Here is a 225406-nt window from a genome sequence, read left to right on the forward strand (position 1 = left end):
GCCAAGCGCGATGCGAAGCGCGGGCTGGCGTCGCTGTGCATCGGCGGCGGGATGGGTGTCGCGCTCGCGGTCGAACGCGGTTGAGCAGGGTCTGACGATATTGCACGCGTGCGGCGCCGGCCTGCGCCGCACACGCGCGAAGCACAGTTCGCGCGGAACAAGCGACCAACAACAAGCGTGATGTTCCGGTGTGCGTCACGTCCGCCTTGCGGGCGGCAGCGCATCGCAGCGGCGGGGCGGTGGCATGTGCCATGTCGTCGCCCCGCATCATTGATTACTTTTCTTGTCGGTAACTCATAGGATGACTAAGCGAATTGCAGTTGTGACGGGTGGGATGGGCGGTCTTGGCGAAGCGATCAGCATCCGGTTGAACGATGCGGGCTACCAGGTCGTCGTCACGTATTCGCCGAACAATACCGGCGCCGATCGCTGGCTGACCGAGATGCATGCGGCCGGTCGCGAGTTCCACGCGTATCCGGTGGACGTGGCCGACCACGATTCGTGCCAGCAATGCATCGAGAAAATCGTCCGGGACGTCGGCCCGGTCGACATCCTGGTGAACAACGCGGGCATCACGCGCGACATGACGCTGCGCAAGCTCGACAAGGTCAACTGGGATGCGGTGATCCGCACCAACCTCGATTCCGTGTTCAACATGACGAAGCCGGTCTGCGACGGCATGGTCGAGCGCGGCTGGGGGCGCATCGTCAACATTGCGTCGGTCAACGGCTCGAAGGGCTCGGTCGGCCAGACCAACTACGCGGCCGCGAAGGCCGGCATGCACGGTTTCACGAAATCGCTCGCGCTCGAGATCGCGCGCAAGGGCGTGACGGTGAACACGGTGTCGCCGGGCTATCTGGCGACGAAGATGGTGACGGCGATTCCGCAGGACATCCTCGATACGAAGATCCTTCCGCAGATTCCGGCGGGACGGCTCGGTCAGCCCGAGGAAGTCGCGGCGCTGGTCGCGTATCTGTGCTCGGAGGAGGCCGGCTTCGTGACGGGCTCCAACATCGCGATCAACGGCGGCCAGCACATGCACTGACGCGCGGCGGCCCGGGCGGCGCTCGCACGCGCGTCCGGGCCGTGCTCCCGCTGTATCCAGCGCCGGGGCGGCGCGCAGGCGCGCGGTGACGGATCACGGACGCGGGTTCGCCGCGCAGGCGGCGGGCCATGTGCGCACGCGTTCCGGCTGCCGCGTCGCGGCACGCACGCCGCCCCGGCCTCGCATTCCGGAGGAGGCATGGGTGACACCTGGATGGGACTCGCGATCGGCGGCTCGGCACTGGCCATCGCGCTGACGATGGCGATCGCGCTTCACTGGCTCGAGCGGCGCCGCGCGCGGCTGCTGCGAAACTTCGATCATCGCGATTGCTGGCTGGTCGCGTACGGCAAGCGCCTCGCGCGCGGGCCGGTGCGCCGCACGCGCAGCAGCGCGCGATGACGGTGGCGGTGCGGCACCGGCGCGTTCACGCGTCGTGCCGCATCCCGCGCATCCGTGTGTGGAACGCGGGACGCTCGCACTCAATCGCTGCTTTTCTCCGAGCTGCCGCCCGAATCGTTCTTGTGGAAGATCCGCTTCGTCGTGCGCTTGGTGGCATCCCAGCCCTCGCGCGACGCATGCGCGATGCCGTGGCCGACCGTCTTGGCGGCGCTCGCGGTCGCATGGCCGAAGCTACGCGCGGCCTCGCCGGTCTTGTGCGCGGCTTCCTTCGAATCGCGCTTGATGTCCTGCTTCACTTCCGACATGTCCGCGTGCGCGATCGGGCTGATCAGCGCGAGAACGAACGCGGTGCAAATGATCTGACGTGCTTTCACGACCTGGTTTCCTTGGGGCTGGTTCATCGAGGGTCCGCGCGGCCGGCAGGCGGCGGAACGAGCAGGCCGGCCGCCGATGCATCGAGCATCACCGCGGCGCGGCCGCCGAGCAGCACGCGCTCGCCGCAGCGCAGCGTGAAGCCGTACAGCACGGAGTGGTCGTCGCCGCCGATGCGTTCGGCGTCGACGATCAGCGGCAGTTCGAACGTGTCGAGCCGATCGACGAACGCGTCGACGTTGCGCACGCTCGCGAGATAGCCGGCGCGCGGCCGCGCATGCTCCGTCTGCGCCTGTTGCGCACCGAGCAGCGCGCCGTGCACGGCCATCGCCTGCGCCGCGTATTCGATCCCGCAGACCGATGCGAGCCGGCCGCTCGAGCGCAGCGGGTTGTGCGGATCGCGGTGGCTCGTCGCGCTGCAGCGGATGTGTGCGGCATCCCATGCTTCGACTCGATCGAGCACGCACATTGCGCCGCCGTGCGGAATGTGCGCGGCGATCCATGCGCGATCGAGCGTTGCGGTTGTCAGCGCAGGCATCGGCGTCGAGACGGGCGTCGTCATTGCATGTGCTCCGCGGCGCCATCCGGCAGCGCGATATCGACCTGCACGCGCGTATCTTCCAGATAGTCGAGCACGACGCGCGTCGCATGCCGCGCGGCGAGCGCGTCGAGCAGCGGCAGCGCGCGTGCGGCCGGATTGCCGGTGCGCAGCGCGTCGAGTTCGGGGTTCGCGAGCGCCGTCGCCGGCGCGTCGGTGAGCTGCACGTCGATGCGCGCGAGCGTGCGTTCGCTCGCGTCGGGTGCGAGCACGAGCGCGACGCCGAATGCGTCGACGATCGGCCGCACCGCGCGCAGCGGCTCCGGATAGTCGGTGTCGTACGCGATCAGCAGGCTCGGCACGCGATCGACCGCGACCTGGCACAGGCTCTCGAGCAGGCCCGCGGCAAAGCTGCCGTCGTGTGCGCACAACACGTTCGACGTCGCCATCGCGCGGGTCGAGATGCTCCAGTAGCCGGCCGGCGCGTTGTGCACCGAGTTGTGAAAGCGCGTGGGCGACAGGTGGCGATCGTCGCCAGCGAGGGTCTCGCAGATCGCGTGGCAGTTCGGGCCGTCTCCGCCGGACGCGCTGAACACGGTCGCGAGCGTGGCCGCATCGCGCCCGCTCGCGGCTGCCGCTTCGAGGCCGACCGTGAGCGCGACGCGCACGACGGGGCCGGTGCGGCGGCGCTCCGCCGGCGGCAGGCTGGCGGGCGGCGGCAGTACGGTGCGCGCGCTCGCGTAGGCCACGCGGCCCGCGAGCACGTCGGCCGCGTGCGGCCAGTCGTTCAGTCCCGGCCCGACGAGGCCGACGCTTTCGATGAAGGCGGTGAGGGTCATGTCGGCTCCCGGCGGCCCGCATGCTCGGCGCGGCCGAGGATCAGGCTGCAGTTCGTGCCGCCGAAGCCGAACGAATTCGACAGGACCGCCCGCACGCGCGCATCGCGGCTCGCGAGCACGTAGTCGGCGGCCAGCGCCGGGTCGGGTTGCGTCGTGTTGACGCCGGCAGGCACGAACTGCTCGCGCAGCGCGAGCGCGGCGACGACCGCTTCGAGCGCGCCGGCCGCGCCGAGCGTGTGACCGGTTGCGCCCTTCGTCGAGCTGCACGGCGTGCGCGCGAGCAGCGCTCCCACCGCGCGGCTTTCGGCGGCATCGTTGCTGGGCGTCGCGGTGCCGTGCAGGTTCACATAGTCGATGTCGCTTGCATCGAGGCCGGCCGACGCGAGCGCCTGTTCGATCGCGATGCGCGCACCGAGCCCTTCCGGATGCGGCGACGACATGTGATGCGCATCGCTCGATTCGCCGATGCCGAGCAGCAGGATCGCGTCGTCGTCGAGCGCGGCGGTCGCCTCCGGCACGCGTTCGAGCAGCGCGAACGCGGCAGCCTCGCCGATCGAGATGCCGTCGCGCGCGACGTCGAACGGCCGGCACGGCTGGCGCGACAGCAGTTCGAGCGAATTGAAGCCGTACAGTGTCGTCAGGCACAGCGAATCGACGCCGCCGACGACGGCCGCATCGATCAGCCCCGCTTCAATCATCCGGCGCGCGGAGCCGAATACCTTCGCACCGGACGAGCACGCGGACGAGATCGCCATCGCCGGCCCGCGCAGCGCGAAATACGCGCGCACGAACGCGGCCGGCGAATACGGGTTGTGCGTGTGCGCGTAGCGGAACCCGGCGGGCAGTGCGCCGCTCGCCGGATCGCGCTGCTCATACGCGCGTTCGGTCTCGAGGATGCCGGACGTGCTCGTGCCGATGAACACGCCGACGCGCGCGGCGCCATGGCGCGACACGGCCGCCGCGACGCGCGCGTCGAAGCCGTCCTGGACGAGGCCGAGTTGCGCGAGGCGATTGTTGCGGCAGTCGAAGTCGGCGAGATCCGCGCGCACGGGCTGCGCATCGACGCCGTCCACGGCGCCGATCCAGGTGTCGAGATCGGCGCGTTCGAAGTCGCACGGCGTGAGCCCGCCGCGCGCGCGGCGCAGTGCGTCGACGGTCGCGTCGAGGCCGCGGCCGATGCAGCTGGTGGCGGTGAAGTGCGAGAGCAGGAGCGGTTTCACGAGGGTCGTATCCGGTGGCCGGAACGGGCGCCGCAGCGGGGCTGGCGGGCGCGCCGGGCATGGTCAGATTTTATCAAACGGCGGTGCCGGCGTGCCCGGCTGGCCAGGCGGTTCGGGCGGTTCGGGCGCGAGCGCGGCGCGCAGCGTGGTCCAGTGCAGCTGCGCATCGGCGGCCGCGCGCAGCAGTGCCGGCAGCACGTCGAGCACGACCGGTTCGCCGCGCGCGTCGCGCGCCGCGTGGCCGTCGTGCACGAGCAGGATGTCGCGCGGCGCCAGGCCGGTCAGCAGGCGGCGCGTGACGATGCCCGCATCGTGCGCGCGCGTGTCGAAGCCGCGGCGCGTCCAGCTGGCGAGTTGCAGGCCTAGCTCGCACAGCACCGGCTCGAGAAACGGATTGCGCAGGCCGGCCGGCGCGCGGAAGAAGCGCGGGCGCGTGCCGGCGATGTCGGTCAGCGTCTGCTGCGCGGCCGCGATCTCGCGCCGTAGCGCGGCGGGTCCTGACAGCGAGAACGTATGCCGGTGCCGCTGGCTGTGGTTCTCGACCGCGTGGCCGCGCGTGACGATCGCTTCGATCCAGTGCGGATGGCGGCGCGCGAGATCGCCGATGCAGAAGAACGTGGCGCGCGCATCGTAGCGATCGAGCAGGTCGAGCACGCGCGGCGTGACGTCGGGGTCCGGGCCGTCGTCGATCGTCAGCGCGATCCGGCGGCCGGCGCCAGCCGGCAGGCGCGTCCAGTTCGGCCCGAGCAGCGCGCTGCGCGGCCACAGGCCGGCGGCGGTCAGCGCGAGATGCGACGCGACCACGCCGCCGGCGGCCCACGGCCATGCGGCCGGTTGCGCGACGACTGCCGCGAGCGCACCCGCGTGCAGTGCGGCCGTGCCCGCGATCAGCGGCGTCGGTCTCCAGCGGCGTGCATCGCCGGGCTGCCGCGGTGGCACGGACGACGGCGCGTTCATGCGCGGCCTCCTGTCGGATCACGATGAGGGTGGCTTGCCGCCACGGCGCGCGGTGCCAGAATCGCGGCGAACGCGAGCGCGAGCATTGCGCCGGGGCCGACGGTCAGCCCGAAGGTTTCGAGCAGCGGCACCCGCGACAGCGCGAGCAGGCCGAAGCCGGCGACCGTTGCAAGGTTCGCGATCAGCAGCGACACGAGCGTGTACGGCGCGACCGGTTGCGCGTCGTCGCGCTTGCAGAAGAACAGCGCATAGTTCGAGCCGACCGCGACGATCAGCAGCATGCCGACGAGGTGCAGGATCGTCAGTTGCACACCGGCGAGCGCGAAGCCGGCCGTGACCACCAGCACGGCCGCGATCAGCGGCGCGAGCGCGCGCACGACACGGCGCGGTGAGCGCAGCGCGATCAGCAGCAGTGCGGCGATCGCCGCGAAACCCGCGAGCGACAGCCGGATGTCCTCGTGCACGTAGTTCACGTACAGGCGGTCGGCCTCGGCCTTCATGTCGACGAACAGCGCGTCGGGCACGCCGGCGCGCGCGACGGCCGCGCGAATCGGCGCGGCATCCAGCGTCGGCGCAGCCGCGGAAGCGGTGCGTGCGACGGCCGGCGCGCGCAGCGGCAGCATCGCGCTCCAGCGGCCCGCACGCCCGGTCAGCAGCGCGTCGACGGCGAGTGCCATCGACGTGCCGCGCAGGTCCGCACGTGTGAGCAGTGGCGCGTGACGTGCGGCCTCGACATCGGCGATGAACGGTGCGAACAGCTCGGGCCTGACCGAGATCGGCTGGTTCGCGACGGCCGCGCGCATGCGTGCGGCAAGCACATCCGCGTCCGGCAGGCTCGCCTGGCGCGCGCGCTGCGCGGCGTCGCTCGGCAGGTAGCGCGCGGGACTTTCGAAGCCCGCGAGCGCGCCGCGATCGACGAGCGGCTGCAATTGCGCGGCGACCCGTTCCGCGCGTTCGAGCGCGGCCTGCTCGGTCGGCGCGGAAATCACGACGAGGTAGCGCACGTCCGGCGCGCCGACATCGGCGCGCAGGCGTGCGTCGAGCGCCTGCGCGCGGGCGGGCACGGGGCTCAGCGCCGCAAGCTCGCGGCTCCACAGGCCGTCGCGATGCAGCACGAGCGTCGCGCACGCGGCGAGCACGAGCACGGCGAGCGGCCAGCGCAGCCGCGGCGCCGCAGCGGCCGCCCGCGCGAGCACGGCACCGATACGCGACACGTCGCGAATCGCGACGTGCCCGCCGCGCAGGTGCGGCAGCACGAAGCGCGTGACGAGCGCGGCGGCCGTCAGCCCGGCGATCGAATACAGGCCGAGCTGAACCAGCCCCGGAAAGCCGGAGAACAGCATCGACGCGAAGCCGCACACGGACGTCAGCACGCCGAGCCGGATCGTCGGCCAGTATGCGGCGACCCATGCACGTGTCGCGTCGGCGGGCCGCGTGGTGTCGCGCGAACCGGCCTGCGCCGATTGCACGAACAGGTAGATCGAATAGTCGACGGCTTCGCCGATCAGCGTCGTGCCGAAGCCGAGCGTCAGCCCGTGGACCGTGCCGAACGTGACGCTGACCGCCGCGATGCCGGCCGCGATGCCCGTCAGCACCGGCAGCAGCCCCAGCGCGAGCATGCGCGGCGAGCGGTACAGCGTCAGCAGCAGCGCGACGATCAGCACGACGCTCGCGGTCGACAGCCGCTCGACGTCGTGCCGGATCGTGTCGCGCGTGTCGACCGAGAACACGCCGGGGCCGGTCATCGCGAGCGTGTACGCGGCCGGGTTCGGCAGCGCCTGCGTCGCGGCGGAGAACGCGCGGCGCACCGCATCGATCGCACGTGCCTGCGCGTCGGTGTCGGCGCCGGCGGCGGCCGTCTGCACGACGAGCACCGCGCGCGTGCCGTCGCGCGACGCCCATACGCCGTCACGGATGGCGGGCTGCGCGCCGCTGTCGAACTGGTCGACGAGCGCGGTCACTTCGCCGGTCGGGTCGCGCGGCAGCATCGCCTTCGCGACGAGGCCCGCCGACGAGCTCAGCAGGTCGAGGCTGTCGCCGAGCGCCTGGTGCAGGCCGTCCGCGCTGAAGCGTTGCGGCGTGACGGCCGGGCTCAGCAGGTAGCGATGGTCGAACACGAACTGCTGGTCGCGTGCGTCGTTCGCGGCTTCGCCGTTGTTGATCGCCGAGAATTGCCGGTCGGCGCGCAGCGTGCCGGCGACGCGCCGCGACAGCGCGGCGCGCGTGGCCGCATCGCCGCCGTCGATCGCGACGAGGATCAGCCGCGACACGATGCCGTCGCGCAGTTGATCGACGAGCACGCGCTGGCCGGCGCTCGGCGCGCTCGGCAGGAACGCGGACAGATCGGCCGTGAAGTTCGCGCGGGCGATCGCGATCCCGCACGCGACGAGCGCGAGCAGCCACACGAGCACGGCGCGTTGCCGCAATGCGGGCAGGCGGGGCGTGACGGGGGCGGGCGGCCGGGTGCGTTGGTCCATCAGTTCGCCGGAACGGGTTGCAGGCGCATCGTCGAATGGTCGCCGTCGGCTTGCCGGATCGCGACGCTGCGCAACACGTCGCGCGAGCCTTCGAGCGTGATCGTGCTGACGACCTTCAGCATCCGCGAATCGAGCGGCGTGAGCGTCAGCGTCCAGTCGTCGCCGCGACCGGCGAGCGCGACCTTGTAGACCTGCTCGAGCGTGTAGCGGTTGCCGGCGAGCGTCGCGCGGATGCTGTCGATGAACGCGCCGAGCTCGGGATAGCGCGCGAGCGCGAGCGTGTACTTGCGGTTGTTGCGCTCGACCGTGAGCATGTCGCCGTCGACGACGAGATGCTCGGGCTTCGGGCTCAGCGTGTGCTTCTCGAGATGGTCGGGTGCGACGAACACCAGCTCGCCCGACGATTCGAGCGGCTGCGCGGCGATCGACAGCGTCTTCGTCTCGGTGAACGTCGCGCGCCCCGACTTGTGCTGCGCGAGCGTCGACATCAGCCGGTCGAGGGTCCATGCCGAACCGGTGTCGGCCGCGTGCGCGGGCAGGGCGAGCGCGACGGCGGCCGTGACGGCGAACGTGCGCGCGGCGCGGCGCAGCGCGAACGGGGACGGCAGCGGAAACGGCGACAGGAAGCGGCGAACGGCGGTCATGCGTCGGAATCCTTCGTGGCGGACAGGTCGGTGCAGGCGCACGCATCGTCGCGGCGCGCGGCGGCCTCGCCGGTCTGCCAGAAATCGAAATAGTTGAACCAGTTGTACGGGGCCGCGCGGCAATACCGGTCGAGCAGCGCGACGTAACGCGCGAGCGCCGCGTCGACGGCCGCCGCGCGCGTGTCGCGGCGCACGTCGGAGAAATCGGCGAGCGTCTCGAAGTGCACGTCGTAGCGGTTGCCGTCGCGATAGAGGCCCGTCATGAACAGCACCGGGCGCCGCAGCATCGCGGCCATGTACAGCGGCCCGAGCGGGAACGCGGCCGGCGCACCGAGCAGCGGCAGCCGCCGCAGCGATGCGGCCGCGTCGTCGAGCAGCGTGCGGTCGGCGAGCATCCCGACCATGCAGTTCGCATCGAGGCGCTCGCGCACCTTCAGCATCGAGTCGACCTGCCCGAGCGGAATCACTTCCGGCTTCGCGGCCGGATTCACGGCGGCGAGCGTCGCGTTGATCTTGCGCGCGTTCTCTTCGAACATCGTGACGACGACGCGCAGATCCGGACGCGTACGGCCGATCGCGCGCACGACTTCGAAGCTGCCGAGGTGCGCGCCCATCAGGAATGCGCCGCGGCCGCCGGTGAGCGCGTCGTCGACCCGCGTCTCGCCGTGCAGCCGGATGTCGAACAGGTCGAAGCGGCCGTTCATCAGGTAGATGCGGTCGTGGATCGTCGCCGCGAACGTGAACACGTGCCGGTACACGTCGCGCCAGCGCGCGGGACGGCCGAGCGCGCGGCGCAGGTAGTCGCGCGACGCCGCGCACGCGACCGGCGAGAACAGCACGAAGTAGATCGCGATGGCGTGCAGCACGACGCGCGACGGCCGCCGGCCGAAACGCAGCGAGATCCAGGTCATCGCGCGCAGCAACCCCGCGTTGCTGCGTTCCTGGCGCTCGGCCCACGCGGTGCGCTTCATGGCTGCGCGCCGCCCTGCGCGGCCGACGGCGCGGACAGCACGCCGGTCGCGACGTCGCGCGTGCCGGCGCGCAGCGTGAAGCGGATCGCGCCGCTGGCCGCCGCGTCGAACGCGAGGTCGAGCGGTTCGCCGGGCGCGACGGGACTCAGGAACTTGGCGGAAGCCAGCCGCCACGTATCGAGCGGGCGGTTCAGCGATGCGCCGAGCGCGGCGATCGCGTGATCGAGCAGCACGACGCCCGGCACGATCGGATGACCGGGGAAATGGCCGGGCAGCGCCGGGTGATCGGCGGGAATCGTGAACGCGAGCGGCGCGTCCGTCGCGGCGCGCTCGGGAACGTCGGCCCCGGCGCCCCGCGTGTGCCGTGCGACGAGCGCGGCGAGCACGTCGCGCGGCAGCTTGCCCGTTTCGTTGCGCGGCAATGCGTCGACGAACACAAGCGGACGCGGCATGAACGCCGGATCGATCCGTTCGCGCAGCGCGCGCTGCAGGTCGGCCGCGGCGAGCGTCGGCGCGACCACGAGCGCGACGAGGCGCGTGACCGGTTCGCGGGTCGCATCGGCATCGGCCGGCGCGGCTTCGTCCGGCATGAAGAACACGCCGTCGACGACATCGGCAATCGCGTTCAATTGATGATTCAGGTAGGCGAGCGACGTGCGCTTGCCGGCGATGTTGACGAGGTCCGCCTTGCGGCCGTGCAGCAGGAACCGGCCGTCGCCGAGCAGCTCGAGCGCGTCGCCCATCGGCACGGGGGTTTCGACGTGTCCGCCCGACACCCACACGGTCGGGCCGCCGTCGTCGCCTGCGGCGTCGTGGTCCGACGCGTCATGCGCCGCGCGCGCGTCGAGCCGGATGTCCGGGAACAGTTGCCATGCCGCGCCCTGCGACGTGCGGCGCGTCGCGATCTGGCCGGTCTCGGTGCTGCCGTAGATCTCGACGAGCGGCGCTTCGAGCGCGGCCTCGGCTTCGCACGCGAGTTTTTCCGACAGCGGCGCGGTGGCCGACAGCACGAGCGCGGCCGGCGGCAGCGCATGGCCGGCCGACAGCAGCGCGCGCAGGTGGATCGGCGACGTGACGAGTACGCGCGGCTGCGGGATCGCGGCGAGTTCGTCGCGAATGTCGATCGGGTAGAACGGCTGGCGGTTGCTGAATGCGAGGCCGCCGATCAGCGCGAGCAGCACCGTCGACTCGAAGCCGTACATGTGCTGCGCGGGCACGGTGCCGATCAGCGTGGCCGCGCGGCCGTCGAGCAGGCCGAGGCGGTCGGCCGCCGCGCGCACGCAACCGACCAGGAAGCCCCAGGTCTTGCGGTGCGGCACCGGTGCGCCCGTCGAGCCGGACGTGAACACGTACGCCATGATCCGCGACGCGTCGATCTGCGGCACCGCGCACGGCGCGTCGTCGGGGAGGTCGCCGGGGGCGGCGTCCGGATACGCGAAGCGCGGCAGGTCGATCGTGCAGTCCGGCGCGTCGTGCAGGCAGAACGCGTCCGGCGCGAACGACGCGAGCTGGCGCACCATCTCCGGCGTGTGCGTCGACGGCAGCAGGCTGATCCTGCCGGCGACGAGCGCCGCGCACAGGCTGACCGCGAAGCGGTAGCGGTCGCGGCACACGTTGAACACATGGCCGCCGGCGGGCAGCGCGGCGGCCACCCGCGCGACGTCGGCGACGAACGTGCGAACGGTGACGGGCGTGCCGTCGCGCCAGGCGATCGTCTGGTCCGGCGAGGAATGGAATACCAGCGGGTGAGTCGGCATAAATCGGCTGAAGCGGAAGGTAGTCGCCGGCGCGGCCGCGATGCGGCGCCGCGCCGGCCATGAATTCATCGTGACGGCTGCGTCGACGCGCGGTACGCGCGCACCGCGTCGACCATCCGCGGCCACGCGTCGTGCGGCAGCGCGAAGCGCCGGCACGCATGCTCGGCGGCGAACATCACGGCGACGAGCGGCAGCGACAGGTAGTTCGCGAACGTCGACCACACGACGATCGGCGCGGTCGCGAACAGCAGCGTCGACACGGCGGCGATCGCGACGAAGAACAGCGTCCATGCGAGCGTGATGTGCCGCGTGTAGCGCGCGACGGCCGGCGTGACCGTGCCGTGGATCATCGTCGCGAAGCGCGTGCACAGCGGCACCTGGCCGGCCATCAACGTGCGGCCGAACAGCAGCGCCATCGCGAGGTTGAAGCTCGCGTGCTCCAGATACAGGCCCCATTCGAAATGACGCGCGAGCGGGATGCGCGCGGCCCACAGCGCGACGGCGGCCAGCAGCCACACCGGCACGAGCCATGCACGCCGCGGCGAGCGCAGCGCCGCGCCGAGCACCAGCAGCAGCGGCGGCACGAGCGCCATCGCGAGGCCGAAGCCATGCGCGCCGGGCGTCGCGGCCGCGTAATGCGCGCCGATCTGGTACGCCGCCACCGCGGCGACCGCGCCGGCGCCGCGTGCGATGTCGAGCGGCGTGCTCATCGCGGCGCTCCGGGGGCGCGGCGCGCGTGCGGGCGCGCGTGGCCGCCGGCCGCCGCGGCACGGCGGCGGACGGGCGGGCAAACCGGTGCGGGACGAACGGACGGGCGCGGCATGGTTGCTGGAAACATCGTGCGGATCGGGGCCGGACGCATGCGTCGGGCCGTCAAACATCATATGAATGGCGGCCCGGATGCTTGTCCGGGCCGGCTGTCGTGCACGCACATTTTAGGGCCCAGGCGCGGCGGTTCGAGACGGTCGCAGCCGGGTTTTGTAACCGAATGTATGGCAGCGCACTGACGCTTTCGCGGCGGCGATCCATTTCCATCCGAAGTGGCTCAAGCGTCTGCTGCGATCAGGTCCCGAAACCGGCCGTGGCGGGGGCTCTTCAGTCTGTAACCATTCCCGGTATACGCGCCGATACCCATCGTCTAGAATCCGCGTAACTTTTACAAATGATCCCCAATAACGCAGGCGGGGAAGCCGGCAGATGCCGGAGGGACGGAGATTCGCGCGCGCTGGTCGTGCATGACGGTTGCCGTTTCCGGGCGCCTCCCGCTGCCATGGGCCGCCTGCCCGCAAGCATGATGAACGCACTGGAACAAGAGCTCGCCACGCTGATCATCGGCGAACTGAATCTCGAAGACGTCCCGCTCGAAACGGTGACGGCCGGGACCCCGCTGTATGGCGAGGGCTTCGGGCTCGACTCCATCGACATCCTGGAAATCGCGCTGCTGATCTCGAAGAAGTACGGCTTCGAGCTGCGCTCGGACAATCCGGACAACCGGAAGATCTTCGCGACGCTCGGCGCGCTTGCCGCGTACGTCGCCGCGCATCGCACGAAGTGACGGCGGCGCACGGGCGCGGCGCGGCGCGCAGAGGATGACGGCACGCGGCGGCGGTCGCTGGACGAACCGCCGCCGCGTCGATCGAGGGGAAACGCGATGAACGGAGCAATTCGATGCGGGCGCTCGTGACGGGCGGCAGCGGCGCACTGGGGCAGGCCATCTGCACGACGCTCGCGCAGGCCGGCCACGAAGTCTGGGTGCACGCGAACCGGAATCTTGCGCAGGCGGAGGCGGTCGCGCAGCAGATCGTCGCGGCCGGCGGCACCGCGCATGCGATCGCATTCGACGTGACCGACGCGGATGCGACGCTCGCCGCGCTCGCGCCGTTCGTCGACGACGCGCCGGTGCAGATTCTCGTCAACAACGCGGGCATTCACGACGACGCGCCGATGGCCGGCATGTCGCGCCGGCAATGGCACGGCGTGATCGACGTGACGCTGAACGGTTTTTTCAACGTGACGCAGCCGCTCCTGCTGCCGATGATCCGCACGCGGCATGGCCGGATCGTCAACATCGCGTCGGTCGCCGGCGTGACCGGCAATCGCGGACAGGTCAACTACGCGGCCGCGAAGGCGGGGCTGATCGGCGCGACGAAGTCGCTGTCGCTGGAGCTCGCGTCGCGCGGCATTACCGTGAACGCGGTCGCGCCCGGCATCATCGAATCGCCGATGGCCGACCCTGCGTTTCCCGCCGAACGGATCAAGCAGCTCGTGCCGGCGCAACGCGCGGGCCGGCCCGACGAAGTCGCGGCGATGGTCGCATATCTGGTATCCGATGCGGCCGCCTACGTGACGGGACAGGTGCTGTCCGTCAACGGCGGCCTCGCATGACGACGCGCGCGGCCTCGGCTTGACGCGAAGCAACGGCGCGTAACGCGGCGCGTGGCCACGATGCCGCGGGCCCGCGCCGCATAGTGAGGAAATCGAAGTGTCAGTGCATCCAGTCGACGCCGAACGGCGAGCGTGTTCCCTTTCGTCCGCCACGAACGCGGTCGCGCGCGGACACATGGCAGCCGGGCCCGCCGCATCGCGAGCGGACCTCTCGCCCGCAGCGAACGGCGGCAACCGTGCGTTGCGCCTCGTCCAGATCGATCACGCGCGGCTGGCCGCGCTGCTGCACGATGCGCAGCAGCGGGGCGACGCATTCGACCACGTGTTTCCCGGTGCGCTGGGCGCGGTCTGCATCGGCGCGGCCGGGGCGCCGGCCGATGCGATGGCTCGCATGCTCGCCGCCGCCGCGCCCGGCCTGCCGCTCGCGCCGGTGCAGATGGCACTGCTCGATGCCGGCGGCCACGCACGCGCCGGTGCGGTCTGCGAAATCTGGCAGTGCGACGCGCCCGACCTGCGCAGCGCGCGATGCGGCGCGCTGCAGTACCGCTACAGCGAAGCTGCGGGGCTCGTGTTCGGCAGCATCGTCGTGCAGGAAGCGCAGGAGGTGCAGGCAACGGCCGATGCGGATCGCGACGGCGGCACGCCGCTCGAGCGCGCGACACACGATGCGTACCGCGCGTTGTTCGACGTGCTCGATACGCTCGGCATTCCATACCCGCTGCGGGTCTGGAACACCGTGCCGGCCATCAACGCGCAGCAGTTCGGGATCGAGCGCTATCGTCAGTTCAATATCGGCAGGCAGCGTGCGTTCGATGCGTGCCGCCGCGCGCTGACGGGCGGCGTGCCGGCCGCCTGCGCGCTCGGTTCGGTCGTGCCGGTCGCGGGCGACATGCCGCCGGCCGCGCCGCTCGCGATCCATTTCATCGCGAGCCGCACGCCGGCCGATCCGGTCGAGAATCCGCGCCAGGTCAGCGCGTATCACTACCCGGCGGATTACGGCCCGCGTGCGCCGACGTTCGCGCGCGCGGCCGCATGGCCCGGCGACGATGCCGCGCCGCTGCTGTTCGTGTCGGGCACCGCCAGCATCGTCGGGCATCGCACCGTGCATCGCGGCGACGTCGTCGCGCAAACGCGCGAGACGATCGCGAACCTGGCTGCCGTGCTCGAGCAGGCCGCGCGGCAGGGGCACGGCCCGTTCGCGCTCGCCGACCTGAGCTACCGCGTCTACGTGCGCGACGCCGGGGATGCCGCGGCGCTCGCCGCGATCGAGCGCGAACTGCGCGATGCGGCCGGCCCTGGCGTGCGGCCGCTGTTCGTCCACGCGGACGTGTGCCGCGACGATCTGCTGGTCGAGATCGAGGCGAGCGCCGGCCATCCGCTGGAGCACCTGTCGTGAAGCGCGCGGGCCTGTCGCTGCGCGAACCGTCGCCCGCCGTCGACGACGCCTGTCGGCAGTCGCCTGCAGGTCATAAACTTTTGTCAGGATCCTTGTCTTCGCAATCGGTCGTTCCCATGTCCCAGCTGCACGCCTCGTCCACCCACCTCGTACTGATTCCGAGCTATAACCCGGGCGTCAAGGTCGACACGACCGTGCGCAACGCCCGCGCGCAGTGGAATCCGGTGTGGGTCGTCGTCGACGGCAGCACCGACGGCAGCGCGGAGCGGCTGCAGGCGATGGCCGAGCGCGACCCCGGGCTGCGCGTGATCGTGCTGCCGGAGAACCGCGGCAAGGGCGCCGCGGTGCTGGCCGGGCTCGACGCGGCGGCCGCGAGCGGCTTCACGCACGTGCTGACGATGGACTCCGACGGCCAGCATCCGGCCGACCTGATTCCCGAATTCATGGCCGCGTCGCAGGCAGCGCCGGACGCGATGGTGCTGGGCCTGCCGAAGTTCGACGCGAGCGCGCCGCAGCTGCGCGTGCAGGGCCGGCGGCTGTCGAACGGATGGGCCGACCTCGAGACGCTGTGGGCCGGGATCGGCGATTCGCTGTACGGCTTTCGCGTGTACCCGGTCGCGCCGCTTGCCGCGATCATGCATCGCCAGCCGTGGATGCGCGGCTTCGACTTCGATCCGGAAGCCGCCGTGCGGCTGTGCTGGGCCGGAGTGCGGCCGATCCGCATCGAAGCGCCGGTGCGCTACTTCGGCGCGCACGAAGGCGGCGTGTCGCATTTCCACTATGGCCGCGACAACGCGCTGCTCGCGTGGATGCACCTGCGGCTGTTCGCCGGTTTCGTGGTGCGGTTGCCGATGCTGGTCGCGCGGCGGCTCACGTGCCGGTCGCGTTCCGCGTTCAGCCGGACGTCCGGCCGCGGCGATTGATGGCCCGATTGTCATCAATTGTCTGAGCAATCGCGCCATTCGTTTCGCACCGGTCGGTAATCAACCTGTCATTCGATGTAAACATCTGGTAATTTTCTGCCGGATTATGCAAAATCGCCGCTCCCAATTACAACTACCGAGGGATCCGGGATGCATATCAAGAAAGCGGCGGCCGCGTGTGGCATGGTTTTCCTGTTGAGCGCATGCGGTGGCGTGCAGAGTCTCGACGCGAACAGCCTGACGTCGGCGGGGACCAACCTGTTCAAGGCGGCGACGCTGTCGGACAGCGACATCGCGGCATTGTCGAACGACTCGTGCAAGTCGAGCGACGCCGAATCGAAGATCGCCGCGCCGAACAGCGCGTACGCGAAGCGCCTGACGAAGGTGATGAAGGGCTTCGGCGACATGACGCTGAACGGCCAGAAGATCAACTACAAGGTCTACATGACCAAGGACGTCAACGCGTGGGCGATGGGCAACGGCTGCGTGCGCGTGTACAGCGGCCTGATGGACATGATGAACGACGACGAACTCCGCGGCGTGATCGGTCATGAAATGGGCCACGTCGCGCTGGGTCACTCGAAGAAGGCGATGCAGACCGCCTACGCGGTCAGCGCGGCGCGCAGCGCGGCCGGCGCGGCATCGCCGGGCGTCGCGGCCCTGACGAGCTCGCAGCTCGGCGACATCACCGAGAAGTTCATCAACGCGCAGTTCTCGCAGACGCAGGAAAGCGCGGCCGACGACTACTCGTTCGACCTGATGAAGCAGAGGAACATGAACCAGAAGGGCCTCGTCACCGCGTTCCAGAAGCTTGCGCAGCTCGATGGCGGCAAGAGCTCGATGATGAGCTCGCACCCGTCGTCGGCGAGCCGCGCGCAGCACATCCAGGATCGCATCGCGAAGGGCAGCTGATCGCCGCCTGATGCGCCGGCCCCGTCCGGCGCCCGGGATGAACACAACCCCACGCTCTTTCGGGCGTGGGGTTGTGTTTTTCGGGGCCCGGAAAGCGGCCGCGCCGCTTGCTTACGGCACCATCCCCGGCAGCACGTAGGCCTGCACGAGCGTGATCAGGCCGACGATCACCGCGAACAGCAGGCTGTGGCGCACCGTGAAGCGGAACAGCTCCGATTCCTTGCCGACGAGCCCGGTCGCCGCGCATGCCACGGCGATCGACTGCGGCGAGATCATCTTCGCGGTCACGCCGCCCGTCGTGTTCGCGGCGACCGCGAGTGTCTCGGGCACGCCGAGCTGGTGCGCGGTCGCTTGCTGCAGCGAGCAGAACAGCGCGTTCGACGACGTATCCGAGCCGGTCAGGAACACGCCGAGCCAGCCGAGGAACGGCGAGAAGAACGGGAACGCGGCGCCGGTCGCGGCCAGCATCAGCGCGAGCGTCGACGACATCCCCGAGTAGTTCGCGACGAACGCGAACGCGAGCACGAGGCCGATCGACAGGATCGGGCGCGTGAGGTCCTTCAGCGTCTCGCCGAAGGTGACGAGCGCGTCGCGCGGCTTCATCCGCAACAGCACCATCGAGATCAGCGCGGTCACGAGGATCGCGCTGCCCACCGCCGACACGAGGTCGATCTTCAGCACCGCTTCGAGCGCCTTCGGGGTCGCGGCGATCGGCGCGGTCTTCACGACGAGCTGGTCGAGCCCCGCCACGTGGAACTTCAGGACGGTCGACGCGAGCGCGCCGTGCGCGGCGAACAGCGCCTTGAACGGCGCGATGCTCCACACGGTGACGACGGCCGTCAGCATCAGGAACGGCGACCACGCGCGCACGGTCTGCGCGAGCGTGTACGGCGACGCCTGACGGCTCGCGCCCGAACCGGTGTCGCCCGCGCCGAACCCCGCGAGCGCCGCGCCGCCACCGGACGCGACGAGGCCGCCGGCCGTCTGCTTCGCGCTGTTCGGCTGCCAGACCTTCAGGAACGCGGCCAGCGACACGAGGCTGACGAGCGACGACGTGATGTCCGGCAGCTCGGGCCCGATATGGTTCGACGTGAAGTACTGCGTGATCGCGAAGCTGCCGCCGGCGACCAGCGCGGCCGGCCAGGTCTGCCGCACGCCGCGCAGCCCGTCCATCATGAACACGAGCCAGAACGGCACCGCGAGCGACAGCAGCGGCAACTGGCGGCCGGCCATCGCGCCGATGTGGAGCGGGTCGATGCCCGTCACCTGCCCGGCGACGATGATCGGAATGCCCATCGCGCCGAACGCGACCGGCGCGGTGTTTGCAATCAGACACAGTCCGGCCGCGTGCAGCGGCTTGAAGCCGAGGCCGACGAGCAGCGCGGCCGTGATCGCGACGGGCGCGCCGAAGCCGGCGGCGCCTTCGAGGAACGCGCCGAACGAGAAGCCGATCAGCAGCATCTGCAGCCGCTGGTCGTCGGTGATCGACAGCACCGACGCGCGGATGATGTCGAACTGGCCGGTCTTCACGACGATCTTGTACAGGAACACGGCCGCGACGATGATCCACGCGATCGGCCACAGGCCGTACGCGAAGCCGAAGCCGGCCGCCGCGAGCGCCTGCGGCACGGGCATCCCGTACGCGAAGATCGCGACGCCGAGCGACAGCAGCAGCGTGATCGCGGCGGCGACGTGCCCCTTCATCCGCAATGCGGCGAGCGCGACGAAAAAGAAGATGATCGGAATTGCGGCGACGAGCGCCGACAGCCAGAGGCTGCCGAGCGGGGTGTAGATCTGATGCCAAACCTGCATGGTTGTCTCCTCCATGGATTTATCGGGGTACGGGTTTGAAAGCGGATGGTCTATTCGGGCTGGCCGCGCGCGCGCAGCAGGTCGGACAGGCTGCGCGGCGCCGGCTCGAGCGGCGTGCGATGCTGCGTCCAGCCCATCTGCTTCGCCGGCGTCAGCGCGCGCAGCCGCGTCGCGGTCCAGCGGAATGCGCGATACGCGCGCGGATGCGCGAACGCGCCCGACCAGAAGCGCCATACGAGGTCTTCCGCGCGGTTGTAGTTCGCGCCCTGGCCGCGCAGCGGATGCGCGACGGGCTCGTCGGGCTTGCGGTTCGCCTCGGTGCGCAGCCGCACCAGCAGTTGCGGGATCGGAATCCGGACCGGGCACACCTCGCCGCATGCGCCGCACAGCGTCGACGCGGTCGGCAGGTCGGCCGTCGCGTCGAGGCCGAGCAGGTGCGGCGAGATGATCTTGCCGATCGGGCCCGGGTAGGTGGTCCCGTATGCGTGGCCGCCGATGCGCGTATAGACGGGGCAGTGGTTCATGCACGCGCCGCAGCGGATGCATTGCAGCGTCGCGCGCAGCTGTTCGTCCGCGTAGGCCTGCGTGCGGCCGTTGTCGAGCAGCACGAGATGCAGCTCGCGCGGGCCGTCGCGTTCGCCGTCGCGGCGCGGGCCGGAGATCAGGTTGAAGTAGGTCGTGATCGCCTGGCCGGTGGCCGAACGCGTCAGGAGGCTCGATAGCGGCACGATGTGCTCGAGTTTCTCGACGACCTTCTCGATCCCCATGATCGCGACGTGCGTGTCGGGTACGGTGGTCGACAGCCGGCCGTTGCCCTCGTTCTCGACGAGCCACAGCGTGCCCGTGTCGGCCGCCGCGAAGTTCACGCCGGACAGGCCGATGTCGGCTTCCGCGAACGCGCGGCGCAGCGCGCGCCGGCCGGTCTGGATCAGCTCGTCGACGTCCTCCGTGTAGCGCGTGCCCGGGATGTGTTCCTCGAACAGCTCGGCGATGTCGCCGCGCGTCTTGTGGATCGCCGGCATCACGATGTGCGACGGCTTCTCGCCCGCGAGCTGCACGATGAATTCGCCCATGTCGGACTCGATGCAGTCGACGCCGTGATCCGCGAGGTAATGGTTCAGCTCGATTTCCTCGCTCGCCATCGACTTGCCCTTGATCACGCGGCGCGCCTTGTTCGCCTGCGCGATCCCGAGCACGATCGCGTTTGCGCCGGCGGCCGTCTCGGCCCAGTGCACGTGCACGCCGGCCGCGGTGAGCTTCGCCTCCAGCCGTTCGAGCAGCGCGGGCAGTTGCGCGAGCGCGTGCTGCCGCACGGCTTCGCCGAGATCGCGCAGCTGCTGCAGCTCGGAGTCGTCGGGGAACTGGGTCGCGCGCTTGCCCTGCAGGAAGTCCATCGCGCCGCGAAAGCTGCGGCGCAACGCGGGATCGTCGAGCGCGGCGCGCGCGCGGGCCTTGAAGTCGCCGGGGGCGACGAATTGCAGCGGTTGGTCGCTCATCGCGGCAGGTCCTGGCAAGCGGTTGCGGTCGGTTCGGCGGCCGGTTCGGTGACGATCACGACCCAGAGGTTGCGCGGCCCGTGCGCGCCGTATGCGAGGGTCTGCTGGATATCGGAGGTCTTCGACGGGCCCGACACCAGCACGACGTTGGTCGGCATGCCGGCGTGCCATCGCTCCGCGTGCACGGCAGCGTGAAGGTCCGCGTGCAGCGTGTTCGCATGCACGAGCGCGACGTGCAGCGGCGGCACCAGCGACACCGTGCGCGGCGTGCCGGCATCGGGCGCGAGCACGACGGTGCCGGTCGCCGCGATGCCCGAGCGCGCGACGGTGAAGCCCGCGTCGATCGTGTCGAACAGCTCGGCCTTCCAGGCGTCGATCGGCCGGTCGAACGGCACCGCTGCGACCGCATCGGGCAGCGCCTGCGCGAGGGCCGCCGATTCGGGGCGGGCCGGGTCGAGCAGCAGGCGGCGCACGCCGGCATCGGCCAGACGCGCGGCAAGCTGCGCGGGCCATGCGTCGGCGGTGGTGCACCAGACGTCGGCATGAGATGCGGCGAGCGCGGCCTGCATGGTCTGCGCGAGCACGTGGGGATCGGGGGCGAGCGCCGCGCGCCGTGCCGCGTAATGCGTGTCGATGCGCGCATCGAGCGCGGGCGTGGCGCTCACGGCGGCGCCGGGGGCGGCGGCGCGCAGGCGCGCGAGGATGGCGTCGCGCGCGCTCATTGCGCGTCTCCGCGCAGCGACGCGGCACCGGCCGTGCGGCGCCACAGGAAGCTCGCGAGATGCTCGACGGGGAGGGCGGCGCCAGCCTTGTCGGCTGCGTGGCCGATGTTCAGCAGGCAGCCGCAGTCCGCCGACACGAGCCGGTCGCAGCCCGTGGCGCAGGCCGATGCGACCTTGTCGCGCACCATCGCGCCGGAGATGTCGGGATGCTTCAGCGAGAAGGTGCCGCCGAAGCCGCAGCATTCCGATTCGCGTTCATGTTCGATGCGCGTGACGCCCGGCAGCGCGTCGACGAGCGCGACGCCGTGCACGCGCGTGCCCATCTCGCGGCGGGCCGCGCATGACGTGTGCAGCACCACGCGTTCGTCCGGACCCGCGTTGGCGGTGACGGCGTCGAGCCGCACGTCGAGCACATGGACGAGGAATTCGGCGAGTTCGTAGGTGCGCTCCGCGATCGCGCGGGCCTTGGGGCCGTGGACGGGATCGTCGGCGAACAGTGCGGGCCAATGGTGCCGGATCATGCCAGCGCACGAGCCGGACGGCACGACCACGGGCCACGGCTCGGCGAACAGGTCGAGCTGCGCGGCCGCGACGCGGCGCGCCTCGTCGGGATTGCCGCTGCTGTAGGCCGGCTGCCCGCAGCAGCTCTGGCCGCGCGGATAGTGGACGGTCAGGCCTTCGCGTTCCAGCAGGCGGACCGCGTCGAGCCCGGCTTCGGGGACGAACAGGTCGACCAGGCAGGTCGCGAACAGATAGAGGTGCGCGGGGGCGGCGGCGGGGTAGTGCCTTTCGTTCATGTCTCGCTCCAGGGGGGCCGGCCCGGCATGCGAATGCGGGACGACGATTTCGCTGCATAATTCCCGCGACGGCGCCGCAGCTCAAATTGGTTGGGCCAATCGGCGCGACGGGTATTCCGGATGGAGAGACGGCGATGGCGGCGATGACGGCACGGGGCCGGACCGAGGTGGTGATGCGCAAGATCGAGACGGCGCTGCTCGACGGCACGTGGCCGGCCGGCGCGCGGCTGCCGGCCGAGCGCGTGCTCGCGCAGCAGTACGGCGTGGCGCGCAATACGGTGCGCGAGGCGACCCAGCGGCTCGTCGCGCGCGGGCTGTTGCAGAGCCGGCGCGGCGCGGGCGTGTACGTGACGGACCAGTTGCGCGCGGGCATCGCGTCGCCGTGGGGCCAGCTGGTCGCCGACCACCCGGCGCTGCGCGACGACATACTCGAATTCCGCCGCGTGCTCGAAGGCGCGACCGCGTATTTCGCCGCGCTGCGCGCCGACGCGAACGACCGGCGCCGGATCCGCGCGCTGCTGCGCGAGCTCGAAACCGCGCACGCGAACGACGACGCGGCCGTCGAGGCGTCGACCGACGCGAAGCTGCACGAGGCGATCGCGCTCGCGTCGCACAACACGATGTTCCTGCACCTGCACACGAGCGTGATCGGGATGCTGCGTGAGCACATCTCGATCAACGTCGCGGGGATGACGACGCACGACGAGCAGGCATCCGAGTTGCTGCTGCAGCAGCACCGGGTGGTCTGCGACGCGATCTGCGCGCACCGGCCCGAGGAGGCGCGCACCGCGATGCAGACCCATATCGACTACGTGCGCAGCCACTTCGAGCGAAGCGGCGATGCAACATGAGATTGGTTGGACCGCACTCGCCGCAGCGGCGCCCGGCGGCCGGTCGCGAGCGCCGCGCCGCCGTTACGGACGGCCGCTGCGAGCGGCGCCGGCCCGGTGGCGCGACGTGCGCCCGCACGCGATTGACCGGGTCATCGGGCGCCCACTAGAATCGGCCGGAACCGCCCGTCAGCCGCGCGCCGCGGCGATTGCGTGCCTATTGATCCGCCTGTCGAGGAAGCTGCCGTGTTCACGTTTTTGATCCGGCGCGCGTCGGCCGCGCTGTCGTGGCGAGCCGCCTGCCGCCAGGCCCGTGTGCTGGTCGTCTGCGCGCTGCTGCCGCTGGTCTCCGCGTGCGCGACGCATCCGCCCGCCACCACGCTCGATCGTCCCGTCTCGCACGCGTTACCGGCAGGTACCGCGACGCCGCTGCGCGACGCGCTCGCCGCACCTGAAGCCGCGCATCCCGGCCAGTCCGGCTTCCGGCTGCTGTCCGACGGCGCGACCGCGCTGCAGATGCGTATCGCGCTCGCGCGCGCGGCGACGAAGACGCTCGACATGCAGTACTACATTGCGACCGAGGATACGACCGGCAAGCTGCTGCTTGCTGCTGCGCTCTACGCGGCCGATCGCGGCGTGCGCGTGCGGATGCTGGTCGACGACCTGAACTTCGACGATATCGATCGCGTGATGGCCGCGCTGAATACGCACCAGAACATCGAGATCCGCGTGTTCAATCCGTTCGGCGCGTCGCAGTACGGGATGGTCGAGCGCACGGCCGACTTCTTCACGCGCATCGGCAGCTTTACGCGCCGGATGCACAACAAGGCGATGATCGCGGACAACCAGCTCGCGATCGTCGGCGGCCGCAATCTCGGCGACGAATACTTCAGCGCGAGCCCGACGCTGCAGTTCCGCGATCTCGACGTGCTCGCGGCCGGCCCCGTGACGCACGACATCTCGAAGAGCTTCGACGACTACTGGGCGAGCGCGAGCAGCTATCCGCTGCGCGTGCTGAATCATCAGAAGTTCGATCCGAAGGATCTCGACGCGATGCGCGACGAGCTGCGCGACCACTGGCGCAAGAACGCCGATCCGTACAACGCGAAACCGCTGAACGCGACGCCGCTCGCGCGACAGATCGCGCGCGACGAACTCGAACTCGTATGGGCGCCGGCCGAATTCAAGGTCGATGCGCCGGACAAGGTCGCGCGGCCGACCGGCACGTACGTGAGCCCGCCGATGCAGCGCCTCGTGGAGCTGACGCGCGGCGCGCAGCAGGAATTCCTCGCGTTCTCGCCGTACTTCGTGCCGCACGACGCGGGTGTGAAGATCCTCGGCGACACGGTCGCGCGCGGCGTGCACGTCGCGATCGTGACGAATTCGCTCGCGGCGACCGACGCGGTCGCGGTGCAGGCCGGTTACGCGCCGTACCGCGTGCCGTTGCTGCAGCGCGGCGTCGAGCTATACGAATTCAAGGCGCAGCCGGGCCAGCAGCCCGCGCGGCTGTTCGGCTCGCGCTCGCGTGCGAGCCTGCATGCGAAGGCGTACGTGATCGACCGGCACATCCTCGTGATCGGCTCGCTGAACCTCGACCCGCGCTCCGCGCATCTGAACACCGAGCTCGCGCTCGTGATCCACAGCCCGGTGCTCGCGCAGCAGGCCGCGACGATCTTCGCGCGCGTGACGCAGCCTGACGAAAGCTACCGCGTCACGCTCGCGAAGCAGGCGGACGGCGGCTCGCCCGCACTCGAATGGACCGGCGTGGACGGCGGTCAGCCGACCACCTATCACGTCGATCCGCATGCCGGGCTGATGCGCAACGTGATGACCGGCATCTTCATGCTGCTGCCGGTGGACAACCAGTTGTAAGGGCCGGAACGGCTCCGGCCAAACCCGCGATACCGGTGTGCGGGAAAAGGTGATATGGTTGTGCGCGCAACTATATGTGCATCGTGGCGGCACCGGTGGACGGCTCGCGCAATGCGGCCGGACCGGCGCCGAACGACGCGCCGTACGAGCCGCCACGCCGCACGCGCCGCGTGCGCCGCCAGGAGACGAGGGATGATGCGCGCAGCCGCCCGCGCGGTCGCGCACGCCCGCAACCGGAGTGCCCCATGCAACGTGTACCGAACCAGCCGTTCACGCGTCCCGCCCGTTTCTCCGAAGCCGAATGGCAGGCGCGCGTGCAGCTCGCGGCTGCCTACCGGATCTTCGACCATCTCGGCTGGACCGAGCTGATCTACAACCATATCTCGCTGCGCGTTCCCGGCGAGGATGGCCATTTCCTGATCAACCCGTTCGGGCTCCATTACCGCGAGGTCTGCGCGTCGAACCTCGTGAAGATCGACATCGACGGCACCGTGATCGGTCATTCCGACTGGCCGATCAACCCGGCGGGCTTCACGTTCCACAGCGCGATCCATGCGGCGCTGCCGGACGCGCACTGCGTGATGCACGTGCATACGACGCCCGCGATGGCCGTGTGCTGCTCGCGCGACGGGCTGTCGTTCTCGAACTTCTATGCGGCGCAGCTGTACGGGAAGATCGCGTATCACGATTTCGAGGGCATCACCGTGCACCTCGAGGAAGGGCGGCGCATCGTCGAGAGCGCCGGCGGGCGGCCCGTCCTGCTGCTGCGCAACCACGGGCCCGTGACGATCGGCGCGACGCTCGCGCAAACTTTCTCGCTGATGTGGCTGCTCAATCGCGCGTGCGAGGTGCAGGTCGCGACCCGCGCGATCGGCGACGCACTGCCGATCGCGCCGCCGGTGCTCGAGGGCTGCGTGCGCGATTCGCTGAATTTCGATCCGAAGCACGGCGCGGGACAGGACGCGTTCGACGCGTTGCAACGCATCGTCGATCGCATCGACCCCGGCTATCGCGCGTGAGGGGGCAGTGTCGGCGCGATGCCGGACGCGAGCGTCACGGCGAAGCGGAATGTGCCGGACGCCGCCCGCATGCCGTGCGGCACGGGCAAAAAAAACGCGGCCGGGTGGCCGCGTGAATACTCGCAGACTCCTTCGGACGAAGGAAACAAGCAACTGTGAGACGAAGTGTAGCGAAAGGCCGCGCGCGGATTCAGGGCTCCCGCCGCAAAGGTCTCTTCCAGGTTCCGTCAGGCTGGCGCGCGATGCACGGGGTGCCGGATCGGCGGCGATCGACTACCATCATCGAGCGTCCCCGGCCGGGGGGCGTACCACGTACCACGTCGAACAAGGAGGATTCATGCCGAAGCTGCGTTTGCTCCAGGTGGTGTTGCTCGCAGGCGTGCTGGCCGCCGGCAGCGCCGCCGCCGAAACGGTGCGCCTGTCCGCCAACCTGCAACCGTCGAGCGAAGTGCCGCCCACCGCGACCAAGGGCTCCGGCTCCGTCGATGCGACCTACGACACGGCCACGCACATGCTTCAGTGGGCGGTGACTTACGAACACCTCACGGGGCCGGCGACCGCCGCGCACTTCCACGGGCCCGCGCCGGTCGGCCAGAACGCCGGCGTGCAGGTGCCGATCCCGAAGGACGCGCTCGCGAGCCCGATCAAGGGTTCCCGGGAACTCACCGACGCGCAGGTGACCGAGCTGATGGGCGGCAAGTGGTACTTCAACGTGCACACGAAGGACCATCCGTCCGGCGAGATCCGCGGCCAGGTGATGCCGGCGAACTGAGGCGGGCGAACCGGCACCGGCGTTTGATATAGAGGCTCGCGTCGAGCGGCGCGGCGACGATCGCACGTACCATCGTCACACTGCGATGACGGAGTAGGTTCGATGAGTTGGCAAGGCAAGTTCGGGTGCTGGCTGCTGCGCTGGCAGTTTCGTCCCGAGACCACGCGTCCGGTGCTCGATCCCGCCCGCGCGCGGCGCTTCACCGACCTGAGAATGGTCGTGCCGCGTCGCGCACCGTCGGGCTACCGGCTGCGCCAATGCCGTGGTCCCGATGACGCGCCGCTGCGCGGCGAATGGCTCGAACGTACCGACGCGGCCGGCGCTCGCGGGCCCGGCCGCACGCTGCTGTACTTTCACGGCGGCGGCTACTACTTCTGCTCGACGAAAACCCATCGGCCGCTCGTGTTCGGCCTCACGAAGCGCGCGGGCGTGCGCTCGTTCTCGCTCGACTACCGGCTCGCGCCCGAACACCGCTTCCCGGCCGCACTCGACGACGCGCTGGCCGCGTACCGGCAATTGCTCGCGCTCGGCACGCCGCCCGAGTCGATCGTGTTCGGCGGCGATTCGGCGGGCGGCGGCCTCGCGCTCGCGACGCTCGTCGCGCTGCGCGATCGCGGCGAACCGTTGCCGGCCGGCGCGATCCTGTTCTCGCCATGGACCGACCTGGCCGGCACGGGCGGCACGATGCGCAGCAACGACGGCCTCGACCCGATGTTCGCGGCCGCGGCGCTGCCGAAGGCGGCGAAGCTGTATCTGGGAGACGAGTCGGCGACGCATCCGTACGCGTCGCCGCTCTATGCGGATCTCGGCGGGCTGCCGCCGCTCTTTATCCAGGTCGGCAGCACCGAGGTGCTGCTCGACGATTCGCGCCGCGTCGCCGACAAGGCGAAGGCAGCCGGCGTGCCGGTGGAGATCGAGGTGTGGCCCGACATGCCGCACGTGTGGCAGCTGTACACGCCGATGGTGCCGGAGTCGCGCGACGCGCTCGACCGTGCGGCCGCATTCGTGCGCCGCGTCGCGGTCGAGCGGGCGGTTCAGCGCGTGGGCGAGCCGTCGATCGCCTGATACGCGGCCTTCACGGCCACCGAGCCGTACTTGCGCTCGAGCCGGCGCACGGTGAAGTGGCCGTGCGCCATCTGCTGGAAGTGGTCGATGAACAGCGTGTTGACGGTCGCGCCGAGCACCGCGCCGATCGCCGGGATCGACTTCGCGGCCATCTGCTCGGTGACCTGCACCGAGAAGCGTGATGCCACCGTCTGCACGAGCTTGAACACCGCCGCCGAGCTGTGCGCGGCGATCCCTTTCGTCGTGATGTCCGACGACGCCTTCGAAATCGCCTGCGCGAGCGCGCCGCGCAGCACGAAATAGCCGAGATCGGCGTCCTCTTCCCGCTTGTCCGGGTTGCCGCCCATGCCGAGCACGGCCAGGCACTGCAACTGCGTATCCACCGAGCCGAGGTCCTCGCCCTCGCTGCGCGCGATGTCGCACACCGAGCGAAAGATCAGCGTGGTGGTCACCGGCAGCTCGACCGGCAGCGCGAGGAAGCCGAATGCGCCGCCCGCCGCGCCGGTCGTCGCGACCGCGAGCTTGTGCAGCAGGTTGCTCGGCTTGTCGGGCTCGGCATCAGGCGCCTGCGGCTTGCCGAGCGTGCGCAGCGCGATGTTCAGGCACTTGCGCAGCGCGAGCTGCGTCGCGTCGTTGATCTTGCCGGTTGCGAAGTCCGGCAGCCGCGCGATCATCTTCTCGACCGGCGCGCCCAACACGCCCGTCAGCTTCATCGTCAGCGACGGGCTTTCCAGCACCTGTTTCGCGCGCCGCAACGCGTCCTGGTCTTCCGGCGACAGCGTCGCCGCAGGCGTGATTGAAATCGGTTCCATCTTTCTCCCTGGCGGCCACCGGCCCCAAATTCATCGCCAGCCTAGATTACTCCGACATGCTAGAATTTTGAGATTGTTTGACTCGTCAAAAGTTGCATCAACAAAAAATGGCTGTTCATACTGCCGCCCACCATTCGAGCGGGCAAGTCCTGCCGTTCCGCGAATCGCTGCTGGCGATGATCGGGATCTCGTTCGTCACCATGCTCGTCGCGCTCGACCAGACGGTCGTCGGCACCGCGTTGCCGACCATCGTCGCCGAGCTTCGGGGCTTCGACCTGTACGCGTGGGTCGCGACCTCGTACCTGCTCAGTTCCGTGATCACCGTGCCGATCTTCGGCCGCCTCGGCGACTACTACGGCCGCAAGCCGTTCGTGAGCGCGTCGATCGTCGTGTTCACCGGCGCGTCGGTACTGTGCGGGATGGCCAACGACATGCTGTTCCTGGTGCTCGCGCGCGGCCTGCAGGGCATCGGCGGCGGGATGCTGGTCGGCACCGCGTTCGCGTGCATTCCCGACCTGTTCCCGGATTCCGTCGTGCGGCTGCGCTGGCAGGTGCTGATGAGCTCCGCGTTCGGCATCGCGAACGCGGTCGGGCCGTCGCTCGGCGGGATCCTGACCCAGTCGTTCGGCTGGCGCTCGGTGTTCTACGTGAACCTGCCGGTCGGCCTGCTGTCGCTGTTCTTCGTGTGGCGCTACCTGCCGCACCTGCGGCATGTCGAGCACGACCGCAAGATGCGGCTCGACTGGCCTGGCGCGCTGCTGATCGCGCTGTCGCTCGGCGCGCTGCAGCTGTTCGTCGAATGGCTGCCGAAGTACGGCGTCATGAGCTGGGCGTCGCTGCTGCTGGTCGTCGCGGTCGGCGCCGGCTTCGGCTTGTGGCATTGGGAAAAGCGCTGCGCGCAGCCGATTCTGCCGTTCGACATGTTCGGCAACCGCGCGCTGTCGGCGCTGTTCGTCCTCGCGATCCTCGCGGGCTTCTCGATGTTTTCGCTGTTGTTTTACGCGCCCCTGCTGTTCCAGGGCGGTTTCGGGATGTCGCCGAAGGAGGCGGGGCTCGTGATCACGCCGCTCGTCGTGTTCATCACGATCGGCAGCATCATGAACGGCCGCGTCGTCACGCGCATCCGCAATCCGAACGCGATGCTGCACGTCGGTTTCGTGCTGTTCGCGATCGCGTGCGCGGGCATCGTCGTGTCGACGCACACGACGCCGACCTGGGTGCTGATGGCGCTGATGGTCGCGGGCGGCATCGGCCTCGGCTTCGTGCTGCCGAACCTGACCGTGTTCGCGCAGCAGACGGCCGGCCGCGAGCACCTCGGTATCGCGACCGCGCTGCTGCAGTCGCTGCGGATGGTCGGCGGGATGATCGGCACCGCGCTGACGGGCACGCTGGTCAACCAGATGTATTCGAGCGGCGTACGCGATGCATTGGCGGGCGACCACGCGCTGCAGTGGCACGCGCAGCTCGCCGATCCGCAGATCCTGATCGACCGCGCCGCGCAAGGCGGTCTCGTCGCGGAGCTGACCCGCGCCGGGCATAATGGCGCGCTGCTGCTGGAAGCGGCCCGCGAATCGCTGGTCGGCGCGATTCACCTGGGTGTCGCGATGGCGGCCGTCGTCGCCGTGGTGTCGGTATGGCAGTCCCGCCGCGTGCCGCCGATCGCGCTGCGGCACAAGATCGAGCCGCATGTCGCGGCCGATTGAATGATTCACCGATTGAACGAGTAGACATCAGCGCATGGAAGAACAGGACCGCGTCGCGATCTTGCAGCAATTCGGACGCACGTATCGCGCGTTCATGACCGCGTTCGAAACGCACGTCGGGCAGCCGATGCCGCGCTGGCGCATCATGGTTGCGCTGCACACGATGGGCGGGCATTCGTCACAGAAGAAGCTTGTCGAGGTGCTGCGCATCGATCCGGGCGCGCTCACGCGCCAGCTGAAATCGCTCGACGCGCTCGGCTGGATCGAGCGTGCGTCCGACGCCCGTGACAACCGCGTGACCAACGTCACGCTGACCGCCGAAGGCCGCGCCGCGTTCGACGCGTGCCTGCCGCGCCGCAAGGCGTTCCTCGAACAGACGATGGCGCAACTGCCGGACGACGTGCTGACTGCACTGTCGGGCGCGCTGGCGATGCTGGAGTCGCGGATCGCGGATGTCGGCTCGACGCCGGCGCCGCACTGAAGGGCAGGAAGCAGCGCGACGGAGCGCGTCCCGTCGGCCTGTTGCGACCGGCGCGGCGCACGGGTCGCACAAACCCGCCGCCGGCCGGTGCTTCTCACTTCATTTCAACCGGGTTCACAGCTCGATGCGCGTGCCCAGCAGCGTGAGGAACTGCGCGAGCCATGCCGGATGCGCGGGCCATGCGGGCGCGGTGACGAATGGTGCGTCGGTCACGGCGGCATCGACCGGGATCTCAGCATACTCGCCGCCCGCGAGCTTCACTTCGGGCGCGCAGGCCGGGTAGGCCGAGATGCGCTTGCCGCGGATCACGTCGGCGGCCGCGAGCAGCTGCGCCGCATGGCAGATCGCGGCGATCGGCTTGCCGGCTTCGGCGAACGCGCGCACCAGGGCGATCACTTTCGCATCGAGACGCAGGTATTCCGGCGCGCGGCCGCCCGCGATCGCGAGCGCGTCGTAGCCCGACGCATCGACGTCGTCGAACGTCGCGTTCAGCGTGAAGTTGTGGCCGGGTTTTTCGGTGTAGGTCTGGTCGCCCTCGAAATCGTGGATCGCGGTCTTGACCTTGTCGCCCGCGCGCTTGCCCGGACAGACTGCATCGACGTGATGGCCGACAGCCTGTAGCGCCTGGAACGGCACCATCGTTTCGTAGTCTTCGGCGAAATCGCCGGTCAGGAACAGGATCTTCTTCGCGGCCATGGCTTTCTCCATTGAACAGCGTTGAGGGTCCGTTCGCGCCGTATGCGGCAGACGGGCGCTACGGCGGCGAAGCGGCCCCGAGGACGAAAGCGCAGTGTACTCCGGCAGATTGAAGCGCGCGTGACGGGCCGCCCCGCGCGGCGGCGGAGCGGCGCGCGGTGCGTCAGAAGAAGGTTTCGACGACTTCCGTCACGCGGAATTGCGGATCGAGGACGAGCAGCTGGCGCCACTTGTCGAACGTCAGGCACGGGTGCGAGATGTCGAACGCGACCATGTCGCCGACCTTCACGTCCGCGCCCGGCGGGATCTGCAGGTACGCGTGCTGGTCCATCATCCCGGTGACGGCCCAGCCTTCGCTCGCGGCGACGTCGCGCGGCGCGCTGTCGCGACCCGGTCGGAAGTGGCGCGCCGGCTCGGGCAGGCCCGCGTCGAACGCCGCGTCGCGCTTGCCGAGCGCGATGATCGCGCGGTCGGCTTCCGGCACCGACTGCACGTATGCCCACAGCTGCAGTGCAGGCAGCAGCCCTTCGCCCATCCTGCGGGCGATCGGGTTGCGCGCGAACACGTCGGTCTGGGCTTTCTTGTAGATGCCGACGTCGTGCGTCAGGTAGCAGCCCGGGCGCAGCACGACTTCCGCGAAACCGGCGTCGGACGCCTTCGCGAATTCCTCCGCGACCACGTCGTACCACGCCGAGCCGGCGCCCGACAGGATCGCCGGCGTGCGCGCGAAACGGCCGGCTTCCGCCAGCTCGCGCGTGAGCGCGACCGCGTCCCGCAGGAACGTGCGAATCTCGCCTTCCTCCTTCAGCACGCCTTCGTAGAGTTCGATGCCGGCCAGCTTCAGCGTGTCCGGATAGCGCGCGATCGCGTCGAGCACGGCGGTGCGCTGCGCGGCATCGCGCACGCCCGCGCGGCCGCCCGGCACGCCGAGTTCGAGCAGCACGTTCAGCGTCTTCTTCGCATCGCCGAAGAAGCGGCCGAGCTGGTCGACGCTGTCGGCCGAATCGACGAGGCAGAAGAATTCGAACTCGGGATCGGACAGCAGCTGGGCGATGATCGTCATGTTCTGGCGGCCGACCAGCTGGTTCGCGAGCAGCACGCGCCGCACGCCGCCGTGATACGCGGCCTGCGTCTGGTGCGCGGTCGCGAGCGTGATGCCCCATGCGCCGGCGTCGAGCTGGCGGCGAAACAGCTGCGGCGCCATCGTCGTCTTGCCGTGCGGCGCGAACTTCACGCCGTACTGCTGGACGAACGCCTGCATCCAGTTCAGATTGTGTTCGATGCGATCCGCGTACAGCACGGCGGCCGGCAGGCTGACATCTTCCGCGAGCAGGTTCCACTCGAGGCGGCCTGCGTCGTCGAGCGGCACGCTCGCGCTCGGCAGGTTGCCGAGGCCCTTGCCCAACGGATTGATTGTCGGTTCCTGATAGTTTGTAACTTTCATGTCATCCCGCTCCATCATCACTATGCATTGCACTAAAGTTGACATGCAGATGGTACAGAAAGTAGCATCGGCGCGGTGATGTTATTTAGTAACATAAAGCGCCACACCCTTTTCAGCAGATGAATACGCCCGCCGCTCCGTCCGCTACGTTCGCCGCCGAGCAACCGGCTCCGGTTGTTGCCCAGCCGGTCCTCGACATCGTCGCGCGGATCGCCGAATGCGCGCCCGAGCTGCGCGACGCCGAGCGCAAGGTCGCGGCATTCATCCTCGCCGATCTCGCGCGCGCTGCACACGCGAGCATCGGCGCGCTCGCGCGCGACGCGGAGGTCAGCGTCGCGACGGTCACGCGCTTCGCGAAGGCCGTCGGCTGCCGCGACGTGCGCGAACTGAAGGTGCTCGTCGCGCAGGCGGCGGCTGTCGGGCAGCGCTTTCTCGTGCCGTCCGACGAGCATGCCGAGGAGGACGCGAGCCCGGCATCGGTCGTCTACGACGAGATCCGCGTGGCCCTCGCGCACAACCACCAGCTGCTGCGCAACACGTCGTTCGACGCGGCGGCCGACCTGCTCGCCGGCGCGAAGATGATCTACGTGTACGGGCAGGGCGGCGGCTCGACCGCGCTCGCCGATGAACTGCGCTTCCGGCTCGTGCGCTTCGGCCGGCCGGTCGCGAGCTACCAGGACAGCCTGCTGCAGCGGATGGTGTCCGCGACGCTGTCGCGCGACGCCGTGGTCGTCGCGCTGTCGGTGAGCGGGCGCGTGCCCGAACTGATCGAGAGCTGCCGCCTCGCGAAGCGCTACGGCGCGAAGCTGATTGCGATCACCGCGCCGGCTTCGCCGCTCGCGCAGCTCGCCGACCACCTGATCCCGGTCGTCGCGTTCGAAACCGATTTCATTTACAAGCCTTCGACATCGCGCTACGCGATGATGATGGCGATCGACGTGCTCGTCACCGGTGTCGCGTTGCGGCTCGGCGATGCGGGCCGAGAATCGCTGCGTCGCATCAAGCATGCGCTCGATGCGCACCGCGGCGGCGGAGACCGTCAACCGGTAGGAGACTGACCATGCATTCGCATCCCGAAGCCGCCGATACGCTGATCGTCGGCGCGCAGCTGTACGACGGCACCGGCGCGCCGCCCGTCACGCGCGACGTCGCGATCCGCAACGGCGTGATCGCGGCGATCGGCAACCTGTCGAACTGGCTCGCCGAGACCGTCGTCGATGCGAACGGCCGCGCGCTCGCGCCCGGCTTCGTCGACGTGCATACGCACGACGACACGCACGTGATCCGCGCGCCGGAGATGCTGCCGAAGATCTCGCAGGGCGTGACGACGGTGATCGTCGGCAACTGCGGGATCAGCGCGTCGCCGGTGACGCTCGCGGGCGATCCGCCCGATCCGATGAACCTGCTCGGTGATCGCGACGCATTCCGCTACCCGACCTTCGCCGCCTATGTCGCGGCCGTCAACGGCGCGCGTCCGGCCGTGAACGTCGCGGCGCTCGTCGGACACACCGCGCTGCGCAACAATCAGATGGACCGCCTTGACCGCGCGGCGACCGACGGCGAAATCGCCGGGATGCGCACGCAACTCGAGGAGGCGCTCGCGAACGGCGCGCTCGGGCTGTCGTCGGGCCTCGCGTACGGCTCCGCGTTCGCGGCGCCGGCCGAGGAGGTGATGGCGCTCGCCGAGCCGCTCGCGAATGCGGGCGCGCTGTACACGACGCACATGCGCACCGAGTTCGACGCGATCCTCGATGCGATGGACGAGGCCTACCGCGTCGGTCGTCATGCGCAGGTGCCGGTCGTGATCTCGCACCTGAAGTGCGCGGGCCCGTCGAACTGGGGGCGCAGCACCGAGGTGCTCGCGTCGCTCGAAGGCGCGCGCCGCTACCAGCCGGTCGGCTGCGACTGCTATCCGTACAGCCGCAGTTCGTCGACGCTCGACCTGAAGCAGGTGACGGGCGACATCGACATCACGATCACGTGGTCGGAGCCGCATCCGGAAGTCGCCGGCAAGCTGCTGAAGGCGATCGCGGCCGACTGGGGCGTGACCGAGCAGGAGGCCGCGCAGCGGATCCGCCCGGCCGGCGCCGTATATCACAACATGTCCGAGGACGACGTGCGGCGGATCCTGTCGCACCCGGCGACGATGGTCGGCTCGGACGGCCTGCCGAACGATCCGCTGCCGCACCCGCGGCTGTGGGGCGCGTTCCCGCGCGTGCTCGGCCATTACGTGCGCGACACGAACCTGCTGCCGCTCGAGGAGGCGATCCGCAAGATGACGTCGTTGTCCGCGCGCCGTTACGGGATCGCGCGGCGCGGCGAAGTGCACGTCGGCTACCACGCGGATCTCGTGCTGTTCGATCCGGCGCGCGTGATCGATGCCGCGACGTTCGAGAAGCCGCAGCAGCCCGCGCACGGGATCGACGCGGTGTGGGTGAACGGCGTGCTGACCTATGAGAACGGCCAGCCGACCGGCGAGCGCGCCGGCGGTTTCGTCGCGCGCGGCGAGCGCGTGCCGGCGAGTGCCGACGCCGCGTTCTGAACGCGGTCCCGATCCGATTTGCCGCGTGCGCCATGCAGGCGCGCGCATCCGCAACCGTGCGTTGCATGGGACTGGCGCGGGTGCTGATGCACCGATGCCGGTCGACCAACAAGGAGTGAAACGATGAAGCGATATGGTGTGGGCGAAGCGAAGGGTACCGGCGGCCAGGTGATGCCGTTTGCACGCGCGGTCGAGGCCGACGGCTGGCTGTACGTGTCGGGCCAGACGCCGATGGTCAACGGCGAGGTCGTCGAGGGCGGGATCGTCACGCAGTCGAAGCAGACGATCGAGAACGTGATCGCGATCCTGAAGGAAGCCGGCTACGGCCTCGAACACGTCGTGCGCTGCGGCGTGTGGCTCGACGACGCGCGCGATTTCGCGTCGTTCAACAAGGTGTTCGTGTCGTACTTCGGCGAGCATCCGCCGGCACGCGCGTGCGTGCAGTCGAGCATGGTCATCGACTGCAAGGTCGAGGTCGACTGCATCGCTTACAAGGCGCCGGCGAAGTAAGGCGGCAAGGGCAAAAACTGTACGACACAGGGCCGGTGCATTGGTATGCACCGGCTTTTTGCATTTGACGAAGTCGATGCGAAGGCGAGCGCATGGACGGAGGGCGTTCAAATACAACTCGGTTGAAGTCGGTGTGAGCGGCACCGGAACTTTGCATTGTGTGACGAAGTTTTTCTAACGGGTCTCAAAGTGACACACCCGTCTGAGCGGGCTGTGACAGCGAGCCGCGGATGTATGGTGCGATTCGCCTGGTACAACCGCCTTTTCAAACCAGAGGGCAAAGTGTTTTGATGGAAAGCGTGCGTTGGAACGAGATCGAGTTCTTTGTCAGATCAGAGGGACTAACCGATAGGCGCAAAACTCGAGGCGATATGCCGTAATCAAACGGGAGGGTATTGGGTGCTGTCGATTGATTCCAGTGGAATGGTTGTGACTCCGCGCGTAGTGCGGACCAGAAAAATTCAAATCGAGCGCGGTGCGATGAAGAGGGTTAGTGGGATCGTCGTCCATCAAACGGGTGGTTCAACTGCGGCTTCTGCTCTCAACAGTTATCAGAATGCGTCTGCTACTGGCGCGCATTTTCTGATTGAAAAAGATGGAACGATTTATCAGACGGCATCTTTGAAGAAGCAGACTTGGCATGTTGGTCGAATCAAGGCGCGCTGTGTAGCCGAAATGCGTTGCACGCCGGTCGAACTGCAGCAACTTCGCCGTTTTGACCCGCGCGGCGAAAACCAGCGCGAGATGCGTAAGATAGTCCCGGACCGTTACCCTTCCAATACAGACAGCATTGGCGTGGAATTGGTCGGGGAAGCTCTACCGCTCAATGAGCCCAACCCCGATCGACGAATCTACGTCGCTGCGCCCGACGCTCAAAATGACTCGTTACGATGGCTCATCCACGCCCTTTCGGTAACGCTACGTGTTCCGATGACAGAGGTTTTTCGTCACCCGGTAGTATCGCGGAAGAACCGGACGGAGGCGGCGAGGGTGGAATGGTGATTCGGATCGCAATTTTGATGTTGGCGCTCTTGCTCAACCACGGTGCGGTTGCGGGCACGCTGTCCAATAGGGTATCGCCTCGCGGCGCGGTGCCCGCTGTTGTGCCGGAGTCAGTCGAAATCGTCAGAAACGGTGCGTGGTCGGCTGACATCAGCGGGGACGAAACGGCGGAGATGTGTCGTACGTTCGTTCTTCGGCGTGCGGACGTCAGCGCGTTTTTCAAGCATGCGGGCCGCGTAACGGAACGGGCGTACAGCCATGATCTGGACGCCGCGAATTGCTATGCCGAAGGCAAAGCACGTTTCGCGGATGGTGGCGCGGCGAAATGGAGGATAGACCAGGCAAGGCGAGGCTTCATTTCCACGCACGATGGTCGAACAATCTACCTGTATTGTCCGAAGTGCCGGGCCGCCGTGTTCGCGCCGAATTAGAGAGACGCGCCCTTCCGCAAGCAGGCAGGGTTGGCGGACCGCAAGATGCCCCGCCAACACACTCATTTACTGCCGCGCCGTCCGCGCGTTATCCGGCATCGGCTGGTTGTAGTTCGTGCGGAACGGGTTGATGTCAAGCCCGCCGCGGCGCGTATACCGCGCATACACCGCGAGCTTCACCGGTTTGCACGCATGCAGGATGTCGAGGAAGATCCGCTCGACGCACTGCTCGTGAAAGCCCGTGTGATTGCGGAACGAAATGATGTAGCGCAGCAGGCCCGCATGGTCGATCTGCGGCCCGACGTAGTGGATCTGCACGCTGCCCCAGTCGGGCTGGCCGGTGACCGGGCAGTTCGAGCGCAGCAGGTCGGACACGAGCGTTTCCTCGACCGGCGCTTCGTCCTCGGCGGCCGACAGCAGCGACGGATCCGGTTCGTACACGTCGGTATCGAGGTCGAGCCGGTCGAGCGACAGCCCGTCGAGTTCTTCCATCTCGAGCTTGCCGAAATCGTGCGGCGACACGAGCTGCACCGACACGCTCGCGCCGCACGCGGCCGACACGTCGCGCTTCAGCGCGTCCCGCACCGCATCGATCGAGTCGAACTTCGATTGCGCGAACGAGCCGAGGTACAGCTTGAACGACTTCGATTCGACGATGTTCGGCGATTCGGCCGGCACGAAGAACGTCGCGACCGCGAGCTGCGGCTTGCCGCGCGCGTTGAGCCACGACAGCTCGTACGCGTTCCAGATGTCGGTGCCGAAGAACGGCAGCGCCGACGTGATGCCGAGCTGCTCGCGCGCCCCGGCGCGCGGGATCGGGAACAGCAGCGACGCGTCGTACTGCGCGGCGTAGACGGTCGCCTTGCCGAGCGGGGAATGTTCGGGATTCATTGCACGAAGCCTTTACGACAGGAAGAGGCGGTAAGCCGGATTGGCGCTCTCTTCGACATACGGATAGCCGAGCGCCGCGAGGAAGCGTTCGAACTCGGCGCGATCGGCCTGCGGCACCTGCAGCCCGACGAGGATCGAGCTGTAGTCCGCGCCCTGGTTGCGGTAGTGGAACAGGCTGATGTTCCAGTCCGGCGCCATCGACGACAGGAACTTCATCAGCGCGCCCGGCCGTTCCGGGAATTCGAAGCGGAACAGGCGTTCGTCGAGCGCGAGCGGCGAGCGGCCGCCCACCATGTAGCGGATATGTTCCTTCGACAACTCGTCGTGCGTCAGGTCGACGGTCTTGAAGCCGTGCGACTCGAAGTTCGCGGCGATCTCCGCCGACTCGCCGCGCCGCTTGATCTGCACGCCGACGAAGATGTGCGCGGACTGCGCATCGGCGATCCGGTAATTGAACTCGGTCACGTTGCGGTCGCCGACGAGCGAACAGAAGCGTTTGAAGCTGCCGCGCTCCTCCGGGATCGTGACCGCGAACACGGCTTCGCGTGCCTCGCCGACTTCCGCGCGTTCGGCCACGAAGCGCATCCGGTCGAAGTTCATGTTGGCGCCCGACGTGACCGCGACGAGCGTCTGGTTCTCGATGCCTTCGCGTTCCGCATAGCATTTCGCGCCCGCGACCGCGAGCGCGCCGGACGGCTCGAGCACACTGCGCGTATCCTGGAACACGTCCTTGATCGCCGCGCACAGCGCGTCGGTGTCGACCGTCACGACACCGTCGAGGAATTCGCGGCACAGCCGGAAGGTTTCCTCGCCGACGAGCTTCACCGCGGTGCCGTCCGCGAACAGGCCGACCTCGGCCAGCTCGACGCGTTCGCCTTTCTGCAGCGACTGCGCCATCGCGCACGAATCCTCGGCCTGCACGCCGAACACCTTGATCTCGGGCCGCACCGCCTTGACGTAGGCAGCCACGCCGGCCGCGAGCCCGCCGCCGCCGATCGGCACGAAGATCGCGTGAATCGGGCCCTGGTGCTGGCGCAGGATTTCCATCGCGATCGTGCCCTGTCCGGCGATCACGTACGGATCGTCGAACGGGTGGACGAACGTGAGGTCGCGTTCCGCCTGCACCTTCACGGCGTGCGCGTACGCATCGCTGTACGACTCGCCCGCCTGGATCACCTCGACGCTCGGGCCGCCGTGCGCGCGCACCGCGTCGACCTTCACCTGCGGCGTCGTGACGGGCACGACGATCACGGCCTTGACGCCCATCCGGGCCGCCGAGAACGCGACGCCCTGCGCGTGGTTACCCGCCGACGCCGTGATCACGCCGCGCGCGAGCGCGTCGGTGGGAATGTGCGCCATCTTGTTGTACGCGCCGCGCAGCTTGAAGGAGAACACCGGCTGGTTGTCCTCGCGCTTCAGGTAAACGGGGTTGCGCAGCCGGGCCGACAGGTTGCGGGCGGGTTCGAGTTCCGTCTCGAGCGCGACGTCGTAGACGCGCGCGGTGAGGATTTTCTTCAGGTAATCGTGGGATGCCATGGGCGCTCGCGTGCAGTGCGGAAGCAGACGGTAAAGGATCAATGATAGCGCCAAGGGTCCGTCCGCATGCAAGCGGCATGCCGGGCACACGGTCGCGGAACCGCGCCGGCGGGCGTGTTTGCCACGTGAAGCGTCCTTTTTACCGGTTTAACCGCGTGGTTACCGACCGGACGGATGGCGAATGCCGGCGCAAAATCGCGCCGAACCAAGCCTGGTGCGGGTTGCCGCGATAGCCCCACGACCTGTCCGGCGTGCCACGCATGGGTCGATCATGAGTTAGAATTCCGTTTTGAATCAAGGATCGGAAGATGCAGAGGCACCCTCGGATCGCCCCGTTGAAGCCGTCGCCGCGTGCTGCCAGCCCCGCGGCGGAGCGGCATGCGCGCCGCGCGCGATCGTGCTGATGGCCCCGAGTGCCGCCAGGCCCTGCCGGCCAGGAACGGTGAGTCCAGACCCGCTCCGGCCCCATGCGAGATAGTCGCGCGCCTGGCACCAGAACAGATTTCCCCAAGATTGCGCCCACGCGCTTGCCGACGCCCGTGCACGGTGTATCGGCCCTCCGAGTCGTCCGAACATGAACGCACCACAAGTTTTCGATCCGCATGGCGCGGCCGCCGCCGTCGCCGCCGACCCCGCGCCCCGACTGCGCGAGATTCCCTATAACTACACGTCCTTCTCCGACCGCGAGATCGTGATCCGCCTGCTCGGCGCGGAAGCGTGGTCGGTGCTCGACGAGCTGCGCGCGGAACGCCGCACGGGCCGCTCGGCACGGATGCTGTATGAAGTGCTCGGCGACATCTGGGTCGTGCGCCGCAACCCGTACCTGCAGGACGACCTGCTCGACAACCCGAAGCGCCGCGCGCTCCTGATCGAGGCGCTGAACCACCGCCTGACCGAGATCGGCAAGCGCCGCCGTGCCGACCTGACCGCGCACCACGACGACGCGGGCCGGGAACGCGCCGGACGCGTCGAGATGCTCGAGGCCGCCGCGCAGCGCGCGGTCGACGAGTTCGCCGACGAATTCGACAAGATGGCCGACCTGCGCCGCCGCGCGACCAAGGCGCTCGGCCGCTGCACGCAGAAGGACAACATCCGCTTCGACGGGCTGTCGCGCGTGTCGCACGTGACCGACGCGACCGACTGGCGCGTCGAATACCCGTTCGTCGTGCTGACCCCCGATACCGAAGCCGAGATCGCGGCGCTGATCAAGGCGTGCTTCGAGCTCGGCCTGACCGTGATCCCGCGCGGCGGCGGCACCGGCTACACGGGCGGCGCGGTGCCGCTCACGCCGTTCTCCGCGGTGATCAACACCGAGAAGCTCGAACAGCTCGGCGCGGTCGAGCTCACCGAACTGCCGGGCGTCGCGCACAAGGTGCCGACGATCTTCTCCGGCGCGGGCGTCGTCACGCGCCGCGTGACGGAAGCCGCGGAAGCGGCCGGCTACGTGTTCGCGGTCGATCCGACCTCGCTCGACGCATCGTGCATCGGCGGCAACGTCGCGATGAACGCCGGCGGCAAGAAGGCCGTGCTGTGGGGCACCGCGCTCGACAACCTGGCCTGGTGGCGGATGGTCGACCCGGACGGCAACTGGCTCGAAGTCACGCGCCACGAGCACAACCAGGGCAAGATTCACGATATCGCGGTCGCGCGCTTCGAGCTGAAGTGGTTCGACGGCGCGTATGCGCCGGGCGAGAAGCTGCTGAAGACCGAGATGCTCGAGATCGAAGGCCGCCGGTTCCGCAAGGAAGGGCTCGGCAAGGACGTGACCGACAAGTTCCTCGCCGGCCTGCCGGGCGTGCAGAAGGAAGGCTGCGACGGGCTGATCACGTCCGCGCGCTGGGTGCTGCACAAGATGCCCGCGCACACGCGCACCGTCTGTCTCGAATTCTTCGGCCAGGCGCGCGAGGCGATCCCGAGCATCGTCGAGATCAAGGACTACCTGTTCGAGACGTCGAAGCAGGGCGGCGCGATCCTCGCGGGCCTCGAGCACCTCGACGAGCGCTACCTGCGCGCGGTCGGCTATGCGACCAAGAGCAAGCGCAACGCATTCCCCAAGATGGTGCTGATCGGCGACATCGTCGGCGATGACGCCGATGCGGTCGCGCACGCGACGTCCGAAGTGATCCGGATGGCGAACGGCAAGAGCGGCGAAGGCTTCGTCGCGATCAGCGCGGAGGCGCGCAAGCGCTTCTGGCTCGACCGCAGCCGCACGGCCGCGATCGCGAAGCACACCAACGCGTTCAAGATCAACGAGGACGTCGTCATCCCGCTGAACCGGATGGGCGAGTACACCGACGGCATCGAGCGGATCAACATCGAGCTGTCGCTGAAGAACAAGCTGCAGCTGGTCGACGCGCTCGAAGCGTTCTTCCGCGCGGGCAACCTGCCGCTCGGCAAGACCGACGACGCGAACGAGATCCCGAGCGCCGAACTGCTCGAGGATCGTGTCCAGCAGGCGCTCGAACTGCTCAAGCGCGTGCGTGCGCGTTGGGAATTCGTGCGCGACCGGCTCGACCAGCCGCTGCGCGAGGCGCAGCACTACCTCGTGCAGCTCGGCTACGAGGCACTCGCCGAGAAGTTCGCCGATCGCGCGGACGAGCAGCCGGGCGCGACCGTGTTCCACGTCACGCAGGACCGCACGGTCCGCATTTCGTGGAAGCAGGAGATCCGCGCGGAACTGCGCGCGATCTTCAACGGCGGCGCGTTCAAGCAGATCCTCGACGAAGCGCAGGCGATCCACAAGCAGGTGCTGCGCGGCCGCGTGTTCGTCGCGCTGCACATGCACGCGGGTGACGGCAACGTCCACACCAACATCCCGGTCAACTCCGACAACTACGAGATGCTGCAGGACGCGCATGCGGCGGTCGCGCGCATCATGACGCTCGCGCGCTCGCTCGACGGCGTGATCTCCGGCGAACACGGGATCGGCATCACGAAGCTCGAGTTCCTGACCGACGACGAGATCGCCGAATTCCGCGCGTACAAGCAGCGCGTCGACCCGAACGGCCGCTTCAACAAGGGCAAGCTGCTCGACGGCGCCGACCTGCGCAACGCGTACACGCCGAGCTTCGGGCTGATGGGCTACGAGTCGCTGATCATGCAGCAGTCCGACATCGGCGCGATCGCCGATTCGGTGAAGGACTGCCTGCGCTGCGGCAAGTGCAAGCCGGTGTGCGCGACCCACGTGCCGCGCGCGAACCTGCTGTACAGCCCGCGCAACAAGATCCTAGCGACCTCGCTGCTGGTCGAGGCGTTCCTGTACGAGGAACAGACGCGCCGCGGCGTGTCGATCAAGCACTGGGACGAGTTCAATGACGTGGCCGACCACTGCACGGTGTGCCACAAGTGCGCGACGCCGTGCCCGGTGAAGATCGACTTCGGCGACGTCACGATGAACATGCGCAACCTGTTGCGCAAGATGGGCAAGAAGAAGTTCAATGCCGGCAATGCGGCGGGCATGTTCTTCCTGAACGCGACCAATCCGCAGACGATCAACGCCGCGCGCAGCGTGATGATGGGCGTCGGCTACAAGGTGCAGCGCTTCGCGAACGACATGCTGAAGAAGGTCGTGACGAAGCAGACCCAGCACCCGCCGGCGACGGTCGGCAAGCCGCCTGTCGTCGAGCAGGTGATCCACTTCGTCAACAAGAAGATGCCGGGCAACCTGCCGAAGAAGACGGCGCGCGCGCTGCTCGACATCGAGGACAACAAGATCGTGCCGATCATCCGCAACCCGAAGTCGACGACCGTCGATTCGGAAGCGGTGTTCTACTTCCCGGGCTGCGGCTCCGAGCGCCTGTTCTCGCAGGTCGGCCTCGCGACGCAGGCGATGCTGTGGGAAGCCGGCGTGCAGACCGTGCTGCCGCCGGGCTACCTGTGCTGCGGCTATCCGCAGCGCGGCTCGGGCCAGTACGACAAGGCCGAGAAGATCGTCACCGACAACCGGGTGCTGTTCCACCGGGTCGCGAACACGCTGAACTACCTCGACATCAAGACGGTGGTCGTGTCGTGCGGCACCTGCTACGACCAGCTCGCGGGCTACGAATTCGACAAGATCTTCCCGGGCTGCCGGATCATCGACATTCACGAGTTCCTGCTCGAGAAGGGGATGAAGCTCGACGGCGTGACGGGCACGCGCTACATGTATCACGACCCGTGCCACACGCCGATCAAGACGATGGACCCGGTGAAGCTCGTCAACGAGCTGATGGGCGCGGAAAAGGACGGCTACAAGATCGAGAAGAACGAGCGCTGCTGCGGTGAATCGGGCACGCTCGCGGTCACGCGCCCGGACGTGTCCACGCAGGTCCGCTTCCGCAAGGAAGAGGAAATCCGCAAGGGCGCCGCGAAGCTGCGCAGCATCCCGGTCGTGGCCGGCGATGTGCCGGCGCCGACTGCCGCGTCCGCGAACGGCCCGGACGTGAAGATCCTGACGAGCTGTCCGTCGTGCCTGCAGGGCCTGTCGCGCTACAACGAGGACGCGAACCTCGAGGCCGACTACATCGTGGTCGAGATCGCGCGCCAGGTGCTAGGCGAGAACTGGATGGCCGACTATGTCGCGCACGCGAACAATGGCGGGATCGAGCGCGTGCTGGTCTAATGCGGGCATGACGACCGCCCGGCAGGGCTAGGGATGAGAGCGGGCGCCGGCGCATCAGCGCCGGCGCCCGTCCACTTGGGAGCGACGATGGAATGCGTGTTTTGCCGTGAAGACGGCGGCGAGGTGCTCTGGCAGGACGACGCGCTGCGCGTCGTGCTCGCGACGGGCGAGCACGACTACCCGGGCTTCTGCCGGGTGATCTGGGGCACGCACGTGGCCGAGTTCTCCGATCTCGGCGAGCCCGAGCGGGCACACCTGATGCGCGTGGTCTACGCGGTGGAGCGGGCCGTGCGCCGCGTGATGCAGCCGAACAAGGTGAATCTCGCGAGCCTCGGCAACATGGTGCCGCACGTGCACTGGCACGTGATCCCGCGCTTTTCCAACGATGCCCATTTCCCGCAGCCCGTGTGGGCGCCGCGCCAGCGCAGCGTGTCCGAGGCGCTGCTGCGCTCGCGCGCGGCGCAAGCCTCGCTGCTGCACAATGCGGTGCGCGAGGAAATTCAACGCATGACCGATTCGAGGCAGCCATGAGCGGTTTGACTTCCACGACGCCGATTCCGTCCGGTGTCGTCGTGCACGCGGTGTCGCGCGTGCTCGAATTGCAGTACCCGAACGGCGAGAATTACCGGATTCCGTTCGAGCTGATGCGCGTCTATTCGCCGTCTGCCGAGGTGCGCGGCCACGGGCCCGGCCAGGAGACGCTGCAGACGGGCAAGCGCGAGGTGACGATCACCGCGCTCGAGGGCGTGGGCAACTACGCGCTGCAGCCGACGTTTTCCGACGGCCATTCGACCGGCATCTACTCGTGGGATCTGCTGTACGAACTGGCGACGCAGCAGGACGCGCTGTGGCGCGATTATTTCGACAAACTGAAGGCGGCGGGCGTCGAGCGCGACGCGCCGATGCAGGCGGCCTCCGCGCCGCACGGCCACTGCCACTGAAATCGACGGCGCCCGCTCGGCGCCGTCTTGCCATTTACTGAGGATCAACGCGATGAGCAAAACCCACTTCGGCTTCGAAAGCGTCGAGGAAACCGAAAAAGCGAAGAAGGTGGCGGGCGTGTTCCATTCGGTCGCGAGCAACTACGATCTGATGAACGACCTGATGTCGGCCGGCATGCACCGCGCGTGGAAGGCGTTCACGATCGCGCAGGCGAACGTGCGCCCCGGTTTCAAGGTGCTCGACATCGCGGCCGGCACTGGCGACCTGACCAAGGCGTTCGCGAAGGCGGCCGGCCCGACGGGCGAGGTCTGGCACACCGACATCAACGAATCGATGCTGCGCGTCGGTCGCGACCGGCTGCTCGACAAGGGCATCGTGACGCCGTCGCTCCTGTGCGACGCAGAGAAAATTCCCTTTCCGGACAACTACTTCGATGTGGTCACGGTCGCGTTCGGGCTGCGCAACATGACGCACAAGGACGCCGCGCTCGCCGAAATGCGCCGTGTCGCGAAGCCCGGCGGCCGCGTGATGGTGCTGGAATTCTCGAAAGTCTGGGATCCGCTGAAGAAAGCGTACGACCTGTATTCTTTCAAAGTATTACCGTGGCTTGGCGACAAGTTCGCGAAAGATGCTGAAAGTTACCGGTATCTTGCTGAATCTATCCGGATGCACCCCGATCAGGACACGCTGAAGACGATGATGGAACAAGCGGGCCTCGACGCCGTCAAATATTACAATTTGTCAGGTGGCGTGGTAGCTTTACACCTAGGAACCAAGTACTAAGGGGTTCTTTCCCTACATTCGTCTTGCATCTGGAGAAGCTGATGTCCGAATCGCGTTCGTTGTTCAACCGTGGCAAGCCGTCGAAGCCGTGGGCTCGACGGGTCGGCACGTTGCTGATGGTCGGCCTGCTCACGGCCGGCACGTTCGCATCGCTTGACGCCGAAGCCAGGCGCATGGGCGGCGGGCGTAGCATCGGCCGCCAGAGTTCCACCGTCACGCAGCGCCAGGCCACGCCGCCGGCGCAGCAACCGATGCAGCAGGCCGCGCCGGCGCAGGCGCAGCGCGCGAACCCGGCCGCACCGGCCCCGGCCGCGCAGCCGAACCGCTCGCGCTGGCTCGGGCCGATCGCCGGTCTCGCGGCCGGCCTCGGCATCGCGGCGCTGCTGTCGCACTTCGGCCTCGGCGGCGCGTTCGCGAGCATGATGGCGAACGTCATCGTGATCGCGCTGCTGGCGATGGTCGGCATCTGGCTGATCCGCAAGTTCATGAACCGTCGCCGTCCGCAGGAACCGGCGTACTCGGTGGGCGGCTCGGCCTCGTCGTCGGGCGGCTACTCGCAGAGCCCGTCGTTCCAGCAAGGCAGCACCGGCAGCAACTACGCCGGCAGCGGCAGCAGCTACGCGAACGAAGCGCAGGGCGTGTTCGGCGGCGGCGCAGCGGCCGCCGGCGCGGCGGGCGCGATGGCGGCCGCACCGCTGCAGGTGCCGGCCGGCTTCGATACCGAAGCGTTCCTGCGCAGCGCGAAGGTCTACTTCGTGCGCCTGCAGGCCGCATGGGACCAGGGCAACCTGGCCGACATCCGCGAGTTCACGACGCCGGAAATGTTCGCCGAGATCAAGATCGACCTCGATTCGCGCGGCAACGAGGCGAACCAGACCGATGTCGTTCAGCTCGACGCGGAACTGGTCGCGATCGAGGATCGCGGCATCGAGCAGTCGGCGAGCGTGCGCTTCCACGGACTGATCCGCGAATCGGCGAACGCGTCGGCGGCGCCGTTCGACGAGGTGTGGAACCTGTCGAAGTCGGGCAGCCAGGGCTGGCTGCTCGCGGGTATCCAGCAGATCAACACGCACTGAGCGTGACCGGCGGCCGGCTCGCCGGCTGCCCGGGCGACGGCCGCCGCACTGCGACCGCTTGCCGCCCGGGTGTGCGGTTGGCCGCGGTCTGCCGACGATCCGACGTTACAATAGAAACCCGCGTGGGCGCCCGGCCTGCGCGGGTTTTTTCTTTCCCAGCCCGATGACCTTTGCCGCCAAGCCTTTTGCTGCCGCTGTCAATCACCTGCTCGCGCGTGAATCATGGGCGCGCGACCGCCTGATCCCCTACGCGGGCAAGACCGCCCGGCTCGACGTGCCGCCCGTCACGCTCACGCTGCTCGTGCAGCCCGACGGCTACCTGTCCGCGGTGGAAGCGCACGATGCGCAACACGTCGACGTGTCGATCGCGCTCGCGGGCGATACGGTCGCCGCATTCCTGCAGGGCGGCCAGGCGGCGGTGATGAAGCACGTGAAGATCGAGGGTGACGCGGAGTTCGCGACGCAGATCGCGAAGCTGGCCGAGCACCTGCGCTGGGAACCTGAGGAAGATCTCGCGAAGCTGGTCGGCGACGCGGCGGCGTACCGGATCGCGACGGTCGTGCGCGACGCCGGCGCGCGCGCGCGCCGCACCGGCCGAAACGTGCTCGATTCCGTCGCCGAGTACTGGCTCGACGAGAACCCGCAAGTCGTCCGGCGCACCGTGCTCGGCGGCTTCGACGCCGAACTGGCGCGTGCGCGCGATGCGCTCGCGCGGGTCGAAAAACGGGTCGAGCGACTCGAACAAAAAATCGGCGCGCGCACGGGCTCCGGCCCGCGCGGCGCGCACTGAGGGCCGCAGGGCATGCGCATTTTCCGTTTCATCAAGATTGTCTACACCGTCATCCGCTTTGGCCTCGACGAAGTGATGCTGTCCCGGATCGACGACCGGCGCGTGAAGCTGCTGCTGCGGATCACGACGATCGGCCGCCGCTATTCCGATCCGCCCGCCGTACGGCTGCGTCACGCGCTCGAAAGCCTCGGCCCGATCTTCGTGAAGTTCGGCCAGGTGCTGTCGACACGGCGCGACCTGCTGTCGGTCGATTTCGCGAACGAACTCGCGAAGCTGCAGGACCAGGTACCGCCGTTCGATTCGGCGGTCGCGATCGCGATCATCGAGAAGTCGCTCGGCGCGCCGGTCGATGAACTGTTCGACGAATTCGAGCGCGAGCCGATCGCGAGCGCGTCGATCGCGCAGGTGCATTTCGCGAAGCTGAAGCAGGGCCCGCACGCGGGCAAGGCCGTCGCGGTCAAGGTGCTGCGCCCGAACATGCTGCCGGTGATCGATTCCGACCTCGCGCTGATGCGCGACATCGCGACGTGGACGGAACGCATGTGGGCCGACGGCCGGCGCCTGAAGCCGCGCGAAGTCGTCGCCGAATTCGACAAGTACCTGCACGACGAGCTCGACCTGATGCGCGAGGCCGCGAACGGCAGCCAGCTGCGCCGCAACTTCGCGGGCCTCGACCTGCTGCTCGTGCCCGAGATGTTCTGGGATTTCTCGACGTCGCAGGTGCTCGTGATGGAGCGCATGACCGGCGTGCCGATCAGCCAGGTCGAGACGCTGCGCTCGGCCGGCGTCGACATCAAGAAGCTCGCGCGCGAAGGCGTCGAGATCTTCTTCACGCAGGTGTTCCGCGACGGCTTCTTCCATGCGGACATGCACCCGGGCAACATCCAGGTGAGCCTCGACCCGAACACGTTCGGCCGCTACATCGCGCTCGATTTCGGGATCGTCGGCGCGTTGTCGGATTTCGACAAGAACTACCTCGCGCAGAACTTCCTCGCGTTCTTCAAGCGCGACTACCACCGCGTCGCGACGCTGCACCTCGAATCGGGCTGGGTGCCGCCCGAGACGCGCGTCGAGGAGCTCGAAAGCGCGATCCGCGCGGTGTGCGAGCCGTATTTCGACCGCGCGCTGAAGGACATCTCGCTCGGCCAGGTGCTGATGCGCCTGTTCTCGACGTCGCGCCGCTTCAACGTCGAGATCCAGCCGCAACTCGTGCTGCTGCAGAAGACGATGCTGAACGTCGAGGGGCTCGGCCGCTCGCTCGATCCCGAGCTCGACCTGTGGAAGACCGCGAAGCCGTATCTCGAGCGCTGGATGACCGAGCAGATCGGCCTGCGCGGCTGGTACGAGCGCTTCAAGGTCGAGGCGCCGCAGTGGAGCAAGACGCTGCCGCAACTGCCGCGCCTGATCCACCACGCGATGGCGGCGCGCCACGACGCACCGCGCGCGGCGAGCGAGGACCTGATGCGTCAGATCCTCGTCGAGCAGAAACGGACGAACCGGCTGCTGCAGGCGTTGCTGATCTTCGGCCTGGCCGTCGGCGTCGGGGCGCTCGTCGCGCGCGTGCTGCTCGCGCTCGCGTACAGCGCATGACCGAAAGGACTGGAGCGATGTCCGAACCGAAACAACCGTCCGCGCCGAGCGCCGCCGATTTCGCGACGCGCGACCCCCGCAACGCGTCGTTCTGGGACGAGCGTTTCGCGCGTGGCGTGACGCCGTGGGAATTCGGCGGCGTGCCGGACGGGTTTCGCGCGTTTGCGCGGCGGCGCGAGCCGTGCGCGGTGCTGATCCCCGGCTGCGGCAGTGCTCAGGAGGCCGGCTGGCTCGCGCAGGCCGGCTGGCCCGTGCGCGCGATCGATTTCGCCGCGCAGGCGGTGGCGGTCGCGAAGGCGCAGCTTGGCGCGCACGCGGACGTCGTCGAGCAGGCCGATTTTTTCGAGTACCGGCCGCCGTTCGACGTGCAGTGGGTGTACGAGCGCGCGTTTCTGTGCGCGCTGCCGCCGGCCATGCGTGCCGACTATGCGGCGCGGATGGCGGAACTGCTGCCGGCGGACGGATTGCTGGCCGGCTATTTCTTCGTGATGAAGAAACCGAAGGGGCCGCCGTTCGGCATCGAGCGTGCCGAACTTGACGCGCTGCTCGCGCCGCACTTCGAACTGATCGAGGATCTGCCGGTGACCGATTCGCTGGCCGTGTTCGAAGGACACGAGCGCTGGCTCACGTGGCGCCGTCGCTGAAGCCCTCGCATCGCGGCTGTTGCCGGAGCGCGCCGGGGTTTCGGATATAATTCAAGGTTTTGCAAGCCGTTTCCAGTTTCTGCGGGAAAAATATCATGCCGATCTACGCCTATCGATGCGAAGCGTGCGGTTTCGCCAAGGACGTGCTCCAGAAGATGAGCGACGCGCCGCTGTCGCAGTGCCCCGAATGCGGGAAGGATGCGTTTCGCAAGCAGGTCACCGCCGCCGGCTTTCAGTTGAAGGGCTCCGGCTGGTATGTCACCGATTTTCGCGGTGGCTCGGGCGGCACCAGCGCGCCGGCGACGGCGTCCGGCGACACGGGCACGGAAGCACCGGGCGCCGCGGCGCCGGCGGCAGCCGCGCCTGCGGCCGCGAGTTCCGACAGTACGACGACGAGCGCCGCGCCGGCCCCGGCTGCAGCGCCCGCCGCCGGCAGTTGACCGTCGCGGCCCGGCCGGGTCGCGACCAACCCGCGCTTCCGGCGCGGTTCATTGACGGCAGATGATGAAAAAGACGACCCTGAAAACGGTGTTTCTGACCGGCCTGCTGGTTCTCGTCCCGCTCGCGATCACGCTGTGGGTGCTCGGCCTCATCATCGGCACGATGGACCAGACGCTGCTGCTGCTGCCCGAATCGTGGCAGCCGGAGCGGATGCTCGGCTTCCATCTGCCGGGGATCGGCGCGGTGCTGACGCTCGCGTTCATCTTCGTCGTCGGGCTGGCCACGCAGAACTTCATCGGCCAGAAGCTCGTCACGTGGTGGAACGCGGTCGTGCGTCACATCCCGGTCGTCGGGCCGATCTACACGAGCGTCAAGCAGGTGTCGGACACGCTGCTGTCGAGCAGCGGCAACGCGTTCCGCAAGGCGCTGCTGATCGAATACCCGCGTCGCGGCTCGTATACGATTGCGTTTCTGACCGGCACGCCCGGCGGCGACGTGGTCAACCATCTGACGGAAGAGTACGTGAGCGTGTACGTGCCCACGACGCCGAACCCGACGTCGGGCTTCTTCCTGATGCTGCCGAAGAGCGAAGTCATCGAACTCGACATGTCGGTCGATGCCGCGCTCAAGTACATCGTCTCGATGGGCGTCGTGGCGCCTTCGGCGCCGGCTCCGGCGCCCGCCCGCCGTCCCGTCGAGCCGCCGCTGTAAGTAAAGAATCATCGCCCGGGCCGCGCGTTGCGGCACCCGTTGATCAAACCGAACGAAAGCAAACATCATGTCGATGCGTACTGAATACTGCGGTCTCGTGACCGAACACCTGCTGGGCCAAACCGTGTCGCTGTGCGGCTGGGTGCAGCGCCGCCGCGATCACGGCGGTGTGATCTTCATCGACCTGCGCGATCGTGAAGGCCTCGTGCAGGTGGTGTGCGACCCGGATCGCGCCGAGATGTTCGCGACCGCCGAAGGCGTGCGCAACGAGTTCTGCGTGCAGATCAAGGGTCTCGTGCGCAACCGTCCGGAAGGCACGGTCAACGCCGGCCTGAAGAGCGGCAAGATCGAAGTGCTGTGCCACGAGCTGATCGTGCTGAACGCGTCGGTCACGCCGCCGTTCCAGCTCGACGACGACAACCTGTCGGAAACGACGCGCCTCACGCACCGCGTGCTCGACCTGCGCCGTCCGCAGATGCAGCACAACCTGCGCCTGCGCTACCGTGTCGCGATCGAAGCGCGCAAGTACCTCGACGAGCAGGGCTTCATCGACATCGAAACGCCGATGCTGACGAAGAGCACGCCGGAAGGCGCGCGCGACTACCTCGTGCCGTCGCGCGTGAACGCAGGCCAGTTCTTCGCGCTGCCGCAGTCGCCGCAGCTGTTCAAGCAGCTGCTGATGGTCGCGAACTTCGACCGTTACTACCAGATCACCAAGTGCTTCCGCGACGAAGACCTCCGTGCCGACCGTCAGCCGGAATTCACGCAGATCGACTGCGAGACGTCGTTCCTCGGCGAGCAGGAAATCCGCGACCTGTTCGAAGACATGATCCGTCACATCTTCAAGACGACGATCGACGTCGAGCTCGACGCGACATTCCCGGTGATGCCGTACTCGGAAGCAATGGCGCGTTTCGGTTCGGACAAGCCGGACCTGCGCGTGCAGCTCGAATTCACCGAGCTGACCGACGCGATGAAGGACGTCGACTTCAAGGTGTTCAGCACGCCGGCCAACGCGAAGGACGGCCGTGTCGCGGCGCTGCGCGTGCCGAAGGGCGGCGAGCTGTCGCGTGGCGACATCGACGGCTACACCGAATTCGTGCGCATCTACGGCGCGAAGGGCCTCGCATGGATCAAGGTCAACGAGAAGGCGAAGGGTCGCGACGGCCTGCAAAGCCCGATCGTCAAGAACCTGCACGACGCATCGATCGCGGCGATCCTCGAGCGCACCGGCGCTGAAGACGGCGACATCATCTTCTTCGCGGCCGACCGCGCGAAGGTCGTCAACGACAGCCTCGGCGCACTGCGCCTGAAGATCGGCCATTCGGAATTCGGCAAGGCGAACGGCCTCGTCCAGGCCGGCTGGAAGCCGCTGTGGGTCGTCGACTTCCCGATGTTCGAATACGACGACGAAGACGCACGCTACGTCGCGGCACACCATCCGTTCACGAGCCCGAAGGACGAGCACCTCGAGTACCTCGAGACCGACCCGGGCCGTTGCCTCGCGAAGGCGTACGACATGGTGCTGAACGGCTGGGAAATCGGCGGCGGCTCGGTGCGGATCCACCGCGAGGAAGTGCAGAGCAAGGTGTTCCGCGCGCTGAAGATCGGTGCGGAAGAAGCGCAACTGAAGTTCGGCTTCCTGCTCGACGCGCTGCAGTACGGCGCGCCGCCGCACGGCGGTATCGCATTCGGCCTCGACCGCATCGTCACGATGATGGCCGGTGCCGACTCGATCCGCGACGTGATCGCGTTCCCGAAGACGCAGCGTGCGCAGGATCTGCTCACGCAGGCGCCGAGCCCGGTCGACGAGCGTCAGCTGCGCGAGCTGCACATCCGTCTGCGTCAGCCGGAACAGCCGAAGGCGTAACGCTTGTCACAGGTCGTGTGCGCGGCGACGCGCGCACGACGCCCAATGAAAAAGGCGCCGTTGTGCGCCTTTTTCGTTTTTTGCGGTACAGTCGCAGCACTTGCCGCACGTTCGGGCCCAAGCCCGGCGCACGGCCCTGTGCCGCATGAAACAAAGATGACGAAGCCGCCGAAAATCCCCGAATCCGTTCTCGTCGTGATCTACACGCCCGAACTCGACGTGCTGGTGATCAAGCGTGCCGACCAGCCCGATTTCTGGCAATCGGTGACCGGATCGAAGGACGCGCTCGACGAGCCGCTCGCGCTCACGGCCGCGCGCGAGGTCGCCGAGGAAACCGGCATCGCGGTCGGCACGCCCGACGTGCCGGCCACCGCGCTGGTCGACTGGCACCACCGGATCGAATACAGCATCTATCCGCAATACCTGCATCGCTATGCGCCGGGTGTCACGCGCAACGTCGAGCACTGGTTCGGCCTGTGCGTACCGCGCCGCGTCGACGTGACGCTGTCGCCGCGCGAGCATGTCGACCATGCCTGGCTGCCGTACCGCGAAGCGGCCGCGCGCTGCTTCTCGCCGTCGAACGCCGAAGCGATCCTGCAATTGCCCGCGCGCGTGTCGCTCGCGCGGGCACCGCACGGCTCGTCCGCATGAATGCGGAAACCCGCAAGCGCTTCGCGCAATTGCGGCAGATGTTCCTGCAGGAGCGCGGCTCCGCGTCGCGGCTCGCGTTCACGGCCGGCAACACGGTGCGGCTGTGCGAGACGGGCAATGCGTTCTTCCACGCGCTGATCGAGCGGATCGATGCGGCGCGCGAGCAGGTCATGCTCGAAACCTACATCTTCTGCGACGACGCGGCCGGCCGCCCGGTGTCGGATGCGCTGATTCGCGCGGCGCAGCGCGGCGTGCGCGTGCGCGTGATCACCGACGGCATCGGCACCGCGCGCCTGCCGCTGTTCGATGCGTGGGCCGAGGCCGGCGTCGAGCACTGCATCTACAACCGCTTCCTGTTCGGCCGTTTCGGCTTCTCGCGCACGCACCGCAAGCTCGCGGTGATCGATCATGCGGTCGCGTTCTGCGGTGGCATCAATATCGTCGACGACTACACGCAGGGCAGCGCCATGCTGCCGTTCCCGCGCTGGGATTTCGCGATCGAGATGGCCGGGCCGGCGGTGTCGGACGTGCGCGCCGCGTTCGAGCTGCAGTGGCACCGCATCCAGTTCGGCCACAAGCCCTATGCGCAGTACGCGGCCGGCCTGCACGGCGGCGAAGCGTTCCCGGACATGTTCCGGCGCTGGATACGCAGCCACCGGTGGGTCAAGGCCGGTGCGCTGCGCGTCGTGACGGAGCCGAGCGTCGCGTTCGTCGCGCGCGACAACGTCGTGAACCGCCGCGCGATCGAGAAGGCCTATCTCGCCGCGATCGGCCAGGCGCGCCAGCGGATCCTGCTCGCGAATCCGTACTTCATGCCGGGCCGCAAGCTGCGCCGTGCGCTGACGGGCGCTGCACGCCGCGGCGTCGACGTGCGGATCCTGATCGGCCGCAAGGAATTCACGGCGCTCGATACGGCCGTGCCGTTCCTGTATCACGCGCTGCTGCGCGCGGGCGTGCGTGTTGCCGAGTACGACAAGACGATCCTGCACGGCAAGGTGGCCGTGATCGACGACAACTGGGCGACCGTCGGCTCGTCGAACCTGGACGCACTGAGCCTGATGCTGAACAATGAAGCGAACGTCGTGCTGGTGCGCTACGATGCGGTCACGAACGAACTGCGCGACGCGATCGCGGCCGCCTTCTCCGAAGGCCGCGAAATCGATGCCGCCCGGTACGCCGCACGGCCGCGCATCGAGCGTGTGCTGAACTGGCTGGCATACAACACGTACCGCCTCGTGATGAAGGCGTTGACGGTCGGCGGTTACGACTGACCGGACTCAGCATCCGCTTCAAAAATCTGTCCGCACGTTCGTGCGGAAAAGCCGCTCCGGTCCCGCCGGAATCGCGCAAAATAGCGGCTCGGTTAGACACCGGTTTCTAATAATTTCCTTGTTTCGCGAGCGGCCGCACTCAATAATAGTACGGCCGTTCGATTTTATTCGAACCCCCGAACGGTTACAGAAAAAGCTATGCGAAAAGGCGAACAGACGCGTGCCGCGATACTCGAAGCTGCATTGGACCTCGCCAGCCGTGACGGGCTGGAGGGGCTGACGATCGGCCTCCTGGCCGAGCGCATGCAGATGAGCAAGAGCGGTGTGTTCGCGCACTTCGGATCGCGCGAGGATCTGCAGGTCGAGGTCGTCCGCGAGTATCACCATCGTTTCGAAAACGAGGTGTTCTTTCCGAGCCTGCGCGAGCCGCGAGGCTTGCCGCGCCTTCGGGCGATGCTGGCCCGCTGGACGGAGAAGCGCATCCAGGAGGTGACGACCGGATGCATCTACATCAGCGGTGCGGTCGAGTACGACGACCGGCCCGACAGCCCCGTGCGCGAGCAGTTGATCGCGAGCGTGACGGCCTGGCGTGCCGCGATGCTGCGTGCCATTTCGCAGGCGAAGGAAGAAGGCCATCTGCGTGCGGATACCGATCCGGACCTGATGCTCTTCGAACTGTACAGCTTCACGCTCGGCCTGCATCACGACGCACGATTCCTGCATTCGCCGGATGCCGTGCGCCTCACGTGGGCCGCGCTGGAAAAGACGATTGTTTCGTATCAGAGCGAGAGCCGTTAGCGGCGCGTGACCCGCCCGCCAGGAGCTCGAGCCGTTTTGCCCACCTTTGGAGAGAGTCATGGGACAGTACGCCGCGCCGCTGCGCGACATGCAATTCGTGTTGCACGAGCTTCTGAACGTCGAAGCCGAAGTCAAGCAAATGCCCAAGCATGCGGACCTCGACGCCGACACGATCAACCAGGTCCTCGAGGAAGCGGGCAAGTTCTGCTCCGAGGTACTGTTCCCGCTGAACCAGGTCGGCGACCGCGAAGGCTGCACGTATGAAGGCGACGGCGTCGTGAAGACCCCGACCGGCTTCAAGGAGGCGTACCAGCAGTACGTCGAGGCCGGCTGGCCGGCGCTCGGCTGCGATCCGGACTACGGCGGCCAGGGCCTGCCCGCGTTCGTGAACAACGCGCTCTACGAAATGCTGAACTCGGCGAACCAGGCATGGACGATGTATCCGGGCCTGTCGCACGGCGCCTACGAATGCCTGCACGCGCACGGCGCGCCGGAGCTGCAGCAGCAATACCTGCCGAAGCTCGTGTCGGGCGAATGGACGGGCACGATGTGCCTGACCGAGCCGCACTGCGGCACCGACCTCGGCATCCTGCGCACCAAGGCCGAACCGAACGGCGACGGCTCGTACTCGATCAGCGGCACGAAGATCTTCATCTCGAGCGGCGAGCACGACATGTCGAAGAACATCATCCACCTCGTGCTCGCGCGCCTGCCGGACGCGCCGCAAGGCACGAAGGGGATCTCGCTGTTCATCGTGCCGAAGTTCGTTCCGGACGCCGCGGGCGAGCCGGGCGAGCGCAACGGCATCAAGTGCGGCTCGATCGAACACAAGATGGGCATCCACGGCAACTCGACGTGCGTGATGAACCTCGACAACGCGAAGGGCTGGATGGTCGGCGAGCCGAACAAGGGCTTGAACGCGATGTTCGTGATGATGAACGCCGCGCGTCTCGGCGTCGGCATGCAGGGCCTGGGCCTGACGGAAGTCGCGTACCAGAACTCGCTGACGTACGCGAAGGAACGCCTGCAGATGCGCTCGCTGACGGGCCCGAAGGCACCGGACAAGCCGGCCGACCCGATCATCGTGCATCCGGACGTGCGCCGCATGCTGCTCACGCAGAAGGCCTACGCGGAAGGCGCGCGCGCGTTCACGTACTGGTCGGCACTGCAGATCGACAAGGAGCTGTCGCACGGTGACGAAGCGGTGCGCAAGGAAGCGGCCGACCTCGTCGCGCTGCTCACGCCGATCATCAAGGCGTTCCTGACCGACAACGCGTTCGAGTCGACCAACCATGCGATGCAGATCTACGGCGGCCACGGCTTCATCTCCGAGTGGGGCATGGAGCAGTACGTGCGCGACGCGCGGATCAACATGATCTACGAAGGCACGAACTCGATCCAGTCGCTCGACCTGCTGGGCCGCAAGGTGCTCGGCGACATGGGCGCGAAGCTGAAGAAGTTCGGCAAGCTCGTGACCGAATTCGCGGAAGCCGAAGGCGTGAAGCCGGAGATGGCCGAGTTCATCAACCCGCTCGCGGACATCGGCGACAAGGTGCAGAAGCTGACGATGGAAATCGGCATGAAGGCGATGCAGAACCCGGATGAAGTCGGCGCGGCCGCCGTGCCGTACCTGCGCACCGTCGGCCACCTGGTGTTCTCGTACTTCTGGGCGCGCATGGCGCGCCTCGCTCTCGACAAGGAAGCGTCGGGCGATCCGTTCTACAAGTCGAAGCTCGCGACGGCACGCTTCTACTTCGCGCGCCTCCTGCCCGAGACGGCAGCGACGATCCGCGCCGCGCGCGCCGGTTCGAAGACGCTGATGGAAGTCGACGAATCGCTGTTCTGACGCGAGTCCGGGCGGTGCGCGCCACGCGCCGCCCGAACGCAACGGTTCCTGGTACTCACTTCGCCGTGCAGCCCTCCCAACCCGCGCTGCACGACACTATCCGGAGACATCCCGTGAGCAATTTCCTGATTCGCAAGGTCGCCGTGCTGGGCGCCGGCGTGATGGGCGCGCAGATCGCCGCGCACCTCGTCAACGCGCGCGTGCCGGTGCTGCTGTTCGACCTGCCGGCCAAGGAAGGCCCGAAAAACGCGATCGCGCTGAAGGCGATCGAGAACCTGAAGAAGCTGTCGCCCGCGCCGTTCGGCGTGAAGGACGACGCGAAATACCTCGAAGCCGCGAACTACGAGGACGACATCGCGAAGCTCGCCGAGTGCGACGTCGTGATCGAGGCGATCGCCGAGCGGATGGACTGGAAGCACGACCTGTACAAGAAGGTCGCGCCGCACATCGCACCGAATGCGATCTTCGCGACCAACACGTCGGGCCTGTCGATCACGAAGCTGTCCGAAGGTTTCTCGGACGAGTTGAAGTCGCGCTTCTGCGGCGTGCACTTCTTCAACCCGCCGCGCTATATGCACCTCGTCGAACTGATCCCGACCGCGCATACGCGTCCGGAGATCCTCGACCAGCTCGAGACCTTCCTGACGAGCATCGTCGGCAAGGGTGTCGTGCGCGCGAAGGACACGCCGAACTTCATCGCGAACCGCGTCGGCATCTTCTCGATCCTCGCGGTGATCACCGAGGCCGCCAAGTTCGGCCTGCGCTTCGACGAAGTCGACGACCTGACGGGCAGCCGCCTCGGCCGCGCGAAGTCGGCGACGTTCCGCACCGCGGACGTGGTCGGCCTCGACACGATGGCGCACGTGATCAAGACGATGCAGGACAACCTTGCCGACGATCCGTTCTTCCCGGTCTACCAGACGCCTGCCGTGCTCGCCGAACTGGTGAAGCAGGGCGCGCTCGGCCAGAAGACGGGCGGCGGTTTCTACAAGAAGGAAGGCAAGGCGATCAAGGTGCTCGACGCGAAGACGGGCGCCTATGTGGATTCGGGCGCGAAGGCGGACGAAACCGTCGGCCGCATCCTGAAGCGCCCGCCGGCGGAACGCCTGAAGCTGCTGCGCGAGACCGACCATCCGCACGCGCAGTTCCTGTGGTCGATCTTCCGCGACGTGTTCCACTACATCGGTGTGCATCTCGAGTCGATCGCCGACAACGCGCGCGACGTCGACCTCGCGATCCGCTGGGGCTTCGGCTGGAACGAAGGCCCGTTCGAAGGCTGGCAGGCCGCCGGCTGGAAGCAGGTCGCCGAATGGGTGCAGGAAGATATCGCGGCCGGCAAGGCGCTCGCGAACGTGCCGCTGCCGTCGTGGGTGCTCGAAGGCGCGGTCGCCGAGAAGGGCGGCGTGCACACGGCCGAGGGCTCGTGGGCGCCGGCGTCGCAGCGCTTCGTGCCGCGTTCGGACCTCGCCGTCTACGGCAAGCAGGTATTCCGCGCGCCGCTCGTCGGAGAAGCCGGCGCCGATCCGAAGACGTACGGCAAGACGCTGTTCGAAACCGATACGGTGCGTGCATGGGTCGACGACCGTGCGGGTGAAGACGATGTCGTGATCGTGTCGTTCAAGTCGAAGATGAACACGATCGGACCGAGCGTGATCGACGGCCTCGTGCAGGCGATCGAGCTCGCGGAGAAGGACTACAAGGGCGTGGTGATCTGGCAGCCGACGTCGCTGAAGCTCGGCACGCCGGGCGGCCCGTTCTCGGCCGGCGCGAACCTCGAGGAGGCGATGCCCGCGTTCATGATGGGCGGCGCGAAGGGCATCGAGCCGTTCGTGAAGAAGTTCCAGGAAGGCATGCTGCGCGTGAAGTACGCGAACGTGCCGGTGGTGGCGGCCGTGTCGGGCATCGCGCTCGGCGGCGGGTGCGAGCTGATGCTGCACAGCGCGAAGCGCGTCGTGCACGTCGAGAGCTACATCGGTCTCGTCGAAGTGGGCGTCGGCCTCGTGCCGGCGGGCGGCGGCCTGAAGGAAGCGGCGCTGCGCGCCGCGGATGCGGCCACGGCCGCGAACGCGACCACCGACATCCTGAAGTTCGTCACGAAGTCGTTCGAGAACGCGGCGATGGCGAAGGTGTCGTCGTCGGCGCACGATGCGCGCGCGATGGGCTACCTGAAGCCGTCCGACACGATCATCTTCAACGTGTTCGAACTGCTCGACACCGCGAAGAAGGAAGCACGCGCGCTGGCCGCTGTCGGCTACCGCGCACCGCTGCGCGCGAAGGACGTGCCGGTGGCAGGCCGCTCGGCGATCGCGACGATCAAGGCATCGCTCGTCAACATGCGTGACGGCCGTTTCATCAGCGACCACGACTACCTGATCGCGAGCCGCATCGCCGAAGCCGTGTGCGGCGGCGACGTCGAAGCGGGCAGCCTCGTCGACGAGCAGTGGCTGCTCGCGCTCGAGCGCCGCGCGTTCGTCGAGCTGCTCGGCACGCAGAAGACGCAGGAACGGATCATGGGCATGTTGCAGACCGGCAAGCCGGTGCGTAACTGAGCGAGCGGATAAGGCAAGGAGTCTCAAATGAGCAAACAACTGCAAGACGCATACATCGTCGCCGCCAGCCGCACCCCGATCGGCAAGGCCCCGCGCGGTGTCTTCAAGAACACGCGCCCCGACGAGCTGCTGGTTCACGCGATCAAGTCGGCGGTCGCGCAGGTGCCCGGCTTCGACACGAAGCTGATCGAGGACGCGATCATCGGCTGCGCGATTCCGGAAGCCGAGCAGGGGCTGAACGTCGCGAGGATGGGCGCGCTGCTCGCGGGCCTGCCGCAGACGGTCGGCGGCGTGACGGTCAACCGCTTCTGCGCGTCGGGCATCACGGCGCTGGCGATGGCGGCGGACCGCATCCGCGTCGGCGAATCGGACGCGATCTTCGCGGGCGGCTGCGAATCGATGAGCATGGTGCCGATGATGGGCAACAAGCCGTCGATGTCGCCGCACATCTTCGATCGCAGCGAAGACTTCGGCATCGCGTACGGGATGGGCCTGACCGCCGAGCGTGTCGCCGAGCAGTGGAAGGTGAGCCGTGAAGACCAGGACGCGTTCTCGGTCGAATCGCACCGCAAGGCGCTCGCCGCGCAGCAGGCCGGCGAGTTCGGCGACGAAATCGCCGCGTACACGATCACCGAGCGCTTCCCGAACCTCGCGACAGGCGAAGTCGACGTGAAGACGCGCGAGATCGCGCTCGACGAAGGTCCGCGCGCGGATACGACGCTCGAGGGCCTCGCGAAGCTGCGCACGGTGTTCGCGAACAAGGGCTCGGTCACGGCCGGCAACAGCTCGCAGACGTCGGACGGCGCGGGCGCGCTGCTCGTGGTGTCGGAGAAGGTGCTGAAGGAATTCAACCTGACGCCGCTCGCGCGCTTCGTGAGCTTCGCGGTGCGCGGCGTGCCGCCGGAAATCATGGGCATCGGCCCGAAGGAAGCGATTCCGGCCGCGCTGAAGGCCGCCGGCCTGAAGCAGGACGATCTCGACTGGATCGAGCTGAACGAGGCATTCGCCGCGCAGTCGCTGGCGGTGATCCGCGATCTCGGCCTCGACCCGTCGAAGGTCAACCCGATGGGCGGCGCGATCGCGCTCGGCCACCCGCTCGGCGCGACCGGCGCGATCCGCGCGGCGACCGTCGTGCACGGCCTGCGCCGCCGCAACCTGAAGTACGGGATGGTCACGATGTGCGTCGGCACCGGTATGGGTGCGGCGGGCATCATCGAACGTCTGTAAGCGGAGCGGGACAGTAGCGATCACGGTGCGCGAGCCACGAGCTTGCGCACCGTTTTTCATTCCGGAAGAGGAAAGCAAAAGGAGACGGTTGTGGCCGAAATTCAAGTGGAACGCGCCGACGGCGTGATGACGATCACGATCGCGCGCCCGGCGAAGAAGAACGCGCTGACGGCGGCGATGTACCAGACGATGGCCGATGCGCTCGCCGACGCGCAGGAAGACAAGGCGATCCGCGTGATCCTGCTGCGCGGCGGCGACGGCAACTTCACCGCGGGGAACGATCTCGAGGATTTCCTGAAGACGCCGCCGAAGGACGAGAACGCATCGGTATTCCAGTTCCTCGCGCGAATCAGCCAGGCGAGCAAGCCGATCGTCGCCGCGGTGCCGGGCATCGCGGTCGGCGTCGGCGTGACGATGCTGCTGCACTGCGATCTGGTCTACGCAGCCGACACCGCGACGTTCTCGCTGCCGTTCGCGCAGCTCGGGCTGTGCCCGGAAGCCGCATCGAGCGTGCTGCTGCCGCGCCTCACCGGCCATCAGGTTGCCGCGGAGAAGCTGCTGCTCGGCGAAGCGTTCGACGCGCTGGAAGCGCACCGCATCGGCATCGTCAATCGCGTGCTGCCGGCGGCCGAGCTCGACGCATTCGCGGCAAAGCAGGCGGCGAAGCTCGCGGCGCTGCCGGCAGCGTCGCTGCGCGTGACGAAGGCGTTGCTGAAGGAAACGGGCGGGGTGGCGGTTGCCGCGCGGATGAGCGAGGAAGCCGGCCACTTCTCCGCCATGCTGCGCGCGCCGGAAGCGCGCGAGGCGATGACGGCGTTCTTCGAGAAGCGCAAGCCGGATTTCCGTCAGTTCGACTGACGCCGGAAACAAGCGCGTCGCCGTTTCGGATGCGACGCGCGCATCCGTGAGCCGCCGGCCGCGCGGCCTCGGTTCGTTCTTTCCGCCGATCCATCGCTCGACGCATCGGCTCTGACCTGCGTCGCCGCGCGTTAGCGCGGCATTCCGCGTCTTTCCGCGGCCATCCCCGCCCGCGCCATGCCCGCCGGCGCCTGTCATGGCGCGGGCGCGGCGTGCCGCGCCTGCAATCGCGCGAGCCGGGATCCCGACCCGCTCTGCCTGGGGGCGGTTCCCCCTCATTGGGCAAATCTTGTCCGCCATCAAGTTGCACTGCGGCAATTCTCCGTACAGTTCGCGCACAGCTCGCCCGGGCCGGATGCGTCGCGCGACGGCGGCGTGCGGGCCGGCAGTTCTTCTCAACGACAATCAGGCAAACGAACAATGATCGGACGAATCACCGGCGGAGCGCGTGCGGCGCCCGCCATCGCGCTGCTGGCGGGACTCGCCGGATGCAGCGACCTTCACGTGCTCGATCCGAAGGGCGCGGTGGGTGTCGCGGAGAAATCGCTGATCGCGACCGCGACGTGGGCGATGCTGATCGTCGTCGTGCCGGTGATCCTGCTCACGCTGTGGTTCGCGTGGCGCTACCGCGCATCGAACCGCAATGCCGCCTATGCGCCGAACTGGTCGCACTCGACCGCGATCGAGGTCGTGATCTGGACGGTGCCGACGCTGATCATCCTGTTCCTCGGCATCCTCACATGGCGGACGACCCATGAGCTCGATCCGTACAAGCCGCTCGAATCGTCGGTGAAGCCGATCGATGTCGAGGTTGTCGCGCTCGACTGGAAATGGCTGTTCATCTATCCGGAGCTCGGCATCGCGTCGGTCAACCAGCTCGCGATTCCGGTCGGCACGCCGGTGAATTTCCGCATCACGTCGGACTCGGTGATGAACTCGTTCTTCATCCCGCAGCTCGGCAGCCAGGTCTATGCGATGGCCGGCATGCAGACGCGCCTGCACCTGATTGCCGACGACGCGGGCGACTATGCGGGCGTGTCCGCCAACTACAGCGGCCGCGGCTTCTCCGACATGAAATTCCGCACGCTCGCCGAGCCGCGCGAGCAGTTCGACGCGTGGGTGCAGAAGGTGAAGGCGTCGTCCGACCGGCTGGACATGACCGAGTACGGCACGGTTGCGCAGCCGAGCGAGAAGGCGCCCGTGCGCTACTTCTCGTCGGTCGACCCGAAGCTCTTTCACAACATCATCGCGAAGTACAACAACGGCCATGTCCTCGACCCGAAGGACGCCGCCTGCACGACGAAGGGGTAACGCATGTTCGGCAAACTGACACTCTCGGCGATCCCGTTCGATCAGCCCATCATCATGGGAGCGAGTGCCTTCATGGGGCTCGTCGTGCTGGGCATCGTCGCCGCGCTGACGGTCACCGGCAGGTGGACATGGCTGTGGAGCGAATGGCTGACGTCCGTCGATCACAAGAAGATCGGCGTGATGTACCTGGTCGTCGCGGTGCTGATGCTGCTGCGCGGCTTCGCGGACGCCGTGATGATGCGCCTGCAGCTCGCGCTCGCGTACAACGGCCCCGGCTACCTGCCGCCGCATCATTACGACCAGGTCTTTACCGCGCACGGCGTGATCATGATCTTCTTCATGGCGATGGCGCTGCTGGTCGCGTTCTTCAACCTGATCGTGCCGCTGCAGATCGGCGCGCGCGACGTCGCGTTCCCGTTCCTGAACTCGCTCTCGTTCTGGATGACGGCGGTCGCCGCGGTCCTGATGAACGTTTCGCTCGTGATCGGCGAATTCGCGCAGACGGGCTGGCTCGCGTATCCGCCGTTGTCGGAGCTGCGGTTCAGCCCGGGTGTCGGGGTCGACTACTATCTGTGGGCGCTGCAGATTTCGGGCGTCGGTACGCTGATCACGTCGATCAATTTCTTCGTGACGATCGTCAAGATGCGCGCACCGGGCATGACGCTGATGAAGATGCCGGTGTTCACGTGGACCGCGCTGTGCTCGAACGTGCTGATCATGGCGACGTTCCCGATCCTGACGGTCGCGCTCGCGCTGCTCGGCCTCGATCGCTACCTCGACATGCATTTCTTCACGAACGAGGCCGGCGGTAACGCGATGCTGTACCTGAACCTGATCTGGGCGTGGGGGCATCCCGAGGTATACATCCTCGTGCTGCCCGCGTTCGGCATCTATTCGGAAGTGATCGCGACGTTCGCGAAGAAGCCGCTGTTCGGCTACAGGACGATGGTCTATGCGTCGTGCGTGATCATGGTGCTCGCGTTCCTCGTGTGGCTGCATCACTTCTTCACGATGGGCTCCGGCGCGGACGTCAACGCGTTCTTCGGGATCATGACGATGGTCATCGCGATCCCGACCGGCGTGAAGATCTTCAACTGGCTGTTTACGATGTACCGCGGCCGCATCGAGTTCACCGCGCCGGTGCTGTGGACGATCGGCTTCATGATCACGTTCACGCTCGGCGGGATGACCGGCGTGATGATGGCGATCCCGGGCGCGGACTTCGTGCTGCACAACAGCCTGTTCCTGATCGCGCACTTCCATAACGCGATCATCGGCGGCGTCGTGTTCGGCTACTTCGCGGGCGTCCATTACTGGTTCCCGAAGGTGTTCGGCTTCCGGCTCGACGAGAAGTTCGGCAAGCGCGCGTTCTGGTGCTGGTTCCTCGGTTTCTATGCGTCGTTCGTGCCGCTGTACGTGCTCGGCTTCATGGGCATGACGCGCCGCCTGAACCACTACGACAACCCGGCATGGCATCCGTGGCTGGTCGCCGCCGCGGGCGGCGTCGCGCTGATCGCAATCGGCGTGCTGTGCCAGGTCGCGTCGGTATGGGTCGGCTGGCGCAATCGCAATCAGCCGCAGTATCGCGACGCGACGGGCGATCCGTGGAACGGCCGCACGCTCGAGTGGGCGACGTCGTCGCCGCCCGCCGTCTACAACTTCGCGGTGATCCCGAACGTCCATGAGCTCGACGAGCTCGCGTACCGCAAGGCGAAGGGGCTTGGCCTCGGCCTCGGCAAGAACGTCAGGTACCAGGACATCCACATGCCGTCGAACACGAGCGCGGGCTTCTTCGTCGGCATCGGCAGCCTGCTGCTCGGCTTTGCACTGGTCTGGCACATCTGGTGGCTCGCAATCGCCTCGCTCGTCGGCATCGTCGCGACGGTGGTGCTGTACAGCGCACGGGACAACGACGGTTACTACATCCCCGCGGATACCGTCCGCAAGATCGAGGAACAACGCGCGGGCGTGCGGATCGGCACACCGGCGCCGCAAGCCGAACTGGAGACGAACTGATGTCGTATCAATCTGTCGCGGGCGGTGCCCGCCATCCGGCGGCGCACGCTCATCCGCCGTCGCATTCGGTGTTCGGCTTCTGGCTGTACCTGATGACCGACTGCGTGATCTTCGCGTCGCTGTTCGCGACGTTCGCGGTGCTCGGCAACCAGTTCGCGGGCGGTCCGACCGCGAAGGACCTGTTCGACATTCCGGGCGTCGCGCTCGAGACGGCGGCGCTGCTGCTGTCGAGCATCACGTACGGCTTCGCGATGCTCGGTGCACAGCGTCGCCGGCGCGGCACGGTGTTCCTGTGGCTTGCGGTCACGTTCGTGCTCGGCGCCGCGTTTCTCGCGCTGGAGCTGCGCGAGTTCTCGCACCTGATCGCGCAGGGCGCCGGCCCGCAGCGCAGCGCATTCCTGTCGGCGTTCTTCGCGCTGGTCGGCACGCACGGACTGCACGTGGCGGTCGGCCTCTTGTGGATGGTCGTGCTCGTCGTGCAGATCGCGCGCGGTCCCGGCATGACGGAGCGCGACTTCCGGCGCCTCACCTGCCTGAGCCTCTTCTGGCACTTCCTCGACATCGTCTGGATCTGCGTGTTCTCCTTCGTCTATCTCGCGAGCGTGATCTAAATGGCCCATTCGGAACTCATCCATCACGATGAAGCGCACGGCACCGCCGGTGGCTATCTCGTCGGTTTCGTGCTGTCGGTGCTGCTGACAGCCGCTTCGTTCGGCCTCGTGATGGGCGGCGTACTCGCGCCGAAAGCGGCGATCATCACGCTCGCGGTACTCGCATTCGCGCAGATCGTCGTGCATCTCGTCTGCTTCCTGCACATGAACACGTCGTCCAGCCAGCGCTGGAACGTGATGGCGTTCAGCTATACGGTGCTGACCGCGCTGATCCTGATCTTCGGGACGCTGTGGGTGATGCACAACGTCAGCATGAACATGATGTCGCGGTAGCCGGCCCGGGCCGTGGTGCGGCCCGTTCCCTTGCGCCGTGCATGCCGCACGGCTCCTTTCTTTTCCGGCGTGCGGTTCGCGCGCCTTTCTGCATCATGATCGACAACGATTCCCAGACCCCGGTTCGCCCGGGCGAGCCCATCCCGCACCGCAAGATCATCCGCGCGTGGCTCGTGCCGTTCGCCACACGCGAGATCGTGCGCCCGATCCTGCTGCTCGTGCTCGATTATCTGCTGCTGTTCGCGGCGTTCGCCGGCGCACTGCTGATTCCGTCGCTCGTCGGCAAGCTCGTCTGCGGGATGGCTGCGGGGTTCATCACCGGTCGGCTCTTCATCATCGGGCACGACGCTTGCCATCAGAGCCTGACGCCCGATCGCCGGCTGAACCGCTGGTTGGGCCGCATCGCTTTCCTGCCGTCGCTGACGCCATACAGCCTGTGGGAAGTCGGGCACAACGTCGTGCACCACGGCTATACGAACCTGAAGGGCTTCGATTTCGTGTGGGCGCCGCATACGCCGGCGGAGTTCGCCGCGCTGTCGCCGGCGCGCCGCTTGCTGGACCGTGTCTACCGAAGCGGCTGGGCGCCGGGCCTCTACTATTTCGTCGAGATCTGGTGGCTGCGGATGTATTTCCCGACCAAGACCCATATCGGCGCGTCGCGGCCGGTGTTCCGGCGCGACTGCCTGCTGGTGACGGGCTTCGCGTCCGTGTGGATCGCCGCCGTCGTGTGGGTGGCGATCGTGACACGGCAGCCCGTCGCGCTGCTGCTCGCCACCGGCGTGCTCGTGCCATTCCTGTTCTGGTGCTCGATGATCGGGTTCGTCGTGTACGTGCACCACACCGACCCGCGCATTGCGTGGCACGCGAACCGGGCCGAGTGGTCGAATGCCGCGCCGTTCGTGTCGACCACGCTGCATCTGACGTTCCCGTTCGGGATCGGCGGCCTGCTGCACCACATCATGGAGCACACGGCGCATCACGTCGACATGAGCGTGCCGCTGTACCGGCTCAAGCCTGCGCAGGCGAAGCTGGAGGACATGCTGCCCGGGCGGATCGTCGTGCAGCGCTTCAGCTGGCGCTGGTACTTCGACACGGCACGGCGCTGCAAGCTCTATGACACCGACCGCAAGCTGTGGACGGACTACCGCGGCAACCGGACGAGTGATCCGGCATGCGACGCAAGCGCGCCGGCCGCCGCGGTCGAACCGCCGGAGGCGGTTCGCGAACCGGCGGGCACCGCGCCCGCCGCGAGCGCTCACGCGGTGCCGTAATCGACGTGGCCGGTTTCGCGGCAGAAGCTGACCAGCCGCAAACCGGCCGCCTTCGCGATCCCGATCGCGAGCGACGACGGCGCGGAGATCGTCGCGACCATCGGAATGCCGACCCGCGCCGACTTGCGCACGAGCTCGTAGCTCGCGCGGCTCGACAGGAACACGAAGCCGTCGGTCGCGTCGGCGCGCGCCAGCACGAGCGCGCCGATCAGCTTGTCGAGCGCGTTGTGGCGGCCGACATCCTCGAACGCCATCCGGATCGCGCCTGTTGCGTCGCACCACGCGGCCGCATGCAGGCCGCCGGTGAGCCGCGTGAGTGCCTGATGGGCCGGCAGCGCATGCGCCGCGCGCGCGAGCGCATCGGGCGCGAGGCGCGCGAGAAAGCCGGTGTCGGGCACCCGTTCGGGCGCGAGATCGAGCAGGTCGATGCTCTCGATCCCGCATACGCCGCAGCCGGTGCGTCCCGCGAGCGCGCGGCGGCGGTCCTTCAGCGCGGCGAACGCCTGCTGGACGACTTCGAGATGCACCTCCGCGTGCGGCAGCGGCGCGTCGGCGTGCAGGATCACCTCGATGTCCTTGATGTCGCTGCCGCGCTCGACGATCCCCTCCGAGACCGCGAAGCCGACCGCGAACGCCTCGAGGTCGCACGGCGTGCACATCATCACCGCGTGCGAGATGCCGTTGAAGACCAGCGCGACCGGCCATTCCTGGCCGACGTAGTCGTGCGCGGTTTCGACGGCGCCGCCGCGCGTGCGGCGCACGGACAGCTCGATCGCGCCGCGCGGCTCTTCTGTTTCAGTCGGATTCACGAGCACTCCCGTTGATTCGAGGCAGGCGCGGCGACGATCGTGTGCGCCGCTCGCGCGCAGAGGTTCTAAAATACCTCAGGCAGGCCGGCCGCGCCGGCATCCGCCACTCAGGTAACGACCATGGGACTCAGCGACGCTCCGCTGCTATTCAATTTCGAACACGATTCGTCGGAAAACCTGACGTATATTCCGATGATCGTGCGTTTCAATCTCGACCGTTTCGGTCTGCGGATTTCACTGGAGCAGTGGCAACTGCTGCCGCTCGAGGACCGCAAGCTGCTCGCGCGCTTTCCCGCCGACGACGACACCGCGATCGAGCCCAATTTCGATCACGCGCTATTCGAAATGCTGCGCACGCATGCCGACCTCGAACCGTCGTGGTTCCAGCCGGACGAGCAGCCGAGCTGGCGCGCGACCGACACGGTGCCGGACGCGCTCGTGCAGCAGAGCGCGCTGGCCGGGCTGCCGGCACCCGCGCTCGCGCAGTGGCAGCGGCTCGCGCCGTTCCAGCGCTACGTGCTGATGAAGCTGTCGCGCAAGCCGAAGCTCAATCACGACTTCCTGCCCGCGATGCGGGAGTTCGGGCTGACGGCCACGCACTGACGGGCCCCGGGAAGCGCCGCGTGCGGCGGCGCAGCGCGGCGCGTACGGATCAGAGCGGCGGCAGTTGCCGCGGCTTGCGGTCGGCGCCGGTCGCGACGTAGGTGAGCGTCGCTTCGGTGACCTTCACGATTTCGCCCATCAGGCGCATGCGCTGCGCGTACACCTCGACGTCGACCGTCACCGACGTGTTGCCGGTGCGCGTGATGGTGGCGTAGAAGCTCAGCAAGTCGCCGACGAACACCGGCTGCTTGAACACGAACGAATTGACCGCGACCGTCGCGACGCGGCCGTTTGCGCGCTGGCTCGCGGGGATCGAACCGGCGATGTCGACCTGCGACATGATCCAGCCGCCGAACACGTCGCCGTGGACGTTTGCGTCGTGCGGTTGCGGGACGACGCGCAGCGCGGGCTGCTTTTGCGGAAGTTCGAGGGTCGAATCGGTCATGGCGGGGGCTTTCATCCTGTAATAAATGCACCGCCGCGCGCAGGCCGGCCGGCGAGGCCGCCGGCAGCGGCGCGGAGCGGCTTCTGCGACAATACAACGTTCGCAAATTGTACGAGAAAGCGGGCGAGCCGGCCGCCGCAGCAATGCGTCCGGCACTCGCCGCCGATCCTTCCCCCCATGCGCCGATATTCCGCTTCCGGCGAGCCCGCGCCGGCTCCGACCGGGCCCCGCAACGACTGGCAGACCATCCGGTCGCTGCTGCCGTACCTGGCCACCTACAAATGGCGCGTCGCGCTCGCGCTCGGCTGCCTGATCGGCGCGAAGGTTGCGAACCTCGGCGTGCCGGTCGTGATGAAGCGCATCGTCGATCACCTGTCCGCCGTGCAGCAGCTCACCGCGCTCGGCCGCGCGGAGCAGTCGGCCGGCATCGTGCTCGCGGGCGGCGTCGGTTTGCTGGTCATCGCCTATGCGCTCGTGCGGCTGTCGACGTCGCTCTTCACCGAGCTGCGCGAGATCCTGTTCTCGAAAGTCACCGAGAGCGCGGTGCGCCAGCTCGCGCTGCAGGTGTTCCGGCATCTGCACGGGCTGTCGCTGCGCTTCCATCTCGAGCGCCAGACGGGCGGCATGTCGCGCGACATCGAGCGCGGCACGCGCGGCATCCAGCAACTGATTTCCTATTCGCTGTACAGCATCCTGCCGACGCTCGTGGAAGTCGGGCTCGTGCTCGGCTTCTTCGTGGTCAAGTACGAGGCGTACTACGCGTACGTGACGTTCGCGGCGCTGGTCACGTACATCGTGTTCACCGTGAAGGTCACCAACTGGCGCACGCACTTTCGCCGCACGATGAACGAGCTCGATTCGCGCGCGAACTCGCGGGCGATCGATTCGCTGATCAACTACGAGACGGTGAAGTACTTCGGCAACGAGGAGTGGGAGGCGCAGCGCTACGACGAGAACCTGAAGCGCTATCGCAAGGCCGCGATCCGTTCGCAGAACTCGCTGTCGGTGCTGAACTTCGGCCAGCAGGCGATCATCGGCACCGGGCTCGTGTTCATCCTGTGGCGCGCGACGCAGGGCGTGCTGGCCGGCAAGCTGACGCTCGGCGATCTCGTGCTGATCAACACGTTCATGCTGCAGCTGTACATTCCGCTGAATTTTCTCGGCGTCGTGTATCGCGAGCTGAAGCAGAGTCTCACCGACATGGACCGCATGTTCGGGCTGCTGTCGGCCGCGAGGGAAGTCGCGGACGCGCCCGACGCGCGGCCGCTCGCGGTGGCAGGCGCGCAGGTGCGCTTCGAGCACGTGAACTTCTCGTACGAAGCGTCGCGGCAGATCCTGCACGACGTGACGTTTACGATCGACGCGGGCACGACGACCGCGGTGGTCGGTCACAGCGGGTCCGGCAAGTCGACGCTGTCGCGGCTGCTGTTCCGCTTCTACGATCTCGACCGGCAGGCGGGCGGCGCGATCCGGATCGACGGCCAGGACATTCGCGACGTCACGCAGGACTCGCTGCGCGCGTCGATCGGGATCGTGCCGCAGGACACCGTGCTGTTCAACGACTCGATCTACTACAACATCGCGTACGGCCGGCCGACCGCGGGCCGCGACGAAGTGATCGCGGCCGCGCGCGCCGCGCACATCCACGACTTCATCGAGAGCTTGCCGAAGGGGTATGACACGCCGGTCGGCGAGCGCGGGCTGAAGCTGTCGGGCGGCGAGAAGCAGCGCGTCGCGATCGCGCGCACGCTGCTGAAGGATCCGCCGGTGCTGTTGTTCGACGAGGCGACGTCGGCGCTCGATTCGCGCTCGGAGCGCGCGATCCAGCACGAGCTCGACCAGATCGCGCGGCACCGCACGACGCTCGTGATCGCGCACCGGCTGTCGACGGTCGTGCATGCGCAGCAGATTCTCGTGATGGACCACGGGCGGATCGTCGAGCGCGGCACGCACGACGAGCTCGTGCGCGCGGGCGGGCTCTATGCACAGATGTGGGCGCTGCAGCAGCAGCGCGCGGCGGCCGGCGGCGAAGCGGCCGAGGCCGCGTGAGCGTGGATGCCGCGCCGGGTGGCCCGGCGCGGTCAGCCGCGTAACGATCAGGCCGCGGCGGCGCGCAGCCGCGCGTCGAGCTCGCCGAGCTGCGCGGGCGTGCCGACGTTCTCCCAGATACCTTCATACAATTCGCCGCTCGCGCGGCCGGCCTCGATGGTCGCCTTGAAGTAGGGCGACAGCGGCCGGTGCGTGCCGGGCACGATATCGCGGAACATCCGCGTGTCGTACACGCCGATGCTGCCGAACGTGACGCGCGGCGCACCGGCGAGTGCCAGCCGGCCGTCGTCGCGGAGGACGAAATCGCCGTTCGAATGGAACGGCGGGTTCGGCACCATCACGAGATGCATCGCGGGCGCATCCAGCGCGGCCATCTGCTCGGCACGGGCGGCGAGCGTCCGGTAGTCGAATGCGCAGTACACGTCGCCCGCGACCGCCGCGAACACCGTCGGCCGGCCGTCGCGCTCGAGCAGCGGCAGCGCCAGCGCGATCCCGCCGGCGGTTTCCAGCGCTTCGCCTTCGGCCGAATACGCGAGCCGCACGCCCCAGCGCGAGCCGTCGCCGAGCGCCGCCTCGAGCTGGTCGCCGAGCCACGCGTGGTTGATCACGATCGTTTCGATGCCCGCGCGGGCGAGCGCCTCGATCTGCCACACGATCAGCGGCTTGCCGCCGGCTTCGAGCAGCGGCTTCGGGCAGTTGTCGGTCAGCGGGCGCATCCGCTCGCCGCGGCCGGCGGCGAAGATCATCGCCGTGGTCAGGGTAGTGCTCATGTTCGGCTGAAGGTGAGGGCGGTCAGAACGTATAGCCGACGTCGGCCGCGCCCTTGCCCTCGAGCTCATCGAGCAGCTTCGCGAACGGCACGAGCGGGCGGTAGCGCAGCGCGACCTTGCGCGCGTAGGTCAGGAAGCGCGGCAGGTCGTTCAGGTAGTGGGGCTTGCCGTCGCGGTAGTTGATGCGCGCGAACAGGCCGAGAATCTTGATGTGGCGCTGCAGCCCCATCCATTCGAGCTGGCGGTAGAACTCGCCGAAGTCCGGATCGACCGGCAGGCCGGCCTTCTTCGCCTTTTCCCAGTAGTACGCGAAGCAGTCGAGCTCGAACTCCTCGTCCCAGCTGATGAACGCGTCGCGCAGCAGCGACACGACGTCGTACGTCAGCGGCCCGTACACGGCGTCCTGGAAATCGAGTACACCGGGGTTCGGCTCGCAGACCATCAGGTTGCGCGGCATGAAATCGCGCAGCATGAAGCCCTGCGGCTGCGCATGGGCGCTCGCGACCAGCAGCGCGAAGGTGCGGTCGAGGGTGCCGCGCATCGCATCGGTGACGGGCTTGCCGAGGTGCCGGCCGACGAACCATTCGGGCAGCAGTTCCATCTCGCGGCGCAGGAACGCCTCGTCGAACGGCGGCAGCACGTCCGGCTTCGAGCTCAGCTGGAAGCGGATCAGCGCGTCGAGCGCGTCGCGCATCAGCGGGCGCGCGGCGACCGGGGCGGCCGGATCGAGCACCGAGATGTACGACGTGCGGCCGAGGTCGGTCACGAGCATGAAGCCGGTGTCGAAATCGTGGGCCAGCACGTCCGGCACGTGGTCGCCCGCCGCGGCGAGCAGCTGCGCGACCTGGACGAATTCGCGGCACTTCTCGGGCGGCGGCGCGTCGACCGCGACCAGCGAGCCGCCTGGGCTCGTGGCCGACGCGACACGGAAATAGCGGCGGAAACTGGCGTCCGACGACGCGGGCGCGAGGGTCGACAGGTCGAGGGCGAAGCGCTCGGCGAGCGGGCGCAGCCACGCGGTCAGGGCTTCGAGGCGGGCGTCGGGCTGGGATGCGGCGGATGGGGGCGTCATGAAACTCGGCGGAGGGGGGAACGTCTTGCCATATAATACCCCACGACTTTTTTGACGCGCCCCGCGTCAGCTTCCGCCGTGCAGGCCCGCCGCCTGTCGCGCCGTCCGCCCGATCGCCTCCCCGGTTTGCGCTCAGCCGCAGTCGCGGTGCGGCGGCGCGGCCCGCCGCGCGCGAATGTGCCGTGCAGGTGCGGTTGACAAGGGGCGATTCGCCAAACGATAGATGCCGCCCAAACCGCTATTCCCGAATGTCTTCCCCGGTGACGGGGCGCCGCGCAAACGGCGGCTCGCGCTCGCGCTCCTGGCCGTGCCCGGCCTCGTGCCGGCCGTGTCGTACGCGCAGCTGTCGGGCGCGGCCGCGCAGCCGCAGCCGCTCGACTCGCCGTGGGACCTGCGTCTCGCCCCGCAGCTCGAGGATCATCCGCTGAAGGACGGCGCGAAGCCGGCCACCTTCGTGATCGCCGACCACACGAGCGGCACGGCCGACCAGGACCTCGCCGCGAAGGGCTCGGCCGAGCTGCGCCGCGGCGACGCGGTCGTGAAGGCCGACGCGATCCACTACGATCAGGATACCGACATGGCCGACGCGTACGGCCAGGTCAAGGTGGTCAACGGCGGCACGTCGTTCGCGGGCCCCGAGGCGCATCTGAAGGTCGAGGCGAACCAGGGCTTCATGACGGCGCCGAAGTACCACTTCAACGTGACGGGCGGGTCCGGCAGCGCGGAGCGCGTCGACCTGCTCGACAGCGAGCGCTCGGTGTTCGTCAACGGCACCTATACCGCGTGCCAGTGCTCGACGAACCCCGCGTGGTACATCAAGGGCAGCCGCTTCGACTTCGATACGGGTGCCGACGAAGGCACCGCGCGCAACAGCGTGCTGTTCTTCCAGGGCGTGCCGATCTTCGCGAGCCCGTGGATGACGTTCCCGCTGTCGGGCGAGCGGCGCAGCGGCCTGCTGCCGCCAACCTTCTCGATCAACTCGAACAACGGGTTCGAGCTGTCGCTGCCGTACTACTTCAACATCGCGCCGAACCGCGACCTGACGATCACGCCGCGCATCATCTCGCGGCGCGGCGTACAGACCGAAGCGACGTTCCGCTATCTGTCGCCGTCGTATTCAGGCACGTTTACGGCCAATTACCTGCCGGATGACCGGCTCGCGCACCGCGACCGCTACGCGATCTACTGGCAGCACCAGCAGAACTTCGGCGGCGGTTTCGGCGGCTACGTCTATTTCAACAAGGTCTCGGACAACACGTATCCCGAAGACCTTGGGTCGATGAACCAGTTCATCAACGGGACGCAGACGCTGTACCAGCAGGAAGCCGGCCTCACGTACAACAACGGCCCGTGGTCGGTGCTCGCGCGCTACCAGCACTGGCAGACGCTGCCGCCGTCGATCGCGCCGTATAGCCGCGAGCCGCAGTTGAACGTGAAGTACACGAAGTACAACGTCGGCGGCTTCGACTTCGGCGCGGAAGCCGACTATTCGCGGTTCCGCATCACGACCGCCGACGCGACCGAAGGCGACCGGATCGTCTTCAACCCGTACATCGCGTACGGCGTGTACGGCCCCGGCTACTTCGTCGTGCCGAAGGTCCAGTACCACTTCGCGTCGTACGACCTGAACTACCTGTCGTCGAGCACGCCGAACAGCCCGAAGCGCTTCACCGAGTCGATCCCGACCGTGACCTTCGACACGGGCCTGATCTTCGACCGCTCGGTGCGCCTGTTCGGCCAGGACTTCATCCAGACCCTCGAGCCGCGCCTGTACTACGTGTACACGCCGTATCGCGACCAGTCGAACGCGCCGCTGTTCGACACCGCGGAATCGGACTTCGGCCTCGCGGAGATCTACCAGCCGAACACGTTCGTCGGCAACGACCGGATCGCGGACGCGAACCGGATCACGGCCGGCCTGACGTCGCGCTTCATCGATCCGCGCACCGGCGACGAGCGTGCGCGCTTCATGGTCGCGCAGCAGTACTATTTCGCCGATCAGCGCGTGCGGCTGAATTCGGGGCAGTCCGCCGTGCAGGCGCGCCACTCGGACCTGATCGTCGGCGCGGCACTGAAGCTCGGCTCGGGCTTCATGTCGGAGACGGCGTTCCAGTACAACCAGAATAACAACCAGCTCGTGAAGTCGAGCATCGGTTTCGGTTTCAGCCCGGGCGAGCGCCGCGTGATCAACGTCGGCTATCGCTATACGCGTGCGAACACGACGCTCGACAACCAGCCGATCAACCAGTTCCTGGTGTCCGCGCAATGGCCGCTCACGCGCCGCCTGTATGCGATCGGCCGCTTCAACTACGACCTGGCCGCCGACCGGGTCGTCGACGGTCTGCTCGGCTTACAATACGACGCGGATTGCTGGGCGCTCGGGGTCGGTGTCCAGCGCTACGCGAACGGCGTGAATACGTCGGGGCAGCAGAACTCGTCGACGCGCTTCATGATGCAGCTGACGTTGAAGGGGCTGTCGAGCGTCGACAACGGCCTCGTGGCCGCCTTCCGCGCCGGGGTGCCGGGCTACACGGCGCTGCCGTCCGCGCCGCCGCCGATGTCCCGCTTCAGCAACTACGAGTAACGCCGGCTTGTCTGCACCGGTCAGCACGATTTCAATGGAGTTTCAGTGGCAATGAAGAAAACCCTTCGTTTCGCGGCAGTGGTGTCCGGCCTCGCCGCGTCCGCCGCGCTGCTCGCCGCTGCGCCGGCCGCGGCGCAGGCGCTCGGTTCGCAAGGCGCGCAGCTCACCGACGAAGTCGTCGCAGTCGTCAACAACGACGTGATCACGGGCCGCGAACTCGACCAGCGCGTCGGCCTGATCTCGCGCCGGCTGCAGCAGCAGAACGCACCCGTGCCGCCGGCCGACCAGCTGCGCGCGCAGGTGCTGAACCAGATGGTGCTCGAACGCATCCAGGTGCAGAAGGCCAAGGACGACGGGATCCGCGTCGACGACGCGACCGTGCAGTCCACGCTGCAGCGCCTCGCGCAGGCGAACGGGATGACGCTCGATCAGTATCGCGCGCGGATCGTCGCGCAAGGCGTGCCCTGGAGCGTGTTCACGAGCGACGCCCGCACCGAGCTGATGCTGTCGAAGCTGCGCGAGCGCGAGGTCGACGGCAAGATCACCGTGTCGGACGCCGAGGTCGCGAACTACATCGCGAGCCAGCGCGGGCCGAACGCATCGCAGCAGCAGGATCTGCGCTTCCAGCACATCTTCATCAAGGCACCGACCAACGCACCGCAGGCCGACATCGAAGCCGCGCAGAAGAAGGCCGAAGCGCTGCTGCAGCAGGCCACGTCGGGCGCCGATTTCGAGAAGCTCGCGAAGAACAATTCAGAGGCGAACGACGCGAAGAAGGGCGGTGACCTCGGCTTCAAGTCGCCGAGCGCGCTGCCGGCCGACGTCGTCGAAGCCGCGTCGAAGCTCCGCCCCGGCCAGGTCAACCCGACGCTGGTCCGCGTGCCGGACGGCTTCGAGATCGTGCGTCTCGTCGACCGTCGCCAGAGCCAGGGCGCGACCGCCGCGGCACCGAAGATCGTCCAGACGCACGTGCGCCACATCCTGTTGCGCGTCGGCGAAGGCAAGTCGGAAGGGCAGGCGCGCCAACAGCTGCAGGACATCCGCAAGCAGGTCGAGGCCGGTGCCGATTTCGCGAAATTCGCGCGCACCTACTCGCAGGACGGTTCGGCGTCGCAGGGCGGTGATCTGGGCTGGATCAGCCCGGGCGAGACCGTGCCGGAATTCGAGCGCGCGATGAACAACCTGCAGGACGGCCAGATCAGTCAGCCGATTCGTACCGAGTACGGCTACCACCTGATCCAGGTGATGGAGCGCCGCGAGGCGGAAGGCTCGGTGCAGCAGCAGATGGATATCGCGCGCCAGGCGATCGGCCAGCGCAAGGCCGAGCAGGCGTACGCCGACTGGCTGCGCGAACTGCGCGATTCGTCGTACGTGCAGTACAAGATCGGCGGCGTCGGCCCGGCGAACTGAGCGAGCTTCAGATGACGGCATCCGCGCTGCAGATCGCGATCACGACCGGCGAACCCGCGGGTGTCGGCCCGGAGCTGACCGTGCAGGCGTTGCAGGATGCCAAGCGGCGCTGGCCCGGCGCGCATTTCACCGTGCTCGGCGACGCCGCACTGCTCGACGCGCGCGCGGCGGCCGTCGGTGCCGACCGTGCGATGCTCGCCGGCGGCGGGCCGGTGTCGGTCGAGCATCATCCGCTTGCCGTCCCCGTGCAGGCGGGCAAGCTCGACGCGGCCAACGGCCGCTATGTGCTCGGGCTGCTCGATGCCGCGATCGACGGCGCTGTGACGGGCCGGTTCGACGCGATCGTCACCGCACCGTTGCAGAAGAGCACGATCAACGATGCCGGCGTGCCGTTTACCGGCCATACCGAATACCTGGCGGAACGCACGCACACGCCGCGTGTCGTGATGATGCTGGCGGGCACGGGCGAGCGGCCGCTGCGCGTCGCGCTCGCGACCACGCACCTGCCGCTGAAGGACGTGTCGGCCGCGCTGACGATCGACGGGCTCGTCGAGACGCTGGCGATCATCGATCGCGACCTGCGGCGCGACTTCGGTCTGGCCGCGCCGCGCATCCTCGTGACGGGGCTGAACCCGCACGCGGGCGAGAACGGCTATCTCGGGCGCGAGGAGATCGACGTGATCTCGCCGGCGCTCGCGCGCGCGCAAGCGCAGGGCATCGACGCGCGCGGCCCGTATCCGGCCGACACGCTGTTCCAGCCGCGCTATCTCGAGGATGCCGATTGCGTGCTCGCGATGTTCCACGATCAGGGCCTGCCCGTGCTGAAGTATGCGACCTTCGGCGAGGGCATCAACGTCACGCTCGGGCTGCCGATCATCCGCACGTCGGTCGACCATGGCACCGCGCTGGATCTGGCCGGCACCGGCCGAGCGGATCCGGGCAGCATGGTCGCCGCGCTCGACACGGCGGTCACGATGGCGCGCCATCGCCGCGCGTCCTGACGCGCACGGGCTCGAGCCTGACCTCATTCGTCGTATTTTTCGTTTTTCTCAGTCGATGTCGAACAGCAGACAGCACCAAGGCCACTTCGCGCGCAAGCGCTTCGGGCAGAACTTCCTCGTCGATCACGGTGTGATCGACTCGATCGTCGCGACGATCGGTCCCGCGCGCGGCCAGCGGATGGTCGAGATCGGCCCCGGCCTCGGCGCGCTGACCGAGCCGCTGATTGCGCGTCTCGCGACGCCCGAGTCGCCGCTGCATGGGGTCGAACTCGACCGCGACCTGATCGGGCGCCTGCAGCAGCGCTTCGGCGCGCTGCTGGAACTGCACGCGGGCGACGCGCTCGCGTTCGACTTCCGCTCGCTCGCGGCGCCCGGCGACAAGCCGTCGCTGCGGATCGTCGGCAACCTGCCGTACAACATTTCCAGCCCGCTGCTGTTTCACCTGATGACGTTCGCCGACGCGGTCATCGACCAGCATTTCATGCTGCAGAACGAAGTCGTCGAACGGATGGTCGCGGAGCCGGGCACGAAGGCGTTCTCGCGGCTGTCGGTGATGCTGCAGTACCGCTACGTGATGGAGAAGATGCTCGACGTGCCGCCGGAATCGTTCCAGCCGCCGCCGAAGGTCGATTCGGCGATCGTCCGGATGATTCCGTACGAGCCGCACGAACTGCCGGACGTCGATCCCGTGCTGCTCGGCGAAGTCGTCACGGCCGCGTTTTCGCAGCGCCGCAAGATGCTGCGCAATACGCTCGGCGACTACCGCGAGACGATCGATTTCGACGGGCTCGGCTTCGATCTCGCGCGACGCGCGGAGGATGTGAGCGTGGCCGAATATGTCGGCGTCGCGCAGGCGCTGGCGACGGCGCGCAAGGCCGCGGAGTAGCGGGAACTCACCGGCAACGTGCGGCCAACGCGCGGCACGTGCCGGCTCGAGGTTCACGAGGCTGTCCTGACGGACAGCCTTTTTATTTTCCCGGGTCCTCGTCGCCGATACCGGAAGGCGGCCGCGCGGCGTTACGTGCGCCGGCGCGGCGGCGCGTTGACGAGCGCGATCCCGGTCAGCACCAGCGTGGCCGCGGACATGAAACGCCAGCCGACCGATTCGCCGAGCAGCAGCACGCCGAACGCGACGCCGAACAGCGGCGACAGGAACGTGAACACCGACAGCCGCGACGCGCTGTAGCGCGTCAGCAGCCAGAACCACGACAGATAGCTGACGAACGCGACGATCACCGACTGGTACGCGAGGCTCGCGAGCGAGATCGGCGTGACCTGCGCCAACGACATCTGGCCGAGCAGCGCGGCGAGCGCGACCAGCAAGACGGCCGACACCGCGAGCTGGTAGAACAGCGTCTTGCTCGCGCTGGCCCGCGCGAGCGACGTCGAGCGCACGACGACCGTCGTCGCGGCCCACATCGCGCCGCCGAGGATGCCGAGCGCGTCGCCGGCGAGCCCCGCCAGGACCGACGCGCCGGGCGCGCGCGGCTTCAGGAAGCCGTCCGCGAACGCGAGCGCGATTCCGGCGAACGCGAGGCCGACGCCGGCCCACTGGACGCGCTGCAGCCGTTCGCCCGGCGCGAACAGGTGCAGGCCGAGCGCCGTGAAGCACGGTGCCGTGTACAGGAAGATCGCCATGTGCGACGCGCTCGTCAGCGTCAGCCCGAAGAACACGCAGATGAACTCGCCGGCGAACAGCGCACCAGCCGCGATGCCCGCGCCGAGCGTGCCGTCCGCGCGGAACAGCGGCGTGCCGCGCGAGCGGGCCCAGCCCCACAGCAGGAGCGCGGCGATCACCGAGCGCAGCCCGGCCTGGAACATCGGCGGGATCGCCGCGTTCGTGCTCTTGATCGCGACCTGCTGGAAGCCCCAGATCGCGCAGAGCAGCAGCATCACGCCGATGGCGCGCGTGTCGAGCGCGCGGCGCGCGGGCGTGCCGGCGAGCGCGGTCATCGGCGGACCTCGCCGGTGCGGCGGGAAGCGGGCAGGGACATGGGCATGGGCAGCGGCGGACGGACGGCGGGTCCGGCACGCTCGAGTCGGCGGTTTCGCACGGCAGGCAGTTTGGCTGAATGGGGTGGTGGTCGCGTTCCGGCGGCGGGCAACATGCCCGATTTTGGTGCGAGGTGGGGGGATGTTACCCGATCGGCCGGCGCGGCGGGGCGCGTTGCGCGGGTTGGTTTCCACCGGCGCACGGGCGTCGGGCCCATGGCGCAGAGGTTCGGTGCCGGCTGATGGTTGCCGGGGCGCCGGCGGCGGGATTCACCCGACTCCGGTAGAATTTCCGGTTCTGGAAAGTCCCCACAGGAGTACAACCCATGCGTTTGCTGCATACGATGCTGCGAGTCGGCGATCTCGACCGCTCGATCAAGTTCTACACCGAATTGCTCGGCATGAAGCTGCTGCGTCGCGACGATTATCCGGAAGGCAAGTTCACGCTCGCGTTCGTCGGCTATGAAGCGGAAAGCACGGGAACCGTGATCGAGCTGACCCATAACTGGGATACGCCGTCCTACGATCTCGGCAATGGCTTCGGCCACCTGGCGGTGGAAGTCGACGACGCGTACGCGGCCTGCGACAGGATCAAGGCGCAAGGCGGCAAGGTGACCCGCGAAGCGGGCCCGATGAAGCACGGCACGACCGTGATCGCATTCGTCGAGGATCCGGACGGCTACAAGATCGAGTTCATCCAGAAGAAGGCGAGCTGAGCGCGGGATGAGCGGCGCGCGGCGCACGAAGTGTGTCGCGGGCAACGAAAACGGGCGATGCGGAGGGATCCGCATCGCCCGTTTGCATGTCGGTACGACTGATCGCGTTACAGCGACGGCAGCAGCTCGGGCGGATGGTGCTTGAGCGTGTGCCGCGCTTCGCGGAATTCCGGGAAGATCGATTCGACGGTCTGCCAGAACGCCGGGCTATGGTTCATCTCGCGCAGGTGCGACAGCTCGTGCGCGACGACGTAGTCGATGATCGACATCGGGAAGTGGATCAGCCGCCAGTTCAGCCGGATCTTGCCGTCGCTCGAGCAGCTGCCCCAGCGCGTCGCGGCCGACGACAGCGCAACCATCGAATACGTGACGCCGAGCCTTTCCGCGTAGACGACGAGGCGCTCGCCGAAGATCCGCCTGGCTTCGCCCTGCAGCCAGCCCTGCACGCGATCCTTGATCTGCTGCGTGTCGGCCTGCGCGGGCAGCGGCAGCGACAGCCGCAGCGCATCGGCGTCGAATGCGACGGCGCCCGCGCCGAGCGCGATCGTGATCGTCTTGCCGAGATACGGGAGTTGCGCGCCGTCGCGCCAGTCGATCTGAGGCAGCGCGCGCTGCTCGGTGCGGGTCTTCCACTCCGCGAGCTTCGCGAAGATCCAGCGCTGCTTTTCGGCGATCGCCGCTTCGATGTCGGCGAGCGTGACCCAGCGCGGCGCGGTGATCGACAGCCCGCTGCCGTCGATCGTGAAGCCGATCGTGCGGCGCGCGGAGCGCTTCAACCGGTACTCGAGCACGCGGCTGTCGAGTGCGAAGGTGCGGACGCGGGAGCGATCGGGCGCGGGGCCCGGATCGAGCGGGGCCGCGGGCGTTGCGGGAGCAGCCGCCGCTTCGGGCGGCGAGGGCGGTGCGGCGGGCGCCGACGATGCCGCTGCCGGCCCGTCGAAGAGCGGCAGGTCCATCTGTCGATGATCGAGGGCCACGACGGCAGGCCGTGGTCGCGGACGCTTTTTCATCAGTTCGCTTCGTTTCGTCGTACGCAACGGCTGCAATCCGGGTGATTCAGACGCGCGCGGCATCGCGCGTGCCGGCGTTGCCCGGCTGGCGATACGCATCGGGATCGATGCGGCGCATTTCCGCTTCGATCCACGCTTCGACCTGCGAGTTCAATACGTCGGGCGTCTTCCCGTCGACGGGAATCGGCTTGCCGATCGACACGGTGACGACGCCCGGGAATTTCGTGAACGAATTGCGCGGCCACACACGACCTGCATTGTGCGCGATCGGCACGACCGGCGTGCCGGTTTCGATCGCGAAGCGCGCGCCGCCCGTCTTGTACTTGCCCTGCTTGCCGACCGGCGTGCGCGTGCCTTCCGGGAACATGATCATCCACGCGCCCTCCGACAGGCGCTTCTTGCCCTGGCGGATCACCGACACGAATGCATTCTTGCCTTCCTTGCGGTTGATGTTGACCATGTGCAGCAGCCCGAGCGCCCAGCCGAAGAACGGCACGTACAGCAGCTCGCGCTTGAACACGTAGCAGAGCGGCTTCGGCATCAGCGCCGGAAACGCGAGCGTCTCCCACGCGGACTGGTGCTTCGACAGCAGCACGGCCGGGCCGTCGGGCAGGTTTTCCATCCCTTCGATCCGGTAGCGGATGCCGTTCAGCCAGCGCACGACCCACAGCGTCGACTTGCACCAGCCGGCCGCCATCCAGTAGCGCGCGTCGGGACGCATGAACGGGAACGCGATGAAGCACGCGGTGGCGTACGGCACCGTGTACAGGATGAAGTAGATCAGCAGCAGCAGGGAGCGGACGAAGCGCATCGGCGTGGGTCTGACAGTAGGGAGGATGCGCGCGGCGGCCGCATCACTCGTGTTCGTGTGAAAGGAAGTCGAGCGCGAACGCGCGCAGGTCGTCATGGACCTTCGTGCCGTCCGGCAGGTTGCCCGCGGCGAGCGTCTTCTTGCCCTTGCCGGTCAGCACGAGGTGCGGCTGGAAGCCGACCGCGACACCGGCCTGCAGGTCGCGCAGCGAATCGCCGACGGCTGGCGTGTGGGCTGGATCGATCTCGAAGCGCTCGGCGATCATCTGCATCATGCCGGGTTTCGGCTTGCGGCAGTCGCAGTGGTCTTCCGACGTATGCGGGCAGAAGAACACCGCGTCGATGCGTGCGCCGACCGCGGCCGCCGCGCGATGCATCTTCAGGTGCATCGCGTTGAGCGTGGCCATGTCGAACAGCCCGCGACCGATGCCGGACTGGTTGGTCGCGACGACCACGCGATAGCCCGCGTGGTTGAGTCGAGCGATCGCCTCGAGGCTGCCGGGCAGCGCGATCCACTCGTCGGGCGTCTTGATGAACGCGTCCGAATCGACGTTGATCACGCCGTCCCGGTCGAGGACGACGAGCTTGCGGTTGGCGCTGGTCGGCATCGTTCGGCCCTTATGCGGCGAGCTTCGAGATGTCGGCGACGCAGTTCATCTGCTGATGCAGCGCGGACAGCAGCGCGAGACGGTTCGCGCGCAGCGCGGGATCCTCGGCGTTGACCATCACGTCGTTGAAGAACGTGTCGACCGGCGCGCGCAGCGCGGCGAGCGCCGACAGCGCGCCGGTGTACGCACGTGCCTCGAGCTGCGACTGCACGTGCGGCGTCACGGCCGCGAGCTGTTCGTGCAGCGCCTTTTCGGCGGCCTCGACGAGCAGCGTCGGCTGCACCGCGCCGTTCGCGCCGCCTTCTGACTTCTTCAGGATGTTCGAGATCCGCTTGTTCGCGGCCGCGAGCGCTTCGGCTTCCGCGAGGCGCGTGAATTCGCGCACCGCGTCGAGGCGCGCGACGAGATCGTCGACGCGCGTCGGGTTCAGGCTCAGCACCGCGTCGACTTCGCCGGCGGAGTAGCCGCGTTCGCGCAGGAGGCCGCGCAGGCGGTCCGTGAAGAAAGCGAAGATCGCGTCGGTCGATTCGGCGACGCCCGGCACGCTTTCGAAGCGCGCATGGGCCGTGCGCAGCAGCGATACGAGATCGAGCGGCAGCTGTTTCTCGAGCAGCAGGCGCAGCACGCCGAGCGCGTGACGGCGCAGCGCGAACGGATCCTTCTCGCCGGTCGGCGCGAGGCCGATGCCCCAGATGCCGACGATCGTCTCGAGCTTGTCGGCGAGCGCGACGGCGGTGGACACCGGCGTGGTCGGCAGCGCGTCGCCGGAGAAGCGCGGCTGGTAGTGCTCGGCGCAGGCGAGCGCGACGTCGTCGGCTTCGCCGTCGTGGCGCGCGTAGTACGTGCCCATCGTGCCCTGCAGTTCCGGGAACTCGCCGACCATGTCGGTCAGCAGGTCGGCCTTCGCGAGGCGCGCGGCACGCTTCGCGTGCGCGGCGTCGGCGCCGATCGCGGGCGCGATCTCGCCGGCCAGCGCCTCGAGGCGCTCGATGCGCGCGAGCGCCGAACCGAGCTTGTTGTGATAGACGACGTTCGCGAGCAGCGGCACGCGGTCGGCGAGCGGCTTTTTCTTGTCCTGCTCGAAGAAGAACTTCGCGTCGGCGAGGCGCGGGCGCACGACGCGCTCGTTGCCTTCGACGATCTCGCCCGGCGTCTTCGTCTCGATGTTCGACACGATCAGGAAGCGCGAGCGCAGCTTGCCGGCGATGTCGGTCAGCGCGAAGTATTTCTGGTTCGTCTGCATCGTGAGGATCAGGCATTCCTGCGGGACCTGCAGGAATTCGTCCTCGAAGCGGCACGGATAGACGACCGGCCATTCGACCAGCGACGTCACTTCGTCGAGCAGCGATTCGGGCATCACGACCGTGTCGCCGTTCGCGTGTTCGTTCAGCTGCGTGCGGATCGTTTCGCGGCGATCGGCGAAGTGCGCGATCACGCGGCCCTTGTCGCGCAGCGTGTCGGCATACGCGCGCGCATGCTGGATCGCGACGAGGCCGTCGGACAGGAAGCGGTGGCCGAGCGTGGTGTCGCCGGCATCGACGCCGAATGCGGTGACGGGCACGATGCGATCGTCGTGCAGCACCGTCAGGCGGTGCACCGGGCGCACGAACTTGACGTCGGAGCCGTCCGGGCGCTGGTAGGTCATGAACTTCGGGATCGGCAGCTTCGCGAGCGCTTCGTCGAGCGCGGCCTGCAGCCCGTCGGCGAGCGTCGCGCCGGCAGCCGAATAGTTGACGAAGAACGCTTCGGCCTTGCCGTCCTGTGCGCGCTCGAGATCGGCGATCGACAGGTTCGGATGGCCGAGCGCCGCGAGCTTCTTCGCGAGCGGGGCGGTCGGCTTGCCGTCCGCGTCGAGCGCGACCGACACGGGCAGGACCTTTTCGCGAACCTGCCTTTCAGGCGCGACGGCGCGCACGTTCTGCACGACGACCGCGAGGCGGCGCGGCGTGGCGTAGCGTTCGAATACGAGTTCGCCTTCGACGAGGTCGCGGGCCGCGAGGCGTTGCGCGAGACCTTCGGCGAATGCGTCGCCGAGGCGCGCGAGGGCCTTCGGCGGCAGCTCTTCGGTCAGCAGTTCGACGAGCAGGGGGGCGGGATGATTGTGCGTCATGTCTGGAATAAATCTCGTCTCGTCAGTCCTGATCGATCTTGCGTTCGACCTTGAGCGGCGGTGCCCATGCCGGCTGGGCGGCGTCCTGGGCGTCGGTGGTGAGGCCCGGCACGCCCGGCGGGTTGCCGAGCATCGGGAAGCCGAGCTTCTCGCGCGAGTCGTAGTAAGCCTGCGCGACAAGACGCGACAGCGCGCGGATGCGGCCGATGTACGCCGCACGCTCGGTCACCGAGATCGCGCCGCGCGCGTCGAGCAGGTTGAACGTGTGGCCGGCCTTCAGCACGAGTTCGTACGCGGGCAGCGCGAGCTGCGCGTCGATCATCTTCTTCGCTTCCGCTTCGTAGCTGTTGAAGAACGTGAACAGCAGGTCGACGTTCGCGTGCTCGAAGTTGTAGGTCGACTGCTCGACCTCGTTCTGGTGGTAGACGTCGCCGTACGACAGGCGGCGCAGCTCGGGGCCGTTCGGGCCTTGCTCTTCCCATTCCGTCCAGACCAGGTCATACACGTTCTCGACCTTCTGCAGGTACATCGCGAGGCGCTCGAGGCCGTAGGTGATCTCGCCGAGCACGGGCTTGCATTCGAGGCCGCCGACTTCCTGGAAATACGTGAACTGCGTGACTTCCATCCCGTTCAGCCACACTTCCCAGCCGAGGCCCCACGCGCCGAGCGTCGGGTTCTCCCAGTCGTCCTCGACGAAGCGCACGTCGTTCTGTTTCAGGTCGAAGCCGAGCGCTTCCAGCGAGCCGAGGTAGAGGTCGAGGATGTTTTCCGGCGCCGGCTTGAGCACGACCTGGTACTGGTAGTAATGCTGCAGGCGGTTCGGATTCTCGCCGTACCGGCCGTCCTTCGGGCGGCGCGACGGCTGCACGTAGGCGGCGCGCCACGGCTCGGGGCCGACCGCGCGCAGGAACGTGTGGACGTGCGACGTGCCCGCGCCGACTTCCATGTCGATGGGCTGGAGCAGAGCGCAACCCTGCTTGTCCCAGTAGGACTGCAGCGTCAGGATGATTTGCTGAAACGTAAGCATGAAGAGCCTTCGTGGCGCTGGCGCTCCGTTGCGGGCGGCGCTCCGGGCGGGGCCCGGAGGGTCGGCTCGCGCGGCGGCGCGGCTTGTTAGTGTGCTGAAACCCGCAATTTTACCGGATCGGCGACCGGATGCGGCCGGAACGCGGACGAAGGGGCTGTCGGCGGTGTTCCGGGCGAGCCGTCCGCAGCCTGTGCACGGGTTGCCTGTGGGCACGGTGCGCACGTGCATGCGACGTCGCGAAGCGCGTGCCGCGCCGCGTTGCGCGGGCGTTAAGATGCGCGTATTGCGGCGCGCGCGACACCTGCCGCACGACCGATTGCCCACTCCGGACCGCATGGACGATTCGAACGACCTCCTCATTCCATTGATGCCGCCGCTGCTTGCGATGCTCGGGCAGGCCGCCGACGCACACGCGCGCGGCGAGCGCGACGCGCATGCGCTCTGGCTCGCCGCCGCCGGCCATCTGCACGCCGTCGACATGGCCGCGCTTGCGCAGCTCACCGCGGCGCTCGTCGCACGGCAGCGCGCGGCGGAGGCGCTCGCGCTGGCCGAATGCGCGCTGCGCGTGCATCCGGGCGCCGGGGCCCGTTTCAATCATGGCTACGCGCTGCAGATGCTCGGCCGCCACGCGGACGCCGTCGCGCCGTACCGCGCCGCCTATGCGCTCGATCCGGGCTGGCCTTCGCTGCGCAACAACCTGGCGATCGCGCTGCGGCTGTCGGGCGGCGACCGCAACGAGGAAATCGCGCTGCTCGGCGCGGCCGTGGAGGCCGACCCGCACGACGTGCAGGCGTGGATCAACCTGGTCGTCGCGCGGCTCGCGACGCAGGACCTCGACGGCGCGCTCGCGTGTGCGGCGCGGCTCGCGGAGATCGCGCCCGACAATGCGCTCGCGCTGAACAACATCGCGATGGCGATGAAGGAGGCGCAGCGCTGGGACGACGCCGAGCGCTACGCGGCGCGCGCATGCGAACTGGCGCCCGACGACGCGTCGTTCCGTTTCAACCTCGCGATCATCCAGCTCGTGCGCGGCAACTACGCGGCCGGCTGGCGCGGCCACGAGGCGCGCTGGGACGGTGCCGGCGAGTTGCGCGGCCGCCGGCCGCTGCTGCCCGGCCCGCGCTGGCAGGGCGAGCCGCTCGCGGGCAAGACGTTGCTCGTCTGGGGCGAGCAGGGGCTCGGCGACGTGCTGCAGTTCACGCGCTTCGTCGCGCCGCTCGCCGAGCGCGTGCACCGCGAGGGCGGCCGGCTCGCGTGGAATACGTTTCCGCAGGTAGGCACGCTGATGCAGCGCAGCCTCGGCGCACACGCGGACGCGTTCAGCGCGGGCGGCGGCGTCGACGAACTGCCCGCGTTCGACTACGAAGTGCCGCTGATCGGCCTGCCGTTGATGCTCGGGATGGAGACGTCGACGCTCGGCGCGTCGGTGCCGTACCTGCATGCCGACCGCCAAGCGTGCGACGCATGGCGTGCGCGGCTCGCGCGCGATGGCCGGCTGAAGGTCGGGCTCGTGTGGACGGGCAGCGCGGGGCACCAGCGCAATCCGTTCCGGCGCGTCGGGCTCGAGCGCTACACCGAGGCGTTTCGCGGCATCGACGGCGTCGCGTTCTACTCGCTGCAGCCGGGCGCGGACGCGGATGTCGCCGCGGCGCGCGCGGCCGGTTTCGCGATCGAAGACTTCACCGCCGAACTGAAGAGTTTCGACGATACGGCCGCGTTCATCGGCGCGCTGGATCTGGTGATCACGGTGTGCACGTCGGTCGCGCACCTGTCGGGCGCGCTCGGCGCACGCACCTGGGTGCTGCTCGACGTGAATCCGCACTGGCCGTGGCTGCTCGAACGCACCGATAGCCCGTGGTATCCGACCGCCACGCTGTACCGGCAGCCGACGTTCGGCGCATGGGCGCCGGTGATGAACGCGCTCGGGCGGGATCTGCGCGGCCTGGCCGCGGACGCGAAGCGGTCGGCCTGAGCGGCGGGCCGGCGCGACGTTGCTTCATGCACGCCGGCTTGCTGGCGTGTCGTGCGGACGATGCATCAGGCTGGGATCGGCAGCCGCCGCGCCGCGCGCGACGGCGGCCCGATGCGTCAAGCGTTCCGGTCGTCGCCGGCCTTCGCGCCGTTGCGGCGGCGCAGTCCCGGCCCGAACGTGAAGCCGAACGCGAGCAGCACCAGCGACACCGCGAGCACGATGTTGTTGCCGCTCGTCACGTACGGCGTGAAGCCGCTCGTGCCTTCGATCCGCACGTCGAGCGAGCCGATCGTGAACGGCTTCAGCTGGCCGAGCACGCGGCCGTGCGCGTCGATCGCGGCCGTCATCCCGGTGTTGGTCGAGCGCAGCATCGGCCGGCCCGTTTCGAGCGCACGCATCCGCGCGATCTGCAGGTGCTGGTCGAGCGCGATCGTGTCGCCGAACCACGCGAGGTTCGTCACGTTGACGAGCACGCCGGGCGGCTGCGGGTTGTCGCGGATCGTCGCGGCGATTTCCTCGCCGAACAAGTCCTCGTAGCAGATGTCGGCCATCACCGGCTGGTTGTGCACGAGGAACGGCTTCTGCACCGGCGCGCCGCGCGCGAAGTCGCCGAGCGGCATCTTCATCAGGTCGACGAACCACCGGAAGCCCCACGGGATGAATTCGCCGAAGGGCACGAGATGGTGCTTGTCGTAGTGATAGATGTCGCGCGAATGCGGTGTCACGCCGTACAGGCTGTTCGTGTAGTCGACGTAATGGCCGTCCGGCGTCACCGATGCGCCGACCGCGCCGAACAGCACGGCCGAGCCCGTCGTGTCGCTGAACTTGCGGATCGCGACGGCGAACGGTTCGGGCAGCTCCTGGATCATCACCGCGATCGCGGTCTCCGGCGTGACGATCAGGTCGGCCGGCTTCTCGACGATCATCTGCGTGTACATCTTGATCGCCGCGTCGATGCCTTCCTGCTCGAACTTGATGTCCTGCTTCACGTTGCCCTGCAGCAGCCGTACCGTGAGCGGCGCGTTCGCGGGCACGGTCCACGTGGCCTGCGACAGCCCGATGCCGGCCGCGACGAGCGCGACGGCGATGCCGGCCGGCGCGGCCATGGACAGGCTCGGCACGCGCGCATTGCCGGCGGCACCGCGCTCGTCCGCGGCCGACCGGCGCGCGGCAACGAGGGCCTGCACGACCAGCGCGGCGAACAGCGCGAGCACCCAGGCGATCCCGTACACGCCGACGACCGGCGCGAAGCCCGCGAACGGGCCGTCGACCTGCGGATAGCCGCTCGCGAGCCACGGAAAGCCGGTGAACACGGTGCCGCGCAGCCATTCGCCGAGCGCCCATGCGCTCGCGAACGCGAACGCGCCGTGCCAGGTCGGCGAGAACGGCCGCGGATCGGGTGTGCGGCGATGCCGCGCATGGCCCGCGCAGAACGACCAGAGCCCCGCCGAGAACGCCGGGTACAGCGACAGGTACAGCGAGAACAGCACCAGCGCGCCGCCCGCGAGCGGCGCGGCCATCTCGCCGTATACGTGCATGCTGATGTAGAGCCACCAGATGCCGCTGATGAAGTTGCCGAAGCCGAACGCGCCGCCGGTGAGCGCGGCGCCGCGCCAGCTCGACGTGCGCGTCAGCTGCGCGAAAAACCAGACGAATACGACGAGCTGCAGCCAGCCGCCGTGCGGGGTCGGTGCGAAACTGAGCGTATTGGCCGCGCCGGCGAGCAGGGCGGCCGGATAGTGCCAGCGCGGCAGCGTGCGGCCGGGCGCCGGCGCGAGAAGACCGCCAGCCGGGCGGGACGGGATCGGATCGTCCATGTGAAGCGAAAGAGGGCGAGCGGTTGAAGGAGACGCGGCCGGCGCGAGACGGTCAGTCCTCGTGCGAGGTTTCGGCGCGGCGGCTCGCGAGCGGATTGCGGCGCACCAGCAGCACGTGGACCTGGCGGGCATCGCCGCGCTGGATCTCGAACACGAGGTTGCCGAGTTGCAGTTTCTCGCCGCGGTGCGGCACGCGGCCGAAATGATGGGTGATCAGCCCGCCGATCGTGTCGACCTCGTCGTCGGGGAAGTCGGTGCCGAACGCGTCGTTGAATTGTTCGATCTCGGTGAGCGCGCGCACGCGGAAGCGGCCGTCCGGCCCCGAGATGATGTTGCCGGCTTCCTCGTCGAAGTCGTATTCGTCCTCGATGTCGCCGACGATCTGTTCGAGCACGTCCTCGATCGTGATCAGGCCCGCGACGCCGCCGTATTCGTCGACGACGATCGCGAGGTGGTTGCGGTTCACGCGGAAGTCGTGCAGCAGCACGTTCAGGCGCTTCGATTCGGGAATGAACACGGCGGGGCGCAGCATTCCGCGCACGTCGAATTCCTCTTCGGCATAGAAGCGCAGCAGGTCTTTCGCGAGCAGCACGCCGATCACGTTGTCGCGGTTCTCCTCGTACACGGGGTAGCGCGAGTGCGCCTTCTCGAGGACGAACGGGATGAAGTCTTCAGGCTTGTCGGCGATGTTGATCGCGTCCATCTGCGCGCGCGGCACCATGATGTCGCGCGCGCACAGGTCGGACACCTGGAACACGCCTTCGATCATCGACAGCGAGTCGGCGTCGATCAGGTTGCGTTCGTGGGCGTCCTGGAGGATTTCCAGCAGCTCGGTCCGGGATTCCGGCTCGGGCGAAATGAAGTCGGTCAGGCGCTCGAGGAGCGAGCGCTTTTCTTGCGGTTTGTCGGTGAGCTTACGACTGGGATACGAATCGTTCATGGTGGTGCGCCCGGGTCATGCCGGGGCGCGCGGTCACGGAGTAGGCAAGGATACACCAAGGGCATGGCGCGGCCGTGTCACACCGGCCATCCGGCCGGGGGCGGGCGGCGCACGCAAGCCCCGCTGGGGAACGGCCGCGCCGGGCGCGACGCCGTCCTTCGTATCCATCCTATCTCAGAAAGGGGCGGCGGGGCAGCGGCGGCAAAAAAGCGGGGGAGCGGGAGGCGACCGGCCGGTTGGTCGGCGTCAGCGGCATTTCGTCGCGCGCAGGGCAGGCCGGGCGCGCGCTCAGACCCTCAGAAGCGCATGCCGGCGGAGCAGCCGCCGGCGGCCGCGCCGTTGGTCGCGGCGCCGCCGCAGCCGAACATGCCGCAACCGGACAGCGCCACGCTCGCGGCAACGAGCAGCGCGGCCAGCATGGCGCGCGATCTGCGTGACGGGTTCATGGGCGCGGATTCTCCTTCGAATGCACGGGTGCGGCGGTCGGTGGGGTGCAAGCCGGCCGGTCGGGCATCACCGGCATCGCGCGAGCAGCCCTTCCAGCGCGCGATCGGGGATGCCGCTCGCGCGCAGCGCGTCCACGGTGCGGCTCACGTAGTCGAGCGTCGTGCCATAGCGGCCGGCCGCGCAGCTGAACACTTCCTTGACGACGGGGTCGGTCAGCTTGCCGGTGTAGGTGGGCACGTCGCGGCGCATCACGAATGCCAGCGCGTTCACGCGTTCACCGGTCTCGAGCGAGCACGGCAGCCACGCGGGCCGGTACGAGCCCATCGGCATCTCGCGTTTCCACAGCGTCTCGAGGTGCGGCTGTGCGGTCGGGCCCGCGAGCCGGAAGGCGATGCCCGAGCACGAGCCGCCGCGATCGAGCGCGAGCACGAGGCCCGGACGTTCGGGTGTGCCGCGGTTCACGCGCGACCACAGGTAGAGCCCGCGATGGTAGCCGTGCACCTTGCCGCGCACGGCGGCGACGGTCGGCAGCCCGGGGTTCCAGATCAGCGAGCCATAGCCGAACAGCCAGAGATCCTGCCGGCCGTCCCAGTCGCGCATCGTGTGCGCGAGCGACGCCGCGAGCTCGTCTTCCGTCAGCAGCCGTCCCTCGCCGATCGACGGCGGGTAGGCGGGCGGCAGCATCGCGGCGTGGTGCATGGTGCGGACGGCGCTTACCGGTACGGGTTCGGGAAGCCCAGCTTCGCGAGGATGTCGACTTCGAGCGCTTCCATTTCGGCGGCGTCCTCGTCGCTCGTCTCGTGATCGTAGCCCTGCGCGTGCAGCGCGCCGTGCACCAGCAGGTGCGCGTAGTGGGCCGCGAGCGGCTTGCCCTGTTCGTGCGCCTCCTTCTCGACGACCGGACAGCACAGCACGAGGTCGCCGATCACGGTGCCGTCGGGCGCCGGGTCGTACGCGAAGGTCAGCACGTTGGTCGGGTAGTCCTTGTGGCGGTAGCCGGCGTTCAGCGTGCGGCCTTCTTCCTCGCCGACGAAGCGCACGGTGAGCTGGGCGCTCGCGAACAGCGCCGGCTCGATCCATTCGGCGATCAGCTTGCGCTTGGGGAGCGCCTTGCGGATGTCGCCGGTGATTTCGTCGCCGTACTGCACGGACAGGTCGAGCTCCAGCTCGCGCAGCTCGTCCGCCATTTCCGCGATTTCCTCGTCGCGCGGCGCGGGTTCGGCACCCACGTGCAGCGTCACGCTGTCGTAGTGCTCGGGCTGCAGCGCGAGCTTCGCGCGCATCGCCGGATCGTTGTGCTGCGCGACGATCGCGACGGCTGCCTCGCCCGAGCTGCCCGACAGGTCGAACATCAGGCTGCGGCCGTCCGGGAAGTCGATGCGAAGCCCTTGCGCGTTGACGGTCCGGGCCTTGCCCTTCGCATCGAACAGCGAAAGGCGGGGGAAATCGGACGCGGCGGACTGGTCGCGGCCGGACTTGCGAGAACGGGAAGATTTCATGACGGGTGCGGCGATTGGAATCGCGTTGAGGATACACCAAACGGCCGATCGCTCCCGAATTCGAACCGGCCGCGCGCGGGCGAAAAAAAGCCCGGCGCGCCGTCGGGCGGGCCAGGCCGTCGGCCGGTGCGGCGCGCGGGCGCCGCCGGCTCGTTACGCGTCCTTGTGCTGCGCGTGGAAGTCGTCGTACGCCTCGACGATGCGCGCGACGAGCGGATGCCGCACGACGTCCGCGCTCGTGAAGCGCGTGAGCGCGATGCCGCGCACGCCGCCGAGCACCTGCTGCGCCTCGACGAGGCCGCTCTTGTGCCCGCGCGGCAGGTCGACCTGGCTCGTGTCGCCGGTGACGACGGCCTTCGAGCCGAAGCCGATCCGCGTGAGGAACATCTTCATCTGCTCGGGCGTCGTGTTCTGCGCCTCGTCGAGGATGATGAACGCGTGGTTCAGCGTGCGGCCGCGCATGTACGCGAGCGGCGCGATCTCGATCATCTGGCGCTCGAACATCTTCGCGGTCTTGTCGAAGCCGAGCAGGTCGTACAGCGCGTCGTACAGCGGCCGCAGGTAGGGGTCGACCTTCTGCGCGAGATCGCCCGGCAGGAAGCCGAGCCGCTCGCCGGCCTCGACGGCCGGGCGCGTCAGCACGATCCGCTTGACCTGGTCGCGCTCGAGCGCGTCGACCGCGCACGCGACCGCGAGGTAGGTCTTGCCGGTGCCGGCCGGCCCGATGCCGAACGTCACGTCGTGCTGCAGGATCTGCTTCAGGTATTCGCGCTGCGCGGGCGTGCGGCCGCGCAGGTCGGCGCGCCGCGTATAGAGCTTCGGCGCGGGCTCTTCGTCCGGCAGTTCCGCGTCGAGCTGCACGACGGGCTCGTCGAACGGGTGGTCGGGGTCGCCGCGAAAGCGCACGTCGAGCGTGTCCTGGCGGCCGTTGCCCGAGGTGTGGCGCACTTCGACCAGCGCGAGCTGGATATCGTCGACCGATAGCGGATCGCGTGCGCGGTTGTAGAAGTTCTCGAGCGCCGCGAGCGCGAGCTTCGCGCCGCGCCCGCGGATCGTGATCCGGTGGCCGCGCCGCGCGAGCGTGACGTCGAGCGCCTGTTCGATCTGCCGCAGGTTCTCGTCGAGCGGGCCGCAGAGGTTGGCGAGGCGCGCGTTGTCGTCGCGCGGCGCGGTGAATTCCAGTGCTTGGACGGTCTTCAAAGTAGCGTCGGGCTCCTGTTGAGCGTCAGTCGGTCAGTGGGTGGCCGCGCTCGCGTCGTCGCTCACGAGCAGGAGCTCGCCGCGCAGCGAGTGCGGGTACGCATGGTTGATCTTCACGTCGATCATCTGGCCGATCAGGCGCGGGTGCGACGCGAGCGGCGCCGGGAAATTCACCACACGGTTGTTCTCGGTGCGGCCCGCGAGCTCGTTCGGGTCCTTGCGCGACGGGCCCTCGACGAGGATCCGCTCGACCTTCCCGACCATCGACTGGCTGATGCGCGCGACGTTCTCCTCGATCGTCGCCTGCAGATGTTGCAGGCGTTTGAGCTTGACCTCGCGCGGCGTGTCGTCGTGCAGGTTCGCGGCCGGCGTGCCGGGGCGCGGGCTGTAGATGAACGAGAAGCTGGTGTCGTAGCTCATCTCGTGCACGAGCGCCATCATCTTGTCGAAATCGTCCTCGGTCTCGCCGGGGAAGCCGACGATCATGTCGGTCGACAGCGACAGGTCCGGGCGGATCGCGCGCAGCTTGCGGATCACCGACTTGTATTCCAGCACCGTGTAGCCGCGCTTCATCGCCATCAGGATGCGGTCGGAGCCATGCTGCACCGGCAGGTGCAGGTGGCTCACGAGCTTCGGCACCTTCGCATAGGTGTCGATCAGGCGCTGCGTGAATTCCTTCGGGTGCGACGTCGTGTAGCGGATCCGCTCGATGCCGGGGATGTCGGCGACGTATTCGATCAGCGTCGCGAAATCGGCGATGTCGGTCGACCCGGCCGTCAGCGCGCCGCGGTACGCGTTCACGTTCTGGCCGAGCAGCGTGACTTCGCGCACGCCCTGGTCGGCGAGGCCGGCCACTTCGGTCAGCACGTCGTCGAGCGGGCGCGATACTTCATCGCCGCGCGTGTACGGCACGACGCAGTAGCTGCAGTACTTCGAGCAGCCTTCCATGATCGACACGAACGCACTCGGCCCCTCGACGCGCGCGGGCGGCAGGTGGTCGAACTTCTCGATCTCGGGGAACGTGATGTCGACCTGCGCGCGGCCGCTCTCGCGGCGCGCGTCGATCATCTGCGGCAGGCGGTGCAAGGTTTGCGGGCCGAACACGAGGTCGACGTACGGGGCGCGCGACACGATCGACGCGCCTTCCTGGCTGGCGACGCAGCCGCCGACGCCGATCAGGAGGCCCGGCTTCGCTTCCTTCAGCTCGCGTACGCGGCCGAGATCGGAGAACACCTTTTCCTGCGCCTTCTCACGCACCGAGCACGTGTTGAACAGGATGATGTCCGCGTCTTCCGGGGTATCGGTCTTTTCGAGGCCTTCGGCCGCATTGAGCACGTCGACCATCTTGTCCGAGTCGTACTCGTTCATCTGGCAGCCGAAGGTCTTTACGTAAACTTTCTTGGTCATGGGGATTCGCCGTTCGCAGTGGTTGACCTGGGGGCGTCGTCAAGGGTGAATCGGGACGGCTGCTGCCGATGCAGCGGCTCGTGCCGGTGCCGCGTGGCGGACCGGGGCGCGCAGCGCGCGCCGGGCGAGCCTGTCGTAACGCGTGAACGCGTAAAAGGCCGTCGGGAAAGCCTTCCATTATAGCTTTACACGCCGTCCCGGGCGGCTGGCGGGTTGCAGCCGCGCGACGCCCTTCGTTGCGCTCCGACCCCGATATGGCGCCGCGGCAACCGTCAGCGGCACGCGTTCAGCAGGTCGTCGAACGCCGCTTCCTCGCGCGCGAAGCGTTCGGCGCGGAAGTCGAGCAGCACGCGCACGCGCGGCGCCATGTAGCGCCCGACGTCATGGCGACAGGAAAAGGTTCGCGAGAAACGCATTCCTCCGCGATGCTGATAACGGTGTGAAGATAACTTCGTTTGCCGGGTCGGGGCCGGGTGATAGCGTCTCGATACGCGCCGTTGATGGCGCAACCCGATTCCGGCTTACCCCATTCGCAGGGCCGCGCGGCGGCCCGGAGGCCATGCTATGTCTTCACCCCTGGCGCTGGTGCGCGACGTGTCGTCCTTCGAGTCCGGCAATGCCGCCGACGCGCGGACGGCCGCGTCGCTCGACGTCCTCGAGCAGGTCGTCGGCGTGAATCTCGCGCGCTTGCGCGCCGAGCGGCAGTTGTCGCTCGATGCGCTCGCGCGGCTGTCCGGCGTGTCGCGGGCGATGCTCGCGCAGATCGAATCCGCGCGCAGCGTGCCGTCGATCAAGGTGCTCTGCAAGATCGCCGCGGCGCTGAAGGTATCGGTCGCCGCATTCCTGCGCCGCCACGCGGTGAACGGCTTCGAGCACCTGGCGGCCGAGCGTGCGGCGCGCGTCGTCAGCTCGAACGGCCGTTTCTCGGCGCGCGCGCTGTATCCGGAAGGCGAGCCGGCCGCGGCCGAGTTCCACGAGCTGCGGATCGCGCCGCTGCACACGGAAGCCGGCGCGCGCCGCGCGCCCGGCACGACGGTCAACCTGGTCGTCAGCGAGGGCACGCTCGAAGTCGGCGTGCACGATCGCCGCCAGTTGCTCGCGACCGGCGACGCGATCGTGTTCGACGCCGATCAGCCGTACAGCCTGCGCAATCCCGGCGACAGCGAGGCACGCGCGTTCCGTGTGACGGTGAGCCCCGAGGTGCCGCCACGCTGGCTCGTGCCCGACGCCGCGCACGCGGCGGGCTGAGTGCGCGGGTCGCCGCGCCGGCGCCGGTTCCACCGGGGACGGGCGGGCAGGCCCGACGTCGGCCGTTCGGACGATGCCGTTAGACGGAGTCGTCAGTAAGGTTTTAGGTGTGGTTCGCTGCGCGGTGCGCGCAGCTGATGTATGCTTGGCCCGCCGGTCCGGGACAGATCCCGGCCGGTAATCAGTGCGTCTTCAGGGCGGGGCGAAATTCCCCACCGGCGGTAGGCTGGCGAAAGCCGGCGAGCCCGCGAGCGCCCGCGCAGCCGCGCGGGGTCAGCAGATCTGGTCGAATGCCAGAGCCGACGGTCATAGTCCGGATGAGAGAAGATGTGCAGATAGTCATGTCCGTCAGGGCCGCTTCGTCATGCGTGCGAAGCGGGTTGTCGTTCTGTCTGTTTGCAATGCCCTGAAACGTTTTTCGCCCAAATCATCATTGCGAGGAGCGTTTCACATGTCCTTCATGTCCGTTTCGTCGGCACCCGCCGACGCCTTTGCCGATCTCCCGTTGCTGGATTCCGAACCGGTGCCGCCGCGCATCGCCGCCGCGCTCGACGCATTGCGCGCGGGCCGCGCGGTCGTGTTGCAGGACGATCACGACCGTGAGAACGAGGCCGACCTGATCGTCGCCGCCGAGCGCATCACGCCCGAGACGATGGCGCTCCTGATCCGCGAGTGCAGCGGCATCGTGTGCCTGTGCCTGACCGACGACAAGGTCCGCGCGCTTGAGCTGCCGCCGATGGTGCAGACCAACGAGAGCCGCAACGGCACCGCGTTCACCGTGTCGATCGAGGCGCGCGAAGGCGTGCATACCGGCGTGTCCGCGGCCGATCGCGTGACGACGATCCGCGCGGCGATCGCCGACGATGCGAAGCCGTACGACATCGTGCGCCCCGGCCACGTGTTTCCGTTGCGTGCGCAACCGGGCGGCGTGCGGGCGCGTCGCGGTCACACCGAAGGGACGGTCGACCTGTCGATCCTCGCGGGCCTGAAGCCGGCGGGCGTGCTGTGCGAGCTGATGAATCCGGACGGCACGATGACGCGCGGCGACGACGTCGAGCGTTTCGCGCAGCAGCACGGGTTGCCGATGCTGACGATCGCGGAACTCGTCGAATTCCGCGAGGCGCTGGCGGCCGCGCGCGAGCGCTGCTGCGAACCGGCCTGACGGCCGGCGTAGCGGGCGCGCCGCCGCGCCCGCGGCACGGCGTGCGCATCGCGCCGCACGCCGGTGATGTCGATCCGGCGCGTGCGTCCGTCAGGACTGCACGTCGCCGAATTCGCCGCGCAGGCCGGCCGCGACGAGCGCCGGCAGTTCATCCATCTTCCGCATGATCCGCGTGATGCCCATCGCGCGCAGCGCGTCCGCGTAGTTGTCGGGGATGTGGCTCGCGCCGACGAACGCGATCGTCTTCATGCCCGCCGCGCGCGCGGCGTTCAGGCCCGATACGCTGTCCTCGACGACGATGCAGCGCGCCGGCGCGACGCCGAGCGTGTGCGCCGCATGCAGGTACACGTCGGGGTAGGGCTTCGGCCGCGCGACCTGCTCGGAGCTGAACACGCGATCGCCGAAGATTTCGGTGAGCGACGCGCGTTTCAGCGAGCTGCGCACGCGCACGAGCCGGCTGTTCGAGACCACCGCGGCCGGCAGGCCGACCTTCAGCAGCGCGTCGCGCACGCCGGTGATCGGCGCGAGCGATTGCGCGAGACCGGTTTCGATGTTGTGCTCGATGGTCTCGATGAAGTTGTCGGGCATCCGGATGCCGAAATGCGCCTCGAGCCCCGCGAGAAAGCGCGACGTCTGCTGGCCGAAGGCGGTCTTCGCGGCGTCTTCGAAATCGAGGTGCGGGAAGGTGGCGGACAGCGTTTCGAACAGCACGCGGTCGGCAATGACTTCGCTGTCGACGAGTACGCCGTCGCAGTCGCAGATAAGGTGATCGAGCATGGTGGTGAAGAAGCGGGGTGTCGGCGACGCCGATCATCCCGCCATGATACGTGCTTTCGCGGCTGCGCCGCGCGACGTTTCGGCGAGCCCGCTTGCGCGGCCGGCCCGGTCCGGCGGATCGGATCCGGCCTGGTATCGCGGCATGGCGGCGACGCACCGCACGCGTCACACCTCGACCACGCGCCCCGTCTGCCACGACGTCATCGCGGCCTCCGCCAGCTCGAGCGCGGCGAGCCCGTCGTCGATCGTCGTCCTGACCGGCGTGCCGTCGCGCAGCGCATCGACGAAGTGCGCGATCTCGGCCGCGTACGCGTGCCGGTAGCGCTCGAGGAAGAACGGCTCGGGCACGTCCGTGGCGATGCCGTTCGCCGACCATGCGGTCACTTCGGTCGGCCGCACGTTGCCGGCCTGCAGCATCCCGTTGCTGCCGAGCAGCTCGAAGCGCTGGTCGTAGCCGTACGCCGCGCGGCGCGACGTGTTGATCTGGCACAGCAGGCCGCGCCGCGTGCGGATCGTCACGGCGGTCGAATCGATGTCGCCGGCATCGCGCACGGCCGGGTCGGTCAGGCAACTGCCGGTCGCGTGCAGCGTCTGCGCTTCGTCGCCGAGGATCCAGCGGAATACGTCGAAGTCGTGGATCAGCATGTCCTTGAAGATGCCGCCCGAGCTGCGAATGTAGTCGACGGGCGGTGCGCCGGGGTCGCGGCTCGTGACGACCAGCATTTCCGGGGCGCCGATCTCGCCGCGCTCGACGCGCGCCTTCAGCGCGGCGAAGGTCGGATCGAAACGGCGCTGGAAGCCGATCATGCAGGTGACGCCGCGACGGCGCACGACCTCCGCGCATTCGCGCGAGCGCGCGACGGTCAGGTCGACCGGCTTCTCGCAGAACACGGCCTTGCCCGCATTCGCCGCGGCGACGATCAGGTCTGCGTGCGTATCGGTGCTCGATGCGATCGCGACGGCCTGCACGGATGCGTCGCCGAGCACACGTTCGATGTCGACGACCTGCGCGCCGTGCGCGTGCGCGAGCGCGTCGGCCGACGGCGCATGGCGGTCGACCACGTACTTGAGTTTCGCACCGGGGTGGCGCGCCAGATTCGCGGCGTGGATCTTCCCGATTCTTCCCGCACCGAACAATGCAAATTCGATCATGGTGTTCTCCTGTTGACTCCGTTGTGTGTCGACGGCGCGCGGCACGCATCGGCCGCACGCCGGGTCGTCCGTCAAAACGAATGGTTGATGCCGATGTTCACGCCGGTCTGCGAACGGCCCGGCAGCGGATTCGCGAGGTTGTCGTTGTCCGTGCCGGGATGGTTGTTCGCGACCGAGAAATTCGAGCCGCTCGCGTTGCGCACGTTCGCAACGGTCGCGTACAGCAACGTGCGCTTCGACAGGCTGTACGCGCCGCCGAGTGCGAACATCGACGCGTTGCCGGACGGGTCGTGCGTCGCGTCGCCCGCGCCTGATCCGACGTGCACGTAGTACGCGGCGCCGCCGAGCGACAGCGCGGGCGTCACGCGATACTGCGCGCCGACCCAGTAGTGGTCGGCATTGCGCGCGAGGCCGGCGGGCGTGTCGGGCGCATTCAGGTGCGTGTACGCGGCCTGCAACGTCAGCGCACGCCAATAGAGGTTCGCGCCGGCGAAGACCTCGCGCGAGCTCGTGAACACGTTGCTCATCCGGCCGTTCGCGTCGCGCAGTTCGTCGTACATCGCACGCAGCATCACGAAGTCGTTGCGGTACGTGAGCTGGATCCCGTCGCTGCGGCCGTATTCGTTCGCCGCGCCGAGATTGAAGCCGCCGGCCTGGTTGCCGAGCGCGTACTGCGCGTGCACGCTGAAGCCGTTCCATGATGGCGACCGGTATTCGATGTTGTTGCTGGTGATCGGCACGTTGCGGCTGCGCACCAGCGCGGTCGCGGAATAGGCCTGTTGCAACAGCGGATCCATGTCCCACTGGTCGTTCGCGATGAACAGGTTGCGGCCGAACGACAGCGTGCCGAGCCGGTCGTGGCGCACGCCGACGAGCGCCTTGCGGCTGAACAGGCGGTTGTTGCCGTCGCCCGCGCTGCCCGACATCAGGTTGATGCCCGATTCGAGGTTGAAGATCACGCGATAGCCGCCGCCGATGTCTTCCTGGCCGAGCAGCCCGAACCGGCTTGCGCCCCAGTCGCTGCTTTGCGCGCGCAGCCGCGACGCGGTGGTGCCGTTGCCGGTCTGCACCTGGCTCACGTAGTCGAGGCCCGCGTCGGCGACGCCGTACAGCGTGACCGACGTCTGTGCGAAAGCAGCTGAATAACAGAGGATTCCTGAGCAGCCGAGCGCGGTCAATGCGATTCGTTTCATATCGTCTCCATACCTGTCGTCGTTTTGTTGTGGATTGTCTGCTTGTTGCCCGCGCGGCGGTTGCCGCGGCGGCGTGCGCCGCCGCGACGCTCAGCGAGCCGCGAGTTCGCCGCGGAGATAATCGATGCTGGCGCGCAGCCGGTCTTCGATGTCGTCCGCTTCCGCGATCTCGCTCGCAAACGGCTCGAATGAGAATGCCCCTTGATAGCCGCGCGCGAGCAGCTCGCGCAGCTGCCGGACGTTGCCGAGCCGGTCGGCGCCGCCGACCAGCACACGATGGCCGTCGCGCATCCGGTCGACCGGCAGGTCGCTTTCCTCGACGCCCGAGATGTGCACGAGGCCCGTCAGGTTCGGGAAGAAGATGTCCTCGCCCGACAGGTGGTGGTGGAACGTGTCGTGCACGAGCCGGAAAACCTGCTCGCCGGACGCGGCGTAGATGCCCTTAACCGCGTCCGACTTGCGGCGCAGCGCGCATTCCTCGAAGCCGAGCGGCTCGATGAAGCCAAGGAGGCCGCGTGCGTCGAGGATCGGCTTGAGCGCCTTGAGCGCCTTCACGAGATCGGCGTGGCGCGCGTCGGCGTCGCGCGTGTCGCCGCGGCTGTTGGTCGGGCACAGCACCAATGCGCGCGCACCGCATTGCGCGGCGTAGTCGGCGAGCGCGGTCGCTTCGTCCGCGCGCTCGGCATTCCATTGCTCGAAGCGCTGCAGCGCGTTGATCGTCAGGATCGTCACGCCGCCGGCTTCGGCCGTCGCGCGCACGGCCGAAGCCGGCGTGCCGTCGGTGATCTCGACGCCGTCGAGATCGTTACGGATCTCGATCGTGTCGACGCCGAGCCGCCGGCACAGCGCGACATAGCGGTCGAGCGGCAGGCGCGGCGCGCTCATCCGGTTCAGCGAAAAGTGGAATGCTTGTTGCGTCATCGTTCTGTCCTCGGGTGTCGAGTGGGGCGGGGCGAATCGGGTGAAGCTGCGCGCGTGCGTGGCGGCCGGCGCATCCGCCGGTTCCGCGGCGAGCGCGCGCCACGTGTCGCGCAGCCACTGCGCGCACGCGACGTTGTTGTCGAAGATCGAATAGCGGGCGCCGCCGCCGTAGTCCGGAAACGGGATGAACTCGCAGCTGATCTGCTCGAGCCGTGTCGGCCGCGCCTGAACCTGCCACTGCAGCAGGTGCCGCAGTGCCGTTTTCCACGTGTCGAGCGGCGCCGCGCGCCATTCGCCGTGATACGCGCCCGGTGCCGGTTCGACGAACGGGTACTGGATTCCGCGGCCGGGCCGGCCGTCCGCGCGGCGCATCCAGCGGTTCGCCGGATTGTTCGGGATCACGCTGCGCGCATGCGCGTGCCGGACCCACCCGCGTGCGATCCAGTCGGCGTAGACGGCAGACGGCGAGGCCGGGTCGAGCAGGTGCCGCACGCTGTCGACCGGCCCGCGCAGGCCCGACGCATCGAGTTCGGCGCGATTGCCGATCTTGAACAGCAGGTGCGAATGGTCGAGCGTGATCCGGAACGGCACGCCGGCCTGCTCGACACATTGCGCGACGCGCGCGATCCGCAGGAAATCCTCGCTCCACATGTCGACGTGCACTTCCAGGCTCGGCAGGCAGCCGACCGGCTCGCCGCGTTCGTAGGCGCGCAGGTAGAAGTCGGCGACTTCGCCGTCCGACAGCGGATGGCCGTCCGCGTGGTGCGCGACCAGCTGGCAGTTGAGCACCGTGCTGCCGAACCGCGCGCCAGCGTCGACGATCTCGGCGACGTGCGCCTCGTCGCGGCCGGCGCACCAGATGCCGCCGATCACGCGAATCGGCAGTGCATGGCGGTCGACGAGCGCGAAATACGGCGACAGGTCCTCGCCGCGCACCGGGTTCTTTTCGACGTAGTCGAACACGCCGGCGCCGGCGATCATCCGGAACCGCTCGGCGGGCGTGGGCAGCGGCAGGCCGTCGTGTTCGAGCACGCCGTCGAGGTTCACGCCGATGAGGATCGCTTCAGCCATCGTCTCCATCCGTTCTGGTTCTGGATGGCTGCCAAATGTACGGACGTGCCGAGCGGGCTGCATGACAAACGTTGACGAAAAATCGCCAATGCGGCGGTCGATTTTTCCGTGACGCGCCTCCGCGCGATGCGCGGCGGGCGTCAGGCCGGCAGGTATGCGCTGGTGCGCACGTTGGCCGAGCAGAACACGCGGAATTCGACCGGATCGCCCGGCGGCGGCTGTTCGACGATGCCGCACGCGTGCAGCACATGCTGCAACGCGGAAATCGCCTGGCCGTCCGGATCCTGGTCGATCGCGATGTCCATCGAACCGGCCTCGATGTAGGTGCGGTGCAGGTCGATCATCTCGTGCCCGATCCAGACGACGCGCCCGGCCGCGCCCGCCTTGCGCAGCGCGGCCTCGATGCCGGCCGAGCCCGCGCCGCTGTTGTAGATCCCGACGATGTCGTCGTGCGCGTGCAGTGCGTTCGTCACCGCGCGATAGCAGCGGTCGTCCTGGTCGAGCGTTTCGATCGGCGCGTCGTCGCAGCCGAGGTCGGGAAATGCTTCGCGCAGCTGGTCGACGCAGCCGGCCATCCGGTCGGCGTGCGCGCGGTAGCCCATGCGTCCGCCCAGCAACAGCACGCGGCCGGGGCGCGCCGCGAGGCGGCCGATGTAGTAGCCGGCCGTGCGCCCGGCGCGGTAGTTGTCGATGCCCGCGTAGTGCACGCGGTCGATGCCGCCGATGTCGGTGACCATCGTGACGACGGTTTCGCCGCGCGCGATCGCGCCGGCCAGCGCGTCGCGCACGCGTGGCGTGTCGCGCGCGGTGACGATCAGCGCCGCGCGCCGGTAGGCCGGCCGCTCGATCAGCGCGGCCGCGCGTTCGTCGTCCGCGGCGGGCAGGATGGTCCGGTGCACGACCACGCGCCGGTCGAGCATCTGCAGCGAGCGCTGCACCGCCTGCTGCAGCCGCCGGAAGAACGGCGCGTCGGTGTCGGGCAGCAGCACGTCGACGTGAAGCAGCCCGTGCCGCGTGTCGGGCAACTGGCGCGGCACGCCGAGCTGGCGCGCGGCCGCGACCACGCGCTCGCGCGCCTGTGCGGACACGCTGCCGCGCTCGTTCAGCACGCGGTCGACGGTGGTCGTGCTGACCCCGGCGAGCGCCGCGATCTCGTCGAAGCGCGCGGTGCGCTTGCGCCAGCGCGGACCGGTGGGGTCGGCCATGGTCGTCTCCGTGTTTATCCGTCGTCGCCAGCGGGGTGTGGCGCTGACCGGAAAGCTAAAGCGATGGCGAAATTTCGTCAACGTTTCGATTGAGCGGGCCACGGCCGTCGCCTAATTTTGAACGCATGCGAAGCGCTTGCCGCGCTTCCCGCAAACGAAGAACCAGGAGACACGAGTGGCCCATACGGACGACCAGGCGCACGACCGCACCGCGGCGGCGCGCCGTCAGGAATACCGAATGATCGGCGGCGCCGGCGAGCGTGCGCAGGCCGCGGGGCTCGTCAACGCCGAGTGGTACCGGTGCCCGGTGCCGCGGCCGCTGATGAAGCAGCTGATGCAGCGCGGCGACGCGCGCGCGATCCGCGACACGCTGATCTGGTACGCGGCGATCGTCGCGAGCGGCGCGCTCGCGTGGCTAGCCTGGCGTGCGCATTCCGCGTGGGCGATTCCCGCGTTCTTCGTGTACGGCACGCTCTACTGCAGCCCGGCCGACTCGCGCTGGCACGAGTGCGGGCACGGCACCGCGTTCCGCACGCGCTGGATGAACGACGTGCTGTACCAGGTCGCGTCGTTCCAGGTGTTCCGCCGCGCGACGGTATGGCGCTGGAGCCACGCGCGCCATCACACCGATACGCTGGTCGTCGGGCGCGATCCGGAAATCGCCGCGCCGAAGCCGACCGACTGGCTCGGGCTCGCGCTGAACGTGGTCGCGCTCAGGCATGTGGCGGGCGAGCTGCGCAAGATGATCGTGCTGGCATCCGCCGGCCGGCTCGACGACGAGGAACGCACCTACGTGCCCGAATCGGAGTGGCCGAAGGTCGTGCGCGAGGCGCGCATTCATCTGAGCGTTTATGCCCTCGTGATCGGCGCGTCGCTGGTCTGGCACACGATCCTGCCGCTGCTGTACATCGGGCTGCCGAGCCTCTACGGCGCGTGGCTGTACCTGTACTTCGGCCTCACGCAGCACGCGGGCATGCCCGAGAACGTGCTCGATCACCGGCGCAACTGCCGCACCGTGAGGATGAATCCGGTGTTCCGCTTCCTGTACTGGAACATGAACTACCACGTCGAACACCACATGTTCCCGATGGTGCCGTTCCACGCGCTGCCGAAGCTGCATGAAGCCGTGAAGGCCGACATGCCGCCGCCGTACCGCAGCACGCTGGCCGCGTATGCGGAGATCGTGCCGGCGCTCGTCCGGCAGACGCGCGACCCGTCCCATTACGTCGTGCGGCCGGTGCCCGACGCGGCGCGCGCCTGATCCGCATCGAACATTCCAACCCAGGAGACACGCATCATGACGCAATGGATCGACACCTGCGCCCTCGACGACATCGACGACGAGGACGTCGCCCGCTTCGACCACGACGGCCGCACGTACGCGATCTACCGGATCGACGGGAACGTGTATGCGAGCGATGGGCTGTGCACGCACGAGCACGTGCATCTCGCTGACGGGCTCGTGATCGATCACGTGATCGAATGCCCGAAGCACAACGGACGCTTCGACGTGCGCGACGGCCGGGCGCTGTCGGCGCCCGCCTGCGAGAGGCTGCGCACCTACCGCGCGAAGGTCGAGGACGGCCGCATCCTGATCGAGGTGTGACGCGATGGCGAACGACCGGGTGATGGCGATCGTCGGCGCGGGCCATGCGGGCGGCCGTGCGGCGCAGGTGCTGCGCGAGGGCGGCTGGCGCGGGCGCATCGTGCTGATCGGCGCGGAGGCGCACCTGCCGTACGAGCGGCCGCCGCTGTCGAAGGGCGTGCTGACCGGATCGCGCAGCGCCGCGCAATGCGGGCTGCGCGATCCGGATGCGTGGCGCGCGGACGATATCGAGCCGATCGTCGCGACGGTCGAGCGGATCGATCCGGTGGTGCGCGAAGTGCATGTGTCGGGCGGCCGCGGATTCGCTTACGACGCGCTGCTGCTCGCGACCGGCGGCCGCGCGCGCCGCCTCGCGATTCCGGGTGCGGAACTCGACGGCGTATTCGCGTTGCGCACGCTCGACGACGCGGCGGCGCTCGGCATGCGGCTCGTGCCCGATGCGCGGGTCGTGCTGATCGGCGGCGGCTTCATCGGTCTCGAGGTCGCGGCGTCGGCGCGGCTGCGCGGCTGTCGCGTGACCGTGCTCGATGCGGCACCGCGCCTGCTCGGACGCGCGGTGCCGGAGCCGATCGCGGCACGCGTGCATGCGCTGCATGTGCAGCGGGGCGTCGCGATCGGCCTGAACCGCCGGCCCGTCGCGATCGAGCGCACGCCGGACGGTGCGCTGGCCGTCGTGCTCGACGACGGCGACACGCTGATCGCCGATACGGTGGTCACCGGCATCGGGATCGAACCGGCCGACGAACTGGCGCGCGACGCGGGCCTCGTCGTCGAGCGCGGGATCGTCGTGAACGCGCGGCTCGAGACGTCGGCGTGCGGCATCTATGCGGCCGGCGATGTCGCGGTGTTTCCGAGCGGGGTGTCGGGGCGGCTCGTGCGTCAGGAAACGTGGCACGGTGCCGAAACGCAGGCGCGCGTCGCCGCACGCAACATGCTCGGCGCCGACGAACCGTATCGCGAGATGCCGTGGTTCTGGTCCGATCAATACGACGCGCAGCTGCAGGTGGCCGGCGAACCGGCACTTGGCGAGCGGACGGTCGCGCGCGTGCTCGGCGACGACGCGGAAATCCATTTCCACTTCGATGCGGGCGAACGGCTCGTCGCGGCGAGCGGCTTCGGACGTGCGTCGGGATTCGTGAAGGAGATGCGCGTCGCGCGTCTGCTGGTCGAGCGCGGGATCGACGTGACGCCGGCTGCGGTCGCGGATGCGGGCGTGAAGCTGAAGTCGCTGATGTCGGCCGCGGGCGATTGCTAGCGGCGGTGTGCGGCGGTGTGCGGCGGCGCGGCGGCAGCCGTGCGAGGCAGGACGAAGCAGGGGGAAGGAGGAGAGCAGAAGCGCGCGGCAGCCGCTGCCGCGCGCTCGAGTTCGCGTTCGGGTGGAACCGCGATCAGGCCATCGCGTGCAGGCGCAGATACAGGCCGGCCGCCGCGGCGCCGCCGAGCAGCGGGCCGATCACCGGCACCCACGCATAGCGCCAGTCGCTGTCGCGCTTGCCGGGGATCGGCAGCAGCGCATGCATCAGGCGCGGCGACAGGTCGCGCGCCGGGCTCATTGCATAGCCGGTCGGGCCGCCGAGCGAGATGCCGATGCCGAGCACGAGCAGGCCGACGGGCAGCGCGTCGAGCGCGCCGAGGCCGATCTGCGGCGATGCGAGGTACAGCACGCCGAGGATCAGCACGAACGTGCAGATCGCTTCGGTCAGCACGTTGTGCGTGGTGCTGCGGATCGCGGGTGCCGTGCAGAACACCGCGAGCTTCAGGTCAGCGTCGACTTCCTTCGCGAAGTGCTGGCGATACGCGAGCCACACGAGCAAGGCGCCTGCCATCCCGCCGAGCATCTGCGCGAGGATGTAGCCGCCGACCTTCGACCACGCGAACTTGCCCGCGAGCGCGAGGCTGATCGTGACGATCGGGTTCAGGTGCGCGCCGCTGAACGACGCGGTCACGTAGACGGCGACGAACACCGCCATCGCCCAGCCCATCACGATCACGATCAGGTCCGCGCCCTTGCCCTTGGTCTTCGCAAGCAGCACGTTGGCGACCGCGCCGTTGCCGAGCAGCACGAGGATCGCCGTGCCGATGAATTCCGCAATATAAGGTGACATGTTGTCTCTCGTAGATGACGGCGGACTCGCGCGTCGCGCGGTCCGCCGGTATTGTTGTATTTCGTTCGGATTTCTTGTGGTTGCTGCTGCGGTGGTTACTGCGCGTCGTCGGCCCACGCCTTGGCGGCGCGCACCGCGCGCTGCCAGCCGGCCATGCAGCGCTCGACCTGCTCCTTCGGCATCGACGGCGAGAAGCGGCGATCGAGCTGCCACTGGCTGCGCACTTCGTCGAGGTTCTTCCAGTAGCCGATCGCGAGGCCCGCGAGGTACGCCGCGCCGAGCGCGGTCGTCTCGGTGATCTGCGGACGCACCGCGTCGACGCCGAGCAGGTCGGCCTGGAACTGCATCAGCAGGTCGTTCGCGCTCGCGCCGCCGTCGACGCGCAGCTCGCCGATGCTGATGCCCGAATCGGCTTCCATCGCGGCCAGCACGTCGAGCGACTGGTAGGCGATCGCGTCGAGCGCCGCGCGCGCGAGGTGCGCGGACGTCGTGCCGCGCGTGACGCCGAACACCGAACCGCGTGCCCGTGCGTTCCAGTGCGGCGCGCCGAGGCCCGCGAACGCCGGCACGAGATAGACGCCATCGGTGTGCGGCACGCTCGCGGCGAGCGCCTCGATCTCGGCGGCCGTCTTGATGATGCCGAGGCCGTCGCGCAGCCACTGCACGACCGCGCCCGCGATGAAGATGCTGCCTTCGAGCGCGTACTGCACGTCGTCGCCGATCTGCCACGCGATCGTCGTGACGAGGTTGTTCTTCGACTCGATCGGCTTGTCGCCGGTGTTCATCATCAGGAAGCAGCCGGTGCCGTAGGTGTTCTTCACCATGCCCGACGTCGTGCACATCTGGCCGAACAGCGCCGCGTGCTGGTCGCCGGCGATGCCCGCGAGCGGGATCTTCGACGCGAACACCGTGGTTTTCGTATGGCCGTAGATTTCCGACGACGCCTTCACTTCCGGCAGCATGCTGCGCGGGATGTCGAGCAGTTCGAGCAGCTCGCTGTCCCACTCGCGCGTATGGATGTTGAACAGCATCGTGCGCGATGCGTTCGTCACGTCGGTCACGTGCAGCTCGTGCTTCGTGAAGTTCCACACGAGCCAGCTGTCGACGGTGCCGAACGCGAGCTTGCCCTGGCGCGCCTTGTCGCGCGCGCCCGGCACGTTGTCGAGGATCCAGCGGATCTTGGTCGCGGAGAAGTACGAGTCGATCGGCAGGCCGGTCTTCGCGCGCACCTTCGCCTCGAGGCCCTGCTTCTTCAGCGAATCGCAGAAGTCGGCGGTGCGGCGGTCCTGCCACACGATCGCGTTGTAGACGGGCTGGCCCGTCTCGCGATCCCAGACGATCGTCGTCTCGCGCTGGTTGGTGATGCCGATCGCGGCGATCGACGTGCCGTTCAGGCCGGTGCGCGTGACCGCTTCGGCGGCGACGCCCGCTTGCGTCGACCAGATTTCCTGCGGGTCGTGCTCGACCCAGCCGGGTTGCGGGTAGATCTGTTCGAATTCCTTCTGGGCGATCGATACGATGTTGCCCTGGCGATCGAACAGCATTGCGCGGGAGCTCGTCGTGCCCTGGTCAAGCGCGAGGATGTACTGATCCTGCATGTCTCTCATCTCCATCCGTGGATTGGCGTAGTTGTGATGCGCGCCGCATGTTACGCGGCGCGTCGGTGAATCAACGTCGGTCAGACAACTTCAACTGCAAACGGATCACGCATGCGGCGCATGCGCGGCGGCGAACCACGCATCGACCGCGGCCGTCACCGCGTCGAGCGTGCCGGGCGCGACGTGCAGGCCGAGCTTCGAGCGGCGCCACAGCACGTCCTGCGCGCAGGTCGCCCATTCGACGCCGCGCAGGTAGCGCAGTTCGGCGTCGTGGATGCCCGGTGCGATCTCGGTGCCGAGCTCGGCGAGCGACGTCGCGCCGTCGACCACGCGCTCCGCACGCGTGCCGTACGCACGCGCATAGCGGCGCGCGAGCGCGGCGGGCAGCCACGGATGGCGTTTCGCGAACGCGTCGGCGAACACGTCGAACTTCGCGTTCGCGATGTCGCCGCCCGGCAGCGGCGCGCCGGCCGTCCAGGTCTTCGCGTCGCGGCCGAGCGCACCGCACAGCAGGTCGGCTGCTTCTTCCGCGAGCTTGCGGAACGTCGTGATCTTGCCGCCGAACACCGACAGCAGCGGTGCGCCGGCACCGTCGTCCATCTCGAGGCGGTAGTCGCGCGTGACGGCCGATGCGTTCGCCGCGTTTTCGTCCTCGAGTAGCGGGCGCACGCCCGAATAGGTCCAGTGCACGTCGGCCGGCGAGATCTTGCGCTTGAAGTAGCGGTTGATCGAGTCGCACAGATACTGCGTCTCGTCGCGATCGATCGCGACCTTCGCGGGATCGTTCGTGTATTCGACGTCGGTCGTGCCGATCAGCGTGAAGTCGTGCTCGTACGGAATCGCGAAGATGATCCGCTTGTCCGGGTTCTGGAAGATGTACGCATGGTCGTGATCGAACAGGCGTCGCGTGATGATGTGACTGCCCTTCACGAGCCGCACGCTGTGCTGCGCGCCGCGACCGAGCGCGCCGTGCAGCACTTCGCCGACCCACGGGCCGGCCGCGTTCGCGACCGCGCGCGCATGCACGACGCGGATCGAGCCGTCCGCGTGCTGCAGCCGCGCTTCCCATTCGTCGCCGTGGCGCTCGGCGGACACGAGCTTGGTGCGGGTGAGGATCTCGGCGCCGCGCTCCTTCGCATCGAGCGCGTTCAGCACGACGAGGCGCGCGTCGTCGACCCAGCCGTCCGAATACACGAAGCCGCGCTTGATCGAGTCGATCAGCGGCGCGCCGGCCGCATGGCGGCGCATGTCGATGCCGCGCGAGCCGGGCAGCAGTTCGCGCTTCGCGAGGTGATCGTAGAGGAACAGGCCGATGCGGATCAGCCAGGCCGGCCGCAGGTTCGGCATGTGCGGCATCACGAAGCGCAGCGGCCACATGATGTGCGGTGCCGCGCGCAGCAGCGTCTCACGCTCCTGCAGCGCTTTGCGGACGAGTCCGAATTCGTTGTACTCGAGGTAGCGCAGGCCGCCGTGAATCAGCTTCGTGCTGGACGACGACGTGTGCGACGCGAGGTCGTCCTGCTCGCAGAGCAGCACCGACAGGCCGCGGCCGGCCGCATCGCGCGCGATACCCGCGCCGTTGATGCCGCCGCCGACGACGAGCAGATCGTAGCGATTCGGTTGGGTCACCCTGCTGTCCTTATCGTCTGATGGAAATGGACGAACATGAAATGTTCGAATTCGAAATTTAACGAACGAAATCGAAAAAGTAAAGTTCGAAAAAGCGGGCCGGTAGCGCGTGACGCGATCCCGGACGATACTGGCGGAATCGACCGTTTCGCGAGGTGAATCATGCGTATTGGGATGTGGGCCGGCGCGTGCGCCGTCGTGCTGGCAGGGTGCGGTGCCGGCACGCCGCCGCTTGCCGGCAACTGGCGGGCGCCGTCGTTCGTCGACCTGCAGACGTCGTGCGGCGGCACCGCGCGCGACTGGGGCGCGGACGCGCAGCCGGTCTATTCGACGCTGTACGACGCGCATGTGGCGAAACGGTATCGCGGGCTGACGCAGGCGAACTATTGCGCGTTCGTAAACGAACTTTCGGCGCACTATGCGGCACCCGACGCGGCGGGGCGCGCCGGATGGGTCGCATATTTCAACGGCGCACGCGCGCAGGCCGTCAGCTGGCGGGCCGCGGTCGATCCGACGCTGCGCGGCGGCTGACGCCGGAACGCCGCGGGAGGCGGGAAAGCGGGAAAAGCGGCGCGGCCGGAAATCCGGCCGGCACGCTCAGGTCAGGAACAGCGGTGCTTCAGGAATAGCGGCATTTGATGGATCGCAGCGCGGCGTCGCCGGTTTCGGTCACGCAGTATTTGCGTCCCGATCCCAGCCCTTCCAGCCGCACGAGCTGCTGTTCGAGCAGCGCGTCGAGTTCATCGCGATCCATGTCGCCGTGATCGGGGGCATCCTTCACAAGCAGTAGCGTGGCGAATTCATGCGGACTCAGCATCGTTCTCTCCATGGCAATCGGTTTGCCCGCGCCGCCGGCGCAAACGCCGGTGCGCGATACCCCGCAGGGTATGGCTTGGGGGGAAAGCTGTATTCGCCGGCCTTGGAATTCGCACACGCCTTGGCACGGGCGGATCGTGCGAACGGGCCGGGGAACTCGAGTCTAGTCGAGCGCGCGGGCAACGACAAATCGTGCCCCGTTAATTTTCAATTTGACAGGCCTGCGTGCCGCAAGCGGTTCACCCGGCGCGCCAACTTCTTGATTTCACTTGAAGTTTCAGGTGCGGTGCAGCATCGCAAGCGTCATTCCGCGACGTACACCTGGGTGCCCGCGTTCGCCACCGCGTCGGCCATCTCCGGCGGCAGCGGCTTGTCGGTGAAGAGTGCATGGACCTGGCTCAGGTGACCCTGGCGCACCAGCGCCGGGCGGCCGACCTTCGAATGATCGGCGACGAGGTAGACCGTGCGCGCATGCTGCATGATCGCCTCGGCCACGCGCACCTCGCGCGTGTCGAAGTCGCGCAGCGTGCCGTCGGCCTCGATCGCCGACGTGCCGATGATCGCGTAGTCGACCTTGAACTGGCGGATGAAGTCGATCGCGAGTTCGCCGACGATGCCCTTGTCCCACGGTCGCACGATGCCGCCCGTGATCAGCACCTCGCAGTCGGGGTAGCCGCTCATCATCGACGCGACGTTCAGGTTGTTCGTGATCACATGCAGCCCGTGATGGCGGTTCAGTGCGCGCGCCACTTCCTCGGTCGTGGTGCCGAGGTTGATGAACAGCGATGCCTGGTCGGGAATGTGCGACGCGGCGAGCGCCGCGATGCGCCGCTTCTCGTCGTGGAACATCCGCTGGCGCGCGGTGTACGACACGTTCTCCGAACTGGTCGGCAGGCTCGCGCCGCCGTGGTAGCGGCGCAGCAGGTTCAGGTCGGCGAGCCAGTTCACGTCGCGGCGGATCGTCTGCGGCGTGACCGCGAAGTGCGCGGCGAGATCGTCGACGGTCACGAAGCCGTCGCGCTGCACCCATTCGAGCAGTTCCTGCTGGCGCGCGTTGAGGGTCAGGCGGGGATCTCGGGTCATGGCTCGGCGGTCAGGTCGTGAGGCGGAGCGGGTATTGTAAGGGCGGGAAGGGCGTTCGACCGGCCTCCGGCGTATCACTGTCCCGGAATTCATGCGGCAAGCACATGGATTCATGTGACAAATGAATTTGTGCGATCGCGCGGATCGCGCTGCAATGGCGGACTGTCCGCGCACGCCGGTCGTGCGTCCGGCGCGTTCATTCAGCTTTCGACGAGGTGGAACCGATGACTGGCTTCAACTGGCACAACCCGTATCCGACGATCCGCATTCCGGTATTCGCGCGCAACGTCGTGTCGACGTCGCATCCGCTCGCCGCGCAGGCCGGGCTGCGGATGCTGTGGAAGGGCGGCAATGCCGTCGACGCGGCGCTGGCCGCCGCGGCCGCGATCACGGTGGTCGAGCCCGTGTCGTGCGGGCTCGGCGGCGATGCGTTCGCGCTCGTGTGGGACGGCGGGCGGCTGTCCGGGTTGAATGCGTCGGGTGTCGCACCGGCCGCGTGGAACCCTGACTATTTCCGCAAGCGCCACGGCGAGGATGCGCACGGCATCGCGAACAAGCCGACGCGCGGCTGGGACACCGTCACGGTGCCGGGTGTGATCGCGGGCTGGGAAGCGCTGCATGCGAAGTTCGGGTCGCTGCCGTTCGCGGACCTGCTCGAGCCGGCGATCGAGATCGCCGAGCGCGGCTATTCGGTGTCGCCGATCGTCGCGCACAAGTGGGCGGCCGCGGTGCCCGAGCTGCAGGGTCTGACGGGCTTCGCCGACACGTTCATGCCGCGCGGGCGCGCGCCGCGCGTCGGCGAACGCATGTGCCTGCCGGGCCACGCGCGGACGCTGCGCACGCTCGCGAAGGACGGCCCGCGTGCGTTCTACGAGGGTGCGCTCGCCGCGCGGATCGCGGCGTTCGCGCGCGAAGGCGGCGGCGCGCTGACCGAAGCCGACCTGCGCGCGTACCGGCCGGAATGGGTCGAGCCGATCGGCAAGCGCTTCGGCCGCCACACGATTCACGAGATCCCGCCGAACGGGCAGGGCATCGCCGCGCTGATCGCGCTCGGGATCGCCGAGCATGCGGGCCTGACCGAATGGCCGGTCGATTCGGTCGACTCGCAGCACCTGCAGATCGAGGCGATGAAGCTCGCGTTCGCGGACGTCTATCGCTACGTCGCCGATCCGCGCGCGATGGACGTGACGCCCGCGCAGATGCTCGACGACGCATATCTCGCGGAACGCGCGAAGCTGATCGATCGCACGCGCGCGACGCACTTCGCTGCCGGACGGCCGCATTCGGGCGGCACGATCTATCTGTCGGCGGCGGACGAGCGCGGGATGATGGTGAGCTTCATTCAGTCGAACTACATGGGCTTCGGATCGGGGCTCGTCGTGCCCGGTACGGGCATCGCATTGCAGAACCGCGGGCACGGCTTCTCGATGGACCCGGCGTCGCCGAACGTCGTCGCGGGCGGCAAGCGGCCGTTCCATACGATCATCCCCGCGTTCGTCACCGAGGAAGTCGAGGGTCGCACCGAGGCCGTGATGAGCTTCGGCGTGATGGGTGGCGACATGCAGCCGCAGGGCCACCTGCAGACCGTCGTGCGCATGCTCGGTTACGGGCAGCAGCCGCAGGCCGCGTGCGACGCGCCCCGCTGGAAGGTCAATCGCGACTTCACGCTCGACGTCGAGTCGACGATGACGCGCGAGACGGTCGATGGGCTCGCCGCGCGCGGCCATACGATCAAGTCGATCGACGATCCCTACATGGATTTCGGCTCGGGGCAGTTCGTGTGGCGCCTCGATCGCGACGATCCCGAGCGCGGCTACGTGGCCGCGAGCGACAGCCGTCGCGACGGTCTGGCGGCCGGTTTCTGACGGAACGCTTCCAGTCTTGCGCTCGACAGGCGGCCGAACGGTCGCCCGTTTCGTTTGAGGCGGCGCATACCATCGAACGCGCGCAACCGGTTCGAACAACTCATCTAACGAACCGCAACATGCGCAATGGAACTGCGACGGTCAGGCACGGTCAGTGCTTGAAGCACGAACATAAAAGTCCGGCTAAGATGCCAGCATGGTTCGGCCGGATCAATCCACTAATAAATTCAAGCAAGAAGTCGCCTGCGGGCGCGCCGGGCCCGTGCCGAACGCATCGGCCGGACGGCCGCGCGACGACTGGGAGCGCACCACCATGCCTACTGAAACGACGCATGTCATGCCGTGGCGTATCGAGGACATCGACCTGAACCGGATCGATCGTCAACGCGCCGCCGCGAACGAGGATCTGCTGCTGTTGCTATGCGCGTCGTCGTTCATCGAAAGCGGCTCGGATCTCTACACGAGCAACCTGAGCGAGTTCTTCAACGACGATCCGGAAGTCTCCGCGTGGCTCAACAATGCATGGGAGCACGAGGAACTGCAGCACGGGCGCGCGCTGAAGGCGTACATCGCGCATGTGTGGCCCGAGTTCGACTGGGACACCGCGTTCGCGAATTTCTTCGCCGAGTATTCCAAGACCTGCTCGGTCGATGCGTTCGAGAAGACCCGCGCGCTCGAGATGGTCGCACGCTGCGTTGTCGAGACGGGCACGGCCACGCTGTATCGCGCGATCAACGAATGCTCGGACGAGCCGGTGCTGAAGGAAATCACCGACAACATCCGCTCGGACGAAGTGCGTCACTACAAGCACTTCTTCAAGTTCTTCAAGAAGTACAACAAGCTGGAAGGCAACGGCCGGCTCGCGGTGCTCGGCGCGCTGATGCGCCGCGTGATGGAAATCAAGAACGAGGATTCCGAGATCGCGCTGCGCCACGTGTTCGCGATTCGCTATCCTGATCGTATCGGCGACAGTCAATACAACCGCGAGCGTGTCGCGCGCATCAGCTCGCTCGTCCGGCGCAACCTGTCGGCCGACATGTGCGTGAAGATGCTGCTCAAGCCGCTCGACCTGCCCGCGAAGATCCAGCCGAGCGTCCACTATCCGCTGACGAAGATCACGCGGCACGTGTTCATGCGCTGACCGTTACCGCGCGGCCCTGGCGCGCTATGCTGCACCATATCGTCTGCTTTTCACCGGGCCCGCCATCATGACCGATTCCCATCGCCACGCGCTCGAACAATGGACGTTCGACGCGTGGCCGCCGGCCGTCGTTTCACTGTTCGACGGCAACGCGCTCGAACGCCATGCCGACTTCGCCGCATCGCTGATCGTGGCGACCGACGACGGCCAGTTGCGCACGACGCTGCTCAGCGTCGGCGAGATCCATGCGCGCGACGCGCACACGCTGCTGCTCGCGCTATGGCCGCAATCGCGCGCGGCGCGCGCGCTGGCGCAACGGCGCGCGGCCGCGTTGACGCTCGTCGCGGACGGCGCATTCTTTCAGGCACAACTGAGGATCGAGCCGCTCGAAGGGGATGTCGGCGGGCTGGCCGGGTTCGCTGCGACGATCGCGCACGGCGATGCGCAGCGGGTCGGCTATGCGCGTCTCGCGACAGGTATCACGTTCGCGCTGGAAGGGGAGGCGCGCGCCGAGGTGCTCGCGCGCTGGCAGCGCCAGGTCGAGCACCTGCGGCGCGCGGCCGCGCGGCTTCAGTGACCGCGTTGGCCGCTGCGCGACGAACGGTTGCGGTTCGCGTGCGCGGCATTGCCGTTCGCGGGACGCGCGCCGTTGCCGCCTGACGGGCGACCGCCGCCGCTGGCGTTGCCGGTCGCGCCGCCAGCCGTGCGCGGCTTGGCCGCCTTCGCGGCCTTCGGCTGCGCATTGCCGTCGCGCTTCGCGGCCGGCTGGCCGGAGCCGCCTGCACGCGGCTGGCGATTGCCGCCGCCACCGCCACCACCGCCGCCGCCACCATTGCCGCCGCGCGGCTGCTGCCCGCGGCGTTGCTGGATCGGCTCCGGCTTCGCGTTCGGATCGGGTTCGAAGCCCGCGATCACTTCCTGCGGAATCTCGCGCTTGATCAGCCGCTCGATGTCGCGCAGCAGCTGCTTTTCGTCGACGCACACGAGCGACACGGCTTCGCCGGTCGCGCCCGCGCGGCCCGTGCGGCCGATCCGGTGCACGTAGTCTTCCGGCACGTTCGGCAGGTCGAAGTTGACGACGTGTGGCAACTGGTCGATGTCGATCCCGCGTGCGGCGATGTCGGTCGCGACCAGCACCTGCAGCGTGCTGTTCTTGAATTCCGCGAGCGCGCGCGTGCGGGCCGACTGGCTCTTGTTGCCGTGGATCGCCATCGCGCTGATGCCGTCCTTCGTCAGCTGCTCGGCGAGCCGGTTCGCGCCGTGCTTGGTGCGCGTGAACACGAGCACCTGGAACCAGTTGTGTTCGCGGATCAGGTGCGTGAGCAGCTCGCGCTTGCGATCGCGGTCGACCGGGTGGATCTTTTGCGCGACGCTTTCGGCGGTGGTGTTGCGGCGCGCGACTTCGATCAGCGCCGGCGAATCGAGCAGGCTGTCGGCGAGCGACTTGATCTCGTCGGAGAAGGTGGCCGAGAACAGCAGGTTCTGGCGCTGCGGCGGCAGCTTCGCAAGCACGCGCTTGATGTCGTGGATGAAGCCCATGTCGAGCATCCGGTCGGCTTCGTCGAGCACGAGGATGTCGAGATCCGACAGGTCGATCGTCTTCTGCTGCATGTGGTCGAGCAGACGCCCCGGCGTCGCGACGACGATGTCGACGCCGCGCTTGAGTGCATCGATCTGCGGATTGATGCTGACGCCGCCGAACATCACGGTCGAGCGCAGCTTCAGGTACTTGCTGTACGCGCGCACGCTTTCCTCGACCTGGGCGGCGAGTTCGCGCGTCGGCGTCAGGATCAGCGCGCGCACCGCGCGCTTCGCGCCGCGATGCTCGGCGTAGAAGGTGTGCAGGCGCTGCAGGATCGGCAGCGTGAAGCCGGCGGTCTTGCCGGTGCCGGTCTGTGCGCCGGCGAGCAGGTCGCCGCCGCCGAGGACGGCCGGGATTGCCTGTTGCTGAATGGGCGTCGGCGACGTGTAGCCGAGCTCGTTGACCGCCTTGACGAGCGGTTCGGCCAGGCCGAGAGATTCGAAAGACATAGATACCACTCTTGAGTTTTATGATCGGCGACGCCTCGCGCGGCCCGCGCGGGGAACGGCGTCGCAAAAAGCAAAAGGGGCGCGGAACGCAGGTCGCTCACCTGTTGCGGCGAGATCGGCGTACCGTTGTTGCCCCACGACATCCGGATATACGTGACGACTGCCGCGACTTCCTGGTTCGACAGCGACTGCGCGAACGGCGGCATCCCGTACGGACGCGGATTCTTGAACGTGCTCGGCGGATAGCCGCCATTCAGCACCATGCGGATCGGGTTGACTGCCGATTCCATCACGATCGAATGGTTGCCCGCGAGCGGCGGATACGCCGGCGGCTTGCCCGAGCCGGTTTCGGCGTGGCAGGTTGCGCAGTTGTCCGCGTAGATCTTCTTGCCCTGGTCGAACAGCGTGTTGCCGAACTGCTTCGACGGCTCGTACTGCATGTTCTTCGGCGCTTCAGCCTTCTGCGGAATCGACTTCAGGTACGTCGACATGGCGCGCGTATCTTCGTCGCTCATGTACTGCAGGCTGTTGTGCACGACGTCGGCCATCGGGCCGAACACCGCGCCCTTGTTCGACACGCCGGCCTGCAGCAGATTCGACAGCTCCTGCACGTGCCAGTCGCCGAGGCCGAGCTCCTTGTCGTTCGTCAGCGACGGCGCATACCAGTTCTGCAGCGGGATCAGGCCGCCCGCGAAGGCTGCCGAGCTCACCGGGCCGCCCATCATGTTGATCGACGTGTGGCACATCGAGCAGTGGCCGAGGCCCTCGACGAGGTACGCGCCGCGGTTCCATTCGACCGACTTGGTCGGATCCGGCTTGTACTCGCCTTCCTTGAAGAACAGCGTGCGCCAGCCGATCAGCAGGTTGCGGTTGTTGAACGGGAACTTCAGTTCGTGCGGACGGCTCGGCACCGAGACCGGCGGGACCGAACGCAGGTACGCGTAGATCGCGTCCGAGTCGGCGCGCGTGACCTTCGTGTAGCTCGCGAACGGGAAGCCCGGGTAGAGCAGGCTGCCGTCCTTCGAACGGCCGGTGTGCATCGCGCGGTAGAAGTCGTCCGACGTCCACTTGCCGATGCCGTCCTTGTCGTCCGGCGTGATGTTCGGCGTGTACATCGTGCCGAACGGCGTCGCCATCGGCAGGCCGCCCGCGAACGACTTGCCGCCGCGCACGGTGTGGCACGCGATACAGTCGCCGACGCGCGCGAGGTACTCGCCCTTCTTGATCAGCGCGGCCTGGTCGGCCGGCGTGGCCGCGACGGCGGCAGCGCCGTGCAGCGTATCGTTGCCCGGCCACAGGACCGGCACGAGGGCGGCAGCCGCGACGATCGCGACAGCCGAGAGTGCAAACAGGGACTTGCGTTTCATTGTGTCTGTCTCCCTTGCCTTATTGCGGTTCGCTGCCGCAGGCGAGCGGAGTCTTCATCGAACGCGCCGGGGCCGGCACGGGGTTGGCGGGCGCCGGTTGCGCGGCGAGCCATGCGGTCACGGCCGTCACGTCTTCGTCCGACAGCTTCGACGCGATGTCGTGCATGCAATCCGGTGCCTTCGCATGGCGGTTGCCCGAGCGCCATGCGCCGAGCTGCGCGCTCAGGTAATCGGCGTGCAGGCCGACGAGACCCGGGATCGCCGGCTGCATGCCGGTCAGCCCTGCGCCGTGGCAGGCCACGCAGGCCGGCAGCTTGCGCGACGGATCGCCTTGCGTGACGAGCTGCTTGCCGCGCGCGAGCGTGGCAGCCGGCAGCGTCGGCTTGGCCGGCGTCGGGTACGGCGGACGCTCGGCCGAGAAGTGCTCGGCGATCTCTTTCAGGTAATCGTCGTTCAGGTACGTCAGCAGATAGTTCATCGGCGGGTACTTGCGCCGGCCGTCACGGAAGTTGACGAGCTGGTTGTACAGGTACTCGGCCGGCTTGCCGGCAAGCCGCGGGAAATAGTCGTTGTCCGTGCCCTGGCCGTGAACGCCGTGACATGCGGTACAGCCGCGCACGCGCTCGGCCATCGTATCGGGTGCCTTGAGCGGCGCCTGCTGGGCGTGCGCTTGCTCCGTGGGCTTGGTCTGCGCTTGAGCAGCGCTCGTAAGGCCCGCGCCGCCGATCAAGAGAACGGCGAGCAGCGGACGGAAGAGGCGTCTTGAAGACACACGAGACTCCATGATTATTCGTCGGGGACCTTGTCCGGGCTACGATCGGCTCGGCGCATGGACGGCAGGACAGCCGGGCTGCTGCGACGCGGCATTCTATCATCGATGGGTAATGACGGCTATTTGGCAAAAGGACAGCGGTTCCTGTCTGTTTGCGACTTGCGACAATTTGACGCGCATTGCGCCGCCGCAATATGAACCGGCGTGCGTTTTCACCATCGAAGACCGTACACTCGCGGGTTGCGCGGCGCCGCCTCCGCCGCAGATCCAGTCATTTCTCCCGTTTCCGGATTCATCGATGACGTTCCATACCGTGCCGTTGCCGTCTTCCCGCTGTCGTTCCACTTGCCGCCGCACCGCCGGCCGGCCGTTCCCGGGAGGGCGCGCGCGATGAGGATCGACAGCTTGTGGATCGGGCAGGTCGCGCTGGCGGCATTGATGGACGCGACGTTCGCGATGGCGGTCGGCTCGGCGCTGCTCAAGGCGTGGCTCGGCAAGGATGGCGCACGGCCGGTCGTCGCACCGTCGCATCCCGCCTGGCTGCGCGCGCAACATTCACTGGTCGCGGCGGCGCTGGCGCTCGTGCTCGCCGATCTCGGCTGGCTGGTGTACGAAGCCGCGTCGATGAGCGGCGCGGGGCTCGGCGGCGCGTTCGCCGCGATTCCCGTCATGCTCACGCAGACGCACGCGGGCTTCGCGTGGAGCGTCGCGTTCGCCGGCGCCGTGGTGCTTGCGATCGTCGCGCTGGCGAAGCCGGACGGCCCGCTCGCGCACGCGGTGCTGTGGCTCGCGGTGATCGTGGTCGCGGCCGGCAAGGCGTCGCTCGGTCATGCGGCCGACACGGGCGCGCTGTCCGCGGCGGTCGGCGTGCAGACGCTGCACCTGCTCGCCACCGCGGTGTGGGGCGGCCTCGTGCTCGCGGGCGGGCTCGCGGTGCTGCCGGTGCTCGGCGCGTCGGTCGCGCGCGGCGCGCTGATCCGGATCGGCCAGCACCTGTCGCGTACGTCGGTGATCGCGGTCGTCTTCGTGCTCGGCACGGGCGTGCTCAATGCGCTGCGCGGGCTCGGCGGCTCGCTCGCGCCGCTCGACGGCAGCACGTGGGGGCGCGTGCTGCTGCTCAAGCTGCTGCTGGTCGCGCTCGCGCTCGTGCTCGGCGGGCTGAACCGCTTCTCGGCGCTGCCGCGCCTGCGCCGTACCGCGTCGACCGAGGACGCGCACACGTTCCGCAACATCCTGCATCTCGAGGCGCTGACGATGATCGGCGTGTTCGTCGCGGCCGCCGTGCTGTCGTCCTGCGTGCCGGGGTTCGCGGCGCTCGGCTGACGGCGGGGCCGGCGCGGCGCGGTGCGGGGCAGGGCGCCCGCGCGCCGCGTATTGCGGATGCAAGAACGGCCGCCTGTCGGGCGGCCGTCTCGAAGACGATGCGCGGCATGCACGTCATCTCAGCACTGCATCACCACTCGGCGACGCTGCCGTCCGCGTGACGCCACACCGGGTTGCGCCAGCGGTGGCCCGTCTTCGCCATCTCGCGCACCTTCTCCTCATTGACGTCGATGCCGAGCCCCGGGCCCTGCGGGATCGCCACGAAGCCGTCCTCGTAGCGAAACACCTCGGGGTTGCGCAGGTAGTCGAGCAGGTCGTTGCCCTGGTTGTAGTGGATGCCGAGGCTCTGTTCCTGGATGAACGCGTTGTAGCTGACCGCATCGAGCTGCAGGCACGCGGCCAGCGCGATCGGGCCGAGCGGGCAATGCAGCGCGAGCGCGACGTCGTAGCTTTCCGCGAGCGTCGCGATCTTGCGGCATTCGGTGATGCCGCCCGCGTGCGACGCATCGGGCTGGATGATGTCGACGTAGCCGCCCGCGAGAATGTGCTTGAAGTCCCAGCGCGAGTAGAGCCGCTCGCCGAGCGCGATCGGCGTGTTGGTCTGGTTGACGATGTCGCGCAGCGCCTCGGCGTTCTCCGACAGCACCGGCTCCTCGATGAACATCAGCTTGTACGGATCGAGCTCCTTCGCGAGCACCTTCGCCATCGGCTTGTGCACGCGGCCGTGGAAGTCGACGCCGATCCCGACGTGCGGGCCGACCGCGTCGCGCACCGCCGCGACGTTCGCGATCACCTGCTCGACCTTGTCGTAGGTGTCGACGATCTGCAGCTCCTCGGAGCCGTTCATCTTCACGGCCTTGAAGCCGCGCTCGACCACCGCGCGCGCGTTGTTCGCGACGTCGCTCGGCCGGTCGCCGCCGATCCACGAATACACCTTGATGCGGTCGCGCACCTGGCCGCCGAGCAGCGCATGCACGGGCACGCCGTGATGCTTGCCCTTGATGTCCCACAACGCCTGGTCGACGCCCGCGATCGCGCTCATCATGATCGGGCCGCCGCGGTAGAAGCCGGCGCGGTACATCACCTGCCAGTGATCCTCGATCAGCAGCGGATCCTTGCCGACCAGATAGTCGGCGAGTTCGTGCACGGCGGCCTCGACCGTGTGCGCGCGACCCTCGACGACCGGTTCGCCCCAGCCGACGATCCCTTCGTCGGTTTCGATCTTGAGGAACAGCCAGCGCGGCGGGACGACGAAGGTTTCGAGGCGGGTGATTTTCATGTGGGGAGTCTCCAGGGTCGACCGGCGCGGACGTGCGGATGCCGCGCCGATCCAGTGCATGACGGTTATCCTAGCGTAGCCTGCCAAAAAATAGTATTAATAGCACTATTGCGCAGATAGTGGGCAGCCGCGGCGAGCCCGCCCAACGGAGAACGATCATTCAACGCGACCTGCATGGACAGACGGCCTTCCGGCTCGCGACGGCGATCCTGCGCGGCGACTATCCACCGGAATCACTGCTGCCGAGGGAACCCGACCTGATGGAGATGTACGGCGTGAGCCGCACGGTGATGCGCGAGGCGCTGCGCACGCTGACGTCGAAGGGGCTGGTCGAATCGCGGCCGAAGGTCGGCACGCGCGTGCGGCCGCGCCGCGCGTGGAACCTGCTCGACGCCGACTTGCTCGACTGGTATGCACGCGTCGCGCCGCCGCTCGCGTTCGCGCTGAAGCTGCAGGAGATGCGCGAGATGATCGAGCCGCACGCGGCGGCGCTGGCTGCGCGCGCACATACGCCCGAAGCGTTCGACGCAATCGACGGCGCGGCGCGCGCGATGGCCGCCGCGCGCAACGTCGACGAATGGGTACGCGCGGACCTGCGCTTTCACCTGAGCGTGCTGGAGGCCGGCGGCAACGAGCTGCTGGTGCCGCTCGGCGCGCTGATCGATCGCACGCTCGAGGCGCAACTGCACCTGAATGCGCGCCGGGCGGAAGTCTACAACGCGTCGCTCGCCGAACACGTGGCCGTCAGCGACGCGATCCGCGTGCGCGACGAGGACGGCGCGCGCCGCGCGATGGCGTCGCTGCTCGCGGTGACGCGCGCGCGGATCGAGATGTCGTGACGGGGAGGGTGGGCCGTCAGGGGTTCGCGCAGCCGCCCGGCTTCAGGACGCGCTGCGTCGACGCCGGATATTTCGCGAGCAGGCTCGCCGGCCGGCGCGGACGCACCACCAGTGTTCGCCGCCGCAGTTCGGGCAACGGCCCTTCAGCACGTCGTCGGCGCAGTTCGCGCAGAAAGGCTCGCCGCCGCCCCCGTACACTCGAATGTACAAATGCGCGCATCCGCCGAATCGGGCGGCAAGTCCTTGTCGCAGCATTCGCAGCCGGGGCGCAGTTCGAGCATGGCGGTTTTCCTCGTGATCGGAGCGAGTCGGGACGGGCGCCGCCGCACATTGCGCGCGACGCGGGTGCGCGCTACTGTACCTGCTTGAGTCGGCCCGGCCAACGGTGTCCCGCCGGGGCACCGTCGACGCGCACGGGCCGCCCCGGGAGACGACCATGCTCTATCGCGGAAGCTGTCACTGCGGCGACGTGAAGTTCGAGGCGGAAGGCGACCTGCAGGGCGTGATGGCCTGCAACTGCTCGATCTGCCGGCGCAAGGGCGCGCTGATGTGGTTCGTGCCGCGCGACCACATGACGCTTCTCACGCCCGACGACAATCTCGCCACCTACATGTTCAACAAGCACGTGATCCGGCATCGCTTCTGCAAGCGCTGCGGGATTCACACGTTCGGCGAGGGCACCCATCCGAACGGCACCGAGATGGCCGCAATCAACGTGCGATGCCTCGAGGATGTCGATTTCGACGCGCTGCCCGTCACGCACTACGACGGCCGCTCGCACTGAGCGGCGCGTCGTCGCGCAAGCGCACGGGCCGCCCTCAGGACGGCTCGGCCGGCGCGGCCTGCGGCGCCGGCGTTTCGGCCTGCGGCGCGGGACCCGCGGTGCGCGTGCCGGCCTCGGCCGGGCGCTCGATCAGCGGCGCGAGCGCCGGCGCCATCGACTTCAGCAACTGCACGGCCATCGCGCTCGTGAAGTCGTAGCGCGCCGCGTACGGTTCGTGCGCGGTCGCCGTCAGCACGCCGAAGAAACGATCGCCGAGCACGAACACGAACGTGCCGCTGCGATTGACCTTGCGCGACTCGATCAGCCGCGCGCCGCGCGCGTAGACATTGAAGCGCTGGTCGCCTGTCCCGGTCTTGCCGTATACCTGGAGCGTCTTGCCGTCGGGCAGCGTGAAGCCGCCCGCCAGGCGCCGCCCGGTGCCGTTCAGCACGACGTCGCGCAGCAGCGTGTGTGCCACGTTGACGATCTCCGGCGACAGCAGCGGCTGCGGCTGCGCGGTCGCGCGCACGAAGCGCGTTTCGTACGGCGTGCCCTTCGCGAAGTCGAGCCGCGTGATCGTCTCGGTCGGCGCCTTCTGGCCGCCGGTCGCGATCAGGCCGATCAGTTTCGCGAGCGCGTCGGGCTGGTCGCCCGATGCGCCGATCGCGGCCGCATACGACGGCGTGACTTCCTCGAACGGGTAGCCGAGCGCGCGCCACGCCTTCGTGATTTCCGCGTATGCGCGCAGCTCGACCATGCGGCGGATGCGCCGGTCCTGGGTGCCGTGGTAGCGCGTCTTGTACAGCCACGAGTACGTGTAGAAGCGCGCGTCCCGGCTGTCGCGCCGGACGTCGGCGAGCGACGCGCTCGGGTGTGCGCGCAGGTAGTTGAGCGTCCACAGCGCGAGCGGGTGGACGCTCGCGATATAGCCGCGATCGTTGAGGTTGAACCGGTCGATCGCGTACTTCGCGTAGAGCGCGGCGAGATCGTCGTCCGACAGCGTCGCGGCCGGCGTGCCCTTCAGTTGCGCGCGCATCTGCGCTTCGAACCACGCGAGCGATTCGTTCGGCGCGACACTGCGCAGCACCGTCGCGATCTTCGGCGGCGACTTGCGCACGTCCTGCAGCATCAGCGCGAGCGCGTCGTCGGGCGCCTTGCCCGCATAGCGCGTGTAGTAGCGCTTCAGGTAGACCTGGCTTTCGCCGTCGACGAACTGCTCGAGGTAATGCTTGCGCTGCGCCGGATCGCCGAGCCACGACGACGACGGTCCGGCCGCCTTCAGCATCTCGTAGTGGACGATGTCGCGCATCAGCCGCACGAACACCAGGTTGACCGAATGCTCGAACGCCGTGTGCAGCGTCAGGATGCGGCCGTTGTCCGACTTCTCGAAGTTCGAGAACACCTGCGCGCCGCCGCCCGTGTAGAACACGTCGGGGCTCGCCGAGTACTTGCGTTCGACCGACGCGTCGAGCATCGCCTGCAGCGAGCGGTCGCGCGTGTGCGACAGGTAGTCGAGCGCCCAGTGCGACAGCCCGTCGATCGGGTCGGGCTTCACCTGCGCGAGTTGTGCGTTCGACAAGTTGCCGTAGCGCGCATGCAGCTCGGAGACGATCTGGAGGTAGGTGATCAGCGTGCGCAGCTTCGCGGTCGAGCCGAGGTTGATGCGGCCGCCGCGGTTTACGTCGAACGGCTGGTTCACGCTGTCGGTCTGCACGCGCAGCATGTTCGCACCGTTGCGATGCTCATACAGCGTGAAGCTGTACGTGAGGTGCGACGGGTCGTCCTTCGGCGCGAGCATCTCGAATCCGTACAGGCCGGCGGCCTGTGCGCCGTCGCGGGTCGACGCCGTCGCGAGCCGTTCGGCGACCGCCTGCTGCACACCGTTGTCGAGCGTACTGGTGGCTTCCAGGTCGAGCTGGTCGAGCTGGTACACGTCGCTGATCCCGAGTGCCGACAGCAGCGACGCGCGCGCGGACGACACAGCCTTGCGCGACACGAACGACTGCACGTGCGCGGCGGTCGGCGGCGCGCTGCGCTCGATCTGCGCGGCGAGCGCCGCATCGCGCAGCGCGGGCGAGATCACGCCGCCGTTCGACAGGAGCCGCAGGTAGCTGTCGGTCAGTTTCTGCAGCGCCGGATAGCCGCGATTCAGGAAGTACGACGGCGCGCGCTGCGCGATGATCAGCGACAGCACCTCGCGGAACGTCTTGCCCTGTTCGTCGACGTTGTCGCCGGTCGTCGGCGCGGACAGGATGCGATTCACGTCGTTGAAGTCGCGGCCGTACCACGCGGCGAGACCGTCGCCGATGCCGGTGATTTCACCGACATGCGGCCGCGCGGCGAGCGGCACCGAGTTCAGGTAGCGCACGACGATCGAGCGGCGCGCGAGCATCGTCTGCGGGCCGTTCATGTACGCGAGGATCGACGCGGATGCGATCTGCCGCAACTTCTCCGGCGGCGTCGCGGTGCGGCCGTCGGGCGAATGGCGGAACTTCTCGATCTGCGTCGCTAGCGTGCTGCCGCCCGGGCGTGCCTGGTGGCGGTTGACGACGTGCAGCGCCTGGTCGGCGAGCGCGCGGCCGAAGCGCCCCCAGTCGATCGCCGGGTTGCGGTTCGGCTGGTTCGCGTCGAGCAGGTAGCGATCCTCGATGAACAGCAGCGAATCGGCGACCACGCGCGGCACGGTGTCGAAGTCGGCGTACACGCGCTGCGGGAACACGGTCGCGAACAGCGGCGAGCCGGTCGAGTCGAACAGCATCAGCCCGGCCTGGTCTTTCTCTTCGTAAGGCAGGAACAGGCCGCGATCGGCGAGCGACAGCATCCGTTCCGAATCGCGCGCCTGCTTGCCGACGACGAAGCCGCGCGCGAGCAGACGCTGCTGGAACGCGGGAATCATCGAGTAGCCGAGGCGCTGGTCGTACGGCCCGTTGGCGGGAAAGCGAATGTGATCGCTTGCGCCCGCCTCGATGGTGTAGCCGACGTCGCGGGTGAGCTCGGACAGATAGTGCGCCTGCAGGCGCGACGTTGCGATCTCGGTCATCACGAGTCGCGCCATGATCGCGATTGCGATCACCAGCGCGGCCAGCAAGGACCACTTGATCCACGTCCAGACCGATGCACTACCGGTCACGCGCGGCAGGATACGATTCAGCGGCCGATTCATGGCGGCGTCTCCCTGAAGGCGCGGGCTCCGGCCGCACCTCTCATTAAGGATTAGTGTAGTCCTCCGCAGCGGGCTGCCAAGGGCGTTCACTACCGAGATGCGCCGACGCAACGCACGTGCCCGCGATGCGCGATCACTGGCGTTGCGTTCGGGACGCAAGCGCCGCCGTGACGCATCGTTTGCGCGTTTTGCGCGCATGCGTCCGCGTGCCCGGCAGCGCCGGCGGGTCGGCCCCGGCGAGCGGCCAGGCCGTCGATGCACCGGCCTTGTGCGTTGTGATATCGTGGCAAATCGGGTCTGATCCCGTTCGGGAAATAATGGCTGGCGCATGACCGCGCTACAAGTCTGGGCAATAGCCGGCTGCACTGGTTGCAGGCACGATCACCGGATGTGCGGCGCATGTTCGCTTTCGTAGGGGGTTCCATGTCGATCCATCCCGTCGCGCTCGTCTGCACGGCGATCCTCGGTTTGCTGCTGTTCGGGCTCGGTCTCGTCGTTTCAGTAACGCGCTTCCGGCACACCACCGGTTCCGGGTGTGTGTCCGATCCGGCCAACGGGTTGCACAAGATCGTGCGCGCGCACGGCAACACGGCCGAATACACGCCGTTTCTCGCGGTGCTGTTTCTCTATTTCGGCGCACACGATCCGTCGCGCGCGATCGTATCGTTGATCGTCGCGGCAACCGCATGCCGCTGTCTGCTCGTGATCGGATTGCTCGCGTGGCCGACGATGGCCAGGCCGAATCCCGTGCGTTTCATCGGCGCGCTCGGCACGTATCTGTGCGGCGCCGCGCTATGCGTCGCGCTGTTCGTCTGAGCGGACGTCGCGAATGCCGCGGTGACCGACGCGCATTCGACGATTCGCCGCGGCGCCGGTGATATCCTCGCGAAACGCCCGCGACCGACGGGCGGATACCGACTGCCCGCAAGCGGCCCGACGCCGTGCCGCGCGGCGTTTCCGAGGGAGAGCCGAACCATGAGCCGCAAATTCATTCTGAAGGGCGACACGACCGACCATGGCGGCGTCGTGCTCGACGGGATCGCCAATTCGTCGTTCGACGGCCGCGAGCTCGCCTATCTCGGCGCGCCGGTGTTCTGCGCCGCGTGCAAGACCCAGGGCGTGATCGTGTCCGACGGCGGCGAGCGGACGATGACCGTGATGGGCAAGGTCGTCGCGCTCGAACACGACCGGTGCCAGTGCCTGTGCACGCCGCAGCCGAAGCTGATCCCGTCGCAGGGCACGGGCACCATCTCGGGCTGAAGCCCGTCGTCAGACGCTGCCTTCAGTCTCGATCACGAGGATGCGCGCTTCACCGAGCGGGTGCGCGACGTGTTCGGTGCCGATCGTCGCGTGGAATACGTCTCCCGTTTCGAGCACCGTCGCGTGCTCGATGCCCGCTTCGCGGTAGCGCATCTCGACACGGCCGTCGAGCACCGCGAATACTTCCTCGCCGTCGTTCACGTGCCACCGGTACGGCTGATCGGTCCAGTGCAGGCGGACCGTGATGCCGTTCAGGTTCGCGATGTCCAGCGCGCCCCACGGGCGCTGCGCGGTGAATGCGGGGCTGCGGATGATGTTCATCGTCAGGTTCGTGAGTGCGAATACCGTGGAAGGCGGGCGTGCGGCGTGGTCGTGTTCCATGCGTGCGTGCCCGCCGGTTTCCGTGCGCCGGACTCAGCGCGACATCGCGCGCAAGGCCGCGTCGATCGTCTGCCTGCGCTTTTCGAGCCCTGCCGCCGAGCGCTCGGTCACGCGCTTCAGCACCGACGCCGGCGCGGTATCCGGCGAACCCGCTTCGAACGGCGGTGCCGGTGCGTATTCGAGCTGCAGCTGAATCGACTGCGCCTCTTCGTCGCCGACAAGTTCGGCGGCGATCGTCAATGCGAAGTCGATGCCGGCCGTCACGCCGCCGCCGGTGATCAGGTTGCCGTCGCGCACCACGCGCTCACGCACCGGCACCGCACCGAGCGGTTCGAGCAGCGAATGAAACGCCCAGTGCGTCGTCGCGCGGCGTCCGCGCAGCAGGCCGGCCACGCCGAGCAGCAGCGCGCCGGTGCAAACCGACGTCACGTAGCGCGCGGCGGCCGCGCGCCGCTGCACGAACGCGATCGTGTCGCCATCGAGCAGCAGGTCGTTGATGCCGATCCCGCCCGGCACGCAGATCACGTCGAGCGGCGGGCAGTCGTCGAACGTGCAGGTCGGCGCGAGCACGAGGCCGCTGCTCGATACGACGGCGTCGCGCGATTTCCAGACCAGATGGACAGCCGCGTCGGGCAGCGACGCGAGCACGTCGTGCGGGCCGGTGAGATCGAGCTGCTGGACGCCCGGAAACACGAGAAGGCCGATATGCAGGGTCATGCGAACACTCCGAAGGGAAGGGGATGCGCCGCGGCCGGCGCACGATGGACAGATCGATTCTAGGCGCGTAGTGTTTGGCGAAATTGCCAGATCACCCACGTTTTCAGCCAATCGCCATGCCTGCCGTTCCGCGCTCGATCCTGGTCCTCGCGTTCCCCCGTGCGCAGTTGCTCGACGTGACCGGGCCGCTGCAAGTGTTCGCATCCGTCAACGAGCTCGCGCAGGAGCGCGGCCAGCCCGCACCGTACGCGCCGCGCGTCGTCGCCGCCGAGGCCGGGCCGATCGAGACGTCGTCCGGCCTCGTCGTGATGGCCGATTCGCTGCGCCCGGCCGGGCGGCCCGATACGGTGATCGTGGCCGGCGGCAAGGGCGTGCATGCCGCGTCGCAGGATGCGCGGACGGTGCGCTGGGTCCGGCAGCAGGCGCAGCGCGCGCGACGTGTCGCGTCGGTCTGCACCGGCGCGTTCCTGCTTGCCGAGGCCGGCTTGCTCGACGGGCGGCGCGCGGTCACGCACTGGGCGCGCTGCGACGAATTCGCGGCGCGCTACCCGAACGTGCGCGTCGAGCCCGATCCGATCTTCATCCGCGAAGGCGCGCTGTGGACGTCGGCCGGCGTGACGGCCGGCATCGATCTCGCGCTCGCGCTCGTCGAGGAGGATCTCGGGCGGGCGGTCGCGCTCGACGCCGCGCGCGAGCTTGTCGTGTTCCTGAAGCGGCCGGGCGGGCAGGCGCAGTTCAGCGCGATGCTGTCGATGCAGCGCACCGACGATCGCTTCGGCGAACTGCATGCATGGATCGCCGAGCACCTGACGGCCGACCTGTCGGTGCCTGCGCTCGCCGAGCGCGTCAGCATGAGCGAGCGCAGCTTCGTGCGCCACTACCGCGCGGGCACCGGCCGCACGCCCGCACGCGCGGTCGAACAGATTCGCGTCGAGGCCGCGCAGCGCTTGCTCGGCGAAACCGCGTGGCCGGTCAAGCGGATCGCCACGCGGTGCGGTTTCGGTTCGGAAGAGACGCTGCGGCGCAGTTTCGTGCGCGTGCTCGGCGTGTCGCCGCAGGGTTATCGCGAGCGGTTCGTGCGGTAACGCGCCGGTGCGCGGTGAGCGAGCCGCGCGTGGCAACCGGGGACGGTGCCGCCGTCGTCCGGAACTGCACGAATCCTGATCACTTTCCAGTCCGAAGCGCCGCAACTATTCAGAAGTGGAGAACAATGGGCGGGGGCTTGTGCCGCGCGCGTTGCGCGCTCTATTCTGTTCCGTTGGCGATTCGAAGGGGGCGCAGCATGGACCGCATCCAGGCAATGGAAGTTTTCACCCGCGTGGTCGACGCGAACAGCTTTACGCGCGCGGCCGACACGCTCGCGATGCCGCGCGCATCGGTGACGACCATCATCCAGAATCTCGAGGCGCTGCTCGGCGTGCGCCTGATGCACCGGACGACGCGCCGGCTGTCGCTGACGCCGGAGGGCGCCGCGTACTACGAACATTGCATGAAGATCATCTCGGAGATCGCGGAAGCCGACGCGAGTTTCCAGACCGGCAACCGCAAGCCGAGCGGCGTGCTGCGCGTCCACATGCCGAGTTCGCTCGGGCGGCGTGTCGTGCTGCCGGCGCTGTCGATCTTCCGGCAGCGCTATCCGGACATCACGCTCGACCTCGGCCTGTCGGACCGTTACGTGGATCCGGTCGAGGAGGGCATCGACTGCATGATCCGGGTCGGGCCGCTCGAGGACTCGTCGATGGTCGCGCGGCGGATCGGGATGCTCAAGCGCGTGACCTGCGCGTCGCCCGACTATCTGGCGCGTCACGGCGAGCCGCAGGAGATCGCCGGCCTGGCCGACCATCATGCGGTGAATTTCCGTGCGAGCCACGGCGCGCGGGCGATTCCGTGGGTGTTCATGATCGAGGGCAAGCCGGTCGAGGTGCGAATGAACGGCAGTGTCACCGTCAACGATTCGGATGCGTACGTGACGTGTGGGCTCGAAGGGTTCGGAATGATCCAGCCGACGTTGTTCATGGTGCTGCCGAACCTGCGCGACGGCTCGCTCGTCGAGGTGCTGCCCGACTGCAATCCGAAGCCCAAGCCGATCTCGATCGTGTATCCGCACAATCGGCATCTGTCGCAGAAGGTGCGCGTGTTCGCGGACTGGATCGCGGAGCTGTTCGAGTCGACGCCGGCGCTGGAGGGCGGGGAGAACTGGCGCGGGAAGGTGCGTGCGGAGGCGCCCGACGCGCAGCGTGGGGCAGTGGTGGCGTAGCAGCGGAGCGCGCGTGGCCTGAAGGACGCGCGACACCGCGTGCGCCGGATGAAGCAATGAAAAAAGCCGCTGATCCTTGCGGAACAGCGGCTTTTCGCATTTGGTGGCGAATCAGGGACTCGAACCCCGGACCTGCGGATTATGATTCCGTCGCTCTAACCGACTGAGCTAATTCGCCGAAGACTTGAATTATGCTGATATGCCCCCGGACTGTCAACACCTTTTTTCGTCTTCCCTGAAAAAAGTTGCCGGCCCGGGTTGCGGGCGGGTTCCCGCCCGCGTCCGACCTCAATCCTGCGCGTAGATGTTCGAGTCCTTCGTCTCCTTGACGAACAGCAGCCCGATCACGAACGTCGCCAGCGCGATCACGATCGGATACCACAGCCCCGAGTAGATGTTGCCCTTCGCCGCGACGATCGCGAACGCGGTCGCCGGCAGGAAGCCGCCGAACCAGCCGTTGCCGATGTGATAGGGCAGCGACATCGACGTGTAGCGGATCCGCGTCGGGAACATCTCGACCAGCATCGCGGCGATCGGGCCGTAGACCATCGTCACGTAGATCACGAGGATCGTCAGGATCACGATCGTCATCGGCCAGTTGAGTTGCGCCGGGTCGGCCTTCGCCGGGTAGCCGGCCGCCTTCAGCGTCGACGCGAGCGTCTTGTCGAACGCCGCGCCCTGCGCCTTCGCATCGGCCGCCTTGCCGTCATAGGCCGGGATCACCGTGTCGCCCACCTTGATCTCGGCGGTCGCGCCTGCCGGCGCCGCGACGTTCTCGTAGTTCAGACCGGCCTTCGCAAGCGCGCTCTTCGCGATGTCGCACGAGTTCGTGAACTTCGACGTGCCCACCGGGTTGAACTGGAACGAGCAACCGGCCGGGTCGGCGACGACCGTGATCGGCGCCTTCTGCGTCGCGATCTCGAGCTGCGGGTTCGCGTAGTGCGTGAGCGCCTTGAACAGCGGGAAGTAGGTGAGCGCCGCGATCAGGCAGCCGGCGAGAATGATCGGCTTGCGGCCGATCTTGTCCGACAGCGAGCCGAAGAACAGGAAGAACGGCGTGCCGATCAGGAGGGCGATCGCGATCAGGATGTTCGCGCTGGCACCGTCGACCTTCAGCGTCTGCGTGAGGAAGAACAGCGCGTAGAACTGGCCCGTGTACCATACGACGGCCTGGCCGGCGGTCAGGCCGACGAGCGCGAGGATTACGATCTTCAGGTTCTTCCACTGGCCGAACGCTTCGGTCAGCGGCGCCTTCGACGTCTTGCCTTCCGCCTTGATGCGCAGGAACACCGGCGATTCGTTCAGCTGCATCCGGATCCACACCGACACCGCGAGCAGCAGGATCGACGCGACGAACGGCACGCGCCAGCCCCAGCTGCCGAACGCTTCCTCGCCGATGAAGGTGCGCACGCCGAGGATCACGAGCAGCGACAGGAACAGGCCGAGGGTCGCGGTCGTCTGGATCCACGCGGTGTAGAAGCCGCGACGGTTCGCCGGCGCATGCTCGGCAACGTAGGTCGCCGCGCCGCCATACTCGCCGCCGAGCGCGAGGCCCTGCAGCAGCCGCATCGCGATGAAGATCACGGGCGCCGCGATGCCGATCGACGCGTAACCGGGCAGGAAGCCGACCACGAAGGTCGAGATGCCCATGATCACGATCGTCACGAGGAACGTGTGCTTGCGGCCGACGAGGTCGCCGAGCCGGCCGAACACGATCGCGCCGAACGGCCGCACGGCGAAGCCGGCCGCGAAGCCGAGCAGCGTGAAGATGAATGCGGCGGTCGGATTGACTCCGGAGAAGAAGCTCTTGCTGATGTAGGCCGCGAGTGACCCGGCCAGGTAAAAGTCGTACCACTCGAACACGGTGCCTAGCGACGACGCGAAGATCACCTTCTTCTCTTCGCCCGTCATCGGCGCGTGCGAAATTTGCCCGCCTAACGTTGCCATGAATCGTCTCCAAGTCCCTTGATATAAATGTGCGGCCGCCTTGGGAGGGCGGGCCTGTCGACGATTATTGGCAGGGAAACTTACGGCGCACTGACTCGCGCGGACAAAACGACTGCGCGTTAACCCGCGCCGAATCGGTCGTTTCGCGCGCCGATCGTGTCGCAAACGGCCGGTAAAGCGCCGGTTTCGACGCGATCGCGGCCTGCTGTGCAGGATCGGCGCCGGCGCGTGTCAGGATTGATCCGGGGCGGTTTCCGACAGCGGCAGGCTGATGCGCACGAGCGTGCCGGCGAGGCGCGGCGCCTGCTGATAGACATGATCGTCGAGCGTCAGCGTGCCGCCGTGCTGCGCGGCAATTTCGCGCACGATCGCGAGCCCGAGGCCGCTGCCGTCGCCTTCGCGGCCGAGGATCCGGTAGAAGCGCTCGACCACGCGGTCGCGTTCGGCGGCCGGGATGCCGGGCCCGGTGTCCTCGACTTCGAGATGCACGCGCCGCGCCGCACGCTCGGCCCGCACGCGCACGGTGATGCGGCCGCCTTCGGGCGTGTAGCGGATCGCGTTGTCGACCAGGTTGCCGAGCATCTCGCGCAGCATCACGGGATTGCCGTCGACGTCGAGCGGCGCGTCGTCCTCCGGGCCTTCGTAGCCGAGGTCCATTCGCTTCGCGAGCGCGGCCTGCACCCAGTCGCGCACCGTGCGGCGCGCCAGTGCGGCAATCTCGACCGGCTCGAACGTCAGCCCGCTCGCGCGGTTCTCGGCGCGTGCGAGCGCGAGCAGTTGCGTGACGAGCCGCGCGGCCTGCTCGGAGCTCGTCGCGATCTGCTCGAGCGAACGCTGCACGTCGGGCGGCACGGGGTGACGCAACGCGAACTCGGCCTGCGTGCGCAGCCCCGCGAGCGGCGTCTTCATCTGGTGCGCGGCGTCGGCGATGAAGCGCTTCTGCAGCGCCATGTTCTGTTCGAGGCGCGCGAGCAGGTCGTTGAACGACGTGACGAGCGGCTCGATCTCGGGCGGTGCGCGCTGCGCCTCGACGGGCGACAGGTCGTCGGGCCGCCGCGCGCGGATGTGCGCCTGCAGCGCGTTGAGCGGCGCGAGCCCGCGCGAAAGCCCGAACCACACGAGCAGGATCGCGAGCGGCAGGATCACGAACTGCGGCAGGATCACGCCCTTGATGATGTCGTTCGCGAGCGCGTTGCGCTTGTCGAGCGTCTCGCCGACCTGCACGAGCACGGGCTGCGTGCCGCTCGACTCCGGCAGCGCGACGGTTGTATACGCGACGCGCACGTCGTTGCCGCGCAGCAGGTCGTCGCGGAACACGACGACGCCCGGCGGCGGGCGGTCCTCGTCGCGCGGCAGCGGCATGTCGGCCTCGCCCGCGACCAGCTCGCCGCGGGTGCCGAGCACCTGGAAGTAAACACTGTCGATGTTGTCCGCGCGCAGGAAGTCGCGCGTCTGCTGCGGCAGCGTCAGCTCGGCGACGCCGTTGACCGGATGGATCTGCCGCGCGAGCACGTACGCATTCGTCTCGAGCGCGCGGTCGAACGGGCCGTTCGCGATCGTCTTCGCGACGAGATAGGTGACGGCGATGCTCATCGGCCACAGCAGCAGGAGCGGCGCGAGCATCCAGTCGAGGATTTCGCCGAACAGCGAGCGCGGGCGCGCGGCCTCGGGCGTGTCGGTTTCGTCGGGCGGCGCGAACGGGTTCTCGTAGCGCGCGTCGCGCGCGGCGTCGGCGGCGGACGGTTGCTCGCCGGTCGGATGGCGGGGATGGGCCGGCGTGGCCATCGCGGCGACGGCCGGTTTCAGCGCAGCGGCGTGCCGGCCGCCGCGGGCTGGGGCGCGGCGGAGTCGGCCGGCGCCGCGGGCGCGACTTTCTCGAGGCAGTAGCCGAGGCCGCGCACGGTGGAAATCCGCACGCCGCTCGGCTCGATCTTCTTGCGCAGCCGGTGCACGTACACTTCGATCGCGTTGTTGCTGACTTCCTCGCCCCATTCGCACAGATGGTCGACGAGCTGCTCCTTCGACACGAGCCGGCCGATGCGCTGCAGCAGCACTTCGAGCAGCCCGAGCTCGCGCGCGGACAGATCGAGCACGCGCTCGTTCGCATACGCGATGCGGCCGACCTGGTCGAACGCGAGCGAGCCGTGGCGCACGACGGTCGGGCCGCCGCCCGCGCCGCGCCGGGTCAGCGCGCGCACGCGCGCCTCGAGCTCGTTGAGCGCGAACGGCTTGGCCATGTAGTCGTCCGCGCCGAGGTCGAGCCCCTTCACGCGCTCGTCGACGCTGTCGGCGGCGGTCAGGATCAGCACGGGGAGGTTGGAATTGCGCGCGCGCAGGCGCTTCAGCACGTCGAGCCCGGACATCTTGGGCAGCCCGAGATCGAGGATCAGCAGGTCGAAGGTCTGCATCGACAGCGCGGTATCGGCCTCGACGCCGCTCTTCACGTGGTCGACCGCATAGCCCGATTGGCGGAGTGACCGGGTGAGGCCGTCCGCGAGTATGCTGTCGTCTTCGGCGATGAGAATTCGCATGTTGCTGACCGGTGGCCGGCGGGGCGTTCACGCCGGCGCGGCTGTCTCCGAAGTTATCCGTGTACAACGCAGCCTGCATTGCGGGCTTGCATAAAACACTGTTTTTTTATACAGTGTCTGCATTCGTGGGCGGCGCTTGAAAGCGGGCACGCCTCTGACAGACGCTGCTCATCATAGCAAAGGACGATTCATGGAAGATAGCAAGAAGGGCTCCGGGATGACCGCCGAGAAGAGCAAGGCGCTGGCGGCCGCACTCGCGCAGATCGAGAAGCAGTTCGGCAAAGGGTCGATCATGCGGATGGGCGACGGCGAAGCGGCCGAGGACATCCAGGTCGTCTCCACGGGCTCGCTGGGTCTCGATATCGCGCTCGGCGTCGGCGGCCTGCCGCGTGGCCGGGTGGTCGAGATCTACGGTCCGGAATCGTCGGGTAAAACCACGCTCACACTGCAGGTCATCGCCGAACTGCAGAAGCTGGGCGGCACGGCAGCCTTCATCGACGCCGAGCACGCGCTCGACGTTCAATATGCAGCGAAGCTCGGCGTGAACGTGCCGGAGCTGCTGATCTCGCAGCCGGACACTGGCGAGCAGGCACTCGAAATCACCGACGCGCTGGTGCGCTCGGGCTCGATCGACATGATCGTCATCGACTCCGTCGCGGCGCTGGTGCCGAAGGCCGAAATCGAAGGCGAGATGGGCGATTCGCTGCCGGGCCTGCAGGCTCGCCTGATGTCGCAGGCGCTGCGCAAGCTGACGGGCACGATCAAGCGCACGAACTGCCTCGTGATCTTCATCAACCAGATCCGGATGAAGATCGGCGTGATGTTCGGCAACCCGGAAACCACGACGGGCGGCAACGCGCTCAAGTTCTACTCGTCGGTGCGTCTGGATATCCGCCGGATCGGCTCGATCAAGAAGAACGACGAGGTGATCGGCAACGAAACCCGCGTGAAGGTCGTCAAGAACAAGGTGTCGCCGCCGTTCCGCGAAGCGATCTTCGACATCCTGTACGGCGAAGGCATTTCGCGTCAGGGCGAGATCATCGATCTCGGCGTGCAGGCGAAGATCGTCGACAAGGCGGGTGCCTGGTACAGCTACAACGGCGAGAAGATCGGTCAGGGCAAGGACAACGCGCGTGAATTCCTGCGCGAGAATCCGGAAATCGCGCGCGAGATCGAGAACCGCATTCGCGAATCGCTCGGCGTTGCCGCCATGCCGGATGGCGCCGGCCACGACGAAGCCGAGGCGATGGACGAAGAAGAGTGATGGTCGGGCGCCGAGGTCAGGCTGGCGGGCCGGAAGAGAGCGACGCGCCCGAAGCGGCGGGTCGCTCCGGCCGGCGGGCAGCACCCTCAGGCGCCAGCCGGCGGCCCGCAGGCAGCGATGCCGCGAGCCGCACCGCGACGAGGGCATCTGACGATGCCCTCGTTTCGTTTGAGATCACCGCACCGGACGATCCGTTCGACGACGACGAATCGTTCGATGCCCATGACCGGTCGCGCCGTCGCGTGTCCGGTGTCGGCTTCCCGGGCGAGCGTGCAGCCGATGCGGCGTCGGTCAAGGAAGATGTGTATACGCGCAGCAGCCAGCATCCGCGTCGCACGCGCCGTGCGTCCGGCGGTTCAGGCAGCGCTGCTGCCGGCGACGAATCCGGCGCCACCGAGCGCAAGTCGTCGAAACCGCCGCGTTCGCTGAAGGGCCGCGCACTCGGCTATCTGTCACGGCGCGAATACAGCCGTGCCGAACTCGCGCGCAAGCTCGCACCGTACGTCGGCGAGGACGAATCGATCGAGCCGGTGCTCGATGCGCTGGAACAGGAAGGCTGGCTGTCCGACGCACGCTTTGCCGAGAGCCTCGTGCATCGCCGCGCATCGCGCGTCGGCGTCGCGCGCATCGTCAGCGAACTGAAGCGCCATGCGGTCGGCGACAGTCTCGTCGAGGAGGTGAATGCGCAATTGCGCGAGACCGAGTGGACGCGCGCGCAGGCCGTCTGGCGCAAGAAATTCGGTGCACTGCCGCAAACGCCCGCCGAGCGTGCGAAGCAGGCGCGCTTCCTTGCCGCGCGCGGCTTCTCGAGTGCAACCATCGTGAAGTTGCTGAAGGTCGGCGACGATTTCCCGATCGACGATTGAGCGGTTCGGTCGCGCGCGCTGCGCGCGATCTTGCTGCAATGCAACCGTTTCCGGACAGGCGGGAATACCCGCCGTCGCGGCCGGATGCCTCAAATACCCGATATGCTAAAATCCACGGGTTTTCCTCTTCGGCCTCAACCTCCAGCATGCCGCTATCCGAGCCCGTGCCCCGTCAGTTGCGACATCGACGCGCAATCCGAGCGGAAGCCTACGAGCGCGACGACGGCTTGTGGGACATCGAAGCCTGCCTGACCGACCACAAGCCGCGCGATGTCGCGCTTGCGTCGGGCATCCGGCCCCAGGGCCTGCCGATCCACGAACTCTGGCTGCGCGTGACTATCGATCGTGACCTCAATGTCGTCGACGCCGAAGCGTCCTCGGAATGGGTTCCCTATCCCGGTCACTGTCAATCCGCTCCTCCCGCCTATCGGGCCCTCATCGGGCTCAATCTCTTCCGCAATTTCCGCCGCAACGCGAACCGGCTGCTCGCCGGCGTCGCAGGCTGTTCCCATCTCACCGAACTGTGCGCCGTGCTGCCGACGGCAGCGATCCAGGCGTTCGCCGGTGACGTGTGGAACGTGCGCGAGGAGGGCGGCGAAGGGCCGGACCATGGCGGCGAGCACGTCGAGCCGCCTTTCCAGCTCGGCCGCTGCCGCGCATTGCGGTTCGACGGCGAGGTCGTGCGGCAGTACTACCCGCGCTGGTATGGCGCGAGTCGGCCGGACGTGCCCGGCGAGGGCAGCACGAAGGAATGAACGGAAATCATTCGAAGAAGCGTCTTAAGCGACATTTCATCCAACTCTCAGACTGAAGGGAATCACGCATGAAGATTCACGAGTACCAGGGTAAGGAAATCCTGCGGAAATTCGGCGTCGCGGTACCGCGCGGCAAGCCGGCGTTCTCGGTTGACGAGGCCGTCAAGGTGGCAGAAGAGCTCGGCGGCCCGGTTTGGGTCGTGAAGGCTCAGATTCACGCAGGTGGCCGCGGCAAGGGCGGCGGCGTGAAGGTGGCGAAGTCGATCGAGCAGGTTCGCGAATACGCGAACCAGATCCTCGGCATGCAGCTCGTCACGCACCAGACCGGTCCGGAAGGCCAGAAGGTCAACCGCCTGATGATCGAAGAAGGCGCCGATATCAAGCAGGAACTGTATGTCAGCCTCGTCGTCGATCGCATCTCGCAGAAGATCGTGCTGATGGGTTCGAGCGAAGGCGGCATGGACATCGAAGAAGTCGCCGAAAAGCACCCGGAACTGATCCACAAGGTCATCGTCGAGCCGTCGACGGGCCTGCTCGACGCGCAGGCAGACGACCTCGCCGCGAAGATCGGCGTGCCGGCTGCTTCGATTCCGCAAGCACGCGCGATCCTGCAAGGCCTGTACAAGGCGTTCTGGGAAACCGACGCATCGCTGGCTGAAATCAACCCGCTGAACGTTTCCGGCGACGGCAAGGTCATCGCACTCGACGCGAAGTTCAACTTCGACTCGAACGCGCTGTTCCGCCACCCGGAAATCGTCGCGTACCGCGATCTGGACGAAGAAGATCCGGCTGAAATCGAAGCGTCGAAGTTCGACCTCGCGTACATCTCGCTCGACGGCAACATCGGCTGTCTCGTGAACGGCGCAGGCCTGGCAATGGCGACGATGGACACGATCAAGCTGTTCGGCGGCGAGCCGGCGAACTTCCTGGACGTCGGCGGTGGCGCGACCACCGAGAAGGTCACGGAAGCGTTCAAGCTGATGCTGAAGAACCCGGATCTGAAGGCGATCCTCGTGAACATCTTCGGCGGCATCATGCGCTGCGACGTGATCGCGGAAGGCGTGATCGCCGGTTCGAAGGCCGTGAACCTGAACGTGCCGCTCGTCGTGCGCATGAAGGGCACGAACGAGGACCTCGGCAAGAAGATGCTGGCCGATTCGGGCCTGCCGATCATCTCGGCGGACAGCATGGAAGAAGCTGCGCAGAAGGTCGTCGCGGCTGCCGCAGGCAAGTAAGCGCGCGCTAATGAACACGCATGGCGGCGCGGTTCATACGCGACGCCAATCGAACAGAGGTCAAAATACATGTCGATTCTGATCAACAAGGACACGAAGGTCATCACGCAGGGCATTACCGGCAAAACCGGTCAGTTCCATACGCGCGCCTGCCGTGAGTACGCAAACGGCCGCGAAGCATTCGTCGCGGGCGTGAACCCGAAGAAGGCCGGCGAAGATTTCGAAGGCATTCCGATCTACGCAAGCGTCAAGGAAGCGAAGGAAGAAACCGGCGCGACCGTGTCGGTCATCTACGTTCCGCCGGCAGGCGCGGCGGCTGCGATCTGGGAAGCGGTCGAAGCCGATCTGGATCTCGCGATCTGTATCACGGAAGGCATCCCCGTGCGCGACATGATCGAAGTGAAGGACCGCATGCGCCGCGAAGGCCGCAAGACGCTGCTGCTCGGGCCGAACTGCCCGGGCACGATCACGCCGGACGAGCTGAAGATCGGCATCATGCCGGGTCACATCCATCGCAAGGGCCGCATCGGCGTCGTGTCGCGTTCGGGCACGCTGACGTATGAAGCCGTGGCGCAGTTGACGGCACTCGGCCTCGGCCAGTCGTCGGCAGTCGGTATCGGCGGCGACCCGATCAACGGCCTGAAGCACATCGACGTGATGAAGATGTTCAACGACGATCCGGATACGGATGCGGTCGTGATGATCGGCGAAATCGGCGGTCCGGACGAAGCCAATGCAGCCGAGTGGATCAAGGACAACATGAAGAAGCCGGTGGTCGGCTTCATCGCTGGCGTCACGGCGCCCCCGGGCAAGCGCATGGGCCACGCCGGCGCGCTGATCTCGGGCGGTGCGGATACGGCCGAAGCGAAGCTGGAAATCATGGAAGCGTGTGGCATCACCGTCACGCGCAACCCGTCGGAAATGGGCCGTCTGCTGAAGAAGGCGCTGTAATTTTCGCGTGGTTCGTCCTGCAAAAAACGCCGGCTCTGCCGGCGTTTTTTGTTATGCTCGCGCAATGAATTTGTAAGCACCGGGCATGCGCGATGCATGTGCCGGCGATGAACCGGGTCGCCTGTCGGACAGTCGTTGCCCCGCACCTCCATATCCACTCATGCTTGAATTCCTGACGTCGCTGCACTGGGGCGCCGTGTTCCAGATCGTCATCATCGACATCCTGCTCGGCGGCGACAACGCGGTCGTGATCGCGCTCGCGTGCCGCAACCTGCCGGCCAACCAGCGGCTGCGCGGCGTCGTGTGGGGCACGGCCGGCGCGATCCTGCTGCGCGTCGCGCTGATCGCGTTCGCGGTCGTGCTGCTCGACGTGCCGTTCCTGAAGTTCGGCGGCGGCCTGCTGCTGCTGTGGATCGGCATCAAGCTGATGGCGCCGGACGCCGATGCGCACGATAACGTGAAGCCGGCCGACCGGCTGTGGGACGCGGTGAAGACGATCGTGATCGCCGACGCCGTGATGAGCCTCGACAACGTGATCGCGATCGCCGGCGCGGCCGAGCAGGCCGATCCGTCGCACCGGCTGGCGCTGGTGATCTTCGGGCTGGTCGTCAGCGTGCCGATCATCGTGTGGGGCAGCACGCTGGTGCTGAAGCTGCTCGACCGGTTCCCGATCGTCGTCGCGCTCGGCGCCGGGCTGCTGGGCTGGATCGCCGGCGGGCTGATGGTGCACGACCCGGTCGGCGACCGCTGGCCGGTGCTCGATACGTCGGCCGCGATCTACGGCGCGAGCATTGCCGGTGCGGTGTTCGTCGTCGCCGCCGGTTACGCGCTGCGCCGCCGCCGCGGCGTCCCGCACGCGCATTGACGTTGGCCGTCCGGCCGACTGCCGGGACCGCGGCCCGCTGGCTACGATCGAAACGCCTGCCTGATTCGGCAGGCGTTTTTCGTTTCCGGAGCCCGTCATGTTCGAAGCCTTTTCCGTTTCCCTGTTCCGTCGCCTCGCCGCCGATCTGCGGCGCGCGCGCCGGCCGGTGCCGCGCTGGCGGCCGGCCGGCTTCACGCTGATCGAGCTGATGATCGTGCTCGCGATCGTCGGCGTGATCGCGGCCTATGCGATTCCCGCGTACCAGGATTACCTCGCGCGCTCGCGCGTCGGCGAGGGGCTCGCGCTCGCGTCGTCCGCGCGGCTCGCGGTTGCCGACAACGCCGCGAGCGGCGCGAGCCTCGACGGCGGCTACAGCCCGCCGGCCGCCACCCGCAACGTCGAATCCGTCGTCATCGACGGCGACACGGGCCAGATCACGGTGGCGTTCAGCGCCCGCGTCGCCGCAGCCGGTACGAACACGCTCGTTCTGGTGCCGTCCGCGCCGGACAACGCGGACACGCCGACCGCACGCGTGCCGCTGAAACAGGGCGCGATGCAGGCCGGTGCGATCACATGGGAGTGCTTTGCCGCCGGCAAGGCAGCGTCGTCGCTCCCGGCGCCGGGCGCGGGTCCGCTGCCGGCGGAGGCTGCGACGTTGCCCGCGAAATATGCGCCGGCGGAATGCCGCGCGTAGTGTCGGGGGCAGGCCGGCGAGCGCGGGGCCGCGTGTGCGGCACGGCGCCCGCCGTGCCGGCCGGTCCCGCCGGTCCCGCCGGTCCCGCCGCATCGGGTGACGGTGCGACGGGACCGCACAGAGCGGGGAAAGTTTTGTATAGTGCGCCGGTTGCTGACATCCGGTTCGCTCATGCCTTCTACTTTTTCCCGTTCGTTGCCGCTCGTTGCGCTGGCTGTCGCCCTGATCGTGCCGTACTCGATCACGAATCACACGTATCCGATCCCGACCTTCTATTCCGAGTTCGCCGCGCTGGTGCTGTATCTGCTGGTGGGGCTCTCCGTCGTCCTGCTCGCCCGCACGGGCCGCCCGGCCGAGCCGTTCGCCGCGCCGGCCGCGTTCGTCGCGCCGCTCGGGTTCGCGGCGGTGCTGATCGCGCAGGTCGCGCTGATGCCGCTGAAGGTGCCGTCGATGAACTGGCTGGCGGTCGGCTATCTGGCCGCCGCGCTGGTCGCGATGCAGGCCGGCTACACGCTCGCGCGCGAGGGGCTCGCCGAAGCCGCCACGCAAATGATGGCCGGCGCGTTGATCCTTGGCGGCTTGCTCGCGGTCGCGAGCCAGATCGTGCAGTTGTTCCATTTCGAATCCGCGGTGTCGCCGTTCGTCGTGATGTACAACATCGCGGTCGATCGCCGTCCGTACGGCAACATGGCGCAGGCGAACCACCTGGCGACCTACATCGCGTTCGCGCTCGCGGGCGCGCTGTATCTGGCGCAGACGCGCCGGCTCGCGGCATGGGCGTGGCTTGTGTTGTCGATCGTGCTGTCCGTCGGGCTCGCGCTGACGGTGTCGCGCGGCCCGTGGCTGCAGGTCGCGGTGCTGGTCGTCGCGGGCTTCTGGATGGCATGGCTCGAGTCGCGTCGCGCGCCGGGCAACCGCCGCGCATGGCTGATGCCGGTCGCGCTCGCGGTGGCCTTCGTCGCGGTGAACGTCGCGGTGCGCTGGGCCAACGTGCACTTCCATCTGGGGCTCGCCGAGTCGGCGGCCGACCGGATGCGCGACGCGGGGCAGATCGCGCCGCGCCTCGCGCTGTGGAAGTACGGGCTCGCGATGTTCCGCGAGCATCCGTTGCTCGGCGTCGGCTGGGGCGAATTCCCGTCGCACCAGTTCGCGCTCGTGCGCATGCTCGGCGGTGTCGAGATCGCGAACAACTCGCACGACATCTTCATCGACCTGCTCGCGAAGTCCGGCCTCGTCGGCCTCGGCGTGCTCGTCATTGCGCTCGTGACGTGGTTCGTGCGCGCGGTGCGCGCGCCGCAGTCGAGCACGCGTGTGTTCGGCCTCGCGCTGATCGGCATCCTGCTGATGCATGCGCTCGTCGAATATCCGCAGCAGTACATGTTCTTCCTGCTGCCGGCGATGTTCGTGATCGGCCTGCTCGACGTGAAGCCGCTGCGCATCCTGCCGGGCCGCGCGGCATTCGGGCTGTTCGCGGTGCTGTCGGTCGGCGGTGTGCTGGCGGCGGTGCCCGTGCTGCGCGACTACCAGCGCGCGGAAGTGCTGTATTACGGCAGCGATCCGGCCGCGCAGTACCGCGCTGCGCCGTCGCTGCTGTTCGGCGCGTGGGGCGATTACGGGGCGGCGACGCTGCTGACGATCTCGCCGGACAACCTGCCGCTCAAGCTCGTCGCCCACGAGCGCGCGATCGCGCTGCTGCCCGGCGAGACGGTGCTGCGCCGCTATGCGGCGCTGCAGGCGCTGGCCGGCCGCGAAGCCGACGCACTCGATACGGTCGCGCGCCTGCATGTGTTTGCAAAGGAGTTGAAGGACTGGCCGCAGCAATTGGCGTCGCTGTACAAGCTGTGCGACCAACAGCCGGCGCTGAAGGCGTTCAAGGCTGCGGTCGTCGCGAAGTACGGGGAGGTCCCGGCCGACGCGGCCGACGACGAATCGGACGACGATTCGGAGTGACGCCGCACGGCGCCGGGCGGGGAATCCCGGCGCTGGCCGGATTGCGGTGAGGCAGGGGAGCGATGGCGGGCCGGGACGGTGCGGCGATTGCTTCCCGCGGGGAATGGATGCCTGCCGAATCCGCCGCGATTCGCGTCAACCATTGTCAAATCGCCGCCACGCGCGAGGTGGCGCGTGCACAATGCGCGAACAGTACTGAAGAACGATATTCGACCATGGCCCTTCGCTCGACCATCCTGATCCTGCCTGCCATCGCCGTGCTGTTGTCCGGCTGCGCGATGCTGTCGTCGTCGCAGGAAAGCAAGCTGACCTGCCACATTCCGCGTGCCGTCTATCCGGATAGCGCGAAGCCGCTCACACGTCCCGTCACCGTGCTCGTGCGCGCGTTGATGACGACCTCGGGCGAAGCGCAGAACGTCACCGTGACGACGAGCAGCCGCAACGCGGCGGCCGACCGCGCGGCCGTCGATGCGATGACGCATGCGACTTGCGCGCAGACCGGCGCGACCGCGAATCCGTTCCTGCTCACGCAGCCATTCGTGTTCGAGCCGCGACGCGCAGAATGACGGGCGGCCGGCGCGGCCGGTCATGCCGTGTCGCGCCCGCCACTTGCCGTCGTCTCCTCTCCGGCGCCGCCGTGCCGCTACGGCGTGCGGCCGAGGTTCAGTGCCGCGGCATCAGGTTCGCGCCGTGGCACGCCGGCTCGGCCGCCTTGCGCAGCCCGAGCATCGTGAACCCGTTGCGCTCCTGGCGGATCAGCGCGTAGCGCCGCGCCGCCGTGTTGCCATCCTTGCCGGTCAGATCCAGTTCGACCTGGAAGCGGTCCCTGCTGTCCGAGCAGCCGCGTACCGGACCGTACGCGAACCCAGTGTCGGGCGCCTTGCTTTCCGCATTGAATGCCTGCCGGGCTTTCAGCGCTGCGGCAGCGGCCGCCGGTTCGCTCCATTCGCGCGCGAGCGCGTCGTCCACCTTCAACCATTCGTCGACGAAATCGCGACCGTTGGCTGCCACCGGCTGCACGCGTTGCACGGTGTCGCCGTCGACGCGATAGCGGAAGATGCCCGGCCGCGTCATCACGTCGCTGTCGAGCGAGCCGACCGTCGTGCGCAGCTCGAAACCGTCGGCGCGCACCTTGAAGCGGATCGCATCGTCGTCGATCACGTAGCCGTGCTCCGTGTGGAACAGTGTGCGTTGCGCGGCCGTGCCATTTGCCGGTGCGACCACGTCGGCACCGAACCGGCTCCAGCGCGACGAGCACCACGGCGTGCCGTGGACAACCGCGACCTGGCCGCCGGGCAACGCGCCGAACCAGAAGCCGCCGCCGTAGGCGCCGCCGATGTCCTTGTAGTCGTCGGCCTGCCAGCGCAGCACGCGCCGCCAGCCGCCGGTTTCCCATGCATAGGCCGTGAGCAGGTTGTCGTCGCCGCACGCGATGTCGAAGCCGGCGCGCACGAAGAGCAGCGGGCGGGACGTGCCGTCGCGCGCGACGTCGACGTCCGGGTTGCGGCCGAACGCCGATTCGCCGGATTTCGGCTGGGCAGGTTGAGCAGGCACGCCGAGCGTTGCGGCAAGTATGCGTTTCAGCGCAGCCGGTTCGACGTGTTCGTCGCTGCATGCGAGCCGTGCGTCGATCGCCCCGACGAGCGCCTGCCTGTATGCGCGAAGCGCGTCGCGCAAAGGCGGGGACACATCGACAGTGCCGCCGCCATCGCCTTGCGGGTTGCGGACTTGCTGTACGCGGTGTTGCGCGTCGAGCGCCGCGCGCGCGGCGGAGTCGGCTGCCGGGCAGGGGCTGGCGGCGAAGCTCGTGGCCGGCAGCGTGAACAGTGCGCACAGCATCGGCGCACCGTACTTCAGCGTCTTCTTCATCGATGACTTGTTCTTCTGATTTTCTATGGTTCGAAACGGGGAATCGTTACGGCCGACGATTCCCCCGAACTGCCCCGGGACAGGCGTGCTTCAGTCGGCAGTGTCCTCCGCCTTCCAGTCCCCCGACTTCCCGCCGCGCTTCTCGCGCACGCTTACGTCGGTGATCACCATCCCGCGGTCGACCGCCTTGCACATGTCGTACACGGTCAGCAGCCCGACCTGCACCGCCGTCAGCGCTTCCATCTCGACGCCGGTCCGCCCGAACGTCTCGACCTGCGCGACGCAGTGCACGCCCGGCAGTGCGTCGTCGAGTTCGAAGTCGACGGCCACGCGCGTCAGCGCGAGCGGGTGACACAGCGGAATCAGGTCGGCCGTGCGCTTAGCCCCTTGAATCGCGGCAATACGCGCGACACCGAGCACGTCGCCTTTCTTCGCCTTGCCGTCGCGGATCAGCGCGAACGTTGCCGGCAGCATCCGGATCGTGCCGCGCGCGATCGCGATGCGTTGCGTTTCCTGCTTGCCGCCGACGTCGACCATGTGCGCGTGGCCGGCGGCGTCGAAATGGGTAAGTCCTGACATGTCATGCTCCAGTGGAACGGAGGGCGCGCGCGAGCACGTTCCTCGATCCTGCTTCACGATCGGCCGGGGCGTTGAATCCGGTCTTCGCTTCCCGATCCGATGCAACGTTTCAACGGGCGCCTATCATAGCAGTGGCATCCGCGACGCCAAGGGCGCAGGAGGCGCATCCGTCGCACGGGACAGTCGCGATCGCACCGGTACAATGACCCGAATATTCAGACCAAACGCCGCGATCCGCGCCGCGTGCGCGGGACGGCGTCGCTTTCAGCTTGCCATGCGTGTCAAACAGTTGCTTGCGGTGTTGTTGTCGGTGGCGCTCGTGGTGCCGCCGAGCGGCCATGCGCAGCGCGCGTCCGCGCTGCCGCTCGAGCCGGCGGCCGGCGCCTCGCCGTCGATTTCCACGGTGCCGTCCGGCATCGCGACCGGCGTATTCGGCACCTACGGTGGCGCGGAAAGCCGGTTCTCCGGCACCGATGGCGCGTCCGCACCCGTCGCGAACTTGCGCGCGCCGCTGCGTGCGCTGGAACTGCCCGACCTCGGCGACGGCTCCGGCGGTTCGCTGACGCCGCGGGCCGAGCGCCGTCTCGGCGAGCGCGTGATGCGCGAGGTGCGGCGCGACCCGGACTATCTGGACGACTGGCTCGTGCGCGACTACCTGAACGCGATGGCGGCACGGCTCGCTGCCGCGGCCGCCGCGCGCTACATCGGCGGCTACATGCCGGACTTCGACCTGTTCCCCGTGCGCGACCCGCAGATCAACGCATTTTCGATGCCGGGCGGCTTCATCGGGATCAACAGCGGGCTGGTCGTCACGACGCAGACGGAATCCGAACTTGCATCGGTGGTCGGTCACGAGATGGGCCACGTGCTGCAGCGGCACATCGCGCGAATGATCGGCGCGAACGAAAAGACCGGCTACACGGCGCTCGCGACGATGCTGCTCGGCGTGCTGGCCGGTGTGCTCGCGCGCAGCGGCGATCTCGGCAGCGCGATCGCGATGGGCGGGCAGGCGTACGCGGTCGACAACCAGCTGCGGTTCTCGCGGTCGGCCGAGCGCGAGGCCGATCGCGTCGGATTCCAGCTGCTCGCGGGCGCCGGCTACGACCCGTACGGGATGCCGGGCTTTTTCGAACGACTCGAGCGCGCGTCGATGGGCGACGCGGGCGTGCCGGCCTATGCGCGCACGCACCCGCTGACGGGTGAGCGGATCGCCGACATGGAGGATCGCGCGCGCCGCGCGCCGTACCGGCAGCCGCGCCAGTCGGCCGAATACGGCTTCGTGCGTGCACGGCTGCGCATTCTGCAGAACCGCGCGCCGAACGACATCGCGGCCGAGGCGCGCCGGATGCAGCTCGAGATCGACGATCGCACCGCGCCCAACGTCGCGGCGAACGAGTACGGGATCGCGCTCGCGAACACGCTGCTTGGTCAGTACGACGCGGCCGACAGGGCGCTCGCGTCGGCGCATGCCGCGTTCGACGCGAGCGAGCGGCACGCGGACGATCCGGCGGCGAGTTCGCCGAGCCTCGACGTGCTCGCCGCGGACATCGCCCGCCGCGCGGGTCGGACCGACGACGCGGTGCGGCTCGCGGCGCTCGCGCAGCGGCGCTGGCCGGCGTCGCACGCGGCGATCGTCGCGCACCTGCAGGCGCTGATCGCCGCGCGCCGCTTCACCGAGGCGCAGGCGCTTGCGCGCACGCAGGCGCAAGCGGATCCCGAGCAGCCGGACTGGTGGGACTATCTCGCGAAGGCGAGCGACGGCAAGGGCGACGTACTCGCGCGGCGCCGTGCGCTCGCGGAGAAGCTGGCGCTCGACGGCGCGTGGCCGTCGGCGATTCGCCAGCTGAAGGAGGCGCGCGACGCGAAGGACGTGTCGTTCTACGATCAGTCGATCATCGGCGCGCGGCTGCTGGAATTCGAGGCGCGCTACAAGGAAGAGCGCGAGGACGAGAAGAACGGCCGCGGATGATCGCCGTCAGCCGGGCAGGGCCGTGGTTGCGCGTCAGCCTTCGGCGCTGCCGGTACCATCATCCGACGCGTCCGATGGTCTGCGCGCCCGTTGCGCGGGGCTCGCGATGAAGCCGAACGTCGCCGGCACGTCGGCACAGGCGAGCGTGCCGAGCGGCAGCGTGCACCCGTCGCGCCAGCGCAGCACGGGCGGCGTCGCGTCGAAGTCCGCGTGATCGGCGAACAGGCCGAGGTCGTGGTCGTGCAGCGCCGCGATACGCGGCGGCGTGCCGGCCGCGCGAAACAGCACGCCGCCCGCATCGTCGAGCCACGCGGCGTCCGGCTCGAATGGTGCACCGGTCTGGTCGGCCAGCGTGAGCTGCCCGTCGCGTTCGGCCAGGCGCACGACCCACGGCGTATAGGCGAGCTCGACGTACACGCGCTGCGGCCCGTTCTGGAAGAACCACTGGCCGTGCGCGTCGCATTCGTAGTTGCGGCCGATGAACGCGTTCAGCGCCGCATGCCGGACCGGCGAGCCGAGCTCGCCGGCGGCCTGCGCGGCGTCGTCGCGCAGCCGCCACTCGCCGCGCCGGTCGAGCAGCAGCCAGCCGGTGCAGTGCGGCACGTTCGGCCACTTGGCGAGGGCCTGCCGGACGATGTCATCCATGGTCGACGAATTTCGAGCAATAGCCGAACACCCGCGCCGACAGCCAGTCGAGGCGCCCGGGGAACGGCCCGGTCATGAATCCCGCATGGCCGCCGGCTTCGGGCTGGTCGAGCTCGACGGCCGGCGACACGTCGGCGGCGCTCGGCAGCGCGGACTCGGGCAGGAACGGATCGTTGCGGGCGTTGAGGATCAGTGTGGGCACGTCGATCGCGGGCAGCAGCGGGCGCGTCGTGGCCTGCGTCCAGTAGTCGTCGGCGTCCGCGAAGCCGTGCAGCGGTGCGGTCACGACCTCGTCGAAATCGCGCATCGTCACGGCCTGCAGCATCGCGTCGCGGTCGAACAGCCCCGGATACTGGTCGAGCTTCGCGAGCGCCTTGCGCTTCAGCGTCTTCAGGAAGCTGCGCGTATAGACCATCGCGAAGCCCTGCGACAGCGCGCGGCCGCCCGCATGCACGTCGATCGGCGTCGAGATCGCGGCGGCGGCGTGCACGATCGATGTGTCGCTGCGGTGCTCGCCGAGCCAGCGCAGCAGCACGTTGCCGCCGAGCGACACGCCGGCCGCGACGACCGGCCCGCGATGCTGCGCGGCGAGCCGGCGCAGGATCCAGTCGACCTCGGCGCTGTCGGCGAGATGGTAGAAGCGCGGCTGCCGGTTGAGCTCGCCGCTGCAGCTGCGAAAGTGCGGGACGACCGCGTGCCAGCCCTTCGCGCGCGCGGTGGCCATCATCGCCAGCGCGTAGTGCGAGCCGGAACTGCCTTCGAGGCCGTGGAACAGCACGAACAGCGGCGCATCGGGCGGCGGCGCGGCACTGTCGAGATGCGCGACCCAGTCGAGATCGATGAAGTCGTGGTCGGGGGTTTCCCATCGCTCCCGTCGGTACGCGACCGCCGGACGCCGTGCGAACAGCGCGGGCACGATGGTTTGGGCATGGCTGTTCGGCAGCCAGCGCGGTGCGCGATAGCGCAGTGAATCGTCGTCGGGGGCCGGGGCCCCGGTCAGCGGCGAGGTGGGCGGAGAAGCCGTACTCATGATCGCCCCGCTAATGCGTTGCTTCGTTCTTCGTCAGTGCAGCGGACCCTGCCCGTGACGGATCTTCGCGGCGAATTGTCCGGCCGCTTGTTCAGGAATCAGGCTCGCGTGAATATGCGCGATGCGCCACTCGCCGCGTTCGTGAATCATTACGTACGTCGCGAAAACCATGTCCGGCTCGGCCGTCAGGTCGGCCTGCTGATGCGCTTCGGCGATCGTGTAGACGACGGTGCCGAGACTGTCGTATACGCGGATGTCGAGCGGTTCGATCGTCACGGGACGCGTCGCGAGCCGGTTGGCCAGCCCGCTGCGGATCTGGTCGAGGCCGTGCAGATGCTCGCCGTCGGCCCAGACGCAGCTGGCGAAGTCCTCGTCGATCCACAAACCCAGCAGCGCGTCGAGATTGGCATCGGCGACGGCCTGATAGTAGGCGTTCAGCGTATCGGCAGCGGCTTCGAAAAGGCGGGCAAAACGTGGCATCGGGGTTATCTCTCGCGCGCGTCGCGCGCCGTATTCAGCACGGCGGCCCGGGTGGAGCCGCCGTACACCGGTGAATCGGATTGCCCGGCGCGTCGTGCGACGCTGCCGGTCAGGGTCAGCGCTGCCCGACGAGCATGCCGCGCAAATCGCCGAATACCTGCTCGGGACCGAGTTCGCGCAGGCAGTTCAGATGGCCGAGCGGGCACTCGCGTTCGAAGCAGGGACTGCATTCGAGATGCAACCATTGTACCTTCGCCAGCTCCGACAGCGGAGGGGTGTGGCGCGGATCGGTCGATCCGTACAGGGCGACGAGCGGCCGGCGCAGCGCGGCGGCGACGTGCATCAGCCCCGAATCGTTGGTCACGACCGCATTCGCGCGCGCGATCAGCGCGCACGCCTCGGACAGCGACGTCTGCCCGCACAGGTTGCGCACGTTCGGCGCGTGGTCGGCGATCGCCTGCGCGGCGGCAGCGTCCTTCTGCGAGCCGAGCGCGACGATCTGCGTGTACGGGAACGACTGGTGAACGATCGTCGCGAGCGTCGCGAAATGCTCGGGCGGCCAGCGCTTGGCCGGGCCGTATTCCGCGCCGGGGCAGAACACGACGAGCGGCTTGCGCGTGTCGAGATTGAAACGTGCGGACACGCGCGCCGTCTCGTTCAGGTCGGCGTCGAGGCGCGGCGCGGGCAGCGTCTTCATCGACTCGGGCAGCTTCGCGCCCGGCGCATACGCGAGCGCCGCGTAGTGGGTCGTCATCGGCGGACGCTCGGCCGACTTGTCGGGGTTCGCGTGCCGCACGTTCAGCAGGCCGTAGCGGTGCTCGCCCGTGTAACCGATCCGCAGCGGGATGTTCGCGAGCCACGGGATCACCGCGGACTTCAGCGAATTCGGCAGCACGTACGCCGCGTCGTAGCCGACGTCGCGCAGGTCGCTCGCGAGTTGCCAGCGGCGCAGCAGCTGCAGCTTGCCGTGCGCGAGGTCGGTCGCGTAGACATCGTGGATCTCGGGCATCCGCTCGAGCACGGGCGCGACCCAGGTGGGTGCGACGGCATCGATCGCGATGCGGGGATGGAGCTTCTTCAGCAGCGCAAAAAGCGGCTGCGCCATCAATGCGTCACCGATCCAGTTCGGTGCGATAACCAGCGCTCGACGCATCAGGTCGACTTCCGATGTCGTAATGAAGCACGGCGCGCATGCACCGCGTTCGGGTTGTCAGAACAGGAAAAGGGCGGCGCGCCGGGCCTCCGGCTGCACCGCCTCGCGAGCGGCGGGCCCGCGGGCCCGGCCGGCCGGGGGCTCAATGGCCCTTGACCACCTCGCCGTCGCGCAGCTTGTAGCGCGTGCCGCAGTACGGGCAGCGCGCCTCGCCGTGCGAGACGTCGATGAAGACGCGCGGGTGCGCGCTCCAGCGCGCCATAGCCGGGTTCGGGCAGTAGGCGGGGAGATCCTTGGCCGTCAGCTCGACCAGCGGCATTTCCTTGATTTCACTCATGAGACTTTCTCTTATCACTCTTTTGTGGGGCGGTCGGTGGCGCAGCGCACTCAGACCTTCGTCAGCCAGTGCGCGTACTTCGCGTTCTTGCCCGACACGATATCGAAAAATGCCGACTGGAGCTTTTCCGTGACCGGGCCGCGCGCGCCGCTGCCGATCGTGCGGTTGTCGAGTTCGCGGATCGGCGTGACTTCGGCGGCCGTGCCCGTGAAGAACGCTTCGTCGGCCGTGTAGACCTCGTCGCGCGTGATGCGCTTCTCGATCACCTCGATGCCGGCGTCCTTCGCCAGCGTGATGATCGTGTCGCGCGTGATGCCGTCGAGGCACGACGACAGGTCGGGCGTGTACAGCTTGCCGTTGTTCACCAGGAAGAAGTTCTCGCCGGAGCCTTCCGACACGTAGCCGTCGACGTCGAGCAGCAGCGCTTCGTCGTAGCCGTCGGCGGTCGCTTCCTGGTTCGCGAGGATCGAGTTCACGTACCAGCCCGATGCCTTCGCTCGCACCATCGACACGTTCACGTGGTGGCGCGTGAACGACGACGTCTTCACGCGGATGCCCTTCGCGAGGCCGTCCTCGCCGAGGTACGCGCCCCACGGCCATGCGGCGATCGCGACGTGGATCGTGTTGCCCTTCGCCGACACGCCGAGCTTTTCCGAGCCGACCCAGATGATCGGGCGCAGGTAGCACGACTCGAGCTTGTTCTCGCGCACGACTTCGAGCTGCGCGGCTTCGAGCGTTTCCCGGTCGAACGGCACGTCCATCTGGAAGATCTTCGCCGAATTCAGCAGACGTTTGGTGTGCTCGCGCAGGCGGAAAATCGCGGTGCTGCCGTCGGCCGTCTTGTACGCGCGCACGCCCTCGAAGACGCCCATGCCGTAGTGCAGCGTATGGGTCAGGACGTGGATCTTGGCGTCGCGCCAGTCGATCAGCTTGCCGTCCATCCAGATCTTGCCGTCGCGGTCGGCCATTGACATAGGATTCTCCTGGGAAGCAGTGGTACAGCGGGTTGTGTGCGGCGTTGAACCGGAAAGACGGTTATTTTAGCGTCATTTGGTGCCGGTCCGGTCGGTCGGCGCAGGGCCGGGGCTATAATCGTCCGGCACCGATTCCAATAACGACGGGCCGTGCCGGCGGGAGACGCCGGAGCCCGGACGAACCGCCCGCCGCGGCCCGCTTTCCCATGCTCGCTCGATTGTCCGCCACCGACCGCTTCGCGCTGATCCAGGGCGCGCGCGACTATTCCCCGACACTGATGGCGATCCTGTCCTGGGGGCTCGTCACCGGCATCGCGATGAGCAAGTCGGTGATGACGCTCGGGCAGGCGAGCGCGATGTCGATCTTCGTCTACGCGGGCTCGTCGCAGCTCGCGGTGCTGCCGCTCCTCGTCGCGAAGCTGCCGATCTGGACGATCCTGCTCACGGCCGCGATGGTCAACCTGCGCTTCGTGATCTTCAGCGCCGGGCTTGCTCCCCATTTTTCCTACCTGCCGCTGTGGCGACGCCTCGCGATCGGCTATTTCAATGGCGACGTGATCTACCTGCTGTTCCAGAAACAGGGCTTCGCGTACGGCCACGTGCCGGGCAAGGAGGCGTACTTCTGGGGGATGGCGCTCGCGAGCTGGGCGTCGTGGCAGGTGTCGTCGCTCGCCGGCATCCTGCTCGCGAGTTTCTTTCCCGCGAGCTGGGGGCTGGAGCTGGCCGGCACGCTCGCGCTGATCCCGATCATGGTGTCGGCGGTCGCGAACCGCTCGACGCTCGCGGCCGTCGCGGTCGCGGGCATCGTGTCGCTGGTCGCGTTCGACCTGCCGTACCGGCTTGCGCTGCCGATCGCGGTGCTGGCCGCGCTCGCGGCCGGCAGCATGGCCGATTTCTTCGTCGAACGCGCCGACTGGCGCCGCATCCGCACCGAAACCGTGCACGAAAAGGAAATCGAATGAGCGCGACGGAAATCTGGATCGTGATCGTCGGGATGACGATCGTCACGGCCGTCACACGCGCGCTGTTCCTGCTCGGCGGCGAGCGCACCGTGCTGCCCGAGCGCGCGCAGCGCGCGCTGCGCTACGCACCGGCCGCCGCGCTCGTCGCGGTCGTGCTGCCCGACGTGCTCGAGACGCCGGCCGGGCTGTCGTTCGCGCTGTCCAACCATCCGTTCTACGCGGCGCTCGCCGGCCTCGGCTGGTTCTTGTGGCGGCGCAGCATGCTCGGTACGATCATCGTCGGGATGCTCGTCTTTACCCTGCTGCGCGTGATCTTCTGACGAATCGCCGTGCCGGCCGGCCGGGCGCCGGCCGATTTCGCGCACGCATTGTTGCATTGCGGCAATGTGTCGACGGCCGCGGGCGATCCCAAATAGGCGGAATTCGCCGCAGCACGGGTCAGTCTGCCGGATGGATCGGCTAGAATGCCCGTTCGAGATTTTTTACCCGTGCGCGTCATGCGAACCGCCAGCCACGGCCGCATCCGGCGCCCTTTCGCGGCAGCCCGCGCACGTCCAGCGTGAACCCCCTTTCCCCATCCACTACTTCAATCTGTTCAACATGAGCCAAGTCAAGCGTCTTACCGACCTGATCGCCGCCGGCCAGCTCGCCGGCAAGCGGGTGTTCATCCGCGCCGACCTGAACGTCCCGCAGGACGATCACGGCAACATCACCGAAGACACGCGCGTGCGCGCGTCCGTGCCGGCCATCCAGGCCGCGCTCGACGCCGGCGCGGCCGTGATGGTCACGTCGCACCTCGGCCGTCCGACCGAAGGCGAATTCAAGCCGGAAGACTCGCTCGCGCCGGTCGCGAAGCGCCTCGCCGAACTGCTCGGCCGCGACGTGCCGCTCGTCTCGAACTGGGTCGAGAACGGCGTGAACGTCGCGCCGGGCCAGGTCGTGCTGCTCGAGAACTGCCGCGTGAACAAGGGTGAGAAGAAGAATTCGGACGAGCTCGCGCAGAAGATGGCGAAGCTCTGCGACGTGTACGTGAACGACGCGTTCGGCACCGCGCACCGCGCGGAAGCGACCACCCACGGGATCGCGAAGTACGCGCCGGTCGCGTGCGCGGGCCCGCTGCTGGCCGCCGAACTCGACGCGCTCGGCAAGGCGCTCGGCAACCCGGCGCGTCCGCTCGTCGCGATCGTCGCCGGTTCGAAGGTGTCGACCAAGCTGACCATCCTGAAGTCGCTGGCCGGCAAGGTCGACCAGCTGATCGTCGGCGGCGGCATCGCGAACACGTTCATGCTCGCGGCCGGCCTGTCGATCGGCAAGTCGCTCGCGGAAGCCGACCTCGTCGACGAGGCGAAGGCGATCATCGACGAAGCGCGCGAGCGCGGCGCATCGGTGCCGATCCCGACCGACGTCGTCACCGCGAAGGAATTCTCGCCGACGGCCGCGGCCACGGTGAAGCAGGTCGCCGACATCGAAGCGGACGACATGATCCTCGACATCGGCCCGGATACGGCCCGCGCGCTCGCCAGCCAGCTCGAGAAGGCCGGCACGATCGTGTGGAACGGCCCGGTCGGCGTGTTCGAGTTCGACCAGTTCGGCAACGGCACCAAGACGCTCGCGGAAGCGATCGCCAAATCGTCCGCGTTCTCGATCGCGGGCGGCGGCGACACGCTCGCGGCCATCGCGAAGTACGGCATCCATGACCAGGTCAGCTACATCTCGACGGGCGGCGGCGCCTTCCTCGAGTTCCTCGAGGGGAAGAAGCTGCCGGCGGTGGAAGTGCTGGAAACGCGGGCGGCCTGAGCGTGGCGGCGCGCGCAGGGGTGACGAGGGCCGCGCGCTCCGCGAAGGCGGAGCAGCCGGCCGGCGCGGGCAAGAGCAAACGCGCGCCCGCGCGGGCGAACTCGACCCCGCGCGCACCGGCGGCCGCCGGCGACGCGGCCGTGCAACACCACGAGATTCAGAACAAAGCGATGCCGGGCGCAAGCACCGGCACGCCCACCGGAACGGCAGCCGCTGGGCCCGCCGATTCCGGCTCTCGCAGCGTTTCACCCAGCGCATCCACCTTGATCCAGATGAGGAGTTTCATGCAGCGCGCCACCAAGATAGTCGCCACGATCGGCCCGGCTTCCAGTTCGCCGGAGATTCTGCTGCAGATGATGCAGGCGGGCCTCGACGTCGTGCGGCTCAATTTTTCGCACGGTACGGCCGACGATCACCGCCAGCGCGCCGAGATGGTGCGCGAGGCCGCCCGCAGGGTCGGCCGCGAGATCGCGATCATGGCCGACCTCCAGGGCCCGAAGATCCGCGTCGGCAAGTTCGAGAACGGCAAGACGACGCTCGTGCCGGGCCAGGCCTTCATCCTCGACGCGGGCTGCGAGCTCGGCAACGACGAGCGGGTCGGCCTCGACTACAAGGAACTGCCGCGCGACCTGAAGCCGGGCGACCTGCTGCTGCTGAACGACGGCCTGATCGTGCTGACCGTCGAGCGCGTGCTCGGCGACGAGATCCACACGATCGTCAAGGTGGGCGGGGAGCTGTCGAACAACAAGGGGATCAACCGCCAGGGCGGCGGCCTGTCGGCGCCCGCACTGACCGCGAAGGACATGGAGGACATCCGCACGGCGATGTCGCTTGGCGCGGATCTCGTCGCGGTGTCGTTCCCGAAGAACGCGACCGACATGGAAATGGCGCGCCAGCTCGCGAACATCGCGGGCGCGCCGTACGGCATCAAGCCGAAGATGATCGCGAAGATCGAGCGCGCGGAGGCGATTCCGGCGCTGCAGAGCATCCTCGACGCGTCCGACGGCATCATGGTCGCGCGCGGCGACCTGGCGGTGGAAGTCGGCAACGCGGCCGTGCCGGCGCTGCAGAAGCGCATGATCCGAATGGCGCGCGAGTCGAACAAGCTCGTGATCACCGCGACGCAGATGATGGAATCGATGATCCACGCGCCCGTGCCGACCCGCGCGGAAGTGTCGGACGTCGCGAACGCGGTGCTCGACGGCACCGACGCGGTGATGCTGTCGGCCGAGACGGCCGCCGGCAAGTACCCGGTCGTCACGATCGAGACGATGGCGGCCGTGTGCGTCGAGGCGGAAAAGTCCGAGCACGTCGAGCTGGACAAGGATTTCCTCGATCGCACGTTCACGCGGATCGACCAGTCGATCGCGATGGGCGCGCTGTTCACCGCCTATCACCTGGGTGCGAAGGCGATCGTCGCGCTGACCGAATCGGGCGCGACCGCGCTGTGGATGTCGCGTCACTACACGCACGTGCCGATCTTTGCGCTGACGCCGCGCGTCGGCAGCGAGCGCACGATGGCGCTGTACCGCAACGTGACGCCGCTGCACGTCGAATTCAACAGCGACCGCGACGCCGCGCTGCAGGCCGCGCTCGAGATGGTCGTCAAGCAGGGCTACGTGCAGCACGGCGACATGGTCGTGCTGACCGTCGGCGAGCCGATGGGGCAGGCGGGTGGCACCAACACGCTGAAGATCGTGCGGGTCGGCGAGCATTACTGATCGGGCACCGTTTTTGACGAAAGCCGCGCGGGGTCCGAAGCCCCGCGCGGCTTTTTTTCTGTTTTTTGCCCGCATTGTGCCGTGCGAAGGTAACAAAATGCGAGTAGGCGCCACCGGGCGGTCGGAATCGGAGGCGCTTCGCGATAAAATGCGGCTATTCGACGCTCAGCCGCGCCGTGCCGCCCCGGTTCAGCCGGGCACGAGCGCCGCGCCGGCGTCAGGGCGCACCGGTTTTCATTCCAAGGAGTTCCACAATGCCTCTCGTATCAATGCGTCAATTGCTGGACCACGCGGCAGAGCACGGTTACGGCCTGCCGGCCTTCAACGTGAACAACCTGGAGCAGGTCCAGGCGATCATGGCGGCAGCGGACCAGGTCGGCGCGCCCGTGATCATGCAGGCATCGGCCGGCGCGCGTAAGTACGCGGGCGAGCCGTTCCTGCGCCACCTGATCGAAGCGGCGGTCGAGTCGTATCCGCACATCCCGGTCGTGATGCACCAGGACCACGGCCAGTCGCCGGCGGTCTGCATGGGCGCGATCCGCAGCGGCTTCACCAGCGTGATGATGGACGGTTCGCTCGAAGCCGACGGCAAGACGGTCGCCTCGTACGAATACAACGTCGACGTGTCGCGCAAGGTCGTCGAGATGGCGCACTCGATCGGCGTGACGGTCGAAGCCGAACTCGGCGTGCTGGGCTCGCTCGAGACGATGAAGGGCGACAAGGAAGACGGCCACGGCGCGGAAGGCACGATGACCCGCGAGCAGCTGCTGACCGATCCGGAGCAGGCCGCCGACTTCGTGAAGCTCACGCAGTGTGACGCGCTCGCGATCGCGATCGGCACGTCGCACGGCGCGTACAAGTTCTCGAAGAAGCCGACGGGCGACATCCTGTCGATCCAGCGCATCAAGGAAATCCACGCACGCATCCCGAACACGCACCTGGTGATGCACGGTTCGTCGTCGGTGCCGCAGGAACTGCTGGCCGAGATCCGCGAATTCGGCGGCGACATGAAGGAAACCTACGGCGTGCCGGTCGAGGAAATCCAGGAAGGCATCAAGCACGGCGTGCGCAAGATCAACATCGACACCGACCTGCGTCTCGCGATCACCGGCGCGATCCGCCGCTACCTGTTCGAGAACCCGGGCAAGTTCGATCCGCGCGACTACCTCAAGCCCGCGCGCGAAGCGGCGAAGCAGGTGTGCGTCGACCGCTACCTCGCGTTCGGCTGCGAAGGCCAGGCCGCGAAGATCAAGCCGGTGTCGCTCGACAAGATCGCCGAACAGTACAAGTCCGGCGCGCTCGCGCAGGTCGTGCGGTAAGACTGTAGTACGATTGCCCCGCCCGGTGCTTCCGCCGGGCCGGGGCTGACTGCCTTGGGGGCCCGATCCGATCCGGCCCCGGCAGTCGTTCCGTCCGGCCGAACGAGGGCCGGCCGGCAACCGACGGGCGCGATCGCCCGCCGGTTGCCGACGCATTGCAAGACCGCCGTTCCCGCCTGCCGCGGGGAACGGCGTTTCCCTTTTTGTTTGGCTCCTTATCTGCGAAAAGACGATGTCTACCCTTTACGAATCCACGCTCCGCTCGCTGCCGCTCCTCGGTCGCGGCAAGGTCCGCGACAACTACGCGGTCGGCAACGACAAGCTCCTGATCGTCACGACCGATCGCCTGTCGGCATTCGACGTGATCATGGGCGAGCCGATTCCGAACAAGGGCCGCGTGCTGAACCAGATGGCGAACTTCTGGTTCGACAAGCTCGCGCACATCGTGCCGAACCACCTGACGGGCGACGCGCCGGAAGCGGTCGTCGCGGCCGACGAGGTCGAGCAGGTCAAGGGCCGCGCCGCGGTCGTCAAGCGCCTCGAGCCGATCATGATCGAGGCGGTCGTGCGCGGCTACCTGGCCGGCAGCGGCTGGAAGGAATACCAGGCATCGGGCGCCGTGTGCGGCGTGCAGCTGCCGGAAGGCCTGCAGAACGCGCAGAAGCTGCCCGAGCCGATCTTCACGCCGGCCGCGAAGGCCGAGCTCGGCGAGCACGACGAGAACATCACGTTCGAGGAAACCGAGCGCCGCATCGGCACCGAGCTGGCCGCGACGATCCGCGACATCTCGATCAAGCTCTACAAGGAAGCGGCCGACTACGCGGCGACGCGCGGCATCATCATCGCCGACACGAAGTTCGAATTCGGCCTCGACAACCACGGCAAGCTGTACCTGATGGACGAAGTGCTGACGGCCGATTCGTCGCGCTTCTGGCCGGCCGACCAGTACCAGGTCGGCACCAACCCGCCGTCGTTCGACAAGCAGTTCGTGCGCGACTGGCTCGAGGCGCAGCCGTGGGGCAAGACCGCGCCGGCACCGGCGCTGCCGGCCGACGTCGTCGAGAAGACGGCCGCGAAGTACCAGGAAGCGCTCGAGCGCATCACCGGCCAGCCGCTCGCCTGACGGAAGGAACGCACGAAATGAGTGAAGTCCAGACTGCCCACACGCACAGCGCGCCGCTCGTCGGCGTGCTGATGGGTTCGAGTTCCGACTGGGACGTGATGAAGAACGCGGTCGCGATCCTGCAGGAATTCGGCGTGCCGTACGAAGCGAAGGTCGTGTCCGCGCACCGGATGCCCGACGAGATGTTCGACTATGCGGAGAAGGCGCGCGAGCGCGGGCTGCGCGCGATCATCGCAGGCGCCGGCGGTGCCGCGCACCTGCCCGGCATGCTGGCCGCGAAGACCACGGTGCCGGTGCTCGGCGTGCCGGTCGCGAGCAAGTACCTGAAGGGCGTCGATTCGCTGCACTCGATCGTGCAGATGCCGAAGGGCGTGCCGGTCGCGACGTTCGCGATCGGCGAGGCCGGCGCGGCGAACGCCGCGCTGTTCGCGGTGTCGATCCTGTCCGGCACGTCGATCGATTACGCGAACCGGCTCGCCGCGTTCCGCGTGCGCCAGAACGAAGCCGCGCACGCGATGGTGCTGCCGCCGCTCGCATGACGGCACACCGGCGGCCGCACTGTCATTTCAGCGGCCGCCTGACCTTCCCCACTGCGGCGGGCAGCGCCCGCCGCGACCGACCACTGACATGACCGCAACTCCTGATTCCGTTTCCCCGATCCTGCCCGGCGCGTGGCTGGGCATGGTCGGCGGTGGCCAGCTCGGCCGCATGTTCTGCTTTGCCGCCCAGTCGATGGGCTATCGCGTCGCCGTGCTCGATCCCGATCCGACGAGCCCCGCCGGCGCGGTTGCCGACCGTCACCTGCGCGCGGCCTACGACGACGAAGCCGCGCTCGCCGAACTGGCCGAACTGTGCGATGCCGTGTCGACGGAATTCGAGAACGTGCCGGCCGCAAGCCTCGATTTCCTCGCGCGCACGACGTTCGTCGCGCCGGCCGGCCGCTGCGTCGCGGTCGCGCAGGACCGGATCGCGGAGAAGCGGTTCATCGAGGCGTCCGGCGTGCCGGTCGCGCCGCACGTCGTGATCGAATCGGCGGCGGCACTCGCCGCGCTCGACGATGCCGCGCTCGACGCGGTGCTGCCGGGCATCCTGAAGACGGCGCGCCTCGGCTACGACGGCAAGGGCCAGGTGCGCGTGAATACCGCACGGGAAGCGCGCGACGCGCATGCGTCGCTCGGCGGCGTGCCGTGCGTGCTCGAGAAGCGCCTGCCGCTGAAATACGAAGTGTCCGCGCTGATCGCGCGCGGCGCGGACGGCCGCTCGGCCGCGTTCCCGCTCGCGCAGAACGTGCATCACAACGGCATCCTCGCGCTGACCGTCGTGCCGGCGCCGGCCGCCGATGCCGCGCGTGTCGAAGAGGCGCAGCAGGCGGCCGTCCGGATCGCCGATACGCTCGGCTACGTCGGCGTGCTGTGCGTCGAATTCTTCGTGCTGGAAGACGGCTCGTTCGTCGCGAACGAAATGGCGCCGCGCCCGCACAACTCCGGCCACTACACGGTCGATGCGTGCGCAACGAGCCAGTTCGAGCAGCAGGTGCGCGCGATGACGCGCATGCCGCTCGGCAACCCGCGCCAGCACTCGCCGGCCGCGATGCTGAACATCCTCGGCGACGTGTGGTTCCCGAATGGCGCGGCCGATGCCGTCACGCCGCCGTGGGACACGGTCGCCGCGATGCCGGCCGCGCACCTGCACCTGTACGGCAAGGAAGAAGCGCGCGTCGGCCGCAAGATGGGCCACGTGAACTTCACGGCCGAGACGCGCGACGACGCCGTCGCCGCTGCCACCGCGTGTGCGCAGCTGCTGCGCGTGCCGCTCGACTGAGGCACCCGCCGATGGCCATCGATCTCCCGAACGCCGTGACACCCGCGCAGATCGACGCGGCTGCCGCGCTGCTCGACGCGGGGCAACTCGTCGCATTCCCGACCGAAACCGTGTACGGGCTCGGCGGCGACGCGGCGAATCCGGAGGCCGTCGCACGCATCTATGCGGCGAAAGGGCGCCCGGCGAACCATCCGGTGATCGTGCATCTGCCGCCCGGCGGCGATCCGGGCTATTGGGCCGACGATCTGCCGGCCGATGCGCAGGCGCTGATCGATGCGTTCTGGCCGGGTCCGCTGACGCTGATCCTGAAGCGCCATGCGCGCATTCCGGATGCCGTGAGCGGCGGCCAGGATTCGGTCGGCCTGCGCTGTCCGTCGCATCCGGTCGCGCAGGCGCTGCTGGCCGCGTTCAGCGCGCGGCGCGGCGGCCACGGCGGCGTGGCTGCACCGTCCGCGAACCGCTTCGGTCATGTGAGCCCGACCACCGCCCAGCACGTGCGCGACGAATTCGGCGATACCGTCCACGTGCTCGACGGCGGTCCGTCCGAAGTCGGCATCGAATCGACGATCCTCGACCTGTCGCGCGGCTTCCCTGCGCTGCTGCGCCCGGGCCATGTGACGCCGCAGCAGATCGCCGACGTGCTCGGCCGTGCGCCGCGCCTGCCCGACGGCAGCGACGCGACCGCGCCGCGGGCGTCCGGCACGCTGAAGGCGCATTACGCACCGAGCACGCCGCTCGCGCTGCTGCCGTTCGAAGCGCTCGAGCCGCTGCTCGCGGCCGCGCAGACCGACGGCGAACGCGTCGCGCTCGTCGCACGCGCGTCGCGCGCGGGACACTGGGCGCAGGCCGACGGCGTGCATTTCGTCGCGGCGCCGGAAGATCCGCAGGCGTATGCGCGCGATTTGTACGGCATGCTGCGCGCGCTCGACCGTGCGCAGGTCGCACGCATCCTCGTCGAGAAGTTGCCCGAGACCGTCGAGTGGATCGCGGTCAACGATCGTCTCGGTCGTGCGGCCGCGGCGTTCGAGGCGCGCGACTGATGCAGCGTTAAGCATCGTCCGGAACGAAAAAACGCCCGACCGGCGAACCGGTCGGGCGTTTTCGTTTGTGCGCGTGCCCGGCGGCTTACTTGCCGACGCCCGACGCCGCGATCTTCGACTGGGCGAACTGGGCGAACAGCGCGTGCAGGTGCGTGGTCGGGTGGACCGTGTCGGCGAACATGTAGGTCTGGTCCGCGTTCGCGGTCGTGTAGGTCTGCGGCGAGCAGAACAGCGACTGGCCGAAGGCGCTCGGGTTCGCGACGCCGTACTGGGTGGCGGCCGCGATCATCGCCTTCAGGTTGCACGCGGTATCGGTGTTCGACACCGAGAAGCCGTTGGCCTGGTAGTTCGCGAGGATGCCGTCCTGCCACGTGAACGTATCGAGCAGCACGTATTTGGTCGTGTCGACCTTGAGCGCTGCCAGCGTGGCGGCGAACGTGCCGTTGAACAGCATCGACAGTTGCGTGAGCGTCGTCTGCGTGCCGCCTTGCAGCGCGAGCGGCGTACCGCCGATATCCGGCACGTTCGACACGAACACGTGCGTCGCGCCGGCCGCGATGATCTGCTGCACCAGGCCGGCGAGCTGCTGCGCGGCCGCGCCGATGTTCTGCTGCAATTGCACCGGCGTGATGGCGCCTGCCTGCAGGGCCGCGACCTGATAGAAGATGTCGTTCGCGCCGCCGTTGAGCAGCACGATCTGGCCGGCGTTGAAGCTGCCGTGCTGTGTCAGGTACTGCTTGACCTGGTCGGCGATCGGCGTCGTGGTTGCCTGCGCGTAGTCGGGATTCGGCACGCTCGGCGCCGCGTGGCCGATGCCCGGCTGCAGCGTCACGCGCGAGCCGCCCTGTGCGTAGCCGAGGCCACCCGTCGCCTGCAGCGGAATGCCGAAGCCGCCCTGGTTCGCGGGCTGCAGCGTGTCGCCATAGTACTGCGCGACGTCCTGCGTCCACACCTGGCCGGGGTTGGTCGTGAAGCGGCCGCCGCCGAAGCCGAGCTTGATCTGCGAGTAGGTACCGACGTCCGACAGGCTGTCGCCGAACGACACGATCTGCATCTTCACGCCCGACGGCGGCGTGCTCGACGCGCTGTTGTTGTTGTCGTCGCCGCCACCGCACGCGGCGAGCAGGGCGAGCGCGGCGCCCGCGATTGCGACCTGCGCGGTGCGCAGCAGGCGTTGACGGTTGCGCGACGGGGTGGATTGTCGTGGCTGCATCGATGGATCTCCTCGTAGATATGGCCCGATGTATTGTGCATCTATCACGTGCCCGCTCAGGTTCGGGTTGCGCGACGGCCGTTGGCTGAAATGGCTTATTGGTCGCGCACGGCCGCAAGCGGCGTGGTGCGCGGATCGTGGTTTGCGGCCTCGGCGATCTGCGCATGATAAGCGCTCGCCCATTCGGGCGGGCCGAAAATCGCGCGCAGCTTGTTGCGCCATCCGTGGACGCGCAACGCGTCGGCCGCCATCGACACCCACTCGTGAAACGTCGCGACGAGCGGGTTGTTCGAGCCCAGCGGCTCGACGATTCCGTATTGCGGCGGATCGTCGGGCGCCTCGTCGACGTAGCTGCCGAACAGGCGGTCCCAGATCACGAGCACACCTGCGTAATTGCGGTCGATGTAGCGCGGGTTGCGTGCATGGTGCGCGCGATGGATCGACGGCGTGTTGAGCACGTATTCGAGCCAGCCGAGCGTGCCGATCGCCTGCGTGTGCACGAAGAACTGGAACGCGAGGTTGATCAGCACGACGCCGACGATCTGCTGCGGCGGAAAGCCGAGGAACGCGAGTGGCAGCCAGAACGCCCACATGCCCGCGACGGGATACATCAGGCTCTGCCGGAACGCGGTCGAGAAATTCATCCGCTCCGACGAGTGGTGCACGACGTGCGCGGCCCACAGCCAGCGCACGCGATGGCTCGCGCGATGGAACACGTAGTAGAGGAAATCCTGGCCGACGAACAGCACGGCGAACGACAGCCAGCCGTCGTGCCACGTGAACAGCCGGAATTGTGCGTAGCAGTACGCATAAACGGGGATCACGAACAGCCACGCGAGCTTGTCGGCGCCCTGGTGCATCAGCGCGAGCGCCGCATTGCACAGCGTGTCGCGCCACGCATAGACATGCTCGTGCGCACGTGTGCGGGCGAGGTGCCAGGCTTCCCACGCGATGCAGAGCAGGAAGACGGGCGCCAGCGCGAGCAGAAGCAATTCGACGTCGAATCGCATGGACGTGTCTCCTCCTTTCCCCTGCAAGCCGTGAGGCCGGGCGTATGGCCCGTTTTAGATATCGATCAGGCCAACAGCCTACGCAATCGCCACGCGCTAGGCGAGGGGGCAGCGTAGAGGGTTCCCTCTGAGGACAGGGTTTCTACGGAAGTCATGCGGAACGGGGGCGCGCGGTGAGGCCCCGTTTCATGGGTACAGCTGGCGGGCGGTGCGCGTCGCATCGGCGGCCGAGGTCGTTTCAAACCGCGCGGGGCGAAATCCCGGGGGCGGGGCGCCCCGACAGGTGGTGCCGCTCCGCGATCGACGGGAGCCGACAGCGGGGCGTGGGTGCGGTGCGTGCGCCGTCAGTGCGCGCCCGCGTAGATCCATTCGAGCAGCGTGTCGTGCGCGGCGCGCGCGCCTTCCGCGTGATCGTCGTTGATGAAACTGACGACGATGTAGCTCTGGCCGTCGGCGCCCGCGACGTAGCCCGCGATCGCGCGCACGTCGCGCAGCGTGCCGGTCTTGATGTGCGCGTTGCCGAGCACGCCGGCGTTGGTCAGGCGGTTCTTCATCGTGCCGTCGATGCCGGCGATCGGCAGCGAATCGATGAACGCCTGCGCGACGGGGCTCGCGTTCGCGGCCTGCAGCAGTGCGGCGAGCGACTGCGCGCTCACGTGCTCGTCGCGCGACAGGCCCGAGCCGTTTTCGAGCTCGAGGTCGGGCATCGCGATTCCGCTCTTCTGCAGGAACGCGTGAACCGCGCGGCTCGACTGCTCGGGTGTCGCGGGCGGCTTGCCGGCGACCGCGCCGATCGTCAGGAACAGGTTGCGCGCCATCACGTTGTTGCTGAACTTGTTGATGTCGTAGACGATGCTGCCGAGCACGGGGCTGTGATGGACCGCGAGCGGCCGCGCGGTGATCGGCACCTTGCCTTCGCTGACCGGTCCCGTGATCGTGCCGCCGTCCTGCTGCCACAGCGCGAGGAAGCCGCGCGCGAAGAACGTCGTGTGATCGAGGATCGCGAGGTTCGTGGTGTACGCGCCGCAGCGCAGCGGATAGTCGCCGGCGAACGACGCGGTCATGATTCCGCCGCCGCCGGCCGACAGCGTCGGACGCGCGGCCGCGGCCGCCGCGCCGCACGACCCGGTGCCTTCGTACAACTGGTTGTCGATCGACAGGTTCGCGAGCGGCGGCAGCACGTCGACGGCCACCTTGCCGTCGTCGCCCGGCGTCACCGTGAACGACACGGCCTTGAACGCGTACAGCAGCGGATCGGGGCCGACGTTGTACGGCGCGCTCACGTCGTCGTCGAACGACGGCAGGTCGCGCGTCGACGCGGCGAAATAGCTCTTGTCGAGCACGAGGCCGCCAGCCACGCGCTTGATGCCCGCCTTGCGGATCTTGTCGACGAGGTCGATCAGTTCCTCCGGTACGAGCTTCGGATCGCCGGTGCCCTTGATGTACAGGTTGCCCTGCAGCGTGCCGTCCGGATCGACCGGGCCGTCCGCATACGCGGTGGTGCGCCAGCGGAAGTCGGGGCCGAGGATCGACAGGCCCGAGAAGGTCGTGACGAGCTTCATCGTCGATGCCGGCAGCATTGGCCGGCTCGCGTTCCATGCGATCAGCGGCTCGGGATCGCCGACGCGCTCGACGACGACGCTCATCGCCGATGCCGGCACCTTCGCGCGCTGCAGCGCGACCAGCACGGACGCCGGCAGGCCGGCCGCGCGCGCGGCCGGCGACACCACGGCGGTCTTGCGGGCTTCCTTGTGGGACTTCTTGCGGGCCTGTGCGGACGGTGCGAACGCAAGGGCCGTGCAGGTGGCGACGACGGCGGCCGCACGCAGGAAGGGGCGGGCGCGGGGGGCGAACCGGGCGGAAAGATCGGAAATCGGCATGGGCGAATACGGGAAAAGCACGGGGCTCGGGCAGGGCGCGCGGAGCGCCGGAGCGCACATTGTAGAGACAAGTGCGGATACGTCCCCTGCAATCCGCCTTTCTGTTGCATTGCAGGGGGCGCACGCAATTCGCGGCGCTACAATGGTCGCCATGTCTTACTCGCCCCATGGGTTCCAGCTCCGATGCGGATTCTGCTTGTTGAAGACGATCGAATGATTGCCGAGGGCGTACGCAAGGCGTTGCGTGCCGACGGCTTCGCGGTCGACTGGGTGCAGGACGGCGACGCCGCGCTCACGGCGCTCGGCAGCGAGACGTACGACCTGCTGCTGCTCGACCTCGGCCTGCCGAAGCGTGACGGCATCGACGTGTTGCGCACGCTGCGCGCGCGCGGGCTGTCGCTGCCGGTGCTGATCGTCACCGCGCGCGACGCCGTCGCCGATCGCGTGAAGGGGCTCGACGCGGGCGCCGACGACTACCTCGTCAAGCCGTTCGACCTCGACGAACTGGGCGCGCGGATGCGCGCGCTGATCCGCCGCCAGGCGGGGCGCAGCGAATCGTTGATCCGCCACGGCGCGCTGACGCTCGATCCCGCGTCACACCAGGTGACGCTCGACGGCGCGCCCATCGCACTGTCCGCGCGCGAGTTCGCGTTGCTCGAGGCGCTGCTCGCGCGGCCCGGCGCGGTGCTGTCGAAGAGCCAGCTCGAGGAGAAGATGTACGGCTGGGGCGAGGAGATCGGCAGCAACACGGTCGAGGTCTACATCCACGCGCTGCGCAAGAAGCTCGGTTCGGACCTGATCCGCAACGTGCGCGGGCTCGGCTACATGGTCGTCAAGGAAAGCTGACGCGTGAGGTCGATTCGTCATCAATTGCTGATCTGGCTCCTCGCGATCGTCGTCGCGGGCGTGGGCATCGCGGGCTGGCTGATCTACCGGCAGGCACTCGCCGAAGCGAACGAGCTGTTCGACTACCAGCTGCAGGAAATCGCCGCGGCGCTGCCGTCCGAGCCGTTCTCGCAGGTGTTCGGTTCGCGTACCAACGGCGACGAAGGCATCGTGATCCAGATCTGGAACCGCAACGGCGTGCTGATGTACTTCTCGCATCCGCGCGCGCCGATCGCGCCGCGCGCGGAACTCGGCTTCTCGACCGAGCGCACCGATCGCGGCGAATGGCGCGTGTACGGCGCGATCGTCGGCGACAACGTCGTGCAGCTCGCGCAGCCGCTGTCGGTGCGCAACCGGCTCGCGGCGAACGTCGCGCTGCGCACGCTGTGGCCGCTGATCGTGCTGCTGCCGTTCCTCGGCGCGGCGGTCTGGATGATCGTCGGGCAAGGGCTCGCGCCGCTTGGGCGCCTCACGCGCGCGGTCGAGGCGCGCCGGCCGGAAGCGCTCGATCCGCTGCCCGATTCGCGCCTGCCGCTCGAGGTGCAGCCGCTCGTGCGCGCGCTGAACGGGCTGCTCGCACGGCTGTCGGCGGCGCTCGACACGCAGAAGGCGTTCGTCGCCGATGCCGCGCACGAGCTGCGCACGCCGCTCGCGGCCGTGCAGATCCAGGCGCAGCTCGTCGCGCGCGCGAAGGACGACGCGGCGCGCCGCGAGGCGGTCGCCGATCTGCAGGACGGCGTCACGCGCGCGACGCGCCTCGCCGAGCAGCTGCTCGCGCTCGCGCGCGCCGAACCGGACGGCGCGACGATGCGCGAGCCGGTCGACCTGCAGGCGCTGCTCGTCGAATGCGTGGCCGCGCATGCGCCGCTCGCGCAACGGCACAGCATCGATCTCGGCTTCGAGGAGACCCGCGCGGCGACCGTCGTCGCGGACGTCGGCGCGCTGCGCGTGATGTTCGGCAACCTGCTCGACAACGCGGTGAAGTACACGCCGGACGGCGGCCGCATCGACGTGGCGCTGACGCGCGACGCGGCCGGCCGCGCGTGCGTGCAGATCGGCGACAGCGGGCCCGGCATCCCGGCCGACGAGCGCGAGCGCGTGTTCGACCGCTTCTACCGCGACAGCTCCGCGCGGGCGCGCGCCGACGTGTCGGGCAGCGGGCTCGGGCTCGCGATCGTCAAGCGCGTGGCGGCGCAGCAGGGCGCGACGGTGACGCTCGGCGACGCGGCCGCGGGCGGCCTGCTCGTGACCGTCGTGTTCCGCAACGCCGAGATGCCGGCGCAGGTGCCGCAGGCGTCCGAATCCGTATGACGAACCGGCGCCGCGCGGGCGCCGGCGCTGACCTAAGCCCCGCTTGAGGTCGATTAAGCCTCCTTTAAGTCAGGGTCGTTACGCTGCGTCCTAACAACGAGGAGGTCCTACGATGAATACCCGATTCCTTGCGCGCGGCGCCGTCGCGGTCGCCGTGGCGGCCGCCCTGTCCGCCGGCTACGTCGCGGGCACCCGCCGCGCCGATCCGCAGATCATCACGCCCGCGCAGGCCGCCGCCCTGATGCCGGCCGAGGCCGCGGCGAAGACCGGCATTCCCGATTTCTCCGGGCTGGTCGAAACCTACGGCCCGGCGGTCGTGAACATCAGCGCGAAGCACGTCGTGAAGCAGGTGTCGCGACGGGTGCAGCAGCCGCAGCTGCCGATGGATCCGAGCGACCCGTTCTACCAGTTCTTCAAGCACTTCTACGGCCAGGTGCCGGGCATGGGCGGCGATGCCCAGCCGGACGACCAGCCGAGCGCGAGCCTCGGTTCGGGATTCATCGTCAGCGCCGACGGATACATCCTCACCAATGCGCACGTGATCGACGGCGCGAACGTCGTCACGGTCAAGCTGACCGACAAGCGCGAGTACAAGGCGAAGGTTGTCGGCGCCGACAAGCAGTCCGACGTCGCGGTGCTGAAGATCGACGCGAGCGGCCTGCCGACCGTGAAGATCGGCGACCCGGGGCAGAGCAAGGTCGGCCAGTGGGTCGTCGCGATCGGTTCGCCGTACGGCTTCGACAACACGGTCACGTCCGGCATCATCAGCGCGAAATCGCGTGCGCTGCCCGACGAGAACTACACGCCGTTCATCCAGACCGACGTGCCGGTGAACCCCGGCAACTCGGGCGGCCCGCTGTTCAACCTGCAGGGCGAGGTCATCGGTATCAACTCGATGATCTACTCGCAGACGGGCGGCTTCCAGGGCCTGTCGTTCGCGATTCCGATCAACGAGGCGATCAAGGTCAAGGACGAGCTCGTGAAGACGGGCCACGTGAGCCGCGGCCGCCTCGGCGTCGCCGTGCAGGGGCTGAACCAGACGCTCGCGAGCTCGTTCGGGTTGCAGAAGCCGGACGGCGCGCTCGTCAGTTCGGTCGACCCGAACGGCCCGGCTGCGAAGGCCGGCCTGCAGCCGGGCGACGTGATCCTCGCGGTCAACGGCTCGCCGGTGGCCGACTCCACGTCGCTGCCCGCGCAGATCGCGAACCTGAAGCCGGGCTCGAAGGCCGACCTGCAGGTGTGGCGCGACAAGTCGAAGAAGTCGATCAGCGTGACGCTCGGCGCGATGACCGACGCGAAGCTGGCATCGAACGACGGCGGCCCCGTCGAGCAAGGGCGCCTCGGCGTCGCGGTGCGACCGCTCTCGCCGCAGGAGCGCAGCGCCGCCAACCTGTCGCACGGGCTGATCGTGCAGCAGGCCGGCGGTCCGGCAGCCAGCGCGGGCATCCAGCCCGGCGACGTGATTCTCGCGGTCAACGGCCGTCCGGTCACGAGCCCCGAGCAATTGCGCGACGCGGTCAAGGGAGCGGGCAACAGTCTTGCTCTCCTGATCCAGCGCGACAATGCACAGATCTTCGTGCCGGTCGACCTGAGCTGACCGGCGGCCGTTGCGGGCCGGCCTGGCCGGCCCTGGCGGGCGCCGCCGGCGGTCGACCCCGTGGGTGCAGTGTTCCGACCCGAAAGGAGAGAGCCATGCAATATCTACGCAACGTGTCCCGATTTGCCGTCGCCGCGGCGCTGGCCGCCGGCTTCGCGGCCGCGCCCGGCGCGTACGCGCAATCGGACGGCTTGCCCGCGGCGAGCCAGCAGGGCGATGTCAGCTACGTGTCGGGCGGCATCGGCAAGGATCAATCGACGGCATTCGAGCAAAACGAGGCGGCATGGCCGCTGGCGCTGCGCTTCACCGGCAAGGGCGGCGAATACCTGGCCGACGTCCATGTGCGGATCGTCGACGGCAAGGGCGCCGAGCTGCTGACGACGGACGCACGCGGGCCGTACATGCTCGTGAAGCTGCCGCCGGGGCGCTACACCGTCCATGCGTCATACCAGGGCAGCGACGAATCGCGCACGGTCACGGTCGGTGCGAAGGGCGGCGCGAAGGCCGCGTTCCAGTGGAGTGCGCAGTAGCGCGTCGCGCGGGCCTTCCGGGGCGCGCAATCGGACCCAGTTTCGCCCATAATGAGAGCCACGGCATCCTTGCCGTGGCTTTTTCGTTTCCTGCGCCCGGCTTGCCCGCCGGAGCCCGCCCGGAGGAGAAACGATGTCCGACGCCGCCGACCCTCGCCTCGAAATCGTGCCGAACCGTCATCGCGTGCGCGTGATCCATCGCGGCATCACGTACGCCGATTCGCACGGCGCACTGACCGTGCGCGAAACGGGCCTGCCGGATATCCATTACCTGCCGCGCGGCGACGTGAACATGCACAGGCTCGTGAAGTCGAGCGTCACGACGGTCTGTCCGCTGAGGGGCCAGGCCGTGTATTTCGACCTGCAGACCGAAGACGGCGTGATCGAGAACGCCGCATGGAGTTACGAGGAACCGGGGGCGACCGCGTCCGCGCTTGCGCACTACGTCGCCTTCGATGTCGCACGGGTCGACAGTCTCGTCGAGACGTCCTGATGCGGCGCGTGTTCATCGGGGAGGCATCATGGAATTGACCGACACGTTACGCGTACCGCTCGCGCCGGCGGTCGTGCGGGAGTCGCTCGAGGATCTCGCGTTGCTGCGGGCGAGCTTCGACCATTGCGAATCGTTCGTGAAGCTCGCGCACGGCGAGTTCGCGCTGACCATCACGGTTCCGCTCGGCCCGCTGCGCGCGCGCTACGACGTGCGTGCGCATTCGGCGAGCGAACAGGGCGACGCGCAAGGGCATCCGCGCCGCGTGCTCAACTTCAAGGCGCGAGCCGACGGCCTCGGCGCGCTGCGTGGGCAGGTCGAGCTCGTGCTGCGGCCGGACGATGACGACGCGGCCGCGACGTGCATCGAATACGTGGTGTGGACGATGGCGAGCGGGCCGCTCGCCGAGCTGCCGGCGCGGCAGATCGAGAATGCGCTGCACGAGTGGACCGACGATTTCTTCCGCGAATTCTGCGCGGTCGTGCAGGCGAAGCACGGTCTCGTGCCGAACCGCGCGCGCTCGAGCCCGCAGCGTCGCCAGCATGTGTTCCTGCGGCCCGCGGCGCTGATGGCCGCGGCGAAGCGTCCACCGCCGCCGCACCTCGGCGGCGCGCTGGGCGGCCGCGCCGCGAGCGCCGTGCATCATCGCGAATCCGGTCCGCTGCCCGTCTGGGTGTGGGCGGCGATCGTCGTGTTCGTCGCGCTGCTGCTGTATGCGGCGCGCTGGATCAACGGCGCCTGAGCGGCCGGGTGCGCCGCCGCGTTGCCGGGCCGATCGCCGGCGGTGCGGCGGCCGCTAACGCCGCGCGTCGGACCCGGCGCCGCGAAATTCCTTCCGATAGGCCGACGGCGACGTGCCGAGCGCGCCCGCGAAATGCTGGCGCAGCGACACGCTCGAGCCGTAGCCGGCTGCCTGCGCGATCGCGTCGATTGATTGTCCGGTGGTTTCCAGCAGATGCTGCGCGCGCGCGAGCCGCTCGGCCTGCAGCCACGCGGTGACCGTCGTGCCCGTCGCCTGACGGAAGTGGCGCGTGAACGTGCGCCGGCTCATCAGCACGCGTTCGGCGAGCGAATCCACACTGTGCGCGACGTCGAGATGCGCGCGCACCCAGTCGAGCAGGCCCGCGAGCCGCGCGTCACGCGGATGCGCGGCGACCGGCTGGGGCACGTATTGCGCCTGGCCGCCCTGGCGGTGCGGCGGGATCACGAGACGGCGCGCGATCCGGTTCGCGGCGTCCGCGCCGAAGCGCCGCCGCACGACGTGCAGGCAGCAGTCGAGCCCCGCGGCCGTGCCGGCCGATGTCATCAGGTTACCGTCGTCGACGTACAGCACGTCGGGGTCGAGCTTCACGCGCGGGAAGCGCTGCGCGAAGTCGTCGGCCCACGCCCAGTGCGTCGTGGCCGGGCGCCCGTCGAGCAGCCCCGCCGCGGCGAGCACGTATGCGCCCAGGCACAGGCCGACCACCTGCGCGCCGCGCGCGGCGGCCGCGCGCACCGCGTCGACCAGCACGTCGGGCGGTGCTTCGTCGGGATCGCGCCATGCCGGCACGATGACGATGTCCGCGTCGTCGAGCGCATCGAGCCCGTACGGCGCGGTGATCGTGAAGCCGCCCGTCGTCGACAGCGTGCCGCGCTCGGCCGAGCACACGCGGAACTCGAACGCGGGCATCGCGGCCGCATCGCGTTCCTTGCCGAACACGACGGACGGCACCGACAGGTGGAACGGGCTGATGCCGTCATACGCGATCACGGCGACGACGGTCGGGGCGGAGGCAACGGACGACGCGGCGGCGCGCATGACGGGCTCCGGAGTGGCGATGGCCCGATTCTATCGAAGAATGGCTATCGGGCCACTGTCCGCCTGCGCGATGCGATCCGACAATGCATTGCATCGCGCTGCTGGCCGCCCCGTTCCGGAGCGGGGCGGCGCCGCCGAACCCGGAGCCTGCCATGTCGAATGTCGTATCGCCTTCCGCTTCCCGCCGTGCCCTCATCGTGATCGATGTCCAGAACGAATACGTGACGGGCAACCTGCCGATCGAATATCCGCCCGTCGACGCCTCGCTGGCGAACATCGGCCGCGCGATCGACGCCGCGCACGCGGCCGGCGTGCCCGTGATCATCGTCCAGCACGTCGCGCCGGCGGGTGCGACGATCTTCGCGCCGGGCACGGACGGCGTCGCGCTGCATCCGGTCGTCGCCGAGCGGTCGCACGCGCACCTGATCGTGAAGGCGCAGGCCAGTGCGTTCGCCGGCACCGATCTCGCCGCGTGGCTCGACGCGCATGGCGTCGACACGCTCGCGGTCGCCGGCTACATGACGCACAACTGCAATGCGTCGACGGTCTATCACGCGGCGCACGCGGGGCTCGCCGTCGAATACCTGGCGGACGCGACCGGCGCGTTGCCGTACGAGAACGAAGCGGGCGCGGCGAGTGCCGAGGAGATTCACCGCGCGTACACGGTGGTGTTCCAGTCGAACTTTGCGGCCGTGATGTCGACCGATGCGTGGATCGCGGGACTCGGCGGCGCGGCGATGCCGACGCGCGATTCGATCGCCGCGTCGAACCGGCGGGCCCGCGCGCAACGCGCGAAGGCGGCCTGAACGAAGCAGGGAGAGCAGGGAGGCGATCGGTCGGCGCGGCGCTGCCGCCCGTGCGCGGCCGGCGCGACCGGCCGGTCGCGATGACACGGCGCACGGCGCGCCGTCGGCGGGGCGCCCGTCAGTCGCCCGTTTTCAGCATCGCCGGGCTGTAGCGCATCATGTCGAAGCAGCCGTCGACGAGCTGTTCCGCATGCTGCTCGGCGTCGATCTCGTCGGGCAGCATCAGCATGTCGCGCACGAAACCGCTGACGAGCGTGTGCAGCATCAGCGTCGCGCGCCACGTGTCGAGCCGCTCGGGCAGCAGCTTGAGCCGCACGGCGCCCGCGAGATCGGCATCGATCGCGTGCAGCGCCTCGCTCATCCCCGCGCGGTTGCGCTGCAGCAGCGGCTCCATGTCCGCGACGTACTCGCACTTCATGAACAGGATGCTGAACACGCGCCGCAACTGAGCGTCGCGCTGCACGCCGAGCAGGCACCAGATCAGGATCTTGCGGATCTTCTCCAGCGGATTGCCGCCGGGCGCGTCGAGCGGCATCCGCTTGAGCTCGTCGATCGGCAGGAACACGCGGTCGAACATCGCGTCGAACAGCTCGCTCTTGTTCGCGAAATGCCAGTAGATCGCGCCGCGCGTCACGCCGGCGTGCTGGGCGATGTCCGCGAGCGACGTGTGCGACACGCCCTTCTCGAAGAACACGTGTTCGGCGGCGTCGAGAATGCGATTGCGCGTCTCGAGCGCCTCCTCCTTGGTGCGTCTGACCATGTGCAGGCCTGAATGGATCGATCGTAGGTGAATATAGGGTCTGTAACCCTCGTCGCCGCCACGCGGAGCCGCTATGCTTGCGATTGGTAATAATTCGTAAGACTTGGCGGTCGGTGACGGGCAAGCAGGCTTTTTACATACATTCGTGAATGTATATACAATACCACCCTACGATCGAATGACCAAAGTGGCAATCAGTTAATATCCCACTCTGCTGATTCCCGCCAAAGTACCAGTCCGCAGTGCGCGGCATCTCGTCGGCATGGAGGTCTCGTGCCGACTTGCTGTATCCAGTAGTCCAGTAATTCAGGTGTTCGATCGGTGCCGCGAGGCGCATCCGTGTGACGCTCCGCTCGGGCGCCGCACTCATTCCATTGGTTATACACAGAGGTCGCTCCATGCGCGTCGAACGGGTTCCATACCGCTTACTCACTGTCGCGACGGCCGCCGTTTTCCTGGCCGCGTGCGGGAAAAAAGAATCGGCACCGCCGCCGCAAACGCCGGAAGTCGGCGTCGTCACCGTCCAGCCGCAATCCGTTTCGGTCTTCACCGAACTGCCGGGCCGCACCAGCGCGTTCCTCGTCGCGCAGGTCCGCGCACGGGTCGACGGCATCGTGTTGCGCCGTGAATTCACCGAAGGCAGCGACGTCAAGGCCGGCCAGCGCCTCTACAAGATCGACCCGGCACCGTACCTCGCCGCCCTGAACAGCGCGAAGGCGACGCTCGCGAAGGCGCAGGCGAATCTCGTCACGCAGAACGCCCTGGTCGCACGCTACAAGGTGCTGGTGGCCGCGAACGCGGTCAGCAAGCAGGACTACGACAACGCGGTGGCCACGCAAGGGCAGGCCGCGGCGGACGTCGCGGCCGGCAAGGCGGCGGTCGATACCGCGCAGATCAACCTCGGCTATACGGACGTCGTGTCGCCGATCAGCGGTCGCGTCGGCATTTCGCAGGTGACGCCGGGCGCCTATGTGCAGGCGAGCCAGGCGACGCTGATGTCGACCGTGCAGCAGCTCGATCCGGTGTACGTCGACCTGACGCAGTCGAGCCTCGACGGGCTGAAGCTGCGCCAGGACGTGCAGAGCGGCCGCCTGAAGACGAGCGGCCCGGGCGCCGCGAAGGTGTCGCTGATCCTGGAAGACGGCAAGACGTACTCGGATGCCGGCAAGCTGCAGTTCTCGGACGTGACGGTAGACCAGACCACCGGCTCGGTGACGATCCGCGCGGTGTTCCCGAACCCGGGCCGCGTGCTGCTGCCGGGCATGTTCGTGCGGGCCCGGATCGAGGAAGGCGTGAACGAGAACGCGTTCCTGGTACCACAGATCGGCGTCACGCATGACCAGAAGGGCCAGGCGATCGCGATGGTCGTGAACGCGGGCAACAAGGTCGAGCCGCGTCCGCTGAAGACGACCGGCATGCAAGGTCAGAACTGGATCGTCGAAGGCGGTCTGCAGGCGGGCGACCGCGTGATCGTGCAGGGCGTCGACAAGGTGCGTCCGGGCGCGACCGTGAAGTCGGTCGCGGCGCAGCTGTCGGCCGCCGATGCCGCCTCGGGTGCAGCCGCATCCGCCGCGCCGGCCGCCGCCGGTTCGGGCGCAGCCGCCTCGGGTGCCGCCGCATCGGGTGCAGCGCCGGCGAGCGCCGCCGCTGCGTCGAGCGCGCAATAACAGGGAGCCTGTTTCATGGCAAAGTTTTTTATCGATCGCCCGATCTTCGCGTGGGTGATCGCCATCATCCTGATGCTGGCCGGGGTTGCGGCGATCTTCACGCTGCCGATCTCGCAGTATCCGACGATCGCGCCGCCATCGATCCAGATCACCGCGAACTACCCGGGCGCTTCCGCGAAGACGGTGGAAGACACGGTGACGCAGGTGATCGAGCAGCAGATGAGCGGCCTCGACAACTTCCTGTACATGTCGTCGACGAGCGATGACTCGGGTAACGCGACGATCACGCTGACCTTCGCGCCGGGCACCAACGCCGACATCGCGCAGGTCCAGGTGCAGAACAAGCTGTCGCTCGCGACGCCGGTTCTGCCGCAGGTCGTGCAGCAGCTCGGCCTGTCGGTGACGAAGTCGAGCAGCAGCTTCCTGCTGGTGCTCGCCTTCAACTCCGAAGACGGCAGCATGAACAAGTACGACCTCGCGAACTTCGTGGCGTCGCACGTGAAGGATCCGATCAGCCGGTTGAATGGCGTCGGTACCGTCACGCTGTTCGGCTCGCAGTACGCGATGCGGATCTGGCTCGACCCGACCCGCCTGACGAACTACGGCCTCACGCCGGTCGACGTGACGAGCGCGATCTCCGCGCAGAACGTGCAGATCGCGGGCGGCCAGATCGGCGGCACGCCGGCCAAGCCGGGCACCGTGCTGCAGGCGACGATCACCGAATCGACGCTGCTGCAGACGCCCGAGCAGTTCGGCAACATCCTGCTGAAGGTCAACCAGGACGGCTCGCAGGTTCGCCTGAAGGACGTCGCGCAGATCGGCCTCGGCGGCGAAAACTACAACTTCGACACGAAGTACAACGGTCAGCCGACCGCGGCACTCGGTATCCAGCTCGCGACCAACGCGAACGCGCTCGCGACCGCGAAGGCCGTGCGCGCGAAGATCGACGAACTGGCGCCGTTCTTCCCGCATGGCCTCGTCGTGAAGTATCCGTACGACACGACGCCGTTCGTGAAGCTGTCGATCGAGGAAGTGGTCAAGACGCTGCTCGAAGGTATCGTGCTCGTGTTCCTCGTGATGTACCTGTTCCTGCAGAACCTGCGGGCGACGATCATCCCGACGATCGCAGTGCCGGTCGTGCTGCTCGGCACGTTCGCGGTCATGTCGCTGGTGGGCTTCTCGATCAACACGCTGTCGATGTTCGGCCTCGTGCTCGCGATCGGCCTGCTGGTGGACGATGCGATCGTGGTGGTGGAGAACGTCGAGCGGGTGATGGCCGAGGAGGGCCTGTCGCCGAAGGAGGCCACCCGCAAGGCAATGGGCCAGATTACCGGCGCGTTGGTCGGTATCGCGCTCGTGCTATCGGCCGTGTTCGTGCCGGTGGCGTTCTCCGGCGGGTCGGTTGGTGCGATCTATCGCCAGTTCTCGCTGACGATCGTGACGGCAATGATTCTGTCGGTGCTGGTCGCGTTGATTCTGACCCCCGCACTGTGCGCGACGATCCTCAAGCCGATCCCGCAAGGGCATCACGAAGAGAAGAAGGGCTTCTTCGGCTGGTTCAACCGCACGTTCAACAACAGCCGCGACAAGTACCACGTCGGCGTGCACCACGTGATCAAGCGCTCGGGCCGCTGGCTCATCATCTATCTGGTCGTGATCGTCGCGGTCGGGCTGCTGTTCGTGCGCCTGCCGAAGTCGTTCCTGCCCGATGAAGACCAGGGCCTGATGTTCGTGATCGTGCAGACGCCTTCGGGTTCGACGCAGGAAACGACCGCGAAGACGCTCGCGAACATTTCCGACTACCTGCTGAAGGACGAGAAGGAAATCGTCGAATCGGCGTTCACGGTCAACGGCTTCAGCTTCGCCGGCCGCGGCCAGAACTCGGGTCTCGTGTTCGTGCGCCTGAAGGATTACTCGCAGCGTCAGCATGCGAACCAGAAGGTACAGGCGCTGATCGGCCGGATGTTCGGGCGCTACGCGGGCTACAAGGACGCGATCGTGATCCCGTTCAACCCGCCGTCGATTCCTGAACTCGGTACGGCCGCCGGCTTCGACTTCGAGCTGACGGACAACGCCGGTCTCGGTCACGACGCGCTGATGGCCGCACGTAACCAGCTGCTCGGGATGGCCTCGAAGGATCCGACGCTGCAGGGCGTGCGACCGAACGGCCTCAACGACACGCCGCAGTACAAGGTCGATATCGACCGCGAGAAGGCGAACGCGCTCGGCGTGACGGCGGACGCGATCGACCAGACGTTCTCGATCGCATGGGCGTCGAAGTACGTGAACAACTTCCTCGACACCGACGGCCGGATCAAGAAGGTCTACGTGCAGTCCGATGCGCCGTTCCGGATGACGCCGGAAGACATGAACATCTGGTACGTGCGCAACGGGTCGGGCGGGATGGTGCCGTTCAGCGCGTTCGCGACCGGTCACTGGACGTACGGTTCGCCGAAGCTCGAGCGTTACAACGGCGTGTCGGCGATGGAAATCCAGGGTCAGGCCGCACCGGGCAAGTCGACCGGTCAGGCGATGACCGCGATGGAAGGGCTCGCGAAGAAGCTGCCGGTCGGTATCGGCTATTCGTGGACCGGCCTGTCGTTCCAGGAAATCCAGTCGGGTTCGCAGGCGCCGATCCTGTACGCGATCTCGATCCTCGTCGTGTTCCTGTGTCTCGCGGCGCTGTATGAAAGCTGGTCGATCCCGTTCTCGGTGATCATGGTGGTGCCGCTCGGCGTGATCGGCGCACTGCTCGCGGCGACGATGCGCGGGCTGGAGAACGACGTGTACTTCCAGGTCGGCCTGTTGACCACCGTGGGCTTGTCCGCGAAGAACGCGATTCTGATCGTCGAGTTCGCCCGCGAGTTGCAGGTGACCGAGAAGATGGGGCCGATCGAGGCCGCGCTGGAAGCGGCGCGTCAACGGCTGCGTCCGATCCTGATGACGTCGCTCGCGTTCATTCTCGGCGTGATGCCGCTCGCGATCAGCAACGGTGCGGGTTCCGCGAGCCAGCACGCAATCGGTACGGGCGTGATCGGCGGGATGCTCACGGCGACGTTCCTCGCGATCTTCCTGATCCCGATGTTCTTCGTGAAGATCCGCGCGATCTTCAGCGGCGAGAAGGAAGATGCCGACGAGGCGCTGCGCCTGGCTCAGGAGCACGCACGCCACGAAGAGAAGCCGGGCAACGGCGACGAAGGCAACAAGGGACAGTGATGATGCAAAAACACGCTTTGACTGCAATCGCGGTCGCGCTCCTTGCCACGGGCTGCACGATGGCGCCGCATTACACGCGGCCCGACGCGCCCGTCGCGCAAGCGTATCCGGCCGGCGGCGTCTATGCGACGCAGCCGGGCGCTGCCGGCGCGCGCAGCGCGAACGGCCAGGCGGCGACTGCCATCGGCTGGCGCGAATTCTTCGTCGATCCGCGTCTGCAGCGGCTGATCGAGATCGCGCTGAAGAACAACCGCGACCTGCGCGTGTCGGTGCTGAACATCGAGGCGGCGCGCGCGCAGTACCAGATCACGCGCGCGGGCCTGTTCCCGACGCTCGACGGCACGGGCACGGGCAACATCCAGCGCGTGCCGCGGGGCCTGTCGACGACCGGTGCGCCGTATATCTCGCGCGCTTACAACGTCGGGCTGTCGGCGTCGTGGGAGCTCGACCTGTTCGGTCGCGTGCAGAGCCTGAAGGACCAGGCGCTCGCGCAGTACCTGTCGACGTCGTACGCGCGGCAAGCGGCGGAAATCTCGCTGGTGTCGCAGGTGGCTGACCAGTACCTGACGCTGTTGTCGACCGACGACCTGCTGCAGGTCACGGAAAACACGCTGAAGAGCGCGCAGGCATCGTACGACCTGACGAAGCTGCAGTTCGACAACGGCACGGGCTCCGAGCTCGAGCTGCGCCAGGCGCAGACGGTCGTCGAGACGGCGCTCGCGAACCAGCAGGCGCAGGCGCGTGCGCGTGCGCAGGCACTGAACGCGCTGGTGCTGCTGATCGGCGAGCCGCTGCCGGACGATCTGCCGGCGGGCATGCCGCTCGACGCGCAGAACCTGCTGACGGATGTGCCGGCCGGTCTGCCGTCCGACCTGCTGACGCGTCGTCCGGACGTGATGCAGGCCGAGCAGACGCTCTTGGCCGCGAACGCCAACATCGGCGCGGCCCGCGCGGCGTTCTTCCCGCGCATCTCGCTGACGGGCGCGTTCGGTACCGGCAGCCCGACGCTCGGCGGCCTGTTCAAGGCCGGCACGGCGGCGTGGTCGTTCGCGCCGCAGATCACGATGCCGATCTTCGAAGGCGGGCAGAACATCGCGAACCTGAACCTCGCCAACGTGCAGAAGCGCATCGAGATCGCCAACTACGAGAAGGCGATCCAGTCGGCGTTCCGCGAAGTGTCGGACGGGCTGGCCGCACGCGGCACGTACGACCAGCAGATCGCCGCGCTCGAGCGCAACGAGCACGCGCAGCAGCGCCGCTTCGATCTGTCGGACCTGCGCTACAAGAACGGGGTCGACAGCTACCTGTCGGTGCTGACCGCGCAAACCGACCTGTACTCCGCACAGCAGTCGCTGATCAGTGCGCGCCTGGCACGCTGGACGAACCTCGTCACGCTGTACCGCGCACTGGGCGGCGGCTGGATCCAGCGCGCGGGCGAGACGCCGCGCGCGCCGGACGAGACGGTCGACTACGACAAGGCGGCCGCACCGGCGCCTGCGTCGGCAGCGGCGACGAGCGGGTAAGCACGACGGCGGGCAGGGGCGGGGAATCGCTCCGGTTCGCTGAAGTCGCGGTCCCCGGGATGCGACAACGCCACGGACGAAACTCCGTGGCGTTTCTTTTTGTGCGGACGGTTTGCGGCGACTGGGGAGCGTCATCGCCGGGTCGCCGGCATCACCGCCGCCGTCGTCCGACCGCTCGCCCCCAAGCAAAACGCCACGGCAAGCCGTGGCGTTTTTCCTCGTCCGTATCGCGCCGTGTTCCGGCGCGTCCGGGTCGGATCGATCAGTGATGCACGTCGGCCGGGCGTCCGTCGAAGTCGTGTCCTGCGCGGCGGATGTCGCAACGCGCGTCCTTCTCGCCCTTCACACCGTTGAACACGATGTTCAGGAGCACGGCGGTGGCCGACGCGAGCAGGATCCCGCTGTGCAGGATCGGTGCGAGCGCGGGCGGCAGCTTCGAGAAGAAGTGCGGCGACACGACCGGCACGAGGCCCATGCCGACGCTCACGGCGACGATGAACAGGTTGTGCGAGTTGTTCACGAAGTCGACCTTCGACAGCACCTTGATGCCGTTCGCGGCCACCATCCCGAACATCACGATACCCGCGCCGCCGAGCACGAACGGCGGCACCGACGCGACGACCTGCGCCATCTTCGGGAACAGGCCGAGCAGCACCAGGATCACGCCGCCCGTCGCGCAGACGAACCGGCTCTTCACGCCCGTCACGCCGATCAGGCCGACGTTCTGCGAGAACGACGTATGCGGGAACGAGTTGAAGATGCCGCCGATCAGCGTGCCGAGGCCGTCGACGCGCAGGCCGCGCACGAGGCGCTCCTGGTTGACCGGGCGATCGACCATGTCGCCGACCGCGAGGAACATGCCGGTCGATTCGATGAACGTGACGAACATCACCGTGACCATCGTCGCGATCGACAGCGGGTCGAAGTGCGGCAGGCCGAAGTGGAACGGCATCACGAAGCCGACCCACGGTGCGTGTGCGACGCCGTCGGTATTCACGCGGCCGATCGCGAACGCGATCACGAAGCCGGCGACGATGCCGAGCAGCACCGAGATGTTCGCGAGGAAGCCGCGGCCGTACTTGTTGATCAGCAGGATCAGCGTGAGCACGAGCAGCGACAGGCCGAGGTAGACCGGGCTACCGTATTCGGGGTTGCCGACGCCGCCGGCTGCCCAGTTGATCCCGACTTCCATCAGCGACAGCCCGATCACCGCGATCACGGTGCCGACCACGACCGGCGGGAAGAACCGCAACAGCTTGCCGATCGTCGGCGCGAGCACGATGCCGATGATGCCGGCCGCGATGGTCGAGCCGAAGATGTCGAGAATGCCGAGGCCAGGGTTGGTGCCGATCGCGATCATCGGGCCGACTGCGGCGAACGTGCAGCCCATGATGACGGGCAGGCGGATCCCGAAGATCCACAGGCCGAGCGTCTGGATCAGCGTGGCGATGCCGCACGAAAACAGGTCGGCGCTGATCAGGAACGCGATCTGGTCTTTCGGCAGCTTCAGCGCGCCGCCGACGATAAGCGGCACGGCGACGGCGCCGGCGTACATGACGAGGACGTGCTGCAGACCAAGCGTTACAAGCTTGCCGGTCGGCAGCACCTCATCGCACGGATGGACCGTGTTCGATTGCATCTGTCTCACTCCATGATCTTGTTTTCGGGGTGGTACGAAGTTATGCGGAATGCAACATCGCAACAAGAGCGCTGGGTTCTATTCCGTTCTTTGCTGGTTCGATATGCCATGTCGGCATGAGACAGGGTGTCGATCATCGGGAAACTGCCGCTGGAGTGAGGTTCCCCGGTTTTATAGCCCTCCAAAATAGCGCGGGCCCCCGTGTCAAATATCGGTCGCTTTATGGTGTGTATCGCGATCGCGGCATAGTGGCAAAAACGACCGGCGAAAAATCGCGCCGGGTTAACCCGCGAGCGGCCGTTTTGGCGGACAAGGTGCAGCCCGGCGAAACCGGTCGTGCACGGCCCTGTTTTCGCGTCGCCGCGCGGCCAAAAAGCGCCGCGCAAGTCGGGGCGCATGTCGCGATCCCGCTATCATCGATATCCGTTCACTCGAATACGCCATCCCGCCATGCGCCTGCTCGGAATCGACCTCGGTACCGGCTCCGTCAAACTCGTCACGCTCGATGCCGATGGCGTCGAGCGCGCGGTTGCGAGCGAACCCTATGCGTTGTCGTCGCCGCACCCCGGCTGGGCCGAAATCGCGCCCGACGTGTGGTGGCAGGCGCTCGTGCGCGCCGCTGCACGGCTGCCCGCCGGCGAGCGCGAGCAGGTCGCCGCGATCGGCTTCTCCGGCCAGATGCATGGCGTCGTGCTGATCGACGCGGCCGGGCAGCCGGTGCGGCCCGCGCTGTTGTGGCCCGATACGCGCGCGGTGCGCGAAGCGCACGCGGCGGATTGGCCCGACGCGCCGAATCCCGTCGCACCCGGGATGGCTGGCCCGTTGTTGCGCTGGCTGGCAGCACACGAACCGCACGCGCTGCAGGCCGCTTGCCGTGCCGTGCAGCCGAAGGACTGGCTGCGCATCGCGCTAGGCGGCGAGGTCGCGGCCGATCCGAGCGACGCGTGCGCGACCGCGCTCGCGACGCCGGACGGCGCATGGGATACGGCGCTGATCGACTCGCTGGGCCTGCCGGCCGACCGGTTCGCACCGGTGCGGGCGTCGGGCGCGCGCTGCGGCGTGATCGATGCGAAGGCCGCGGCGGCACTCGGGCTCCCGGCCGGCGTGCCGCTGGCGACGGGGGCGGCCGATACCGCGTGCGCGGCGCTCGGCAGCGGGCTGGTCGCGGCCGGCGACGCGTTGCTGACCACCGGCAGCGGCGGCCAGATCGTCGTGCTCGCGGATGCGTTGCCGCCCGCCCGGCGCGGGTTGCATCGCTATCGCACGGCGGCCGGCGGCGGCTATTACACGATGGCCGCGATGCAGAACGTCGGGCTCGCGCTCGAAGCCGTGCGCGGCTGGCTCGGCTATCCGGGCTGGCCCGACGCGTACGACGACGCGTTCGCGCAGCCGGCGTCGGAGCGGCTCTGTTTCCTGCCGTACCTGACGGGCGAGCGGTCGCCGTGGATGAATCCCGATGCGCGCGGCGGCTGGCTCGGTCTCGGGCTCGGCGACTCGCGCGGCGCGATGATGCGCGCCGCATTCGAAGGCGTCGCGTTCGCATTGCGCGCGGGGCTCGATGCGATTCGCGATGCGAACCGGGCCGATCCGGTGACGACGCTGCGCCTCGCCGGCGGCGGCTCGGTCGATCCGCGCTGGCGCCAGTTGCTCGCGGATGCGCTCGGTGCGTCGCTCGACGCGGTCGATTGCCCGAACGCCGCGACGCGCGGCGCCGCGCTGCTCGCGGGCGTCGCGATCGGGCACTGGCGCGACGACGCGCTGCGCACGCTGGCGCCGGCTGCGTCGCCGGTCGCCGCGCCGCGCGACGATCGCGCGCTGGCCGCACGCCACGCGCGTTTCATCGATCTGTATGCGCGAACGGATGCGTGGTTCACGCGCGGCGTTTAGACTCGGACGCTTGTCGTTTTGCGCCAGCGATGACGCGTCGTGGCAAGCCGCCGGCTGTTTCGCACGCGCGACGGGCGGCAGGATCGGCGATCATGGCGAGCACGATGCGGTTACGCCGCGCCGCATGCGACGCCGCACGGTGCGTGCGTGTCGACCGGTGGCACGGCAAACGCGGCAACTGACGACCTGGTCACGCGCGCTGCCGCTCGAGACGCTCGACGACGGCGTCGACCCGATGAAGAAGGGCGAATCGATTCGCCCGATCGTGCTGTATTGAACGGAAGGGAACCCCATGCTCGAACTCGTTTCTTCGCATGCTTGCCACGGTGGCGAGCAACGCTTCTATCGCCACGATTCGACGGCGATCGGCCTGCCGATGAAGTTCTCGGTGTACCTGCCGCCGCAGGCGGCGCACGGCCGCGTGCCGGCGCTGTTCTATCTCGCGGGGCTCACGTGCACCGAGGAGACGTTCGCGATCAAGGGCGGCGCGCAGCAGTACGCGGCGCAGCACGGCCTCGCGCTCGTGATGCCCGATACGAGCCCGCGCGGCGCGGGCGTGCCGGGCGAGGCCGATGCATGGGATTTCGGCGTCGGTGCGGGTTTCTATGTCGACGCGACGCAAGCGCCGTGGTCGACGCATTACCGGATGGAGTCGTACGTGACGGGCGAACTGCGCGAACTCGTCGCGGCTGAACTGCCGATCGACGGTGCGCGGCTCGGGATCTTCGGCCACTCGATGGGCGGGCACGGTGCGCTGACGCTCGCGCTGCGGCATCCCGGCCTGTATCGGTCGGTGTCGGCATTCGCGCCGATCGCCGCACCGACGCGCTGCCCGTGGGGCGAGAAGGCGTTCTCGGGGTACCTGGGTGCCGACCGCGACGCGTGGAAGCAGCACGACGCGAGCGAGCTTGTCGCCCGCGCGGATGCGCCGAAATTCCCGGACGGTATCCTCGTCGACCAGGGCCTCGCCGACCAGTTTCTCGCGAACCAGCTGAACCCCGACGTATTCGAAGCCGCGTGCGCGAAGGCCGGCCAGCCGCTGACGCTGCGCCGGCATGAAGGCTACGATCACGGCTACTACTTCATCTCGACGTTCATTGCCGATCATGTCGCGCATCATGCGCGGGTGCTGGCGCGGTGAAAGGGGCGCGACACGCGTAACCCGCAGCACGCGCTGCTCGTCGCGCGCGAATGCAAAAACGCCGGCGGCCTTTCGGGCAGGCCGGCGTTTTCATTTTCACCGCTCGACGATCAGTGGCGTCGCAACAAGCTCGCCCCATACACAATCGCGGAGAGCGCGGTGATCCAGAAGCTCGTCGGCCAGTCGGTGTGATACGCGAGCGCGATCCCGACCCACGCCTCGAACAGCGCGAACAACGCGGCGAGCAGCACGCCGGTCGACAGCCGCGTCGACACGTTCTGCGCGGCCGCGGCCGGCCCGACCAGCAGCGTGAATACGAGCAGCACGCCGACGATCTGCGTCGCCGCGGCCACCGCCAGCGCGCACACCGCGAGGAACAGCATCGACACCGTGCGCAGCGACACGCCCTTGGCTTCGGCCAGTTCGGGCTGCAGCGACGCGAACAGCAGCGGCCGCGCGATCAGCGCGAGTGCGACGAGGCTCACCGCGCCGATGCCGGCCAGCACCGCGAGCGTGTCGTGGCTGACCGCGAGCACGTTGCCGAACAGCAGCGCGGTGACCTGCGTCGCGAACGACGTGTAGAAATGCAGGAACAGCAGGCCGAAGCCGAGCGCGCCCGACAGGATCACGCCGATCGCGACGTCGCGGCCCGCGAGCCGTTCGCCGAGCGCGCCCATTCCGATCCCGGCCGCGAGCGTGAAGCCGACCATCCCCCAGATCGGCGAGATGCCGAGCAGCACCGCGCCGGTCGCGCCCGTGAAGCCGACGTGCGACAGCGCATGGCCGGCGAAGGTTTGTCCGCGCAGCACCAGGAAGTAGCCGACGATGCCCGCGAGCACCGCGACGATCCCCGACGCGGCGAACGCGTTGATCATGAAGTCGTATTCAAACATCGTGCGAATGCCCGGGATGAGCGTGTCCGTGGTGGTGATGGCCGTGATCGTGGCCGCCGCTGCCGCCATGCGAGTGGCCGTCGTCGTCCTCGTGTTCGTGATCGTGCTTTTCGATTTCGACGTCACCCGACATCACGAAGATCTTGCCGTTCACGCGCATCACGTCGATCGGCGAGCCGTAGAGCCGCGACAGCACCGGTTTCGTGATCACCTCGTCGACGGTGCCGAGCGCCGCGACGCCGTTGCCGAGATACAGCACGCGGTCGAGCGCGTTCAGCAGCGGATTCAGTTCGTGCGCGGAAAACAGCACGGTGATGCCGAGCTCGCGCTGCACATTGCGCACGAGTTCGACGACGCCGCGCTGGTGGTTCGGGTCGAGGCTGATCAGCGGCTCGTCGAGCAGCAGCAGCTTCGGGCTGCCGAGCAGACACTGCGCGAGCAGCAGGCGCTGCCGCTCGCCGCCCGACAGTTCCGACAGCGGCCGGCGCGCGAGCGTCGGGCCGCCGACGAGATCGAGCACGCGGTCGACGTCGCGCCGCGTCGCGGCGTTCGTGTGCGGCAGCCCCCAGCGATGGCCGTCGGCGGCCATCGCGACGAAGTCGTAGCCGCGCATCCGGCGATTCGCGAGGCCGCTGCGGATCTGCGGCATGTAGCCGATCGACGCGTTGCCGCGCGCGACCGGCACGCCGCCGACCGACAGCGTGCCGCCCGTGACGGGCACGAGGCCGAGGACAGCGCGCATCAGCGTCGTCTTGCCCGCGCCGTTCGGCCCGAGCACGCCGACGAATTCGCCGGGTTCGATCGAGAAGCTCACGTCGCGCAGGATCGTGCGTCCGCCCAGTTCGAGCGTGACGCGATCGAGTGCGAGTGCGTGGGGAGTGGCGGTCATGTCGTTGCGTGGGTCATTTCTTGCTGGCGGAAAGCGCGGCCGCGAGCGCATCGAGCTGGCCGGCCATCCATTGCTGGAACGTCTTGCCGGCCGGCTGCGTCTCGGTGACGCTGACGCTCGGCACGCCGCCGTCGCGCGCGACCTTCAGCAGGCGCTTGGTCATCGGCGCTTCGGCCTGGCTGTTGTAGATCAGCACGCGCACCTGCTTCTTGCGCAGGTCGTTCTCGAACGCGGCGACGTCCTGCGCACTGGCTTCGGTGTCGTTCATCGTCGCGAGCTGGAAGCGCTGGTTGCGCATGTCGAGGCCGATCGCGTCCGACATGTAGCCGAACACAGGCTCGGTGGCCGTCACCGGCACGCCCTTGTACTGCGCGCGCAGCGCGGCGACCTTGTCGTCGATCGGCTTCAGCGACGCGACGAACTTCTGCAGGTTCGCGTCGTAGTCGGCCTTGTTCGCCGGATCGGCACGGCCGAGCTCGGCCGCGAGCGCACGCGCGGCGGCCGGCATGGTCGCCGGGTCGTACCACAGGTGCGGGTTGTCGCCGGCCTTCTTGCCGACGAGATCCGCGACGACGATCGTCGCGCGCTTCGCCTGCTTGGACGCACCGAGCAGCTTGCTCATCCACGGATCGTAGTTGGCGCCGTTGTAGATCACGACCTGCGCGTGCTGGAGCGCGCGCGCGGTCTTCGGGCTCGCTTCGAACAGGTGCGGATCCTGGTCCGGATTGCTGAGAATACTCGTCACTGCGACATGGCTGCCGCCGATTTGCGACGCGACGTCGCCGTAGAAATTCTCGGCGGCCACGACGTTGACGGTCGCGACCTGCGCGAACGCGGACACCGAGAGCGACAGGGTGGCAACGGCAGTGGCGAGCCAGCGGGCAGGCGGCAGGGCGCGCAGCGGCGCGCGCTTCAGGGCAATGGACATGAAACTCCTCTTGGAAGGGGCGGCGCGTGCGCCGCGCGTGTGCGGTGTCAGCGTTGCGCGGGCTTGCCCTTGCAGTGCCCGCACAGGCCGTTCAGCTCGACGACCTGGTGGTGGACTTCGAACCCGTGTGCAGGCTCGCTCGCGGACAACTGTTTCGCGAGGTCGCTGCCCGGAATCTCGACGGTCTCGCCGCACGAATCGCAGATGAGGAACTGGCCTTCGTGCGGCACGCCGATCTCGCAGCACGCGAAGAATGCGTTCTTCGATTCGATCCGGTGGATGAAGCCGTGCTCGACGAGGAAATCGAGCGCGCGATAGACGGTCGTGGGCGGCACGCGGCCGCGCTGCGGCTCGAGCTCGGCGAGCAGGTCGTACGCGCCGATCGGGCGCTGCGCGGCCAGCACGCGTTCGTAGACCTGACGGCGCAGCGGCGTCCACGCGAGCCCGTGCTCGGCGGCGAATGCGTCGGCCCGGGACAGCCGGGCGTCGATGGGCGATGAGGTGGCCATGGCGTGAAGCAGGCAATGAAACGAAGTATGGCGATGATATAACGTATCTCCATGCCGTGCAGCCCGAATTCCTGCCCATGCACGCGCTCCGTCCCCTTCATCGCCGTTTCAGCCGCGCCGCACCCAGCGCGCCGCGCCTTGCGGGGCGCGGGTCGCCGACCGGCGCTTGGCGCGGCCGTGCCGCAGCGCATCATCGAAAGCCGCCGTGTCGCCTTGACAGCATGAATCGCGTATCCGATCATTCGACCAACGACAGAGCAATTGATCGGCTAGCGAGCGTTCGCTCACCTCGCGGCCGTCGTGCAGCAGAACGAACCGGAGACAACCCGTGAGACTGGAAGACAAGGTCGCGATCCTGACGGGCGCGGCAAGCGGCATCGGCGAAGCGGTCGCGCAACGCTATCTGGACGAGGGCGCGCGCTGCGTGCTGGTCGACCTGAAGCCGGCAAGCGGTTCGCTCGCACGACTGATCGAGGCGCATCCTGGCCGTGCGGTGGCCGTCACTGCGGACGTCACGCGCCGTGATGACATCGCGCGCATCGTCGCAACCGCCGTCGAGCGCTTCGGCGGCATCGACATCCTGTTCAACAACGCGGCGCTGTTCGACATGCGCCCGATCCTCGACGAATCCTGGGACGTGTTCGACCGGCTGTTCGCGGTGAACGTGAAGGGGCTGTTCTTCCTGCTGCAGGCGGTCGCGCGGCGGATGGTCGAGCAGGGCCGCGGCGGCAAGATCGTCAACATGTCGTCGCAGGCCGGGCGTCGCGGCGAGGCACTCGTTTCGCACTACTGCGCGACCAAGGCCGCGGTGATCAGCTACACGCAGTCGGCCGCGCTCGCGCTCGCGCCGCACCGGATCAACGTGAACGGGATCGCGCCGGGCGTGGTCGACACGCCGATGTGGGAGCAGGTCGATGCGCTGTTCGCGCGCTACGAGAACCGGCCGCTCGGGGAGAAGAAGCGGCTTGTCGGTGAAGCCGTGCCGCTCGGCCGGATGGGCGTGCCGGGCGACCTGACGGGCGCCGCGCTGTTCCTCGCGTCGGCCGACGCCGACTACATCACCGCCCAGACGCTGAACGTCGACGGCGGCAACTGGATGAGCTGATGGCGCCGCTCGCACGCGCAACCAGCCGACCGGCCCGCGACGCAGCGGCCGCCGTCGAACGAGGGCCCGCCTGATGGCCGAGATCGTCGTCGCCGGCGAACTGCTGGCCGAATTCGTTGCCGCCGAGCGCGGCCAGGGTTTCGACACGCCAGGCTTGTTCGCGGGCCCGTTCCCGAGCGGCGCGCCGGCGATCTTCGCCGACCAGGCCGCGCGGCTCGGTGCGCGGGTCGCCTACGCGGGCTGCGTCGGCCGCGATGCGTTCGGCGACGCGATCGTCGCGCGGCTCGAGCGCGACGGCGTCGACGTCGCACGCATCCGCCGCGTCGCACGTCCGACCGGCACCGCGTTCGTTGCCTATCGCGACGACGGCTCGCGCAGCTTCGTGTTCAGCCTGTCCACCAGCGCGGCCGCGTGCGTGGACGCATCCGACGTCGACACCGCGATGTTCGACGGCTGTCGCTACTTCCACGTGATGGGCTCGTCGCTGACGAGCGAATCGGCGATCGCGGCGGTGCAGCGCGGCGTGATCGAAGCGGCGCGCGTTGGCGCGAAGGTGTCGTTCGACCCGAACGTGCGCCCTGAAATGCTGAGCTTTCGTCCGATGCGTGCGGCACTCGACGAGATGCTCGCCGCGTGCCACCTGTTCCTGCCGAGCGAAGCCGACCTGCCGTTCTTCTGCGGGCCGCAGCCGGCCGAGCGCGCGATCGCGGGCCTGCTCGCGACGCATCCGCTGCTCGAGCGCGTGGTGCTCAAGCGCGGCGCGGCCGGCAGCGTCGCGTTCGATCGCGCGAGCCGCGTCGACGCGCCGGCTTATCCCGTCGACGAACGCGATCCGACCGGCGCCGGCGACTGCTTCGGCGGCACGCTGGTCGCGAGCCTCGTCGCCGGCATGCCGATCGACGTCGCGCTGGGCCGCGCGAACGCGGCCGGCGCGATCGCGGTCACGCGGCGCGGCCCGATGGAGGGCAACAGCAGCGCGGCCGAGATCGACCGTTTCCTGACCGAGCGAGGTGTCGCATGTCCGGCCTGAGCCCCGTCGGCGAGCGCTCGCGCAGCGCGCACGCCGACGCCGTGCTGCGGATGATCTTCGACGCGAACCGCGCGGATGCGCAGCGCGGCATCTATTCGATCTGCAGCGCGCACCGGCTCGTGCTGGAGGCCGCATGCGAGACCGCGCGCGCGGACGGCTCGCCGCTCCTGATCGAGGCGACCTGCAACCAGGTGAACCATCTCGGCGGCTACACGGGCATGACGCCGGCCGATTTCCGGCGCGATGTCGATGCGATCGCGCAGCGCTGCGGGCTCGCGCCGTCGGCGCTCGTGCTCGGCGGCGACCATCTGGGCCCGAACCCGTGGCGGCACCGCCGCGCGGCCGACGCGATGCGCGAGGCGGCCGCGATGGTCGCCGCGTATGTCGAAGCCGGCTTCGAGAAGATCCACCTCGATGCGAGCATGGCGTGCGCGGACGATCCTGCGCGGCTCGACGACCGGACGATCGCCGTCCGCGCGGCCGCGCTGTGCCGCGCGGCCGAAGACGCGGCGGCGCGCGCCGGCGTCGCGCCCGTCTACGTGATCGGCACCGAAGTGCCGACGCCGGGCGGCGAAGTGGCGGGCGACACGGGCGGTGATGCGATCGCGCGGATCGCGGTCACGCGCAGCGACAGCATCGCGGCGACGCTCGACGCGCACCGCAGCGCATTCGCGGCGGCCGGGCTCGACGACGCATGGACGCGTGTCGTCGCGATCGTCGCGCAGCCGGGCGTCGATTTCGACGATCGCCACGTGCTCGACTACGACAGTGCGAAGGCCGCGTCGCTTGGCGCGAGCATCCTGCGCACGCCGCGCCTCGTGTTCGAAGCGCATTCGACCGACTACCAGACCGAAGGCGCGCTCGCCGCGCTCGTGCGCGACCACTTCGCGGTGCTGAAGGTCGGCCCCGCGCTGACCTTCGCGTTGCGCGAGGCGCTGTTCGCGCTTACCTTCATCGAGGATGCGCTGATCGACGACGGCGCGCAGCGCTCGCGGTTGCGCGACGTGGTCGACGCCGCGATGCGCGCACAGCCCGAGCACTGGGCACCGTACTACCGCGGCGACGAGACCGAGCAGCGGCTCGCGCGCCAGTTCAGCTACAGCGACCGGATCCGCTACTACTGGCTGCAGCCGGCGGTCGCGGCGGCGGTCGAGCAGCTGTTCGACAATCTCGCGCGGCAGCCGGTGCCTGAAACGCTCGTTGCGCAGTGGTTGCCGGACGTGTACGCGGCGTGCCGCGCGGGCGGCCTCGCGAAGGAACCGCGCGCGTGGGTGCGCCACCGGATACGCGACGTGATCGCGCACTATGCGCGCGCGTGCGGCATGCAGCGGCCGGCGTGACGGGCCGCGAAGGAAACGCAGCAACACGACACACGCAATACGCAACACCGACGACAGGTCGAACAATCACAGGAGACATGCCATGCAACGAAAGATGCTCGATGCCGCCGCGCGCGGCTTCGCCGGAGCCGCGCTCGCGACGGCCGCGTGCGCGGCGTCCGCCGGCACGCTGACGATCGCGACGCTGAACAACCCGGACATGATCGAGTTGAAGAAGCTGTCGCCCGCGTTCGAGAAGGCGAACCCGGACATCAAGCTGAACTGGGTGATCCTCGAGGAGAACGTGCTGCGCCAGCGCGCGACCACCGACATCACGACCGGCAGCGGCCAGTTCGACGTGATGGCGATCGGCACCTACGAGACGCCGCAGTGGGGCAAGCGCGGCTGGCTCGCGCCGATGACGGGGCTGCCCGCCGACTACGACCTGAACGACATCGTGAAGACGGCGCGCGACAGCCTGTCGTACAACGGCCAGCTGTATGCGCTGCCATTCTACGTCGAGAGTTCGATGACGTTCTACCGCAAGGACCTGTTCGCGGCGAAGGGGCTCAAGATGCCCGACCAGCCGACCTACGACCAGATCGCCGAGTTCGCGGACAAGCTCACCGACAAGGCGAAGGGCACCTACGGGATCTGCCTGCGCGGCAAGGCCGGGTGGGGCGAGAACATGGCGTACGTGTCGACGGTCGTGAACACGTTCGGCGGCCGCTGGTTCGACGAGAACTGGAACGCGCAGCTGACGTCGCCGGAATGGAAGAAGGCGATCGGCTTCTACGTGAACCTGCTGAAGAAAGACGGCCCGCCGGGAGCGAGCTCCAACGGCTTCAACGAGAACCTGACCCTGACCGCCTCGGGCAAGTGCGCGATGTGGATCGACGCGACGGTCGCGGCCGGGATGCTCTATAACAAACAGCAGTCGCAGGTCGCCGACAGGATCGGTTTCGCGGCCGCGCCGGTCGCCGCCACGCCGAAGGGCTCGCACTGGCTGTGGGCATGGGCGCTGGCCGTGCCGAAGACGTCGAAGCAGCAGGACGCCGCGCGCAAGTTCATCGCGTGGGCGACGTCGAAGCAGTACATCGAGATGGTCGGCAAGGACGAAGGCTGGGCGTCGGTGCCGCCGGGCACGCGCGCGTCGACCTACCAGCGCCCCGAGTACAAGGCCGCCGCGCCGTTCTCGGACTTCGTGCTGAAGGCGATCGAGACCGCCGACCCGAACGATCCGTCGCTGAAGAAGGTGCCGTACACGGGCGTGCAGTACGTCGGGATTCCTGAATTCCAGTCGTTCGGCACGGTCGTCGGCCAGGCGATCGCGGGTGCGGTGGCCGGCCAGATGACGGTCGACCAGGCGCTGGCCGCCGGGCAGGCCGCCGCCGACCGCGCGGTCCGGCAGGCCGGCTACAGGAAGTGACGCGGCCCGCACCGTGCGCGCCACAGCGCACGGTGCACGCCGCCGAAGCAGAAACGCGGGCCGGTCGTTCGCGCCCGCGCCTCAACCGGAGGGACTCCGATCATGCGTCATTTACGTCTTCCCCTGAGCCACGCGCCGTCGGTCGGCGACGCGTCGTCGCCGCCGGGCGCGCCGCGCCGTGCGCGCGGCGGCGCCAGCTGGCTCGTGTCGCCGTCCGTCGCGGTGCTGCTGCTGTGGATGTCGATTCCGCTCGCGATGACGATCTGGTATTCGTTCTCGCGCTACAACCTGCTGAACCCGGACGTGAAGGGCTTCGCGGGCCTCGACAACTACCGCTTCCTCGCGACCGATCCGTCGTTCCTGCCCGCGATCTGGCACACGCTCGTGCTGATCGGCGCGGTGCTTGCGATCACCGTGGTCGGCGGCGTGCTGATGGCCGTGCTGTTCGACCGCAAGTTCTACGGGCAGGGCGTGGCGCGCCTGCTCGTGATCGCGCCGTTCTTCGTGATGCCGACGGTCGCCGCGCTGATCTGGAAGAACATGATCCTGCATCCGGTGTACGGGCTCGTCGCGAACGCGATGCGCGCGCTCGGGATGACGCCGATCGACTGGTTCGCCGATTACCCGCTCACCGCCGTGATCATCATCGTCGCGTGGCAGTGGCTGCCGTTCGCGTTCCTGATCCTGTTCACCGCGATCCAGTCGCTCGACCAGGAGCAGAAGGAAGCCGCGCGCATCGACGGCGCGGGCCCGATCGCGATGTTCCTCTACATCACGCTGCCGCACCTGAAGCGCGCGATCGCCGTGGTCGTGATGATGGAGACGATCTTCCTGCTGTCGATCTTCGCGGAGATCTACACGACGACGGGCGGCGGCCCGGGCAATGCGACGACCAACCTGTCGTACCTGATCTACGCGCTCGGCCTGCAGCAGTTCGACGTCGGCCTCGCATCCGCGGGCGGGATCATCGCCGTCGTGGTCGCGAACGTCGTGTCGTTCTTCCTGGTGCGGATGCTCGCGCGCAACCTGAAGGGGGAGTACGAAAAATGAGCGACCTGACTTTCGAAGGCCGGCGCGCGCCGGCCCCGCTCGACCTCGTGCGGCGCGCGCTGCCCGGCGCGCTCGCGTGGCTGCTCGCGCTGCTGCTGTTCTTCCCGATCTTCTGGATGGCGATCACCGCGTTCAAGACCGAGCAGCAGGCGTACGCGTCGACGCTGTTCTTCATGCCGACGCTCGACAGCTTCCGCGAGGTGTTCGCGCGCAGCAACTACTTCTCGTTCGCGTGGAACTCGGTGCTGATCTCGGCGGGCGTCACGGTGATCTCGCTGCTGCTCGCGGTGCCGGCCGCCTACGCGATGGCGTTCTTCCCGAACCACCGCACGCAGAAGGTGCTGCTGTGGATGCTGTCGACCAAGATGATGCCGTCGGTCGGCGTGCTCGTGCCGATCTACCTGCTGTGGAAGAACGCGGGGCTGCTCGATACCGTGTCGGGTCTCGTGATCGTGTACACGCTGATCAACCTGCCGATCGCGGTGTGGATGACCTTCACGTACTTCAACGAGATCCCGAAGGACATCCTCGAGGCAGGGCGCATCGACGGCGCGTCGACGTGGCAGGAGATCGTCTACCTGCTGATGCCGATGGCGCTGCCGGGGCTCGCGTCCACCGCGCTCCTGCTCGTGATCCTGTCGTGGAACGAGGCGTTCTGGAGCATCAACCTGTCGAGCTCGAACGCCGCGCCGCTGACCGTGTTCATCGCGTCGTACTCGAGCCCCGAGGGGCTGTTCTGGGCGAAGCTTTCCGCAGCTTCCCTGCTCGCGGTCGCGCCGATCCTGGTCGTCGGCTGGCTGTCGCAGAAGCAGCTCGTGCGCGGGCTCACGTTCGGGGCGGTCAAATGAGCGCGGCCGGCGAAGGTGCGGCCGGCGAAGGTGCGACCGGCGAAGGCGCGGCCGGCGAAGGTGCGATCGGCCACGGCATGAACGTGCTGATCTGCGATTGCGACGGCGTGCTGATCGACAGCGAGGCCGTCGCCGCCGACGTGATCGTGCGCGAACTCGACGCGCGCTGGCCGGGCGTCGATGCGCGGCCGGCGGTGATGCCGCTGCTCGGACTGCGCATCGAGCGCGTGCTGGCCGGCGCGGGCGAGGCCGTCGGCCGCACGCTGACGGCCGACGACGTCGACGCGATCCGCCGCGCGGTCGAGGCGGCGGCCGTCAATGCGCCGATGGTCGACGGGATCGATACGGCACTCGCGGCGCTCGCGCTGACGACCGCATGCGCGAGCAACAGCTACCGCACGTACGTCGAGGCGGCGCTCGCGCGCACCGGCCTCGCGCGCTTCTTCGGCGACCGGTTGTTCTGCGCGGATTCAGTCGCGCGGCCGAAGCCGGCGCCCGACGTGTATCTCGCGGCCGCGCGCGCGCTCGGCGTGGTGCCCGCGCAATGCCTCGTCGTCGAGGACAGCGCGACCGGCATCACCGCGGCCGCCGCGGCAGGCATGACCGTGCTCGGCTTCGTCGGCGGCGGGCATGCGTCGGCCGCGCAGATCGACGCGCTGCGCGGGATCGGCGCGCGTCACGTATTCGACGACATGCACGAGCTGCCCGGCTACGTCGCGCGCTGGCAGGCGACCGGCGCCGTGCTGCCGAGCTAGCAACCACGAACGATTGCGCGCCGCGTCGAACGCGGCGCATCACGAACGAACGGAGACAGACCATGGCAAGCGTGCTCCTGCGCAACATCGCGAAGCGCTACGACGACACCGAAGTGCTTCGCAACGTGAACCTCGACATCGCCGACGGCGAATTCGTCGTGTTCGTCGGGCCGAGCGGCTGCGGCAAATCCACGCTGATGCGGATGATCGCCGGGCTCGAGGACATCTCGAGCGGCGACCTGCTGATCGACGGCGCGAAGGTCAACGACGTGCCGAGCGCGAAGCGCGGCATCGCGATGGTGTTCCAGTCGTATGCGCTGTATCCGCACATGACGCTGTACGACAACATGGCGTTCGGCCTGAAGCTCGCCGGCGCGAAGAAGCCGGAGATCGACCAGGCGGTGAAGCAGGCCGCGAAGATCCTGCACATCGATCATCTGCTCGACCGCAAGCCGAAGCAACTGTCGGGCGGCCAGCGGCAGCGCGTCGCGATCGGCCGCGCGATCACGCGCAAGCCGAAGGTGTTCCTGTTCGACGAGCCGTTGTCGAACCTCGATGCCGCGCTGCGCGTGAAGATGCGCCTGGAATTCGCGCGGCTGCACGACGAGCTGAAGACGACGATGATCTATGTGACGCACGACCAGGTCGAGGCGATGACGCTCGCCGACAAGATCGTCGTGCTGTCGGGCGGCGCGGTGCAGCAGGTCGGCACGCCGAACGCGCTGTACCACGCGCCGGCCAACCAGTTCGTCGCGGGTTTCATCGGCTCGCCGAAGATGAACTTCCTGAAGGGCACGGTCGAGTCGGTCGACGCGACCGGCGTGCTGGTGCGCTTCGACAGCGGCGAGACGCAGCGCGTCGCGGTCGAGGCGGCGGCGCTGCAGCGCGGCGCGGCCGTCACGGTCGGCGTGCGGCCCGAGCATCTGCTGGTGGGGCAGGCGGCGACCGGCGTCGCGGCACGGACGATGGCCGTCGAATCGCTCGGCGATGCCGCGTATCTGTATGCGGAGTCGGCCGTCGCGCCGGACGGGCTGATCGCGCGGATTCCGCCGCTCGACACGTACCGCACCGGCGAGGCGCTGCACGTGCACGCGCAGGCCGAGCACTGCCACCTGTTCGACGAGCAGGGTCAGGCGTTCCGGCGGCTGAGCGCGCACGCGAAGGCGGCGTGATGCACGGGCGCACGGCGCGCGCTGGTCGCGCGTGCCGTGCGCCGCAGGGGGTGGACGACAGGCGCGCCCGTTCAGCGGCGTCAGGCCGCCTTCGCCTCGAGCGCCGCGCGCGCACAGGTCTCGTCGGTGACGAGCCCCGACAGCCAGCCGCCGCGCAGCGCGGCGATCACCGCGTCGCGCTTCTTCGGGCCGCCCGCGAACGCGATCGTCGGACGCTTCGGTGGCGTGTGTAGCGCGACGCTCGTCACGCGCGCGCTCGTCGACACGTCGACCAGCCTGCCCTGTGCATCGATCGGCACGCCGAGCAGTTCGGCCACCGCGCCGAGCGCGGTCATTTCGTCGCGTTCCTGTTCGGTGATGAAGCCGTCCTCGTAGAGCGGGCAATGCGGGCCGATGTTGCCGATCCCGACGAACGCGACGTCGGCCTGCGCCGACAGCGCATCGACGATCCGGTACAGCCGGTGATTGCACCACTGCGCGCGCTCGGCGTCGCTGTCGGCGAACAGCGGCGCGGGCAGCAGGAAGTGCTTGCCGCCGGTCTTCTCGGAGATGTACTGCGCGACGTCGTAGCGGTTCGACGAGCCGTCGGCCGCGATCGCGCCGACCATCGACACGAGCCGGTGCTGCGGCCGCTCGATCTGCGCGATCTGCGCGACCGCGGCCTTCAGCGTCCGGCCGCTGCTGACGGCGATCACCATCGGCCGCGTTTCGTTCAGGTAGCGCTCCATCACCTGCGCGCCGGCGACCGCGAGCTTGCGGTCGATCGCTTCGGGGGCATCGGCATCGACGGGCACGACTTCGCACATCGCGAGCCCGTAGCGTTTCGACAGTTGCGCGCCGAGGTCGAGACAGTCGGCGAGCTGGTGATCGACGCGCACGCGGATCAGGTTCTTCTCGACCGCGAACGCGACGAGGCGCTGCGCGACCGGGCGCGACACCTGCAGCTTCTCGGCGATCTCGTTCTGCGTGTCGCCCGCGACGTAGTAGAGCCACGCGGCACGCGTGGCGAGATCGAGTTTTTCTGAGGACTTGGACACGATAGCGGTTCGGTTTGGATCTGGGGGCCGCCCCGCGGGCCGTCCGTCGGGCGGCGCAACGGCATCCACTGTAACGCATGCCGGGCGCGGCCGACGGCCACGGCGCGTCGCCGCGGCGGCGCTTACGCGAGCCGCGCGCGCGACGGTTCGTAAAGCGGGCGCACGTGGCGATACAGCGCGCGGAATGCGTCGAGGCGTTCGCGCAGCTGCGCATGACGGGCGGTGTCGGGCGCATATTCGGCGCGCACCGGGGGCTTGGTCAGCACGACATGCGGATCGCCGCCGACCGCGAGCCAGCCCAGCCGCGCCGCGCCGAGCGCCGCACCCGTTTCGCCGCCGCCGTGCTGGCGCGTGCGCACGTTCAGCGCGTCGGCGATCAGCTGCGCCCAGAACGCGCTGCGCGCGCCGCCGCCGATCAGCGACAGCCGGTCGGTTTCGACGCCGGCCGTGTGCAGCGCATCGAGGCCGTCCGCGAGGCCGAGCGTCACGCCTTCCAGCACCGCGTAGCCGAGATGCGCGCGTTCGGTCGCGTGCGTCATCCCGAAGAACACGCCCTGCGCATACGGATCGTTGTGCGGCGTGCGTTCGCCGGACAGGTAGGGCAGGAACAGCGGCGCGGTCGCGAGCGCGTCCGCGTCGAGCGCCTCGATTTCGGCGAGCAGCGCCGGCTCGTCGGTGCCCGTCAGCTTGCAGACCCAGCGCAGGCAGCTCGCGGCCGACAGCACGACGCTCATCAGTTGCCAACGATCGGGGATCGCATGACAGAACGCATGCACGGCGGATGCGGGATTCGGCATGAAGCGGTCGCCGACCACGCTCAGCACGCCCGACGTGCCGAGCGACACGAAGCCATCGCCCGCATGGATCGCGCCGATGCCGAGCGCGCTCGTCGCGTTGTCGCCGCCGCCGCCCGCCACCACGACGGCCTCCGACAGCCCGAGTTCGCGCGCGACGTCCGCGCGCAGCGTGCCGGACGGCGCGTTGCCTTCGACGATGCGCGGCATCTGGTCGCGCGTCATGTCGCACGCGGCGAGCAGCGCGTCGGACCAGTCGCGGCGCGCGACGTCGAGCCACAGCGTGCCGGCCGCGTCGGACGGATCGGACACCTTCGCACCGGTGAGCCGGAAGCGCAGGTAGTCCTTCGGCATCAGCACGCACGCGGTCGCGGCGAACACGTCGGGTTCGTGCTTCGCGACCCACAGCAGTTTCGGCGCGGTGAAGCCGGGCATCGCGAGATTGCCGGCCAGCGCGTGCAGATCGGGCGCGCGTTCGGTGAGCAGCGCGCATTCGTCGGCGCTGCGCATGTCGTTCCACAGGATCGCGGGGCGCAGCACGCGATCGTCGCGGCCGAGCAGCACCGCGCCGTGCATCTGTCCGGACAGGCCGATCCCGCGCACCTGCGCGAAGGCATGCGGATGCCGCGCGCGCAGCGCCGCGAGTGCGGCGAGCGTGCCTTGCCACCAGTCGTCCGGATGCTGTTCCGCCCAGCGCGGGTGCGGCCGCGACACGCTGAACGGCGTGCCCGCGGTGCCGACCACGGTGCCGTCCGGGGCCAGCAGCAGCACCTTCACTTCCGAGGTGCCGAGGTCGATGCCGAGATACATGAGCGATCCGTTCCGTCAGTGAGGAGCCGCTACTTTAGCCGTCCGCGTGCACGCATGCCAACGCAGGTTCGCCCGGATGCGCGGCCGCTTTGCCCGGCCCGGGGCCGCGCATCAGCGCTGCGCGAGCCATGCGTCGACGCGCGCGAGCCCGGCGCGCAGCGCTTCGAACAGCGCCGCGTTGCCGGCGAGCGAGCCCCACAGCGCGCGGCTCGCGCACAACGCGACGACCGGGTCGTCGGCTTCGACGATCGCTCGCGCGGCGCCGTCGTCCATCACGCCGTCCTGGTACGCATACGGCAGCAAGCCGCGCGCCCAGCGTTCGAGAAAACGCAGGAACAGCGCCGGCAGCACGGCGGTAGCGACTGGTGCCGCGCCGCGCGCGAACGATTCGGCGAGCGTCGGCGCGATGAAGCCGGGAATCTTCGAGAAGCCGTCGGCCGCGACGCGCTGGTTCGTGTCGAGCACGTACGGATTGCCGAAACGTTCGAGCACGACGTCGCGGTAGCGTTCGAGGTCGAGCGGGCTCGGGCTGAGACACGGGATCACGTCCTGCGTCACGTAGTCGTGCGCGAAGCGGCGGATCGCCGCGTCGTGCATGCCTTCGTGGATGTACGTGTGGCCCGCGAGCGTTCCGGCCCACGCGATGCAGCTGTGCGTCGCGTTGAGGATGCGGATCTTCGCTTCCTCGTACGGATGCACGTCGTCGACCAGTTCCGCGCCGGCCAGCTCCCAGCGCGGCCGGCCCGCCGCGAAGCGGTCCTCGATCACCCACTGGATGAACGATTCGCCCATCACCGGACACGCGTCGTCGACGCCGGTGGCCGCGCGCACGCGTTCGCGCACGTTGGCGGTCGGGCGCGGCGTGATGCGGTCGACCATCGCGCTCGGCGTCGCGACGTTCGCATCGAACCAGGCGAGCAGGCCGGCCTCGCCGCGCCGTTCGAGGAATTCGCGCATGCCCGCGCGAAAGCGCGCGCCGTTGTTGCGCAGGTTGTCGCAGCTCTGCAGCGTGAGCGGGCCCGCGCTGCGTATCACACGCTCGGCGAGCAGCGCCGCGAGCGCGCCGTACAGCGTCGTGCGCGCGCCCTGCAGGTCGGCCGCGAGATCGGGGTTCGCGAGGTCGAGCCGGTCGTGTTCGTCGAGGTAGTAGCCGCCTTCGGTGACGGTGAACGACACGATCCGGCACGCCGGATCGGCGCCGGCATCGATCAGCGCGGCGAGATCGATCGACCACGGCAGCACGCGCGAGATCGCGCGGATCGTTTCGTAGGCGCGCTCGCCTTGCGGCGTGACGGTTTCGAGCGTGTAGGCGCCGTGCTGGGCGGCGAGCGCGTCCATCGTCGCGCGCATGTCGTCGCGGATGTTGCCGACGGTCAGCGACCAGCGTTCGTCGGCCGGTACGGCCGCGTTCGCGCGATGCAGATACCACGCCTGGTGCGCGCGGTGGAACGAGCCTGCGCCGATGTGCAGCAGCACGGGCGCATGGGCGGGGGACGATTCGCTCATCCGGTGTCTCCTGTTCGTGCCAGTCTTTCCTGTCGAATACGATCATTTGCTCTTTACGTGAGCGAATGATCGTATTTGGGCGCGCGAAAGTCAAGGCGGGAACATGGCGTTTCGATGGTGCGCCGCGGCGGCGCGCGCGTCGCTTGCACCGCTTGTCGACGGCGGGGACGGGCGTCAGCGCCCGTCGCGCGTCAATGCGACGAGTTCGTCGAGCAGCTTGCCGGCCGGCCCCGGCAGGATGCCGTGGCGGCGGCGGAACGCGGTGAGCGTGCGTATCGCGACGACCTCGCGCACCGGCAGCGTATCGATCGTGCCGGCGCGCTGTTCGGCGCCGTACATCGGCTCGGCCATCCAGCTCAGGAACCCCGCGTGCGCGACGAGGCTCTTCAGCGTCGTGACCGAGCGCGTCTCGACCGCGATGTCGGGCAACGCGAGCCCGTGCACGTCGAAGGTCGCGCGCATGTGGTCGAACGGCGCGGTGCCGCGCGGCGGAATCGCCCAGCGCGCGTGCAGCGTGTCGGCGAGCGTCGGCGGGCGGCCGAGCGCGCGCAGCGGATGGTGCGGTGCCGCAACGATATGGCTGCGATCTTCCCAGCGGCACTCCGGAATCGCGACGATCTCGTCGGTGTCGGGCCCGTGCGCGGACAGCGCGAGATCGATCTCGTGCTTGTGGAGCCCTTCCGCGAGCCGGTCCCACACGCCTTCGAGAATCTCGACGCGCAGGTTCGGCCAGCGGTCGAGCACGCGGCCGACCGCGACCGGCAGCACGAGGCTCGCGATGCTGCCCACCGCGCCGACCTTGATCGTGCCCTTCGCGAAGCCACGCATCGCGTCGAGCTCCTCGCGCGCGTGCTGGGCCTCGTGCTGCAGCAGCGTCGCGTGCGGCAGCAGCGCCTCGCCGAACGCGGTCAGCTGCACGCCTTTCGAATGGCGCTCGAACAGCGGCGCGCCGATCTGGTCCTCGAGCCGCTTCAGGATCCGGCTCAGCGCCGGCTGGGTCACGTGCAGCGCGTCGGCCGCGCGGCCGAGGCTGCCGCACGCGACGATGGTCGTGAACGCACGCAATTGTCGGAGATCGAAAGTCATGCCGAACCGTAATGGCTTTTCGCAGAAAATACAGTATCCGCGAATGACTCGCGCTTCGATACTGTGGAAATCGCCAAGCCACCGAGGAGACGCCCGAGCATGTCCGGCAACCCGTCCCAATCCGCCGCCCCGATCACCGTCCGCGACGCCGTCATCGACCTGTTTCGCCAGTTCGGCATCGATCGCGTGTTCGGCAATCCCGGCTCGACCGAGCTGCCGATGTTCCGCGATTTCCCCGCCGATTTCCGCTACGTGCTCGGCCTGCAGGAGGCCGTCGTGGTCGGGATGGCGGACGGTCATGCGCAGGCCACCGGCAATGCGGCGGTCGTCAATCTGCATTCGGCGGCCGGCGTCGGCAACGCGATGGGTAACCTGTTCACCGCGTTCAGGAACCGTACGCCGCTGATCGTCACCGCCGGCCAGCAGGCGCGCGCGATCCTGCCGTTCGATCCGTTCCTCGGCGCGACGCAGGCCGCCGAACTGCCGAAGCCGTACGTGAAATGGAGCATCGAGCCCGCGCGTGCGCAGGACGTGCCGGCCGCGATCGCGCGTGCGTACCGGATCGCGATGCAGGAGCCGCGCGGCCCCGTGTTCGTATCGATCCCGGTTGACGACTGGGACCAGCCGGCCGAGTTGCTGCCGCGCCGCGACGTGAGCAGCGTCGTGCGGCCCGACCCCGATGCGCTCGCACGGCTCGGCGACGCGCTCGATGCCGCGCGGCGTCCCGCGCTGGTGGTCGGCGCGGCCGTCGATCGGGCCGGTGCGTGGGACGACGTCGTGCGGCTCGCCGAGCGGCACCGGGCCAGCGTGTACGTCGCGCCGATGTCGGGGCGCTGCAGCTTTCCCGAGGACCATCCGCTGTTCGCCGGCTTCCTGCCCGCGATTCGCGAGAAGATCGTCGCGCGGCTCGACGGGCACGATCTCGTGTTCGCGTTCGGCGCGCCCGCGTTCACCTATCACATCGAGGGCTTCGGCCCGCACGTGCCGCCGGGCGCCACGCTCGTGCAGCTCGTCGACGATCCCGGCATCGCCGCGTGGACGCCGTCGGGCGACGCGGTCGTCGGCAACCTGCGGCTCGCGGCGCGCGACCTGCTGGCCCGGCCGGCGCCGGCCGGGCGGCCGATGCCCGCGCCGCGGCCGGCGCGTGCGCGCGCCGACGCGCCGGCCGCCGGCGAGCGGATGTCGGTGGCATTCGCGTTGCAGACGCTCGCCGACGTGCGCGACGCGCACGACATCGTCGTCGAGGAAGCGCCGAGCGCGCGGCCGGTGATGCAGGCGCACCTGCCGTTCACGCGAAGCGGCACGTTCTACACGATGGACAGCGGCGGGCTCGGCTACGGGATGCCGGCCGCGGTCGGCGTCGCGCTCGCGCAGCCGGGGCGGCGCGTGATCGGGCTGATCGGCGACGGGTCGAGCCTCTATTCGATCCAGGCAGTGTGGAGCGCCGCGCAGCTGAGGCTGCCGATCACGTTCGTGATCCTGAACAATCGCCGCTACGCGGCACTGCAGGAATTCGCGCCGGTGTTCGGCTTCGGCCCCGACGATCCGGTGCAGGGCACCGATCTGCCCGATCTGGATTTCGTCGCGCTCGCGCAAGGGATGGGGTGTCGCGGCATCCGCGTCGCCGATGCCGCGCACCTGCACGACACGCTGACGGATGCGCTGCGGGCCGATACGCCCGTCGTCGTCGACGTCGAGGTTGCCTGACGCGCGTGGCGCGTCGTTCCGGAGAATCCATGCAAACCCTATCGATGTTGATCGGCGGCGAACGCCGCCATTCGTCCAGCGGCGCGACCTTCGTGCGCCGCAACCCGCTCGACGGCGAAGTCGCGTCGGCCGCGCCCGCGTGCACGGTCGACGATGCCCGCGCGGCGGCCGACGCGGCCGCCCGTGCGTTTCCCGAATGGGCCGCGCTCGGCCCCGGTGCGCGCCGCGCGCTGCTGCTGAAGGCCGCTGCCGCGCTCGAAGCGAAGCACGAGCAGTTCGTCGCCGCGATGGCGGCCGAAACGGGCGCGTCGGCGCTGTGGGCCGGCTTCAACGTACACCTCGCCGCGAGCGGGCTCGTCGAGGCCGCGTCGCTGACCACGCAGATCGGCGGCGAGCTGATCCCGTCCGATGTGCCCGGTTCGCTCGCGATGGGCGTGCGGCAGCCCGCGGGCGTCGTACTCGGCATCGCGCCGTGGAACGCGCCGGTGATCCTCGCGACGCGCGCGCTCGCGCTGCCGCTCGCCTGCGGCAACACGGTCGTGCTGAAGGGCTCCGAACTGTGCCCGGTCACGCACGGGCTGATCGTCGAGGCGCTGCAGGAGGCCGGGCTGCCGCCGGGCGTCGTGAACTTCGTGACGAACGCGCCCGAGGATGCGGGCGCCGTCGTCGACGCCCTGATCGCCCATCCGGCCGTGCGTCGCGTGAATTTCACCGGATCGACGCGCGTCGGGCGGATCGTCGCCGAAGCGTGCGCGCGCCATCTGAAACCGTCGGTGCTCGAACTCGGCGGCAAGGCGCCGTTCGTCGTGCTCGACGATGCGGATCTCGACGCGGCGGTCGCGGCGGCCGCATTCGGCGCGTTCGCGAATTCCGGACAGATCTGCATGTCGACCGAGCGGATCGTCGTCGACGCATCGATCGCCGACGCGTTCGTCGCGAAGCTCGCCGCCAAGGCTGCGTCGCTGCCGCTCGGCGATCCGCGTCGCGGGCCCGTCGTGCTCGGCTCGTTGATCGACATGAACGCGGTCGAGCGGTGCAACGCGCTGATCGACGATGCGCTCGCGCACGGCGCGACGCTGCGCTGCGGCGGCAAGTCGGACAGCACGCTGTTCCCGGCAACGCTGCTGGATCACGTGACGCCCGCGATGCGGATTTACGCGGAGGAATCGTTCGGGCCGGTGAAGGGCATCGTGCGGGTCGACGGCGAGGCGGCCGCGATCCGCTGCGCGAACGACAATGCGTTCGGGCTGGCGTCGGCCGTGTTCAGCCGCGATGTCGCGCGCGCGATGCGCGTCGCGGCGCGCATCGAATCGGGCATCTGCCACGTGAACGGGCCGACCGTGCACGACGAGGCGCAGATGCCGTTCGGCGGCGTGAAGGACAGCGGTTTCGGCCATTTCGGCGGCAAGGCCGGCATCGCCGCGTTCACGGACCTGCGCTGGATCACCGTGCAGACGGCGTCGCGCCACTATCCGTTCTGAGAGGCTGCCGACGATGAAGATTGCGATTCTCGGTGCCGGCGCGATGGGCTCGTTGTTCGGCGGGCTGCTGGCCGAGCACGGCGAGGCCGTCACGCTGATCGACGTGAACGACGCGCATCTCGATGCGATCCGCCGCGACGGGCTGCGTATCGACGACGATCGCGGCGAACGCCGCATCCGTGCGTTGCAGGCCGTGCGGCCGGAAGCGGCGAATGCGGCGGCAAGCGCATCGCCCGACACACCATTCGACCTGCTGATCGTTTTCACGAAATCGTTGCACACGCGTGCGGCGCTCGAAGGCGTACGCGCATTGCTGACGCCGCGTACATACGTGCTGACGCTGCAGAACGGCCTCGGCAACGTCGAGACGCTGAACGCGATCGTGCCGCTCGAGCGCATTCTGGTCGGCGTCACCACGTGGCCGGCCGACTTCGCCGGGGCGGGGCGCGTGCGCTCGCACGGTGCGGGTACGATCCGCATGAGGACGGCCGACGGCGCGGCGCGCCCGTTCGCGGCGGCCGTGGCCGACGCGCTGTCGCGTGCCGGGCTCGCGTGTTCGCTCGATGCGGACGTGTGGGCCGCGATCTGGGAAAAGGTTGCGTTCAACGCGGCGCTCAACACGCTGTGCGCGGCGACCGGCTGCACGGTCGACCAGCTCGGTCGCGAACCGGACGGCCCGCGGCTCGCGCTCGCGATCGCGGCGGAGACGGCCGCCGTCGCGCGTGCGAAAGGCATCGCCGTGGACGGCGAACGCATCGCACGCAACGTCGAGCATGCGATCCACGCGCATCGCGGCCATCGGCCGTCGATGCTGCAGGACGTGCTCGCGGGCCGCCGTACCGAGATCGACGCGATCAACGGACAGGTCGTGGAGGCCGCGCGCGAGACGGGCGTCGCGGTGCCGCATTCCGACACGCTGCTTGCGCTCGTCCGGCTGATCGACGCACGGATGAACTGAGCATCAGGCCGGCGGCCGGCTTGTGCCGCACAACGATCCGGGCGCGCCGCATGCAGGCGATGCCGGCGGATCGACACGGGTTGGACAAGATGCCGGAGCCGGCGCCGATGCATGGACGTCGACCGACCGGGCAGCACGAGATCCGGGCACGCGCCAGCGCGCCAGCCCGGGCAACTGGAGACGCCATGAAAGTCAGCAAATGCCGTTGTCTTGCCGCGCGCCGTTCGCGCACGTTGCCGCCGATGCGTGGCACCCGGGAGGTCGCATGAGCACGCGCGACGGACTGCAGCCGCCGCCGGTCGACATCGGCGCGACGCTCGACGATGGCCCGTTCACGTCGATGCAGCGTTGCGTGGTGCTGCTCGCCGCGCTCGCGATCGTGCTCGACGGCTTCGACGGCCAGTTGATCGGCTTCGCGATTCCGGTGCTGATCCGCGAATGGGGGATCACGCGCGGCGCGTTCGCGCCGGCGGTAGCCGCCGGGCTGATCGGGATGGGTATCGGCAGCGCGTGCGCGGGGCTCGTCGCGGATCGTTTCGGGCGCCGCCAGGCCGTGATCGGCAGCGTGTTCCTGTTTGGCGTCGCGACCTGCGCGATCGGCTTCGCGCCGGATGTCGCGGCGATCGCGATGCTGCGTTTCTGCGCGGGGCTCGGGATCGGCGGCGCGCTGCCGACGGCCACGACGATGACGGCCGAATACACGCCCGCGCGGCGCCGCACGATGATGGTGACGGCGACGATCGTCTGCGTGCCGCTCGGCGGCATGCTGGCCGGGTTGTTCGCGCACGAGGTGCTGCCGCGCTACGGCTGGCGCGGGCTGTTCTTCGCGGGCGGCGCGCTGCCGCTCGTGCTCGGCTTCGTGCTGGTGCGCGCGCTGCCCGAATCGCCGCGCTACCTGGCGCGTCGCCCCGCGCGCTGGCCGGAACTCGGCGCGCTGCTCGCGCGCATGCAGCGGCCCGTCGCACCCGGCACCGCGTTCACCGATCTGCGCGATGCACGCGCGCCAGGCGCACGAGGCGGGTTCGGTGCGCTGTTCGCCGGCGGGCAAGCGCGCGACACGATCGCGTTGTGGTGCGCGTTCTTCATGTGCCTGCTCGCGGTGTATGCGGCATTCAGCTGGCTGCCGACGATGCTGGCCGCGAGCGGGCTGAGCGTGTCGGTCGCGGGCTCGGGACTCACCGCATACAACCTCGGCGGCGTGATCGGCGCGCTGTTGTGTGCATGGGCGATCGCGCATGCTGGTTCGCGCTGGCCGCTCGCGCTGTGCAGCATCGGCGGCGCCGTGAGCGCGGTGTGGCTGATGGGCGTGGATGCGGGACGCCACACGGGCTGGCTGATCGTCGGGCTCGGCCTGCACGGGCTGTTCGTCAACGCGGTGCAGTCGACGATGTATGCGCTCTGCGCGTACATCTACCCGACGGCGGTGCGGGCGACCGGCACCGCGAGCGCGCTCGCGTTCGGCCGGCTCGGCGCGATCCTGAGCGCGTTCGCGGGCGCGCTCGTGATCACCACGGGCGGTGCGACCGCGTACCTGACGATGCTGGCCGCCGCGATGGGCGTGGTGTGCATCGCGCTGCTCGCGATGCGGCGGCACATTCCGCGGCTGGCGCACGAACGTGCGTCGCCGCGCGAAGGGGACGAACTGGCCCGCACGTCGTCATGATGCGCGGGCGCACGGCGTGCGTTACAGCGTGGTGCGCACGTGCCATAGCTCGGGGAACAGCACGACGTCGAGCATCTTGCGAAGATACGGTGCGCCGCTCGTGCCGCCGGTGCCCTGCTTGAAGCCGATGATGCGCTCGACGGTCGTTACGTGACGGAAACGCCACTGGCGGAACGCATCCTCGAGATCGACGAGTTCCTCGGCCATTTCGTACAGCTCCCAGTGCTGCTGCGGGTGACGATAGACCTCGAGCCACGCGGCCTCGACGGTTTCGTCGTGACGCATCGGCTGCGTCCAGTCGCGCTCGAGCCGCTCGGGCGCGATCGGGAAGCCGCGCCGTGCGAGCAGGCGCACGACCTCGTCGTAGAACGACGGCGCCTCGAGCGTCGCGCGCACCTGTTCGAGGATGTCGGGCCGGTGCGCATGCGGCTGCAGCATCTGCACGTTCTTGTTGCCGAGCAGGAATTCGAGCTGCCGGTACTGATACGACTGGAAGCCCGACGACTGACCGAGATACGGCCGCATCGCCGAATACTCGGACGGCGTCATCGTCGACAGCACGTTCCACGCCTGCACGAGCTGCTCGAGGATCCGCGACACGCGCGCGAGCATCTTGAACGCGGGCGGCAGCGCGTCGCCGCGCACCGCGTCGAGCGCGCCGCGCAGCTCGAACAGCGCGAGCTTCATCCACAGCTCGCTCGTCTGATGCTGGATGATGAACAGCATCTCGTTGTGATCGGGCGACAGCGGATGCTGCGCGTCGAGGATCGAATTCAGCGACAGGTAGTCGCCGTAGCTCATCGACTTCGAGAAATCGAGTTGCGCGTCGTGCCAGCCGGCTTGCGCCGTGGCATCGCCCGGCACGTGCGGGGCTTCATGAGCGGGGTGGGCCGCGCGTGCGCCCGAGAACGGGCAGCCCGCCGGCGCTTCGTCGCCGGGTGGCTGCATATGACCAGAATTCACGACTCTCTCCAGATTTGAATGACGGGGGCGCGGCGCGCGGCCTGCGCGCGCCGGGCGACGCCGATCAGGTCACCGCGCCGCGCTCGGCGAACTCGGGTGCCTTCCACGCGTCGGTGGCGAGAATGTCGCGCAGCGTCTCGACGGCATCCCACACGTCGACGAAGCGCGTATAGAGCGGCGTGAAGCCGAAGCGCAGCACGTGCGGCTCGCGGTAGTCGCCGATCACGCCGCGCGCGATCAGCGCCTGCATCACCTCGTAGCCGTGCGGATGCTCGAAGCTCGCCTGCGAGCCGCGCTGGTGATGCGCGCGCGGCGTGACGAGCTTCAGCGACAGGCCCGCGCAGCGCGCTTCGACGAGCGCGATGAACGCGTCGGTGAGCGCGAGCGACTTGCGGCGGATCGCGTGCATGTCGGTCTGCAGGAACACGTCGAGCCCGCATTCGACCATCGACATCGACACGATCGGCTGCGTGCCGCACAGGAAGCGCGCGATGCCCGGATCGGGCGCGAAGGCCGGCTGCATCGCGAACGGTGCGCGGTGGCCCCACCAGCCCGACAGCGGCTGCGAGAAATGCGCGTGATGGCGGTGCGGCACCCACACGAACGCCGGCGAACCGGGGCCGCCGTTCAGGTACTTGTACGTGCAGCCGACCGCGCCGTCCGCATGCGCGCCGTTCAGATCGACCGGCACAGCGCCGGCCGAGTGCGCGAGATCCCACAGCATCAGCGCGCCCGCGTCGTGCACCAGCTGCGTGACGGCCGGCATGTCGTGCATGTAGCCGGTGCGGTAGTTCACGTGCGTGATCATCGCGATGGCCGTATCCGCGCCGAGCGCGTCGGGCAGGTCCGCCGGATCGTCGATCAGGCGCAGCTCATAGTCGCCGCCGAGCTGTTCGATCAGCCCTTGCGCGATGTACAGGTCGGTCGGGAAGTTCGAGCGCTCCGACACGATCACGCGGCGCTCCGGCGCGCGCTCGGCCTGGTGGCGCAGCATCGCCGACAGCAGCTTGAACAGGTTGATCGAGATGGTGTCGGTCACGACGGTCTCGCCGGGCGCGCCGCCGATCAGCGTCGCGAGCTTGTCGCCGAGGCGGCGCGGCAGCGCGAACCAGCCGGCGGTGTTCCAGCTGCGGATCAGGCCTTCGCCCCATTCGGCGCCGATCACTTCTTGCGCGCGGGCGGCCGATGCGCGCGGCTGCGCGCCGAGCGAGTTGCCGTCGAGATAGATCACGCCGTCGGGCAGCGCGAACTGGTTGCGCAGCGCGGCGAGCGGGTCGTCACGGTCGAGGGCGAGCGCGTCTTCACGGGTCTTGATCATGATGTCGGGTCAGTGGTTCGGTTAATCAGGCGGATCGGCCGGGCAGCGCGCGCAGCACCGCGCGCACGGGGCTCGCGTCGAGCGTCGCGAACTTCAGCGGCAGCGCGATCAGTTCGTAGTCGCCGGGCGGCACGTCGTCGAGCACGATCCCTTCGAGGATCGCCATCCGGTGCGCGCGCACGCGGTGATGCGCGTCCATGGTCTTCGATTCCTGCGGGTCGAGCGACGGCGTGTCGATGCCGATCAGCTTGACGCCGCGCGCGGCGAGCAGGTCGACGGTCTCGGGCGCGACCGCGCAGAAGCCGTTGTCCCATTGCTCGACGCTGGCGCGCGCATAGGTGCGCAGCAGCACGCGCGGCGGCACGCGGTCGAGCGCGGCCTCGAGGTCGGCCGGTCGCACGACCGGCGACGCGCCGATGCAATGGATCACGCGGCACGGGCCGAGATAGGTATCGAGCGGCACCGCGCCGATCGGCGCGCCGTCGGCGTCGTAGTGGAGCGGCGCATCGCAGTGCGCGCCCGTGTGTGGCGACAGCGTCAGGCGCGCGATGTTGACCGGCGAGCCGGCCTCCATCCGCCATACGCGTTCGACGGAAACCGGCGTGTCGCCCGGCCACACGGGGGTGGCGGGGCTGACGGGCGGCGAGATGTCCCAGAGTGTGTCCATGGCATGACGAAGCGGTGAATCGATGCTTCGAATGATAGGTGGACGCTCGCAGAAAGTGCTTGCGAAATAAACATGGACAAACCGCCCGATTGGCAGATAATTCGAATCGGATGGAAAACGGGGACCAGAAATGCACGCGATCACGCTCGATGCCACCGACTGCCGGATTCTGGCGGTACTGCAGGAGGAGGGCAGAATCAGCAATCTCGACCTGGCGGAACGGATCTCGCTTTCGCCATCCGCCTGTTTGCGCCGGATGCGCCTGCTCGAGGAGCAGGGCGTGATCGAGCACTATCGCGCGTGCCTGAGCCGCGAGAAGCTCGGTTTCGAACTCGAGGCGTTCGTGCAGGTGTCGATGCGCAATGAAGAGAATCAATGGCACGAGCGCTTCGCGGAAGCGCTGCGCGAATGGCCCGAGGTGGTCGGCGCGTTCGTCGTGACGGGCGAGAGCCACTATCTGCTGCGCGTGCTCGCGCACAACCTCAAGCACTATTCGGATTTCGTGCTGAATCGGCTCTACAAGGCGCCGGGCGTGATGGACATCCGGTCGAACATCGTGCTTCAGACGCTGAAGGACGAAGCGGGCGCGCCGGTCGGGCTGGCGCGCATGGGGGCGATCAAAGCGGTGTGAGGCCGTGGAAGCCGCCGCCGTGGAACACGAGCGGCGGTGCGGCATCCGATACGGCACGCACGCCGCAGCGTTCCACTTCGCCGACGAAGATCACATGATCGCCTTCGTCGTAGCGGCTGCGGTTGTGGCATTCGAACCACGCGAGCGCGCCGTCGAGCACCGGCATCCCCGAGTTGCCGGCCGCGTGCGCGATCCCTTCGAAGCGGTCGCCCTTGTAGGTCGAGAAGCGCTTGCACAGGTCGAGTTGCGACGCCGCGAGCACGTTCACCACGTAATGGCTGTTGCTGCGGAATACCGGCGTCGACGCCGATTTGTGCGCGAGACTCCACAGCACGAGCGGCGGATCGAGCGACACCGAGTTGAACGAGCTCGCGGTGATGCCGATCAGCTGCCCGGACGGCGCACGCGTCGTGATGACGGTGACGCCGGTCGCGAACTGGCCGAGCGCCTGGCGAAAGGCGGCCGAATCGAAATCGGGTGGAGTGGCATGCTTCATCGGGCGGCCATCCGGATCGAAACGGACAGGCGCGGCGCGCGGCGGGTGCGGGGGGCGCGGCGGACGAAAGGCGGCAAGGCCAGGGCGGTCGGTCGGGAAGTGGTGCGCATGGCGCGATTTTAGCGGAATCGTGACCGCCGGGCCCGTGCGGACGGTGGATTGCGGGGCCAGCGCGAGGTAACGAACATTGTCGCGCGGCGCTGCAATCGTGCCCGCAGCGGCGTTTCCGTCGTGTTTTGTTACGCCCTTGCGGCGGCCCGCCCATCGGGTACGCCGTCAGCCACATCATGAATCATGCGCGAGCGCCGCGGCAGTCGCCGCGTTGCGCTACCGCGCCGCCGCCAGCCCGAGCGACAGCGCGCCCGTCAGGATCAGGCTCGACGCCCACACCGCATCGAGGTTGAACCAGCTCCGCGCGACGAACTTCAGCCCGAGATAGCGGTACACCAGCCATGCGAGCACGCCGCCCGCGCCGATCATCGCGGCCGCGTGCACGGCCGCGACGACGAGCGCCATCCCGAGATGCGCATCGACGAGCGTGGCCGCCGCGCGATGGCCGGCGTCGGTGTCGAGCCCGCAAAGCCCCAGATAGATCGGCACCAGCATCAGCCCCGCGCCATGCGCGAGCGCGACCGCGAACGACCACAGCCCGAGCCGCGCGGGCGGAATCCGCGCGAGCGCGCGCGGGTGGCGCCGCCGGATCAGCAGCGCCGCGCCGAAGCCGATCACGAGCGCGCTCGCGCCGATCCGGATCGCCGACTGCCACGCGAGCAGCGCGGCGAGCAGCCCGAATGGCAGCATCACCATGAATACCGCAAGCGCATGGCCGAGCGCGAGATAGCCAAGCGCCGCGACGAGCGCGCCGCCGCGGCGCGTCATCAGCGCGTTCGACACCGCGAGCGGCCAGCCCATCGCCGGGTTGAGCCCGTGATAGACGCCGCTCGCGAGCACGGCCGCCCACAGCGCGAGCGGCGCGGAGAGGCCGGTGCTCAACGCTTGACCGACGGATAGCAGAACGAGTCGGTCGAGCAGTCGCCGCCTTCGAGCCGGATCTGGTGCGCGCGATAGCCGTCGGGGAAGTCGACCCAGTAGTCGTCGGCGAGCGTCAGCCCGCCGTCCGGCCCCGCATGCGCGAGCACCTGCGCGGCCGGCACGCCGTCCGGATAGAACTGGTCGTCCCACGTCGAGTACAGCGAGTTGGTCCAGTACACGCGCCGGCCGTCGCGGCTGATCTCGACCATCTGCGGGCCACCGGCGAACGCGCGGCCGTTTGTGTGCGGCGCGCGGCGCACGATCCCGCCGATGCGTACCGACCCCGCGAGCACCGGGTGATGCGGATCCGACACGTCGTACTGGCGCATCTCGCCGGTCCCCCAGCACGACACGTACAGGAAGCGGTCGTCGAGCGACAGGTCGATGTCGGTCACGAGCGGCGGCACCGCGCCGAATCCCTTGAGCAGCGGCGGGAGTTCGTCGGCGGCGGCCGGTTCGGGCGGAATCGTCGCGGTCTTCTTCACATGGAACTGGCCGTCCTCGCGCCACCAGGTCCAGATCGACCCTTCGAGATTGGTCGTGTCGACCACGACGCCGACGAACCCGTATTCGCGCACCGGATCGTGCGCGGGCCGCACCTCGAGCGCCATCTGGTGGTGCGCGCCGAGATCGATCGTCTGCACGTTGCGCCGCGCGCGCAGGTCCCAGAAATGCAGCCGGTGGCCGTACCGGTTCGCGAGCAGGTCTTCCGGCACGATGCCGTTCTCGAATTGCGGCGGCAGCGCCCATTCGCTCGACACCATGTAGTCGCGCGGCAGGTTCCACCAGAAGTCGTAATGCTTGTCCTGCGGGCCGCGATCGATTTCCCAGCGGCCGAGCACGTCGAAGGTCTCGCAGTCCATGATGAAGATGCCGGGCGCGCCGTCGGTGCCGTCCTTGCCCGCGCCGCCAAGCGTGCTCACGTAGATGCCCTCGGGGCCGCAGTGGACCGTATGCGGCCGCGAATAGCCGGTCTTCGCGAACACCTCGTCGGGCTCGATGATCTTGTGGATGCGCGCCTGCGTCGGGTGCGGCTTCGTGTCGATCACGTAGATCCGCGACGAGCGCAGGCCCGGGATGATCAGGAAGCGGCGCTCGAGGAACGCGTGACCGGTCAGCGGCGACAGCGACGACGAGCACGCATTCCAGCCGAAGTGGTGAAACTCGTCGCCGTTGTTCGGCATCGTCACGGTGTGCACGATCTTGCCGTAGGTCGCCGAGCCGGGTTTCACGTCGATCACGGCGAGCGCGTCGGGTCTGGAAAAATCGGGGCTCAGCAACAACGTATAGGCAAATTCTTCCGCCGGCGCCTGTATCGCGAGTTCCGGCGAAGCGTGAAATGTCGGGTCAGGCCGCATGCTCATCGTAGTGCCTCTCTCGGTGGTATCGGATCACGGGCGCACGGCCGTTCAGTGCGGACGTGCGGGTCGAACCGGTTGCGTGACGCGAATGCGCCGGCGGCCGCACGCATGTGCAGGGCGTGCGGTGCGGTGCATCAGATCGAAAAAGCGGAGAAACGCGGTGCACCGGGGCGCGGCGCAGCGGGCGCACGGCGACGTGAGGGTGCGGCGAAAGCGACGGCGCGCGCGGCACCGGCGATCGGGCCCGCCATGCGGACGATTTCTGCTGAGGCGTGCATATCGATGTTCCGGCAGATGATGTTGGCATCAGGGCGGGCATGCATCGGACGCTGCGTGCAGCCGGACGGTGTGCCGTCGCGGCGAAGCGTGCCTAAGTGTAGTCGAGAAACGTGCGGCCGGTGGTGCGCGGCGTGCGTGCGGTCCTGCCGGATTCGCGCGCGAGTGAGATACTTGGACGCTGCCGCTTCGCGCCGGGCAACCGGGCAGCGGCGATACGGACCGGCGGCGCCGGCGCGCGCCCGCGTGCCGGCCGCCGTCATCAACGAGGTAATGAATTCATGGTGAACGAGATGCTTGAAACCGCGACTGTGGGCGGCGGGTGCTTCTGGTGCACGGAAGCCGTGTTTCTCGACGTCGACGGCGTGACGGCCGTCCAGTCGGGCTATGCAGGCGGCCATACGCGCAATCCCGGCTATCGCGACGTCTGCGACGGCGACACCGGTCACGCGGAGGTCGTCAACGTGACGTTCGATCCGGCGCGCATCGGTTATCGCGAGATCCTGGAGATCTTCTTCGCGACGCACGATCCGACCCAGCTGAACCGGCAGGGCAACGACGTCGGCACGCAATACCGTTCGGTCGTGTTCACGCATTCGGACGCGCAGCGCGACGTCGCGCTCGACGTGATCCGCGAACTGGAGCGCGAGCAGGTGTTCGGGCAGCCGATCGTCACGCAGGTCGTGCCGCTCGACGACAACTACTGGCCGGCCGAGGACTATCACCAGAACTATTACGCGCGCAATCCGGGGCAGGGCTACTGCTCGGTCGTGATCGGGCCGAAGCTCGCGAAATTCCGCCAGAAGTTCTCGCACCGGCTGAAGTCGCTGCGCGGCGCGTAATCGGCGCATCCGTCCGCAAGCGGCGCGGGCACCCGCGCCGCGCCCCCTACGCCCCCTACGCCGCCTCGCTGCGCCAGTGCGCGCACGCGGCGGCGATCTCGCGCGCGAGCGCGAGGCACGACAGCGGCGCGGAGCCTTCCGCCTTGTTGTTGATCGTGATGATCACCGGCTGTCCGGCCAGCGCGTAGCGCGCGGCCAGCTCGGCGAGCGCCGAGCGCGTGGCCGGATCCTCGTCGACGAGCTTGTCGAACGGCTCGTACTTTGCTTTTGCCTGTTCGTACTTGAACCCGCCGTGCAGGCTCCAGCGCACGATCAGCGGGCCCGGCGCATCGCCGTCGAGCAGCGCGAGCGCGGCCGCCTGGCGCAGCGGGTCGGGCATCCGTGCATGCAGGCCGACGCAGTAGCGCACGCCGAGCGCCGCGAGCGCGCGGATGAAGCGCGGCGTGAGCAGGCTCGCGTCGCGGATCTCGATCGCGTAGCGCGTGCCGTCGGCGTCGAGCGGCAACGGCGGCAGTGCCGCGAAGAACGCCGACAGCCGGTCGATCAGCGCGGCCGGTTCGGCGAGCAGTTGATCGGGCATCGGGGAAAACTGGAACACCAGCACACCGGCCTTCCTGCCGAGCCCTTCGAGGCACGGCTGCACGAATTCCCGGGTGGCGAGCGGCGCGTCGAGGAAAGTCGGGTTCGGGCCCGACGGCTCGCCGCGCCGGCCGCGCACGACCGCGTCGGTGACGGACGCCGGTGCCTTCACGACGAAGCGGAAGTCGTCCGGTACCTGTTGCGCGTAGCGCAGGTAGTCGGCCACCGACAGCGGCCCGTAGAACGACCGGTCGAGGCTCACGCTCTTCAGCAGCGGATGCGCGCCGTACGCCTCGAGCCCTTCGCGCGACAGTTTCGTCTGCGCGAAGTCGCCGTCGTAGACGATGCCGTCCCAGCCGGGGAAATACCACGACGACGTGCCGAGCCGCACATTCGGCGGCAGCGCGGCCGCCGCGTCGGCGACTTCCGCGGAAACCGGTGCGGGCGGCACGCCGCGCCGGCGCCGGCCTTTCTTCGGCGGCGCGGCCGGCGGGGACGGCTCGTCCCACAGCAGGCCGGAGGCGGGGGGCGGTTCCGGTTCCTGATCGGCGGAAGGGCGGGGTGATGCACGGCCTGCGCGCGCGGGCGACTTTGCAGGTTGCGCGGCGACGCGCTCGTCCGGCGTCACGCGGTCGCCGGCGCCGGCAGGGTGGTCGTCTTCCGCGGGCGCAGCCGCGCGCGCGTCGTCGGGCGTCGTGCCGAACAGGTCGAACTGCCCGTCGGCGTGCGACTCGTCCGGTTCGTCGCGCTGCTGTCGTTGCGGCGGCGTGTTGCGCCGCGTCCTGCCGTCACCCATGCCTGCCCAGCGTGAAGTGCCGCCTAGCGCGGCAGCGGGTTTTCGTACATGTAGCGCCGCGACCACGGCAGCGTTTTCGCGCTGCGTCCGGCCTTGCGGCACACGATCTGGAAGATCGACACGTCGTCGTGCTCGAACGCATACGCGCAACCGGCGAGGTACACGCGCCAGATGCGGAATTTTTCGTCGTCGACGAGCGCGCGCGCCTGTTCCGCCTTCGCCTCGAAGTTCTCGGTCCAGATCTCGAGCGTGCGCGCATAGTGCCGCCGCAGGCTTTCGACGTCAATCGCCTCGAGCCCGCCGCGCTGCGCCGCTTCGAGCGCGAGGCTGATGTGCGGCAGCTCGCCGTCCGGGAACACGTAGCGGTCGATGAATTCGCCGCCGCCGAGCGCCGTTTCGCCGCTTTCCGCGTCGGTCGACGTAATCCCGTGGTTCATCGCGATGCCGTCGTCGGTCAGCAGGTCGTGCACGCGCGAGAAATAGAGCGGCAGGTTCTTGCGTCCGACGTGCTCGAACATCCCGACGCTCGTGATGCGGTCGAACTGCCCGTCGATCTCGCGGTAGTCCTGCAGGCGGATCTCGATCTTGTCCTCGAGCCCGGCGGCCTTCACGCGCGCGGTCGCGAGATCGAACTGGTTCTGCGACAGCGTCACGCCCAGGCACGTCGCGCCGAACTTCTGCGCGGCGCGCAGCACGAGCGCGCCCCAGCCGCAGCCGATGTCGAGCAGGCGCTGGCCGGGCTCGAGCTGGATCTTGGTCAGGATGTGGTCGATTTTCTTGATCTGCGCGGTCGCGAGATCCTCGTCGCCGTTCTCGAAGTATGCGCACGAGTACACCATGTTCTCGTCGAGCCACAGCTGGTAGAACGCGTTCGAGACGTCGTAGTGATACTGGATCGCCTTCCTGTCGGTGCTCTTCGTGTGATTGAAGTAGCGCCTCACGCGCGCGAGCTTGCTCGCGCTGGTGACCGTGCTGCGCGCGAGCGAATAGCTGATGTTGATGATGTCCGACAGCCGGCCTTCGATGTCGATCTTGCCCTTCACGTACGCCTCGCCGAGATTGTCGAGGCTCGGTTCGAGCAGGAGCGGCAACGCCGACGCGCTGTTGACCTTCAGCGTGACCTGCGGTGCACTGAAGGTGCCGAAATCGAGTTGATCGCCGTTCCACAGCACGAGGCGCGCCGGTATGTTCGCCTTCGCTCGTACATCGTCCGCCCACTGTGCCAGCTTCTTTTCCCAGAACATTTGGAATCTCCGTTTGTTCGTTGAATCGAATACAGCCAAGTATCTTGACCGGCGCCCGCCTCTCGCGAGGCGGGCGCCCGGATGCAACACGAGACACGACCGGCGAGCGCCGGCACCGCGGCCGCGGTTCGGCTTACGGCGACAGGCGCGAGATCGTCCAGCCAGACACCGCCGCGGCGTCGCGCGTATAGAGCAGGCGGTCGTGCAGCCGCGACGGGCGGCCCTGCCAGAACTCGATCGCGTCGGGCACGACGCGATAGCCGCCCCAGTGCGGCGGCCGTGGCGGGTTCTCGCCGTAGCGTTCGGCGACTTCCTTCTCGCGCGCTTCGAGTGTCGCGCGGCTGTCGATCACGGCGCTCTGATCGGACGCCCACGCACCGATGCGCGAGCCGAGCGGGCGCGACGCGAAATAGCGGTCGCTTTCGTCGGCGCTGGTTTTCTCGATCCGGCCTTCGATGCGCACCTGGCGCTCGAGCTCGATCCAGTAGAACAGCAGCGCCGCGTGCGGATGGGCGGCGAGATCGCGGCCCTTGCGGCTTTCGTAATTGGTAAAGAAGACGAACCCGCGTTCGTCGACGCCCTTGATGAGCACAATTCGGGCCGACGGCCGACCGTTGTCGCCGACGGTGGCGAGCGTCATCGTATTGGGCTCGGGGAGCTTGGCGGCGAGCGCCTCCTTGAACCAGCGATCGAACTGGGCGAAGGGGTCGGGGGCGGCATCGGCTTCGTCGAGCGAAGCACGCGAATAGTTGATGCGGAGATCGGCGAGAGTCGTCATGTTATGCAAACGCTTCAATCTGGGGCCAGTATAGCGAACGCGCGAGAATCGTGCGTGCACAGTGGCGCGTGTCGACGGGGAGTTCAGGCAAAATAGAGGGCTGCTCGACTTACGTTTTCCTTGCTGCCATGTCCGCTGCCGACACTGCCCCGCCCAGTTCCTCTGATCTTACCCCGACCCCGACAATCCAGCTTGACGTGGATCGCGAACGCCGCTTCGGCGGCATCGCGCGGCTGTACGGAGCCCCTGGGCTCGCCGCGTTCGAGGGTGCGCACGTTGCCGTGATCGGCATCGGCGGCGTCGGATCGTGGACGGCCGAGGCGCTCGCGCGCAGCGCGATCGGCACGCTGACGCTGATCGATCTCGACAACGTCGCCGAAAGCAATACGAACCGGCAGATCCACGCGCTCGACGGCAATTACGGCAAGCCGAAGGTCGACGCGATGGCCGAGCGGATCGCGCTGATCGATCCCGCGTGCCGCGTGAACCGGATCGAGGATTTCGCGGAACCCGACAACTTCGACGCGCTGCTCGGCGGCGGCTTCGACTACGTGATCGACGCGATCGACAGCGTGCGCACGAAGGTCGCGCTGATCGCCTGGTGCATCGCGAAAGGGCAGCCGCTCGTCACGGTCGGCGGCGCGGGCGGGCAGCTCGACCCGACGCGCATCCGCATCGACGATCTCGCGCTGACGATCCAGGATCCGCTGTTGTCGAAAGTGCGCGCGCAGCTGCGCAAGCAGCACGGCTTTCCGCGCGGGCCGAAGGCGCGCTTCAAGGTCAGCGCCGTGTATTCGGACGAGCCGCTGATCTATCCGGAAGCGGCCGCTTGCGACATCGAGGACGGTGCCGAACCGTCCGCCGCCGCGCATGTCGCGGGGCTCAACTGCGCGGGGTTCGGTTCGAGCGTGTGCGTGACCGCGAGCTTCGGTTTCGCGGCCGCCGCGCATGCGCTGCGGGCGATCGCCGCGCGGGCGGCGGGCTGATCGGGGAGCCGATCGACACGCAGGGGAATGTTGCGGCGCGGCAGGCCCGCCGCGCGCCGCGCGTGACAAGGCGATTCGGCCGGGCCATCGCGGCCCGGCCGGTCGCTCGTCAGTTGAGCGCCATGCTCAGCTTGCGCCGCCATGCGGCGACGAGTTCGGGGCGATCGCCCGCCAGCTCGAACACCGAGATCATCGTGCGGCGGCCGAGGTCGTCGCCATACGCGCGGTCGCGCAACACGATTTCCAGCAACTGCTCGAGCGCTCCTTCGTACGCGCGTCGTGCGATCAGGCTCTGTGCGAGGTCGAAGCGTGCTTCGAGATCGGCGGGGTTCGCTTCGATGCGTGCTTCGAGCGCATCGGTCGGCGGCAGGTCGGCCGTCGCGTCGAGCGCATCGAAACGGGTCTTGATGGCCTGGTAGCGCGGATCGGCAGCCTGCACGGTCTGCGGCGACAGGCGCTCGGCCTCGGCGCGCGCGGCGTCCACCTCGTTGTTCGCGAGCAGCAGTTCGATCAGGTCGAGCCGCGCGTCGTCGAAACCGGGGGTCAGCGCGAGCGCCGCCTCGAGGTGGGTAATCGCATCGTCGTAGCGCGACTCGGCGATCGCGTATTGCGCGGCGCGGCGTTCGGCTTCGTCGGGCGCCGGCAGCAGCCGGTCGAGGAACGCGCGCAACTGGCCCTCCGGCAGCACGCCGATGAACTGGTCGACCGGGCGCCCGTCGGCGAACGCGATCACATGCGGGATGCTGCGTGTCTGGAAGTGCGCGGCGAGCTCCTGGTTCTCGTCGACGTTCACCTTCACGAGTTTCCAGCGGCCTTCGTAATCGGCTTCGAGCTTTTCGAGCAGCGGACCGAGCGTCTTGCAGGGGCCGCACCACGGCGCCCAGAAGTCGACCAGCACGGGCGTGTCCAGCGACGCCTCGATGACGTCTTTCTCGAAAGTGGCAAGCGTGGTGTCCATGTCGTTCTCTTCCGTTCGAATGTCGTCAGGATGGGGGCGGCGCGCCCGTTTTTCAACGCGGCTTCGATTCGGGCAGCGGAATCCACTCGGTTTCGCCGGGCACCTTGCCCATTTCCTGGTTCGTCCACGCCTGTTTCGCGCGCTCGATCGCGTCGCGGCTACTGGCGACGAAGTTCCATTCGATGAAGCGTTCGCCGTCGATCTTGTCGCCGCCCAACAGCATCGCGCGCGCGCCGTTGCCGCTCGCGAGCGTGACGGTGGCGCCGGGCGCGAGCACGGCCATCTGCTCGGCCGGCACCGGCGTGCCGTCGATCGAGAGGTCGCCGCCGACCACGTAGATCGCGCGCTCCTCGTGCGACGCGTCGAGTTCGAGGCTGCCGCCGGCCGCGAATTCCGCGGCGACATACAGCGTGCGCGAGAACGTCGTGACGGGCGAGCGCAGGCCGAACGCATCGCCGGCGATCACCGTCAGCGACACGCCGTCCTCGTTGCGCTTCGGCAGCGTGTCGGCCGCATGGTGTTCGAACGACGGCTCGGTGGTTTCGTGGGCGACGGGCAGCGCGACCCAGGTCTGGATCCCGTGCACGGTATGGCCGCGCTCGCGCTGCGCGTCGGGCGTGCGCTCCGAGTGCACGATGCCGCGGCCGGCCGTCATCCAGTTCACGTCGCCCGGCACGATTTCCTGCAGCGAGCCGAGGCTGTCGCGGTGCAGGATCGCGCCGTCGAACAAATAGGTGACGGTGGCCAGCCCGATGTGCGGATGCGGGCGCACGTCGAGCCCGGTGCCGGCCGGCAGCGTCGCGGGGCCCATGTGATCGAAGAAGATGAACGGGCCGACAAGGCGCGCGGCGAGCGCGGGCAGCGTGCGGCGCACCTGCAGGTTGCCGATGTCGCGGATGTGCGGCTTCAGCAGGGCTTTGATCGGAGCGGTCATGGCGGGCCTCGCGGGCAACAGCTGGAATGCCGGTCATTGTACTGGCGGCACGGCGGCGACGCGCGCAACGCGGGGCGCAAGCACCCGACGGCGGTGCCGGCGCAAGCGGGCACGCGCGATGCGGCTCCCGCTGCCGTTTCGTTGCCGCATGTTGCAGATTCCATGCGCGCCGCGCGGGTATCGGGCCGCACGGCGAAATTCGGTAGACTGGCCGGCTGCGGAAACCATCCGACAATTGAGGAGACGCCGATGATGGCCCCGAAGGACTTGCTGCTCGCGCTGGTCGTGATCCTGGCGTGGGGCGTGAACTTCGTCGTGATCAAGGTCGGCCTGCATGGCATGCCGCCGATGCTGCTCGGTGCGCTGCGCTTCACGCTCGCGGCGGTGCCCGCGGTGTTCTTCGTGCGCCGGCCGCAGATTCCGTGGCGCATGCTGATCCTGTACGGCGCGACGATCCAGCTCGGCCAGTTCGTGTTCCTGTTCACCGGCATGTACGTGGGCATGCCGGCCGGCCTCGCGTCGCTCGTGCTGCAGTCGCAGGCATTCTTCACGCTGGTGTTCGCGATGCTGTTCCTCGGCGAGCGGCTGCGCGTGCAGAACCTGGTCGGGCTCGCGATCGCCGCGGCCGGGCTCGCCCTGATCGCGGCGCAGGGCGGCCGCGCGATGACGTTCGCGGGCTTCCTGCTGACCATCTGCTCGGCCGCGATGTGGGCGTTCGGCAACATCGTCACGAAGAAGGTGGGCAAGGCGAACCTGGTGTCGCTCGTCGTGTGGGCGAGCCTCGTGCCGCCCGTGCCGTTCTTCCTGCTGTCGCTGTGGTTCGAGGGGCCGCAGCGGATCGAGGCCGCGTTGCTCGGGCTGAACGGC

The 225406-nt window shown here is 68.4% G+C and carries 203 protein-coding genes, 1 tRNA gene, 4 pseudogenes and 1 riboswitch (1 of these 209 cut by a window edge); of the genes and pseudogenes, 113 read left to right on the plus strand and 95 right to left on the minus strand.

Going from position 1 to position 225406, the window contains the following annotated elements:
• The first annotated feature begins 301 nt into the window (after positions 1-301).
• Together phbB and DIE06_RS06335 are read left to right on the plus strand one after the other, a co-directional pair.
• Positions 302-1045, plus strand: coding sequence for an acetoacetyl-CoA reductase (gene phbB / locus DIE06_RS06330; protein ID WP_124612566.1), 744 nt, complete (start codon positions 302-304; stop codon positions 1043-1045).
• Between the two features lie 198 nt (positions 1046-1243).
• The gene (locus DIE06_RS06335; protein WP_124660661.1) at positions 1244-1444 is read left to right on the plus strand and encodes a hypothetical protein; all 201 of its coding nucleotides are present in this window, start codon (positions 1244-1246) and stop codon (positions 1442-1444) included.
• Between the two features lie 80 nt (positions 1445-1524).
• On the opposite strand, the gene DIE06_RS06340 is transcribed toward DIE06_RS06335, so the two are convergent.
• The 10 genes from DIE06_RS06340 to DIE06_RS06385 all read right to left on the minus strand — a co-directional run bounded on the left by DIE06_RS06340 (position 1525) and on the right by DIE06_RS06385 (position 11929).
• Complete coding sequence (locus DIE06_RS06340) at positions 1525-1845, minus strand: hypothetical protein (protein ID WP_124660662.1); 321 nt, start codon at positions 1843-1845, stop codon at positions 1525-1527.
• Positions 1842-2378 carry a hotdog family protein gene (locus DIE06_RS06345; protein ID WP_124660663.1) on the minus strand — a complete coding sequence of 179 codons (537 nt, stop codon included), beginning with the start codon at positions 2376-2378 and terminating at the stop codon, positions 1842-1844. The genes DIE06_RS06340 and DIE06_RS06345 overlap by 4 nt, the downstream gene beginning before the upstream one ends.
• Positions 2375-3193 (minus strand): beta-ketoacyl synthase chain length factor, encoded by an 819-nt coding sequence (locus DIE06_RS06350; RefSeq protein ID WP_124660664.1) that lies wholly within the window; start codon positions 3191-3193, stop codon positions 2375-2377. The genes DIE06_RS06345 and DIE06_RS06350 overlap by 4 nt, the downstream gene beginning before the upstream one ends.
• Complete coding sequence (locus DIE06_RS06355; RefSeq protein ID WP_124660665.1) at positions 3190-4413, minus strand: beta-ketoacyl-[acyl-carrier-protein] synthase family protein; 1224 nt, start codon at positions 4411-4413, stop codon at positions 3190-3192. Before DIE06_RS06355 ends, DIE06_RS06350 begins: the two co-directional genes overlap by 4 nt.
• A gap of 63 nt (positions 4414-4476) precedes the next feature.
• Positions 4477-5370, minus strand: coding sequence for a polysaccharide deacetylase family protein (locus DIE06_RS06360; RefSeq protein ID WP_124660666.1), 894 nt, complete (start codon positions 5368-5370; stop codon positions 4477-4479).
• Positions 5367-7847 carry an MMPL family transporter gene (locus DIE06_RS06365; RefSeq protein WP_124660667.1) on the minus strand — a complete coding sequence of 827 codons (2481 nt, stop codon included), beginning with the start codon at positions 7845-7847 and terminating at the stop codon, positions 5367-5369. The genes DIE06_RS06360 and DIE06_RS06365 overlap by 4 nt, the downstream gene beginning before the upstream one ends.
• Positions 7847-8491: an outer membrane lipoprotein carrier protein LolA gene (locus tag DIE06_RS06370; protein WP_124660668.1), complete on the minus strand. Its 645-nt coding sequence runs from the start codon at positions 8489-8491 to the stop codon at positions 7847-7849. Before DIE06_RS06370 ends, DIE06_RS06365 begins: the two co-directional genes overlap by 1 nt.
• On the minus strand, positions 8488-9462 hold the full coding sequence (locus DIE06_RS06375; RefSeq protein WP_124660669.1) for an acyl-CoA synthetase: 975 nt from the start codon (positions 9460-9462) through the stop codon (positions 8488-8490). Before DIE06_RS06375 ends, DIE06_RS06370 begins: the two co-directional genes overlap by 4 nt.
• The gene (locus DIE06_RS06380; RefSeq protein ID WP_124660670.1) at positions 9459-11219 is read right to left on the minus strand and encodes an AMP-binding protein; all 1761 of its coding nucleotides are present in this window, start codon (positions 11217-11219) and stop codon (positions 9459-9461) included. The genes DIE06_RS06375 and DIE06_RS06380 overlap by 4 nt, the downstream gene beginning before the upstream one ends.
• Positions 11220-11284: 65 nt before the next feature.
• Positions 11285-11929, minus strand: coding sequence for a hypothetical protein (locus DIE06_RS06385; protein ID WP_124660671.1), 645 nt, complete (start codon positions 11927-11929; stop codon positions 11285-11287).
• 560 nt (positions 11930-12489) lie between these two features.
• Here DIE06_RS06385 and DIE06_RS06390 point away from each other — a divergent pair.
• From DIE06_RS06390 to DIE06_RS06410, 5 genes are all read left to right on the plus strand, one after another.
• A complete protein-coding gene (locus DIE06_RS06390) occupies positions 12490-12774 on the plus strand; it encodes a phosphopantetheine-binding protein (RefSeq protein WP_124660672.1) in 285 nt (94 codons plus the stop codon).
• A gap of 113 nt (positions 12775-12887) precedes the next feature.
• Entirely contained in the window at positions 12888-13604 is a 717-nt protein-coding gene (gene fabG, locus DIE06_RS06395) for a 3-oxoacyl-ACP reductase FabG (RefSeq protein WP_124660673.1), read from the plus strand.
• Between the two features lie 97 nt (positions 13605-13701).
• Positions 13702-15000, plus strand: a complete 1299-nt coding sequence (locus DIE06_RS06400; RefSeq protein WP_124660674.1) for an endoribonuclease L-PSP — start codon at positions 13702-13704, stop codon at positions 14998-15000.
• Positions 15001-15116: 116 nt separating this feature from the next.
• A complete protein-coding gene (locus DIE06_RS06405; protein WP_124660675.1) occupies positions 15117-15923 on the plus strand; it encodes a glycosyltransferase family 2 protein in 807 nt (268 codons plus the stop codon).
• Between the two features lie 150 nt (positions 15924-16073).
• Positions 16074-16835 (plus strand): M48 family metalloprotease, encoded by a 762-nt coding sequence (locus tag DIE06_RS06410; RefSeq protein WP_124660676.1) that lies wholly within the window; start codon positions 16074-16076, stop codon positions 16833-16835.
• Positions 16836-16946: 111 nt separating this feature from the next.
• Here the strand turns inward: DIE06_RS06410 and DIE06_RS06415 are convergent, their stop codons facing one another.
• From DIE06_RS06415 to DIE06_RS06430, 4 genes are read right to left on the minus strand one after another with little or no spacing between them, the layout of a single operon-like run.
• Positions 16947-18647 carry a lactate permease LctP family transporter gene (locus DIE06_RS06415; RefSeq protein WP_124660677.1) on the minus strand — a complete coding sequence of 567 codons (1701 nt, stop codon included), beginning with the start codon at positions 18645-18647 and terminating at the stop codon, positions 16947-16949.
• 50 nt (positions 18648-18697) lie between these two features.
• The gene (locus DIE06_RS06420) at positions 18698-20143 is read right to left on the minus strand and encodes a LutB/LldF family L-lactate oxidation iron-sulfur protein (RefSeq protein ID WP_124660678.1); all 1446 of its coding nucleotides are present in this window, start codon (positions 20141-20143) and stop codon (positions 18698-18700) included.
• Entirely contained in the window at positions 20140-20865 is a 726-nt protein-coding gene (locus DIE06_RS06425) for an LUD domain-containing protein (protein ID WP_124660679.1), read from the minus strand. Before DIE06_RS06425 ends, DIE06_RS06420 begins: the two co-directional genes overlap by 4 nt.
• Positions 20862-21662 carry a (Fe-S)-binding protein gene (locus DIE06_RS06430; RefSeq protein ID WP_124660680.1) on the minus strand — a complete coding sequence of 267 codons (801 nt, stop codon included), beginning with the start codon at positions 21660-21662 and terminating at the stop codon, positions 20862-20864. Before DIE06_RS06430 ends, DIE06_RS06425 begins: the two co-directional genes overlap by 4 nt.
• Positions 21663-21796: 134 nt before the next feature.
• On the opposite strand from DIE06_RS06430, the gene DIE06_RS06435 reads away from it, so the two are divergent.
• From DIE06_RS06435 to DIE06_RS06455, 5 genes are all read left to right on the plus strand, one after another.
• Positions 21797-22513: a FadR/GntR family transcriptional regulator gene (locus DIE06_RS06435; protein ID WP_124660681.1), complete on the plus strand. Its 717-nt coding sequence runs from the start codon at positions 21797-21799 to the stop codon at positions 22511-22513.
• Positions 22514-22738: 225 nt separating this feature from the next.
• A complete protein-coding gene (locus DIE06_RS06440; protein ID WP_124660682.1) occupies positions 22739-24364 on the plus strand; it encodes a phospholipase D family protein in 1626 nt (541 codons plus the stop codon).
• Between the two features lie 245 nt (positions 24365-24609).
• Positions 24610-25383: a class II aldolase/adducin family protein gene (locus DIE06_RS06445; RefSeq protein WP_124660683.1), complete on the plus strand. Its 774-nt coding sequence runs from the start codon at positions 24610-24612 to the stop codon at positions 25381-25383.
• Positions 25384-25720: 337 nt separating this feature from the next.
• Positions 25721-26155, plus strand: a complete 435-nt coding sequence (locus DIE06_RS06450) for a CHRD domain-containing protein (RefSeq protein ID WP_124660684.1) — start codon at positions 25721-25723, stop codon at positions 26153-26155.
• A 102-nt stretch (positions 26156-26257) separates the two neighbouring features.
• The gene (locus DIE06_RS06455; protein ID WP_124660685.1) at positions 26258-27220 is read left to right on the plus strand and encodes an alpha/beta hydrolase; all 963 of its coding nucleotides are present in this window, start codon (positions 26258-26260) and stop codon (positions 27218-27220) included.
• On the opposite strand, the gene DIE06_RS06460 is transcribed toward DIE06_RS06455, so the two are convergent.
• A complete protein-coding gene (locus tag DIE06_RS06460) occupies positions 27190-28032 on the minus strand; it encodes an EcsC family protein (protein WP_124660686.1) in 843 nt (280 codons plus the stop codon). The two genes, DIE06_RS06455 and DIE06_RS06460, sit on opposite strands and share 31 nt — an antisense overlap.
• Before the next feature lie 107 nt (positions 28033-28139).
• Here DIE06_RS06460 and DIE06_RS06465 point away from each other — a divergent pair, with 107 nt between their 5' ends.
• On the plus strand, positions 28140-29735 hold the full coding sequence (locus DIE06_RS06465; RefSeq protein ID WP_124660687.1) for an MDR family MFS transporter: 1596 nt from the start codon (positions 28140-28142) through the stop codon (positions 29733-29735).
• A gap of 34 nt (positions 29736-29769) precedes the next feature.
• A complete protein-coding gene (locus DIE06_RS06470; protein WP_124660688.1) occupies positions 29770-30216 on the plus strand; it encodes a MarR family winged helix-turn-helix transcriptional regulator in 447 nt (148 codons plus the stop codon).
• A 114-nt stretch (positions 30217-30330) separates the two neighbouring features.
• Here the strand turns inward: DIE06_RS06470 and DIE06_RS06475 are convergent, their stop codons facing one another.
• Complete coding sequence (locus DIE06_RS06475) at positions 30331-30912, minus strand: DJ-1/PfpI family protein (RefSeq protein WP_124660689.1); 582 nt, start codon at positions 30910-30912, stop codon at positions 30331-30333.
• A gap of 163 nt (positions 30913-31075) precedes the next feature.
• Positions 31076-32356 carry an amino acid deaminase gene (locus tag DIE06_RS06480; RefSeq protein ID WP_124660690.1) on the minus strand — a complete coding sequence of 427 codons (1281 nt, stop codon included), beginning with the start codon at positions 32354-32356 and terminating at the stop codon, positions 31076-31078.
• A gap of 119 nt (positions 32357-32475) precedes the next feature.
• On the opposite strand from DIE06_RS06480, the gene DIE06_RS06485 reads away from it, so the two are divergent.
• The 5 genes from DIE06_RS06485 (at position 32476) to DIE06_RS06505 (ending at position 36841) form a co-directional block, all read left to right on the plus strand.
• The gene (locus tag DIE06_RS06485; protein ID WP_124660691.1) at positions 32476-33414 is read left to right on the plus strand and encodes a MurR/RpiR family transcriptional regulator; all 939 of its coding nucleotides are present in this window, start codon (positions 32476-32478) and stop codon (positions 33412-33414) included.
• Between the two features lie 2 nt (positions 33415-33416).
• The gene (locus tag DIE06_RS06490; RefSeq protein WP_124660692.1) at positions 33417-34898 is read left to right on the plus strand and encodes an amidohydrolase family protein; all 1482 of its coding nucleotides are present in this window, start codon (positions 33417-33419) and stop codon (positions 34896-34898) included.
• A gap of 123 nt (positions 34899-35021) precedes the next feature.
• The gene (locus DIE06_RS06495; RefSeq protein WP_006751946.1) at positions 35022-35408 is read left to right on the plus strand and encodes a RidA family protein; all 387 of its coding nucleotides are present in this window, start codon (positions 35022-35024) and stop codon (positions 35406-35408) included.
• Between the two features lie 399 nt (positions 35409-35807).
• A complete protein-coding gene (locus tag DIE06_RS06500) occupies positions 35808-36410 on the plus strand; it encodes a peptidoglycan recognition family protein (protein WP_260433545.1) in 603 nt (200 codons plus the stop codon).
• Positions 36404-36841 (plus strand): hypothetical protein, encoded by a 438-nt coding sequence (locus DIE06_RS06505; protein ID WP_124660693.1) that lies wholly within the window; start codon positions 36404-36406, stop codon positions 36839-36841. The genes DIE06_RS06500 and DIE06_RS06505 overlap by 7 nt, the downstream gene beginning before the upstream one ends.
• Before the next feature lie 66 nt (positions 36842-36907).
• Here DIE06_RS06505 and queF read toward each other — a convergent pair whose 3' ends face one another.
• Together queF and ilvA are read right to left on the minus strand one after the other, a co-directional pair.
• Positions 36908-37732, minus strand: a complete 825-nt coding sequence (queF, locus tag DIE06_RS06510; protein WP_124660694.1) for an NADPH-dependent 7-cyano-7-deazaguanine reductase QueF — start codon at positions 37730-37732, stop codon at positions 36908-36910.
• Positions 37733-37744: 12 nt separating this feature from the next.
• Complete coding sequence (ilvA, locus tag DIE06_RS06515) at positions 37745-39268, minus strand: threonine ammonia-lyase, biosynthetic (RefSeq protein ID WP_124660695.1); 1524 nt, start codon at positions 39266-39268, stop codon at positions 37745-37747.
• A 574-nt stretch (positions 39269-39842) separates the two neighbouring features.
• On the opposite strand from ilvA, the gene DIE06_RS06525 reads away from it, so the two are divergent.
• The 23 genes from DIE06_RS06525 to DIE06_RS06635 all read left to right on the plus strand — a co-directional run bounded on the left by DIE06_RS06525 (position 39843) and on the right by DIE06_RS06635 (position 67457).
• Positions 39843-43868 (plus strand): DUF3683 domain-containing protein, encoded by a 4026-nt coding sequence (locus DIE06_RS06525; protein WP_124660696.1) that lies wholly within the window; start codon positions 39843-39845, stop codon positions 43866-43868.
• An 87-nt stretch (positions 43869-43955) separates the two neighbouring features.
• Positions 43956-44399 (plus strand): HIT family protein, encoded by a 444-nt coding sequence (locus DIE06_RS06530; RefSeq protein WP_124660697.1) that lies wholly within the window; start codon positions 43956-43958, stop codon positions 44397-44399.
• A complete protein-coding gene (locus tag DIE06_RS06535) occupies positions 44396-44809 on the plus strand; it encodes a gamma-butyrobetaine hydroxylase-like domain-containing protein (protein ID WP_124660698.1) in 414 nt (137 codons plus the stop codon). The genes DIE06_RS06530 and DIE06_RS06535 overlap by 4 nt, the downstream gene beginning before the upstream one ends.
• A gap of 52 nt (positions 44810-44861) precedes the next feature.
• Entirely contained in the window at positions 44862-45593 is a 732-nt protein-coding gene (gene ubiE / locus DIE06_RS06540) for a bifunctional demethylmenaquinone methyltransferase/2-methoxy-6-polyprenyl-1,4-benzoquinol methylase UbiE (protein WP_044846838.1), read from the plus strand.
• A gap of 41 nt (positions 45594-45634) precedes the next feature.
• Positions 45635-46669 (plus strand): Tim44 domain-containing protein, encoded by a 1035-nt coding sequence (locus DIE06_RS06545; protein WP_124660699.1) that lies wholly within the window; start codon positions 45635-45637, stop codon positions 46667-46669.
• A gap of 163 nt (positions 46670-46832) precedes the next feature.
• Entirely contained in the window at positions 46833-47459 is a 627-nt protein-coding gene (locus DIE06_RS06550; RefSeq protein ID WP_124660700.1) for an SCP2 domain-containing protein, read from the plus strand.
• A 12-nt stretch (positions 47460-47471) separates the two neighbouring features.
• Complete coding sequence (gene ubiB, locus DIE06_RS06555; RefSeq protein WP_124660701.1) at positions 47472-49049, plus strand: ubiquinone biosynthesis regulatory protein kinase UbiB; 1578 nt, start codon at positions 47472-47474, stop codon at positions 49047-49049.
• A gap of 17 nt (positions 49050-49066) precedes the next feature.
• Positions 49067-49693, plus strand: coding sequence for an SAM-dependent methyltransferase (locus DIE06_RS06560; protein ID WP_124660702.1), 627 nt, complete (start codon positions 49067-49069; stop codon positions 49691-49693).
• A 95-nt stretch (positions 49694-49788) separates the two neighbouring features.
• Positions 49789-50133 (plus strand): FmdB family zinc ribbon protein, encoded by a 345-nt coding sequence (locus DIE06_RS06565; RefSeq protein ID WP_124660703.1) that lies wholly within the window; start codon positions 49789-49791, stop codon positions 50131-50133.
• A gap of 61 nt (positions 50134-50194) precedes the next feature.
• Complete coding sequence (locus DIE06_RS06570; RefSeq protein ID WP_006477842.1) at positions 50195-50845, plus strand: DUF502 domain-containing protein; 651 nt, start codon at positions 50195-50197, stop codon at positions 50843-50845.
• Between the two features lie 67 nt (positions 50846-50912).
• Positions 50913-52715, plus strand: a complete 1803-nt coding sequence (aspS, locus tag DIE06_RS06575; RefSeq protein WP_124660704.1) for an aspartate--tRNA ligase — start codon at positions 50913-50915, stop codon at positions 52713-52715.
• A gap of 156 nt (positions 52716-52871) precedes the next feature.
• Positions 52872-53366, plus strand: coding sequence for a dihydroneopterin triphosphate diphosphatase (gene nudB, locus DIE06_RS06580; RefSeq protein ID WP_124660705.1), 495 nt, complete (start codon positions 52872-52874; stop codon positions 53364-53366).
• Positions 53363-54637 (plus strand): cardiolipin synthase ClsB, encoded by a 1275-nt coding sequence (gene clsB / locus DIE06_RS06585; RefSeq protein ID WP_124660706.1) that lies wholly within the window; start codon positions 53363-53365, stop codon positions 54635-54637. The genes nudB and clsB overlap by 4 nt, the downstream gene beginning before the upstream one ends.
• Before the next feature lie 198 nt (positions 54638-54835).
• A complete protein-coding gene (locus tag DIE06_RS06590) occupies positions 54836-55435 on the plus strand; it encodes a TetR/AcrR family transcriptional regulator (RefSeq protein WP_006751498.1) in 600 nt (199 codons plus the stop codon).
• A 58-nt stretch (positions 55436-55493) separates the two neighbouring features.
• Complete coding sequence (locus DIE06_RS06595; protein WP_124660707.1) at positions 55494-57281, plus strand: acyl-CoA dehydrogenase C-terminal domain-containing protein; 1788 nt, start codon at positions 55494-55496, stop codon at positions 57279-57281.
• Positions 57282-57394: 113 nt separating this feature from the next.
• On the plus strand, positions 57395-59830 hold the full coding sequence (locus DIE06_RS06600; RefSeq protein WP_124660708.1) for a 3-hydroxyacyl-CoA dehydrogenase/enoyl-CoA hydratase family protein: 2436 nt from the start codon (positions 57395-57397) through the stop codon (positions 59828-59830).
• 27 nt (positions 59831-59857) lie between these two features.
• Positions 59858-61057, plus strand: coding sequence for an acetyl-CoA C-acyltransferase (locus DIE06_RS06605; RefSeq protein ID WP_124660709.1), 1200 nt, complete (start codon positions 59858-59860; stop codon positions 61055-61057).
• 90 nt (positions 61058-61147) lie between these two features.
• A complete protein-coding gene (locus DIE06_RS06610; protein ID WP_124660710.1) occupies positions 61148-61915 on the plus strand; it encodes an enoyl-CoA hydratase in 768 nt (255 codons plus the stop codon).
• A 420-nt stretch (positions 61916-62335) separates the two neighbouring features.
• The gene (gene cyoA, locus DIE06_RS06615) at positions 62336-63226 is read left to right on the plus strand and encodes a ubiquinol oxidase subunit II (protein ID WP_124660711.1); all 891 of its coding nucleotides are present in this window, start codon (positions 62336-62338) and stop codon (positions 63224-63226) included.
• A gap of 3 nt (positions 63227-63229) precedes the next feature.
• Positions 63230-65242, plus strand: coding sequence for a cytochrome o ubiquinol oxidase subunit I (cyoB, locus tag DIE06_RS06620; RefSeq protein ID WP_124660712.1), 2013 nt, complete (start codon positions 63230-63232; stop codon positions 65240-65242).
• Positions 65242-65853 (plus strand): cytochrome o ubiquinol oxidase subunit III, encoded by a 612-nt coding sequence (gene cyoC / locus DIE06_RS06625; protein WP_124498978.1) that lies wholly within the window; start codon positions 65242-65244, stop codon positions 65851-65853. Before cyoB ends, cyoC begins: the two co-directional genes overlap by 1 nt.
• A complete protein-coding gene (gene cyoD / locus DIE06_RS06630) occupies positions 65854-66186 on the plus strand; it encodes a cytochrome o ubiquinol oxidase subunit IV (RefSeq protein ID WP_124612616.1) in 333 nt (110 codons plus the stop codon). It abuts the gene before it with no gap.
• A gap of 95 nt (positions 66187-66281) precedes the next feature.
• Positions 66282-67457, plus strand: a complete 1176-nt coding sequence (locus DIE06_RS06635; RefSeq protein ID WP_124660713.1) for a fatty acid desaturase — start codon at positions 66282-66284, stop codon at positions 67455-67457.
• On the opposite strand, the gene fdhD is transcribed toward DIE06_RS06635, so the two are convergent.
• Entirely contained in the window at positions 67442-68272 is an 831-nt protein-coding gene (gene fdhD / locus DIE06_RS06640) for a formate dehydrogenase accessory sulfurtransferase FdhD (RefSeq protein WP_124660714.1), read from the minus strand. The genes DIE06_RS06635 and fdhD overlap by 16 nt on opposite strands.
• Positions 68273-68386: 114 nt before the next feature.
• On the opposite strand from fdhD, the gene DIE06_RS06645 reads away from it, so the two are divergent.
• Positions 68387-68869, plus strand: coding sequence for a nitrate reductase associated protein (locus tag DIE06_RS06645; protein ID WP_124612619.1), 483 nt, complete (start codon positions 68387-68389; stop codon positions 68867-68869).
• A gap of 49 nt (positions 68870-68918) precedes the next feature.
• On the opposite strand, the gene DIE06_RS06650 is transcribed toward DIE06_RS06645, so the two are convergent.
• Positions 68919-69314: an acyl-CoA thioesterase gene (locus DIE06_RS06650; protein ID WP_124612620.1), complete on the minus strand. Its 396-nt coding sequence runs from the start codon at positions 69312-69314 to the stop codon at positions 68919-68921.
• A gap of 177 nt (positions 69315-69491) precedes the next feature.
• On the opposite strand from DIE06_RS06650, the gene DIE06_RS06660 reads away from it, so the two are divergent.
• Positions 69492-71363 (plus strand): ABC transporter ATP-binding protein/permease, encoded by a 1872-nt coding sequence (locus tag DIE06_RS06660; protein ID WP_124660716.1) that lies wholly within the window; start codon positions 69492-69494, stop codon positions 71361-71363.
• A 47-nt stretch (positions 71364-71410) separates the two neighbouring features.
• On the opposite strand, the gene murU is transcribed toward DIE06_RS06660, so the two are convergent.
• Both murU and DIE06_RS06670 read right to left on the minus strand, forming a co-directional pair.
• Positions 71411-72133: an N-acetylmuramate alpha-1-phosphate uridylyltransferase MurU gene (gene murU / locus DIE06_RS06665; RefSeq protein ID WP_124660717.1), complete on the minus strand. Its 723-nt coding sequence runs from the start codon at positions 72131-72133 to the stop codon at positions 71411-71413.
• 22 nt (positions 72134-72155) lie between these two features.
• Positions 72156-73205, minus strand: a complete 1050-nt coding sequence (locus DIE06_RS06670) for an aminoglycoside phosphotransferase family protein (RefSeq protein WP_124660718.1) — start codon at positions 73203-73205, stop codon at positions 72156-72158.
• Between the two features lie 223 nt (positions 73206-73428).
• Here DIE06_RS06670 and DIE06_RS06675 point away from each other — a divergent pair, with 223 nt between their 5' ends.
• From DIE06_RS06675 to rsmA, 4 genes are read left to right on the plus strand one after another with little or no spacing between them, the layout of a single operon-like run.
• Entirely contained in the window at positions 73429-75789 is a 2361-nt protein-coding gene (locus tag DIE06_RS06675; RefSeq protein WP_124660719.1) for an LPS-assembly protein LptD, read from the plus strand.
• A 51-nt stretch (positions 75790-75840) separates the two neighbouring features.
• On the plus strand, positions 75841-77199 hold the full coding sequence (locus DIE06_RS06680) for a peptidylprolyl isomerase (protein WP_124660720.1): 1359 nt from the start codon (positions 75841-75843) through the stop codon (positions 77197-77199).
• An 11-nt stretch (positions 77200-77210) separates the two neighbouring features.
• Positions 77211-78200: a 4-hydroxythreonine-4-phosphate dehydrogenase PdxA gene (pdxA, locus tag DIE06_RS06685; protein ID WP_124660721.1), complete on the plus strand. Its 990-nt coding sequence runs from the start codon at positions 77211-77213 to the stop codon at positions 78198-78200.
• A 55-nt stretch (positions 78201-78255) separates the two neighbouring features.
• The gene (gene rsmA / locus DIE06_RS06690) at positions 78256-79086 is read left to right on the plus strand and encodes a 16S rRNA (adenine(1518)-N(6)/adenine(1519)-N(6))-dimethyltransferase RsmA (RefSeq protein ID WP_124660722.1); all 831 of its coding nucleotides are present in this window, start codon (positions 78256-78258) and stop codon (positions 79084-79086) included.
• Between the two features lie 131 nt (positions 79087-79217).
• On the opposite strand, the gene DIE06_RS06695 is transcribed toward rsmA, so the two are convergent.
• The gene (locus tag DIE06_RS06695) at positions 79218-80153 is read right to left on the minus strand and encodes a DMT family transporter (RefSeq protein WP_124660723.1); all 936 of its coding nucleotides are present in this window, start codon (positions 80151-80153) and stop codon (positions 79218-79220) included.
• A gap of 365 nt (positions 80154-80518) precedes the next feature.
• Between DIE06_RS06695 and gloA the strand changes: the two genes are divergently transcribed.
• Entirely contained in the window at positions 80519-80908 is a 390-nt protein-coding gene (gloA, locus tag DIE06_RS06700) for a lactoylglutathione lyase (protein ID WP_124660724.1), read from the plus strand.
• Positions 80909-81015: 107 nt separating this feature from the next.
• Here the strand turns inward: gloA and DIE06_RS06705 are convergent, their stop codons facing one another.
• The 5 genes from DIE06_RS06705 to glyQ are packed head-to-tail and all read right to left on the minus strand — an operon-like array spanning position 81016 to position 86473.
• Positions 81016-81918 (minus strand): M48 family metallopeptidase, encoded by a 903-nt coding sequence (locus DIE06_RS06705; protein WP_124660725.1) that lies wholly within the window; start codon positions 81916-81918, stop codon positions 81016-81018.
• A gap of 46 nt (positions 81919-81964) precedes the next feature.
• Positions 81965-82729, minus strand: a complete 765-nt coding sequence (locus tag DIE06_RS06710) for a 1-acyl-sn-glycerol-3-phosphate acyltransferase (protein ID WP_124660726.1) — start codon at positions 82727-82729, stop codon at positions 81965-81967.
• A gap of 43 nt (positions 82730-82772) precedes the next feature.
• Positions 82773-83336: a D-glycero-beta-D-manno-heptose 1,7-bisphosphate 7-phosphatase gene (gene gmhB / locus DIE06_RS06715; protein ID WP_124660727.1), complete on the minus strand. Its 564-nt coding sequence runs from the start codon at positions 83334-83336 to the stop codon at positions 82773-82775.
• A 10-nt stretch (positions 83337-83346) separates the two neighbouring features.
• Positions 83347-85446: a glycine--tRNA ligase subunit beta gene (glyS, locus tag DIE06_RS06720; protein WP_124660728.1), complete on the minus strand. Its 2100-nt coding sequence runs from the start codon at positions 85444-85446 to the stop codon at positions 83347-83349.
• Positions 85447-85468: 22 nt separating this feature from the next.
• Positions 85469-86473, minus strand: a complete 1005-nt coding sequence (gene glyQ, locus DIE06_RS06725; protein ID WP_006477868.1) for a glycine--tRNA ligase subunit alpha — start codon at positions 86471-86473, stop codon at positions 85469-85471.
• A gap of 334 nt (positions 86474-86807) precedes the next feature.
• On the opposite strand from glyQ, the gene DIE06_RS06735 reads away from it, so the two are divergent.
• Positions 86808-88445 (plus strand): tetratricopeptide repeat protein, encoded by a 1638-nt coding sequence (locus tag DIE06_RS06735; RefSeq protein WP_124660730.1) that lies wholly within the window; start codon positions 86808-86810, stop codon positions 88443-88445.
• 116 nt (positions 88446-88561) lie between these two features.
• On the opposite strand, the gene lnt is transcribed toward DIE06_RS06735, so the two are convergent.
• The 8 genes and pseudogenes from lnt to DIE06_RS06770 all read right to left on the minus strand — a co-directional run.
• Positions 88562-90262 (minus strand): apolipoprotein N-acyltransferase, encoded by a 1701-nt coding sequence (lnt, locus tag DIE06_RS06740; RefSeq protein ID WP_124660731.1) that lies wholly within the window; start codon positions 90260-90262, stop codon positions 88562-88564.
• Positions 90263-90314: 52 nt separating this feature from the next.
• On the minus strand, positions 90315-91202 hold the full coding sequence (locus tag DIE06_RS06745) for an HlyC/CorC family transporter (protein ID WP_124660732.1): 888 nt from the start codon (positions 91200-91202) through the stop codon (positions 90315-90317).
• Between the two features lie 296 nt (positions 91203-91498).
• A complete protein-coding gene (locus DIE06_RS38180; protein WP_185733360.1) occupies positions 91499-91648 on the minus strand; it encodes a hypothetical protein in 150 nt (49 codons plus the stop codon).
• Positions 91649-91715: 67 nt separating this feature from the next.
• On the minus strand, positions 91716-92348 hold the full coding sequence (locus DIE06_RS06750; protein ID WP_124660733.1) for a gamma-glutamylcyclotransferase: 633 nt from the start codon (positions 92346-92348) through the stop codon (positions 91716-91718).
• A gap of 14 nt (positions 92349-92362) precedes the next feature.
• Positions 92363-93148 (minus strand): rRNA maturation RNase YbeY, encoded by a 786-nt coding sequence (gene ybeY / locus DIE06_RS06755; RefSeq protein ID WP_124660734.1) that lies wholly within the window; start codon positions 93146-93148, stop codon positions 92363-92365.
• Between the two features lie 153 nt (positions 93149-93301).
• Complete coding sequence (locus tag DIE06_RS06760) at positions 93302-94348, minus strand: PhoH family protein (protein WP_124612639.1); 1047 nt, start codon at positions 94346-94348, stop codon at positions 93302-93304.
• Between the two features lie 33 nt (positions 94349-94381).
• On the minus strand, positions 94382-95755 hold the full coding sequence (miaB, locus tag DIE06_RS06765) for a tRNA (N6-isopentenyl adenosine(37)-C2)-methylthiotransferase MiaB (RefSeq protein WP_124660735.1): 1374 nt from the start codon (positions 95753-95755) through the stop codon (positions 94382-94384).
• A 272-nt stretch (positions 95756-96027) separates the two neighbouring features.
• Positions 96028-96129: pseudogene (locus DIE06_RS06770) on the minus strand (LysR family transcriptional regulator); the annotation flags it as partial.
• Between the two features lie 190 nt (positions 96130-96319).
• Here DIE06_RS06770 and DIE06_RS06775 point away from each other — a divergent pair.
• Together DIE06_RS06775 and ribB are read left to right on the plus strand one after the other, a co-directional pair.
• Entirely contained in the window at positions 96320-97003 is a 684-nt protein-coding gene (locus DIE06_RS06775; RefSeq protein ID WP_124660736.1) for a helix-turn-helix domain-containing protein, read from the plus strand.
• Positions 97004-97187: 184 nt separating this feature from the next.
• A riboswitch (FMN riboswitch) is annotated at positions 97188-97336 on the plus strand.
• 118 nt (positions 97337-97454) lie between these two features.
• Complete coding sequence (gene ribB, locus DIE06_RS06780; protein WP_124660737.1) at positions 97455-98165, plus strand: 3,4-dihydroxy-2-butanone-4-phosphate synthase; 711 nt, start codon at positions 97455-97457, stop codon at positions 98163-98165.
• 90 nt (positions 98166-98255) lie between these two features.
• On the opposite strand, the gene DIE06_RS06785 is transcribed toward ribB, so the two are convergent.
• The 6 genes and pseudogenes from DIE06_RS06785 to DIE06_RS06810 form a co-directional block, all read right to left on the minus strand.
• Complete coding sequence (locus DIE06_RS06785; RefSeq protein ID WP_124660738.1) at positions 98256-98942, minus strand: HAD family phosphatase; 687 nt, start codon at positions 98940-98942, stop codon at positions 98256-98258.
• Positions 98943-99107: 165 nt separating this feature from the next.
• Positions 99108-100094, minus strand: coding sequence for an inositol 2-dehydrogenase (iolG, locus tag DIE06_RS06790; RefSeq protein ID WP_124660739.1), 987 nt, complete (start codon positions 100092-100094; stop codon positions 99108-99110).
• 71 nt (positions 100095-100165) lie between these two features.
• Complete coding sequence (locus DIE06_RS06795) at positions 100166-101287, minus strand: porin (protein WP_124660740.1); 1122 nt, start codon at positions 101285-101287, stop codon at positions 100166-100168.
• Between the two features lie 90 nt (positions 101288-101377).
• A complete protein-coding gene (locus tag DIE06_RS06800; RefSeq protein WP_124660857.1) occupies positions 101378-102208 on the minus strand; it encodes a TIM barrel protein in 831 nt (276 codons plus the stop codon).
• A gap of 84 nt (positions 102209-102292) precedes the next feature.
• Positions 102293-103279 (minus strand): annotated as a pseudogene (locus tag DIE06_RS06805) (xylose isomerase); the annotation flags it as partial.
• Positions 103280-103419: 140 nt separating this feature from the next.
• The gene (locus DIE06_RS06810; RefSeq protein WP_124660741.1) at positions 103420-104484 is read right to left on the minus strand and encodes a LacI family DNA-binding transcriptional regulator; all 1065 of its coding nucleotides are present in this window, start codon (positions 104482-104484) and stop codon (positions 103420-103422) included.
• 175 nt (positions 104485-104659) lie between these two features.
• Between DIE06_RS06810 and DIE06_RS06815 the strand changes: the two genes are divergently transcribed.
• From DIE06_RS06815 to DIE06_RS06825, 3 genes are read left to right on the plus strand one after another with little or no spacing between them, the layout of a single operon-like run.
• Entirely contained in the window at positions 104660-105745 is a 1086-nt protein-coding gene (locus DIE06_RS06815; RefSeq protein WP_124660742.1) for a fatty acid desaturase family protein, read from the plus strand.
• 36 nt (positions 105746-105781) lie between these two features.
• Positions 105782-106090 (plus strand): non-heme iron oxygenase ferredoxin subunit, encoded by a 309-nt coding sequence (locus DIE06_RS06820; protein WP_124660743.1) that lies wholly within the window; start codon positions 105782-105784, stop codon positions 106088-106090.
• A gap of 4 nt (positions 106091-106094) precedes the next feature.
• Positions 106095-107345: an NAD(P)/FAD-dependent oxidoreductase gene (locus DIE06_RS06825; RefSeq protein WP_124660744.1), complete on the plus strand. Its 1251-nt coding sequence runs from the start codon at positions 106095-106097 to the stop codon at positions 107343-107345.
• Positions 107346-107478: 133 nt separating this feature from the next.
• Here DIE06_RS06825 and DIE06_RS06830 read toward each other — a convergent pair whose 3' ends face one another.
• The 3 genes from DIE06_RS06830 to glpD all read right to left on the minus strand — a co-directional run bounded on the left by DIE06_RS06830 (position 107479) and on the right by glpD (position 111422).
• Positions 107479-108195, minus strand: coding sequence for an MIP/aquaporin family protein (locus DIE06_RS06830; protein WP_124660745.1), 717 nt, complete (start codon positions 108193-108195; stop codon positions 107479-107481).
• A gap of 95 nt (positions 108196-108290) precedes the next feature.
• A complete protein-coding gene (gene glpK / locus DIE06_RS06835; protein ID WP_124612653.1) occupies positions 108291-109793 on the minus strand; it encodes a glycerol kinase GlpK in 1503 nt (500 codons plus the stop codon).
• A gap of 105 nt (positions 109794-109898) precedes the next feature.
• Complete coding sequence (glpD, locus tag DIE06_RS06840; protein ID WP_124660746.1) at positions 109899-111422, minus strand: glycerol-3-phosphate dehydrogenase; 1524 nt, start codon at positions 111420-111422, stop codon at positions 109899-109901.
• Between the two features lie 162 nt (positions 111423-111584).
• Here glpD and DIE06_RS06845 point away from each other — a divergent pair, with 162 nt between their 5' ends.
• Positions 111585-111953, plus strand: coding sequence for a hypothetical protein (locus DIE06_RS06845; protein ID WP_185733361.1), 369 nt, complete (start codon positions 111585-111587; stop codon positions 111951-111953).
• A gap of 88 nt (positions 111954-112041) precedes the next feature.
• On the opposite strand, the gene DIE06_RS06850 is transcribed toward DIE06_RS06845, so the two are convergent.
• The gene (locus tag DIE06_RS06850) at positions 112042-112239 is read right to left on the minus strand and encodes a hypothetical protein (RefSeq protein WP_044846784.1); all 198 of its coding nucleotides are present in this window, start codon (positions 112237-112239) and stop codon (positions 112042-112044) included.
• Positions 112240-112541: 302 nt separating this feature from the next.
• Positions 112542-113321, minus strand: a complete 780-nt coding sequence (locus tag DIE06_RS06860; RefSeq protein ID WP_044846783.1) for a DeoR/GlpR family DNA-binding transcription regulator — start codon at positions 113319-113321, stop codon at positions 112542-112544.
• A 224-nt stretch (positions 113322-113545) separates the two neighbouring features.
• Here DIE06_RS06860 and DIE06_RS06865 point away from each other — a divergent pair, with 224 nt between their 5' ends.
• The 3 genes from DIE06_RS06865 (at position 113546) to DIE06_RS06875 (ending at position 116904) form a co-directional block, all read left to right on the plus strand.
• Entirely contained in the window at positions 113546-115186 is a 1641-nt protein-coding gene (locus DIE06_RS06865; RefSeq protein WP_124660748.1) for a gamma-glutamyltransferase family protein, read from the plus strand.
• A 313-nt stretch (positions 115187-115499) separates the two neighbouring features.
• A complete protein-coding gene (locus DIE06_RS06870; RefSeq protein WP_124660749.1) occupies positions 115500-116327 on the plus strand; it encodes a ferritin-like domain-containing protein in 828 nt (275 codons plus the stop codon).
• Positions 116328-116394: 67 nt separating this feature from the next.
• Positions 116395-116904 (plus strand): hypothetical protein, encoded by a 510-nt coding sequence (locus tag DIE06_RS06875; protein ID WP_124660750.1) that lies wholly within the window; start codon positions 116395-116397, stop codon positions 116902-116904.
• Here DIE06_RS06875 and DIE06_RS06880 read toward each other — a convergent pair.
• From DIE06_RS06880 to DIE06_RS06890, 3 genes and pseudogenes are all read right to left on the minus strand, one after another.
• Positions 116898-118358: a DEAD/DEAH box helicase gene (locus DIE06_RS06880; protein ID WP_124660751.1), complete on the minus strand. Its 1461-nt coding sequence runs from the start codon at positions 118356-118358 to the stop codon at positions 116898-116900. The genes DIE06_RS06875 and DIE06_RS06880 overlap by 7 nt on opposite strands.
• Before the next feature lie 74 nt (positions 118359-118432).
• Positions 118433-119725 (minus strand): annotated as a pseudogene (locus DIE06_RS06885) (c-type cytochrome); the annotation flags it as partial.
• 19 nt (positions 119726-119744) lie between these two features.
• Positions 119745-120509 carry a c-type cytochrome gene (locus DIE06_RS06890; protein WP_034176448.1) on the minus strand — a complete coding sequence of 255 codons (765 nt, stop codon included), beginning with the start codon at positions 120507-120509 and terminating at the stop codon, positions 119745-119747.
• A 378-nt stretch (positions 120510-120887) separates the two neighbouring features.
• On the opposite strand from DIE06_RS06890, the gene DIE06_RS06895 reads away from it, so the two are divergent.
• Positions 120888-121820: a CopD family protein gene (locus DIE06_RS06895; protein WP_124660752.1), complete on the plus strand. Its 933-nt coding sequence runs from the start codon at positions 120888-120890 to the stop codon at positions 121818-121820.
• Between the two features lie 130 nt (positions 121821-121950).
• On the opposite strand, the gene dgoD is transcribed toward DIE06_RS06895, so the two are convergent.
• Positions 121951-123099, minus strand: a complete 1149-nt coding sequence (dgoD, locus tag DIE06_RS06900) for a galactonate dehydratase (RefSeq protein ID WP_124660753.1) — start codon at positions 123097-123099, stop codon at positions 121951-121953.
• A 155-nt stretch (positions 123100-123254) separates the two neighbouring features.
• On the opposite strand from dgoD, the gene DIE06_RS06905 reads away from it, so the two are divergent.
• The gene (locus tag DIE06_RS06905) at positions 123255-123938 is read left to right on the plus strand and encodes a FadR/GntR family transcriptional regulator (protein WP_124660859.1); all 684 of its coding nucleotides are present in this window, start codon (positions 123255-123257) and stop codon (positions 123936-123938) included.
• 16 nt (positions 123939-123954) lie between these two features.
• Here the strand turns inward: DIE06_RS06905 and DIE06_RS06910 are convergent.
• Positions 123955-124219, minus strand: a pseudogene (locus DIE06_RS06910) (DUF1272 domain-containing protein).
• 155 nt (positions 124220-124374) lie between these two features.
• On the opposite strand from DIE06_RS06910, the gene DIE06_RS06915 reads away from it, so the two are divergent.
• The gene (locus DIE06_RS06915) at positions 124375-124722 is read left to right on the plus strand and encodes a GFA family protein (protein ID WP_124660754.1); all 348 of its coding nucleotides are present in this window, start codon (positions 124375-124377) and stop codon (positions 124720-124722) included.
• 34 nt (positions 124723-124756) lie between these two features.
• Here the strand turns inward: DIE06_RS06915 and DIE06_RS06920 are convergent, their stop codons facing one another.
• The gene (locus DIE06_RS06920; RefSeq protein WP_124660755.1) at positions 124757-127864 is read right to left on the minus strand and encodes a transglycosylase domain-containing protein; all 3108 of its coding nucleotides are present in this window, start codon (positions 127862-127864) and stop codon (positions 124757-124759) included.
• Positions 127865-128287: 423 nt separating this feature from the next.
• On the opposite strand from DIE06_RS06920, the gene DIE06_RS06925 reads away from it, so the two are divergent.
• A complete protein-coding gene (locus DIE06_RS06925) occupies positions 128288-128680 on the plus strand; it encodes an MAPEG family protein (protein WP_124660756.1) in 393 nt (130 codons plus the stop codon).
• Between the two features lie 159 nt (positions 128681-128839).
• The gene (locus tag DIE06_RS06930; RefSeq protein WP_124660757.1) at positions 128840-129124 is read left to right on the plus strand and encodes a PAAR domain-containing protein; all 285 of its coding nucleotides are present in this window, start codon (positions 128840-128842) and stop codon (positions 129122-129124) included.
• Between the two features lie 9 nt (positions 129125-129133).
• On the opposite strand, the gene DIE06_RS06935 is transcribed toward DIE06_RS06930, so the two are convergent.
• Together DIE06_RS06935 and DIE06_RS06940 are read right to left on the minus strand one after the other, a co-directional pair.
• On the minus strand, positions 129134-129445 hold the full coding sequence (locus DIE06_RS06935) for a cupin domain-containing protein (RefSeq protein WP_124660860.1): 312 nt from the start codon (positions 129443-129445) through the stop codon (positions 129134-129136).
• 93 nt (positions 129446-129538) lie between these two features.
• Positions 129539-130222, minus strand: coding sequence for a DJ-1/PfpI family protein (locus DIE06_RS06940; RefSeq protein ID WP_124660758.1), 684 nt, complete (start codon positions 130220-130222; stop codon positions 129539-129541).
• A 116-nt stretch (positions 130223-130338) separates the two neighbouring features.
• Between DIE06_RS06940 and DIE06_RS06945 the strand changes: the two genes are divergently transcribed.
• Together DIE06_RS06945 and DIE06_RS06950 are read left to right on the plus strand one after the other, a co-directional pair.
• Complete coding sequence (locus DIE06_RS06945; RefSeq protein ID WP_124660759.1) at positions 130339-131307, plus strand: GlxA family transcriptional regulator; 969 nt, start codon at positions 130339-130341, stop codon at positions 131305-131307.
• A gap of 197 nt (positions 131308-131504) precedes the next feature.
• Positions 131505-132479, plus strand: coding sequence for a LysR family transcriptional regulator (locus DIE06_RS06950; RefSeq protein WP_124660760.1), 975 nt, complete (start codon positions 131505-131507; stop codon positions 132477-132479).
• Between the two features lie 101 nt (positions 132480-132580).
• On the opposite strand, the gene DIE06_RS06955 is transcribed toward DIE06_RS06950, so the two are convergent.
• The 4 genes from DIE06_RS06955 to DIE06_RS06970 form a co-directional block, all read right to left on the minus strand.
• Positions 132581-132657: transfer RNA gene (locus DIE06_RS06955), tRNA-Met, on the minus strand.
• A gap of 110 nt (positions 132658-132767) precedes the next feature.
• Positions 132768-134426, minus strand: a complete 1659-nt coding sequence (locus DIE06_RS06960) for an MFS transporter (protein ID WP_124660761.1) — start codon at positions 134424-134426, stop codon at positions 132768-132770.
• Positions 134427-134657: 231 nt separating this feature from the next.
• Complete coding sequence (locus DIE06_RS06965) at positions 134658-136211, minus strand: sensor histidine kinase (protein WP_124660762.1); 1554 nt, start codon at positions 136209-136211, stop codon at positions 134658-134660.
• A 17-nt stretch (positions 136212-136228) separates the two neighbouring features.
• A complete protein-coding gene (locus DIE06_RS06970) occupies positions 136229-136957 on the minus strand; it encodes a response regulator transcription factor (RefSeq protein ID WP_124660763.1) in 729 nt (242 codons plus the stop codon).
• A gap of 190 nt (positions 136958-137147) precedes the next feature.
• Between DIE06_RS06970 and recA the strand changes: the two genes are divergently transcribed.
• The 9 genes from recA to DIE06_RS07015 all read left to right on the plus strand — a co-directional run bounded on the left by recA (position 137148) and on the right by DIE06_RS07015 (position 146103).
• On the plus strand, positions 137148-138221 hold the full coding sequence (gene recA, locus DIE06_RS06975; protein ID WP_059523447.1) for a recombinase RecA: 1074 nt from the start codon (positions 137148-137150) through the stop codon (positions 138219-138221).
• On the plus strand, positions 138221-139087 hold the full coding sequence (recX, locus tag DIE06_RS06980) for a recombination regulator RecX (protein ID WP_124660764.1): 867 nt from the start codon (positions 138221-138223) through the stop codon (positions 139085-139087). The genes recA and recX overlap by 1 nt, the downstream gene beginning before the upstream one ends.
• 146 nt (positions 139088-139233) lie before the next feature.
• Positions 139234-139842 carry a DUF2889 domain-containing protein gene (locus DIE06_RS06985; RefSeq protein ID WP_124660765.1) on the plus strand — a complete coding sequence of 203 codons (609 nt, stop codon included), beginning with the start codon at positions 139234-139236 and terminating at the stop codon, positions 139840-139842.
• A 68-nt stretch (positions 139843-139910) separates the two neighbouring features.
• Positions 139911-141077 carry an ADP-forming succinate--CoA ligase subunit beta gene (gene sucC / locus DIE06_RS06990; protein ID WP_006755512.1) on the plus strand — a complete coding sequence of 389 codons (1167 nt, stop codon included), beginning with the start codon at positions 139911-139913 and terminating at the stop codon, positions 141075-141077.
• 69 nt (positions 141078-141146) lie between these two features.
• On the plus strand, positions 141147-142028 hold the full coding sequence (gene sucD, locus DIE06_RS06995; RefSeq protein WP_072442724.1) for a succinate--CoA ligase subunit alpha: 882 nt from the start codon (positions 141147-141149) through the stop codon (positions 142026-142028).
• Positions 142029-142188: 160 nt separating this feature from the next.
• Entirely contained in the window at positions 142189-142893 is a 705-nt protein-coding gene (locus DIE06_RS07000) for a TerC family protein (protein ID WP_124660766.1), read from the plus strand.
• A gap of 97 nt (positions 142894-142990) precedes the next feature.
• The gene (locus DIE06_RS07005) at positions 142991-143587 is read left to right on the plus strand and encodes a pilin (RefSeq protein ID WP_124660767.1); all 597 of its coding nucleotides are present in this window, start codon (positions 142991-142993) and stop codon (positions 143585-143587) included.
• Between the two features lie 171 nt (positions 143588-143758).
• Complete coding sequence (locus tag DIE06_RS07010; RefSeq protein ID WP_124660768.1) at positions 143759-145537, plus strand: Wzy polymerase domain-containing protein; 1779 nt, start codon at positions 143759-143761, stop codon at positions 145535-145537.
• 215 nt (positions 145538-145752) lie between these two features.
• A complete protein-coding gene (locus tag DIE06_RS07015) occupies positions 145753-146103 on the plus strand; it encodes a TonB family protein (RefSeq protein WP_124660769.1) in 351 nt (116 codons plus the stop codon).
• A 97-nt stretch (positions 146104-146200) separates the two neighbouring features.
• Here the strand turns inward: DIE06_RS07015 and DIE06_RS07020 are convergent, their stop codons facing one another.
• Both DIE06_RS07020 and moaC read right to left on the minus strand, forming a co-directional pair.
• Positions 146201-147406: a hypothetical protein gene (locus DIE06_RS07020; protein ID WP_124660770.1), complete on the minus strand. Its 1206-nt coding sequence runs from the start codon at positions 147404-147406 to the stop codon at positions 146201-146203.
• A 90-nt stretch (positions 147407-147496) separates the two neighbouring features.
• Positions 147497-147985: a cyclic pyranopterin monophosphate synthase MoaC gene (gene moaC / locus DIE06_RS07025; protein WP_124660771.1), complete on the minus strand. Its 489-nt coding sequence runs from the start codon at positions 147983-147985 to the stop codon at positions 147497-147499.
• A gap of 274 nt (positions 147986-148259) precedes the next feature.
• Here moaC and DIE06_RS07035 point away from each other — a divergent pair, with 274 nt between their 5' ends.
• Positions 148260-149954: a M48 family metalloprotease gene (locus tag DIE06_RS07035; protein ID WP_124660773.1), complete on the plus strand. Its 1695-nt coding sequence runs from the start codon at positions 148260-148262 to the stop codon at positions 149952-149954.
• 33 nt (positions 149955-149987) lie between these two features.
• Here the strand turns inward: DIE06_RS07035 and DIE06_RS07040 are convergent, their stop codons facing one another.
• The 6 genes from DIE06_RS07040 to DIE06_RS07065 all read right to left on the minus strand — a co-directional run bounded on the left by DIE06_RS07040 (position 149988) and on the right by DIE06_RS07065 (position 154573).
• Entirely contained in the window at positions 149988-150599 is a 612-nt protein-coding gene (locus tag DIE06_RS07040; protein WP_124660774.1) for a DUF2946 family protein, read from the minus strand.
• Positions 150592-151629, minus strand: a complete 1038-nt coding sequence (locus DIE06_RS07045) for a hydrolase (RefSeq protein ID WP_124660775.1) — start codon at positions 151627-151629, stop codon at positions 150592-150594. Before DIE06_RS07045 ends, DIE06_RS07040 begins: the two co-directional genes overlap by 8 nt.
• A gap of 33 nt (positions 151630-151662) precedes the next feature.
• Entirely contained in the window at positions 151663-152109 is a 447-nt protein-coding gene (locus DIE06_RS07050; RefSeq protein ID WP_014896161.1) for a nuclear transport factor 2 family protein, read from the minus strand.
• A gap of 115 nt (positions 152110-152224) precedes the next feature.
• The gene (waaF, locus tag DIE06_RS07055) at positions 152225-153262 is read right to left on the minus strand and encodes a lipopolysaccharide heptosyltransferase II (RefSeq protein WP_121859459.1); all 1038 of its coding nucleotides are present in this window, start codon (positions 153260-153262) and stop codon (positions 152225-152227) included.
• A gap of 142 nt (positions 153263-153404) precedes the next feature.
• A complete protein-coding gene (locus tag DIE06_RS07060) occupies positions 153405-153599 on the minus strand; it encodes a zinc-finger domain-containing protein (RefSeq protein ID WP_006749970.1) in 195 nt (64 codons plus the stop codon).
• 50 nt (positions 153600-153649) lie between these two features.
• Entirely contained in the window at positions 153650-154573 is a 924-nt protein-coding gene (locus DIE06_RS07065) for a branched-chain amino acid transaminase (RefSeq protein ID WP_059447778.1), read from the minus strand.
• 206 nt (positions 154574-154779) lie between these two features.
• On the opposite strand from DIE06_RS07065, the gene DIE06_RS07070 reads away from it, so the two are divergent.
• The 3 genes from DIE06_RS07070 to DIE06_RS07080 all read left to right on the plus strand — a co-directional run bounded on the left by DIE06_RS07070 (position 154780) and on the right by DIE06_RS07080 (position 157332).
• A complete protein-coding gene (locus DIE06_RS07070; protein WP_124499731.1) occupies positions 154780-155535 on the plus strand; it encodes an AzlC family ABC transporter permease in 756 nt (251 codons plus the stop codon).
• Positions 155532-155855: an AzlD domain-containing protein gene (locus DIE06_RS07075; protein WP_124660776.1), complete on the plus strand. Its 324-nt coding sequence runs from the start codon at positions 155532-155534 to the stop codon at positions 155853-155855. The genes DIE06_RS07070 and DIE06_RS07075 overlap by 4 nt, the downstream gene beginning before the upstream one ends.
• Positions 155856-156135: 280 nt before the next feature.
• Positions 156136-157332 carry a phosphoglycerate kinase gene (locus DIE06_RS07080; RefSeq protein ID WP_124660777.1) on the plus strand — a complete coding sequence of 399 codons (1197 nt, stop codon included), beginning with the start codon at positions 156136-156138 and terminating at the stop codon, positions 157330-157332.
• Positions 157333-157489: 157 nt separating this feature from the next.
• Here the strand turns inward: DIE06_RS07080 and DIE06_RS38915 are convergent, their stop codons facing one another.
• Positions 157490-157618, minus strand: a complete 129-nt coding sequence (locus DIE06_RS38915) for a hypothetical protein (protein WP_260433547.1) — start codon at positions 157616-157618, stop codon at positions 157490-157492.
• Between DIE06_RS38915 and pyk the strand changes: the two genes are divergently transcribed.
• From pyk to DIE06_RS07110, 6 genes are all read left to right on the plus strand, one after another.
• Positions 157617-159053: a pyruvate kinase gene (gene pyk, locus DIE06_RS07085; RefSeq protein WP_124660778.1), complete on the plus strand. Its 1437-nt coding sequence runs from the start codon at positions 157617-157619 to the stop codon at positions 159051-159053. The genes DIE06_RS38915 and pyk overlap by 2 nt on opposite strands.
• A 254-nt stretch (positions 159054-159307) precedes the next feature.
• Positions 159308-160372, plus strand: a complete 1065-nt coding sequence (gene fba / locus DIE06_RS07090; protein WP_014896168.1) for a class II fructose-bisphosphate aldolase — start codon at positions 159308-159310, stop codon at positions 160370-160372.
• Between the two features lie 232 nt (positions 160373-160604).
• Entirely contained in the window at positions 160605-161495 is an 891-nt protein-coding gene (locus tag DIE06_RS07095; protein WP_124499735.1) for a phosphoribosylaminoimidazolesuccinocarboxamide synthase, read from the plus strand.
• Between the two features lie 17 nt (positions 161496-161512).
• A complete protein-coding gene (gene purE, locus DIE06_RS07100; protein ID WP_124660779.1) occupies positions 161513-162034 on the plus strand; it encodes a 5-(carboxyamino)imidazole ribonucleotide mutase in 522 nt (173 codons plus the stop codon).
• Between the two features lie 88 nt (positions 162035-162122).
• Positions 162123-163316: a 5-(carboxyamino)imidazole ribonucleotide synthase gene (locus DIE06_RS07105; protein ID WP_124660780.1), complete on the plus strand. Its 1194-nt coding sequence runs from the start codon at positions 162123-162125 to the stop codon at positions 163314-163316.
• An 11-nt stretch (positions 163317-163327) separates the two neighbouring features.
• A complete protein-coding gene (locus DIE06_RS07110; protein WP_124660781.1) occupies positions 163328-164356 on the plus strand; it encodes an L-threonylcarbamoyladenylate synthase in 1029 nt (342 codons plus the stop codon).
• Between the two features lie 85 nt (positions 164357-164441).
• On the opposite strand, the gene DIE06_RS07115 is transcribed toward DIE06_RS07110, so the two are convergent.
• The 3 genes from DIE06_RS07115 to dacB form a co-directional block, all read right to left on the minus strand.
• Positions 164442-165569 (minus strand): SGNH/GDSL hydrolase family protein, encoded by a 1128-nt coding sequence (locus DIE06_RS07115; RefSeq protein WP_124660782.1) that lies wholly within the window; start codon positions 165567-165569, stop codon positions 164442-164444.
• A gap of 95 nt (positions 165570-165664) precedes the next feature.
• Complete coding sequence (locus DIE06_RS07120) at positions 165665-166579, minus strand: sterol desaturase family protein (RefSeq protein WP_124660783.1); 915 nt, start codon at positions 166577-166579, stop codon at positions 165665-165667.
• A gap of 344 nt (positions 166580-166923) precedes the next feature.
• Positions 166924-168459, minus strand: a complete 1536-nt coding sequence (gene dacB / locus DIE06_RS07125) for a D-alanyl-D-alanine carboxypeptidase/D-alanyl-D-alanine-endopeptidase (protein WP_124660784.1) — start codon at positions 168457-168459, stop codon at positions 166924-166926.
• A gap of 183 nt (positions 168460-168642) precedes the next feature.
• On the opposite strand from dacB, the gene DIE06_RS07130 reads away from it, so the two are divergent.
• The 6 genes from DIE06_RS07130 to DIE06_RS07155 all read left to right on the plus strand — a co-directional run bounded on the left by DIE06_RS07130 (position 168643) and on the right by DIE06_RS07155 (position 174014).
• Positions 168643-169305, plus strand: a complete 663-nt coding sequence (locus DIE06_RS07130; RefSeq protein WP_124660785.1) for a response regulator — start codon at positions 168643-168645, stop codon at positions 169303-169305.
• Between the two features lie 3 nt (positions 169306-169308).
• Entirely contained in the window at positions 169309-170655 is a 1347-nt protein-coding gene (locus DIE06_RS07135) for an ATP-binding protein (RefSeq protein ID WP_124660786.1), read from the plus strand.
• 112 nt (positions 170656-170767) lie between these two features.
• Positions 170768-172252, plus strand: a complete 1485-nt coding sequence (locus DIE06_RS07140) for a DegQ family serine endoprotease (protein ID WP_124613675.1) — start codon at positions 170768-170770, stop codon at positions 172250-172252.
• Positions 172253-172347: 95 nt separating this feature from the next.
• Complete coding sequence (locus DIE06_RS07145; protein WP_124660787.1) at positions 172348-172782, plus strand: carboxypeptidase-like regulatory domain-containing protein; 435 nt, start codon at positions 172348-172350, stop codon at positions 172780-172782.
• Positions 172783-172915: 133 nt separating this feature from the next.
• Positions 172916-173275 carry a DUF427 domain-containing protein gene (locus DIE06_RS07150; protein WP_124660788.1) on the plus strand — a complete coding sequence of 120 codons (360 nt, stop codon included), beginning with the start codon at positions 172916-172918 and terminating at the stop codon, positions 173273-173275.
• 28 nt (positions 173276-173303) lie between these two features.
• Positions 173304-174014 (plus strand): CoxG family protein, encoded by a 711-nt coding sequence (locus DIE06_RS07155; RefSeq protein ID WP_124660789.1) that lies wholly within the window; start codon positions 173304-173306, stop codon positions 174012-174014.
• Positions 174015-174068: 54 nt separating this feature from the next.
• Here DIE06_RS07155 and DIE06_RS07160 read toward each other — a convergent pair whose 3' ends face one another.
• Positions 174069-175070 (minus strand): helix-turn-helix domain-containing protein, encoded by a 1002-nt coding sequence (locus DIE06_RS07160; RefSeq protein WP_124660790.1) that lies wholly within the window; start codon positions 175068-175070, stop codon positions 174069-174071.
• Between the two features lie 152 nt (positions 175071-175222).
• Here DIE06_RS07160 and DIE06_RS07165 point away from each other — a divergent pair, with 152 nt between their 5' ends.
• Positions 175223-175876, plus strand: a complete 654-nt coding sequence (locus tag DIE06_RS07165) for a cysteine hydrolase family protein (protein WP_124660791.1) — start codon at positions 175223-175225, stop codon at positions 175874-175876.
• Between the two features lie 118 nt (positions 175877-175994).
• Here the strand turns inward: DIE06_RS07165 and DIE06_RS07170 are convergent, their stop codons facing one another.
• A complete protein-coding gene (locus DIE06_RS07170; RefSeq protein ID WP_124660792.1) occupies positions 175995-176636 on the minus strand; it encodes a TetR family transcriptional regulator in 642 nt (213 codons plus the stop codon).
• A 398-nt stretch (positions 176637-177034) separates the two neighbouring features.
• Here DIE06_RS07170 and DIE06_RS07175 point away from each other — a divergent pair, with 398 nt between their 5' ends.
• Genes DIE06_RS07175 through DIE06_RS07185 form a run of 3 tightly spaced genes read left to right on the plus strand, consistent with a single transcriptional unit; the run spans position 177035 to position 183042 of the window.
• Positions 177035-178303 carry an efflux RND transporter periplasmic adaptor subunit gene (locus tag DIE06_RS07175; RefSeq protein ID WP_124660793.1) on the plus strand — a complete coding sequence of 423 codons (1269 nt, stop codon included), beginning with the start codon at positions 177035-177037 and terminating at the stop codon, positions 178301-178303.
• 15 nt (positions 178304-178318) lie between these two features.
• On the plus strand, positions 178319-181519 hold the full coding sequence (bpeB, locus tag DIE06_RS07180) for an efflux RND transporter permease BpeB (RefSeq protein ID WP_124660794.1): 3201 nt from the start codon (positions 178319-178321) through the stop codon (positions 181517-181519).
• Positions 181519-183042 carry an efflux transporter outer membrane subunit gene (locus tag DIE06_RS07185; protein WP_124660795.1) on the plus strand — a complete coding sequence of 508 codons (1524 nt, stop codon included), beginning with the start codon at positions 181519-181521 and terminating at the stop codon, positions 183040-183042. Before bpeB ends, DIE06_RS07185 begins: the two co-directional genes overlap by 1 nt.
• Before the next feature lie 262 nt (positions 183043-183304).
• Here the strand turns inward: DIE06_RS07185 and DIE06_RS07190 are convergent, their stop codons facing one another.
• Both DIE06_RS07190 and DIE06_RS38185 read right to left on the minus strand, forming a co-directional pair.
• A complete protein-coding gene (locus DIE06_RS07190) occupies positions 183305-184681 on the minus strand; it encodes a nucleobase:cation symporter-2 family protein (RefSeq protein WP_185733362.1) in 1377 nt (458 codons plus the stop codon).
• A 5-nt stretch (positions 184682-184686) separates the two neighbouring features.
• A complete protein-coding gene (locus tag DIE06_RS38185; protein WP_185733363.1) occupies positions 184687-185079 on the minus strand; it encodes a hypothetical protein in 393 nt (130 codons plus the stop codon).
• A 52-nt stretch (positions 185080-185131) separates the two neighbouring features.
• On the opposite strand from DIE06_RS38185, the gene DIE06_RS07195 reads away from it, so the two are divergent.
• Both DIE06_RS07195 and fghA read left to right on the plus strand, forming a co-directional pair.
• Positions 185132-186568, plus strand: coding sequence for a xylulokinase (locus tag DIE06_RS07195; RefSeq protein ID WP_124660797.1), 1437 nt, complete (start codon positions 185132-185134; stop codon positions 186566-186568).
• A 292-nt stretch (positions 186569-186860) separates the two neighbouring features.
• On the plus strand, positions 186861-187709 hold the full coding sequence (gene fghA / locus DIE06_RS07200; RefSeq protein WP_124660798.1) for an S-formylglutathione hydrolase: 849 nt from the start codon (positions 186861-186863) through the stop codon (positions 187707-187709).
• Between the two features lie 110 nt (positions 187710-187819).
• Here fghA and DIE06_RS07205 read toward each other — a convergent pair whose 3' ends face one another.
• From DIE06_RS07205 to DIE06_RS07220, 4 genes are read right to left on the minus strand one after another with little or no spacing between them, the layout of a single operon-like run.
• The gene (locus DIE06_RS07205; RefSeq protein WP_124660799.1) at positions 187820-188602 is read right to left on the minus strand and encodes a metal ABC transporter permease; all 783 of its coding nucleotides are present in this window, start codon (positions 188600-188602) and stop codon (positions 187820-187822) included.
• A complete protein-coding gene (locus DIE06_RS07210; RefSeq protein WP_124660800.1) occupies positions 188595-189491 on the minus strand; it encodes an ABC transporter ATP-binding protein in 897 nt (298 codons plus the stop codon). The genes DIE06_RS07205 and DIE06_RS07210 overlap by 8 nt, the downstream gene beginning before the upstream one ends.
• Positions 189492-189504: 13 nt before the next feature.
• Positions 189505-190419, minus strand: a complete 915-nt coding sequence (locus DIE06_RS07215) for a metal ABC transporter solute-binding protein, Zn/Mn family (protein ID WP_124660801.1) — start codon at positions 190417-190419, stop codon at positions 189505-189507.
• Positions 190420-190466: 47 nt separating this feature from the next.
• Positions 190467-190928: a Fur family transcriptional regulator gene (locus DIE06_RS07220; protein WP_014896195.1), complete on the minus strand. Its 462-nt coding sequence runs from the start codon at positions 190926-190928 to the stop codon at positions 190467-190469.
• A gap of 328 nt (positions 190929-191256) precedes the next feature.
• On the opposite strand from DIE06_RS07220, the gene DIE06_RS07225 reads away from it, so the two are divergent.
• The 8 genes from DIE06_RS07225 to DIE06_RS07260 all read left to right on the plus strand — a co-directional run bounded on the left by DIE06_RS07225 (position 191257) and on the right by DIE06_RS07260 (position 199636).
• Positions 191257-192033, plus strand: coding sequence for an L-iditol 2-dehydrogenase (locus DIE06_RS07225; RefSeq protein ID WP_124660802.1), 777 nt, complete (start codon positions 191257-191259; stop codon positions 192031-192033).
• Positions 192034-192106: 73 nt separating this feature from the next.
• Complete coding sequence (locus tag DIE06_RS07230; RefSeq protein WP_124660803.1) at positions 192107-193063, plus strand: sugar kinase; 957 nt, start codon at positions 192107-192109, stop codon at positions 193061-193063.
• Entirely contained in the window at positions 193051-194403 is a 1353-nt protein-coding gene (locus DIE06_RS07235; protein ID WP_124660804.1) for a D-tagatose-bisphosphate aldolase, class II, non-catalytic subunit, read from the plus strand. Before DIE06_RS07230 ends, DIE06_RS07235 begins: the two co-directional genes overlap by 13 nt.
• A gap of 82 nt (positions 194404-194485) precedes the next feature.
• Positions 194486-195811, plus strand: coding sequence for a sugar ABC transporter substrate-binding protein (locus DIE06_RS07240; RefSeq protein WP_124660805.1), 1326 nt, complete (start codon positions 194486-194488; stop codon positions 195809-195811).
• Between the two features lie 102 nt (positions 195812-195913).
• On the plus strand, positions 195914-196861 hold the full coding sequence (locus DIE06_RS07245; protein WP_124660806.1) for a carbohydrate ABC transporter permease: 948 nt from the start codon (positions 195914-195916) through the stop codon (positions 196859-196861).
• Entirely contained in the window at positions 196858-197709 is an 852-nt protein-coding gene (locus tag DIE06_RS07250) for a carbohydrate ABC transporter permease (protein WP_124660807.1), read from the plus strand. Before DIE06_RS07245 ends, DIE06_RS07250 begins: the two co-directional genes overlap by 4 nt.
• 77 nt (positions 197710-197786) lie before the next feature.
• Positions 197787-198464: an HAD family phosphatase gene (locus tag DIE06_RS07255; RefSeq protein ID WP_124660861.1), complete on the plus strand. Its 678-nt coding sequence runs from the start codon at positions 197787-197789 to the stop codon at positions 198462-198464.
• A gap of 62 nt (positions 198465-198526) precedes the next feature.
• The gene (locus DIE06_RS07260) at positions 198527-199636 is read left to right on the plus strand and encodes an ABC transporter ATP-binding protein (RefSeq protein WP_124660808.1); all 1110 of its coding nucleotides are present in this window, start codon (positions 198527-198529) and stop codon (positions 199634-199636) included.
• Positions 199637-199716: 80 nt separating this feature from the next.
• Here the strand turns inward: DIE06_RS07260 and DIE06_RS07265 are convergent, their stop codons facing one another.
• The 4 genes from DIE06_RS07265 to DIE06_RS07280 all read right to left on the minus strand — a co-directional run bounded on the left by DIE06_RS07265 (position 199717) and on the right by DIE06_RS07280 (position 204869).
• Entirely contained in the window at positions 199717-200673 is a 957-nt protein-coding gene (locus tag DIE06_RS07265) for a sugar-binding transcriptional regulator (protein WP_124660809.1), read from the minus strand.
• A gap of 122 nt (positions 200674-200795) precedes the next feature.
• Complete coding sequence (gene xylB, locus DIE06_RS07270) at positions 200796-202277, minus strand: xylulokinase (protein WP_124660810.1); 1482 nt, start codon at positions 202275-202277, stop codon at positions 200796-200798.
• 111 nt (positions 202278-202388) lie between these two features.
• Positions 202389-203783 carry a D-arabinitol 4-dehydrogenase gene (dalD, locus tag DIE06_RS07275; RefSeq protein ID WP_124660811.1) on the minus strand — a complete coding sequence of 465 codons (1395 nt, stop codon included), beginning with the start codon at positions 203781-203783 and terminating at the stop codon, positions 202389-202391.
• Positions 203784-203957: 174 nt separating this feature from the next.
• A complete protein-coding gene (locus DIE06_RS07280) occupies positions 203958-204869 on the minus strand; it encodes a LysR family transcriptional regulator (protein ID WP_124660812.1) in 912 nt (303 codons plus the stop codon).
• Between the two features lie 99 nt (positions 204870-204968).
• On the opposite strand from DIE06_RS07280, the gene mdlC reads away from it, so the two are divergent.
• The 4 genes from mdlC (at position 204969) to DIE06_RS07300 (ending at position 210678) form a co-directional block, all read left to right on the plus strand.
• The gene (gene mdlC, locus DIE06_RS07285; RefSeq protein ID WP_124660813.1) at positions 204969-206576 is read left to right on the plus strand and encodes a benzoylformate decarboxylase; all 1608 of its coding nucleotides are present in this window, start codon (positions 204969-204971) and stop codon (positions 206574-206576) included.
• 29 nt (positions 206577-206605) lie between these two features.
• Positions 206606-208057 carry an aldehyde dehydrogenase family protein gene (locus DIE06_RS07290; protein WP_124660814.1) on the plus strand — a complete coding sequence of 484 codons (1452 nt, stop codon included), beginning with the start codon at positions 206606-206608 and terminating at the stop codon, positions 208055-208057.
• A 13-nt stretch (positions 208058-208070) separates the two neighbouring features.
• Positions 208071-209015 (plus strand): ketopantoate reductase family protein, encoded by a 945-nt coding sequence (locus tag DIE06_RS07295; protein ID WP_124660815.1) that lies wholly within the window; start codon positions 208071-208073, stop codon positions 209013-209015.
• A 265-nt stretch (positions 209016-209280) separates the two neighbouring features.
• Entirely contained in the window at positions 209281-210678 is a 1398-nt protein-coding gene (locus DIE06_RS07300) for an MFS transporter (protein WP_124660816.1), read from the plus strand.
• 21 nt (positions 210679-210699) lie between these two features.
• Here the strand turns inward: DIE06_RS07300 and kynA are convergent, their stop codons facing one another.
• From kynA to kynB, 3 genes are all read right to left on the minus strand, one after another.
• The gene (kynA, locus tag DIE06_RS07305; protein WP_124660863.1) at positions 210700-211626 is read right to left on the minus strand and encodes a tryptophan 2,3-dioxygenase; all 927 of its coding nucleotides are present in this window, start codon (positions 211624-211626) and stop codon (positions 210700-210702) included.
• Between the two features lie 79 nt (positions 211627-211705).
• A complete protein-coding gene (kynU, locus tag DIE06_RS07310) occupies positions 211706-212959 on the minus strand; it encodes a kynureninase (protein ID WP_409364488.1) in 1254 nt (417 codons plus the stop codon).
• A gap of 25 nt (positions 212960-212984) precedes the next feature.
• A complete protein-coding gene (gene kynB, locus DIE06_RS07315; RefSeq protein ID WP_124660817.1) occupies positions 212985-213626 on the minus strand; it encodes an arylformamidase in 642 nt (213 codons plus the stop codon).
• Positions 213627-213756: 130 nt separating this feature from the next.
• On the opposite strand from kynB, the gene DIE06_RS07320 reads away from it, so the two are divergent.
• Entirely contained in the window at positions 213757-214257 is a 501-nt protein-coding gene (locus tag DIE06_RS07320; RefSeq protein ID WP_044844460.1) for an Lrp/AsnC family transcriptional regulator, read from the plus strand.
• Here DIE06_RS07320 and DIE06_RS07325 read toward each other — a convergent pair.
• The 3 genes from DIE06_RS07325 to DIE06_RS07335 all read right to left on the minus strand — a co-directional run bounded on the left by DIE06_RS07325 (position 214244) and on the right by DIE06_RS07335 (position 217149).
• Positions 214244-214753 carry a flavin reductase family protein gene (locus DIE06_RS07325; RefSeq protein WP_044844459.1) on the minus strand — a complete coding sequence of 170 codons (510 nt, stop codon included), beginning with the start codon at positions 214751-214753 and terminating at the stop codon, positions 214244-214246. The genes DIE06_RS07320 and DIE06_RS07325 overlap by 14 nt on opposite strands.
• 327 nt (positions 214754-215080) lie before the next feature.
• Entirely contained in the window at positions 215081-215746 is a 666-nt protein-coding gene (locus DIE06_RS07330; RefSeq protein WP_124660818.1) for a hypothetical protein, read from the minus strand.
• Positions 215743-217149: a selenium-binding protein SBP56-related protein gene (locus DIE06_RS07335; RefSeq protein WP_124660819.1), complete on the minus strand. Its 1407-nt coding sequence runs from the start codon at positions 217147-217149 to the stop codon at positions 215743-215745. Before DIE06_RS07335 ends, DIE06_RS07330 begins: the two co-directional genes overlap by 4 nt.
• 554 nt (positions 217150-217703) lie before the next feature.
• On the opposite strand from DIE06_RS07335, the gene msrA reads away from it, so the two are divergent.
• Positions 217704-218264, plus strand: a complete 561-nt coding sequence (gene msrA, locus DIE06_RS07340) for a peptide-methionine (S)-S-oxide reductase MsrA (RefSeq protein ID WP_059527848.1) — start codon at positions 217704-217706, stop codon at positions 218262-218264.
• 55 nt (positions 218265-218319) lie between these two features.
• Here msrA and DIE06_RS07345 read toward each other — a convergent pair whose 3' ends face one another.
• The 3 genes from DIE06_RS07345 to pdxH all read right to left on the minus strand — a co-directional run bounded on the left by DIE06_RS07345 (position 218320) and on the right by pdxH (position 221661).
• Entirely contained in the window at positions 218320-219639 is a 1320-nt protein-coding gene (locus DIE06_RS07345; protein ID WP_124660820.1) for a DUF72 domain-containing protein, read from the minus strand.
• Between the two features lie 23 nt (positions 219640-219662).
• Entirely contained in the window at positions 219663-220883 is a 1221-nt protein-coding gene (locus tag DIE06_RS07350; RefSeq protein WP_124660821.1) for a cyclopropane-fatty-acyl-phospholipid synthase family protein, read from the minus strand.
• A 133-nt stretch (positions 220884-221016) separates the two neighbouring features.
• Positions 221017-221661 carry a pyridoxamine 5'-phosphate oxidase gene (pdxH, locus tag DIE06_RS07355; protein ID WP_124660822.1) on the minus strand — a complete coding sequence of 215 codons (645 nt, stop codon included), beginning with the start codon at positions 221659-221661 and terminating at the stop codon, positions 221017-221019.
• A gap of 128 nt (positions 221662-221789) precedes the next feature.
• Between pdxH and tcdA the strand changes: the two genes are divergently transcribed.
• A complete protein-coding gene (tcdA, locus tag DIE06_RS07360; RefSeq protein ID WP_124660823.1) occupies positions 221790-222647 on the plus strand; it encodes a tRNA cyclic N6-threonylcarbamoyladenosine(37) synthase TcdA in 858 nt (285 codons plus the stop codon).
• A gap of 109 nt (positions 222648-222756) precedes the next feature.
• Here tcdA and trxA read toward each other — a convergent pair whose 3' ends face one another.
• Together trxA and DIE06_RS07370 are read right to left on the minus strand one after the other, a co-directional pair.
• A complete protein-coding gene (gene trxA / locus DIE06_RS07365; RefSeq protein ID WP_124660824.1) occupies positions 222757-223605 on the minus strand; it encodes a thioredoxin in 849 nt (282 codons plus the stop codon).
• Between the two features lie 52 nt (positions 223606-223657).
• On the minus strand, positions 223658-224539 hold the full coding sequence (locus tag DIE06_RS07370; protein WP_124660825.1) for a pirin family protein: 882 nt from the start codon (positions 224537-224539) through the stop codon (positions 223658-223660).
• 252 nt (positions 224540-224791) lie between these two features.
• Between DIE06_RS07370 and DIE06_RS07375 the strand changes: the two genes are divergently transcribed.
• A protein-coding gene (locus DIE06_RS07375; RefSeq protein ID WP_185733365.1) for an EamA family transporter crosses the window boundary here: on the plus strand, positions 224792-225406 show its 5' portion. The gene runs 264 nt beyond the window's last position; only the first 615 of its 879 coding nucleotides appear in the window; it begins with the start codon at positions 224792-224794; its stop codon lies off the right edge, out of view.

The sequence above is a fragment of the Burkholderia sp. Bp8998 genome (assembly GCF_003854235.1).
Classification (GTDB): domain Bacteria; phylum Pseudomonadota; class Gammaproteobacteria; order Burkholderiales; family Burkholderiaceae; genus Burkholderia.

What these genes read in the sequence shown, in the direction of transcription:
- DIE06_RS06385 (WP_124660671.1), bottom strand. Translation starts at nt 11,929, where the DNA reads ATGAGCACGCCGCTCGACATCGCACGCGGCGCCGGCGCGGTCGCCGCG.
- DIE06_RS06455 (WP_124660685.1), top strand. Translation starts at nt 26,258, where the DNA reads ATGAGTTGGCAAGGCAAGTTCGGGTGCTGGCTGCTGCGCTGGCAGTTT.
- fghA (WP_124660798.1), top strand. Translation starts at nt 186,861, where the DNA reads ATGCTCGAACTCGTTTCTTCGCATGCTTGCCACGGTGGCGAGCAACGC.
- clsB (WP_124660706.1), top strand. Translation starts at nt 53,363, where the DNA reads ATGAATGCGGAAACCCGCAAGCGCTTCGCGCAATTGCGGCAGATGTTC.
- DIE06_RS06590 (WP_006751498.1), top strand. Translation starts at nt 54,836, where the DNA reads ATGCGAAAAGGCGAACAGACGCGTGCCGCGATACTCGAAGCTGCATTG.
- DIE06_RS06345 (WP_124660663.1), bottom strand. Translation starts at nt 2,378, where the DNA reads ATGACGACGCCCGTCTCGACGCCGATGCCTGCGCTGACAACCGCAACG.
- DIE06_RS06570 (WP_006477842.1), top strand. Translation starts at nt 50,195, where the DNA reads ATGATGAAAAAGACGACCCTGAAAACGGTGTTTCTGACCGGCCTGCTG.
- DIE06_RS06750 (WP_124660733.1), bottom strand. Translation starts at nt 92,348, where the DNA reads ATGCACCACGCCGCGATGCTGCCGCCCGCCTACCCGCCGTCGATCGGC.
- DIE06_RS07150 (WP_124660788.1), top strand. Translation starts at nt 172,916, where the DNA reads ATGTCCGACGCCGCCGACCCTCGCCTCGAAATCGTGCCGAACCGTCAT.
- DIE06_RS07350 (WP_124660821.1), bottom strand. Translation starts at nt 220,883, where the DNA reads ATGTTCTGGGAAAAGAAGCTGGCACAGTGGGCGGACGATGTACGAGCG.
- DIE06_RS07245 (WP_124660806.1), top strand. Translation starts at nt 195,914, where the DNA reads ATGCGTCATTTACGTCTTCCCCTGAGCCACGCGCCGTCGGTCGGCGAC.
- DIE06_RS06495 (WP_006751946.1), top strand. Translation starts at nt 35,022, where the DNA reads ATGAAGCGATATGGTGTGGGCGAAGCGAAGGGTACCGGCGGCCAGGTG.
- DIE06_RS06670 (WP_124660718.1), bottom strand. Translation starts at nt 73,205, where the DNA reads ATGACGCCCCCATCCGCCGCATCCCAGCCCGACGCCCGCCTCGAAGCC.
- DIE06_RS06710 (WP_124660726.1), bottom strand. Translation starts at nt 82,729, where the DNA reads ATGCGCTTCGTCCGCTCCCTGCTGCTGCTGATCTACTTCATCCTGTAC.
- pdxH (WP_124660822.1), bottom strand. Translation starts at nt 221,661, where the DNA reads ATGACGACTCTCGCCGATCTCCGCATCAACTATTCGCGTGCTTCGCTC.
- glyQ (WP_006477868.1), bottom strand. Translation starts at nt 86,473, where the DNA reads ATGCTTACGTTTCAGCAAATCATCCTGACGCTGCAGTCCTACTGGGAC.
- DIE06_RS06820 (WP_124660743.1), top strand. Translation starts at nt 105,782, where the DNA reads ATGACGCAATGGATCGACACCTGCGCCCTCGACGACATCGACGACGAG.
- DIE06_RS06470 (WP_124660688.1), top strand. Translation starts at nt 29,770, where the DNA reads ATGGAAGAACAGGACCGCGTCGCGATCTTGCAGCAATTCGGACGCACG.
- DIE06_RS06800 (WP_124660857.1), bottom strand. Translation starts at nt 102,208, where the DNA reads ATGACGCAACAAGCATTCCACTTTTCGCTGAACCGGATGAGCGCGCCG.
- DIE06_RS06930 (WP_124660757.1), top strand. Translation starts at nt 128,840, where the DNA reads ATGAGCCGCAAATTCATTCTGAAGGGCGACACGACCGACCATGGCGGC.
- DIE06_RS06675 (WP_124660719.1), top strand. Translation starts at nt 73,429, where the DNA reads ATGCCGCCCAAACCGCTATTCCCGAATGTCTTCCCCGGTGACGGGGCG.
- lnt (WP_124660731.1), bottom strand. Translation starts at nt 90,262, where the DNA reads ATGGACGATCCGATCCCGTCCCGCCCGGCTGGCGGTCTTCTCGCGCCG.
- DIE06_RS06865 (WP_124660748.1), top strand. Translation starts at nt 113,546, where the DNA reads ATGACTGGCTTCAACTGGCACAACCCGTATCCGACGATCCGCATTCCG.
- DIE06_RS06410 (WP_124660676.1), top strand. Translation starts at nt 16,074, where the DNA reads ATGCATATCAAGAAAGCGGCGGCCGCGTGTGGCATGGTTTTCCTGTTG.
- DIE06_RS06430 (WP_124660680.1), bottom strand. Translation starts at nt 21,662, where the DNA reads ATGAACGAAAGGCACTACCCCGCCGCCGCCCCCGCGCACCTCTATCTG.
- DIE06_RS06420 (WP_124660678.1), bottom strand. Translation starts at nt 20,143, where the DNA reads ATGAGCGACCAACCGCTGCAATTCGTCGCCCCCGGCGACTTCAAGGCC.
- DIE06_RS07160 (WP_124660790.1), bottom strand. Translation starts at nt 175,070, where the DNA reads ATGCGCGCCGCCGCGTCGTCCGTTGCCTCCGCCCCGACCGTCGTCGCC.
- DIE06_RS07060 (WP_006749970.1), bottom strand. Translation starts at nt 153,599, where the DNA reads ATGAGTGAAATCAAGGAAATGCCGCTGGTCGAGCTGACGGCCAAGGAT.
- DIE06_RS06650 (WP_124612620.1), bottom strand. Translation starts at nt 69,314, where the DNA reads ATGACCGATTCGACCCTCGAACTTCCGCAAAAGCAGCCCGCGCTGCGC.
- DIE06_RS07230 (WP_124660803.1), top strand. Translation starts at nt 192,107, where the DNA reads ATGGCCGAGATCGTCGTCGCCGGCGAACTGCTGGCCGAATTCGTTGCC.
- DIE06_RS06505 (WP_124660693.1), top strand. Translation starts at nt 36,404, where the DNA reads ATGGTGATTCGGATCGCAATTTTGATGTTGGCGCTCTTGCTCAACCAC.
- ybeY (WP_124660734.1), bottom strand. Translation starts at nt 93,148, where the DNA reads ATGAAATCTTCCCGTTCTCGCAAGTCCGGCCGCGACCAGTCCGCCGCG.
- DIE06_RS07110 (WP_124660781.1), top strand. Translation starts at nt 163,328, where the DNA reads ATGGCCATCGATCTCCCGAACGCCGTGACACCCGCGCAGATCGACGCG.
- DIE06_RS07070 (WP_124499731.1), top strand. Translation starts at nt 154,780, where the DNA reads ATGCTCGCTCGATTGTCCGCCACCGACCGCTTCGCGCTGATCCAGGGC.
- DIE06_RS07165 (WP_124660791.1), top strand. Translation starts at nt 175,223, where the DNA reads ATGTCGAATGTCGTATCGCCTTCCGCTTCCCGCCGTGCCCTCATCGTG.
- DIE06_RS06380 (WP_124660670.1), bottom strand. Translation starts at nt 11,219, where the DNA reads ATGCCGACTCACCCGCTGGTATTCCATTCCTCGCCGGACCAGACGATC.
- DIE06_RS07250 (WP_124660807.1), top strand. Translation starts at nt 196,858, where the DNA reads ATGAGCGACCTGACTTTCGAAGGCCGGCGCGCGCCGGCCCCGCTCGAC.
- DIE06_RS07145 (WP_124660787.1), top strand. Translation starts at nt 172,348, where the DNA reads ATGCAATATCTACGCAACGTGTCCCGATTTGCCGTCGCCGCGGCGCTG.
- DIE06_RS06370 (WP_124660668.1), bottom strand. Translation starts at nt 8,491, where the DNA reads ATGACCGCCGTTCGCCGCTTCCTGTCGCCGTTTCCGCTGCCGTCCCCG.
- msrA (WP_059527848.1), top strand. Translation starts at nt 217,704, where the DNA reads ATGGTGAACGAGATGCTTGAAACCGCGACTGTGGGCGGCGGGTGCTTC.
- DIE06_RS07370 (WP_124660825.1), bottom strand. Translation starts at nt 224,539, where the DNA reads ATGACCGCTCCGATCAAAGCCCTGCTGAAGCCGCACATCCGCGACATC.
- DIE06_RS07345 (WP_124660820.1), bottom strand. Translation starts at nt 219,639, where the DNA reads ATGGGTGACGGCAGGACGCGGCGCAACACGCCGCCGCAACGACAGCAG.
- DIE06_RS07320 (WP_044844460.1), top strand. Translation starts at nt 213,757, where the DNA reads ATGCACGCGATCACGCTCGATGCCACCGACTGCCGGATTCTGGCGGTA.
- DIE06_RS07220 (WP_014896195.1), bottom strand. Translation starts at nt 190,928, where the DNA reads ATGGCCACCTCATCGCCCATCGACGCCCGGCTGTCCCGGGCCGACGCA.
- cyoB (WP_124660712.1), top strand. Translation starts at nt 63,230, where the DNA reads ATGTTCGGCAAACTGACACTCTCGGCGATCCCGTTCGATCAGCCCATC.
- DIE06_RS07095 (WP_124499735.1), top strand. Translation starts at nt 160,605, where the DNA reads ATGTCTACCCTTTACGAATCCACGCTCCGCTCGCTGCCGCTCCTCGGT.
- DIE06_RS07045 (WP_124660775.1), bottom strand. Translation starts at nt 151,629, where the DNA reads ATGAGTACGGCTTCTCCGCCCACCTCGCCGCTGACCGGGGCCCCGGCC.
- recA (WP_059523447.1), top strand. Translation starts at nt 137,148, where the DNA reads ATGGAAGATAGCAAGAAGGGCTCCGGGATGACCGCCGAGAAGAGCAAG.
- DIE06_RS06565 (WP_124660703.1), top strand. Translation starts at nt 49,789, where the DNA reads ATGCCGATCTACGCCTATCGATGCGAAGCGTGCGGTTTCGCCAAGGAC.
- DIE06_RS06635 (WP_124660713.1), top strand. Translation starts at nt 66,282, where the DNA reads ATGATCGACAACGATTCCCAGACCCCGGTTCGCCCGGGCGAGCCCATC.
- DIE06_RS07295 (WP_124660815.1), top strand. Translation starts at nt 208,071, where the DNA reads ATGAAGATTGCGATTCTCGGTGCCGGCGCGATGGGCTCGTTGTTCGGC.
- glyS (WP_124660728.1), bottom strand. Translation starts at nt 85,446, where the DNA reads ATGACGCACAATCATCCCGCCCCCCTGCTCGTCGAACTGCTGACCGAA.
- DIE06_RS06960 (WP_124660761.1), bottom strand. Translation starts at nt 134,426, where the DNA reads ATGGCAACGTTAGGCGGGCAAATTTCGCACGCGCCGATGACGGGCGAA.
- xylB (WP_124660810.1), bottom strand. Translation starts at nt 202,277, where the DNA reads ATGTATCTCGGCATCGACCTCGGCACCTCGGAAGTGAAGGTGCTGCTG.
- DIE06_RS06920 (WP_124660755.1), bottom strand. Translation starts at nt 127,864, where the DNA reads ATGAATCGGCCGCTGAATCGTATCCTGCCGCGCGTGACCGGTAGTGCA.
- DIE06_RS06475 (WP_124660689.1), bottom strand. Translation starts at nt 30,912, where the DNA reads ATGGCCGCGAAGAAGATCCTGTTCCTGACCGGCGATTTCGCCGAAGAC.
- DIE06_RS07040 (WP_124660774.1), bottom strand. Translation starts at nt 150,599, where the DNA reads ATGGATGACATCGTCCGGCAGGCCCTCGCCAAGTGGCCGAACGTGCCG.
- DIE06_RS07075 (WP_124660776.1), top strand. Translation starts at nt 155,532, where the DNA reads ATGAGCGCGACGGAAATCTGGATCGTGATCGTCGGGATGACGATCGTC.
- dalD (WP_124660811.1), bottom strand. Translation starts at nt 203,783, where the DNA reads ATGAGCGAATCGTCCCCCGCCCATGCGCCCGTGCTGCTGCACATCGGC.
- dgoD (WP_124660753.1), bottom strand. Translation starts at nt 123,099, where the DNA reads ATGAAAATCACCCGCCTCGAAACCTTCGTCGTCCCGCCGCGCTGGCTG.
- DIE06_RS07065 (WP_059447778.1), bottom strand. Translation starts at nt 154,573, where the DNA reads ATGTCAATGGCCGACCGCGACGGCAAGATCTGGATGGACGGCAAGCTG.
- rsmA (WP_124660722.1), top strand. Translation starts at nt 78,256, where the DNA reads ATGTCGAACAGCAGACAGCACCAAGGCCACTTCGCGCGCAAGCGCTTC.
- DIE06_RS38915 (WP_260433547.1), bottom strand. Translation starts at nt 157,618, where the DNA reads ATGAAACTCCTCATCTGGATCAAGGTGGATGCGCTGGGTGAAACGCTG.
- pyk (WP_124660778.1), top strand. Translation starts at nt 157,617, where the DNA reads ATGCAGCGCGCCACCAAGATAGTCGCCACGATCGGCCCGGCTTCCAGT.
- DIE06_RS06335 (WP_124660661.1), top strand. Translation starts at nt 1,244, where the DNA reads ATGGGTGACACCTGGATGGGACTCGCGATCGGCGGCTCGGCACTGGCC.
- DIE06_RS06745 (WP_124660732.1), bottom strand. Translation starts at nt 91,202, where the DNA reads ATGAACGATTCGTATCCCAGTCGTAAGCTCACCGACAAACCGCAAGAA.
- DIE06_RS06735 (WP_124660730.1), top strand. Translation starts at nt 86,808, where the DNA reads ATGGACGATTCGAACGACCTCCTCATTCCATTGATGCCGCCGCTGCTT.
- DIE06_RS06915 (WP_124660754.1), top strand. Translation starts at nt 124,375, where the DNA reads ATGCTCTATCGCGGAAGCTGTCACTGCGGCGACGTGAAGTTCGAGGCG.
- DIE06_RS06705 (WP_124660725.1), bottom strand. Translation starts at nt 81,918, where the DNA reads ATGAAAAAGCGTCCGCGACCACGGCCTGCCGTCGTGGCCCTCGATCAT.
- DIE06_RS38180 (WP_185733360.1), bottom strand. Translation starts at nt 91,648, where the DNA reads ATGAACCCGTCACGCAGATCGCGCGCCATGCTGGCCGCGCTGCTCGTT.
- DIE06_RS06850 (WP_044846784.1), bottom strand. Translation starts at nt 112,239, where the DNA reads ATGCTGAGTCCGCATGAATTCGCCACGCTACTGCTTGTGAAGGATGCC.
- DIE06_RS06365 (WP_124660667.1), bottom strand. Translation starts at nt 7,847, where the DNA reads ATGGACCAACGCACCCGGCCGCCCGCCCCCGTCACGCCCCGCCTGCCC.
- DIE06_RS07190 (WP_185733362.1), bottom strand. Translation starts at nt 184,681, where the DNA reads ATGCAATCGAACACGGTCCATCCGTGCGATGAGGTGCTGCCGACCGGC.
- sucD (WP_072442724.1), top strand. Translation starts at nt 141,147, where the DNA reads ATGTCGATTCTGATCAACAAGGACACGAAGGTCATCACGCAGGGCATT.
- trxA (WP_124660824.1), bottom strand. Translation starts at nt 223,605, where the DNA reads ATGGACACCACGCTTGCCACTTTCGAGAAAGACGTCATCGAGGCGTCG.
- DIE06_RS06480 (WP_124660690.1), bottom strand. Translation starts at nt 32,356, where the DNA reads ATGAAAGTTACAAACTATCAGGAACCGACAATCAATCCGTTGGGCAAG.
- DIE06_RS06925 (WP_124660756.1), top strand. Translation starts at nt 128,288, where the DNA reads ATGTCGATCCATCCCGTCGCGCTCGTCTGCACGGCGATCCTCGGTTTG.
- DIE06_RS06535 (WP_124660698.1), top strand. Translation starts at nt 44,396, where the DNA reads ATGAGCGGTTTGACTTCCACGACGCCGATTCCGTCCGGTGTCGTCGTG.
- DIE06_RS06545 (WP_124660699.1), top strand. Translation starts at nt 45,635, where the DNA reads ATGTCCGAATCGCGTTCGTTGTTCAACCGTGGCAAGCCGTCGAAGCCG.
- DIE06_RS38185 (WP_185733363.1), bottom strand. Translation starts at nt 185,079, where the DNA reads ATGCGCCCCGACTTGCGCGGCGCTTTTTGGCCGCGCGGCGACGCGAAA.
- DIE06_RS07240 (WP_124660805.1), top strand. Translation starts at nt 194,486, where the DNA reads ATGCAACGAAAGATGCTCGATGCCGCCGCGCGCGGCTTCGCCGGAGCC.
- aspS (WP_124660704.1), top strand. Translation starts at nt 50,913, where the DNA reads ATGTCGATGCGTACTGAATACTGCGGTCTCGTGACCGAACACCTGCTG.
- DIE06_RS06825 (WP_124660744.1), top strand. Translation starts at nt 106,095, where the DNA reads ATGGCGAACGACCGGGTGATGGCGATCGTCGGCGCGGGCCATGCGGGC.
- DIE06_RS06985 (WP_124660765.1), top strand. Translation starts at nt 139,234, where the DNA reads ATGCCGCTATCCGAGCCCGTGCCCCGTCAGTTGCGACATCGACGCGCA.
- DIE06_RS06940 (WP_124660758.1), bottom strand. Translation starts at nt 130,222, where the DNA reads ATGACCCTGCATATCGGCCTTCTCGTGTTTCCGGGCGTCCAGCAGCTC.
- DIE06_RS06895 (WP_124660752.1), top strand. Translation starts at nt 120,888, where the DNA reads ATGAGGATCGACAGCTTGTGGATCGGGCAGGTCGCGCTGGCGGCATTG.
- sucC (WP_006755512.1), top strand. Translation starts at nt 139,911, where the DNA reads ATGAAGATTCACGAGTACCAGGGTAAGGAAATCCTGCGGAAATTCGGC.
- DIE06_RS07185 (WP_124660795.1), top strand. Translation starts at nt 181,519, where the DNA reads ATGATGCAAAAACACGCTTTGACTGCAATCGCGGTCGCGCTCCTTGCC.
- moaC (WP_124660771.1), bottom strand. Translation starts at nt 147,985, where the DNA reads ATGTCAGGACTTACCCATTTCGACGCCGCCGGCCACGCGCACATGGTC.
- DIE06_RS06830 (WP_124660745.1), bottom strand. Translation starts at nt 108,195, where the DNA reads ATGTCACCTTATATTGCGGAATTCATCGGCACGGCGATCCTCGTGCTG.
- DIE06_RS06680 (WP_124660720.1), top strand. Translation starts at nt 75,841, where the DNA reads ATGAAGAAAACCCTTCGTTTCGCGGCAGTGGTGTCCGGCCTCGCCGCG.
- murU (WP_124660717.1), bottom strand. Translation starts at nt 72,133, where the DNA reads ATGAGCACTACCCTGACCACGGCGATGATCTTCGCCGCCGGCCGCGGC.
- kynU (WP_409364488.1), bottom strand. Translation starts at nt 212,959, where the DNA reads ATGATCAAGACCCGTGAAGACGCGCTCGCCCTCGACCGTGACGACCCG.
- DIE06_RS07035 (WP_124660773.1), top strand. Translation starts at nt 148,260, where the DNA reads ATGCGTGTCAAACAGTTGCTTGCGGTGTTGTTGTCGGTGGCGCTCGTG.
- kynB (WP_124660817.1), bottom strand. Translation starts at nt 213,626, where the DNA reads ATGGACACACTCTGGGACATCTCGCCGCCCGTCAGCCCCGCCACCCCC.
- dacB (WP_124660784.1), bottom strand. Translation starts at nt 168,459, where the DNA reads ATGCCGATTTCCGATCTTTCCGCCCGGTTCGCCCCCCGCGCCCGCCCC.
- DIE06_RS06945 (WP_124660759.1), top strand. Translation starts at nt 130,339, where the DNA reads ATGCCTGCCGTTCCGCGCTCGATCCTGGTCCTCGCGTTCCCCCGTGCG.
- DIE06_RS06950 (WP_124660760.1), top strand. Translation starts at nt 131,505, where the DNA reads ATGGACCGCATCCAGGCAATGGAAGTTTTCACCCGCGTGGTCGACGCG.
- DIE06_RS06490 (WP_124660692.1), top strand. Translation starts at nt 33,417, where the DNA reads ATGCATTCGCATCCCGAAGCCGCCGATACGCTGATCGTCGGCGCGCAG.
- fabG (WP_124660673.1), top strand. Translation starts at nt 12,888, where the DNA reads ATGCGGGCGCTCGTGACGGGCGGCAGCGGCGCACTGGGGCAGGCCATC.
- DIE06_RS06465 (WP_124660687.1), top strand. Translation starts at nt 28,140, where the DNA reads ATGGCTGTTCATACTGCCGCCCACCATTCGAGCGGGCAAGTCCTGCCG.
- queF (WP_124660694.1), bottom strand. Translation starts at nt 37,732, where the DNA reads ATGAATCCCGAACATTCCCCGCTCGGCAAGGCGACCGTCTACGCCGCG.
- DIE06_RS06660 (WP_124660716.1), top strand. Translation starts at nt 69,492, where the DNA reads ATGCGCCGATATTCCGCTTCCGGCGAGCCCGCGCCGGCTCCGACCGGG.
- DIE06_RS06875 (WP_124660750.1), top strand. Translation starts at nt 116,395, where the DNA reads ATGACCGATTCCCATCGCCACGCGCTCGAACAATGGACGTTCGACGCG.
- tcdA (WP_124660823.1), top strand. Translation starts at nt 221,790, where the DNA reads ATGTCCGCTGCCGACACTGCCCCGCCCAGTTCCTCTGATCTTACCCCG.
- DIE06_RS06785 (WP_124660738.1), bottom strand. Translation starts at nt 98,942, where the DNA reads ATGCTCGATCACCTTATCTGCGACTGCGACGGCGTACTCGTCGACAGC.
- DIE06_RS06360 (WP_124660666.1), bottom strand. Translation starts at nt 5,370, where the DNA reads ATGAACGCGCCGTCGTCCGTGCCACCGCGGCAGCCCGGCGATGCACGC.
- DIE06_RS06870 (WP_124660749.1), top strand. Translation starts at nt 115,500, where the DNA reads ATGCCTACTGAAACGACGCATGTCATGCCGTGGCGTATCGAGGACATC.
- DIE06_RS06965 (WP_124660762.1), bottom strand. Translation starts at nt 136,211, where the DNA reads ATGGCCACGCCGGCCCATCCCCGCCATCCGACCGGCGAGCAACCGTCC.
- DIE06_RS06350 (WP_124660664.1), bottom strand. Translation starts at nt 3,193, where the DNA reads ATGACCCTCACCGCCTTCATCGAAAGCGTCGGCCTCGTCGGGCCGGGA.
- nudB (WP_124660705.1), top strand. Translation starts at nt 52,872, where the DNA reads ATGACGAAGCCGCCGAAAATCCCCGAATCCGTTCTCGTCGTGATCTAC.
- DIE06_RS06795 (WP_124660740.1), bottom strand. Translation starts at nt 101,287, where the DNA reads ATGAAACGAATCGCATTGACCGCGCTCGGCTGCTCAGGAATCCTCTGT.
- DIE06_RS06445 (WP_124660683.1), top strand. Translation starts at nt 24,610, where the DNA reads ATGCAACGTGTACCGAACCAGCCGTTCACGCGTCCCGCCCGTTTCTCC.
- DIE06_RS07300 (WP_124660816.1), top strand. Translation starts at nt 209,281, where the DNA reads ATGAGCACGCGCGACGGACTGCAGCCGCCGCCGGTCGACATCGGCGCG.
- DIE06_RS07015 (WP_124660769.1), top strand. Translation starts at nt 145,753, where the DNA reads ATGGCCCTTCGCTCGACCATCCTGATCCTGCCTGCCATCGCCGTGCTG.
- DIE06_RS07010 (WP_124660768.1), top strand. Translation starts at nt 143,759, where the DNA reads ATGCCTTCTACTTTTTCCCGTTCGTTGCCGCTCGTTGCGCTGGCTGTC.
- DIE06_RS06560 (WP_124660702.1), top strand. Translation starts at nt 49,067, where the DNA reads ATGTCCGAACCGAAACAACCGTCCGCGCCGAGCGCCGCCGATTTCGCG.
- DIE06_RS06525 (WP_124660696.1), top strand. Translation starts at nt 39,843, where the DNA reads ATGAACGCACCACAAGTTTTCGATCCGCATGGCGCGGCCGCCGCCGTC.
- DIE06_RS07130 (WP_124660785.1), top strand. Translation starts at nt 168,643, where the DNA reads ATGCGGATTCTGCTTGTTGAAGACGATCGAATGATTGCCGAGGGCGTA.
- miaB (WP_124660735.1), bottom strand. Translation starts at nt 95,755, where the DNA reads ATGACCAAGAAAGTTTACGTAAAGACCTTCGGCTGCCAGATGAACGAG.
- DIE06_RS07260 (WP_124660808.1), top strand. Translation starts at nt 198,527, where the DNA reads ATGGCAAGCGTGCTCCTGCGCAACATCGCGAAGCGCTACGACGACACC.
- DIE06_RS07215 (WP_124660801.1), bottom strand. Translation starts at nt 190,419, where the DNA reads ATGTCCATTGCCCTGAAGCGCGCGCCGCTGCGCGCCCTGCCGCCTGCC.
- DIE06_RS06695 (WP_124660723.1), bottom strand. Translation starts at nt 80,153, where the DNA reads ATGACCGCGCTCGCCGGCACGCCCGCGCGCCGCGCGCTCGACACGCGC.
- DIE06_RS06970 (WP_124660763.1), bottom strand. Translation starts at nt 136,957, where the DNA reads ATGCGAATTCTCATCGCCGAAGACGACAGCATACTCGCGGACGGCCTC.
- DIE06_RS06375 (WP_124660669.1), bottom strand. Translation starts at nt 9,462, where the DNA reads ATGAAGCGCACCGCGTGGGCCGAGCGCCAGGAACGCAGCAACGCGGGG.
- DIE06_RS06425 (WP_124660679.1), bottom strand. Translation starts at nt 20,865, where the DNA reads ATGAGCGCGCGCGACGCCATCCTCGCGCGCCTGCGCGCCGCCGCCCCC.
- DIE06_RS07005 (WP_124660767.1), top strand. Translation starts at nt 142,991, where the DNA reads ATGTTCGAAGCCTTTTCCGTTTCCCTGTTCCGTCGCCTCGCCGCCGAT.
- DIE06_RS07170 (WP_124660792.1), bottom strand. Translation starts at nt 176,636, where the DNA reads ATGGTCAGACGCACCAAGGAGGAGGCGCTCGAGACGCGCAATCGCATT.
- DIE06_RS06880 (WP_124660751.1), bottom strand. Translation starts at nt 118,358, where the DNA reads ATGTCTTTCGAATCTCTCGGCCTGGCCGAACCGCTCGTCAAGGCGGTC.
- DIE06_RS07175 (WP_124660793.1), top strand. Translation starts at nt 177,035, where the DNA reads ATGCGCGTCGAACGGGTTCCATACCGCTTACTCACTGTCGCGACGGCC.
- DIE06_RS07210 (WP_124660800.1), bottom strand. Translation starts at nt 189,491, where the DNA reads ATGACCGCCACTCCCCACGCACTCGCACTCGATCGCGTCACGCTCGAA.
- waaF (WP_121859459.1), bottom strand. Translation starts at nt 153,262, where the DNA reads ATGCGTCGAGCGCTGGTTATCGCACCGAACTGGATCGGTGACGCATTG.
- DIE06_RS06435 (WP_124660681.1), top strand. Translation starts at nt 21,797, where the DNA reads ATGGCGGCGATGACGGCACGGGGCCGGACCGAGGTGGTGATGCGCAAG.
- DIE06_RS07120 (WP_124660783.1), bottom strand. Translation starts at nt 166,579, where the DNA reads ATGCGATTCGACGTCGAATTGCTTCTGCTCGCGCTGGCGCCCGTCTTC.
- DIE06_RS06890 (WP_034176448.1), bottom strand. Translation starts at nt 120,509, where the DNA reads ATGGAGTCTCGTGTGTCTTCAAGACGCCTCTTCCGTCCGCTGCTCGCC.
- kynA (WP_124660863.1), bottom strand. Translation starts at nt 211,626, where the DNA reads ATGCAGCCACCCGGCGACGAAGCGCCGGCGGGCTGCCCGTTCTCGGGC.
- DIE06_RS07290 (WP_124660814.1), top strand. Translation starts at nt 206,606, where the DNA reads ATGCAAACCCTATCGATGTTGATCGGCGGCGAACGCCGCCATTCGTCC.
- DIE06_RS06550 (WP_124660700.1), top strand. Translation starts at nt 46,833, where the DNA reads ATGACCTTTGCCGCCAAGCCTTTTGCTGCCGCTGTCAATCACCTGCTC.
- DIE06_RS06340 (WP_124660662.1), bottom strand. Translation starts at nt 1,845, where the DNA reads ATGAACCAGCCCCAAGGAAACCAGGTCGTGAAAGCACGTCAGATCATT.
- ilvA (WP_124660695.1), bottom strand. Translation starts at nt 39,268, where the DNA reads ATGGCATCCCACGATTACCTGAAGAAAATCCTCACCGCGCGCGTCTAC.
- DIE06_RS06860 (WP_044846783.1), bottom strand. Translation starts at nt 113,321, where the DNA reads ATGACCCGAGATCCCCGCCTGACCCTCAACGCGCGCCAGCAGGAACTG.
- DIE06_RS06595 (WP_124660707.1), top strand. Translation starts at nt 55,494, where the DNA reads ATGGGACAGTACGCCGCGCCGCTGCGCGACATGCAATTCGTGTTGCAC.
- gmhB (WP_124660727.1), bottom strand. Translation starts at nt 83,336, where the DNA reads ATGCCGACCAGCGCCAACCGCAAGCTCGTCGTCCTCGACCGGGACGGC.
- DIE06_RS07000 (WP_124660766.1), top strand. Translation starts at nt 142,189, where the DNA reads ATGCTTGAATTCCTGACGTCGCTGCACTGGGGCGCCGTGTTCCAGATC.
- DIE06_RS06605 (WP_124660709.1), top strand. Translation starts at nt 59,858, where the DNA reads ATGAGCAAACAACTGCAAGACGCATACATCGTCGCCGCCAGCCGCACC.
- DIE06_RS07050 (WP_014896161.1), bottom strand. Translation starts at nt 152,109, where the DNA reads ATGCCACGTTTTGCCCGCCTTTTCGAAGCCGCTGCCGATACGCTGAAC.
- DIE06_RS07235 (WP_124660804.1), top strand. Translation starts at nt 193,051, where the DNA reads ATGTCCGGCCTGAGCCCCGTCGGCGAGCGCTCGCGCAGCGCGCACGCC.
- DIE06_RS06845 (WP_185733361.1), top strand. Translation starts at nt 111,585, where the DNA reads ATGCGTATTGGGATGTGGGCCGGCGCGTGCGCCGTCGTGCTGGCAGGG.
- recX (WP_124660764.1), top strand. Translation starts at nt 138,221, where the DNA reads ATGGTCGGGCGCCGAGGTCAGGCTGGCGGGCCGGAAGAGAGCGACGCG.
- DIE06_RS06405 (WP_124660675.1), top strand. Translation starts at nt 15,117, where the DNA reads ATGTCCCAGCTGCACGCCTCGTCCACCCACCTCGTACTGATTCCGAGC.
- cyoD (WP_124612616.1), top strand. Translation starts at nt 65,854, where the DNA reads ATGGCCCATTCGGAACTCATCCATCACGATGAAGCGCACGGCACCGCC.
- ribB (WP_124660737.1), top strand. Translation starts at nt 97,455, where the DNA reads ATGTCCTTCATGTCCGTTTCGTCGGCACCCGCCGACGCCTTTGCCGAT.
- DIE06_RS07280 (WP_124660812.1), bottom strand. Translation starts at nt 204,869, where the DNA reads ATGACTTTCGATCTCCGACAATTGCGTGCGTTCACGACCATCGTCGCG.
- DIE06_RS06935 (WP_124660860.1), bottom strand. Translation starts at nt 129,445, where the DNA reads ATGAACATCATCCGCAGCCCCGCATTCACCGCGCAGCGCCCGTGGGGC.
- DIE06_RS06530 (WP_124660697.1), top strand. Translation starts at nt 43,956, where the DNA reads ATGGAATGCGTGTTTTGCCGTGAAGACGGCGGCGAGGTGCTCTGGCAG.
- fba (WP_014896168.1), top strand. Translation starts at nt 159,308, where the DNA reads ATGCCTCTCGTATCAATGCGTCAATTGCTGGACCACGCGGCAGAGCAC.
- cyoC (WP_124498978.1), top strand. Translation starts at nt 65,242, where the DNA reads ATGTCGTATCAATCTGTCGCGGGCGGTGCCCGCCATCCGGCGGCGCAC.
- DIE06_RS06415 (WP_124660677.1), bottom strand. Translation starts at nt 18,647, where the DNA reads ATGCAGGTTTGGCATCAGATCTACACCCCGCTCGGCAGCCTCTGGCTG.
- DIE06_RS07105 (WP_124660780.1), top strand. Translation starts at nt 162,123, where the DNA reads ATGACCGCAACTCCTGATTCCGTTTCCCCGATCCTGCCCGGCGCGTGG.
- DIE06_RS07115 (WP_124660782.1), bottom strand. Translation starts at nt 165,569, where the DNA reads ATGCAGCCACGACAATCCACCCCGTCGCGCAACCGTCAACGCCTGCTG.
- DIE06_RS06450 (WP_124660684.1), top strand. Translation starts at nt 25,721, where the DNA reads ATGCCGAAGCTGCGTTTGCTCCAGGTGGTGTTGCTCGCAGGCGTGCTG.
- DIE06_RS07255 (WP_124660861.1), top strand. Translation starts at nt 197,787, where the DNA reads ATGAACGTGCTGATCTGCGATTGCGACGGCGTGCTGATCGACAGCGAG.
- DIE06_RS07020 (WP_124660770.1), bottom strand. Translation starts at nt 147,406, where the DNA reads ATGAAGAAGACGCTGAAGTACGGTGCGCCGATGCTGTGCGCACTGTTC.
- DIE06_RS06645 (WP_124612619.1), top strand. Translation starts at nt 68,387, where the DNA reads ATGGGACTCAGCGACGCTCCGCTGCTATTCAATTTCGAACACGATTCG.
- glpK (WP_124612653.1), bottom strand. Translation starts at nt 109,793, where the DNA reads ATGCAGGATCAGTACATCCTCGCGCTTGACCAGGGCACGACGAGCTCC.
- DIE06_RS06485 (WP_124660691.1), top strand. Translation starts at nt 32,476, where the DNA reads ATGAATACGCCCGCCGCTCCGTCCGCTACGTTCGCCGCCGAGCAACCG.
- DIE06_RS07325 (WP_044844459.1), bottom strand. Translation starts at nt 214,753, where the DNA reads ATGAAGCATGCCACTCCACCCGATTTCGATTCGGCCGCCTTTCGCCAG.
- DIE06_RS06810 (WP_124660741.1), bottom strand. Translation starts at nt 104,484, where the DNA reads ATGGCCGACCCCACCGGTCCGCGCTGGCGCAAGCGCACCGCGCGCTTC.
- ubiB (WP_124660701.1), top strand. Translation starts at nt 47,472, where the DNA reads ATGCGCATTTTCCGTTTCATCAAGATTGTCTACACCGTCATCCGCTTT.
- bpeB (WP_124660794.1), top strand. Translation starts at nt 178,319, where the DNA reads ATGGCAAAGTTTTTTATCGATCGCCCGATCTTCGCGTGGGTGATCGCC.
- gloA (WP_124660724.1), top strand. Translation starts at nt 80,519, where the DNA reads ATGCGTTTGCTGCATACGATGCTGCGAGTCGGCGATCTCGACCGCTCG.
- DIE06_RS07195 (WP_124660797.1), top strand. Translation starts at nt 185,132, where the DNA reads ATGCGCCTGCTCGGAATCGACCTCGGTACCGGCTCCGTCAAACTCGTC.
- purE (WP_124660779.1), top strand. Translation starts at nt 161,513, where the DNA reads ATGAGTGAAGTCCAGACTGCCCACACGCACAGCGCGCCGCTCGTCGGC.
- DIE06_RS06390 (WP_124660672.1), top strand. Translation starts at nt 12,490, where the DNA reads ATGGGCCGCCTGCCCGCAAGCATGATGAACGCACTGGAACAAGAGCTC.
- DIE06_RS06775 (WP_124660736.1), top strand. Translation starts at nt 96,320, where the DNA reads ATGTCTTCACCCCTGGCGCTGGTGCGCGACGTGTCGTCCTTCGAGTCC.
- DIE06_RS07140 (WP_124613675.1), top strand. Translation starts at nt 170,768, where the DNA reads ATGAATACCCGATTCCTTGCGCGCGGCGCCGTCGCGGTCGCCGTGGCG.
- cyoA (WP_124660711.1), top strand. Translation starts at nt 62,336, where the DNA reads ATGATCGGACGAATCACCGGCGGAGCGCGTGCGGCGCCCGCCATCGCG.
- pdxA (WP_124660721.1), top strand. Translation starts at nt 77,211, where the DNA reads ATGACGGCATCCGCGCTGCAGATCGCGATCACGACCGGCGAACCCGCG.
- DIE06_RS06460 (WP_124660686.1), bottom strand. Translation starts at nt 28,032, where the DNA reads ATGGAACCGATTTCAATCACGCCTGCGGCGACGCTGTCGCCGGAAGAC.
- DIE06_RS07155 (WP_124660789.1), top strand. Translation starts at nt 173,304, where the DNA reads ATGGAATTGACCGACACGTTACGCGTACCGCTCGCGCCGGCGGTCGTG.
- iolG (WP_124660739.1), bottom strand. Translation starts at nt 100,094, where the DNA reads ATGATCGAATTTGCATTGTTCGGTGCGGGAAGAATCGGGAAGATCCAC.
- mdlC (WP_124660813.1), top strand. Translation starts at nt 204,969, where the DNA reads ATGTCCGGCAACCCGTCCCAATCCGCCGCCCCGATCACCGTCCGCGAC.
- ubiE (WP_044846838.1), top strand. Translation starts at nt 44,862, where the DNA reads ATGAGCAAAACCCACTTCGGCTTCGAAAGCGTCGAGGAAACCGAAAAA.
- DIE06_RS07205 (WP_124660799.1), bottom strand. Translation starts at nt 188,602, where the DNA reads ATGTTTGAATACGACTTCATGATCAACGCGTTCGCCGCGTCGGGGATC.
- DIE06_RS07335 (WP_124660819.1), bottom strand. Translation starts at nt 217,149, where the DNA reads ATGAGCATGCGGCCTGACCCGACATTTCACGCTTCGCCGGAACTCGCG.
- DIE06_RS07080 (WP_124660777.1), top strand. Translation starts at nt 156,136, where the DNA reads ATGAGCCAAGTCAAGCGTCTTACCGACCTGATCGCCGCCGGCCAGCTC.
- phbB (WP_124612566.1), top strand. Translation starts at nt 302, where the DNA reads ATGACTAAGCGAATTGCAGTTGTGACGGGTGGGATGGGCGGTCTTGGC.